The 194,058-nt window shown below is 62.7% G+C and carries 200 protein-coding genes, 3 tRNA genes and 12 pseudogenes; 102 read left to right on the top strand and 113 right to left on the bottom strand.

All coding sequences use genetic code 11. From position 1 onward, the window contains the following. Positions 1 to 143: 143 nt before the first annotated feature. A pseudogene (locus tag EL22_RS18335) lies at positions 144 to 326 on the top strand (DUF955 domain-containing protein); the annotation flags it as partial. Further along, positions 323 to 577 (top strand): HalOD1 output domain-containing protein, encoded by a 255-nt coding sequence (locus tag EL22_RS00710; protein ID WP_050049690.1) that lies wholly within the window; start codon positions 323 to 325, stop codon positions 575 to 577. The pseudogene EL22_RS18335 and the gene EL22_RS00710, both read left to right, overlap by 4 nt. A 36-nt stretch (positions 578 to 613) precedes the next feature. Here EL22_RS00710 and EL22_RS00715 read toward each other — a convergent pair whose 3' ends face one another. Then, entirely contained in the window at positions 614 to 832 is a 219-nt protein-coding gene (locus EL22_RS00715; RefSeq protein ID WP_231587850.1) for a hypothetical protein, read from the bottom strand. Positions 833 to 1,676: 844 nt separating this feature from the next. Between EL22_RS00715 and EL22_RS00720 the strand changes: the two genes are divergently transcribed. The 5 genes and pseudogenes from EL22_RS00720 (at position 1,677) to EL22_RS00740 (ending at position 7,725) form a co-directional block, all read left to right on the top strand. Next, on the top strand, positions 1,677 to 2,525 hold the full coding sequence (locus tag EL22_RS00720) for a DNA-binding protein (RefSeq protein ID WP_050049691.1): 849 nt from the start codon (positions 1,677 to 1,679) through the stop codon (positions 2,523 to 2,525). Between the two features lie 994 nt (positions 2,526 to 3,519). Further along, positions 3,520 to 4,653, top strand: a complete 1,134-nt coding sequence (gene nadA / locus EL22_RS00725; RefSeq protein WP_050049692.1) for a quinolinate synthase NadA — start codon at positions 3,520 to 3,522, stop codon at positions 4,651 to 4,653. 2 nt (positions 4,654 to 4,655) lie between these two features. Beyond that, positions 4,656 to 6,347 carry an L-aspartate oxidase gene (locus EL22_RS00730; RefSeq protein ID WP_082146634.1) on the top strand — a complete coding sequence of 564 codons (1,692 nt, stop codon included), beginning with the start codon at positions 4,656 to 4,658 and terminating at the stop codon, positions 6,345 to 6,347. A gap of 8 nt (positions 6,348 to 6,355) precedes the next feature. Beyond that, positions 6,356 to 7,170, top strand: a pseudogene (gene nadC, locus EL22_RS00735) (carboxylating nicotinate-nucleotide diphosphorylase). A 126-nt stretch (positions 7,171 to 7,296) separates the two neighbouring features. Beyond that, positions 7,297 to 7,725, top strand: coding sequence for a hypothetical protein (locus EL22_RS00740; RefSeq protein WP_231587851.1), 429 nt, complete (start codon positions 7,297 to 7,299; stop codon positions 7,723 to 7,725). Between the two features lie 456 nt (positions 7,726 to 8,181). Here the strand turns inward: EL22_RS00740 and EL22_RS00745 are convergent. The 4 genes and pseudogenes from EL22_RS00745 to EL22_RS00760 form a co-directional block, all read right to left on the bottom strand. Then, a tRNA-Leu gene (locus tag EL22_RS00745) sits at positions 8,182 to 8,265 on the bottom strand. A 76-nt stretch (positions 8,266 to 8,341) separates the two neighbouring features. Next, positions 8,342 to 8,680: a ferredoxin gene (locus EL22_RS00750; RefSeq protein ID WP_050049693.1), complete on the bottom strand. Its 339-nt coding sequence runs from the start codon at positions 8,678 to 8,680 to the stop codon at positions 8,342 to 8,344. A gap of 77 nt (positions 8,681 to 8,757) precedes the next feature. Continuing rightward, positions 8,758 to 8,970: pseudogene (locus EL22_RS00755) on the bottom strand (RNA-guided endonuclease TnpB family protein); the annotation flags it as partial. 411 nt (positions 8,971 to 9,381) lie between these two features. Continuing rightward, on the bottom strand, positions 9,382 to 9,798 hold the full coding sequence (locus tag EL22_RS00760) for a winged helix-turn-helix domain-containing protein (RefSeq protein ID WP_050049695.1): 417 nt from the start codon (positions 9,796 to 9,798) through the stop codon (positions 9,382 to 9,384). Between the two features lie 120 nt (positions 9,799 to 9,918). Here EL22_RS00760 and EL22_RS00765 point away from each other — a divergent pair, with 120 nt between their 5' ends. The 7 genes and pseudogenes from EL22_RS00765 to EL22_RS00795 all read left to right on the top strand — a co-directional run bounded on the left by EL22_RS00765 (position 9,919) and on the right by EL22_RS00795 (position 15,627). Further along, positions 9,919 to 10,611: a hypothetical protein gene (locus EL22_RS00765; protein WP_050049696.1), complete on the top strand. Its 693-nt coding sequence runs from the start codon at positions 9,919 to 9,921 to the stop codon at positions 10,609 to 10,611. A gap of 93 nt (positions 10,612 to 10,704) precedes the next feature. Further along, positions 10,705 to 11,391, top strand: a pseudogene (locus EL22_RS19250) (RNA-guided endonuclease TnpB family protein); the annotation flags it as partial. Positions 11,392 to 11,887: 496 nt separating this feature from the next. Next, complete coding sequence (locus EL22_RS00775; RefSeq protein WP_050049697.1) at positions 11,888 to 12,205, top strand: AbrB/MazE/SpoVT family DNA-binding domain-containing protein; 318 nt, start codon at positions 11,888 to 11,890, stop codon at positions 12,203 to 12,205. A gap of 1 nt (position 12,206) precedes the next feature. Next, entirely contained in the window at positions 12,207 to 12,692 is a 486-nt protein-coding gene (locus tag EL22_RS00780) for a hypothetical protein (protein WP_050049698.1), read from the top strand. 39 nt (positions 12,693 to 12,731) lie between these two features. Then, complete coding sequence (locus tag EL22_RS00785) at positions 12,732 to 13,286, top strand: poly(R)-hydroxyalkanoic acid synthase subunit PhaE (protein WP_050049699.1); 555 nt, start codon at positions 12,732 to 12,734, stop codon at positions 13,284 to 13,286. Positions 13,287 to 13,311: 25 nt separating this feature from the next. Next, on the top strand, positions 13,312 to 14,715 hold the full coding sequence (gene phaC / locus EL22_RS00790) for a class III poly(R)-hydroxyalkanoic acid synthase subunit PhaC (RefSeq protein ID WP_050049700.1): 1,404 nt from the start codon (positions 13,312 to 13,314) through the stop codon (positions 14,713 to 14,715). Between the two features lie 168 nt (positions 14,716 to 14,883). Continuing rightward, a complete protein-coding gene (locus EL22_RS00795; RefSeq protein ID WP_050049701.1) occupies positions 14,884 to 15,627 on the top strand; it encodes a beta-ketoacyl-ACP reductase in 744 nt (247 codons plus the stop codon). A 50-nt stretch (positions 15,628 to 15,677) separates the two neighbouring features. Here EL22_RS00795 and EL22_RS00800 read toward each other — a convergent pair whose 3' ends face one another. The 3 genes and pseudogenes from EL22_RS00800 to EL22_RS00810 all read right to left on the bottom strand — a co-directional run bounded on the left by EL22_RS00800 (position 15,678) and on the right by EL22_RS00810 (position 18,731). After that, on the bottom strand, positions 15,678 to 16,697 hold the full coding sequence (locus EL22_RS00800) for a nitronate monooxygenase family protein (protein WP_050049702.1): 1,020 nt from the start codon (positions 16,695 to 16,697) through the stop codon (positions 15,678 to 15,680). 22 nt (positions 16,698 to 16,719) lie between these two features. After that, entirely contained in the window at positions 16,720 to 17,268 is a 549-nt protein-coding gene (gene moaC / locus EL22_RS00805) for a cyclic pyranopterin monophosphate synthase MoaC (RefSeq protein ID WP_050049703.1), read from the bottom strand. Between the two features lie 3 nt (positions 17,269 to 17,271). Further along, positions 17,272 to 18,731 (bottom strand): annotated as a pseudogene (locus EL22_RS00810) (NAD(P)H-hydrate dehydratase). A gap of 147 nt (positions 18,732 to 18,878) precedes the next feature. Here EL22_RS00810 and EL22_RS00815 point away from each other — a divergent pair. Then, positions 18,879 to 21,725 (top strand): ATP-dependent helicase, encoded by a 2,847-nt coding sequence (locus EL22_RS00815; RefSeq protein WP_050049704.1) that lies wholly within the window; start codon positions 18,879 to 18,881, stop codon positions 21,723 to 21,725. Between the two features lie 244 nt (positions 21,726 to 21,969). On the opposite strand, the gene EL22_RS00820 is transcribed toward EL22_RS00815, so the two are convergent. Then, positions 21,970 to 22,209, bottom strand: a complete 240-nt coding sequence (locus EL22_RS00820; protein WP_231587852.1) for a type II toxin-antitoxin system HicA family toxin — start codon at positions 22,207 to 22,209, stop codon at positions 21,970 to 21,972. Between the two features lie 14 nt (positions 22,210 to 22,223). Here EL22_RS00820 and EL22_RS00825 point away from each other — a divergent pair, with 14 nt between their 5' ends. The 3 genes and pseudogenes from EL22_RS00825 (at position 22,224) to EL22_RS18345 (ending at position 23,649) form a co-directional block, all read left to right on the top strand. Next, positions 22,224 to 22,712: a PTS fructose transporter subunit IIB gene (locus EL22_RS00825; protein ID WP_050049706.1), complete on the top strand. Its 489-nt coding sequence runs from the start codon at positions 22,224 to 22,226 to the stop codon at positions 22,710 to 22,712. Positions 22,713 to 22,813: 101 nt separating this feature from the next. Then, a pseudogene (locus EL22_RS18340) lies at positions 22,814 to 23,182 on the top strand (class 1 fructose-bisphosphatase); the annotation flags it as partial. An 86-nt stretch (positions 23,183 to 23,268) separates the two neighbouring features. Continuing rightward, positions 23,269 to 23,649: a hypothetical protein gene (locus tag EL22_RS18345; RefSeq protein WP_231587853.1), complete on the top strand. Its 381-nt coding sequence runs from the start codon at positions 23,269 to 23,271 to the stop codon at positions 23,647 to 23,649. Positions 23,650 to 23,734: 85 nt separating this feature from the next. Here EL22_RS18345 and EL22_RS00835 read toward each other — a convergent pair whose 3' ends face one another. Further along, positions 23,735 to 24,058, bottom strand: coding sequence for a hypothetical protein (locus tag EL22_RS00835; protein WP_050049707.1), 324 nt, complete (start codon positions 24,056 to 24,058; stop codon positions 23,735 to 23,737). A 106-nt stretch (positions 24,059 to 24,164) separates the two neighbouring features. Between EL22_RS00835 and EL22_RS00840 the strand changes: the two genes are divergently transcribed. Beyond that, positions 24,165 to 25,103: an A/G-specific adenine glycosylase gene (locus EL22_RS00840; protein WP_050049708.1), complete on the top strand. Its 939-nt coding sequence runs from the start codon at positions 24,165 to 24,167 to the stop codon at positions 25,101 to 25,103. A 58-nt stretch (positions 25,104 to 25,161) separates the two neighbouring features. On the opposite strand, the gene EL22_RS00845 is transcribed toward EL22_RS00840, so the two are convergent. Continuing rightward, the gene (locus EL22_RS00845; protein ID WP_050049709.1) at positions 25,162 to 26,022 is read right to left on the bottom strand and encodes a formate/nitrite transporter family protein; all 861 of its coding nucleotides are present in this window, start codon (positions 26,020 to 26,022) and stop codon (positions 25,162 to 25,164) included. A 103-nt stretch (positions 26,023 to 26,125) separates the two neighbouring features. Continuing rightward, a complete protein-coding gene (locus tag EL22_RS00850; RefSeq protein ID WP_050049710.1) occupies positions 26,126 to 26,782 on the bottom strand; it encodes a hypothetical protein in 657 nt (218 codons plus the stop codon). Positions 26,783 to 26,915: 133 nt separating this feature from the next. Here EL22_RS00850 and EL22_RS00855 point away from each other — a divergent pair, with 133 nt between their 5' ends. Together EL22_RS00855 and EL22_RS00860 are read left to right on the top strand one after the other, a co-directional pair. Beyond that, a complete protein-coding gene (locus EL22_RS00855) occupies positions 26,916 to 27,500 on the top strand; it encodes a thymidine kinase (protein WP_050049711.1) in 585 nt (194 codons plus the stop codon). Between the two features lie 193 nt (positions 27,501 to 27,693). Continuing rightward, the gene (locus EL22_RS00860; RefSeq protein WP_050049873.1) at positions 27,694 to 28,260 is read left to right on the top strand and encodes a hypothetical protein; all 567 of its coding nucleotides are present in this window, start codon (positions 27,694 to 27,696) and stop codon (positions 28,258 to 28,260) included. 22 nt (positions 28,261 to 28,282) lie between these two features. On the opposite strand, the gene EL22_RS00865 is transcribed toward EL22_RS00860, so the two are convergent. The 4 genes from EL22_RS00865 to EL22_RS00880 all read right to left on the bottom strand — a co-directional run bounded on the left by EL22_RS00865 (position 28,283) and on the right by EL22_RS00880 (position 32,522). After that, positions 28,283 to 29,965, bottom strand: coding sequence for a methylmalonyl-CoA mutase (locus EL22_RS00865; RefSeq protein WP_050049712.1), 1,683 nt, complete (start codon positions 29,963 to 29,965; stop codon positions 28,283 to 28,285). Between the two features lie 114 nt (positions 29,966 to 30,079). Beyond that, the gene (locus tag EL22_RS00870; protein WP_050049713.1) at positions 30,080 to 30,682 is read right to left on the bottom strand and encodes a GNAT family N-acetyltransferase; all 603 of its coding nucleotides are present in this window, start codon (positions 30,680 to 30,682) and stop codon (positions 30,080 to 30,082) included. A 293-nt stretch (positions 30,683 to 30,975) separates the two neighbouring features. After that, complete coding sequence (locus tag EL22_RS00875) at positions 30,976 to 31,554, bottom strand: DUF2150 family protein (protein WP_050049714.1); 579 nt, start codon at positions 31,552 to 31,554, stop codon at positions 30,976 to 30,978. Positions 31,555 to 31,670: 116 nt separating this feature from the next. Further along, positions 31,671 to 32,522, bottom strand: coding sequence for a TatD family hydrolase (locus tag EL22_RS00880; RefSeq protein ID WP_050049715.1), 852 nt, complete (start codon positions 32,520 to 32,522; stop codon positions 31,671 to 31,673). A gap of 153 nt (positions 32,523 to 32,675) precedes the next feature. Here EL22_RS00880 and EL22_RS00885 point away from each other — a divergent pair, with 153 nt between their 5' ends. The 8 genes from EL22_RS00885 (at position 32,676) to EL22_RS00920 (ending at position 40,260) form a co-directional block, all read left to right on the top strand. Continuing rightward, positions 32,676 to 33,848, top strand: coding sequence for a sugar phosphate nucleotidyltransferase (locus EL22_RS00885; protein ID WP_050049716.1), 1,173 nt, complete (start codon positions 32,676 to 32,678; stop codon positions 33,846 to 33,848). A 2-nt stretch (positions 33,849 to 33,850) separates the two neighbouring features. Continuing rightward, on the top strand, positions 33,851 to 35,767 hold the full coding sequence (glmS, locus tag EL22_RS00890) for a glutamine--fructose-6-phosphate transaminase (isomerizing) (RefSeq protein WP_050049717.1): 1,917 nt from the start codon (positions 33,851 to 33,853) through the stop codon (positions 35,765 to 35,767). Then, positions 35,764 to 36,597: an undecaprenyl-diphosphate phosphatase gene (locus EL22_RS00895; RefSeq protein WP_050049718.1), complete on the top strand. Its 834-nt coding sequence runs from the start codon at positions 35,764 to 35,766 to the stop codon at positions 36,595 to 36,597. Before glmS ends, EL22_RS00895 begins: the two co-directional genes overlap by 4 nt. A gap of 118 nt (positions 36,598 to 36,715) precedes the next feature. After that, positions 36,716 to 37,420: an RNase P subunit p30 family protein gene (locus EL22_RS00900; RefSeq protein ID WP_050049719.1), complete on the top strand. Its 705-nt coding sequence runs from the start codon at positions 36,716 to 36,718 to the stop codon at positions 37,418 to 37,420. After that, positions 37,404 to 38,039 (top strand): class I SAM-dependent methyltransferase, encoded by a 636-nt coding sequence (locus EL22_RS00905; protein WP_050049720.1) that lies wholly within the window; start codon positions 37,404 to 37,406, stop codon positions 38,037 to 38,039. The genes EL22_RS00900 and EL22_RS00905 overlap by 17 nt, the downstream gene beginning before the upstream one ends. Beyond that, positions 38,036 to 38,515, top strand: a complete 480-nt coding sequence (locus EL22_RS00910; RefSeq protein WP_050049721.1) for an Rpp14/Pop5 family protein — start codon at positions 38,036 to 38,038, stop codon at positions 38,513 to 38,515. Before EL22_RS00905 ends, EL22_RS00910 begins: the two co-directional genes overlap by 4 nt. Before the next feature lie 4 nt (positions 38,516 to 38,519). Beyond that, positions 38,520 to 39,281: an archaeal proteasome endopeptidase complex subunit alpha gene (psmA, locus tag EL22_RS00915; protein ID WP_050049722.1), complete on the top strand. Its 762-nt coding sequence runs from the start codon at positions 38,520 to 38,522 to the stop codon at positions 39,279 to 39,281. 253 nt (positions 39,282 to 39,534) lie between these two features. Next, positions 39,535 to 40,260 carry a ribosome assembly factor SBDS gene (locus tag EL22_RS00920; protein ID WP_050049874.1) on the top strand — a complete coding sequence of 242 codons (726 nt, stop codon included), beginning with the start codon at positions 39,535 to 39,537 and terminating at the stop codon, positions 40,258 to 40,260. Between the two features lie 40 nt (positions 40,261 to 40,300). Here the strand turns inward: EL22_RS00920 and EL22_RS00925 are convergent, their stop codons facing one another. Further along, complete coding sequence (locus tag EL22_RS00925) at positions 40,301 to 40,612, bottom strand: FUN14 domain-containing protein (RefSeq protein ID WP_050049723.1); 312 nt, start codon at positions 40,610 to 40,612, stop codon at positions 40,301 to 40,303. A gap of 390 nt (positions 40,613 to 41,002) precedes the next feature. Between EL22_RS00925 and hflX the strand changes: the two genes are divergently transcribed. The 3 genes from hflX (at position 41,003) to EL22_RS00940 (ending at position 43,886) form a co-directional block, all read left to right on the top strand. Further along, entirely contained in the window at positions 41,003 to 42,295 is a 1,293-nt protein-coding gene (gene hflX / locus EL22_RS00930) for a GTPase HflX (RefSeq protein WP_050049724.1), read from the top strand. Positions 42,296 to 42,375: 80 nt separating this feature from the next. Further along, positions 42,376 to 43,530, top strand: coding sequence for a 3-ketoacyl-CoA thiolase (locus EL22_RS00935; protein WP_050049725.1), 1,155 nt, complete (start codon positions 42,376 to 42,378; stop codon positions 43,528 to 43,530). Then, positions 43,527 to 43,886, top strand: coding sequence for a nucleic acid-binding protein (locus tag EL22_RS00940; protein ID WP_050049726.1), 360 nt, complete (start codon positions 43,527 to 43,529; stop codon positions 43,884 to 43,886). The genes EL22_RS00935 and EL22_RS00940 overlap by 4 nt, the downstream gene beginning before the upstream one ends. Before the next feature lie 64 nt (positions 43,887 to 43,950). Here the strand turns inward: EL22_RS00940 and EL22_RS00945 are convergent, their stop codons facing one another. The 23 genes from EL22_RS00945 to EL22_RS01055 form a co-directional block, all read right to left on the bottom strand. Next, complete coding sequence (locus tag EL22_RS00945; RefSeq protein WP_050049727.1) at positions 43,951 to 44,643, bottom strand: hypothetical protein; 693 nt, start codon at positions 44,641 to 44,643, stop codon at positions 43,951 to 43,953. 150 nt (positions 44,644 to 44,793) lie between these two features. Further along, a complete protein-coding gene (tbsP, locus tag EL22_RS00950; protein ID WP_050049728.1) occupies positions 44,794 to 45,612 on the bottom strand; it encodes a transcriptional regulator TbsP in 819 nt (272 codons plus the stop codon). Between the two features lie 384 nt (positions 45,613 to 45,996). After that, complete coding sequence (locus EL22_RS00960) at positions 45,997 to 46,476, bottom strand: hypothetical protein (protein WP_050049730.1); 480 nt, start codon at positions 46,474 to 46,476, stop codon at positions 45,997 to 45,999. 4 nt (positions 46,477 to 46,480) lie between these two features. Next, positions 46,481 to 46,999, bottom strand: coding sequence for a hypothetical protein (locus EL22_RS00965; RefSeq protein WP_050049731.1), 519 nt, complete (start codon positions 46,997 to 46,999; stop codon positions 46,481 to 46,483). After that, a complete protein-coding gene (locus tag EL22_RS00970) occupies positions 46,996 to 48,855 on the bottom strand; it encodes a phage tail tape measure protein (RefSeq protein ID WP_197075819.1) in 1,860 nt (619 codons plus the stop codon). The genes EL22_RS00965 and EL22_RS00970 overlap by 4 nt, the downstream gene beginning before the upstream one ends. Positions 48,856 to 49,194: 339 nt before the next feature. Next, positions 49,195 to 49,677 (bottom strand): hypothetical protein, encoded by a 483-nt coding sequence (locus EL22_RS00975; RefSeq protein ID WP_050049733.1) that lies wholly within the window; start codon positions 49,675 to 49,677, stop codon positions 49,195 to 49,197. A 10-nt stretch (positions 49,678 to 49,687) separates the two neighbouring features. Then, entirely contained in the window at positions 49,688 to 50,209 is a 522-nt protein-coding gene (locus EL22_RS00980; protein ID WP_050049734.1) for a hypothetical protein, read from the bottom strand. Positions 50,210 to 50,213: 4 nt separating this feature from the next. After that, the gene (locus EL22_RS00985; RefSeq protein WP_050049735.1) at positions 50,214 to 50,528 is read right to left on the bottom strand and encodes a hypothetical protein; all 315 of its coding nucleotides are present in this window, start codon (positions 50,526 to 50,528) and stop codon (positions 50,214 to 50,216) included. After that, the gene (locus EL22_RS16960) at positions 50,525 to 50,668 is read right to left on the bottom strand and encodes a hypothetical protein (RefSeq protein ID WP_156184021.1); all 144 of its coding nucleotides are present in this window, start codon (positions 50,666 to 50,668) and stop codon (positions 50,525 to 50,527) included. The genes EL22_RS00985 and EL22_RS16960 overlap by 4 nt, the downstream gene beginning before the upstream one ends. A gap of 4 nt (positions 50,669 to 50,672) precedes the next feature. Next, entirely contained in the window at positions 50,673 to 51,104 is a 432-nt protein-coding gene (locus EL22_RS00990; RefSeq protein WP_050049736.1) for a hypothetical protein, read from the bottom strand. Positions 51,105 to 51,236: 132 nt separating this feature from the next. Then, positions 51,237 to 51,623, bottom strand: coding sequence for an HK97-gp10 family putative phage morphogenesis protein (locus tag EL22_RS00995; RefSeq protein WP_050049737.1), 387 nt, complete (start codon positions 51,621 to 51,623; stop codon positions 51,237 to 51,239). A gap of 2 nt (positions 51,624 to 51,625) precedes the next feature. Beyond that, positions 51,626 to 52,072: a hypothetical protein gene (locus EL22_RS01000; protein WP_050049738.1), complete on the bottom strand. Its 447-nt coding sequence runs from the start codon at positions 52,070 to 52,072 to the stop codon at positions 51,626 to 51,628. Positions 52,073 to 52,074: 2 nt separating this feature from the next. Next, complete coding sequence (locus tag EL22_RS01005; RefSeq protein WP_050049739.1) at positions 52,075 to 52,434, bottom strand: hypothetical protein; 360 nt, start codon at positions 52,432 to 52,434, stop codon at positions 52,075 to 52,077. A gap of 3 nt (positions 52,435 to 52,437) precedes the next feature. Further along, on the bottom strand, positions 52,438 to 52,809 hold the full coding sequence (locus EL22_RS01010) for a hypothetical protein (protein ID WP_050049740.1): 372 nt from the start codon (positions 52,807 to 52,809) through the stop codon (positions 52,438 to 52,440). Positions 52,810 to 52,816: 7 nt separating this feature from the next. Next, complete coding sequence (locus EL22_RS01015) at positions 52,817 to 53,968, bottom strand: bacteriocin (protein WP_050049741.1); 1,152 nt, start codon at positions 53,966 to 53,968, stop codon at positions 52,817 to 52,819. Between the two features lie 17 nt (positions 53,969 to 53,985). Further along, positions 53,986 to 54,477 (bottom strand): hypothetical protein, encoded by a 492-nt coding sequence (locus EL22_RS01020; protein WP_050049742.1) that lies wholly within the window; start codon positions 54,475 to 54,477, stop codon positions 53,986 to 53,988. Between the two features lie 10 nt (positions 54,478 to 54,487). Beyond that, positions 54,488 to 56,161, bottom strand: a complete 1,674-nt coding sequence (locus tag EL22_RS01025; RefSeq protein ID WP_050049743.1) for a hypothetical protein — start codon at positions 56,159 to 56,161, stop codon at positions 54,488 to 54,490. 74 nt (positions 56,162 to 56,235) lie between these two features. Beyond that, a complete protein-coding gene (locus tag EL22_RS01030) occupies positions 56,236 to 57,333 on the bottom strand; it encodes a minor capsid protein (protein ID WP_050049744.1) in 1,098 nt (365 codons plus the stop codon). Next, positions 57,333 to 58,781: an anti-CBASS protein Acb1 family protein gene (locus EL22_RS01035; RefSeq protein WP_050049745.1), complete on the bottom strand. Its 1,449-nt coding sequence runs from the start codon at positions 58,779 to 58,781 to the stop codon at positions 57,333 to 57,335. The genes EL22_RS01030 and EL22_RS01035 overlap by 1 nt, the downstream gene beginning before the upstream one ends. An 8-nt stretch (positions 58,782 to 58,789) precedes the next feature. Then, positions 58,790 to 60,334 carry a hypothetical protein gene (locus EL22_RS01040; protein ID WP_050049746.1) on the bottom strand — a complete coding sequence of 515 codons (1,545 nt, stop codon included), beginning with the start codon at positions 60,332 to 60,334 and terminating at the stop codon, positions 58,790 to 58,792. After that, on the bottom strand, positions 60,331 to 60,660 hold the full coding sequence (locus tag EL22_RS01045) for a hypothetical protein (protein ID WP_050049747.1): 330 nt from the start codon (positions 60,658 to 60,660) through the stop codon (positions 60,331 to 60,333). Before EL22_RS01045 ends, EL22_RS01040 begins: the two co-directional genes overlap by 4 nt. A 163-nt stretch (positions 60,661 to 60,823) precedes the next feature. Next, positions 60,824 to 61,708, bottom strand: coding sequence for a phosphatase PAP2 family protein (locus EL22_RS01050; protein ID WP_050049748.1), 885 nt, complete (start codon positions 61,706 to 61,708; stop codon positions 60,824 to 60,826). Next, on the bottom strand, positions 61,708 to 63,627 hold the full coding sequence (locus EL22_RS01055; protein ID WP_050049749.1) for an ABC transporter substrate-binding protein: 1,920 nt from the start codon (positions 63,625 to 63,627) through the stop codon (positions 61,708 to 61,710). Before EL22_RS01055 ends, EL22_RS01050 begins: the two co-directional genes overlap by 1 nt. Positions 63,628 to 63,942: 315 nt before the next feature. On the opposite strand from EL22_RS01055, the gene EL22_RS01060 reads away from it, so the two are divergent. The 3 genes from EL22_RS01060 (at position 63,943) to EL22_RS01070 (ending at position 65,504) form a co-directional block, all read left to right on the top strand. Beyond that, a complete protein-coding gene (locus tag EL22_RS01060; protein WP_050049750.1) occupies positions 63,943 to 64,275 on the top strand; it encodes a ribonuclease P protein component 4 in 333 nt (110 codons plus the stop codon). 78 nt (positions 64,276 to 64,353) lie between these two features. Then, positions 64,354 to 64,602, top strand: a complete 249-nt coding sequence (locus EL22_RS01065) for a YhbY family RNA-binding protein (protein WP_050049751.1) — start codon at positions 64,354 to 64,356, stop codon at positions 64,600 to 64,602. Further along, entirely contained in the window at positions 64,599 to 65,504 is a 906-nt protein-coding gene (locus tag EL22_RS01070; protein ID WP_050049752.1) for a mechanosensitive ion channel family protein, read from the top strand. The genes EL22_RS01065 and EL22_RS01070 overlap by 4 nt, the downstream gene beginning before the upstream one ends. 72 nt (positions 65,505 to 65,576) lie before the next feature. Here EL22_RS01070 and EL22_RS01075 read toward each other — a convergent pair whose 3' ends face one another. Further along, positions 65,577 to 66,728 (bottom strand): acyl-CoA dehydrogenase family protein, encoded by a 1,152-nt coding sequence (locus tag EL22_RS01075; RefSeq protein WP_050049753.1) that lies wholly within the window; start codon positions 66,726 to 66,728, stop codon positions 65,577 to 65,579. A 114-nt stretch (positions 66,729 to 66,842) separates the two neighbouring features. Here EL22_RS01075 and EL22_RS01080 point away from each other — a divergent pair, with 114 nt between their 5' ends. Both EL22_RS01080 and EL22_RS01085 read left to right on the top strand, forming a co-directional pair. Continuing rightward, complete coding sequence (locus EL22_RS01080; RefSeq protein ID WP_050049754.1) at positions 66,843 to 68,816, top strand: 3-hydroxyacyl-CoA dehydrogenase/enoyl-CoA hydratase family protein; 1,974 nt, start codon at positions 66,843 to 66,845, stop codon at positions 68,814 to 68,816. Between the two features lie 124 nt (positions 68,817 to 68,940). After that, a complete protein-coding gene (locus tag EL22_RS01085) occupies positions 68,941 to 69,378 on the top strand; it encodes a response regulator (protein WP_343123176.1) in 438 nt (145 codons plus the stop codon). Between the two features lie 118 nt (positions 69,379 to 69,496). Here the strand turns inward: EL22_RS01085 and EL22_RS01090 are convergent, their stop codons facing one another. The 3 genes from EL22_RS01090 to EL22_RS01100 all read right to left on the bottom strand — a co-directional run bounded on the left by EL22_RS01090 (position 69,497) and on the right by EL22_RS01100 (position 70,584). Further along, on the bottom strand, positions 69,497 to 69,934 hold the full coding sequence (locus EL22_RS01090; RefSeq protein ID WP_050049756.1) for a hypothetical protein: 438 nt from the start codon (positions 69,932 to 69,934) through the stop codon (positions 69,497 to 69,499). A 9-nt stretch (positions 69,935 to 69,943) separates the two neighbouring features. After that, a complete protein-coding gene (locus EL22_RS01095; RefSeq protein WP_050049757.1) occupies positions 69,944 to 70,339 on the bottom strand; it encodes a hypothetical protein in 396 nt (131 codons plus the stop codon). Between the two features lie 62 nt (positions 70,340 to 70,401). Next, positions 70,402 to 70,584 carry a hypothetical protein gene (locus EL22_RS01100; RefSeq protein WP_050049758.1) on the bottom strand — a complete coding sequence of 61 codons (183 nt, stop codon included), beginning with the start codon at positions 70,582 to 70,584 and terminating at the stop codon, positions 70,402 to 70,404. 151 nt (positions 70,585 to 70,735) lie between these two features. Here EL22_RS01100 and EL22_RS01105 point away from each other — a divergent pair, with 151 nt between their 5' ends. Then, positions 70,736 to 73,456, top strand: a complete 2,721-nt coding sequence (locus EL22_RS01105; RefSeq protein WP_050049759.1) for a DNA-directed DNA polymerase — start codon at positions 70,736 to 70,738, stop codon at positions 73,454 to 73,456. An 864-nt stretch (positions 73,457 to 74,320) separates the two neighbouring features. After that, a complete protein-coding gene (locus tag EL22_RS01110; protein ID WP_050049760.1) occupies positions 74,321 to 74,809 on the top strand; it encodes a hypothetical protein in 489 nt (162 codons plus the stop codon). A gap of 9 nt (positions 74,810 to 74,818) precedes the next feature. On the opposite strand, the gene eif1A is transcribed toward EL22_RS01110, so the two are convergent. After that, a complete protein-coding gene (gene eif1A, locus EL22_RS01115) occupies positions 74,819 to 75,106 on the bottom strand; it encodes a translation initiation factor eIF-1A (RefSeq protein ID WP_050049761.1) in 288 nt (95 codons plus the stop codon). 155 nt (positions 75,107 to 75,261) lie between these two features. On the opposite strand from eif1A, the gene EL22_RS01120 reads away from it, so the two are divergent. Next, positions 75,262 to 75,441 carry a hypothetical protein gene (locus EL22_RS01120; RefSeq protein ID WP_049953789.1) on the top strand — a complete coding sequence of 60 codons (180 nt, stop codon included), beginning with the start codon at positions 75,262 to 75,264 and terminating at the stop codon, positions 75,439 to 75,441. 83 nt (positions 75,442 to 75,524) lie between these two features. Further along, a complete protein-coding gene (locus tag EL22_RS01125; RefSeq protein ID WP_050049762.1) occupies positions 75,525 to 75,779 on the top strand; it encodes a hypothetical protein in 255 nt (84 codons plus the stop codon). A 14-nt stretch (positions 75,780 to 75,793) separates the two neighbouring features. Here EL22_RS01125 and EL22_RS01130 read toward each other — a convergent pair whose 3' ends face one another. Beyond that, entirely contained in the window at positions 75,794 to 77,767 is a 1,974-nt protein-coding gene (locus tag EL22_RS01130) for a DUF460 domain-containing protein (RefSeq protein WP_050049763.1), read from the bottom strand. 113 nt (positions 77,768 to 77,880) lie between these two features. On the opposite strand from EL22_RS01130, the gene EL22_RS01135 reads away from it, so the two are divergent. After that, positions 77,881 to 78,075, top strand: a complete 195-nt coding sequence (locus tag EL22_RS01135; RefSeq protein WP_050049764.1) for a hypothetical protein — start codon at positions 77,881 to 77,883, stop codon at positions 78,073 to 78,075. A gap of 39 nt (positions 78,076 to 78,114) precedes the next feature. Here the strand turns inward: EL22_RS01135 and rnz are convergent, their stop codons facing one another. Beyond that, positions 78,115 to 79,041, bottom strand: coding sequence for a ribonuclease Z (gene rnz / locus EL22_RS01140; protein WP_050049765.1), 927 nt, complete (start codon positions 79,039 to 79,041; stop codon positions 78,115 to 78,117). A gap of 185 nt (positions 79,042 to 79,226) precedes the next feature. Continuing rightward, positions 79,227 to 79,964, bottom strand: a complete 738-nt coding sequence (locus EL22_RS01145; protein ID WP_231587854.1) for a hypothetical protein — start codon at positions 79,962 to 79,964, stop codon at positions 79,227 to 79,229. 7 nt (positions 79,965 to 79,971) lie between these two features. On the opposite strand from EL22_RS01145, the gene EL22_RS18350 reads away from it, so the two are divergent. Next, a complete protein-coding gene (locus EL22_RS18350; RefSeq protein WP_231587855.1) occupies positions 79,972 to 80,313 on the top strand; it encodes a hypothetical protein in 342 nt (113 codons plus the stop codon). A 133-nt stretch (positions 80,314 to 80,446) separates the two neighbouring features. Here EL22_RS18350 and EL22_RS01150 read toward each other — a convergent pair whose 3' ends face one another. Both EL22_RS01150 and EL22_RS01155 read right to left on the bottom strand, forming a co-directional pair. Then, entirely contained in the window at positions 80,447 to 81,724 is a 1,278-nt protein-coding gene (locus EL22_RS01150; RefSeq protein WP_082146635.1) for a Mur ligase family protein, read from the bottom strand. 34 nt (positions 81,725 to 81,758) lie between these two features. Then, positions 81,759 to 82,952 (bottom strand): poly-gamma-glutamate biosynthesis protein PgsC/CapC, encoded by a 1,194-nt coding sequence (locus tag EL22_RS01155; RefSeq protein WP_231587856.1) that lies wholly within the window; start codon positions 82,950 to 82,952, stop codon positions 81,759 to 81,761. A gap of 803 nt (positions 82,953 to 83,755) precedes the next feature. On the opposite strand from EL22_RS01155, the gene EL22_RS01160 reads away from it, so the two are divergent. The 7 genes from EL22_RS01160 (at position 83,756) to EL22_RS01190 (ending at position 89,444) form a co-directional block, all read left to right on the top strand. Then, positions 83,756 to 84,154, top strand: coding sequence for an urease subunit beta (locus tag EL22_RS01160; RefSeq protein ID WP_082146636.1), 399 nt, complete (start codon positions 83,756 to 83,758; stop codon positions 84,152 to 84,154). Then, complete coding sequence (ureC, locus tag EL22_RS01165; RefSeq protein WP_050049766.1) at positions 84,151 to 85,857, top strand: urease subunit alpha; 1,707 nt, start codon at positions 84,151 to 84,153, stop codon at positions 85,855 to 85,857. The genes EL22_RS01160 and ureC overlap by 4 nt, the downstream gene beginning before the upstream one ends. Positions 85,858 to 85,978: 121 nt before the next feature. Continuing rightward, positions 85,979 to 86,383: an urease subunit gamma gene (locus EL22_RS01170; protein WP_050049767.1), complete on the top strand. Its 405-nt coding sequence runs from the start codon at positions 85,979 to 85,981 to the stop codon at positions 86,381 to 86,383. Then, positions 86,383 to 87,003, top strand: coding sequence for an urease accessory protein UreG (gene ureG, locus EL22_RS01175; protein ID WP_050049768.1), 621 nt, complete (start codon positions 86,383 to 86,385; stop codon positions 87,001 to 87,003). The genes EL22_RS01170 and ureG overlap by 1 nt, the downstream gene beginning before the upstream one ends. Next, positions 87,000 to 88,025 (top strand): urease accessory protein UreD, encoded by a 1,026-nt coding sequence (locus EL22_RS01180; RefSeq protein WP_050049769.1) that lies wholly within the window; start codon positions 87,000 to 87,002, stop codon positions 88,023 to 88,025. Before ureG ends, EL22_RS01180 begins: the two co-directional genes overlap by 4 nt. Further along, complete coding sequence (gene ureE, locus EL22_RS01185) at positions 88,025 to 88,660, top strand: urease accessory protein UreE (protein ID WP_050049770.1); 636 nt, start codon at positions 88,025 to 88,027, stop codon at positions 88,658 to 88,660. The genes EL22_RS01180 and ureE overlap by 1 nt, the downstream gene beginning before the upstream one ends. Next, a complete protein-coding gene (locus EL22_RS01190) occupies positions 88,650 to 89,444 on the top strand; it encodes an urease accessory protein UreF (RefSeq protein ID WP_050049771.1) in 795 nt (264 codons plus the stop codon). Before ureE ends, EL22_RS01190 begins: the two co-directional genes overlap by 11 nt. Before the next feature lie 42 nt (positions 89,445 to 89,486). On the opposite strand, the gene EL22_RS01195 is transcribed toward EL22_RS01190, so the two are convergent. Further along, on the bottom strand, positions 89,487 to 89,957 hold the full coding sequence (locus tag EL22_RS01195; protein WP_231587857.1) for a hypothetical protein: 471 nt from the start codon (positions 89,955 to 89,957) through the stop codon (positions 89,487 to 89,489). Between the two features lie 78 nt (positions 89,958 to 90,035). Continuing rightward, on the bottom strand, positions 90,036 to 91,013 hold the full coding sequence (locus EL22_RS01200; RefSeq protein ID WP_050049772.1) for an aldo/keto reductase: 978 nt from the start codon (positions 91,011 to 91,013) through the stop codon (positions 90,036 to 90,038). 143 nt (positions 91,014 to 91,156) lie between these two features. On the opposite strand from EL22_RS01200, the gene EL22_RS01205 reads away from it, so the two are divergent. Beyond that, the gene (locus EL22_RS01205; RefSeq protein WP_050049773.1) at positions 91,157 to 91,648 is read left to right on the top strand and encodes an SRPBCC family protein; all 492 of its coding nucleotides are present in this window, start codon (positions 91,157 to 91,159) and stop codon (positions 91,646 to 91,648) included. Positions 91,649 to 91,770: 122 nt separating this feature from the next. Here the strand turns inward: EL22_RS01205 and EL22_RS01210 are convergent, their stop codons facing one another. Continuing rightward, positions 91,771 to 92,382 (bottom strand): flavin reductase family protein, encoded by a 612-nt coding sequence (locus EL22_RS01210; RefSeq protein WP_050049774.1) that lies wholly within the window; start codon positions 92,380 to 92,382, stop codon positions 91,771 to 91,773. A gap of 26 nt (positions 92,383 to 92,408) precedes the next feature. Beyond that, positions 92,409 to 92,879 carry a VOC family protein gene (locus EL22_RS01215; protein ID WP_050049775.1) on the bottom strand — a complete coding sequence of 157 codons (471 nt, stop codon included), beginning with the start codon at positions 92,877 to 92,879 and terminating at the stop codon, positions 92,409 to 92,411. A gap of 184 nt (positions 92,880 to 93,063) precedes the next feature. Here EL22_RS01215 and EL22_RS01220 point away from each other — a divergent pair, with 184 nt between their 5' ends. Continuing rightward, complete coding sequence (locus tag EL22_RS01220; protein ID WP_050049776.1) at positions 93,064 to 93,426, top strand: helix-turn-helix domain-containing protein; 363 nt, start codon at positions 93,064 to 93,066, stop codon at positions 93,424 to 93,426. Positions 93,427 to 93,573: 147 nt separating this feature from the next. Here EL22_RS01220 and EL22_RS01225 read toward each other — a convergent pair whose 3' ends face one another. The 3 genes from EL22_RS01225 to EL22_RS01235 form a co-directional block, all read right to left on the bottom strand. Then, positions 93,574 to 94,011, bottom strand: coding sequence for an SPW repeat protein (locus EL22_RS01225; RefSeq protein ID WP_050049777.1), 438 nt, complete (start codon positions 94,009 to 94,011; stop codon positions 93,574 to 93,576). 76 nt (positions 94,012 to 94,087) lie between these two features. After that, on the bottom strand, positions 94,088 to 94,534 hold the full coding sequence (locus EL22_RS01230; RefSeq protein ID WP_050049778.1) for a UPF0179 family protein: 447 nt from the start codon (positions 94,532 to 94,534) through the stop codon (positions 94,088 to 94,090). 79 nt (positions 94,535 to 94,613) lie between these two features. Further along, positions 94,614 to 95,018 (bottom strand): DUF5820 family protein, encoded by a 405-nt coding sequence (locus tag EL22_RS01235; protein ID WP_050049779.1) that lies wholly within the window; start codon positions 95,016 to 95,018, stop codon positions 94,614 to 94,616. A 327-nt stretch (positions 95,019 to 95,345) separates the two neighbouring features. Between EL22_RS01235 and EL22_RS01240 the strand changes: the two genes are divergently transcribed. The 7 genes from EL22_RS01240 to EL22_RS01270 all read left to right on the top strand — a co-directional run bounded on the left by EL22_RS01240 (position 95,346) and on the right by EL22_RS01270 (position 105,040). Next, a complete protein-coding gene (locus tag EL22_RS01240) occupies positions 95,346 to 95,603 on the top strand; it encodes a hypothetical protein (protein WP_156184022.1) in 258 nt (85 codons plus the stop codon). Positions 95,604 to 95,662: 59 nt separating this feature from the next. Beyond that, positions 95,663 to 97,735 (top strand): PrkA family serine protein kinase, encoded by a 2,073-nt coding sequence (locus tag EL22_RS01245; RefSeq protein ID WP_050049781.1) that lies wholly within the window; start codon positions 95,663 to 95,665, stop codon positions 97,733 to 97,735. An 18-nt stretch (positions 97,736 to 97,753) separates the two neighbouring features. Next, positions 97,754 to 100,036: a PrkA family serine protein kinase gene (locus EL22_RS01250; RefSeq protein ID WP_050049782.1), complete on the top strand. Its 2,283-nt coding sequence runs from the start codon at positions 97,754 to 97,756 to the stop codon at positions 100,034 to 100,036. 103 nt (positions 100,037 to 100,139) lie between these two features. Further along, positions 100,140 to 101,468: a YeaH/YhbH family protein gene (locus EL22_RS01255; protein ID WP_050049783.1), complete on the top strand. Its 1,329-nt coding sequence runs from the start codon at positions 100,140 to 100,142 to the stop codon at positions 101,466 to 101,468. Between the two features lie 22 nt (positions 101,469 to 101,490). Then, entirely contained in the window at positions 101,491 to 103,521 is a 2,031-nt protein-coding gene (locus EL22_RS01260) for a SpoVR family protein (protein ID WP_050049784.1), read from the top strand. Between the two features lie 75 nt (positions 103,522 to 103,596). Next, a complete protein-coding gene (locus EL22_RS01265; RefSeq protein ID WP_050049785.1) occupies positions 103,597 to 104,604 on the top strand; it encodes a HEAT repeat domain-containing protein in 1,008 nt (335 codons plus the stop codon). Positions 104,605 to 104,641: 37 nt separating this feature from the next. Further along, entirely contained in the window at positions 104,642 to 105,040 is a 399-nt protein-coding gene (locus EL22_RS01270) for a secondary thiamine-phosphate synthase enzyme YjbQ (RefSeq protein WP_050049786.1), read from the top strand. 36 nt (positions 105,041 to 105,076) lie between these two features. Here the strand turns inward: EL22_RS01270 and EL22_RS01275 are convergent. From EL22_RS01275 to EL22_RS01305, 7 genes and pseudogenes are all read right to left on the bottom strand, one after another. Next, a pseudogene (locus EL22_RS01275) lies at positions 105,077 to 106,182 on the bottom strand (Gfo/Idh/MocA family protein). 294 nt (positions 106,183 to 106,476) lie between these two features. Beyond that, a complete protein-coding gene (locus EL22_RS01280) occupies positions 106,477 to 107,760 on the bottom strand; it encodes a TIGR00341 family protein (protein ID WP_050049878.1) in 1,284 nt (427 codons plus the stop codon). Between the two features lie 279 nt (positions 107,761 to 108,039). Then, on the bottom strand, positions 108,040 to 108,381 hold the full coding sequence (locus EL22_RS01285; RefSeq protein WP_050049787.1) for a hypothetical protein: 342 nt from the start codon (positions 108,379 to 108,381) through the stop codon (positions 108,040 to 108,042). Positions 108,382 to 108,844: 463 nt separating this feature from the next. Further along, entirely contained in the window at positions 108,845 to 109,267 is a 423-nt protein-coding gene (locus EL22_RS01290; protein ID WP_050049788.1) for a hypothetical protein, read from the bottom strand. A gap of 171 nt (positions 109,268 to 109,438) precedes the next feature. Then, positions 109,439 to 110,710, bottom strand: coding sequence for an amidohydrolase (locus EL22_RS01295; protein ID WP_050049789.1), 1,272 nt, complete (start codon positions 110,708 to 110,710; stop codon positions 109,439 to 109,441). A 101-nt stretch (positions 110,711 to 110,811) separates the two neighbouring features. Beyond that, positions 110,812 to 111,531: a hypothetical protein gene (locus tag EL22_RS01300; RefSeq protein WP_050049790.1), complete on the bottom strand. Its 720-nt coding sequence runs from the start codon at positions 111,529 to 111,531 to the stop codon at positions 110,812 to 110,814. Between the two features lie 2 nt (positions 111,532 to 111,533). After that, positions 111,534 to 112,282, bottom strand: a pseudogene (locus EL22_RS01305) (DUF5058 family protein). 342 nt (positions 112,283 to 112,624) lie between these two features. Here EL22_RS01305 and EL22_RS01310 point away from each other — a divergent pair. Next, positions 112,625 to 113,275 (top strand): trimeric intracellular cation channel family protein, encoded by a 651-nt coding sequence (locus tag EL22_RS01310; RefSeq protein WP_050049791.1) that lies wholly within the window; start codon positions 112,625 to 112,627, stop codon positions 113,273 to 113,275. A gap of 47 nt (positions 113,276 to 113,322) precedes the next feature. Here the strand turns inward: EL22_RS01310 and EL22_RS19255 are convergent, their stop codons facing one another. From EL22_RS19255 to EL22_RS01355, 11 genes are all read right to left on the bottom strand, one after another. Beyond that, positions 113,323 to 113,571 (bottom strand): hypothetical protein, encoded by a 249-nt coding sequence (locus tag EL22_RS19255; protein ID WP_050049792.1) that lies wholly within the window; start codon positions 113,569 to 113,571, stop codon positions 113,323 to 113,325. Positions 113,572 to 113,659: 88 nt separating this feature from the next. After that, positions 113,660 to 113,788 carry a hypothetical protein gene (locus tag EL22_RS18910; RefSeq protein ID WP_255349652.1) on the bottom strand — a complete coding sequence of 43 codons (129 nt, stop codon included), beginning with the start codon at positions 113,786 to 113,788 and terminating at the stop codon, positions 113,660 to 113,662. 128 nt (positions 113,789 to 113,916) lie between these two features. Continuing rightward, on the bottom strand, positions 113,917 to 115,347 hold the full coding sequence (gene gcvPB / locus EL22_RS01320) for an aminomethyl-transferring glycine dehydrogenase subunit GcvPB (protein WP_050049793.1): 1,431 nt from the start codon (positions 115,345 to 115,347) through the stop codon (positions 113,917 to 113,919). After that, a complete protein-coding gene (gcvPA, locus tag EL22_RS01325; protein ID WP_050049794.1) occupies positions 115,347 to 116,708 on the bottom strand; it encodes an aminomethyl-transferring glycine dehydrogenase subunit GcvPA in 1,362 nt (453 codons plus the stop codon). Before gcvPA ends, gcvPB begins: the two co-directional genes overlap by 1 nt. Next, entirely contained in the window at positions 116,705 to 117,082 is a 378-nt protein-coding gene (gene gcvH / locus EL22_RS01330) for a glycine cleavage system protein GcvH (protein ID WP_050049795.1), read from the bottom strand. The genes gcvPA and gcvH overlap by 4 nt, the downstream gene beginning before the upstream one ends. Before the next feature lie 3 nt (positions 117,083 to 117,085). Further along, entirely contained in the window at positions 117,086 to 118,186 is a 1,101-nt protein-coding gene (gene gcvT, locus EL22_RS01335; protein ID WP_050049796.1) for a glycine cleavage system aminomethyltransferase GcvT, read from the bottom strand. A 60-nt stretch (positions 118,187 to 118,246) separates the two neighbouring features. Continuing rightward, on the bottom strand, positions 118,247 to 118,402 hold the full coding sequence (locus EL22_RS16965) for a hypothetical protein (RefSeq protein ID WP_156184023.1): 156 nt from the start codon (positions 118,400 to 118,402) through the stop codon (positions 118,247 to 118,249). A 635-nt stretch (positions 118,403 to 119,037) separates the two neighbouring features. Continuing rightward, on the bottom strand, positions 119,038 to 119,817 hold the full coding sequence (locus EL22_RS01340; protein ID WP_050049797.1) for an IclR family transcriptional regulator: 780 nt from the start codon (positions 119,815 to 119,817) through the stop codon (positions 119,038 to 119,040). 800 nt (positions 119,818 to 120,617) lie between these two features. Continuing rightward, positions 120,618 to 121,688 carry a glucose 1-dehydrogenase gene (locus EL22_RS01345; protein WP_050049798.1) on the bottom strand — a complete coding sequence of 357 codons (1,071 nt, stop codon included), beginning with the start codon at positions 121,686 to 121,688 and terminating at the stop codon, positions 120,618 to 120,620. 1,281 nt (positions 121,689 to 122,969) lie between these two features. After that, complete coding sequence (locus EL22_RS01350; RefSeq protein WP_050049799.1) at positions 122,970 to 125,342, bottom strand: phage/plasmid primase, P4 family; 2,373 nt, start codon at positions 125,340 to 125,342, stop codon at positions 122,970 to 122,972. Positions 125,343 to 125,555: 213 nt separating this feature from the next. Further along, complete coding sequence (locus EL22_RS01355; protein ID WP_156184024.1) at positions 125,556 to 125,696, bottom strand: hypothetical protein; 141 nt, start codon at positions 125,694 to 125,696, stop codon at positions 125,556 to 125,558. A 219-nt stretch (positions 125,697 to 125,915) separates the two neighbouring features. Between EL22_RS01355 and EL22_RS01360 the strand changes: the two genes are divergently transcribed. Next, the gene (locus EL22_RS01360; protein WP_156184025.1) at positions 125,916 to 126,797 is read left to right on the top strand and encodes a hypothetical protein; all 882 of its coding nucleotides are present in this window, start codon (positions 125,916 to 125,918) and stop codon (positions 126,795 to 126,797) included. A gap of 90 nt (positions 126,798 to 126,887) precedes the next feature. Here the strand turns inward: EL22_RS01360 and EL22_RS01365 are convergent, their stop codons facing one another. From EL22_RS01365 to EL22_RS01375, 4 genes and pseudogenes are all read right to left on the bottom strand, one after another. Then, entirely contained in the window at positions 126,888 to 128,084 is a 1,197-nt protein-coding gene (locus EL22_RS01365) for a site-specific integrase (protein ID WP_082146638.1), read from the bottom strand. A 156-nt stretch (positions 128,085 to 128,240) separates the two neighbouring features. Then, positions 128,241 to 128,549 (bottom strand): sensor histidine kinase KdpD, encoded by a 309-nt coding sequence (locus EL22_RS15815; RefSeq protein WP_082146639.1) that lies wholly within the window; start codon positions 128,547 to 128,549, stop codon positions 128,241 to 128,243. Beyond that, positions 128,443 to 129,357 (bottom strand): annotated as a pseudogene (locus EL22_RS01370) (DUF6293 family protein); the annotation flags it as partial. The gene EL22_RS15815 and the pseudogene EL22_RS01370, both read right to left, overlap by 107 nt. Positions 129,358 to 129,379: 22 nt before the next feature. Beyond that, the gene (locus tag EL22_RS01375; protein ID WP_050049802.1) at positions 129,380 to 129,604 is read right to left on the bottom strand and encodes a hypothetical protein; all 225 of its coding nucleotides are present in this window, start codon (positions 129,602 to 129,604) and stop codon (positions 129,380 to 129,382) included. A 234-nt stretch (positions 129,605 to 129,838) separates the two neighbouring features. Between EL22_RS01375 and EL22_RS01380 the strand changes: the two genes are divergently transcribed. Continuing rightward, positions 129,839 to 131,248: a cytochrome ubiquinol oxidase subunit I gene (locus tag EL22_RS01380; protein ID WP_050049879.1), complete on the top strand. Its 1,410-nt coding sequence runs from the start codon at positions 129,839 to 129,841 to the stop codon at positions 131,246 to 131,248. Continuing rightward, positions 131,241 to 132,215 (top strand): cytochrome d ubiquinol oxidase subunit II, encoded by a 975-nt coding sequence (locus EL22_RS01385; protein ID WP_050049803.1) that lies wholly within the window; start codon positions 131,241 to 131,243, stop codon positions 132,213 to 132,215. Before EL22_RS01380 ends, EL22_RS01385 begins: the two co-directional genes overlap by 8 nt. Before the next feature lie 96 nt (positions 132,216 to 132,311). Here EL22_RS01385 and EL22_RS01390 read toward each other — a convergent pair whose 3' ends face one another. Both EL22_RS01390 and EL22_RS01395 read right to left on the bottom strand, forming a co-directional pair. Beyond that, positions 132,312 to 133,787: a sodium:solute symporter gene (locus EL22_RS01390; protein ID WP_050049804.1), complete on the bottom strand. Its 1,476-nt coding sequence runs from the start codon at positions 133,785 to 133,787 to the stop codon at positions 132,312 to 132,314. Then, complete coding sequence (locus EL22_RS01395) at positions 133,784 to 134,005, bottom strand: DUF3311 domain-containing protein (RefSeq protein WP_050049805.1); 222 nt, start codon at positions 134,003 to 134,005, stop codon at positions 133,784 to 133,786. The genes EL22_RS01390 and EL22_RS01395 overlap by 4 nt, the downstream gene beginning before the upstream one ends. Positions 134,006 to 134,183: 178 nt before the next feature. On the opposite strand from EL22_RS01395, the gene EL22_RS01400 reads away from it, so the two are divergent. Together EL22_RS01400 and dnaG are read left to right on the top strand one after the other, a co-directional pair. Next, positions 134,184 to 135,137: a helix-turn-helix domain-containing protein gene (locus tag EL22_RS01400; RefSeq protein WP_050049806.1), complete on the top strand. Its 954-nt coding sequence runs from the start codon at positions 134,184 to 134,186 to the stop codon at positions 135,135 to 135,137. 182 nt (positions 135,138 to 135,319) lie between these two features. Beyond that, positions 135,320 to 136,750 (top strand): DNA primase DnaG, encoded by a 1,431-nt coding sequence (gene dnaG, locus EL22_RS01405; protein WP_050049807.1) that lies wholly within the window; start codon positions 135,320 to 135,322, stop codon positions 136,748 to 136,750. 202 nt (positions 136,751 to 136,952) lie between these two features. Here dnaG and EL22_RS01410 read toward each other — a convergent pair whose 3' ends face one another. Together EL22_RS01410 and EL22_RS01415 are read right to left on the bottom strand one after the other, a co-directional pair. Further along, on the bottom strand, positions 136,953 to 138,290 hold the full coding sequence (locus EL22_RS01410; RefSeq protein WP_050049808.1) for a DUF92 domain-containing protein: 1,338 nt from the start codon (positions 138,288 to 138,290) through the stop codon (positions 136,953 to 136,955). A 165-nt stretch (positions 138,291 to 138,455) separates the two neighbouring features. Then, positions 138,456 to 138,716, bottom strand: coding sequence for a hypothetical protein (locus tag EL22_RS01415; protein ID WP_050049809.1), 261 nt, complete (start codon positions 138,714 to 138,716; stop codon positions 138,456 to 138,458). Positions 138,717 to 138,881: 165 nt separating this feature from the next. Between EL22_RS01415 and EL22_RS01420 the strand changes: the two genes are divergently transcribed. Then, positions 138,882 to 139,487, top strand: coding sequence for an undecaprenyl diphosphate synthase family protein (locus tag EL22_RS01420; RefSeq protein WP_050049810.1), 606 nt, complete (start codon positions 138,882 to 138,884; stop codon positions 139,485 to 139,487). Positions 139,488 to 139,508: 21 nt separating this feature from the next. Here the strand turns inward: EL22_RS01420 and EL22_RS01425 are convergent, their stop codons facing one another. After that, positions 139,509 to 139,742 (bottom strand): hypothetical protein, encoded by a 234-nt coding sequence (locus EL22_RS01425; RefSeq protein ID WP_050049811.1) that lies wholly within the window; start codon positions 139,740 to 139,742, stop codon positions 139,509 to 139,511. 133 nt (positions 139,743 to 139,875) lie between these two features. Beyond that, positions 139,876 to 140,811, bottom strand: coding sequence for a polyprenyl diphosphate synthase (gene uppS / locus EL22_RS01430; RefSeq protein WP_050049812.1), 936 nt, complete (start codon positions 140,809 to 140,811; stop codon positions 139,876 to 139,878). 149 nt (positions 140,812 to 140,960) lie between these two features. On the opposite strand from uppS, the gene EL22_RS01435 reads away from it, so the two are divergent. The 7 genes from EL22_RS01435 (at position 140,961) to EL22_RS01465 (ending at position 146,135) form a co-directional block, all read left to right on the top strand. Beyond that, positions 140,961 to 141,365 (top strand): DUF5778 family protein, encoded by a 405-nt coding sequence (locus EL22_RS01435; RefSeq protein ID WP_050049813.1) that lies wholly within the window; start codon positions 140,961 to 140,963, stop codon positions 141,363 to 141,365. A gap of 79 nt (positions 141,366 to 141,444) precedes the next feature. Further along, positions 141,445 to 142,623 (top strand): Lrp/AsnC family transcriptional regulator, encoded by a 1,179-nt coding sequence (locus tag EL22_RS01440; protein ID WP_050049814.1) that lies wholly within the window; start codon positions 141,445 to 141,447, stop codon positions 142,621 to 142,623. Next, positions 142,620 to 143,312, top strand: coding sequence for a bifunctional precorrin-2 dehydrogenase/sirohydrochlorin ferrochelatase (locus tag EL22_RS01445; RefSeq protein WP_050049815.1), 693 nt, complete (start codon positions 142,620 to 142,622; stop codon positions 143,310 to 143,312). Before EL22_RS01440 ends, EL22_RS01445 begins: the two co-directional genes overlap by 4 nt. Continuing rightward, a complete protein-coding gene (gene hemA / locus EL22_RS01450; RefSeq protein ID WP_050049816.1) occupies positions 143,309 to 144,643 on the top strand; it encodes a glutamyl-tRNA reductase in 1,335 nt (444 codons plus the stop codon). The genes EL22_RS01445 and hemA overlap by 4 nt, the downstream gene beginning before the upstream one ends. A gap of 55 nt (positions 144,644 to 144,698) precedes the next feature. Continuing rightward, complete coding sequence (locus EL22_RS01455) at positions 144,699 to 144,980, top strand: 4a-hydroxytetrahydrobiopterin dehydratase (protein ID WP_050049817.1); 282 nt, start codon at positions 144,699 to 144,701, stop codon at positions 144,978 to 144,980. Positions 144,981 to 145,012: 32 nt separating this feature from the next. Next, a complete protein-coding gene (gene lwrS / locus EL22_RS01460) occupies positions 145,013 to 145,387 on the top strand; it encodes an LWR-salt protein (RefSeq protein ID WP_050049818.1) in 375 nt (124 codons plus the stop codon). Positions 145,388 to 145,505: 118 nt separating this feature from the next. After that, the gene (locus EL22_RS01465; protein ID WP_050049819.1) at positions 145,506 to 146,135 is read left to right on the top strand and encodes an HAD family hydrolase; all 630 of its coding nucleotides are present in this window, start codon (positions 145,506 to 145,508) and stop codon (positions 146,133 to 146,135) included. Positions 146,136 to 146,196: 61 nt separating this feature from the next. Here the strand turns inward: EL22_RS01465 and EL22_RS01470 are convergent, their stop codons facing one another. The 5 genes from EL22_RS01470 to EL22_RS01490 form a co-directional block, all read right to left on the bottom strand. Beyond that, positions 146,197 to 146,853 carry a helix-turn-helix domain-containing protein gene (locus tag EL22_RS01470; RefSeq protein WP_050049880.1) on the bottom strand — a complete coding sequence of 219 codons (657 nt, stop codon included), beginning with the start codon at positions 146,851 to 146,853 and terminating at the stop codon, positions 146,197 to 146,199. A gap of 149 nt (positions 146,854 to 147,002) precedes the next feature. Beyond that, the gene (locus EL22_RS01475) at positions 147,003 to 148,934 is read right to left on the bottom strand and encodes a molybdopterin biosynthesis protein (RefSeq protein WP_050049820.1); all 1,932 of its coding nucleotides are present in this window, start codon (positions 148,932 to 148,934) and stop codon (positions 147,003 to 147,005) included. Between the two features lie 48 nt (positions 148,935 to 148,982). Further along, complete coding sequence (locus EL22_RS01480) at positions 148,983 to 149,417, bottom strand: hypothetical protein (RefSeq protein ID WP_050049821.1); 435 nt, start codon at positions 149,415 to 149,417, stop codon at positions 148,983 to 148,985. Further along, on the bottom strand, positions 149,414 to 149,950 hold the full coding sequence (locus EL22_RS01485; protein ID WP_050049822.1) for a hypothetical protein: 537 nt from the start codon (positions 149,948 to 149,950) through the stop codon (positions 149,414 to 149,416). Before EL22_RS01485 ends, EL22_RS01480 begins: the two co-directional genes overlap by 4 nt. A gap of 63 nt (positions 149,951 to 150,013) precedes the next feature. After that, positions 150,014 to 150,406, bottom strand: a complete 393-nt coding sequence (locus tag EL22_RS01490; RefSeq protein WP_050049823.1) for an alpha/beta fold hydrolase — start codon at positions 150,404 to 150,406, stop codon at positions 150,014 to 150,016. A 54-nt stretch (positions 150,407 to 150,460) separates the two neighbouring features. On the opposite strand from EL22_RS01490, the gene EL22_RS01495 reads away from it, so the two are divergent. Next, positions 150,461 to 150,670, top strand: coding sequence for a hypothetical protein (locus EL22_RS01495; RefSeq protein WP_156184026.1), 210 nt, complete (start codon positions 150,461 to 150,463; stop codon positions 150,668 to 150,670). A 28-nt stretch (positions 150,671 to 150,698) separates the two neighbouring features. Then, complete coding sequence (locus EL22_RS01500; RefSeq protein ID WP_050049825.1) at positions 150,699 to 151,670, top strand: phosphoadenosine phosphosulfate reductase family protein; 972 nt, start codon at positions 150,699 to 150,701, stop codon at positions 151,668 to 151,670. Positions 151,671 to 151,818: 148 nt separating this feature from the next. Here EL22_RS01500 and EL22_RS01505 read toward each other — a convergent pair whose 3' ends face one another. The 4 genes from EL22_RS01505 to EL22_RS01520 all read right to left on the bottom strand — a co-directional run bounded on the left by EL22_RS01505 (position 151,819) and on the right by EL22_RS01520 (position 154,975). Further along, positions 151,819 to 152,028, bottom strand: a complete 210-nt coding sequence (locus EL22_RS01505; protein ID WP_050049826.1) for a hypothetical protein — start codon at positions 152,026 to 152,028, stop codon at positions 151,819 to 151,821. A 94-nt stretch (positions 152,029 to 152,122) separates the two neighbouring features. Continuing rightward, the gene (locus EL22_RS01510; protein WP_050049827.1) at positions 152,123 to 152,872 is read right to left on the bottom strand and encodes a hypothetical protein; all 750 of its coding nucleotides are present in this window, start codon (positions 152,870 to 152,872) and stop codon (positions 152,123 to 152,125) included. Between the two features lie 56 nt (positions 152,873 to 152,928). Next, positions 152,929 to 153,927, bottom strand: a complete 999-nt coding sequence (locus EL22_RS01515; RefSeq protein WP_050049828.1) for a Gfo/Idh/MocA family protein — start codon at positions 153,925 to 153,927, stop codon at positions 152,929 to 152,931. A gap of 100 nt (positions 153,928 to 154,027) precedes the next feature. Beyond that, positions 154,028 to 154,975 carry a PfkB family carbohydrate kinase gene (locus EL22_RS01520; RefSeq protein WP_050049829.1) on the bottom strand — a complete coding sequence of 316 codons (948 nt, stop codon included), beginning with the start codon at positions 154,973 to 154,975 and terminating at the stop codon, positions 154,028 to 154,030. Positions 154,976 to 155,122: 147 nt separating this feature from the next. On the opposite strand from EL22_RS01520, the gene EL22_RS01525 reads away from it, so the two are divergent. Further along, entirely contained in the window at positions 155,123 to 156,520 is a 1,398-nt protein-coding gene (locus EL22_RS01525; protein ID WP_050049830.1) for an SLC13 family permease, read from the top strand. A 163-nt stretch (positions 156,521 to 156,683) separates the two neighbouring features. On the opposite strand, the gene EL22_RS01530 is transcribed toward EL22_RS01525, so the two are convergent. The 5 genes from EL22_RS01530 to EL22_RS01550 form a co-directional block, all read right to left on the bottom strand. Continuing rightward, the gene (locus EL22_RS01530) at positions 156,684 to 157,265 is read right to left on the bottom strand and encodes a hypothetical protein (protein ID WP_050049831.1); all 582 of its coding nucleotides are present in this window, start codon (positions 157,263 to 157,265) and stop codon (positions 156,684 to 156,686) included. Between the two features lie 136 nt (positions 157,266 to 157,401). After that, the gene (locus EL22_RS01535; protein WP_050049832.1) at positions 157,402 to 157,746 is read right to left on the bottom strand and encodes a glutaredoxin; all 345 of its coding nucleotides are present in this window, start codon (positions 157,744 to 157,746) and stop codon (positions 157,402 to 157,404) included. 107 nt (positions 157,747 to 157,853) lie between these two features. Next, positions 157,854 to 159,170 (bottom strand): sorbosone dehydrogenase family protein, encoded by a 1,317-nt coding sequence (locus tag EL22_RS01540; RefSeq protein WP_050049833.1) that lies wholly within the window; start codon positions 159,168 to 159,170, stop codon positions 157,854 to 157,856. Positions 159,171 to 159,284: 114 nt separating this feature from the next. Continuing rightward, positions 159,285 to 160,082, bottom strand: a complete 798-nt coding sequence (locus EL22_RS01545; RefSeq protein ID WP_050049834.1) for a succinylglutamate desuccinylase/aspartoacylase family protein — start codon at positions 160,080 to 160,082, stop codon at positions 159,285 to 159,287. A 154-nt stretch (positions 160,083 to 160,236) separates the two neighbouring features. Continuing rightward, positions 160,237 to 160,719, bottom strand: coding sequence for a DUF309 domain-containing protein (locus EL22_RS01550; protein ID WP_050049835.1), 483 nt, complete (start codon positions 160,717 to 160,719; stop codon positions 160,237 to 160,239). Positions 160,720 to 161,167: 448 nt separating this feature from the next. Here EL22_RS01550 and EL22_RS01560 point away from each other — a divergent pair. Continuing rightward, positions 161,168 to 161,250 (top strand) — tRNA-Leu (locus EL22_RS01560). 165 nt (positions 161,251 to 161,415) lie between these two features. Here EL22_RS01560 and EL22_RS01565 read toward each other — a convergent pair. After that, entirely contained in the window at positions 161,416 to 162,183 is a 768-nt protein-coding gene (locus EL22_RS01565; RefSeq protein WP_050049837.1) for an SDR family NAD(P)-dependent oxidoreductase, read from the bottom strand. Between the two features lie 133 nt (positions 162,184 to 162,316). Here EL22_RS01565 and EL22_RS01570 point away from each other — a divergent pair, with 133 nt between their 5' ends. The 6 genes and pseudogenes from EL22_RS01570 to EL22_RS01595 all read left to right on the top strand — a co-directional run bounded on the left by EL22_RS01570 (position 162,317) and on the right by EL22_RS01595 (position 168,025). Then, the gene (locus EL22_RS01570) at positions 162,317 to 163,120 is read left to right on the top strand and encodes an inositol monophosphatase (protein WP_050049838.1); all 804 of its coding nucleotides are present in this window, start codon (positions 162,317 to 162,319) and stop codon (positions 163,118 to 163,120) included. 166 nt (positions 163,121 to 163,286) lie between these two features. Continuing rightward, a complete protein-coding gene (locus EL22_RS01575) occupies positions 163,287 to 164,414 on the top strand; it encodes a DUF63 family protein (protein WP_050049839.1) in 1,128 nt (375 codons plus the stop codon). A 171-nt stretch (positions 164,415 to 164,585) separates the two neighbouring features. Beyond that, positions 164,586 to 165,493 (top strand): annotated as a pseudogene (locus tag EL22_RS01580) (NOP5/NOP56 family protein). Next, positions 165,486 to 166,127, top strand: a complete 642-nt coding sequence (locus EL22_RS01585; RefSeq protein WP_050049840.1) for a fibrillarin-like rRNA/tRNA 2'-O-methyltransferase — start codon at positions 165,486 to 165,488, stop codon at positions 166,125 to 166,127. The pseudogene EL22_RS01580 and the gene EL22_RS01585 overlap by 8 nt, the downstream one beginning before the upstream one ends. An 88-nt stretch (positions 166,128 to 166,215) precedes the next feature. Further along, the gene (locus tag EL22_RS01590; RefSeq protein ID WP_050049841.1) at positions 166,216 to 167,298 is read left to right on the top strand and encodes a glutamate--cysteine ligase; all 1,083 of its coding nucleotides are present in this window, start codon (positions 166,216 to 166,218) and stop codon (positions 167,296 to 167,298) included. Positions 167,299 to 167,389: 91 nt separating this feature from the next. Then, positions 167,390 to 168,025 carry a helix-turn-helix domain-containing protein gene (locus tag EL22_RS01595; protein ID WP_050049842.1) on the top strand — a complete coding sequence of 212 codons (636 nt, stop codon included), beginning with the start codon at positions 167,390 to 167,392 and terminating at the stop codon, positions 168,023 to 168,025. Positions 168,026 to 168,145: 120 nt separating this feature from the next. Here the strand turns inward: EL22_RS01595 and EL22_RS01600 are convergent. Together EL22_RS01600 and EL22_RS01605 are read right to left on the bottom strand one after the other, a co-directional pair. Continuing rightward, positions 168,146 to 169,290 (bottom strand): annotated as a pseudogene (locus EL22_RS01600) (M24 family metallopeptidase). Between the two features lie 347 nt (positions 169,291 to 169,637). Then, positions 169,638 to 170,618, bottom strand: coding sequence for a tyrosine--tRNA ligase (locus EL22_RS01605; protein WP_050049843.1), 981 nt, complete (start codon positions 170,616 to 170,618; stop codon positions 169,638 to 169,640). Between the two features lie 122 nt (positions 170,619 to 170,740). Here EL22_RS01605 and EL22_RS18915 point away from each other — a divergent pair, with 122 nt between their 5' ends. From EL22_RS18915 to EL22_RS01620, 3 genes are all read left to right on the top strand, one after another. After that, positions 170,741 to 171,373 (top strand): MEDS domain-containing protein, encoded by a 633-nt coding sequence (locus EL22_RS18915; protein WP_050049844.1) that lies wholly within the window; start codon positions 170,741 to 170,743, stop codon positions 171,371 to 171,373. Then, positions 171,307 to 173,268 carry an ATP-binding protein gene (locus EL22_RS18920; RefSeq protein ID WP_050049845.1) on the top strand — a complete coding sequence of 654 codons (1,962 nt, stop codon included), beginning with the start codon at positions 171,307 to 171,309 and terminating at the stop codon, positions 173,266 to 173,268. Before EL22_RS18915 ends, EL22_RS18920 begins: the two co-directional genes overlap by 67 nt. Before the next feature lie 75 nt (positions 173,269 to 173,343). Beyond that, the gene (locus EL22_RS01620; RefSeq protein WP_050049846.1) at positions 173,344 to 173,790 is read left to right on the top strand and encodes a hypothetical protein; all 447 of its coding nucleotides are present in this window, start codon (positions 173,344 to 173,346) and stop codon (positions 173,788 to 173,790) included. Positions 173,791 to 173,800: 10 nt separating this feature from the next. On the opposite strand, the gene EL22_RS01625 is transcribed toward EL22_RS01620, so the two are convergent. Next, complete coding sequence (locus EL22_RS01625) at positions 173,801 to 174,046, bottom strand: hypothetical protein (RefSeq protein WP_050049847.1); 246 nt, start codon at positions 174,044 to 174,046, stop codon at positions 173,801 to 173,803. Positions 174,047 to 174,170: 124 nt separating this feature from the next. On the opposite strand from EL22_RS01625, the gene EL22_RS01630 reads away from it, so the two are divergent. The 3 genes from EL22_RS01630 (at position 174,171) to EL22_RS01640 (ending at position 175,421) form a co-directional block, all read left to right on the top strand. Continuing rightward, complete coding sequence (locus tag EL22_RS01630; protein ID WP_050049848.1) at positions 174,171 to 174,722, top strand: hypothetical protein; 552 nt, start codon at positions 174,171 to 174,173, stop codon at positions 174,720 to 174,722. Positions 174,723 to 174,837: 115 nt separating this feature from the next. Further along, positions 174,838 to 175,224, top strand: coding sequence for a nuclear transport factor 2 family protein (locus EL22_RS01635; RefSeq protein ID WP_050049849.1), 387 nt, complete (start codon positions 174,838 to 174,840; stop codon positions 175,222 to 175,224). A 32-nt stretch (positions 175,225 to 175,256) separates the two neighbouring features. Beyond that, positions 175,257 to 175,421, top strand: a complete 165-nt coding sequence (locus tag EL22_RS01640; RefSeq protein ID WP_231587859.1) for a hypothetical protein — start codon at positions 175,257 to 175,259, stop codon at positions 175,419 to 175,421. A gap of 68 nt (positions 175,422 to 175,489) precedes the next feature. Here EL22_RS01640 and EL22_RS01645 read toward each other — a convergent pair whose 3' ends face one another. The 3 genes from EL22_RS01645 to EL22_RS01655 all read right to left on the bottom strand — a co-directional run bounded on the left by EL22_RS01645 (position 175,490) and on the right by EL22_RS01655 (position 177,253). Continuing rightward, entirely contained in the window at positions 175,490 to 175,825 is a 336-nt protein-coding gene (locus EL22_RS01645) for a hypothetical protein (RefSeq protein WP_050049851.1), read from the bottom strand. A 101-nt stretch (positions 175,826 to 175,926) separates the two neighbouring features. Next, positions 175,927 to 176,883 carry a zinc-dependent metalloprotease gene (locus tag EL22_RS01650; RefSeq protein ID WP_050049852.1) on the bottom strand — a complete coding sequence of 319 codons (957 nt, stop codon included), beginning with the start codon at positions 176,881 to 176,883 and terminating at the stop codon, positions 175,927 to 175,929. A 73-nt stretch (positions 176,884 to 176,956) separates the two neighbouring features. After that, entirely contained in the window at positions 176,957 to 177,253 is a 297-nt protein-coding gene (locus EL22_RS01655; protein ID WP_050049853.1) for a hypothetical protein, read from the bottom strand. A 290-nt stretch (positions 177,254 to 177,543) separates the two neighbouring features. On the opposite strand from EL22_RS01655, the gene EL22_RS01660 reads away from it, so the two are divergent. The 7 genes from EL22_RS01660 (at position 177,544) to EL22_RS01695 (ending at position 182,229) form a co-directional block, all read left to right on the top strand. Further along, on the top strand, positions 177,544 to 177,771 hold the full coding sequence (locus EL22_RS01660) for an LSM domain-containing protein (RefSeq protein WP_050049854.1): 228 nt from the start codon (positions 177,544 to 177,546) through the stop codon (positions 177,769 to 177,771). Further along, positions 177,768 to 177,944 carry a 50S ribosomal protein L37e gene (locus EL22_RS01665; RefSeq protein WP_050049855.1) on the top strand — a complete coding sequence of 59 codons (177 nt, stop codon included), beginning with the start codon at positions 177,768 to 177,770 and terminating at the stop codon, positions 177,942 to 177,944. Before EL22_RS01660 ends, EL22_RS01665 begins: the two co-directional genes overlap by 4 nt. A 160-nt stretch (positions 177,945 to 178,104) precedes the next feature. After that, positions 178,105 to 179,298 carry a threonine synthase gene (locus EL22_RS01670; RefSeq protein WP_050049856.1) on the top strand — a complete coding sequence of 398 codons (1,194 nt, stop codon included), beginning with the start codon at positions 178,105 to 178,107 and terminating at the stop codon, positions 179,296 to 179,298. Between the two features lie 234 nt (positions 179,299 to 179,532). Next, positions 179,533 to 180,306: an AzlC family ABC transporter permease gene (locus EL22_RS01680; RefSeq protein ID WP_050049858.1), complete on the top strand. Its 774-nt coding sequence runs from the start codon at positions 179,533 to 179,535 to the stop codon at positions 180,304 to 180,306. Then, positions 180,296 to 180,616, top strand: a complete 321-nt coding sequence (locus EL22_RS01685; protein ID WP_050049859.1) for an AzlD family protein — start codon at positions 180,296 to 180,298, stop codon at positions 180,614 to 180,616. Before EL22_RS01680 ends, EL22_RS01685 begins: the two co-directional genes overlap by 11 nt. Before the next feature lie 152 nt (positions 180,617 to 180,768). Further along, complete coding sequence (locus EL22_RS01690; protein WP_050049860.1) at positions 180,769 to 181,470, top strand: phosphoglycerol geranylgeranyltransferase; 702 nt, start codon at positions 180,769 to 180,771, stop codon at positions 181,468 to 181,470. A gap of 108 nt (positions 181,471 to 181,578) precedes the next feature. Next, positions 181,579 to 182,229: a helix-turn-helix domain-containing protein gene (locus EL22_RS01695; protein WP_050049861.1), complete on the top strand. Its 651-nt coding sequence runs from the start codon at positions 181,579 to 181,581 to the stop codon at positions 182,227 to 182,229. A gap of 63 nt (positions 182,230 to 182,292) precedes the next feature. Here the strand turns inward: EL22_RS01695 and EL22_RS01700 are convergent, their stop codons facing one another. Then, on the bottom strand, positions 182,293 to 183,138 hold the full coding sequence (locus tag EL22_RS01700; protein WP_050049862.1) for a Sir2 family NAD-dependent protein deacetylase: 846 nt from the start codon (positions 183,136 to 183,138) through the stop codon (positions 182,293 to 182,295). A gap of 172 nt (positions 183,139 to 183,310) precedes the next feature. Between EL22_RS01700 and aspS the strand changes: the two genes are divergently transcribed. After that, on the top strand, positions 183,311 to 184,615 hold the full coding sequence (gene aspS, locus EL22_RS01705; RefSeq protein WP_050049863.1) for an aspartate--tRNA(Asn) ligase: 1,305 nt from the start codon (positions 183,311 to 183,313) through the stop codon (positions 184,613 to 184,615). A gap of 66 nt (positions 184,616 to 184,681) precedes the next feature. Here the strand turns inward: aspS and EL22_RS01710 are convergent, their stop codons facing one another. Both EL22_RS01710 and EL22_RS01715 read right to left on the bottom strand, forming a co-directional pair. Next, the gene (locus tag EL22_RS01710) at positions 184,682 to 184,888 is read right to left on the bottom strand and encodes a hypothetical protein (RefSeq protein ID WP_050049864.1); all 207 of its coding nucleotides are present in this window, start codon (positions 184,886 to 184,888) and stop codon (positions 184,682 to 184,684) included. Continuing rightward, positions 184,882 to 185,790: a hypothetical protein gene (locus EL22_RS01715; RefSeq protein ID WP_050049881.1), complete on the bottom strand. Its 909-nt coding sequence runs from the start codon at positions 185,788 to 185,790 to the stop codon at positions 184,882 to 184,884. The genes EL22_RS01710 and EL22_RS01715 overlap by 7 nt, the downstream gene beginning before the upstream one ends. 486 nt (positions 185,791 to 186,276) lie before the next feature. Between EL22_RS01715 and EL22_RS18370 the strand changes: the two genes are divergently transcribed. The 3 genes and pseudogenes from EL22_RS18370 (at position 186,277) to EL22_RS01730 (ending at position 188,440) form a co-directional block, all read left to right on the top strand. After that, positions 186,277 to 186,645: a helix-turn-helix domain-containing protein gene (locus EL22_RS18370; RefSeq protein WP_231587860.1), complete on the top strand. Its 369-nt coding sequence runs from the start codon at positions 186,277 to 186,279 to the stop codon at positions 186,643 to 186,645. Between the two features lie 77 nt (positions 186,646 to 186,722). Further along, positions 186,723 to 187,549 (top strand): annotated as a pseudogene (locus tag EL22_RS01725) (pantoate kinase). A 111-nt stretch (positions 187,550 to 187,660) separates the two neighbouring features. Then, positions 187,661 to 188,440, top strand: coding sequence for a 4-phosphopantoate--beta-alanine ligase (locus EL22_RS01730; RefSeq protein ID WP_050049882.1), 780 nt, complete (start codon positions 187,661 to 187,663; stop codon positions 188,438 to 188,440). Positions 188,441 to 188,458: 18 nt separating this feature from the next. Here the strand turns inward: EL22_RS01730 and EL22_RS01735 are convergent, their stop codons facing one another. Then, positions 188,459 to 189,481 carry an amidohydrolase family protein gene (locus EL22_RS01735; protein WP_050049866.1) on the bottom strand — a complete coding sequence of 341 codons (1,023 nt, stop codon included), beginning with the start codon at positions 189,479 to 189,481 and terminating at the stop codon, positions 188,459 to 188,461. 126 nt (positions 189,482 to 189,607) lie between these two features. On the opposite strand from EL22_RS01735, the gene EL22_RS01740 reads away from it, so the two are divergent. Continuing rightward, positions 189,608 to 190,072 (top strand): hypothetical protein, encoded by a 465-nt coding sequence (locus tag EL22_RS01740; protein ID WP_050049867.1) that lies wholly within the window; start codon positions 189,608 to 189,610, stop codon positions 190,070 to 190,072. On the opposite strand, the gene EL22_RS01745 is transcribed toward EL22_RS01740, so the two are convergent. Then, positions 190,069 to 191,307: an HD domain-containing protein gene (locus EL22_RS01745; RefSeq protein WP_050049868.1), complete on the bottom strand. Its 1,239-nt coding sequence runs from the start codon at positions 191,305 to 191,307 to the stop codon at positions 190,069 to 190,071. The two genes, EL22_RS01740 and EL22_RS01745, sit on opposite strands and share 4 nt — an antisense overlap. 534 nt (positions 191,308 to 191,841) lie before the next feature. Here EL22_RS01745 and EL22_RS01750 point away from each other — a divergent pair. Continuing rightward, positions 191,842 to 191,916 (top strand) — tRNA-Val (locus EL22_RS01750). A 499-nt stretch (positions 191,917 to 192,415) separates the two neighbouring features. Here EL22_RS01750 and EL22_RS01755 read toward each other — a convergent pair. Then, positions 192,416 to 192,685 (bottom strand): cytochrome C oxidase subunit IV family protein, encoded by a 270-nt coding sequence (locus tag EL22_RS01755; RefSeq protein WP_050049869.1) that lies wholly within the window; start codon positions 192,683 to 192,685, stop codon positions 192,416 to 192,418. Positions 192,686 to 192,831: 146 nt separating this feature from the next. Continuing rightward, the coding region (locus EL22_RS01760) for a cytochrome c oxidase subunit 3 (RefSeq protein ID WP_197075821.1) at positions 192,832 to 194,058 on the bottom strand (1,227 nt) is incomplete at its 5' end.

The following is a 194,058-nucleotide window of genomic DNA, read 5'->3' on the forward strand; positions in this document are numbered from 1 at the left end:
CCGCTTCGAACGTGCTATCGGACTCGAGCGCTGTGAAGTATCGCACCGCCGGAGATTCTACTATTTCTTTCGAGTACGAACCGGCCTCTCTACGAAGCATCGAGGATGCGTAGTCCATAATCACTAAGCGTCCTGCGGTTACTATCGAGGCCGAAGCTGTTGGCTACATCGTCGGACGGCACTTCGGACTCGATACGAGTGGATCGGCGTTCTACCTTGCGGCGTGGGAAGGCGACGAGCCAGAAGCGATTCTCGACCGTCTCGAGCGGATTAGTTCGACAGCGGCAGAAATTATTGACGCCGTCGACGGGGTGGGGTACAGATGAGTGAGCGACAACTCCTGCTCGAGATCGTGGACGCGCTAGAGAAGCAGGGACTCAGCCAAGGCGAATATCAACTCCATCAGTGGGTCGACGTTGAAGCGCTGGAACAACTCGTTGACTCAGCAAACGCCGATCTCAAAGTTCGGTTCGCGGTAGCTGAGTTCCAGGTCCTCGTTACGCAGTCCGAGGTGCAGGTAGTCTCGAGTTCGGAAGAGGAATCCAATCCTAGGGACCAAGACGAGGAGAGTTACTGAACGAGACAAGAGATCACAGCACAGCTCGTTTCCGCGTTAGTTCTCGGGGATTGTTATCCGGAGCTCGTCATTAACCTCGTAGAGATAGCCGCGATCGATCAGTCGGGAGACTGCATGCGTCGCATCTCCCGTTTCGAGGTCGAGTTCTTCAGAACCCCGAAGCACCTCGAGGGCGTGCTCTCGTGGAATTGACTGTCTGTCTTGGGATTCCGCTGTATTGTGACTGGTTACAGCGAGGAGTTCGTAGGCGTCCATAATCCATCCTGATAGCGGTGGGCGTGGATCAGTGAGGTCAGTCATCGCACCATCGTACCACATCTTCACGCGCAACTCGCTTAAGAATATTCCCCGATAGCACGTAGAATGGCTCTGATTAATCGCCATAGGGCGCTGGGTTGGACCTACATAGTGGCACTGCGAATGGGTCCAATTGTTTCGCCAGTAGAGATTCGGTAGAAATTGAAGCCAGAATTATCCAAGAGTAGTGCATCGCGCCATCTGACATAGAGTTGAAAGTCGCCGACGCCTAGCGATTTACCAGATCCAAACTCCGGTGACCTTGGTTCAGGCGCGCGGAGATTTCCCGCAAACCCGGTGGGTTTGATCGAGAGGGAGCGCGTCCGCCTTGAAGGCGTCGGGACGCGGTTTGCCCTCGGTCGCCGGCGCCGGTCGCCACGCCACACCGCGGCGTGGTGCTGCGGAGCCAGGCTCGGTCGGTGTGCCCGCGTCCTGCTGGGTCCGCTCCCGCTCGCTCCACACCGCGCGAGCGGCCCCCTCCCAGCATCGCGGCGCTCTCCCCACCGCCCGCGCCGCGACGAAGCCAACAAGGCGGACCGTCGAGCGGGCTGCGCTCCAAGAGGGGGGTGTAGTTGCCTCGGAGGGTCGCAGCGGGCAGGTCCCACCGCCGGCGGTGGGAGGGTCAGTTGGGTGTCAACTGGCCGGGTGGGCGATGTGTCGAACGTGGTTGGTCTGAGGCAGGTACCGAGTTGTCCCAGCGACAGCTCGAGCGGTGCGGTTGAGCCACGGCTGGAGAGTCGTGGTGTCGAAAGAAGACGCCGAGTGAGCGTCTTCGGCGGTATCCAGGATTGAGTGAATACCAATGTCTAGTAACAACGTTACCAGTAATGTAGTTTCGGTCGATGAACAGGCGTTCGAGAAAACAGACGACACGGTGGTCGACGAGGACGGCGTCGACGACACGCCGGAGTTCCAGGCGACGGTCGAGATGGAGATCCAGGCGAAGGTGGACGCGAATCACCCGGACGGCATCGCAAACACGGGCGATGGGCGCATGCACGGCGTCACCCTCGAGCACGAAGAGCGGATCCGGGCTCGAGAGGCCGAACTCGAATTGATAAGTGCCCAAGCCGAACTCGGTGGGCAGGACGACCGGGCGAGGCGGACGCGAGAAGTCGTCATTGAGCAGTGTGGTCGCGACGAACCCGACACTGTGGATCCTCGAGCGCGGCTGTCACAGGACGATCTCGCAGCAGTCAACAGACAGGCGATGCGGATCAGCGAGCGCATCGACGGCGGCTGGTCGCGGGCGGTCATCGCGAAGCGGTTGGCCGAAAAAGTACAGGGCGGGATGGAGGTGACGACGGCAGTCCTCGAGACGCTCGAGGAGGTCAAGGCCGAGTCAGGAACGATCGTCCCGATCGCGGACATCGCGGAGGTCCCGGTCGGCGAGGTGACAGTCGAAGGTGAAGTCATCGAGCTCTGGACACCCTCGTCTTCGAACATTCAGCAGGTTGGGCTCCTCGAGGACGAGAGCGGACGGACGAAGTTCACGATCTGGCAGCGGTCGAATCAGACGATGGTTCGCGAGGGACAGACGGTCAGGTTCCGGGCGGCAGCCAAGAGCTGGTACCAGGGACGATGCTCGCTCGCGTTGACCGGCTGGTCACGTATCGAGTTCCCGGCACGCGGCCGGTGGTGGGACAAATAGCCAAAGCAGTTCCCCCTTTTTTGCTGTGGGCCAGACCGACCCAAGCCCCACCTCCCCACCCTCCGCTCCGCGCTCGCTGCGCTGCGCGCGCAGCCACGACCGTGGACTACAATACCTCGGGCGGCAGGCTTCTCGAGAGATACTCGAGTCGCTCGGTGGGTTTGTCGGACGCCCAGAGGGGCGTAGCGAGATAGTTGACATGCCAGTACAAGTTGCACTTTCAGTAACCGAGATTGTATCAGAAACAGACAGTTGTCCCGAGTGTGGGGCGGACGAACTCCGATACGAACCCATGCTCGACCATGGAGGAAGGTACGACATCACTGCAGGGCTCACATGCGACGCGTGCACCTGGTCGAAGCGGTGTTCCGAACGGTGTTCTAACTGTGGTGTGACGACACTCGTCAGCACCGACGATGACGCTCGAGACGAACGGACGTGTGCGGCGTGTGAGTGGACCGGGTCGCTGCGGGACGTGTCCATGCACGGAGAGTCGTAGCGTCGCTCGCGAGGATTCCAGACTGGGTGGACTCTGGCTCGCTGCTACTAATGCCCGGTCACCCGCTTCCCCCCCGCCCCACCCTCCTCCACGTTCCAGGTTGTTTCACTCCGTTCACAACCGGGCTTTCGCCACCGTACAAAAAGCGTCTCGTTATATGAAAAGCCTCTATCTCACCGTTGGGCACAGAAATAAGCCTCAGGCACTCCGAGCTATGGTACACAAGTAAAACCAGAGAGAACGTAAGTCAAGGTACCGAAAAAGGGTTCAAAGAATGTTGGCATCAAATAAAGAACGTATGCAACTGAGGCACCGGCCTGTTTATTCGTGTTCCATGGAGGGAACTGATGGAACTCAGTGAAAATGAACTCACGGTATCACGTGAGCTTTCAGAACTCGACAAAGACGTATTAGCATTTACACAGATCGTCGCGGTTGAAGGAAAAAGTTATTCAACGATAGTCTGTGAACTAGAATTACTCACTGGTGACCCAAATGGTAACGATGGAAACCGCAGAGTTCGAAACCGACCTCAGTCTGTTCAAATACGACAACCTCGAACAGCTTCCTTCGAGGTATCGGGATCTCGAAGAGGGTGAGCGAACGAAACGTATCGAGGCCGCGCTCGCGGAACTCGGCGACGACGTGGTGATTCTTGGACACAACTATCAGCGCCGAGAGATCGTCGAGCACGCCGATTTCGTCGGCGACTCCTATCAGCTATCGACGGAAGCGGCGAACGCCGACGCCGAGTACGTGATTTTCGGCGGCGTCACGTTCATGGCCGAATCGGCGGACATTATCACGGACGACGACCAGACGGTCATCCTACCATCGATGGAAGCCTCCTGCCCGATGGCGGGGATGGCGGAAGCGCTGCAAGTGGACGCCGCCTGGGCCGAGATCACCGAGGCCGCACCCGACGAGGAAATCATCCCGATCACGTACATGAACTCCTACGCGGATCTGAAGGCGTTCTGTGCGAGCCACGGCGGTCTCGTCTGTACCTCCTCGAACGCGCACAACGCGTTCGAGTACGCCTTCGAAAAGGGGGACAAGGTCCTGTTCCTGCCGGACAAGCACCTCGGCGAGAACACCGCCCACAGGCTCGAGATGGCGGACGAAACCGTCGAGTGGGATCCCTGGGATCCCGACGGAAAGGACGCCGAAGCGGTCGTCGACAACGACATCGTCCTCTGGAACGGCTACTGTCAGGTCCACGAGCGGTTCAGGGTCGACCACTTAGAGGAGGTTCGCGAATCGAACCCGGACGCGAAGGTCATCGTCCACCCCGAGTGTCGCCGCGAGGTCGTCGAAGCCGCGGACAAAGCGGGTTCGACCGCGACGATCTGTGAAACAGTCGAAAACGCAGATCCCGGCGACACCTGGGCGATCGGCACCGAGATTCACCTCACGAACCACCTCCAGCGCTGGCACCCCGAGATAAACGTCGTTCCGCTCTGTGGCGACGCCTGTATGGACTGCAACGCGATGCGCCAGATCGATCCCAACTACCTCACCTGGGTCCTCGAGGAACTCTGTGCGGGCCGTGAACGAAACGTCATCGAGGTCGCTCCCGAGGAAAAAGAGATGGCCGGGCTCGCACTCGAGCGCATGCTCGAGATCTAATCATGAGCGAGCACACGTCCCACGCCGCCGACGACGGCCAGACGGATGGAGCATCGGACGAGGGAGCCGACGACACCGTCGAGGTCCTCGTCGTCGGCAGCGGGATCGCGGGCTGTACGGCCGCTCTGGCAGCCGCTCGAGCGGGTGCGTCCGTCCTCCTCGTCACGAAGGCGACGCGGCCCGACGAGACGAGCACCGACCGCGCGCAGGGCGGCATCACGACGACACGCGGCGATCCAGACAGCCTCAAGGCGGACATCCTCGCGGCCAGCGATCACACGGCCGACCCGGACGCCGTCGACGTTCTGGTCGAAAATGCAGATGCGGCTATCGAAGATATTTTGCTTTCGACGCTCGAGATCGAATTCGACTCGTCTTCGGAATCGAGTGGAAAATCCGGCGGCGAAGAGAGCCGGACGGTTTCTGGCGGATCGTTCGACTACACCCGCGAAGCGGCCCACTCCGAACACCGGATCCTCCACGTCGACGCCGAGACGGGAACGCACATCCTCCGGCCGTTTCTCACCTATCTCGGCGACCACGACCGCGTCGAGATCAGGGATGATACGGCCGCCCTCGAGTTGCTGACCCACGAGGGACGAGTCCACGGCGTCGTCACCGACGAACGAGCGACCGGACGACCGGTTTACGCGGGCGTGACGATTCTCGCGACCGGCGGGATCGGCGCGCTCTACAGTCGATCGACCAACCCCGACGCCGCCACGGGAGACGGCATCGCGATGGCGGCGCTGGCGGGCGCCGACGTGGCGGATCTCGAGTACGTCCAGTTCCATCCGACCGCCTACGCCGGGAGCGAGTCCAGTCGCACTTCGAACGGAGACGGCGACGCAAATCACACCTCGAGCCGAGAGGGCGAGGCCGCCGAAGCCGACGATCCGTTCTTGCTTTCGGAGGCGCTACGCGGCGAGGGAGCCGTCCTGCGAAACGGCGACGGCGAGCGGTTCATGCCCGAGTACCACCCGCAGGGGGACCTCGCACCCCGCGACGTCGTCGCCCGCGCGGTGGCCGACGAGCGCGAGGCGACGGGCGAGGTCGTCCTCGACGTGAGTCCCCTCGAGTTCGACGCCGAGTTCCCGGCGCTCGCCGAGACGTGTCGCGACCGAGGCGTCACGGGCGAGAAGATCCCAGTTGCGCCGTGCGAACACTTCCTCTGTGGCGGTATCGACGTCGACGAATACGGGCGAACGACGCTGGATCGCCTGTACGCCGTCGGCGAGTGCGCCCGGACGGGCGTCCACGGTGCGAACCGACTGGCGAGTACGAGCCTGCTCGAGGGTCTCGTCTGGGGGCGTCGTGCCGGAGCCGACGCCGCAGGAGCCGAACCCGAACCGGGGGTGATCGACGCCCCCGAACTGGTCGACCGAGACCCCGATCTTCCCGACCGCTTCGCCGCCGAGAAGTCGCGTCGGCTGAAGCGAACGATGGACGAATACCTCGGCCTACGACGGACTCGAGACGAAATCGGACGTGCGAGCGCGATACTCCGCCGACTCAAGGGCGAGGTCGACGCCTACACCAGAACACGGACCGCTCGAGACCTCTACGAGCTTCGAAACGCCTGCGTGACGGCGCTGTTGATCGCCCGCGCGGCGAGCGAGAATCCCACCTCGAAGGGATGTCACTACCTCGAGGACGGGAGCGAACCGAACGCAAACGCGGCGGCAGACGACTGATCCCATAGATGATCACAGAGACACAGATCGACCGCTGGCTTCGCGAGGACCTCGGTCACCACGACGTGACCAATCAGGTTCCCGGCGAGACGACGGGACGGCTCGTCGCGAAAGAACCCGGCACCGTCGCGGGCATCGAAGCCGCGCGTGCGGTCTTCGAACACCTCGGAGTCGATATCCTCGAGTCCGTCGATCCGGGAACGTCCGTCGACACAGGCGCAGTCGTCCTCCGCGTCGAGGGACCCGCACGCGACGTGCTCCGGGGCGAACGCGTGGCCGTCAACCTCGCCGGCCACGCATCCGGAATCGCGACGAAAACGCAAGCGGCGCTCGACCGGGCTCGAGGCGAATCCGACGCCGTTCGAATCGCGGCGACCAGAAAGACGACGCCCGGATTGCGCGGCCTCGAGAAGCGAGCCGTCGTCGCAGGCGGCGGCGACACCCACCGGCTCGACCTCTCGCACATGGTCATGGTCAAGGAGAACCACATCGCCGAGATGGGGCTCGAGGACGCCGTCGCGCACTTCCGGGAGCGAGTCTCGTTCGCGACGAAACTCGAGGTCGAAGTCGAGACCGTCGCGGACGCGCCTCGAGCGGCCGAAGTCGGCGCGGACGTCGTCCTACTGGACAACATGGACCCCGCGGCGGTCGAGGCGGCCGTCTCGAAACTCGATGGCTACGACGCGTCCTCGCCGAAGCCAGCGGCGGAATCACGCTCGAGACGGTCGCCGAGTACGCCGCGACGGGCGTCGACGTGATTTCGATGGGGGCGCTCACCCACTCCGCGCCATCGCTCGACCTCTCCTTTCGAACCGGCGAGTAGCGATTCGGTGCGTTCGACGCGTCCATCAGCGGATTCGACCGCTTCCGTCGTTCAGTCTCGGTTTCGGCCGCACCAGCTCGAAACCGTTCAACAAAATATAAATTCTCTCCTCGAAGAGTGAACGACATGCCCGGCACGTTCGAACCAGACGACGACGCCTTCGAGGGAACGCCGCTCACGCCGACGCGACTCGCGATCGTCGTCGGCGTCGGAGACGTCTTCATTTTCTCGCTCATCGGATACCTGGTCCTCGAGAACCCCGCATTCGGCCCGATTGCCGGACTCCTCGTCGGTCTCGGCATCTACCACACCCTCCCGATCTTCATGCAACCGGCGGGACTCGAGGCGGAACACGAACACCGAGACGCGAGTCCGGTTCGAGAATACCACCGACTCGCAGCAGGGTTCGGGTTCTCAATCGCAGGAATCCTCTTCTTCGCCATGGGGATGACCGACGTCGATATCGTCCTCGGGATTCCGGGCGCGCTCGTCGTGGCCGCTCTAGTGTATCTCATCGCCGGGTTTGCCTTTCCGAACGCAGGACTCGAGAACTGAGCTCGTCTCGAGTTGGGTAGCGTCAATATCAACGCTGGCGGGCGCTCGAGTTGCTATCTGACGTGGTTGAATCTGGTTGTTCGCTCGAGCGGCAGTAACTCGAGGGTTGGGGTTTGAACAATGCGAAGACGGTCGTCCTCGTTCTTCTCGGGCGCTACAACTCGTCTACTTCAGATTTAAATACAATTGCTGTCGCTCGCAATATACTCGCGACACCATTGCGGGGGTTGGGATTTGAACCACGGGAAGACGGTCGCTCACTCCGTTCGCGCTGCGACTTCCCTGATTCAAATCCCGCTTGTCGCAGTTGCCACTCACGGGTGTTCGTGGCAACATGCGAGGGTTGGGATTTGAACCACCTCCAGACGATCGTCCTCACTTCGTTCGGACGCTGCGACTGGCGTAGTTAAAATCCAAATACGATTGCTGTCGCTCGAGAGATACTCGCGACAGCAATGCGAGGGTTGGGATTTGAACCCAAGGACCCCTACGGGAGCGGGTCTTAAGCCCACCGCCGTTGGCCTGCTTGGCTACCCTCGCCCAAAACGCACTTGTTCGTTGCCACCGCCTTGGGATGTGCGTTTCGGTGTGCACTCGAGAAGAGAGCAACCGCCGGCTACCAGTCGACGCTCAGCGTGCCGTCGCCGTGGGGATCGGGCGCGATCTCCTCGTCGGTCCGCCGATCCACGACGTGGATGCAACCGTCGTCTTTCTTCGCCGGACAGATTTCTGCCGCGCGGACGTTGTGCTCGAGGTCCTCCTCGCCGAAGAAGTACTCATTGGGCTTGGCCATGCCCGAGGCGATGGACATCTCCCAGTTGTCGCTGACCTCGGCGCACTTGCCCGCGCCGAAGCACTTGTTTGCCTCGAAGATGACCTTGTAAGGCTTCTCGTCGATTGGCGGCGCGTCGCTCGAGCCGACGTCGCTGGCGCGCTGAATGCCGTCGTCGCTCATGTGTACTCATTCGAGCGAGCGGTCTTTCGCGTTACGATTACGAATGGTGAAGTCGGGTGACCTCAGAACCGCTGGAGACTGTGCAGCCCCCTGTATTTGGTGTGACCTTTCAACTCGTCTTTGAGATCGCCGTGGTCGGGAATCTCGCCCGTTTCCTCCCAGACTTGCCGGGAGTGGTAGTTAGCGACGTTCCAGAGTTTGCTGGTACTCCACCCGTGTCGGTCAAGCATCTCAGCCACTTGTGAGTGGTTGCGGATTTTCGCTCGGTAGGTGCGGTGGACTTCCAGCATTCTGAACGCCTGTATAAGCACTTATACTCACACCTATTGTAAATATTCGGATTGAGAACAGTGGAATATCCGGCCTTGCTATCAACGGTGAATTGTGGAGGAGATGTCGGATTCATTCTGACCCTTTAGGGTCAGGTATTCTCCTCGATTTTGTATAACTCGATTTGATCATCGAGCAACTTCATCTGTAGTTCAACCACTCCGCGATCAACAGGCTGTTGCAGCATTTTCCGAATGCTGGCTGAGACATAGTCTCTCGAGATTAGCCACTACAGTGTAACTATGGGGCGTTCCGCAGCTCTACAGAAGAGCGAGCTAGAGATGCCCTAATGAGCTGCATCTGGTTCCGGTCCATATCGGAGAGTTCCGCACACCTGACACTCCCACATCGGCTGCCCTGCCCACTCGTCATCAGTAGTGCTCGAGGGCGTGCTTTTCTTGCTGAATGAACGCTATGGCGGCGTCAATCAGATCGGCACCAAGGCCAGTCAACTCATAATACGAGTACAGCCCTTCTTCGTCCGGCTTGGATTGCTTTCGATTCTCGACGAGCCCAGCGTTGACCAACCGATCCAGGTGGTAGTGGAGACCGTTCTCACTTCGGCCGAGTGCTTCGCTGAGTTCTTTCGCGCTCATTTTTCCTTCGTTACTCAACGCATATAGTATGGCGAATCGGTTCCGCTCGGCGAGCTCCTCGAACAGTTCCAAATACTCCTCGAGATCGAGCAGGTTGTGTCCGTCGAAGAGGCCAGTGGTTAACGTTACAATCGCGTCTGCTCCTGCCTCGTCGTCGGGGTTCGGTCGTGGCGCAGAGGGACTGTCTGCCATGAGTGGGTCAGGCTACGGTGCCGTCCCATATCAGGTTAACGGTTATTAACCTCTTCTCAGCACCGACATCTCGTTGCAGATTAGGTGCGTTTATGCGTCGAGCGTGAGCAGTTAAAGTCAATGCGAACGTACGACGGGGTGCCGATGCGGGATATCCTCCGTGAGCGGCTTGAGTCGACCGCGCACGACGACTTTCTCGTTTACGTGATGGGGCCGTACACGACATTCCGCCTCGACTACTATCTTCGTGACGACGTCGATGTCAGTGAACGTGATACTACCTTGGGTGCATTCGGTGATTCCGAAAAGGAACTTCTCGATGAACTCCAAGAGATCGTCGAGTGGCTACGGACGGAGCTCGGCGTAAATGCGTTTCTCGCCGTCGATCCCGATATCCCCACAGAAGACATTCCAGAGGAGACGGATCAAGAGCGAATGAACGTCATCAGCCAGTCAAAGGCGTACGCTGAGGCGAGCAACGCCGTCGTATTCGTCCTCCCGAAGGCGGGCGTTCGCGACGGCGTCGATATCGAAATTGGCGCCGTGCTCTCCGGATTCGACCTCGGTCATGGCGAAGGTACACCACGGAAGGCTCCGCAGCGCTTCCACGTCTTCCGTGAACACGGCGTCGCGAGTGCAACGCTTGATGCTGTTCCCCACGAGTATGAGGTGGCACTCACCGAGTACGGAACCCGGTCAGAACTCCAAGACCAGATTGCACGTTTTCTCGCGGGGCTGCTTCGTTCGGAGCGCCGCGGTGATCTGCCGCCTGTCGACGACGATTCGGAGACGAACGGCATGTTGGGCGAGTGATCTAACGGTTGCGACGAACCGCTAGTTCCAGGGTCCGCATCCGGTATGGCGTTCGTCCAGCAACGTACACATGACGAGTAATGTCAACACGCAATCTTTGCCACCCACTAAGCCGCTGCTGCACTCTCCGGCGTTGGAAAAATCGAAGACCTTGATGAGGACTACAAAATCTCTTGTCCAAAATTCACCGCCGATACGGTGAAGTACGATACCTGGATGATGACGCTGTTCGATGACGACACCATCTCCCTCCTCTCTACTGTTGACGACCGCATCCGGTGTGACCTTGTGTTACCGGACGACGAAGATGGCTACCAACACCAGTACCTCACCAGTGAGGAATAGGAACTCACGAAATCTACACGCTCTCGACGTGACGGCGACTACTATTTGTATCTCGGCTTCTGGAAACTGAAGCCCGAAAAATGGGTCGAGCAATGAGGTGACAACGCGGACAGGACAGTTCTCAGTGTCGACCTCAGTATCGTCAACATCGCTGCCACCTGTACGGCCTACTTCGCGTCCGGTAGAGAACTTCGGCACCAGCACCGAGAGTTTGAACGGATTCGCGGCAACCTCCAACAGACTAGCACACAGTCCGCACATCGCACGATCCAGCAGCTGCGCGGTCGGGAATCACGGTACGTCCGTAATGTCTTGTATCGTGTCGCCAACGACATTATCGACGAAGCGGTGGCACACGCCTGTGAGTACATCGCGTTCGAGAATCTGAACCACATCAGGGAGCGTGCGCCGCCGGTGAAGGAGTTCCACCAGTGGCGCACCGCCTGCAATCATCAACATCGAAATTGTTGATGGCCAATTGGATAATGCCCGAACCCTCGATATTGAAGTGCTCGACCATCCGCCAAAGGCGGGAGGGGATAATCCAACCGAACTCATTACAATGCTCGTCAAGCGGATTTCGACTACTGCAGATTCTGACTACCAACAGATTTCATAGCGCTGCTCGGTTAAGTTACGAACGACACGAAACGTTCACGACTTTGTCTCATCTAATATCACACCTCAAAATATCTGGGGATACTATCAGATTGTGAATCGTTTTAACAACTCGAGAACCGACCTCACGGCGTATTTCAGGACATCTGTAGTGTATTTAAAATTCTGGGTGCGTCATGATCGACGTCGAATTGTGAATTCTCGGACCGTAGGTGAACAACTATGTACTCTAAAAGACAGCAGATGTAGTTTAATGGTATCAAATGGTAACTAGCGGAAACCCTTATTAGGAGCCGGGTCGTTCGTACTGGTGATGACGGACGACTCCGACCGATCACCCTGGTTCCCGCCCGCGATGTTTACAGAGCAGATGCAGGAAGCCGGTGAGCAGGTCGCACAATCCCAGCAGGAGATGCTGAAACAGATGATGCAGGCCGGGACGGCGAACCCGCTCGAGGGAATGTCGTCGCTCGGGCCGATGAACATGGGCACGGCGACGTTCAAGGCTCGTGTCCAGAGCGGCGGCCGGGTCAGCATTCCCGGTCCCGAACGTGACGCCCTCGACATCGAGGAAGGAGACATCGTGCAGACGATCGTCGTCCCCGTCAAACGCGACCGAGAGGACGAGTAACATGACACAGAACCCACTCACCCACCTGTTCGACGCACAGCGCACCGCAGTGAAACAGAGCCAGACGCTCACCCACGACGCCGTCGAAGCCCAGAAACAGTCGATCGAGGCCTTCGCGACCGTCGTAGACGCCTCGAGTTCCGCGCTCGAGCGCAACGCCGACGTGACGAGCGGCGCGATCCACGCGTGGCTCGACGCCGTCGAGGCGTCGCTTCCGGAGGACGCCGCCGATGTCGACGAACTCCGCACGCTCGTCGACGAAGGCCTCGAGAACGCGACCGAGGCACAGACGGAGACTCTCGAGACTTTCCAGGACGCCATCGAGGACTCCGCCGAAGCCTACGACGAGTTCGCAGACAGCTACACCGACGCCGTCGACAGTTCCTTCGACGCGTTCCTCGACGCCCACGAGCAGGCCGAAGCCAACGTCACGGCCGTCGCCGAGAACGTCGAAGACGCCGCCGAGAAGTTTGACACCGCCGCGTAGTCCCGAAACGCTTTCACGCTCCAACGATCAATTTTATTCATGACAGATCCAGCATCCCAGATGCACGACTGGAACGCCGCGGCCGAGCAGTGGAACGAGCAGTTTCTCGAGGCACTCGAGCAGAACATGGAAGCCCAGGCCCAGTTCGTCGAAAGCTGGTCGGAGACGGTCGGCGAGGCAACCGAGGAGAACGACATCTCCGAGGGCGTCGAGGGCTACGCTCGAGCCTACGAGACGTGGATGGACGCCTCCCAGCAGATGGTCGAGCGGATGAACGACCAGTTCGAGGGCGAGGACGTCGACATCGAGGAGTTCCGCGACATCTGGCTCAACACGGCCAACGACGCGTTCAAGGACGTGATGTCCACGACGGCCTTTGCCAAGATGACCGGCGAAACCGTCGGCGACGTACTCGAGGCCCAACAGCAGGCCGACGAGGCCGCCGAAACGACGCTACGAACGCTCGGGTTCGCGACCGAGAGCGACGTGGTCGAAGTCGGCGACCGCCTCGTCGAACTCGAGCGACGCCAACACGCCGTCGAGCGGAAGCTCGATCGCGTCCTCGAGCACCTCGAGGACGAATCCGGGGACTGATCGAGCGATCGGAACTCAGCCACCAATGAAAAACCCATACACACTCGCGATGGACATGCAACGGCAGGCCTGGGAGGGGGCCGCCGAACTCGCCGAAAAGACCCGCGTCGCGCCCGAGCGGACGGAAACGCTCGAGAACGTGGAGGTCGGTCAGACGCCGAGCAAGGTCGTCTACGAGGAGAACAAACTCGAACTGTTACACTACGAGTCGAAGACCGAAGAGCAACACGACGTGCCAATCCTGATCGTCTACGCCCTGATCAACAAGCCCTACATCCTCGACTTACAGCCAGACCGATCCGTCGTCCAGACCTTGCTCGAGGCAGGCTTCGACGTGTACCTCATCGACTGGGGCGAGCCCTCGGCGCTCGATCGCTCGCTCACGCTCGAGGACTACGTCGACCGGTACATCGACAACTGCGTCGACATCGTCCGCGACCGGTCGGGCGAGGACGAGATCAACATCCTGGGCTACTGCATGGGCGGCACGAAGTCGGCCATGTACGCCTCTCTCTACCCGGAGAAGGTCAAGAACCTCGCGCTGATGGCGTCGGGGCTCTGTTTCGCCGGCGACGGCGGCGTCCTCGAGCTATGGGGCGACGAGGACTACTACGATCCGGATCGGGTCACCGACGCCTACGGCAATGTTCCCGCCGAGTTCCTCGACGTCGGCTTCGCGTTGATGGATCCCGTCGCGAACAACGTGACGAAGTACGTTCGCTTTTACGACAACATGGAGGACGAGGACTTCGTCGAGAACTTCGCGCGGATGGAACGCTGGCTCTCGGAGGGCATCGACGTCGCCGGGGCGGCCTACGAGGAGTTCATCACCGACATCTACCAGGAGAACAAGCTGATGGAGAACGAACTCGTTCTCGGCGACCGGCGCGTCGACCTCGAGAACATCGAGATGCCGGTCCTCCAGATCGTCGCCGAGTACGATCACCTCATCCCGCCGAACGCCTCGAAGCCGTTCAACGACGCAATCGCCACCGAAGACACCGAGATCCTCGAGTTCCCCACCGGTCACATTGGCATGTCAGTCTCCTCGCGCAGTCACGACGAACTCTGGCCGCAGGTCTGTGAGTGGTTCGAGGAGCGGGCAGAAAGCGACCTTGAGGCGGAGACGGAACCGGATGCCGCCAAAGCCGACCCCGACGAGTCGGACGCCGCGCTCGCGGCGGACGCCGGGGGAGACGAAACCGGCATCGACGATGACGGGGTCGAAATCGAAATTGACGGCTCTGCGGGCGACGACCCCCTCACAGATCTTTCCGGCGTCGGCGACGCTTACGCCGAAGCCCTTCGAGGGGCCGGAATCGAGACTATCGACGATCTCGCCGCGGCGGACGTCGCCGATCTGGCCACGGAGACTGGAATCTCCCCGGCACGACTCGAGGGTTGGATCGAGCAGGCCGATTCGAGATAATTCCGCTACGGGCAGAACGGAACCTCCTCGAGGTACCATCGGGTAGTTCTATTCCACCACGACTTTTGTTCGACGATTACTGGAGACTTATTAAGGATTGCATCCGTCTGGAAAACTGAAATCCCGTACGTCATTATATAGGGAATGAGGTTCATTGTCTAGGTATCTATGTCAATGGATGGGCGGACCTGCGTCATCACCGGCTCGGCTCGAGGCATCGGTCGCGGCATCGCCGAGTACCTCGGAGAGGAGGGCGCAAACGTCGTCATCAACTACCGCTCGTCGGAGGGGGCGGCACACGAGGCGGTCGAGGCGATCGAATCGGCGGGTGGATCGGCGGTCACCGCCCAGGCTGATGTCTCCGACCGCGACGCCGTCGAGCACATGCGCGAGGTCTGCCTCGAGGCCTTCGGCCCGGCGGACGTGCTGGTGAACAACGCCGGCATCACCGCGGATCACCAGTTCACCGAGATGACTCGAGCGGACTGGGATCGCGTGATGGACGTCAACCTCGGCGGGATGTTCAACTGCACGCAGACGTTCTACGACGACATCTGGAACGCCGAGGAGGGCCGACTCATCAACATCTCGAGCGTCGTCGGCAAGCAGGGCAACTTCGGGCAGGCGAACTACGCCGCCGCGAAAAGTGGCATGTTCGGCTTTACTCGGACCATCGCGCTCGAACTCGCACAAGGCGGCTCGACTGCCAACTGCGTCGCACCGGGCTTTACCGCAACGGACATGGTCGAGACCGTTCCCGAGCACGTCCTCGAGCGGATCATCTCGAGCGTTCCTCTCGAGCGCCTCGCCGAAGTCGAGGACATCGCCGCAGTCGTCCGATTCCTCGCGAGCGAGGACTCCTCGTACGTGACCGGCGAAGTGATCGACGTCAACGGCGGAATGGATCTCTGAGCCCGATGGCCGTCCTGGTTCGAATTATCGATCGGCTTTGAACGAGACAGTTATTCTCTCCGCTTTGGGAACTGTGAAATCGCTCCCCGTGCCTCGACCACGAGTTCCTCAAGGACCGCTTTGGCAGGTTGTACGTCGTCGGTAAGACCCACACTCTGGCCGGCGAAAAGCGCCATCTCCGCAACGTCTCCGTCCACATCCGGTGTTGCAAGCGCTTCGTCGTATCGCTCGATCGGTTCGCCCGCGTCGGTGGTCGCGACGACCTCGGACTCTCCAGGCCGCTCGCCGGTTGGGGGCTCTCCTGCTCGCTTCCATCGTTCGGTCGTTTCGTTTTCCAAAACGCGATGTGGCATTCCGGGCCAGCCCTTATCGAACAGCGTCGTCAGAGCGGTATCGGTTTCGTCGCTCTCACAGAGCAACCGCTGGTAGTCATCGTGAACCGCCGCCTCCTCGGTTGCAACGAATCGAGTTCCGAGCCACGCGCCGTCAGCGCCGAGCCCGAGGACGGCCGCGATAGCCCGCCCGTCGCCGATCCCACCTGCGGCAACGATCGGCACTTTGTCCCCGACCGCATCCGCGACTCGAGGCACGAGCACCGTCGTTGCGACCTCGCTCTGGACGTGTCCCCCGGCTTCGATACCCTGTGTGACGACGATATCGACGCCGGCGGTTACCGCCTCCCGTGCGGCCGTTGCGCTCCCCACAGTCTGGAAAACGATCGCGCCTGCCTCGTGAACGCGATCGACGTACTCTCGAGCACTGCCAAACGAGAAGGAGACGGCATCGACGCCTTCGTCGAGAACGACTTCGAGATGGTCGTCAGTCTCGAGAATCGTCGTCGCGTCGTCGAGCGCGAGGTTGACTGCGAACGGGTTGTCGGTCCGCTCGCGAGTGTGACGGATCACCCGTCTCGTCTCCTCGAGGTCCCGCCAGGTGACCGCAAGGTGGCCGAGTCCACCGGCGTTCGAAACGGCGGCAGCCAGTTCGGGATTCGTCGCACTCCCGATCGGGGCCTGAAGGATTGGCCATTCGATTCCGAGCGCGTCACAGAGCGGCGTTTGAAGCGTCATCTGTTTTCTTCGTTTCGACGTGTTATTCCGACGCTGGTCGCTTTTCTTTTTCGAGCACTCGCACGTTCTCGATGCCCGTCGCCGGATACTGGCCGTCGTCGTCTTTCTCGACGGCTTTGACCATATCCCAGACGACGTTGAGCCCGGTCGTGACGCCCTCGAGGGCCTCCATCTCGCAGCCGGTCTTGCCCGTCGTTTCGACGGCGACCTCGAGCGCCACGCGGTCGTCCGCGAGCGAAAAGTCGGTGTCCACGTTCGTGATCGGGATCTGGTGACACATCGGGATCGTCTCCCAGGTGTGTTTGACCGCCTGAATCGCGCCGATTCGGGCCGTCGCGAGTACGTCGCCTTTCCCGATCCGATCGTCGCGGATCGCCTCGAGTGTCGAGGGCTGGAGACGAATTTCTCCCGCGGCGACGGCGCGGCGACTGGTGTCGGGCTTGTCGCCGACGTCGACCATCTGCACGTCGCCGTCGTCGGTCGTGTGGGTGAGGTGACCGGCGTCGCCGTCGGAGTCGCTGTTCGCCCCGCCGTTCTCGCCCGGCGTGGTCGTCGGGTGATCGTCGCTCATTCGTTACTCGTCCTCGTCGGTCTCGCCCCAAAGCACTGCTGGAACCTCCTCGAGCAGATCGGAAGCGAGAAATCCCTGTCCCATCCGTTCGGCCCCTCGCTCGCCGGCCCGCCCGTTGACGTACGCGCCGGCCGTCGCGGCCTCGAGCGGCCCCGCGTGCTCGAGCAGGCCGGCGACGATCCCCGCGAGGAGGTCCCCCGTTCCACCGACGGCCATGCCGGCCGTCCCCGCACGGCAGATTCGGGTTCGCTCGCCGTCGGTCGCCACGTCGTCGACCCCCTTCGCCAGGACGACGTGTCCGAGATCCGCGGCGAACTCCTCGAGGTCGTCCGCCGCGGCCGCGAGGTCGTCCGTTTCCGGGCCGCCCATTCGCGCCAGTTCCCGACGATTCGGCGTACAGACCAGGGTCGCCTCGGTCTCGAGGTCGGGCACGACTCCGAGCGCATCGGCATCGATCACCGCCGGGCCGGTGTAGGACTCGAGGAACTGGCGCGCGGCCTCGAGCGTCTCGTCGGCGGTTCCGAGTCCGGGCCCGAGGATCACCACGTCGTCGTGGCGCTCTGCGGTCTCGACGAGTCCGTCGACCTGCTCGGGAACCAGCCGGTCGCCGTCGTAGGGCTGGACGATCAGGTCCTCCGCGTAGGACTGGATCTCGCCGCCGACGGACTCCGGCGCGGCGACGAACGAGAGTTCCATCCCGCTCCGGAGGGCGGCCTGGGCGGCCAGCGCCGGAGCCCCGGTGTAGGGGCCGCCGCCGATGACGAACGCCCGACCCGTTCGTCCGTCGGGTCGCGCGGCGCGGAGGTCTCCCGGCCCGACGTAGCGTTCGGCGGCCGCCGGAATGCCGATGTCCGCGACGGTAACGTCGGCCGAGAACTCCTCGAGGCCGGGCTTTTCGTCGTGGAAGGTGACGACGCGGTCGGCTTCGACGCCGTTGTCGGCGTGAGCGTCGCGAGCTCCACCGTCGCCGTCGACCGCCGCGTCGGCGTCGAACCCGGAGGGAACGTCGACCGCGATCACGGTCGCGTCGCTGTCGTTGATCGCCCCTGCGGCGGTCGCCGCCGGTTCCCGAAGCTCGCCGCTGATTCCGGTTCCGAGCATCGCGTCGACGACCACGTCACACTTCGGGAGTTCGAACGCGCTCGAATCCGTCACCGTTCGCACGTCCGCGTCCGCGTTCTCGAGCGCGTCCCAGTTCTCCCGGGCGATCTCGGTACCGATCGCCGACGCCGGCCGAGCAGAATCGTGGTGCAGTCGTAGTCCTCGAGAAACCGGGCGGCGACGAACGCATCGCCGCCGTTGTTGCCGCGCCCGGCGACGATCGTAACGCCCGAGTCCGGTTCCGCGGCGTCCCGGACCGCCCTCGCGACGGCGTTGCCGCTCGACTCCATCAGCTGTTTTTGCGTGACGCCAAGCCCCGCCGCGTTCTCGTCGACGGCGGCCATTCGCTCGCCTGTGATCATGGTCGGTCTTCGACGGGCGATCCGTTGAAGATTGCGGACGGGACAGCCGGCTATCGACGACGCTTCCGATGGCCAGCCCAGAGGCGGGACTTCACTTCCGGTCCGGTGGCCAAACCCTCTTACCCGCACGGACCGCAGACGCGTACAATGGATGGGAGCGCGCTGCCTGTCGACGACGAGCACCTGCCGTTCGATCCCTCGAGCGTCGAGATCGACGATCGGGAGGTGTTCGACCTGCTCGAGCCGGCCGTTCAGGAGTGGTGGCTCGAGGCGTTCGGCGAGTACGTTCCCGAGAACGACGGCTTCTTCACGCCGCCGCAGGCGGGCGCGATCCCGAAGATACACGAAGGCACGAACACGCTGATCTGTGCGCCCACCGGGTCGGGCAAGACGCTCGCCTCGTTTACCGCGATCATCAACGAACTCTTCGAGCGCGACCGGGAGGAAGAAGACGGGTTAGCCAATTCCGTCTACTGCCTGTACGTCTCGCCGCTGAAGTCCCTCGCCAACGACATCCACCGGAACCTCGAGGTCCCGCTCGAGGGGATCGAGGAGATCGTCGCGGACCGCGGCGAGTCGATGGGCGAGATCCGCCACGCGATCCGCCACGGCGACACGGGCTCGAGCGCGCGCCAGAAGATGCTCGAGGAGACGCCCCACATTCTGAACACGACGCCCGAGACGCTCGCAATCTTACTCAACTCCCCGAAATTCCGCGAAAAGCTTCGAACCGTCGAGTACGTCATCGTCGACGAAATCCACTCGCTCGCGGGGAGCAAGCGCGGCACGCACCTCTCGGTGAGCTTAGAGCGACTCGAGGCGATGAGCGAGACGGAGATCACCCGAATCGGCTGCTCGGCGACCATCGAGCCGCTGTCTCGCGTCGCGGAGTTTCTGGTCGGCTACGAGGAGGCGGACGGGTCTGATCCGACGGATGCCGATAGTGAATCGACACCCGATGATGAGTCTGGATCGGCTATCGAGTCAGGATCAGCAGCCGGCGGCGAGCGAGCGCCGCGACCCTACGAAATCGTCGACGCCAGATTCGCCCGCGAGTTCGACCTTCGCCTCGAGTGTCCGACCGACGACCTGATCAACACGTCTCGAGACGTCGTGCAGAGCCGGTTTTACAAGCAGCTTCATGAACACATTCAGGACCACACCAACACGCTGGTGTTTACGAACACGCGATCCGGCGCGGAGCGCGTGCTCCACAACCTGCGGGAGGGCTTCGACGAGTACGGCGAGGAAAACTCCGGCTGTCATCACGGCAGTCTCTCGAAGGGAGTCCGCCAGGAGGTCGAACGAAAGCTCAAGGACGGCGAACTAGATGTCGTCACCTCTTCGACCAGCCTCGAGCTGGGGATCGACATGCCCCACGTCGACCTCGTGGTGCAGGTCGGATCGCCCAAATCCGTCGCCGCGCTCCTCCAGCGGGTCGGCCGGGCGGGTCACCGCGTCGGCCAGACCGTGACCGGCCGCGTGATCGCGTTGGATCGGGACGAACTCCTCGAGTGTGCGGTAATGTTGAAAAAGGCCGAAGACGGCTTCGTCGACTCGGTGTCGATTCCCGAAAATGCACAGGACGTCGCCGCTCAGCACGTCTACGGGATGGCGATCGCCGAGATCCGACCCGAGCGCGAGATTCGGGCGATTCTCGAGCGAGCGTACCCGTACCGAAACTACTCCGAGGACGAGTACGAGGCGCTGATGAGCTACCTGACGGCCGACTACGCCGGCATGGAGGATCGAAACGTCTACGCGAAGATCTGGCGGGACGAGAACGACCCGCCCGACGGCGAGCACCACCACGAGGAGTTCCCCGTCGGCGAGCCGCTGATCGGTAAACGGGGCCGGCTCGCTCGAGTCATCTACATGACCAACATCGGGACGATTCCGGACTCCTTTACCTGCGACGTCCACACCAGAGCGAGCGACGAGTGGGTCGGCCAACTCGACGAGAACTACCTCGATACCTTGGAGAAAGGCGACGTGTTCGTCCTCGGGGGCGATCACTTCGAGTACCAGTACCGCCGCGGCTCGAAGGTCTACGCCGATCGGACGAGCGCCCGCCCGACCGTCCCCTCGTGGTACTCCGAGCGCCTGCCACTATCCTACGATCTCGGATGCGAGATCCTCGCGTTCCAGCGGGAACTGCTCGCCCACCACGCCGAGGGCGGTTCGCCGCGGGTCCGGGCGTGGCTCCGGGAGTTCCCCCTGGGAGACGACTGCGTTCGCGCCATCGCGCGGCTGTTCGACCACCAGCTTCGGTACGCCGGTCCCGAGAGCGTGAGCACCGAGAACCGGCTCACCATCGAGGTCGAACGCGACCGAGAGGAGTACGAACGCCACTACTACGTCCACTCGAACTACGGCCGAAAGGTCAACGACGGGCTTTCCCGGCTGTTCGCCTACCGCTGTGCTCAGGAGGCGACCGCAAACGTCCGCGTCGCCGTCGCCGACAACGGGTTCGTCCTGTCGATGCCGCTCAACCGGAAGATCGACCTCGAGGGAATCGTCTCGGACCTCGAGGCCGAGCAAGTGCGCGAGGACCTCCGGAACGCCATCTCCGGGACCGACCTGCTCCAGCGGTACTTCCGGATCAACGCGACGCGAGCCCTGATGATCCTCAAGCGCTACAAGGGCTACGAGAAGTCGGCCAGCGAACAGCAGGTCTCGAGCGAGATGCTGCTTGGCTTCGCGGAGGATCTCGAGGAGTTCGCCGTGATCGAGGAGACCTACCGCGAGATCCTCGAGGACAAACTGAACGTCGCCGAAATCGAGGGCATCATCGCGCGAATCGACGCCGGCGAACTGGCGATCGAACGCCAGTTGCTGGACTCGCCCACCCCTCGAGCGTTCGGCCTCGCGACGCTCTCTGCGAGCGACGTCGTCCTCGCCGAAGACGAGAGCGCCGCGTTGCAGCACTTTCACGAGCACGTCCTCGAGGAAATCGGCGAGGAGTCGGTTCGGGGGCTTCCGACGGACGACTGAGTCTCGAGGGAAGGCTGCGTTCGAAGGGAGAGAGTTCTCGATCGATTTCCTATAGTATCTACACCTTAGTCAGTAAGTGTGCCCGGGGAGATGCTGGAACGTCGGTCCGGGCCTCGAGCGCGTTCCGCCGGCCATTGTGAGGGGCACCGCAGTCTGCGGAACGTATCCCGGCGACTTGAAGGACACTACGTTTTGGTTGCGGTATAGACGCTCTTTTTCGGATTCGGTTGTCGTGCGAGGGTCGTCACAAGTTCCGATCGAGCCACTCCAAGAACCGTTGGAACTCTTTCATGCCAGCCTGCTCGCCGATCTTCTTGAGCGTCCCTGTCGACACTTCGTCGTGTCGAGGTACTGGGACCGTCCGCGCGTCCGAATCGTGGTCGTCGGGCGGCTCCCAGCGGAGGATGAAGTGGTCGCCCTTGATCCGATCGAGATAAAACGGGCCGTGGTTTACTAGGACGACCACGTTATCGACCGAATCCAACGTAACACCGACCAATGAAACTCGTCGCAATCACGTCCTGTCCGACCGGTATCGCACACAGCCAGATGGCAGCGGAGAACATCGAGACCACCGCCCGCGAGCAGGGCCACGACATCGAAGTCGAGGTTCAGGGCGCGATGGGTGCCGAAAACGAGCTCTCGGCCGACGATATCGACGACGCGAACGCTGTTATCATCGCCGCGGACACGGCCGTCAATCAGGACCGTTTCGATCACAAGCCCGTCGTCGAGGGAACCGTCAAGGACGGCGTCAACGACGCTGAGGGGCTGCTCAAGGACGCGGTTCAACTCGCCGACGGCGGCGAGACGAGCACCGTCGAGGCGAGCGACCGCGACGCCCGTGCAGAGACGGGCGATGGGGCTGGGACGGCAGCGGCGGACGAAGAGACGACGCCGACCCGAGGGACCGATACCGACACCGAACAGCTCGGCGGTGACCCGTCGAAAGGGCTCTTCGCCCGTCTTCGGAGGTTGTTCTCGTGAACGGGGAGACGGCCGCCGAACTCGAGACAACCGTAGCGGGCGCCGCGTATCAGCCGAGCGGACCGCGAGCCGGCAGAAACCGCGATGAGCGGGTGTAATCGATGACGGCGGTAGACCCGATCGTCGATGCGCTCGTCTCGAGCGTCCCCGACGTCCGTGAGAAATTGCGTACGGCCCGCGGAAAGACGGCGACGGAAAACCCGAGCGGCGACGTTCAGTCGGCCGCCGATCGAGGGATCGACCGGCTCTTTCGCGAGCGGATGAGCCCCCTCGAGGCGGTCGGTTCGTACGCGAGCGAAGAACGCGAAGGCGTCGAAGACGTCGGTGACGGGTTCAGCGTCGCCATCGACCCACTCGATGGATCGTCGAATCTCGACTCGAACAACATCGTCGGAACCGTCGTCGGCGTTTACGACGGGATACTCCCGGCCAGCGGTCGCGACCTCGTCGCCGGCATGGTACTCCTTTACGGGCCGTACACGACGATAACGGTCGCAGTCGACGGGACGGTCACGCGGTACGTCGTCGACGACGGACGTATCGTGACTCGAGTCCCGTGGTTATCCCCGACGAGGGCGACATCTGCGGGTTCGCCGGCTCGACGAACGAGTGGCCGGAGACCGTCCGAGACTGCTGGAGCGAGTTACATCGAAAACACAAACTCCGGTACACGGGTGCGATGGTTGCGGACATCACCCATCTACTCGTCGACGGTGGCGTGGTCGGCTACCCCGAGCGAACCTCGAGTCCGAACGGCGACCTTCGACTCCAGTACGAAGCCAACCCGATCGCATACATCGTCGAAACCGCAGGCGGCCGATCGTCGACCGGTCGAGGCTCGATCCTCGACCGCACGCCGGCGGAACTCCACGAGCACGCTCCCGCCTACTTCGGGAATTCCGAGCAGATCAGTGTCCTCGAGTCGACGCTATCGTGACGATCGCTCCGGCGCTATCGTGACGTCGATCGGGTGGGCGTACCCGCACCGGCCGCGTGACTACCGAATCGGTTGCTGACTGGTTTCAGAACTGGTACCGGCGCTCGTCGTCCATCGACGGGTAGTTGTCGGCACCGGTCATCTCGTCGAAGGTCATCCCCGAGAGGTACTCGTCGTAGGTGACGTCGAATCCCGATCGCAGGTGGAAATCGATGTTTCCGGTTTCGACCGTCGTCTGAAAGAGCATGTGGATCGCGCGGCGGACGAGTTCGTCCGTCGATTCGGGCTCCATAGCGGTCTCGAGCAGCGCGAGTTCGTTTCTCGTCTCCCGATCGAGCGCCACCTCGAGTTCGTCGCCCAGGCTCGAGTACGATTCCGTAATCTCGTCGTTGAGGTCGTCGAGAGTCACATGCTGGTGGACTCGAGTCGGTCGTATAGGGCTTTCGTGCTCGTCCGACGTTCCATCGGTCGCGCGGATCACCACGCCTAAACCGTCGCTTCCCTAACTCCCGGCGATGACAGACGCGCCAGCCGAGCAGGGTCGCCAGACGGCATGGACGCTTCCAGAAGACCTCGAGGCCGTCCGGTCGGCGCTGATCGAGTGGTACGCAGACGACCACCGCTCGTTCCCGTGGCGCGAGACCGACGACGCCTACGAGATCCTCGTCAGCGAGGTGATGAGCCAGCAGACCCAACTCGGCCGCGTCGTCGAGGCCTGGGAGGCGTTTCTCGAACGCTGGCCGACGACGGAAGCGCTGGCCGCGGCGGACCGATCCGATGTCGTCGGTTTCTGGACATCTCACAGCCTCGGGTACAACAACCGGGCGAAGTACCTCCACGAGGCCGCCTGTCAGGTCGAAGCCGAGTACGACGGCGAGTTTCCCGAGACGCCCGACGAACTCGAGGAGCTGATGGGCGTCGGTCCCTACACCGCCAACGCGGTCTCGAGTTTCGCGTTCGACGCCGGCGACGCCGTCGTCGATACCAACGTAAAGCGAGTCGTCTACCGCGCGTTCGATATCCCCGACGACGACGATGCGTTCGAAGCGGCTGCGAACCGACTCATGCCCGACGGCCGGTCGCGAGTCTGGAACAACGCCATCATGGAACTCGGTGGCGTCGCGTGCGAAAAGACGCCCCGCTGTGACGAGGCCGGATGTCCGTGGCGCGAGTGGTGTCACGCCTACCAGACCGGCGACTTCACGGCTCCCGACGTTCCGACGCAGCCGAGTTTCGAGGGGAGTCGACGACAGTTCCGCGGACGCGTGATTCGACTCCTCGGCGAACACGACGAGCTGGAACTCGATACCCTCGGCCATCGAATCCGCATCGACTACACGCCCGGCGGCGAGCACGGGCGGGAGTGGCTTCGAGGCCTCCTTTCGGACCTTTCTGACGACGGCCTCGTCCAGATCGAGAAACGGGACGATCGAACGATCGTTCGCCTTCGATAGGCTGGTTCAGATCGACTGAACTATTTTACCCTGATCGTTTTCGCGTGGGCTCGTCCGATCACTCGTTCTGATTTGCCGCCTCGAAATCGACGTCCTGTTTTTCGCCGGCCAGCGCGACGTGCCCGTAATTTAACAGTCCGACGAACACGGCCCCGCCGACGATGTTACCGATCGTCGTCCAGGCGAGAAAGTGTGCGAACTGGCCGACCGAGACACCCTGTCCAAGGAGGATCGCCGTCAGAACCTCCGTCGTGCCGAGAATGCTGTGATGAAAGGGACCAAACCCGATCACTGCCGTGACGATGAGCACGAACAGGATCCGGCCGACGGTGTCCCGACTGGCCGCCGCGAGCCACGTGACCAGTCCCATGAGCCAACCGGCGATCACGGCGCTCGCAAAGATGACCCACCCCGGGTAGGGGACCAGTGCGGTCGCTAACGTGCCGAACGCGCTCGCGTCGAAAATCCCGAGCGCTGGCCCGACGATCGTAATGAGTCCGGCAAACAGCGCGCATCCGACAAGGTTCGAGGCGTACGTGACTCCCCAGACACGACCGAGTTCCTGCAGGGTCGCTCTCCCGTCGAGCACCGGGAGGATCGCCATCGTCGAGTGGGCGGTAAACAGCTCCGTTTGTCCGATGACGACGAACAGGAACGCGATCGAGGACACGCCGCCGAGCGCCGCTTGCTGGACGAGTCGCGATTCGAACCCGCCGGAATAGGTCAGCACCATCGCCATGAGCATCGCCCCGAAACTCAGGTTGAGCCCCGCGGACAGCCCCGAGAGAAAGACCCCGTTCGGCGGCCGATTGATCTCCTTGAGCGCGCTTTCCATCTCGCGCTCGAGGATCTTCCGATAGGAAAGTGAAGCCCCGGACGGCCCGGTATCCGACGGGTCGGTATCGGACGATTCGGACATTATCTATCTTTACAGACTCCGCGAAGGAACATGAACGTCTGGACTTCGGAAGCCAGACGGCCGTCGCGAGGTCGTATCACGACAGGGACCGGTTGTCAAGCGTTCACGCTTCGAGAGCGGTCCGAAATCGCTGTTGATAGGCCAGAAACGTGACGAGTCCGAACAGCGCGAACCCGATCTGGACGGCCTCGACGTGGAGGACGAACCGGCTCGAGACGAGCGAGATCGGCGGGGAGACGATCGACCAATCGACGAACCAGACCGACGAGAGCAACGCGCTCGCGCCGACAGCGACGAGCACCGCGGGGACGAACCGACACCAGACGGCCGATCTCCCGCGGTCCGGTCGTCTTCCGTCGAAGACTCGCCGTTCGAGCGCGAATCGAGCGAGTAGCGCGACGACGAGAACGACACCCGCGGTGAGAACGCCGCGAGCCCCGCCGATCGACTCCGCCACGAGCAACCAGCACACCCAACCGGCGGTGACGAGCACCGCGGTACAGAGTCGACTCGGCTCGAGGACGTCGCCGCGTTCGCTCGCCGTCGCGCGGAAAATCGACGCTCGCAGCACCGACCCGCAGAAGAGAATCCCGACACCGGCGAGTGCCGTCGCGGCGGTTCGCGTCTCGAGGACAACGAGCAGAAACCACGCGCCAACGGCGAGGGCCTCGATCGCGGTCGAACACGCCGCGGCGGTCATCCAGCGCACCCGCTGTCTCGTCGTCCGTCCGAGGGCTTCAGGGTGACTGATGACACTCATTGCTGTCTTCGGCTTCGGATAGTTGGGGTTTCGTTATGGCATCATTATTACTCGCTGAGCAGTACAAACGACAGCACCGTCCGGACGGCGTGAAGAACAACCCATTTAACGACGGCTTACCCCCTTGAAACCGATGCACGCGATCACGAACGGCGGCTGGATCGAGGTAATCACGGGGAGCATGTTCTCGGGCAAAACCGAGGAACTCCTACGCCGGTTGCGCCGCGCCGAGATCGCCGGACAGGAGGTCGTCGCCTTCACCCCCGCCATCGACGACCGATACGGCGAGACCACGATCGGCTCTCACGACGGCCGCAGCTGGGACGCGACGCCGGTCGACCCCGAAACCGATCTCGAGGCCGTGTTCGAGGCGTGCAACGGGGAGGCGGTCGTCGCGTTCGACGAGGCGAACTTCTTTCCGAACTCGCTGGTCGACGTCTGCGAGCGACTCGCGGCCGACGGTCGGCGGGTGATCGTCAGCGGCACCGACCAGACGTTCCGCGGTGAGCCGTTCGATCCGCTTCCGCACATGGTCGCCGTCGCCGAGTACGTCGAGAAGTTCCGAGCGATCTGTGCAGTCTGTGGCGAGCCCGCGACGCGGAATCAGCGACTCGTCGACGGAGAACCGGCACACATCGATGATCCGACGATCCTCGTCGGCGCGGCCGAGTCCTACGAGGCGCGCTGTCGTCACTGCCACACGCTCCGCGAGGACTGAGCGGTCCGGTTCGAGCCACTCAAGCAGACGAACCTCGAGCAGGCAAGCGTCGATGCGCGATATACGCGCTGTGTGAGTAAGCGTCGGTTATCCGCGTCGGGACTCGAGTACGTGATTGCTACCGTTCGTCGCGTTCCGTGACTCGATCGGAACGTTGGACAGAACTATCAACGGCGCTCTCGTCGCCCAGATCATGCCAGAAATGGAACACGGAGACGACACGTTGTCGACGCTGCTGGTCAAGGAAGCGGTGAGCAGAGGAATGCAGTCGCCGATGCGAGAGCCGATCCTCGAGGCCGTCGAGGAGTCCGAGGGGTCCGGAGCGATGGGAGGGCGGGCGCTCCCGCTGGCGGGCGGCCTGGTCGGCCTCGGCGTCGCGATCGGCTACCTCCTGGGCAGCAGCGAGTTAGACACCGACGAGACGCCCCTCGAGGACGTCGAGGCACCCGACGCGCTCGAGGACGTAGTCGAGGATTCGGGCGAGTCGATGGCCGAGATGGAGTCGGAGATGGACGAGACGGGAGGCTCGAGTCGACTGCTGCGGCTCGGACTCTTGATTGTCGGCGTCGTCGGACTCGAGTTGCTGCGTCGTCGCCGGTCGGGTGAAGACGAGGAGTGGGAACCGATCGAGGAGTTCGAACCGGCGACGAGCGCGACGTTTGACGACGAGGAAGAAGACGAAAAAGCGGACGAAGACGAGGACGAAACGGCGGCCGATGAAGACGCTGAGGCGCAAGCGAACGAAGAAACCGAAGAATAACTGGCTCGGCGGTTCGAACCGTTCACACCGCGCCGGCGGCCTGATACTCGCCGAACTCCTCGCGCATGACGTTACAGATTTCGCCGACGGTGGCGTAGGATTTGACGGCGTCGATGATGTACGGCATGATGTTCTCGTCGCCGTTTGCCGCCCCGCGAAGCGCCTCGAGCGTTTCCTCGACCGCGGCCTCGTCTCGGTCGGCGCGGGTCGTCTCGAGACCCTCGACCTTCCGGCGCTCGTCTTCTTCGGTGACCTCCTCGACGTCCATCGCTGGCTCTTCGTCGACTTCGAACTCGTTGACGCCGACGATGATCCGCTCTTTCTCCTCGATTTCGCGCTGTCGGTCGAACGCCGTGTCCTGGATCTGACGCTGGACCCACTGCTGTTCGACCGCCTCGAGCATCCCGCCGCGCTCGTCGACCTCCTCTAGGATGTCGTAGGCTTCGGATTCGACCTCGTCGGTAAGCGATTCGACGTAGTAACTGCCCGCGAGCGGATCGATCGTATCCGCCGCCCCCGACTCGTGGGCGAGGATCTGCTGGGTCCGCAACGCGGTTCGAACGGACTCTTCGGTCGGGAGCGCCAGCGCCTCGTCTTTCCCGTTCGTGTGGAGGCTCTGGGTGCCGCCCAGAACCGCGGCGAGCGCCTGGTAGGCGACTCGAACGACGTTGTTCTCGATCTGCTGGGCGGTGAGCATCGAGCCCGCGGTCTGGGTGTGGAACTTGAGCTGCTTTGATTTCGGATCGTCGGGATCGAACCGCTCGTCCATGATATCGTGCCACATGCGCCGAGCGGCCCGGAACTTCGCCACCTCCTCGAAGATGTTGTTGTGGCCGTTGAAGAAAAAGGAAAGCTGTGGCGCGAAGTCGTCGACATCGAGACCGGCGTCGATGGCCGCCTCGACGTACTCGAGTCCGTCGCCGAGCGTGAACGCGAGTTCCTGGGCGGCGGTCGCACCCGCCTCGCGGATGTGATAGCCTGAGATCGAGATGGTGTTGAACTTCGGCGTCTCGGCGGCGCAGAACTCGAAGATGTCCGTGATGATCCGCATCGACGGCTCCGGCGGGTAAATGTAGGTGTTTCGGGCGATGTACTCCTTGAGCAGGTCGTTCTGGATCGTCCCCCGGAGCTCCGAGCGATCGACGCCCTGCCGGTCGCCGACCGCGATGTACATAGCCAGCAGGACGGACGCGGGCGCGTTGATCGTCATCGACGTGCTCACCTCGTTGAGTGGAATCCCGTCGAAGACGGTGAGCATGTCGTCGATCGAATCGATCGCCACGCCGGCTTTGCCGACCTCCCCCGCGGCCATGGCGGCGTCCGAGTCGTAGCCCATCTGGGTCGGCAGGTCGAAGGCCATCGAGAGCCCGGTCTGGCCCTGCTCGAGCAGGTAGTGGTAGCGCTCGTTGGTGTCCTCCGGCGTCGAGAAGCCCGCGTACTGTCGCATCGTCCAGAGGCGTCCCCGGTGGCCGGTCGAGTAGACGCCGCGCGTATACGGCGGCTCGCCCGGATAGCCGAGGTCCTCCTGATAATTGAGGTCGGCGACGTCCTCCGGCGTGTAGAGCCGGTCGACTTCCTGCCCGCCCGTGTCGGTCGTGAACGTCTCCTTTCGTTCCCCGAATCGCTCGACCACGGGCTCGACCGTCGACTCCTCCCACGCGTCGCGCTCCTCGCGGATCGTCTCGAGATCGTCAGGATCGAACATTATAGATATCGATGCCCGGGTGGGGCTTGAAAGTTGATAATTGCGCGTCTGTTGCCGACCCCGATTCGATCCGGACTCCCCGTCCGGATGCGACGGGGAATCCGCCGTTGCGTGTCATCGTCCTGTATCATACTTGTAGGTGGCCGACTCCGAATCGATACCGAAATCCTCCGGTGACTCGGTACTTGACTCCGTCGATCCGTCGTGTTCGCTCGCTCGCTTGAACGCCTCCCTGAGCCGGTCCGGAAGGTCGAACGATTCGACGGCGAGCGCGAGCGGGACCGCGTCGGGATCAATGCCATCGCGCTTCTGTGCGAGTCTGTCGACCAGCGGTTCCGGAAGCGCGCTCTCGTCGATTCGCTCGAAACCGAACTGCCGGAGGTAGTCCGATTCGCTCGTCAGCGCGTAGACCGTCACGAACCCGTCGTCGCCCGCGTACTCGACTAACCGTTCGATGATGTGTGCGCCGACGCCTTGGCCGCGCCAGTTCTCGAGCACGCCGATGCTCGTGAGTTCACAACACTCGGATCGCTCGTCGTCCGCACTCTCGTCGATCTTGTGCACGCGGATCCGGGCGAACCCCGCTTTCGATCCCGACTCCTCGTCGATCGCGACGACGTAGTCTCGAGAGCGAAACGACGTTTCGTCGAGTCCCATCGACTCGATGTGATCGAGAAGCCAGACCTCTTCCCTGTTTTTCGCGTCTCGGACGTACATGAATCCACGTACGCGATGGGGTCCCTAAAGCATTTGTGGGGTGTCACGAATTCCAGACGTATCGAGAGGTCCCGACGAGCGGCTTTCCGATCGCCGTCGACGGACGACTCCGGCGACGGGGCTCCGAGGGCCCCATCGAGTAAACTGTCACAGCCGCTACCGGGTAGCTCGAGCGCTCGAGCCGACTGTCGGCACTCGACCTCGTTACGTGGCCAGTCACGAGTCGTTCTGCGGAGAATCATCCCCGTGTCCGCCTCCAAGACGGGCGAGTCGGACTCAGACGGCGGCGGCCGTCACTCGTCCTCTTCGACGACCTCGGGGTCGCTCATCGCGCTCTGTAAGCTGTCCAGCCCGTTGATCCACTCGGTGACGAGGCCGTACTCGAGCTCTTCGGCCATCGTCATGTCGAGTTCCTCGCCGTCGATGATCAGCGTCCCGGCCTGTGCCGCGTAGCCCAGCGCCGCGTCGAGGTCCTCTTCGGATTCGGCGTCGGCCGCCGCGCCGACGTAGTCGTCGACGGTGCCGTCTTCGGCCGGCCCGTCCGCGATGTACTCCTCGGCGGCGAAGAAGACGCAGACGAGACTCGTCTGGACGCCGTCGACGAGGATCAGTTTCTCCTCGTCCGCCAAGTCGACCTCCGAGAGCACGATGTCGCGGACGTCCTGAATCTCCTCGAGTGCGGTCTCCTGATCGATCTCCCCGTCGTCGTAGGCCGCGACGATTTTCGCGACGGCGATCGCCGTGTCGTCCTGCAGATTCAACAGCAGGCGCGCCGAATCCTCGTCTTCCGGATCGATCTCTTCGTCTTGAATGCGACCGATCCAGTTTTGCCATCGTTCCGCTGAATAGAACTCCGTCGGGGGATTGCTCATACTCACACCTACACCGGCCGCTTGAAATGCCTTTCTCTACATGGGTCAGTACGCGGAACCGTTTCGATGCCGATTTCGGACGGCTCGAGGCGTTAGGCGTCTCCGAGGGTCGAAACCTACGCGTCCGAGAGCGTCGCAACCGTATCGATTCCGTAGACGCGCTCGGGCGTCTCGATGTGGGCGATCCGAACCGCCTCCTCGTGTCCCGTTTCTCGGAGCCAGCGGACGCGTCGGGGGACGGTCTTGGGACCCAGCACCGCACCTGGTCGATCGGGGTCGTCGACGAAGTCCGTCTCCATCAGGAACGGTTCGCCGCGTTCGGCCGCGGTCTCGAGCCGGTCTTTCTCGCTCATCACGCTCGGCGTCGGCCCCTCGAGACGGCCCGCCGCGTAGTGTTTGACGACGCGGTGGGCAGGCAGTCCGGCGTCTTCCGCCCACGCGGCGACGTCCGGCATCGACTCGCTCGCTTCGGTGTGTAGCTGGACCGCACACTCGAGGGAGCCACCGTGATCGAAGGCGTGTCGCATGACCTCGTTCGAGGCCGCCCAGACGGCGTCGTCGACCTCGTAGTGCGGGCGGCCGGATTTCAGCGCCAGGGCGTCGCCCGACGCGACGTACTCGGCCGCGAGGTCGATGCCGCCCTGCATGATGTCGCGCGCGTCATCGGGCGCGTACCCGCGTTCGTCGACGAGCCGCGAGACGAGTCCGGGGTGGACGCCGAGGATCGGCCACGCCCGCCCGTCGAGCACGTCCGAGGCGGCTTCGACGACCTCGAGCGTCCGCTCGAAGACCGGACGAAAGTCTTCGCCGTCCTCCGCTTCGACGCCGAGATACCACGAGGGTTTGTTGACGACCAGCAAATGCGTCCCGCCGAGTCGGGCGAAATCCTCGACGGCGTCGATACCCCGTCCGTGATCCGGATCCAGATGCATGTGGTTGTCCAGAACCGGCGTGTTCGCGTCGATCATACGCGACACTGGGCCTCCGCGAGGGAAAACGCACCGACTCGGAGCGGACCTCACTCGGCCTGAAGCTCGATTCGACGCGTGCGGCCGACACTCCGTTCGACCGGTGCGTTCAACCAGTAGACATACACCACAGGCGCTCCTCCGATCGAATCAATGACCGTTCGATCCGCGATCGTGCTGGCCGCGGGCGAGGGTATGCGCCTTCGACCACTGACCAGACACCGGCCGAAGCCCATGTTGCCCGCCGCGACGAAACCGATACTCGAGCACGTCTTCGACGAACTCATCGGGGCCGGTATCGAGCGGCTGACGGTGGTCGTCGGCTATGGGCGAACCGCCGTCCAGTCCCATTTCGGTTCGACCTATCGAGACGTTCCGATCGAGTACGCGATACAGGACAAACAACTGGGAAGCGCCCACGCGCTGGCGGCTGCGTTGCCGACCGCAGACGAACCGTCGCTCGTCGTCAACGGCGATCAGCTGATCGACGCGTCGATCGTCCGGGACACGATCGAGCGCCACGACGAGTCCGCGGACGGTACCATCGGCGTCGTCGCCGCGAGCGACGTCACGGAGTACGGCGGCGTCATCGTCGACGCGGACGGTACTGTCACTGAACTCGCCGAAAACCCGACCGACGAGCGGTGTTATCGGCTGAACGCGGGCGTCTACGTTCTCGAGCCGACGACGATCGACATCGTGACGTCGGTCGACTCGAGCGAGGGGGAGTACTCGCTTCCCGACGGCCTCTCCTTGCTTCTCGAGCGCGGGGAGACGGTCAACGCGGTCGAAACCGAAGGGATGTGGATCGACGCGACGTACCCGTGGGATCTCCTCACGGTCGCCGAAACGCTGTTCGACACCGGAACTGTCGAGAGTACTGTCGCCTCGACCGCGCAGGTACACGAGTCGGCGACCGTCCGCGAGCCGGCGATCGTCTCTCCCGACTGCGTGATCGGTCCGGGCGCCGTCGTCGGTCCCTACGCTTCGATCGGTGACAACGTCACCGTCGGTTCGAACGCGACCGTCGAGAACAGCGTCCTCGACTCGGATACCAGAATCGGATCGAACGCGACCGTCCTCGATTGCGTGACCGGCCGCGGCGTCGAAATCGGCCCCGGATCCGCCGTCGTCGGCGGTCGAAGCGACGTCCGTGTCGGGACGGCCGTCCACGAGGGACAGCGACTGGGCGCGCTGCTGGCCGATCGGGCGACCGACGACGGGGGCGTCACGTACGCTCCCGGAACGATCGTCGGCTCTGCGGTGACGATCCACGCGGGGCGGACAGTTCGCGGATCGATCGAGTCCGACACGGAGGTTCGGTAGGAATGTGTGGGATCATCGGCTACGTTGGCTCGGCCGAGCGCGACGCCCCCGACGCGATCGACGTGTTGCTCGAGGGACTCTCGGAACTCGAGTACCGCGGGTACGACTCCGCGGGCGTCGCGCTCGCCAACGGCACGCTCGACGTTCACAAGGCCGAGGGGGAACTCGAGGCGCTAACCTCGTCGCTGTCGACCGAATCGCTTCGCGATCCGGCCGTCGGCATCGGCCACACACGCTGGAGCACGCACGGGCCGCCGACGGACGAAAACGCACACCCACACACCGACGCCGAGGGCCGCGTCGCCGTCGTTCACAACGGTATCATCGAGAACTACCAGACGCTGCGCGACGAGCTCGCCGCCGACGGCGTGACCTTCGAGAGCCAGACCGACACGGAAGTCGTCCCACACCTGATCGCGCGCTCCCTCGAGTCGGGAGACGGCGACGATGGGGACGAGCGGTACGATAGCGCCGATCACAAGCGGGCGTTTCGTCGAGCGATCGACCGCCTCGAGGGAAGCTACGCGATCGCGGCGGTCTTCGAGGGCGAAGAGACGGTGTACGCGACGCGGAAGGATTCGCCGCTCGTGCTCGGTATCGACGACAGTGACGGAGGTGCTGTGGCGACAGACGGCAGCGATGCAGTTGCGGCGACAGACGGCGACGGCTCGACGGGCTACTTCCTCGCGAGCGACGTCCCGGCGTTCATCGAGTACACCGACCGCGTCGTCTACCTCGAGGACGAGGAGTTCGTCCGCCTCGACGCCACGGGATGGACGGTCTCCGATTCGGACGGTGTTCCCCTCGAGAAACCGGTCCAGACCGTCGACTGGGACGCCGAAGACACCGGCAAGAGCGGTTACGACCACTACATGCTAAAGGAGATTCACGAGCAACCCTCGTCACTCAGACAGTGTCTCCGTGGACGGGTGAACGAACTCCAGGGCACCGTCACGCTCGAGGAACTCGACGCGCTCGTCGATCGCGAGTTCGCCTCGCCGGTGCGATTCGTCGCCTGTGGAACGTCCTATCACGCCGCCCGCTACGGGGCCTCGCTGTTACAGCGGCGGGGGACGCCCGCCACGGCGACCATCGCGAGCGAGTTCACCACCGATCGCGTGCCGGTCGCCGACGGATCGCTCGTCGTCGGCATCACCCAGAGCGGGGAGACGGCGGATACGTTGCGCGCGTTACGAGAAGCACAGACCGCCGGCGCGACGACGCTTGCCGTGACCAACACCGTCGGCAGCTCCGCCGCTCGAGCGGCCGACCACGCGCTTTACATCAGGGCCGGGCCGGAGATCGGCGTCGCGGCGACGAAGACGTTCGCGAGCCAACAACTGTCAGTATCGCTGCTGAGCGCCGCACTGACCGACCGCGCTTCCCACGAGGAGGTCCAGTCGCTGCGTCGTGTCCCCGATCAGGTCCAGACGGTACTCGACACCTCGAACGCGCGGGCGATCGCCGCCGAACTCGTCGGCGCTGGAGCGTTTTTCTTCATCGGTCGCGGACTCAACTACCCGGTCGCGCTCGAGGGCGCGTTGAAGTTCAAGGAGATCACCTACGAACACGCTGAAGGGTTCGCCGCCGGCGAACTGAAACACGGGCCGCTCGCGCTGGTCACCGAGGACACCCCGGTCTTCGCCATCGTGACTGGTGACGGGGAAGTCGCCCGAAAGACGATCTCGAACATCAAGGAAGTCGAGGCTCGCGACGCACCGGTGGTCGTCGTCACCGACGGCGTCTCGGACGTCGAGCGGTACGCGGATTACGTCCTCGAGATCCCAGAAACCGACGAACGCGCCGCCGCCGTCCTCGCGAACGTCCAGTTGCAGCTCATCGCCTACTGGGTGGCCCACGAGATGGGCCGATCGATCGACAAACCGCGGAACCTCGCCAAGAGCGTGACCGTCGAATGACCGGCTACTGGGACCTCCTGATCGCGATCCTCGCCGGCATCGTCCAGGGAGTCGTCGAGTGGTTGCCGGTCTCCTCGCAGGGTAACCTCTCGCTGTTTCTCACGCTGTTCGATATTGCGCCGGATCACGCCCTGCAACTCGCGCTGTTCTTGCAGTTCGGAACGACGCTCTCGGCCGCGGTTTACTACCGAGGGGAGATCCGCGAGAGTCTCGAGGCCGTCCCCCGCTGGCGACCGCGGACGGCGTTTACCGGACAGAACGCGGTGACGACGTTCGTCGTCGTCGCGAGCATCGCGACAGGAGCGATCGGCCTGCCGATTTACTTCCTCGCGATCGACGTCGCGAGCGAACTCAGCGGCGGTCTGTTCATCGCCGCCATCGGCGTCCTCCTCGTGGCCACCGGCGCGCTGGAACTGGCTTCGAAATCGGTCGACTTCGCCGAGCGAACTGAACCCACGCTCCGGGACGCCGTGATCGTGGGCGGGGTACAGGGATTCTCGATTCTGCCCGGCGTCTCGCGGTCGGGCGTCACGACGAGTACGCTGCTCTTTCGCTCCTATCGGGCTCCCTCGGCGTTCCGACTCTCCTTCCTGCTCTCGATCCCCGCGGGGATCGCTGCTGGCGTACTGACCTACGTCACCGAGGGCGGGATTCCGGGCATCGGCCTCGAGATGGCGGCCGTCGCCGTCCTCACGAGCGCGGTGGTCGGCTACGCGACGATCGGCCTCTTGATGCGGGTCGTCGAGCGCATCCCGTTCTGGATCGTCTGTTTCGGCCTCGGCGGTCTGGCCATCGTCGGCGGCGGTGGCGTGGCGCTACTCACCGCGTGACCCTTCCTCGCCGTAAACGGCCGAGTCTTCTCCGTGTCTGGCCACCCCTCCGACGCGACATCCACGACTGCCGTTCGTAAACGCAACTTCCAAGTTTTCGCCGCCGCAGAGCCTGCGTATGTACGAGGGCGCCCACGCGCGACCCGACGGCCCGAGCACCGTCGCTCGAGTGGTACAGACCGCGAGAGCGTACGGGTTCGAGGGCGTGGTCGTCCGAAATCACGACGACTCGAGCGCGGAGTACGACGCCGACCGCATCGAGGCCGAGTACGGAATCGACGTGGTCGACGGCATCGAGATCAGGGCCGACTCGCCCGATCAGGCCAGCGGCTCGGTCGGCCACTATCGCTCCTCGAAAACCATCCTCGCGATTCACGGCGGCACGAACGAGATGAATCGGTTTGCCGTCGAAAACGAGAAGGTCGACGTGCTCGCTCACCCGGTCGCCGGAAGCGGCGACGTCAATCACGTGCTCGTCAAAGCAGCCGTCGAAAACGGCGTCAGACTCGAGTTCAATCTCGGTGCCGTCCTCCGGAAGAGCGGCGGCCGGCGCGTCCGAACCATCCAGTCGCTTCGAAAGCTCCGCGAACTCGTCGACTACTACGACGCGCCCTACGTCGTCAGCGCCGACCCCGCGTCCCACCTCGAGTTCCGCGCGCCGCGAGAGTTGCGTGCGCTCGGCGAGCAACTTGGCGTCTCCGGGGCGTGGATCGAGGCGGGCCTCGAGGAGTGGCGGGTGCTCGCCGAGCGAAACCGAACGATCCAGTCCGATTCGTTCATTGAGCCGGGGGTCGAACGTGGACACTATGAAGAAGAGTCTTGACGAACACGCCGCGCGCTTCGACGAGATCGCGAGCGAGTACGACGACGACAAATCGCCCGAGTACAGGGCCTGTGCGGATCTCGTCGTCGAGCACGCCGCCCCGGATTCCGACGATGTCGTCCTCGATCTCGCGACCGGAACGGGCGCGATCGCACTCGCGCTCGCACCCGACGCCGAGCGGGTCGTGGGCCGAGACATCAGCGAGGGAATGCTCGAGCAAGCCCACGCGAACGCCGACGAGCGGGGCGTCGAGAACGTCTCGTTCGCGAGCGGCTCCTTTCGAGAGCCGGAGTACGACGGATCGGTCGATATCGTCACGTCGAACTTCGCGATGCACCACCTCGCGGATGCGGAAAAGCGCGAGGCGGTCGAGGTGATCGCCTCACTCGAGCCTCGTCGGTTCGTCCTCGGCGACGTGATGGTCTTCGACGAGCCCGACCCCGACGAACCGTTCTACTCGCCCGAGGTCGACGATCCGGCAACCGTCGGCACCCTCGCCGACGCGTTGACCGACGCCGGATTCTCCCTGACCGCGGTCGAGCGAGTCCACGGACAGGTCGGCGTCCTCGTCGCCGAGCGACCGGAACCGGCGCGAACGGCGCCCGCGAACGACAGATGAAACATCTGCCGAAACACCTCAGGCCCCGGTGGCGCTATCTCGCGGTCGAACTCGAGACCTGGCCCGACGCGACGATCGATCGGCGAGCGTTCCAGCGCGACCTCTGGTACGCGGGGCAGAATCTCCTCGGCGATCCGGGAAGCGCGGACGCCGAACTCTCTGTCGTCAGGTTCGAGTTCGGCGACGGGATCGGCGAATCGATCGTCAAAGTCCGACGCGGGGAGACGGAGTCGGCGAGGGCGGCGCTCGCCTGTATCGACCGCATCGACGGCTTTCCCGTGGGTATTCGGGTCACTGGGATCAGTGGCACGATCCGTGCCGCTGAAGAAAAGTTTTTAGGTAAACGCGGGCAAGTCCCGGCAGAGAGAAACGTCGTGTTTGAGAACGCTGAGCGAGTCGCAGTCGGACGAAACGCCACCGCGGATATCCGGCTCGACGACGCGTTCGTCGGCGCGACAGACCTCGATTTAGTGTGATACTATGCAGGGACAAGCCCAACAGCAGGCGTACGACCGAGGCATCACGATCTTCTCGCCCGACGGCCGACTCTACCAGGTCGAGTACGCCCGCGAGGCGGTCAAACGCGGAACGGCGAGTATCGGCATTCGAACGGAAAACGGCGTCGTTCTCGCGGTCGACAAGCGGATCCCGTCCCCGCTGCTCGAGGACTCGAGCGTCGAAAAGATCCACAAGGCGGACGATCATATCGGCATCGCGAGCGCGGGGCACGTCGCCGACGCGCGACAGCTGATCGACTTCGCCCGTCGCCAGGCACAGGTCAACCACCTGCGCTACGGCGAGCCGGTCGGCGTCGAAACGCTGACCAAAAACGTCACCGATCACATCCAGCAGTACACTCAGGTCGGCGGCGCACGGCCGTTCGGTGTGGCGCTCATCGTCGGCGGCATCGAGAACGGCGAACCGCGCCTGTTCGAGACCGACCCATCCGGAACGCCCTACGAGTGGAAGGCACTCGCGGTCGGCGCGGACCGGGGCGAACTCCAGAACTACTTAGAAGAGAACTACGACCCCGAAGCGGATCTCGACGGCGGCATCTCCCTGGCGCTCGATGCACTCGCATCGGTCAACGACGGCGGACTCCTGCCGTCCGAAGTCGGCCTCGCGACCGTCGACGCCGAATCTGAGTCCTTCGAGCAGTTCGGTCTCGACCAGATCGAGACCCACCTCGAGGAGAACGACCTCCTCGGCGAGGAAGACGCCGACGAAGCAGACGACGAGTAACGCAGCCGCCGATTTTCGTTTTCCCGTGACACCGAACCGCTCCAGTTAACCGGGAACGAACAGCGTCGGCACCGTCTCGAGCGGCGGTTGTCGGATATCGGAGCGGAGGATATACCCGAGCCTCGAGTCATCGAATCGATCGCGTGGCGTCGTGGTTCATCCGGACCCTGAGTACCACACCGTCGAAATCGACGGACAGGAAACCGTCGACGACGACAAAAGCTCTTTTACTCGGCCGGAGGTAAGCACTGGTATGATATCACTCGACGAGGCGGTGACGGCGCGACTCGAGTCACACGGGGCGCGGTTCGAAGTGCTGGTCGACCCCGATGCGGCCCTCGAGATCAAACGCGGCGAGTTCGACGACGAACTGGAAGACTACATCGCCGCCGAAGACGTGTTTGAAGACGCCTCGAGCGGCGATCGGCCCGCCGAAAACGATCTCGAGACGGTGTTCGACACGACGGATCCGCTCGAGATTATTCCGGAAGTGATCGAGAGAGGGGAGATCCAGATCACGGCCGACCAGCGCCGCGAGATGCAAGAACAGAAACGAAAACAGCTCATCACGACGATCACGCGAAACGCCATCAATCCGCAGATGGACGACGCGCCACACCCGCCCGAGCGGATCGAGAGCGCGCTCGAGGAGGCCGGGTTCACCGTCGATCCGATGGAACCGGTGAGCGAACAGGTCGACGACGCGCTCGACGCGTTGCGACCGGTGATTCCAATTCGGTTCGAGGAGGTTTCGATCGCCGTCCAGATCCCGGCAGAGTACGCTGGCAGCGCGCAAGCGAAGATTCGCCAGTACGGCGACCTCGAGAGCGAAGAGTGGCAACCCGACGGGTCGTGGATCGGCGTCGTGACGTTCCCCGCAGGCCTGCAAAACGACTTCTACGACGTCGTCAACGAGAACACGAGCGGCGAAGCGGAGACGCAGGTCGTCAAGGACAAAGACGATCTCCGGACGCGATAACGGCTCGAGGATACGAGTACTGTGCCCCTAGTACGGCCGACTACGCACGGTAGTAGCCCAGCAGAAAGCCGCTCGCGAACCCGACGCCCACGGTGGTCGTCGAGACGATCGATTCGATCCAGTTGGCTCCTTCCTGTGCCCGTTCCTGCGTCTCGAGTAGACCGGCGCTGAGTCGGTCCCAGTCGACGGTCACGACGCCGTTGGACTCGAGGTAGCGAAAGACGACGAGTTCGACGCCGACGATAACCGCGACGAGTTTCGCGACGGTCTTGACCGCGAAGCCGATCAGCCCGCCGAGAACGGCGCTCGCGGCGAACTCGAACCACATCGACGTCGGATCGATTTCCACCATCGATCGACCGGAGGGGGCCGGTGATCAAAGCAGTTGTGGTACGTGACATTCGAGAGTCGACGATAGTCTGCGTGTTCGCGTCTCGAGTATCAGCACGCTGTGATTGGTTGAAGGTTGATACGTTCCATGTGCTGGGACCGAACAACCGATGGAGAACGGATTGGGGCTCATACATCCGCAAAGAGAGCGGTCGGTGCGTCGGGAGACGCCACGGGATTCAAGGCGATTGGACGCGTAGGGGAGCGTATGACTCCCATAGCGTCAATCGGGGTGACTGGCGGGCATCTCTAGTCGTTCCGAGCGCCAGTCGCGGTTCTGGACCACCGCTCGAGCGCGACGAGCACCCGTGCCGCCGATCCACGACCGCTCGGAGGGGATACACCTACTCGCATGAAGGCACTTATCGCAAAGCGGATCGATTCGGGCACGCCGGACACGACGGAGATACGAGATCTCGCGCGGGCCGCGGGGTACGACGTCGTCGGGGAGATAACGCAGTCTCGAACGGCCGACGCCGCGTTACAGCTTGGGGAGGGGAAAGCACACGAACTCGCCGACGAAGCTCAGGCGACGGGCGCGAAGACGGTAATCTTCGACAATCGGCTCGGGCCGTATCAGATGTACAATTTGGGGAAGTTGCTCCCCGAGGGTGTCGAAATCCTCGATCGATTTACGCTGATCCTCGAGATCTTCGGCCAGCGAGCGCAGACCCGGAAGGCCCAACTGCAGGTCGAACTCGCGGAGCTTCGGTACGAACTCCCGCGGGCGGAAGCCAAGACGAGTCTGGCAAAGCGCGACGAGCATCCCGGTTTCATGGGGCTGGGCGAGTACGACGAGAGCCGCGAACAGGACATCAAAGCCCAGATCAGCCGGATCAGAGACGAACTCGAGCAGATCGAGCAGACCGAACAGCACCGACGCGAGCGGCGTCGCGCCTCCGGCTTCGACCTCGTCGCGCTCGCGGGCTATACGAACGCCGGAAAATCGACACTCCTTCGCCAACTCGCCGACGATCTGGCCGTCGACGAGAACGAGGAACTCCACCCGGATCTTGATTCGACGGCCGAGTCTCAGGATCGGCTCTTTACGACGCTCGGGACGACGACACGCCGGGCCGACCTCGAGCCGCGGGACGTCCTCGTGACGGATACGGTCGGGTTCATCAGCGACCTTCCCCACTGGTTGGTCGAGTCGTTCAAGTCGACGCTCGATTCGGTCTACCGCGCCGACCTCGTCTTGCTCGTCGTCGACGTCAGCGAACCGATCGACGAGATACACGAAAAGCTCGTCACCTGCCACGACACGCTCTACGAACGCAACGAGGCGCCGATCGTCACCGTTCTCAACAAGATCGACGCCGTGAGCGAAGCGGAACTCGAGGAGAAAGCCGCCGCCCTCTCGGCGCTCGCGCCGAACCCGGTCACCGTCAGCGCCCGCGAGGGGACGAACGTCGACGAACTGCTCGAGCGGATCGACCGAGAACTTCCCGACTGGGAGCGCGAACGGCTCGTGTTGCCGATGACCGACGACACGATGAGCCTGGTCTCGTGGATCCACGACAACGCGAACGTCGAGGACGTCACCTACGGCGACGAGGACGTGCTCCTCTCGTTCGAAGCGCGACCGATGGTGATCTCGCAGGCACGCTCGCGGGCGAGCGAACTCGAGGCGGCCTCAGCCTGACCCCGTTCGAGCGCGATCTTCTTCTCGCGGATCGACCCACAACCCAACGATATAAACCGACTTCCCGTGATTGTCAGGGTATGGAACGAGTTGCAATCATCGGGGCCTCGATGAGCCAGTTCGGCCAGCGGGACGAGTGGATCCGCGAGCTGCTCGCCGAGGCCGGCAGTGCGTGTCTCGAGGACGCGGCGGTCGACCCCTCGGACATCGATCACCTGTACGTCTCGAACATGGCAAGCGGCGAGTTCGAAGGGCAGACGGGCGTCGTCAACGCCCTCGTCCACGATCTGGGCGCGGTGCCGGCTTACACCGAACGAGTCGACCAGACGAGCTCGAGCGGCGGCGCGGGAATCTACGCGGCGTGGCGCTCTGTCGCAAGCGGCGCGAGCGACATGACGCTGCTCGTCGGCGGGGAGAAGATGACACATCGTACCACCGCCGAGGCGACGGACGTGATCGCGTCGCTCACGCATCCCTGTGAGTACAAACACGGGGTCACGCTCCCGTCTTTCGCCGGGCTCACCGCGAGACACTACCTCGAGCGCTTCGACGCGCCCCGGGAGAGTCTCGGCAAAGTCGCAGCGAAAAACCACAAGAACGGCGTCGACAACCCGAACGCGCAGTTCCAGAAGGAAGTCGACCTCGAGACGATCCTCGAGTCGCCGATCGTCGCCGACCCGCTTCGGCTCTACGACTTCTGCCCGATCACCGACGGCAGCGCCGCGCTGATGCTCTGTCCGGAGTCGGTGGCGGCGGAGTACACGGACGAGTACGTCGTGATCTCGGGGATTGACGGCGCGACTGACACCCACGTCGTCCACGAACGACCGGACCCGACGATCATGGGCGGCGTCGTCGAGAGCGGCGACGGTGCCTTCGAGATGGCCGACCGCGAGCCGGACGACATCGATGTCGCGGAGTTACATGACATGTTCACCATTCTCGAGTTCCTCCAGATGGAGGGACTCGGCTTCGCGGAGCAGGGCGAGGCCTGGAAGTTAGTCGAGGAGGGGTACACGGATCGGGACGGCGAACTACCGATCAACACCTCCGGCGGGTTGAAGTCGAAAGGACACCCGCTCGGAGCCAGCGGCGTCGCACAGGGCGTCGAAATCTACGAACAGCTCATGGGCGAGGCGGGACCGCGACAGGTCGATGCCGATGTCGGCCTGTGCTGTAACGTCGGCGGGTTCGGAAACTGCGTTATCACGACGATCATGGAGGCTGCAGCATGACCATGGAAGCCTATCGCTACGAAGACGGATCGATCAGTTACCCCGGCCACCCGGTCGGCCCGGATGGCAGCGAACCTGTCGAGACCATCGACCTGAGCGAGTACACCGCCGAGGTGATCACGTGGACGACGAGCACCGCGACGCCGCCCGGCGTCCGCGAACCGAACACGCTTGCCATCGTCGAGTTCGACGTCGACGGCGAGCCGGTCCGAGCGATCGGCCAAGCCACCAGCGACGACCTCGAGACGGGCGACGAAGTCGAGCCGATCTACGTCAACGAACTCCGGGAGCCGGGTGCGGGGATCAGAGAGCCCGAGAGCCAGGCGTGGGACGGCTACCGGTTCGAGCCGGTGTAAGCGTAAGCTTCGCTGTTCCCTCGTCGGTAGGCGTCACTTTCACTACCTGCGTCGCAAACTTTCCTTAGCTGTCCGCGTCGTCAGCGCCCCGGTCGTCGGTCGGCGGTTCGTCGCCGTCGCCCTCGGCCGAGTGGTCGTCATCGTCGTCGCCGAACTGGTCTTTGAGCGTCTCGAGTTCTGCGTCCACGTCGACGTTCGACTCGTCGACGGCGTCCACGTCGACCTCGCCAGCGGCGTCCGATTCACCGTCTTCGCCGTCGATTTCGATCGATCGCGCTTCGCTCGCCTCGGTTCGTTCGGCGACCTCCTGCAGTCGACGGTCCACGTCGTCGCGGAGGGTCCGAGCTTCCTCGAGCAAGTCGGCGACGCGTTCGTCGGCCGGAACCGAGCCCTCGGAGACGCCGCGTTGCAGCTCCGAAAGGACCGTATCGAGTTGCGAGACGGTCGTCTCCCGGAGTTTCTTCGCGCGTCTTTCGGTCGACTTCGCGGCCGTCCTGGTCCGTTTTCGTGCTTCCCGCTCCGTTCGAACGAGCTCGATCCCGCGCTGGAAGGCCTCGAGCGCGCGGACGTTTGCTTTCAACACGGCGAGGGCCGCCGGGATCGCGACCTCGTCTGCGACGCGCAGCAACTCGCGCGGCGTCGGCGGACGCAACGGCGGGCGACGGCGACGCCGCGGCTCGAGTTCGGCGCGGAGTTCGTCGATTGTGTCTGCGAGTTCGCGGACGGCATCCGCGAGGTCCTCGTCACGGTCAGTCATACGGTCCCTTGGACCTCCTGGATCAAAAACGGGCCGATCGATTGGATTGGGTCGCCCGTGGAGACGTGGCTAATGGCCGTGCGAGCCCGAGAAACTGTAGCGCCGATATCGGTCGTCGAACGTGTCCAACAGTCGACGTTCGAAACGGTACTAGTTGAGGATCGACTGGGTGACGGTCGCGATCTGGCCGTTGTCCGCCTCCCGGAGCCGGTCGTCACCGATCTTCAGGCGGAGGCGCGGTCGACCGACGTCGATCGGGACCTTCTCAGTGTCGATGAGGCCCATATCCTCGAGTTTCGTCTTGGTGCGTGAGAACGTTGCCTTCGATGCGATGCCTACGTCTTCGCCCCACTTGCTGATATCGTACAGCAGCGCCTCGTTTTTGGCGGCGACGACGAGCGAAATCGTCACCTCGTCGAGCCCGTCTCCATCGCCGCGAGCCGTCTCGAGGGAGTTCAAAATCGCGGTGAAGTCCGCTTCGGCTTCGGGACTGATCTCCTCGGAGAGCGTCTCGCGAACGTCGGTGATCGGCGGTGTCCGGAGCTTGAACTGATCGGCGTTCTCCCAGCGGGTTTCGTAGGCCGAGAACGTGTCCCCGACGAACTCCTCGTCGTCGGTGACGAGCCCGCCGACGCGGTCGCCGGCGTGGACGACGGCGATGACGCGGTCTCCCGTGAGACAGAGGGAGTTTTCCGGGGCCTCGCCGAGCGTCCGGAGCGCGAGAGCACCGTCGCTGATGAGGTCGGCGGCGTTCGAAGCGATAATGAAGTCGCCCATGACCTCCTTGAGGGTCTGTTCGTTGGCGAGCATCTTGACCGACGGCAACGAACCGTCGAAGCCGGTCGCGACCGAGATGAACTCTTCGATCGCGTCCCGCGATGGGTTCACCATATAAACGTCTCCACTCGCATCCTCGAGAACGCTTCTGAGGATATCGTCAATCTGATGATTGAGTAAATTCGAGGCCATCTGTGTACCGAAGTAAAAGGATGCGTCATACTTAATTTTGTTGGCCGTTCGCACAGGATAAGTTACACTCTCAACCAAATATTGGTAATTTTTATCGGTCAGTGCTTCGTTCTACCCGAAATAGTCTTAAATGAGAGATGAATCGGAAGACCGGTTCCGATCAGGGACAGAAAGTGCGTCGATATTCGCGAGGGCCTGGGAGATCTCGTCGCCAAACTCTTGCTGACGCTCCAGCATTGAGTCGCTCGAACTGATGTCGAACCCGGAGTCATCGACCGTTCTCGAATCCTCGATGATGTCCGCCGCAGCCTGTGTGAGTCGATTGAACTGTGCCTCTAATCGTTCGATATCTCTGGTTCTCATGGTCAAAATTCACCGTCTCCGTTAGTCAAGATCCGTCCGGTACCACTGCCGGCCGGTGTCGTTCGAATCGTCGGTCGGGTCGCTCGTTCGGTTCTCGAGGTTGGATGCAACGCTGTCGTTCGTTCGGACGTCTTCAGCAAGGCTGTTAGACGCTGCCTGCCCGTCGACCTCTCCTGCGTTGGAGATGTTGTTCCCGTTCGCGTCGAGCGTCGCCTGGAGTGTCGTTGCCCCCAGCGTTGCACTGGCGGCGACCAGTTCATCGACCTGGAGATCGATGAGCTGCCAGTTCGATCCGTTGCCTCGATAGACCTTCCCCGTATCGGTTGCGACATACAGCGCTGTACTGTGGGCTGTATAGTTGCCTTTCGAACTATCGGTGTTGAGAATCGTTATCCGGCTATCGATCTCGGCGGCATTTTCGTTCCAGTTGATACCCCATCCTTCTGGCTTTCCGACTTCAGGCTGTACTAACCCGATATTGGCGGTTTGTTCGTCACTCATTGGTCTAAATTGGTGTGTTCTCGAACTCGGCTTTCACATCGTCAGCGGTGTCGAACTCGCGGAGTTCCGCGAGCACAAACAGATTGAAGTCCAGCCGTCGCGCTGTCGATTCAGAGCCAGCGACTCTCGACTGATCAGTCACGTCCGTGACGAGTGCCCAAAAGCCGGTGTGGGCAGGCACGTCGATCGACTCGACCGAGATGACGAGCGTATCGAAGTACGCATCGGACGGGATGCGCTCCGAAAACCACGGCACTCCTGCGTCGGTCGTTCCCGTTGTCTGTGAGTTCGGGGCAAACCAGCCGTATTTTCTGAGCGCCAGGTACGAGTTTTCGACTCCACCGAGGCCCCCCTGATCGTAGGGGAACTGGCCGTATGCTCCCCGCCCGAACGCGAGTGCGGAGTCCGTGAGATTGTTGTCGAATAGCAGTTGCAGCGTGATCTCGGAGCCTCGAGTGAGCGTCGGGACAGGTTGGTCGACGACCGCCTCGACATCGTAGCCCGCGACGCGCCAGTTGCTCACCGTCTCCCACCTCGAGCACCGCGAACATCTGCTCGAGACGCGATCCGTTCGTTCTCGCTCTCAACGATTCCGCGGATTTCGGCTTCGAGGCCGTCCAGGTCAAGCGTCCCGGAGATCTCCTGAGGGCCACCGAGCGCACGGATTGCCTCGAGGAGCTGGTCGAGTCGATCAATGACACGGCTGAGATCCTGTTGACCAGTTTGTCCAGACGATCGGGACGATCGCGACTCGAAGTCCTCGAGCATCGACTCGATATCTGAATTCGTCGATTCACTCGATGCGTCCAACTGCTCTTGCAACGGAGCAGTGTCTGTCTCGGTGGCCCCATCACTGCCCTGGTTTTCCTCCAGTTGTGCGTAGATCGATTCGATTTTCTCGACGTCAGCGCCTTCCGCATTTTGGAGGGGGGCTTGTCCGTTTTGTCCACTCGTGAAGTCTTCGGAGCCGGCGTTCTGGAGTTCGTCAGCCGACATACCATTTGGGAGGTAATCGCTCTTGGTCTGCTCCTCCCCCGAGTCGCCCTCGGTTGTGAAATCGACGTCTTCGGCTTCGAAATCAATCTCCCATCTGTTAGGGAGGATTTTGTTGACCTGGTCAACCATCCAGTTCAGCAGGTCGAGCACGGCGTTGACGCCGTCCTCCGTGTGACCCTGGATATTCATGAAGTTCGTCTTCCAGGCCGCTGCTAACCCGATGACTGCAGCGATCACGAGCCCGATCGGGCCTAACAAGGCAGACCATAACGTCCCGAACGCTCCGGCCGCCATCGATGCCCCGGTCGCCATCGCGGGCAACATGGTTAGGAGCGTCCCAACCAGGATCAGCAGCGGCCCGAGTGCGGCCACCAACGCAGCGACCACAACGATCGCTCTTTGTTGTCCTTTATTTAATCCCTGGAACCTCTCAGCAGCCACCGTAGCATAGCCTGTAAGCGTCGTCAGCATCGGGATCAAGATAGACCCAATAGCGATACCGACATCCAGCAGATTTGACTTCGCGATTTGCAACTGCGCGTTGAGTGTATCTCGCTGAGTTGTGGCCATCTCACGGGTCGCCCCGTCTGCGTCCTCGAGTTTCTGAGTGTTCTCCTCGAGGGCGCTGCTGCCCTCCGAGATGAGCGCTGCCATGGCAGGTCCGGCCTCGGTGCCGAAGATCGAGGCGGCGTCGCTGGCCTCGACGCCGGCGTTTTCCATGTTCTTGAGGATCTGAGTTAGCGAGAGGATGTTCCCTTCGGAGTCACGCGTTGCAACGCCCATCTCCTCCAGTCGCTTCGTCACTGGCGACGTCTCGTCAGACACTTGAGAGAGGACGTTCCGGAGTGCTGTCCCAGCACGTTGGCCCTGGATGCCGACGTCCCCCATCTGCCCGATCGCGGCGGACGTCTCCTCGATCGAGATGCCGAGTGACGACGCGATCGGCGCGACGTTCGACATCGCCGTCGACATGCCCTCCATCGTCTGGTTGTGGTTCGAGACAGTGCCCGTCAGTGTGTCCGTCACCTTCGACATCTCATCGGCTTCGTAGCCGAACGCGCTCATCACATTCGTCGCGACGTCCGTCGCTTCGGCCATCTGCATGTTGCCGGCCTCAGCAAAGGCAGCGACCTCCGGCATCGCCTCCATCGACTGGGCAGCGTCGAGGCCGGCGCTCGCGAGATAGTAGTACGACTGCGCCGCTTGATCCGCGCTGTGGGTCGTCGTATTCGCAACTTCGCGGGCCCGCTGCTCGAGCTTATCGCGCATCGATTCATCGACATCGCCCATGACAGAGATGCTCCGTTGCATCGCCTGGTCGAAATTCGCTGCCGTACGGGCCGAGAGCGCCCCCATTGCGGCCAGCGGGGCAGTTACGCCCATCGTTAGTGACTGGCCGGCAGAGGAGAGTCTATCTCCAGTGCGTTGAGCCCGGCCACCGAATCCGTCGAGATCTCTCTGAGCGGTATCGAGCTTCGACTCGAAATCACTCTTGTCGAGCTCGAGAACCGCTGTTAGTGTTGATATTGTTGGCATAACTATCTGTTTTATCGACTATCAAAAAGGACGGTTGAGGAGGAGATCGTCACATCTGGAGTTGATTGTCGAGCTCCTGGCGCTCTCTCTGATGCTCTTCGTACCGAGTCATCCAGAACATCTTCTGCGACTCGTCCAGTGCGAAGAACTCGTCGGGCCGGTAGTGCTGTTCCCGGTTGAGCCACTCTAGGAATCGCCCGACATGAGATTGTCCAACATCTCGAGCTGCTGCGACTGCGTCTCGCCCTTGCCAAGCGCCAAAAAATCTTGGTAGAGGTCGGCGACTTCCTCTTCGTTGAAGCCGATCGTCTCACGCCAGACCGCCGGGTTCTGGAACGACGGGTCGACGGCGTGATCGGAGAGCGTCTCCTCCATCTGTTCGATACCGACCTGTGCCTCCTGGAGGAGAGACATCAGGTCGGCCCCCTCTTGAGCGCCCTCGAGGACGCGTTGCTGGCGGTCTTCGAACTCCTGCTGAGTCTCGGGATCCGGATAGAGAAACTCGATCTCGACGCCGTGACGGTCGACGGTGAACGAATCCCGAGAGCGAGCGTCGAAGAGTTCCTGGGCCTTGCCATAGAGTTCGGCCGTCTCGCGCTGCTCTTCGCGCTGCTGTTCCTGCATCGAATCGAGCGCCGAGTTCGCGGAGTCAGCGTTGGCTACAGACATAGGTCAGTGGTTAGGCACTCGGCGAGTAGCTGATCCAGGCGTCGCCCTCGACCCAGAACGTCCAAGACGCCGTCGGCGGCGTCGCGGACGGGTCGATCTCCGGCGACGTGACCTCGCAGTCGGCGAAGCGATGCAGGAGCTCGGAGTCGGCCGGGATGTCGACCGAGCCGAAGTCCGGCTCGTCGGCGAAGTACGCGATCTCGAGATACTCGTCATCTCCGGTCTGCCGGTCCGAGCTGTCGAACGTGATCTTCCCATCGGAGTCGGCGACGCCGATCAACTCGAGCGCTTCGAGATCGGGTGCAACTGCGGACGCAACTTCGACGTCGATCGTGTTGTTCGTTCGGAAGCGCTTCGTTCGGCGCTGCGAGCCAGGGTTGAAGTCCTCGTTCGATTCGTCGACGGTGACCGACAGATCGTCTTTAGTGCACAGTCCAAGGACGGTCCGGACTGGTTCGGCTCCACTCTCGTCGACGTGGATGACCGATACGATGCTACCCTCTACCTCTAAAGAATTTGTTATGTCTGCCATGGAATTACTCCTTCAGTGTGATCTGCGATTTGTTGATCTTCGTCTCCGAGTTGAACTCGGCGGTGATCTCGATGACGTAGGTGCCGGACCCGTTCGCGTCGGCATCGGTATCCCAGACGTATTCGAACGCGCCGACATCGGTGTTCGTCATCGACTGCGCGGAGATCACCTCGGTACCGTCGCTGTTGGCGGTGATCGTGATGTCGGCGTCTGGAGTTTCGTCTGTGTCCTGGTCGTCCGGGTCAACCGCCCCGGTCGCGTCGCTGTACGCGATCTCGATCGGGACGTCCTCCCCAACGTATGCTGATTTGATTGTCATCGTTCTCCGGGATTGTAGGTCGTGAGTCGGCCGGTCACCCGGCCAGTATCGTCTCGACCAAACGACCCATCGGGCTGGGCGTTGGTGAGCTGTGCGTCGACGTGCGCGATTGGACCGCGAGTGATTGTTCCTATCGGCATTGTGTTATCGCGTGTAGGTCGTCGTCAGCCAGTCCTGCATCAGTACGAGGCGGTCGCCGGTGACCTCCGACCAGCTGCTCGAGTCGGTTCCTTCGGGTAGGAGTTCCGGCGCGTCGACGGCGATGTCCAGGCGGTCGGCGACCGTCGCCATGATCTCGGCCATGCGGTAGGTCGGCGCGCTCTGTTCAGAGCGCCACGTGTCCGTCGCGACGACCGAGACCTGCAGCCTGAACTGGCGTTGGATCGTCGAGAACTCGCGCTGGGAGTCCGAACTCTCTGTGATCGGCTGGACGCGAACGACGACCGGATGGTCCTGAACGTCCTTCGGCCAGCCCTCGTCGATCGCCGTCGGATCCTCGAGGAGAGCAACGAGATCGTTGTGATCGCGCAGGTCGACGATCGTATCTCTAAGGGCGTCATGAAGTCCATATGTCATAGTTCGTACTCCACAAAGAACGTCGTTTCACCGAAGGCGCTGCTTGACTGGACACCTTCAGCCCCTTTCCGAGCGAGGGCCACGTCCAGTCCTGCAGGATCTCGACCGTTACGGTGATATCCGAGATGTCGGTCATGAGTTGCCCTCCTGCATAGCGACGCGATAGACCAACTGCTCGATATCACGGGTCAGTGCCATTAGTTCTCGATCCATTGCTGGCCGGAGCATCGGTTGTGCGCTCATCTTGCTGGTCCCTCGCTCGACAAACTCGGCGTAGTTCGCGGTGTTGCCGACCTCGGTCATGATCGTGCCGCCTCGTGCTTCGGTCAGCCCCGTCCAGGAGGCGCGGAGGTTCCCCGTGTCGACGGGTGAGCGCTGCTGGGCCTCTTTCTGGATGTTCTGCTCGGCCTCTTCCATGCGTTCGACGAGCTGGTCGTCAGCTTCCTCGATCATGGTCTCGAAGACCTCTTGGGTGTCTTCGGGGGCGAAGCCGCTCTCGAAGTCGAGTTGCATATCCATGATCAGACCTCCACTTTCGTGAGTTCTATCTCGACGTACTCTGGAACGGGCGAATCGAGGCGCTGGATGTTCGGTGGCTGGGTCGTGAACCGACCGTCGACGCTGTCGAGTTCGATACGGTCGTCGGCCCCGATCTCGAGCTCGTAGTTACCCCCCGTGATCGAGCCGACGTCCTCTGGAGCAGCGTACAGCCGGTAGACCTCTTGCGGCCATTCCGAATAGACTTCGCGGACGTACTCGGCGGACCGTTGCTCCGTCCGAACCGACGCCGGGTCAAGGTCAGCTTCATCGTATACGACATCGCCGTCGACGTAGTCCCACTCGCTCTCATCAAGCGACAGCGGGACCCAGTCGCGGACCGGAGTAGGATCACCGTACGGATCCTCCTCCGTGGCGACCTCCCGTTCGACGAAGAACACTGCCTCATCGTTTTCGAGCCCAGAGAGCATGATCAGCCCCTCATGTCAGGAACAGAGATCGACGCGGTCCTGTTGGTCGCGCCGATGCCCAGAAGTTCGTCCGTCGCACCGAGCCGGCGGGCGTCCGCCCGGAGTTCGTCGATAGATGACTCCTCGTAGGACTTCTGTGCGTTTCCGAGTTGCTGGTTGCTGGTTGCCCGGTCGAGCTTCGTCGCGATGTGGATCGCTGCGAGCACAGCTTCGAGATCACGCCGATCGGGCTCATCGAGGCCACCAATGTTGTCGTCGCGATCGATATCGCGCGCTTTGCGCTCGATGACCTTCTCGATCTTCTCGTCGGACAGGTTCGTGTCGATCTCGAGGAGGACGTCCGCCGGCGTAGCGGTCGCCATCCGTTATCCCTCGAGTTCAGCCAGCCGGGCGTCGATGGCGTTCTTCGCTGTCGAGCGGTCCTCGCTCTCGTCTTCGGCCTTTCGAATCGCTTTCAGAAGCTCCACGTCGTCGACATCCTCAAGGCGGTCTTTCAGTTCCGAGACCTTGAGGTCCGCTGGGTGCGGGTCGAGTTCGTCGACGTCCAGCGTTGTCGGCTCGGAGGATTCCTCCACGTGCTCGTCACTGGCATCGTCCCCGTCGACGATCTCGAGTGTTCGCGGATGGCGGACGGCAATCCGCCCTGGGACGTCGAGTGTGTCACCGCGACTGTACTGCTCGCGATCGAATCGGAACTGTGGGCCGGCGACGCGGACCGTGACTGTGTCGTCAGGCATGGTGGGATCAGGCGTTGATGCCGGTCATCCGGGCGATGCCACGCACGCCGTCGGGGCTACGGCGGACGAACGGCGTTCGGCTCGAGAGTGTCTTGTTGCGCAGGCCGAAGCCGCCGTCAACCTCCCAGTTCGTGTTCGTGACGCCCTGTGCGGTGACCATCTGGAAGTACCGCGGGTCGTTCAGCATCAGGATGCAGCTGTCTGCGTCCAGGCGCGGTGCCGGGACGATGTTAAGGTACGGGTACTTGCGCTCGAGGCGCTCCATGATCGGCTCGTCGGTCGCGGAGGTTTCGTAGTCTTCGCGGTCGACCTCGCCCCAGAGCGCGCGGGGAACGAAGACCCAGCCGCCGACCTCGGAGACCAGTGGGACGTCGTCCTGATCCTGGACATCGGTCTGGTCTTCGACGGTGTCGTGCAGTTCCTTGAAGTCGCTGAGGATCTCCTCGGGAGAGTTGACCCAGCCGTTCGAGCCGCTGGTCTGCAGGATCAGGTCATCGTCCGAGTCGAGCCCAGACACCATGAGGGTGCCGCGCTCGGTCGGGATCTCGCGACCCTCGCCGTTCCAGAGCAGGCTGTGCTCCGAGCGGTTGAGCGCGCGGCGGGCTTCCTGGCCGACGCTGGTGTCGAGATCGTCGCCGAACTGCATCGCGTTCTGGACCTCTCGCGAGTCGAACTCGTAGTCGACGTGGTGGATCCAGAGCGGAACGCCGTGCAGCCCGTTGGCGGGCAGTTCCTGCGTGCTGCGTGCACGAGCGTTCATACTTCGGTCGGCCTCGAGGCGGGTCGCGCGGAGACGGTCGAAGTACGCGTAGCGGAACAGCGACGCGGAGACACCGAAGCCGGCGCCGATCAGCTGGTCGATCACCGTCGACTGGACGAATTGATCGTCGAGGATGGTCTCGGCGTACTCCTGCCAGGAGTCGACCTGCATCGTGGAGTCGGCGGTCAGCTCCACCGACGGCTGCTTGATTCCGACGGCCTGGTCGAGGTCGTCCCACATGTCGGGACCGAGCGGCGACTGGGCGCGGATCTGCTTCCACGCCTGTTCGCGCTGTTTCTTGATCGGGTTGAACAGCGCCGTCTCGTGAAGGCGGGATCCCGCCTCGAACTCTTCGGCCATCTGCGGTTCGTGAACGTTGACGTTATCAGAAGTTGCCATAGGCATCTTGAATCACCTCAGTAGAACTCCACGCGAACGTGGATCGGGTCGCCGCCGCTGCTCATCGTCACACTGTCCTCCTGCGAGATCTGGGCGACCGCCTCGCTCGGATCGCCACCAGAGACGACCTCGAGGTAGCCGTTGGCGTTCCAGCCGAGATCGGCTCCCTCGTCGTAGGTGTCGTCGGTGCCGTCACCGTCGACGTCGGCGTAGGCGACGAGTAGTCGTGCTTCGTCGTGACTCTGGAAGCCAGTCGTCTCGACGTTCGAGCCCGTCGGATACGTCTTCTCCAGTGGGCTCTGGTTGTCTTCGATTCCGCGACTGCCGGGGTTGCGCTGTTCGCGAACGACACGTTTGGTCTTCGAGTCGGCGCCGGCGGCTTCGTAGCCACCTGCTCCGCGTACGACGCCCTGGCCAGGCTCGAGTTCTGCAAGTGCCTCGCCTTCGTCGTAGTCTTCGGCGTCGTTGGTCTGTGCAAGGACTGACGTCTGGGTGTTAAGTTTCGTCATCTAGATCACCTCACTCAGAGACACCGGTACCGTAGTCGTCGATACTGCCTTCGTCATCGTCGTCAGCGGCGCCCGCCGGCGACGGAGTCGCGGACGCTGTCAGACCAGCCGTTCCAGGAAGCCCCATGCCGCTCTGACCGGTCACGCGATCGTGCTCGCGATCGACGATCTTGTCGGCGGAGGCCATGAGGTCCTCGCGATCGTCGTCGTCGTACTGGTCAGAGTGAGCGATAATCTCCTTGACCTTCTCAGCCTTCGACTGCTGCTCCTGGGCGTGAGCGACGAGGTCCTCGGCGTTGTCCTCGGTCACGAAGCCCTGTTCCTTGAGTGCGTCACCGAGCTCGGAGGCGGCCTCGTTGACCGTCATCTCGGCGAGCGTCTTGTCACTGTTCGCCCGGTTCGGGTCATCGGTGCTGCCGCCGTCGCCGTCACCGGAGCCGGCGTTTTCAGCGGCGAGTTCGTACGTCTGTTCGAGTACGTTGTCGTCCATCGCCTCGAGGGGCTCCTTGTCGAAGCCCGCGTTGGCGGTCAGGAACGTGATGTACTGCTCTCGAGTTCTGTCTTTCATATCAGTTGTATTAGGATCGTCCACAGAGGATCCCGCCCCTATCGTTTGCATACTGTCCTGTCCATCTCCGCTATCGCTCACATCAGCGACCACGTCCGCTTCTTCGGGGGCTACGCCGACGAACGCGGAGTCGAAGAAGTAGCCACCATCTGCGGTCGTGATTGGGCCAAGCCTTTCGCCGTCTTCGCTGGCATAGTGCAGCACAGCGTAGACGTCGACGTCTTCCTCGAGCGGGTCGTCAAGTTCGATCGGTTCGTCGTTGACGAGTTCGCCGGCAGGGGCCGCCTCCGACTCGCCGATCGTGGGGCCAAGGCCTGGGCCGACGTCTGGAAACTCGTCACCCTCGAGGTGGGCACAAACAGTCCATCTTGCGTCCTCAAAGCCAGCTTCAACGACACGGACCGTTTCACCGTCACTGGTCTGTGGCCGCATTCGGATGAAGCCACGCCGGTCGCCACGATCGCCGATGATGCCGAACTTCTGGGCCAAACGTTCTATCAAGCCCGCAGTATCGTCCGGCATCTCGTCGGGAGCTGCGGTCAGTTGTTCGCTGATGTCCACAGATTGCGTGAACGTCGCAAGTGCCTGATTCGGGCCCCACTCCGCCGTGTTACTGGGTGAGTCGCCCTTGCTGACGACGGACAGGTCGAGGAACTCGATGTTCTCACCGACGTATGCCTGGATGTCATCTCGAAATTCGCCGAGTTTGAACCTCGGATGGACGGAGACCTCATAGGACTCGCCGTGAACTCCGTCTGCGACGTTGCGATCGTGCGTCGTCGCCTCGTAGCCGACACCTTCAGCGTCCTCGATCCAACCGGCCTTCGGGACCTTGCCGACGGTCTCGTCAGTCGGTGGCGGATACTGTGGTCGGCCATCGTCATCTGTGGGGTGATCTGTTGTGAGTGGTTCGCCGGCCTGGGACCCTGCGGCCTTCTTGAGTTCCTCCGCAGTCATCAGGACTCGCGTCCCATCGTCCATGTGGAGGATGTCGCCAGCAGCGACCGCGATACCGGAGAATAGCCACGGAGGGCCGTCCTCATCGCCGTCCGAACTCGCGGTTAGCCGGGCCGTTCGGGCCGACACCCGCAAGTCATGCGTTTTGTTGTCTTTCATAGTTGCATCGGCCCAGGACCTCGCCCCTCACGCCTCTGCGGCGTGTTTTTGTTCGGAGGTCATCGGGCCTGGGATTAGGCCGCTGCTTGAGTTGGTGAAAAGTGAGCGACCAGTTCCTGAGCGCCGGCGGCGTCCGTCGTCGCGAGTGTCTCGTAGCGCTCACGGGCTTCGTCGACGAACGCACCAGTGCGGTACATCGCAACGAACTCGTGGGGATGTTCGGTGATCGCCGCCGCGGCCGCTTCGTTCACGATCGGGATCACCGTACACCGGCACTGCGGGTGGATCGGGGGCTGGTTCTCCGATCCCTCAAACTCGTCGAGCGTCCAGGGCCCGCCCTGAGCCACACTGGCACACTGCGAGCAGACGCGCTGGTCGCCGGCGGTCTGTACCTGGACTTCTGGCTCGAGGCCGACCGAGTCGACGCCCTGCTGCCGGTAGCGCTCGATTGTCGCCTGCGTGTGTGCGTTGATCGTCTCCGTCCGAGCGAGGACCGTCGAGCGTGTCTTCCCGATCTTGTCGATGCGGTCGGAAATCCGACGCGCCATCTCCGTCGGGTTCTCGCCGGCCGCGACCCCATCAGCCAGTTCGCGGGTGATCTGCTGGGCGACCGCGTTGGTGATGCCGTCGAGCTCGGCGTAGTTCCGTGAGAACAGGACCTGCAGTTTGCGCTCGTGAACCGGCATCTGGACCAGTTGCCGAGCCGCCTCGGCGTCGGTCGATTCGATATCGAGACCAGCCTGCCGAAGGTTTGTGTCGGCGTCCTCGAGGCCGCGCTCGTACGCCCGGCGCACCCAGACGTTCTCGTCACGGTCGATGACCTCGAGGACCTCCGACTCCATCGCCGTCTCGAGCCATTCTCGGAAGCGCTCGATGCGCTCGTCGGTATCGACTGTGCTCAGGTCTGGTGGCTCGTCGACGGCTTGGAGTTCGTGCCTTGGGGCCACTCCGGCGAACGTCTCGACCAGTTGCTGGGCTTGGTCCTCAGAAACGTCGCTGTCACGAAGGCCGAGGATGTCGTCCTTGATGACTCGCTCCAGAATCGTGCTGTTGATCCGGCCGAACGCACCACGGAGTCGTTGAGCGTACGTCTGCCGGATCGTCTTCGTTTGTGTCGGGTCCTCCTGCTGAGCGTGCAGGTGGTGGCCGTGGGAAGTAGACCCAGAACTCATCAGTCATCGGCCTCTGCAGTTCCGAACTGTTCCTCGAACTGTGCTGCCACTTCCGGGTCGGCTTCGTCTAGTTCCGGGAGGTCAGCCCCCTCGAGTTCGGACGGGAGATCACCATCCTCGATGAACGCGAGTTGTTGCTCGGGAGTGAGTACACCAGGCGCGACGGCCAGCCACGTCTCGAGGACCTCGGCCCGAGTCTTGTGGATATCTGCCTGGTCCGATTCGGACATCTCGGCCAGCGGCTGCCAGTCGACCTCGTAGCCGTCACCCTTCGTCTCGGCGATCGTCCCGATATCCAGCAGCCGGTCGATGATCGCCCGGACGATCTGTGGCTCAACGAACCCATTTCGTCGTTCGGCGATTTTTCCATACCACTCCTTGAGGTCTTGCGTCGTGGCACGTTCGCCAGTCTCGTTGCCTTTTAGGACGGACTGAGGGAGGCCCGTCTGGGCACTGATCGCCTCGATGTTCGGGTCGATCACCGGCTGCGGGTCGATGTCCTCGCCGCCGAGGCTCTTGACGTCGTCGGCGCCGTGGGTCCGAAGGACATTTTCGAGACCGTGCTGCCAGCGCTGGAGATGTTCCCGGAGCTCGTCACCGCCGTCCTCGAGGTTGAAGTCTTCCGAGATGTTGATGTGGATACCCCACGCGGCGGCTCGGTAGACGAGCTGGCCGGCAGCGCCGAGCGTCTTCTCGATGTCGATCAGGTTGTTGTAGACTGGCTTCTGCCGCGGGACGCCTCGAAGCTCGTCGTCCAGGAGTTCGTCCGACGGGATGTGGATGACGCGCTGCCAGTTGACGTTGACCGTCTCAACGCCCTGTTGTTGGATGACGTTCTCGTACTCGTTCTCGTCCGATAGATCGAGCGTGTACTCAGTTGGGTCGCCCCAGCGCCCAGACCCAGGGCCGCCGACAGTGACATCAACGAGCGAGGCCTGTGAGAACGGTCGGAGTCCCGTCAGTTCGGCACCTTGCTCGACCGGGCTCGAGAACCCGTCTGCGTCGTCGACGTCGTCGAACTCGAGGACGAGTACGCCGAACTTCCCGATTCCAGCCAGCTTGTCCGCCCGCTTCGCGTAGTGCCAGAGCCGCTGGTCGTCGACGAGATCTTCGACGTCGCTTTCGAACTGCGTTTGGCCCTCGTCGCCTTGGGGCTCGGCCATATCATCGATCTTCGGCGGGTCGCGCCACGTCGTGTTGGGCGGTAAAAACGTGACCGCGTAGGCGTATGGGTTCCGAAGAGCAAGGGCAAAGAAATCCTCAGTAGATGGGTTCTTGTCCCAGCTGAATACTTCGTAGTAGTCCTCGTCGCCGGGGATATTCTCACCCAGCGCCTGGGCGAGTGCGAACCGCATCTGAAACTCCTGCCGAGCCGAAAGTCCATCGTCTTCTGCGACTAGTTCGGCGCGGCCGTCCGTTGCCTCGAGGTCGTCGTTTGTATCACTCATATGTAAACTCACCAAGTGCCGGAACCGCTGCCGCCGTCATCGTCGTCCTCAGCGAGCAGCCGCGTCGCGATCTCGATTGCATCGAGTCGGTCGTCGTGGGCTGAATTCGGGAACTGGAGCCATTCTTTGACCTCAAAGTTCGCCCACGGCTGCTCCGACGGATCACCCACAATCCGGAGTGAGTCGCCCTCGAAGTCGGCCGCCATATTGTGGATCCGCTCCTCTTTATCGCCACTCGAGGTGTCGCCCTCAGCTGGGATCGGTGAGTCGTCGCGAAGGCGCTGGGCGACGCCGCGGTTGGCGTTCTGTTCGACCAGCATTTCGTCGACGTCGATCCCCTCGAGTTGTTCTTCGGCCCAGTCAGCGGACTCCTTGACCGACATACCGCGATCGCGGATGAGTTTTGTCAGGTAGCCGCGTTCGACATCCTCGTTCCATGCGATAACCGCGAGAGCAGTCCAGTCGGAGTTCTCTTCGGCGGCTTGCTGCAGGTCCTCAACGAGTCCGATGTCCATGCCGGCATACCACTCGTACTGCGAACGGGGCTTCGGCAACTCCTCGACATAGGTGAGCCACTCGGATTTGAACACCTCGCCCGAGAGTGCGTGCGGGTCCTGTTGGTTCTCGCGCCGCCAGATCGGTGTCGAATCGTCACCGTCGACGATATCGTACAGCAACGATTCGGCTGGCTTGTGCTCCGGCCAGAGGACGCGTATCTCTTGGTCCGGGATCACGCCGTCGTTTGCGAGGTTGACATCCGCCGGCAGGTCACCGATATCATCGTAAATCTCGCTGTCGTCACCGCGGATCTTCCAAGCGCGCTCCTCAACGAGCGGCCAATCATCTTCGGCGATCGCCTTGTAGGTTTTCGCATCCCAGCTCGCCGAGTCCAGAATGTCCGTTTCGTAGATGTCTTGCGGGTGCTTGCGGGTCCCGATCATCGCCTGAACGCCACCGCACTCAAGAACGGAATCGGGGTCGATCAGGTTCTTTTCGTAGTCGCGGAAGTACTCCCGGACGTTCCGGCGCTGTTTCGCCGTCCGTTGGTTGTCCCAGTCCGAGATGTCGTCCCAGACAATGACATCGAAGTGCTTACCGGTCAGCTGACTTTCGAGGCCGTACGGCGAAATCGTGGGCTCCTTCTCAGTGTTCGCTGCCGTGTTAAGTTGCTGGCCGGCGCCGCTCTCGATCTCGATGCCGAACTGCGGCGCCCAGTGCTCGACAACGTCGACAACCTTGCTGGTTCGCTCACCGGCGAGGTCGGCCGTTTTTGAGACCACTGCAACGCGGACATTCGGAATCGACAGGATGAGCCACGCTGGAAATACAACGCCGATCCCCTCGCTCTTCCCGTGCCCTCGAGGGAGCAGCCGAGCGATCTTTGTCGCTGCGTACGGAAAGTCTGGATCGACCGCTTTCCAGAGGGCGTTGTACAGTTCCTTCAAATGGGGGCCAGGTGGCAGAGAGTAGTCGAATAGCCGGATCGATGTGATCGCAGGATGCGCCAACGGGTTGCGCTCCGCGATCGACATCGTCTCTCCGGCTTGATTCATGTGTCAGGTTCTTCATCGAACGCTTCCGCGAGTTGTTCCTTCTCCTCTTTCGAAAGCGACTGGCCGATTGTGCCAGAGTGTTCGAGGTCTGCATCCAGCTTCCGTTTCTCAGTTTTCACGTAGCCGAACGACCGCTCGAGGAGAAACCGTGATCCAGAGTCGTTGCAGGCGGCGCGCCCGGCGGTCCCGGCGGACGCGGCGAGGAAGTCGGCAACGAGGAACTCGTCCAGGAGGTCCGCCAGATGCGCGACGAAATGCGCGATCAGACACGAGCGCTCAAGCGGATCGCCGACGCGCTCGAGGACGAGTAACTCCGGCGGTCGCACAGTAGCCGTCGAATTGATCACAGCATCACGATTTTCGGCCGGTTCACTTTGCTTCGCCGACTCTCGAGTGTGCGAGTCGCCGGTCTACCGAACGGAGAGAGTCAGTTTCGACCGAGTTGAAACGTGATCGCCTCGAGCGCGCTCGACTGCCGACCCGAAGTTGTTACCGGAGGGGTGATCGGAGGCGCACCCACGCGTCGGCGAGCCATCCGCGGAGTTCGGCGAGCGTCGGCAAGTACTCTGAACTCCGTTTCCAGAGTCCCCAGCGCTCGACGACGACCGCCGACACGTACACACAGAAGATTGCGAGGAAGGTCCCCGCCACCACGTCGATCGCCCAGTGAATCGCGAGGTACATCGTCGAGAGAGGAACGCAGATGGCGAGAAAGAGAGCGATGGGGACCCACAGCGGATATTCGTCTCGAGTCCGCAGCGCGAAGATGCCGACAGTGACCGCCATCGAGGTGTGTAACGACGGGAAGACGTTCCTGTAATCGTTGACCTCCCGCGTGAGGTGTTGGTATCGCGGCTGGAAGTCGTACAGAACCGTATCGAACAGTTCTGGCATCACGTTTCGCGGCCCGAACGCGATGACGAGGAAGTAGATGAGGACGCCGATACTGTAATTGAGCGCGTACGCGGTGAGCAACTGCCTGAACGGTCGATTGTCCGAGAGAGCGAAGTACGCCAGCACCGGGAAGACCAGCAGGAAGACGTAGGCGTAGATGTAAATAAACGAGAAAAATTGGATCAGTATCGTGTAGTCGAACGCCTGGAAGACGGTGATGAAATCGCCCTCGAGTTCGTAGAACACCGTCGTCATGTCGACGCCGTACTCTCGTGACATCGCAGTCAGCGTCTGGCGACCGTAGCGGTTGAACAGCATGACGACGACCAACAGCGCGATGACCGGCAGGGACGTTCGGATTCGCGAGCGCCACTCGTACCACGTCGTCCGGATGCGATCGAACCCGATAATAAGCGGGATCGCGATCGCCAGCATCGTGACGACGACGATGAAGACCTCAGTCAGGACCTCTCGTAACATTAGTTGTCAACGATCATACCGTCTTCGTCGAACTGGAATCCGGCCGACTCGAACACCCGACGGGCCTGATCGAAGTCGACTCGCCCCTCCTGCATCGATTCGTTCCCACAGAAGGGAGCGAACGGTTGGCTCTCGTCTATCCTGCCGTCGCGTTCGATTCCGCGTTGGTCCATCCACTCGGTCGCCTCCCGCTCGAGTTCGTCGTCGCTGACGGGGTGGTCGCGAACTGGCGTCCAGATCGGCTCGGCGTGTCCCGAGAAGATCGAGTCGACGATCCACTCCCGGTCGACGATCCGTGCGACCGCGTGGCGGAACTCCTGATCCGAACACGGGAGGACGTTGTCGTTGAATCCGATGTGGTAGAACGACCACGATCGATGGTCGGAGAGGACGTCGTCGTCGCCGCCCGCCGTGATGTCCTCGATGACGTGTGGCTCGATCCGTGAGGTCGTCACGTCCACGACGCCGCCTTCGACCTGCTGGACCGCCGACGCACTGCTCGTGTCGTTTAAGAACTCGAGCGTTTCGGGGGCCACCTGCGGGTAATCGATCCCGTCGTTGTTGGACGTGAAGTGGTTCTCGAACCGCTCGAGGGAGAACTGATCGCGTTGAACGCGATTGGCGAACTCGTAAGGCCCGCTACCGACGATGAGGTCGGTCTCGTCCGACCCGAGCAGACTCCAGCGTCGCTGTCGGGACGGTATCTGATTTTGCTCGAACTCTCCGAGGGCACCCGGCTGGTCCGTCTCCGAACCGTCGCCGAGTCCCCACACGTGTTTGGGAAGGATCGGAACGAGGAGGGCACGCTCGGCGACCGTCTGGTTCGTCTCGAACGCGATCGTGACCTCGTAATCGCCAGTCGTCGACACCTCCTCGACCGTCGCGGCGTGTCGTCGATAGTTCGTCGCCGGAAGGTCGATGGGTTCCCCGCCCGAGACGGCCGTCCCCATCGAGGTATCCGCGATGAACTCGTAGGTGAACTCGACGTCCGCTGCGGTGAGTTCCTCACCGTCGTGAAACTGCACGTCCTCTCGGAGCGACAGCGTCAGTTCGGAGTCGCCCACGTCGATCGACTCCGCGAGCCAGGGGCGGATGGCGGTCTCGAGGTCGCTGTCGAACTCCGCGAGGCCCTCACCGTCGGCGATCAGCGCGCCGTCGACCGCCAGCGAATCGTAGATGAGATCGATGTACGTCCCGTGGCTTCGGTACGCCGTCGCAAACGGGTTGAGATTCTGCGTCGGCTGTGAACTCATGATGATCGACGTGAGCGTCTCGGGCGTCTGGTCGTCGCCGAAGTAGGCCAGACGCGAATGCGGGTGGTACCGTTCCCACGGCGAGGCCATCGCGTCTCCGACCGCTCGGTCGCCACTGGGCAGACAGATCGGGATAAACGGTTTTTTCTTCGCGACCTCGAAGAGAAGTCGTTTGATCTGGGTTTGGCGTTCCGTCCCGCTTTCCTGGCGCTGACCCGTGAGCAGCGAATCGATGTCGAAGTCGATGAACCCGAACGGGTTTTGCCACCCTTCCTCGGTCGCAAACGACGAGTGTAACAGCTCGTAGAGGAAATCCGGGTCCGGCCCGATCGGATACGTACCGACGTACATATCGAAGTCCTGGTCGAGGAAGACGGTTTCCTGAAACTCGGTCGTCGATCGCATATCGAGCGAAACGTCGAACCCGAGCGTCTCGAGGTTTGCCTCGAGTTCACGGACGATCTGGATCGCCTGCCGATCGTCGTCGGAGGGGACGGTGGTGATCTGGAGGGCGGACTCGTCCGCGTTGATGTTAGTGGTACTGTTGACGAGACTCTGTACTCGATTCATACAGCCGGCCGTCGTCGCAGTGAGGCCTGCCGCGCCGGCGGCCAGGAGCGACCGGCGGCTGATCCGTTCGGGGGGACCGTCCGAACTACCTATCATTGGGTTCTATCACTCCGATACGCGTCCGATATATAACAATATTGTGTACTATGTTCGGGCATATGTGTCTCTGGTCTCGCGGGATACCACGCCGTGATACAAGTAGACATGGTAGCAGCCGGTAGAAGGGGGGTGGAGGGTATCGTCATCGGTACATCTCTCCGTGACTACCGGGTAGGTCTAAAACTCGTCGGAATTCACGAGAGAGTGATAAATAGGAACGTGGGCGTAGCTCACACGGGACGCATTCACTCCGATTCCGTCCGGAACACGAGAGCGCAACTGCCATAGGGGCCGCGACGAAACGATAACGCGATGACTATCGCCGCCGAGCGCATCGACCGACTGCACGAACTCGCTCGAGCGGCGGCCTCGAGATCCGACGACGAGCGCGCTCGCGAGTACGTCAGACTCGCGCGCAGAGTCGCAGAGCGCAACCGACTGCAACTGCCGCGGACGTTTCGTCGGTTCACCTGCGACCGGTGTGACCGATACGTCCGCCCGGGGACGAACGCTCGGGTTCGGTTGCGAGACGGTCACGTCGTAATTACGTGTACGTGCGGTTCGCACGCTCGATATCCGTACGGCGATGCCGGCGGAGACGAGGGGGGAGAAAACGCCGACGGAGCCGAGTCCAAATGCGAGTAGTGACCACGCGCCGTGGCTCGAGTTGACCGGCTGACCCAGTTCACGAAGATTGAAACCAATCGACCCGCTAACGGGGCTATGGATCGACAGGAGCGAAAACGGAAGGCCCACGACCTCGACGTTACCGTCTGGGTCGGGAAAAGCGGAATCGACGCGGTCGTCGACGAGCTCAACGACCAGCTCGCAGACCGCGAACTCGTCAAAGTCAAGTTCCTCCGTGCCGCTCGGGCGGGCAGTTCGACCGAAGAACAGGCGGCTGATCTCGCCGACCGCGTGAACGCGACCGTGTTCGATACGCGAGGTCACACCGCGGTGATGTACCGATGACAGGGACCGCACAAGCGGTGCTGGCGACCGGCCCGATCGGTGCACGATTGCAAGACGCTGGTATCTCCTCGGAGATTGCAACGAGCGCTGCTGGCGTGATCCGGTTTATCGTCGCGTTTCTAGCCATCTATTTCATCGGCCGAGCCGTCGTCGTGCCGCTGGTCAACCGGGCGATGACGCGACGGAATCTCGACGCACACGCACAGAAACCGCTCACGCTGATTACGCAGTTCGGTATTATCTTCGTCGCGATTGCGGTCGCGTTCGGCTTTGGCGGGTACGGAAACTTCCTCGTCTCGATGGCTGGTATCGCTGCCGCGGGGGCACTTGCGATCGGACTGGCGGCCCAGAACGTGATCGCGAACTTCGTTGCCGGCGTCTTCATCTACACGGACAAGCCATTCAAGATCGGTGACTGGATCGAGTGGGACGGATACGCCGGAACCGTCGAGGACATCAGCCTGCGGGTGACTCGAGTTCGAACCTTCGACAACGAGTTGCTGACGGTGCCGAACTCGGAACTCACGAACGGCGTTCTCAAGAACCCGGTCGAGAGCGATAAACTCCGCCTGAAGTTCGTCTTCGGCATCGGCTACGACGACGACATCGAACAGGCGTCCGACATCATCGTCGAGGAGGCGATGGACCACCCAGACATCCTCGAGGACCCGGCCCCGTCGGTCCGACTCACCGAACTCGGCAGTTCGGATGTCGGCCTCCAGTCGCGGTTCTGGATCGCCGATCCCGGCCGCGCCGATTTCGTCCGCATTCGCGGCGAGTACGTGACCAGCGTCAAACAGCGCTTCGACGAGGAGGGAATCGACATTCCGTACCCGGTCCGGACGCTTGCGGGCGGCCTCGAACTCGGAAGCGGCAAACAGATCGTCGAGCCGGCGGAGTAATCGAGCGAGTATTTGGCGGAGAAAACGGTACGAGAAACGTTTTTCGCGGGAATTAAAGCAGTAGTACTCGGGTTAGAAGCCTTTTCCGAGCAGTTCGCGGGCGATGACGTTCTTCTGAATTTCGGAGGTTCCCTCGTAGATCTGCGTGATCTTCGCGTCCCGGTAGAACCGCTCGACCGGGAAGTCGTTGACGTAGCCGGCACCGCCGTGGATCTGGACGGCTTCGTCTGCAACCTCCACGGCGACGCGGGAGGCGTACTCCTTCGCCATCGAGGCGAGTTTGGTGACGTCCCCGCCCTGGTCGACGTTCCAGGCGGACTTGTAGGTCAGGTTGCGTGCGGCCTCGGTGTTCGTCGCCATTTCGGCCAGTTTGTGCTGGATCGCCTGGAACTCCGAGATCGATTTGCCGAACTGTTCGCGGTCCTGAGCGTACTCGAGGGCCGCTCGCGTCGCGCCTTTCGCGATTCCGACGCCCTGTGCGGCGACGGCGGTTCGGGTTTCGTCGAAGAACTGCATCTGCTGCATGAACGCGGCGTCTTTCGTGCCGACGAGGTTCTCCTCGGGGACGCGAACGTCGTCGAAGACGAGTTCGGCGGTATCCGACGCGCGAATACCGAGTTTCCCAGTGATCTTGTCGGCCTGGAAGCCGTCGCGGTCGGATTCGACGATTATCTGACTGAAGCCGTTGTACCGGCCTTCGGCGTCAGGGTTCGTCTTACAGAGCACGACGAAGAAATCGCCGACAGTCCCGTTGGTGATCCACATCTTGTTGCCGTTTATCACCCACTCGTCGCCGTCCTTTTCGGCGCGAGTCGAGACCGAAGAGACGTCGGAGCCGGTGTCGGGTTCGGAGATCGCAGCGCCCGAAATCTTCTCGCCCAGCGCGACGGGCTCGAGGAAGCGCTCTTTCTGATCTTCGGTCCCGAAGTTCATGATCGCCTCACAACCGAACGACGTCGAGACGATCGAGAGGGCGATGCCCGGATCGTAGGAGAACAGTTCCTCGGTGATGATCGCGGTGTCGAGAATCGAGTAGCCCGCGCCGCCGTACTCCATCGGGATGTACGATCCTGTCAATCCCATTTTCGCCGCCTCGTCGACGACGTCGTGGGGGTATTTCTCCTCAACATCGTATTCCTCGGCGACCGGCACTATCTCGTTCTCTGCGAACCGGGTTACCTCTTCGCGGATTTGCTGTTGTTCGTCGGATAGCCCAAACTCCATGCGAACCACTTCTTTCGTGAACGATAAAGAACTTCGTAACCGGACATAAACTCAAATATAGTTTCTTTCCTTTTCGAGGGAAACGTTAAAACCGGTACGGATTGACAATCCACCATGGATCTCGAAGATATCAACACCGTCGCAGTTCTTGGCGCTGGTAATATGGGCCACGGAATCGCGGAAGTCGCCGCGATGGCGGGCTACGACGTGCGAATGCGTGACATCAACGACGAGTTCGTAACGAACGGCTACGAACAGATCGAGTGGTCGCTGAACAAACTCGCCGAAAACGATCAACTCACTCAAGACGAAGCGGATGCCACCCTCGAGCGAGTGACGCCGCTCGTCGACATGGAAGAAGCCGTCGGCGACGCCGACATCGTCATCGAGGCGGTTCCCGAAAAGATGGAGATCAAAACCGAGGTTTACGGCGATCTCGAGGCAGCCGCCCCGGAGGAAGCGATCTTCGCGACAAACACCTCGAGCCTCTCGATCACCGACCTCTCGGAGGTCACCGATCGCCCGGAGCGCTTCTGTGGCATGCACTTTTTCAACCCACCGGTCCGGATGCCGCTAGTCGAGGTCATCACCGGCGAACACACCGACGAATCGGTGCTCGAGGTCACCGAAGCGCTGGCCGAGGACTTCGGAAAGTCACCCGTGCGCGTACACAAGGACACTCCAGGATTCATCGTCAACCGGATCCTCGTCCCCCTGATGAACGAGGCGTCGTGGCTCGTCAGTACGGACCAGGCGACCATCGCCGAAGTCGACTCGACGACGAAGTTCGACATGGGACTGCCGATGGGGAGTTTCGAACTCGGCGACCAGGTCGGAAACGACGTCAGTTACCACGTTCTCGAGTACATGCACGAGGTGCTGGGCGACGCCTACGAGCCGGCACCGCTGCTCGAGGAGAAAGTCGAGAACGAGGAGTTGGGCAAGAAGACCGGCAAGGGATTCTACGACTACGAGGACGGTGACGGCGTCGATATTCCGACGGACGAACAGTCGGAAATGGTCAAGCGGCGACTGATCGCGTCGATGGCCAACGAGATCGCGAAGCTGATCGGCGACGACGTGGCCCCGCCGGAATCGATCGACGAGGCCGTCATGCTCGGAGCCGGCTTCCCAGACGGTCCGGTCACCGTGGTCGACGAGTTCGGACTCGAGGCGGCTCTCGAGACGCTCGAGTCGGCCCACGAAGAGACGGGTCACGCCCGATACGAGCCTGCGTCGTACCTGCGAGAGCGAGCGGACGTCGGTACGTTCTACGATTCAGCCGAGGACGACGACGGTGTCGACTTCGAGGCGATTCGGGTTGAGTACCCCGGCGAGATGGTCGGTCACATCGTCTTCGACCGACCGCACCGGATGAACACCGTCAGCGAGCAACTCATCGACGAGGTCGTCGACGCGGTCGAACTGTTCGAGGACGACGAAGACATCCGTGCGATTCTCGTCACCGGCGAGGGCGACAAGGCGTTCTCCGCAGGCGCCGACATCCAGAGCATGGCCGCCGGCGGTGCGGATCCGCTTCATGGAACCGAACTCTCGAGGAAGGGCCAATCCGCGTTCGGAACGCTCGAGTCGAGCGACCTGCCTGTCGTCGCCGGCATCGACGGTTACTGTCTCGGCGGCGGTATGGAACTCGCCGCCTGTGCGGATCTGCGCGTCGCCAGCGAGCGCTCGGAGTTCGGCCAGCCCGAACTCGACCTCGGGTTGATCCCCGGCTGGGGCGGAACCCAGCGGCTGCCGAAAATCGTCGGCGAAGGTCGGGCAAAGGAGATCATTCTCACCGCGGATCGATACGACGCCGAGACGATGGAGTCGTACGGCTTCGTCAATGAAGTCTGTGAGAACGCCGACCTCGAGGACCGTGCGTTCGAGCTCGCCGCGAGCCTCGCCGGCGGACCACCGATCGCGTCAAAGTACACGAAACGCGCGATGCTCGCCGGTCGAAACGACACGAACGCCGGCCTCGAGTACGAAGCCGCCGCCTTTGGACAACTGATGGGAACGGACGATCTGATGGAAGGCATCACGGCGTTCATGGGCGACGGCGACGCCGAGTTCGAAGGCAACTAGAAAGCGGTGGACGCGATGCAGTGACCCGTTTTCGCGGCGAACGGTCTCTCGGCGACATAATAATAGATTATTTGTCATGTGGTCACGAGCTTTATGACAGGGAAGAACCATGGGTGATTCGTGGGTGACTGAGACGATGGGACAGGGGATGGCGGACAATTCGAACGTGGACGTGCTCGTCGTAGACGACGATCCTCGACTCGCGGATCTATTTGCCGCATGGCTCGAGCCGAACTGGACCGTTCGGACCGCCTACGATGGCGAACAGGCCCTCGAGGCAGTGGACAACTCGATCGACGTCGTCGTGCTCGACCGTCGAATGACGGGACTATCCGGTGACGAAGTACTCTCCTTGCTCAGAGCAAGCGGCTACGACTGTTCCGTGATCATCGTCTCCGCGATCGACCCTTCGATCGACCGTCTCGAGGCCGACTGGGACGACTATCTCGTCAAACCGATTTCGAAAGCGACCCTCCTCGAGAAGATCGAACGCGTCACGTCCCGACGGCCCCGCCGGACGATCGACCGGGAGGACGACCCGGTCGATTCACCGGTCAATTAGTTCGTTCGCCCTCGAGTGTCGCGCCGGGATCGACTACCGAGTGAAACCGGCGACCGATATCGATTCCACTCGGCAGTCCGGATTGAAACGACACGCAGTTTTCGTACTTTTTGTCGCTTCACAACGACGGGTCGTTCTCGGCGCTGATCCACTCGAGTGCCTCCCGGCCGCTTTCGGTGACGCGATAGCCCCGCTCGTCGGCGACCGTCGTCTCTTCGAGGAGATCCGACGCGGTGAGAACGGTGAGCGTGCCGTGCAGATCGCTCTCGCAGAAGTCGGTTGCGTCGAGGAGCGTTCGGACGCCGGTCGGGCCGCGTTCGGCCAGTTCGAAGAGGAGACCGAGGGCCTTCTCGTCGTGGACGTTCGTCACGAGCCGTCGAACTGATTCAGGCACGGCGCTCGCAGCCGTCTCGAGCGGCGATCGGTCGACGATTTCGAGTCGGTCGTTTCGGACGTAACACTCGTTACCGGTCGCTGGATCGCGGACGAGACTCGCGTCGTCGGATCGTTTGAGCAGAACGTAGTCCGTTCCGTCGTCGGCGCGTACGGTTTTCATAGTAGTGAGTTATGGGTCTGCAGTCGGCGTCGGATCGGATCCCTCGAGCGACTGGAGCGTCCTGTATCGACGGAGCGCAAGCCCGAGGAGCACGAACCCACCGACGGCCAGCGTCCCGCCCGTCGAGAGCATCCCCTCGAAGAGTACCAACATCGATCCGAGCGATACCGCGAGCAACGCAGCGTTGAGAACGAGTACGAGGATCCAGAAGTGCTGGAGAATCGGCTCCGGGACATCCGTTTCTGCGACCGTCACTTCCGGAATCGAAATCTTCGGTGGCGTAACCGTTTTTTCCTCCGACTCCTCCGGTTTCACGTCGGGGATCGTGATCGTGTCGCTCTCGGGGTCCGCGAACTCCGCCTCCGGATCGTACTCCTCCGGTTCGAGGTCGGATCGATCGGCCACATCAGTTGGGACGGATAGGAAGGTCAAAAGGATTCGCGTTCGTCGGTCACAGCGTCGTTCTCTCAGACGAACTCTTTGAGCGGGAGCGTCCGGGACGTTTCGACCCATGCGAGGGGGTTCTCGGCGTCATAGAAGACGACGCCGTCGTCGATTTCGTACGATTCGATCGTTTCGGTGCCCGTCAGTTCGCTACGCGGTGCGTCGGCCGTCATATCGTCAGTACCTCGAGTGGACACTTCGATCACCGTGGACTGTGCTATGTGTTACCAAGTTATATGTCTTATTGCCCCGGCACTATCACGTCCGGACCGAAAGGCGGGGCCAGCGTTCCGTTTCCAGTCGGTGGAACGGTCGGTATGCGGGGGTTTTTATCCAGCCCCTTCAAACTCACCAGCAATGACCGACGCGGCACAGACCGGCCTCGACTCGTTTTCTCCCGAGTCCGACGAGCGGCCGGCGGAAGAGGCGATGGCCGTCGCTGGGAACGGCGGAGCGGATCGTTCGGAAGTGGTCGACGTCGTCGAGGAGACGATCCCCGAGGCCACGGGCGAACTCGACCTCGCCGTGATGCAGGTCGATTACACGATCGACGGCTATGGCGACGACGAGCGCGTGATCATGAACGTGTTCGGCCGAACCCCCGATGGGACGCTCGAGCACGTCCGCGTCCTCGGGTTTCGGCCGTACTTTTACGCGCCCACGAACTCGCTCGAGCACCCTCCGGAAGAGGAGTACGATCGGTTGACCGGCCACGAAGAGACCGACGAAGACGGCGAACCTTACGAGAGCATCCGCGGCGAGAAACTGACGAAGATCTTCGGCCAGACGCCGCGGGACGTCGGGAAAGTCAGAGACGAGTTCGAGCACTTCGAGGCCGACGTCCTGTTCCCGAACCGGTTTCTCATCGACAAGGACGTTCGAAGCGGCATCACAGTTGCCGAGCGACGAGCAGACGACGGAACGGTCCACGTCCCACACGACGAAGTGGCCGCAGCCGAGGTCGACGCCGACCCGCGCGTCTGTACCTTCGACATCGAGGTCAACGACCGGGCCGGGTTCCCCGAGGACGGCGAGGAACCCATCGTCTGTCTCACGAGCCACGACTCCTACCGCGACGAGTACGTGATGTGGCTCTACGAGGCACCGGTCGGTAACGGGGCGACTCCAACGGCGATCGAGGAGTACGAACCGATCGAAGGCGACATCGACCACGAGGTCCGAAGCTTCGCCGACGAGGAAGCGATGCTCGAGGCGTTTCTCGATTACGTCGACGACACCGATCCGGACATCCTCACGGGCTGGAACTTCGAGGACTTCGACTGCCCGTACTTCCTCGATCGCCTCGAGGTGCTCGAGGGGCCACACCACGACTACGACCTGAACCCGGATCGGCTCTCGCGCGTCGACGAAGTCTGGCGAAGCGGCTGGGGCGGCCCCGACGTGAAAGGTCGGGTCGTCTTCGACCTGCTGTATGCCTATCAGCGGATGGTCTTCTCGGAACTCGACTCCTACCGGCTCGACGCCGTCGGCGAGGCCGAACTCGGCGTCGGCAAGGAACGCTACGCCGGCTCGATCGGCGACCTCTGGGAGGACGACCCGACGCGCCTGCTCGAGTACAACCTCCGGGACGTCGAACTCTGCGTCGAACTCGATCGCCAGCAGGAGATCGTCGCCTTCTGGGATGAGGTGCGCTCGTTCGTCGGCTGTAAACTCGAGGACGCCCCGACGCCCGGCGATACCGTCGACATGTACGTCCTCCATCAGGCTCACGGCCAGTTCGCGCTTCCCTCGAAGGGCCAGCAGGAGGCCGGCGAGGAGTACGAGGGCGGGGCCGTCTTCGAGCCGATCACGGGCGTTCGAGAGAACGTCACCGTCCTCGACCTGAAGTCACTCTACCCGATGTGTATGACGACGATCAATGCCTCGCCGGAGACAAGAGTCGATCCCGACGAGTACGACGGGGAAACCTACGTCGCGCCCTCGGGAACGCACTTCCGAAAGAAGCCCGACGGGGTGATGCGGGAGATGATCAACGAACTGCTCGCAGAGCGGGAGGAAAAGAAGTCACTCCGAAACGAGTACGAACCCGGCACTCGCGAGTACGAGCAGTACGACCGCCAGCAAGGGGCCGTGAAGGTCATCATGAACAGCCTCTACGGCGTGTCGGGGTGGGAGCGGTTCCGTCTCTACGACAAGGATGCAGCATCGGCGATCACCGCCACGGGACGAGAGGTCATCGAGTTCACCGAAACCGCAGCGAGCGAGCTCGATCATACCGTCGCCTACGGTGATACAGACTCTGTCATGTTGGAGCTCGGACCGGACGTCACGAAAGAGGACGCACTCGAGCAGTCGTTCGACATCGAAGACTACGTCAACGACCGCTACGACGACTTCGCGCGCGAAGAGCTCAACGCGGAATCCCACCGTTTCCAGATCGAATTCGAGAAGCTCTACCGGCGCTTCTTCCAGGCGGGAACGAAGAAACGCTACGCGGGTCACATCATCTGGAAGGAGGGAAAGGATGTCGACGACATCGACATCACCGGCTTCGAGTACAAGCGCTCTGACATCGCCCCGATCACGAAGGAGGTCCAGCATCAGGTCATCGAGATGATCGTCCGCGAAGGCGACATCGAAGGCGTCAAAGAGTACGTCAACGGCATCATCGAAGACTTCGAATCCGGGAGCGTCAACCCCGAGGAGATCGCCATTCCGGGCGGCATCGGAAAACGACTCGACAACTACGACACCGACACCGCACAGGTTCGCGGCGCGAAGTACGCGAACCTCATGCTGGGGACCAACTTCGACCGCGGGAGCAAACCCAAGCGGCTGTACCTCGATCGAGTCGATCCCGCCTTCTTCCGTCGACTCGAGGAGGACGAGGAGTTCGACGCCCGGCGCGATCCCCTCTACGGCGCGTTCAAGCGCGACCCGGACGTCATCTGCTTCGAGTACGACGATCAGATCCCATCCGAGTTCGAAATCGATTACGATACGATGCTCGAGAAGACGTTGGAGGGGCCGATCGAACGAATCCTCGAGGCGCTCGACGTCTCGTGGGAGGAGGTCAAATCCGGGCAGGAACAGACCGGCCTCGATAGCTTCATGTGATTTTTCGGACGGCGATGGCAAGCGACCCCCAGGAAGGTCTGGATCACCCAACCGGCGCTTGGGCGTGACTGTTAGAACGTCTGTGCTCGGGGAACCCGCCTGTGCCCGGAGAACCACTTTGTGCTGGCCGAATCCGTCGGTCGCCGTCGCCTCGCGGAGTTTCTCTTTCAAAAAATTATCTTCCGGAATCGGAACCGTATCCAATTAGATACCAAACCCTTATCACTCACACGACCCACCACCATCTATCGTTCACTTCCGAGTAGTGGAATCTCTGAGATGGTGATTGGGGCTATGATCACAGGTGTCGGAATTATATTCTTATTTGAATTTGGTGTGAATCTGACTCTTGCGCTTGACTTCGTGTTCGTATTGATCTCTACGGTGATATCTCGTCAATTCAATTAACGGTACGTCCTGAATTGGTCCTTGTATCCTGTCCCCGCGATCCGTGAGACACCTGTACCTACTGATCCTTTCACAGTTTGTTAGTCGATATTTATTAGCCGATGATGGTTTCAACAGCCCCTAAACGGTCGAAAGCCCCTTTCGCGTTCGACTCCCGGGCCTCGCTGTCGTTCGAAAGGCGGTTCGCGCCTTTCGTGATGACGAGAGAGCAGAGCTCTCTCGAACCACGCGCTTCGGTCGCTCGCGACGCTCGCTCCTTGCAGTGCTTGCGTCGTCCGGGTTCGTCGACCCGTGAAAGCCCCTTTCAGTCCCGCCCGGCGGTGGGTGTACGGACTGCTATAGACACCAACGTCACAGTGGGCGAAACTGGCGATTGAACGGATGCCACACGTAAAGGAGAGTGGTGGTGAAATGGACACGATTGATTACGATCGGGGATAACGACAGTCACAGAACATGATTGACGTGCGAAAACGGTATACGCTCAAGAACGAGCGATTGTTCGACGGAGTGATAGCCCTCCTCCTGCTCGCCGGAATCGCCTTGCTCGCGCTGAACGGCCCATTTTCGTCGGTCAGAAGCATTCGACTCGTGACGTTCGTGCTCTTTACGCTCCCCATCGCCATCGCTGTCGTCTGCTACGTCCGCGTCGTCCCCGCCGTGTCGATTCTCGAGATTGCGGGACTAATCGTCTGGACGTACGCGGTGGTTCAGGGAGTCGGGGTCGCTGCGTACTTCCTGTTCGGTGGCCAAATAGCGTCCTACCCCGGAGAAATGGCGGAGTTCTGGAATTTCGTCACGCTGTACCTCCTGACGGTTGCCGTCAGTGCCGGTCTCTACACGATTGGGGCTACTCAGGATAATCGACCGCTGATAAAATGGGGTCTCGTCGCGTTACTTCCAGTCGGACAACTGGTCGCATACGGGGTGTACGCCCTTGTCTGATCGGAATTACTACGCGATGTGGCCTTCACGACGGAGCTGGTCGGCGTCGGATTTTTCGTAGCGCCAGGTGATGTCGGCCTTCTCGTCCTGCCAGTCCCAGGGCTCGACGAGGACCACGTCGTCCTCGCGGATCCAGATGCGCTTTTGCATCTTACCGGGGATGCGCGCGGTGCGTTCTTCCCCGTCGGCACAGCGGACTGTGACCCGGTTCGCCCCCAGCATGTTCGTGACCGTCGCGAAAACCTCGTCATCGTCTGGCATTCGGAGGTTTTTGCGGCTGCTCTCGTCCTCGCTCATACGTCGTCGTTGGTGTTGGAGGGTTTTAAACTCTATCAAGGAAATCGCACCGAAGGCGATCCGACGGCGGCGACCGGATTTCGGGTGGCGGCGACTCGAGACCGGCGACACCCCAAACCACGCCGTTTATTTTGGGCGGCAATCGACTCACGCGTATGCTCGACAAACTCGGCCCGCTCGGTATCGCGGGGCTCGTCATCGTTCTCGTCGGAATCGCAGTCATCGCCTACGGGAATTACATCGTCGCCGCCGGCATAGCGATCGTGCTCGTCGGACTCGCGCTGACGGTCAAGGCGCTGGTCTCGGGGATGCTCGGGGCCTTCGGCATGATGTGAGAGGGGTACAGACAGGCGTTTTGTACCGTCCTGCGGCCCGATAACTGGATAACGTTAATCTGCTTGCAGCCGTAGTGACTCCCATGGGATACACGTTGCACTATTACGACCTGGTGTTGCTCTGTATCGCCGCGAGCCTCGCCGCCGGGGTCGTCATCGGAATCGCGACATCGATCGCGTTCGAGGTCGCGATCGCGGGCCTCGGCATCGTCGCCATCGGCTTCGTCGCCCACGCGCTGTTCGTCAACGGCCCCGTCGACGAACTCGAGGACCTGGGCGAGGAAATCGAGCCCGCGGAGGTTCCGCAGGTTCTCTCGCCGCTCGAGACCCAGGACTGAAATCGGCTCCGTTCTCAGGCTTCGTTATCTCCCGCGCGGTGTTCGCTGATGAGCTGGTCGACCATTGACGCCTTCTGGTCGCGTCTGCGGTCTCGAGCCCGGTCGTGCCAGTCGTCGATCACGGCCTCGACGTCTTCCTCTCGAGCGACGGCGAGTTCGTCGACCTCCTGCATGGCGACGTCGCCCGCCGGGCCGACGGGGAGTTCGGCCTCGAAGAGGATCCGGTCGGCCGCCTCCGAGAGCCCCCCGTCCTTGAGGACGACCCGCGGTTCGAACGAGGCGAGCAGTTCCGCGGTCGACTTGCCGGCCCCGCTTGCATCCCGGACGTAGACGACGTCTCCGGCCGCGATGCCGTACTGGTCGTCGGCCTCGCGGATCGCGCCCTTGGTGAACTGCTCTACCACCTTCACCGGCACCAGCCCCTCCTTTTTGGCCGACACGTCGCTGAAGTTCGAGTGATCGAGCTTCCAGAGGGCTTTCATCCGCTCGACTTTGTCCTCGAGATCGCCGACGCTGTCGCGGGCCTCGTCGCGTTCGCGCTCGAGGCGCTGTACCTTCTGCTCGAGACGACTCACCTCCGACTCCTTGCGGACCTGGCGACGCTCCTCGCGTCTGGAGACGGTGAGTTCCGCCTCGAGATCCTCGATCCGTTCGTCTTTGGTCTCGAGGCGATCCTCGAGGCGCTCGACGTGTGACTGGAGGCGCTCGACCTGCCGGTCGAGCGATTTGATCCGCTTTTCCTCCTCGGTGAGTTCTCGGGGTTCGTGCTCGGTCGACTCCTCCTCGTCCTCGGGTTCGTCGGAGAGGTCCCGCAAAACGGCCTCGACGCTCTCCTCGCCGGCGACGACGCGCGCCGTCACCTCGCCACGGTCGATTCCCGGCGGGAGTTTGGCGGCGATGCGTTCGAACTGATCCTCGTGGTCGTCGACGGCGTACAGCGCCGCGGCCATCGCGTCCCGCTGGTGATCGTTGTCGTAGGGATGCTCTCGCGTGCGGTGTTGCTTCTCGTCGACCGGCAGGTCGCTGGTCGGCGTCCACGCCGCGGCGTCGAAGCTTCGGCGGAACTTCTCGACGGTTTCGGGTATTGGCGTCACGTCCGCTGCCACGATGATCGGCCGCCCGCGCTCGACGATCCACTCGATCACGTCCGCGGCGTCGCTGGTTCGGGAACTCCAGACGTCGAGGATCTCGCCCTCGAGGCTGGCGATGGCGACCGCGGTGGTCGTTCCCGGGTCGATGCCGACGACGACGTGATCGCGACGCTTGGCGAGCGGCTTGAACTCGATCCCGTCGCGGCGTTCGCGCTCGATTTCGATCCGAACGTCGCCCGAGCGCTCGTTCGAGACGGGAATGTCGCTCGGACGCCCCTGCACCGTGAACACGGCGTTGGCGTAGCCGCCGTAGGACTCCCGGATATCGGTCTCGTACTCGAGGTTCTCGTCTTCGAGTTCGGATTCGACCTCGCGGGCGCGGCGCTTGACCGAGCCGTGGATCCGCCGGGTGTAGCGATCTTCACTCCAGCCGCCCTTGCCGGTCGATCGGCCTCTCGAGACCTTTACCGTCGTGGTATCGGTGAACGCCGAGACCTCGTGGCCGACGTTGTGGGCCGCGAGTTTGGCGGCGGCCTCGGCCTCTTTCATTGGATCCTTGCCGTAGGGAATCCCGTGACGCTTGGCAACTCGAGAGAGGGGTTCGGGCTGTTGCGCTCCTGTCACTTGCACGAGCCGTGTATCGGCGGGTAGCGACCCCAGAAAGTGGATCAACTGGTCTTTGTCCGCCGCCAGTTCGTACATGTTGTCCGTCGCGACGAGAGCCGGCTCGACGTCGTCGATCAGCCGCCTGAGTTTGCGGTGGGTGACGACGTCTCGAGTGAGGTCCTCGCCGTCGTACCGGACCAGCGCGTAGGAAGGCGTGTCACCGCGGACGTCCCCGCTCTGGATGTCGACGCCGAAGACGACTGCGTTCAACGCACTCGTTCGGGTGCTCACGGACGACTATAGGGGCGAGACGGGTATAAATCCGGCGCGGAATCGCCGCAGTGCTTCGATCCGCGGGCTTCACAACGTACTTACATACTGTCTTCCTCTTTCGTGACAGTATAATGTCATCGGAGCGGTCCTTGGGCGACTTCGTGCTTGGATACGGGGTACTTGCGGCGCTAATCCTCGCCGCAGTCGCACGGGAAGTATACGGCGTGGCGCTCAACCAGTTGCTGCAGACGGGACTTCTGGTTCTACTGGTGGTGATATCCTACCAGATACTGCTCGTACTGAAGGACATACAACGAAAGCTGTGATGTGAAATTCGTATCGGATCGAGTGACCGGAACGCACGCTCAGTCGTCCTGATACGGAATTTCGACCCTGTCGCCGTCTTCCGGCAGTGAAACCTCGCCGTCGAACACGTCTCGAGCCTGCGCGAGATGGTCCTCGACGTCGCCGGCGTACCGTGAAGAGATGTGCATGAGCGCCAGCCGATCCGCGCCGGCCCTGCGGGCGATTTCGGCCGCCTGCCGCGCCGTCGAGTGTGCCGTGTCCGTCGCGCGCTCGGTCCGGTCGTCAGCGAACGTTGCATCATGGATCAGCAGGTCGGGTTCGTCGGCGACCTCGAGGGTCGCTTGCGTCGGGCGGGTATCGCCCGTGTAGACGAGCGAGCGACCGGGGCGGGGCTCGCCGACGACCTGGTCCGGTTCGACGACGGTGCCGTCCTCGAGTTCGACGGCCTCGCCCGCGTGGAGTCTCGAGAACTTCGGGCCGACCGGGACGCCGAGTTCTTCGGCGCGCTCGCGGTCGAATCGGCCCTTGCGGTCGTCCTCGACCAGCGCGTAGCCGACCGAGCGCGTGTCGTGGTCGGTCTCGAAGACGCGAACCTCGTACTCGTCGGCGCGGTAGGCGACGTCGTCGCCGCCGACCTCGTTGATCCGGACCGGAAACGACGGCCGGTTGCCGAGCGCGTTGACGAGCGAACTGATTTCGGATCGAGTGCCCCGCGGCGTGTGGATCGCAAGGGGCTCCGTCCGATCGTTGAACGCCATCGTCTGGAGGAGCCCCGGAATTCCGAGTACGTGGTCGCCGTGGAGGTGGGTCACGAAGAGATGAGAGACCGAAAACCCCGTTCGAAAGCGCATCATCTGTCGCTGCGTTCCCTCGCCGGCGTCGAACAACAGTTCGTCGCCCTCGCGCGCGACGAAGAGACTGGTGGGGTTCCGCCGAGCGGTCGGAATCGCCCCGCTGGTTCCGAGAAACGTCACGCACAATGGCATTGGCTACGGTTCGGACCGCGGCGACTAAACCGGCTTCGGATCGAAGCGGACCGACGCGCAACTGAGTTCCCGGTTCGATCGGCGCATCGAGACGAGACTCGACCTCCACGAGTGGATCCGCGATAGAAATTGAGTTCGGTATCGGTTCGGTTCGCGACCAGCAATAGCGCCCGACAGACTAGCGGCTACTGACAGGTCCCGCTCGCCGTGACCTCGACGTCCTCGGAGAGCGCCGCGGCCGCGCCAGTCGCGATTTCCTTCCAGTAGGCGCGTCGAGTCTCCGAACTCTGTGCGAGGAAGACGCTGTCGGCACCGAGCTGGTCGACGAGCAGCCCGTCACCCGTCAGGCCGTCGTCGGCCGGCAACGTCGCCTGCTCGGCACAGGAGGGCAACGCGGCGTTGATCGAATCCCGAACGCCCTCGAGCGTCGAGAGCGGCGCGTTTCCAGCGACGACGATCCCGGTGTCACAGACGCCGCCGAAGTCCACCGCGACGTCGAAGTCGGTGTCCGCGACCGTCTCGAGTTCGGGATACGAGTCGGGCGAGAGCGCCATCGACGGGACGTACCATCGCTGGAACGCGCCCGCATCCGGCCCCCAGCCTTTCGTCCGCCAGCAGGTCGTGCCAGCAAGATCCGCGGCGTGTTCTGCCTGATCGTCCGTCTTGGGCTGGACGGCGCCGCCGTGGGGCGCGATGAAGATCTGGTCGGAGCCGTTCGCGTCGAGGCGCTCGATCAGCTCGCCCTGCTCTCTGGCCTCCGACTCGGAGAGACTCGGGTTCGGAATCGTCGACGTGATCTCGGCGTCGAACTCCTCGTCGCTCACCGAACAGTCGCCGGCGGGGCCGGGACAGTTCGTCTCGTCGGTCGTCGCCTGTAGCTCGGCCGATCCGAGGTCGAGCCGACAGCGAGCGCTGTCGGACATGCGAACGATGTCCTCCGGCGCCTCGGGGCGTTTTTTCCGCGATCGTATAGACCGCGAACTCGCTCGGGTCGTCCGGTCGGGACAGTCGAACCTGCTGGCCCGCCGAGAGCCCGTGTGCCGAGAGCAGTCGCGGATCGGCCGAAATCGACGTTCGATCTTCCACGAACTCGGCCTGTCCGTCGGCGAGCGAACAGACGAGACACGTCTCGAGGTCCGCCTCGCTGATGGCACTCGTGGCCGCCTGGTAGGAGCCGACGGCGAGGCCGAGTGCCGCCGGGGTTCCGACCATGGCGGTCAGGAGCGATCGTCGCGACGGGTTGAACCGGTCGATGCGTCCGTTGGTGTCTGAATCGTTTGTCATGATGTCATCGTTTCGATGGGAGCGTACCGCCTCCCGAGCGGCAGTCGACGAGCGAAGCGCCTCTGGCCGGATATCGACGAGTCGAGTGACACTCGTCGAGTGGGATTTCGTCTTTACATGATCACCTCTGTACGCGAGAGAGTCGGGACGGCGATCCGTCGGCATCGCTCGACGGCTGGGAATCGACCGACTGGACCGGGAGCTGGGAATCGACCGGTTTCCGGGGCAGTTCCAGTTCGAGATCCGATGCGGTCGCCCCGTCCGATTCCGGCGACTCGGCGTGGCGCTCGATCGCGTCGTCGAGATCGCGCATGAACTCGGCGACGGTGTTTCCCATCACGAGCACCGGCCAGCCGTCCGCGATCATCGACTCGAGGACGGACTCTGCCGACTCGGATTCGTGATCGTGGCTGACAACCGGGAACGAAGATTTTTCGGCGAACAGATCCGCGTGACCGCCCGCGACTCGCGCCTGTTCGATCGCGCCGTCCTCGAAGAGTCCCTCGAGGTAGTCGTGAAACGACGCGGTGCGAGCGCGCCGGTCCCGGCGGAGGTAGACGAACGGCTGGATCCGTTCGTCGTCGACGAGTGCCTGACGCACCATTTCGGTGCTCTCGACGTCGTTGACATCCGCCGCGTTGTAGACTCGACCGCCGAGCGCGTGGGTCCACTCGACGCGAAACTCCGCGAGCATCGATTCGCGCTGGCGGTCCGACAGCGGTTCCTCGTCGATGGCTTCGAGAACGTGATCGAGCGCGTAGATGCATTCAGCGGCGGGGATATTCTCGTGACGTTCGGGAACGTCGACGTGGGAGACAGTCGCGTCGACGGCCTCGAGTTCGCGTTCGATGTACGCCCGGAGTTGCTCGTCCTGTTCGCCGTTGACGACGTGGGTTCCGGCGGGCGTCGCGCGAGCGAACGCCCGCGCGATGTCAGCGCGAGTCCCGCCGAGCGTATCGCGGTGGTCCTGGCGAACGTTCGTGAGGACGAGCACGTCGGGGTTGCCGAACCGCTCGTTCATCATCCGGGTCGTGTAGTCCGTGATCCCCTGGTTCTCGAGGACCAGCGCGTCGACTGGGAAGTACTTTCGAAGTTCCTCGACGTTCTCGTAGAGGGTGACGCGTTCACCGCGCTCGATCGGGTTCTCCTCGCCGTCGTACAGCGAGAGCGGGTGGTTGCCGGTTACCTTCGCGTAGGCGTCGTATCCTCGAGAGCGCAGGACGTCGTAGATCCGTTCGGTCGTTCCCGACTTGCCGCGGGTGCCGGAAACGACGATCTTGACGTCGATTTCCTCGAGTCGGCGACGGTGTTCGGTGCCACGAGTGAGCGGTCCAGCGATGCGTCGAGCGAGCCGGGAGAGCGGCTCGGGAACGGCCGTTGAAGTGGTATCGTAAGACATTGATAGTGTATCGATAGTGGGAGTTCGTCAGGTGTCAGCTGTGGGTCCCGGCGGGCTGTCGATCAGTGCTCGAGCGCGCCGGTCGAAGTCGCTCGAGTCGAAGCGCGGACGCAGCGCCAACGACGACACAGGCGACGAGCAGCGCGATCTGGGGGAGCGCCGAGAGATCGGCTGTGAGCGCTCCGCCGGACTCCGGCGTCACGACCAGCCGAAGACCGCCGAGGAAGAGTGCGAACGCACCGGCCGACAGCGATATCGACGTCGAGCGGTGCTCCGGCGGCATCCGGTGGAGGTTGTACGCGGCGATGCCGATGAGGATAGCCGTAAAGAACAGGTGCAACCCGGAGGCAACCGGGAAGAACACCGCGATCGGAATCGATCCAGCGAGCGCGATGACGAGGCCGGTACCGAGTAACACCCGTCCGTACAACAGCGTCGATCGGTGGAACTGTTTGAGGACGCCGTAGACGGTGCCGACACCGAGGAGGTACAGCGGGATGATGGCGACCGACTGGAGTGCGAACAGCGCGAGCAGCGGCAGCGCGATGATCCCGTTGAGCCTGATACCCCACCGGACGTACGACCCCTCCGAGACGAGCATTCCCAGCGCGATGACGAGGAGGACGACCGGAAGTGAGATCTCGAGGAAGCCGCCCATATCGCCGATCACGGCGTTCCGGGCCGCGGCGATGTCCGAGTTAGGCCCGTACAGTACCGGAGGCGTGAGTCGGCCGAGGCGGGGTGCCATCGTGAGATTGATGAGCGAACCGCCGAGGGCGATCAGCCCGATGAGCGTTCCGACGCTCGCGGCTACATCCTCGAGCCGCCGGTCCGAATCGAGCTGGTGGTAGTTGTAGGCCGCGACGCCCGGGAGGATGCTCCCGGCGAACGTCGCCGTCGTGAGCGAAACCTCGAGGACGCCGAGCGTGAGGAGGCCACCGAAGACGACCAGGGGAACGACCATGCTGAGGATCATACCCGCCAGCAACAGCTGTCGCCCGAACAGCAGCGTTCGCCGCTGAAGTACCGCCAGCCCCACGTAAGCTGCGGTCACGCCGATGACGAACGCAGGGAGCGCGAGGACGTCATAGAGCGCGTACACCGCGTACATCGGTACCACGAGGACGCCCGAGAGTCGGAGTCCGTACACCTGCACGACGCCGATTCCCACCAGTAGTCCGACGATCATCACCAGCGAGGCAACGATCATCGTCGAATCGACCTCCACCGAAGTTCTCGGACGCGTCCGCCGGTACCTACCGCTCGCGCCGTCGACAGACGGGCGCGAGCGCTTCGTACGAACTGGTTTTGACGAACTGTCTCCAGATCGCAGATGGCGTTCGTCGCTGGATAACCCATACGAGCCCACACATCGAATTACTAAATAAAGTTTATCTAGTGCTGTATTTTACTTCTAGTTTATCTATACTAACTAGAGTTTTACTTATTGATATGGAAATATAACTAGTATGTTATTAGTATGACGTTGGATGAATGTTCATTATATGAAGACCTATTCTCTAATCACTCGAGTATCCGCTCGAGAGTTGTCGAACTACCGAAGTTGTGTTTCTACAGTTCGAGTTCGAGGAGGGACGAACGGATATCGGATGTTCAACCGTCAAATTTCTTTCCGTGAACGTTGTGGAACGAATCGAATCCGACCGTGTGCCGAATTCGAACGCTTCCGATCGCTGACGAACCGCGCTTTCCCCACAAGCGCTGTCCGGACAGGTCAGTGCACGCGTCCGACTTCTGCGGCTGATGTGGAAAAACACGTCAGGCAAGCACTCGACGCTCGAGGTTTTTTACGAATACGTTATATCCGACTATATCTGGCGGAATGAACGATCTTAATACGGATTAAGTGACTTTGTATTTGAGTTCTCGAGAATACGTACAATTACGCACTCGTGTTTGAAGTGGGTGGGCAAATATTGTTAGACACGGGTATCTTTACACTGATTGTGCGTATAATTCTCTCTGTGATGACCAAGCGTTTTTCATTCATCGGATCGAGAGTGACCGAAAATGAGTGAGATCGTCCCGGGAGAACTCGAGCCGGCCGACGAACCGGTCGTGATAAACGAAGGGCGGGAAACGACGGCCGTAACCGTCGAGAACACCGGCGATCGACCGGTGCAAGTCGGTTCGCACTTTCACTTCTTCGAATCGAATCCCGGCCTCCTGTTCGACCGGAACGAGGCGTACGGTTTTCGACTGAACGTTCCGGCCGGTACCGCGATTCGGTTCGAACCGGGCTGTGAGCGCGAGGTCGACCTCGTGGCCATCGGCGGCGACCGCATCGTCCACGGAATGGGCGGACTGGTAAACGGCCCGCTCGACGAGGATGGGGTTCGAGAACGCGCGCTCGAGCGAGCAGCGTCGTACGGCTATCACGGCGTCGATATCTCGGAGGACGACCGATGACCCGAGAGATGCCGCGTCGGGAGTACACGGATCTGTTCGGCGCGACGGAAGGCGACCGGGTCAGGCTCGGTGATACGAACCTCTTCGCGGAAATCGAGACCGATTACGGCGTTCCCGGCGAGGAGGCGGTCTTCGGCGGCGGCAAGACGATGCGCGACGGGATGGGGATGCAGTCGGGGACGACCCAGGCCGACGGGACCCTCGACTGGGTCTTTACGAACGTCGTCATCATCGATCCGGTGCTTGGGGTCTGCAAGGGCGATATCGGGGTCCGTGACGGCGAAATCGTCGGCGTCGGGAAGGCCGGCAATCCCGACACGATGGACGGCGTCGACATGGTAATCGGCCCGAGCACGGACACGATTCCCGCCGATGGACTGATCGCGACGGCCGGTGGGCTCGACATCCACGTCCACTTCAACAGCCCGCAGCTAATCGAGCACGGACTCGCCTCCGGAATCACGACGATGCTCGGCGGCGGCTTCGGCGGCGGCGCGACGACCTGTACGCCCGGCCCGCGGAACGTCCAGCGATTCCTCCAGGCCGCAGAGGAGTGGCCGATGAACGTCGGCTTCTACGGGAAGGGCAACAGCAGCCGACCCGATGCCCTCCACGAGCAGGTCGAAGCCGGTGTCTGCGGGTTGAAACTCCACGAGGACTGGGGATCGACGCCCGCCGCGATCGACACCTGCCTCGAGGTCGCCGACGAGGAGGATGTGCAGGTCTGTATCCACACGGACACGCTCAACGAGTCGGGCTTCGTCGAGGACACCTTCGACGCCATCGACGGGCGCGCGATCCACACGTTCCACATCGAGGGCGCGGGCGGCGGTCACGCGCCGGATGTCCTCGAGCTGGTCGGACACGAGCACATGCTCCCTTCCTCGACCAATCCGTCGATGCCCTACACCGAGAACACGTTCGACGAGCACCTCGACATGGTGATGGTCTGTCACCACCTCAACCCCGACGTTCCCGAGGACGTCGCGTTCGCCGAATCGCGGATCCGCGCCGAAACCCTCGGCGCGGAGGACGTGCTCCACGACACGGGTGCGATCAGCATGATGACCTCGGACTCCCAGGCGATGGGACGCATGGCGGAGGTTATCAGCCGAACCTGGCAGACCGCCCACAAGATGAAAGACCAGCGCGGGCCGCTCCCGGCCGACGAGGGGACCGAGGCCGACAACGCCCGCATCAAGCGGTACGTCGCCAAGTACACGATCAACCCCGCGATCACGGCCGGTATCGACGACTACATCGGTTCGCTCGAGCCCGGAAAACTGGCCGACATCGTCCTGTGGAAGCCCGCGTTCTTCGGGATCAAACCGAAGGTGGTCATCAAGGGCGGGTTCCCCGTCTGGTCCCAGATGGGAGAAGCGAACGGCTCGCTGATGACCTGCGAGCCGATCATCGGCCGCGAACGGGCTGGCGCACAGGGCCGGGCCAAACAGGCGCTTTCGGTGTCGTTCGTGAGCGAAGCCGCCTCCGAAAACGGCGTCGCCGACGCCTACGACCTGAAAACGCCGGTTCGGCCGGTGACCGGAACCCGCTCGGTACGCAAAGCGGACATGCTCCACAACGACCGCTGTCCGGACGACATCGACATCGACGCCCAGACCTTCGAGGTGTCCATCGACGGCGAACACGTCACCTGCGACCCGGCCGACGAGGTCCCGCTCGCACAGCGATACATGCTCTGAGAGAACTCATGACCGAACACACAACGATACCCACCGAAAGCCGACGAATCCGATTCAGCGATCGAGCCGCAGGAAGCGCCCTGCAGAACCGAACGGCGAGCGTACTCGAGGTGAGCAGCCGATGATGCTCTCGCCAAAGGAGATGGAACGACTCACCGTCTTCACGGCCGCCGAACTCGCGCGTCGTCGCAAGGATCGCGGTGTGAAGCTCAATCACCCCGAAACGGTCGCGTACATCTCCGACTGGGTCTGTGAAGGTGCTCGAGACGGAAAGTCCGTCTCGCAGCTTCGGGCCGAGGCGACCCAGCTACTCACCCGTGAGGACGTGATGGACGGCGTACCCGAGATGGTCGACATGGTCCAGATCGAGCCGGTCTTTCCGGACGGGACGAAGCTGGTCACTATCCACGACCCGATCCGCGCGGACTCTCGAGAACAACTCGAGGAACTGGACGACTCCGATGAGATAGCTCCCCTCGAGAACGTGGACGATCCCGAGGCCACTGACGAAGCGGGGGTCGAGTAATGGGGTACCGCGACGTCGCGAAGATCGGCATCGGCGGCCCCGTCGGCTCCGGAAAGACGGCGCTCGTGAGACACCTCGTGCCGGCGCTCGTAGAGCGCGACTACGAGGTCGGGGTCATCGCCAACGACATCATGACCCAGGAGGACGCGGACGTGTTCAGAGAGTCGTTCGCGGACACGATCCCTGAGGACCTCGTCGACGGGGTCGAGACCGGAGCCTGCCCGCACACGGGCATCCGCGAAGACCCGTCGATGAACCTCGCGGCGATCGACGAGTTCACCGAATCGCATCCCGATCTGGACGTGGTGATCGTCGAGAGCGGCGGCGACAACCTCGCCGCGACGTTCAACCCCGAACTGGCGGACTACTTCCTGTTCGTCATCAGCGTCGCCGAGGGCGAGGACATTCCTCGAAAGCGCGGCCCCGGCGTGACCCAGGCAGACCTCCTGATCGTCAACAAAACCGATCTGGCCCCCTACGTCGACGCCGACCTCGGCGTGATCGAGCGCGACACGGAGACCGTCAGAGGGGGCGACCCGTTCGTCTTCACCGACTGCAAGGCCGGGACGGGAATCGAGGACGTCCTCGAGCATATCGAGCACGAGGTGCTGTTCGCGTGAGCGCTGGCGCAGAGGAAGACCCTCGAGCGAGCGAGCAGGCGCTCCCGCCCGCGTTCGAGACCTACGCCGCGGAATCGTTGGCGCAGGCACCGGCGGGCGGACCGGGTAAGAACGGACTGCTCGAGGCGACGCTTGCCCGCTCGGGTGACGAGCAGACGCGCCTCGTTCGCGACCGCGTTCACGTCCCGTACCACCTGACGGGAACGCTCGAGACCGATCCCGTTCCGGGGCTGGCGACGCTCATCGCCCAGGAGCCGACCGGGGGCGTCGCCCAGGGCGACAGGCATCGACTGGCCATCGAGACTCGACCCGGAGCGCACGCCCACATCACAACCCAGAGCGCGACGAAAGTCCACAGCATGCGGGCGAACTACGCCCACCTGGACGCGACGCTCGCGGCCCGCGCGGGCAGTTACCTCGAGTACCTGCCGGGGCCGACGATCGTCAACGAGGACGCTCGCTGTCTGCAGACGATCAGCGTCGATCTCGCGGACGACGCCGCGGTCGTCGTCGGCGACGTGCTCGTTCCGGACGGGTTGAGCGACCACGAGCCGTTCGCGTTCGACCACTATCTGGCGCGCGTCGAGGCCGAACGCGACGGCACGCTGGTCTGTGCGGATACGGTCGACATCCGGCCCGACGAGCGTGACCCGCGTCACCCGACGAGCGTGGGGGAGTACGCGGTCGTCGGCTCGCTGTACGTCTTCGCACCCGACCGGGACCTGCAGTCGTTGACCGACCGGGTTCACGATCGGCTTGAGGATGGGACCGAAGACGGAGCCAGACCCGCGTCAGCGAGCGCCACCGAACGCGACGGGGGCGACCGAGACGAGTGCGAATTCGGCGGCGACGGAGCTGGTTCCACCCTCGTCGGCGTTTCGGCGCTCCCACACGAGGCCGGCGTCGTCGTCCGCGTACTCGGCGACCGACAGCTCGACGTGACGAACGCGGTTCGCTCGGCGTGGGACGAAACGAGACGCGAGTTCTTCGATGTCGGCGTTCCGGCCGACCGGAGGTACTGATGCGGCGGATCGACGGGGTCCTCGGAAACGTCCACGCGGACGAGGACCTCGCGCGCGCTCGAGAACATCACGCGAGTGAAGGCACTCTCGAGCGGGTCGTGATCGCGGCGGATCGCCGACGGCGCTCGAGGTTTCGAACGACGACCGACGCCGGAACCGACGTGGGCGTCGTCCTCGAGAAGCCGGCGCTTTCGATCGGCGATGTGCTGGTCCACGACGAGGATCGAATGATAGTCGTCGCGTTCGAACCGCTCGAGGCGTTGGCGGTCGACCTGCCCGAGCCGACGCCGGAGGCTCTTGAGGCGGCGCTCGAACTCGGTCACCGCGTCGGAAACCAACACTGGGATCTCGCGATCGACGACGGCGTCGCGTATGTCCCGCTCGAGGCGGACCGCCACATCGTCGAGCGCGTCGTCGAAGACATCGTTCCGGGAGCGACCGTTCGGGCGGAGACCGTCGACGCGGAACTGTTCGTCACCGATCTCGAGGGCGATGGCGAGAGCGATCACACCCACGGCCATTCTCACGCGGGCGACCACGGCCACTCACACGAACCCGAGCACACGCACGAGTCAGCCCACGACCACCCGCAGGACCGCAGGGACCACAATCACGATCACCAGCATGGCGACTGAGCCGGCCCCCTTCCTGACCGCGTTGCGCCTTTCGGATTCGTTTCTCCCGACCGGCGGCTACACGTCCTCGTACGGACTCGAGCAGTACCTCAACGAGGACCGGATCGAGACGGCCGACGAGTTAGGGAAGATTATCCGCGGCTACCTCGAGCGGATCGTCGGTCCCTGCGAAACCGTCGCCGTCGCGAACGCATACGAAACGGCTGCGGCTGGTGACCTCGAGGGGCTCCTGGCCGTCGACGAACGACTCCACGCGGTGACGATGGCCGCAGAGTTCCGCGAGAGTTCGACGAAAGCCGGCCGACAGCTCTCGGAACTGGTGCTCGTCGAAGACGGGCGGCGTCGCGTTGGCGATGACGGGAAGCACCGGCACACCGTCGAGGACGGGCGGCGGCGTCGCGCCAGTGAAGCCGACGCGAGCGAATCGGGTAGTGGCCGCCCGCTCGAGACGGCCTACGCCGAGGCCATCGAGCGCGGGGAAACGCCGGGCCACTATCCCGTCGTCTTCGGCGTCGTCGCCGCCCAGCGAGGGCTTTCGAAACGCGAGGCCTGTCTCGCACAGGCGTACTCGTTCGTCACCGGCGTGCTCGGCGCGACCCAGCGGCTGGGGCGGTTCAGTCACACGGACATCCAGTCGATACTGGCGGCGCTGCTGCCGGTTATCACCGATGTCTGTGACCGACACGTCGACGACGAGATCGCCGCAATGGCTTCGTTCGCCCCGCTGACCGAAATCATGGGGATGCGCCACGAGCGTGCCGGCAGGCGGTTGTTCATGAGCTAGTGGTGTGGTCAACCGGGGCGACTCGGCACCGCTACCGCGTCGTTAGTTCGTCTCGCCGCGCCAACTCCAGAGTCCGATAACCGCGAGCGCCACCGCCAGCACGGCGATGAGCGTCAGCGATTCGATCTCGCCGGTCGTAAAGCCGGTCGACTCGGATATTCGAGTCCCCTCGAGCATGAACACCGCGAGCAGCAGCAGTCCGAACAGGGAGGCGATCGCGACGCCGATCCCCTCGCGAAGCATCCACCTGAACTCCTCGACATCGACCTGTGCGGCTTCAGTATTGTTGTCAGGCGGTTCGCCTGCCGCGTCGTACTCGGTGTAAGCTGTGTCTTCCCAAGAGGTGCCCAGATAGCCGATCACGTACGAGAGCATCGTCCCCGCGACCATGATGACGAGGAACGTCGACGCCGCCATCACGGCGTTTTCCGGGGCGAGGAATACGGTGAGGACGGCAGCGGTGACGATCGATCCGCCGAGCATGACGAGGAAGCGTTTGAGGGGTGTGCTCATACGACGTGCTATGCTCTCGAGCACTATATTTCTACAACCACTCTCAGCCGGGAAATCATCGATCACTCCGGGCGAAGATCAGGTGTGTCCGGAGACGACGACCGGTTCGTAGGGCTCCTCGAGCCACTCGATGTCGGAATCCGAAAGCGAGACATCGAGCGCTTCGACGGCCTGCTCGAGATGTTCGACGCTCGTCGTGCCGACGATCGGCGCGTCGACCCAATCTTTGTGCAGTTCCCAGGCGAGTGCGATCTGTGCCATGCTCGCGTCCTTCTCGGCGGCGAGTTCCTGCACCCGTTCGTTGATCGTTGGCCCGCCGCCGTCACGGTAGGGGTGTTCGTACAGATGTTCCTCCGTCTCGCCGCGCGTCGTCGCGTCGACATCCTCGTGCGGGCGCGTGAGATAGCCGCGGGCGAGCGGCGACCACGGAAGGACGCCCACGTTCTCCCTGCCACACAGCGGGAGCATCTCCCGCTCTTCCTCCCGGTAGACGAGGTTGTAGTGGTTTTGCATCGTCGCGAAGCGCTCGAGGCCCAGTCGATCGCTGGCGTGTAACGCCTCGGCGAACTGGTGGGCCCACATCGAGGACGCGCCGAGGTAGCGAACCTGACCGCGCCGGACCGCGTCGTCGAGCGCCCGCAGCGTCTGCTCGATCGGCGTCTCGTCGTCCCAGCGGTGGATCTGGTAGAGGTCGATCGTGTCCATCCCGAGTCGCTCGAGGGAGTGCTCGAGTTCCTGCTCGATGGTCTTGCGCGAGAGTCCGCCGGAGTTCGGATCGTCCTCGCGCATCGGGTGGTACACCTTCGTCGCGACGACCTGCGCGTCCCGGTCGTACCCCTCGAGCGCGTCCCCGAGTACCCGTTCAGACTCGCCGCTCGAGTACATGTTCGCCGTATCGAAGAAGTTGATCCCCAGGTCGATCGCGCGCTCGATGATCTCGTGGCTCTGTTCGTCCTCCAAAATCCACTCGCGCCAGTCGCTCGAGCCGAAACTCATACAGCCCAGACAGAGTCGGCTCACTTCCACGCCCGTCTCGCCGAGTGTCGTGTACTCCATGGCCTCGCGTACATCGAGCGGGGAAAAAACAGTACGTGCATCGGCGATTCGGGCAGGTAGCCCGGCGGTCGATCTGGCAACGGAATCGATTTTCACGATCGCCATCACCGAAAGCCAACTTCCCGCGCGCCGTACGGGACAGTATGACTCAACTCCGAACCGTCGCCACGCCGGACGGTCGTTGCCTCGAGGCATCTCACGTTCTCGAGGCCGATCCCGACGCCGCCTGGGACCTTCTCGTGGACACGCACCGCTGGCCCGAGTGGTCGCCGATAGTGACCGACGTCGAGGCGAGTCATCGCCGGATCGAGGACGGGACGACGGGGCGAGTTCGCGTGCGGCCGGGAGTCTGGGTGCCGTTTACGATCACCAGTTGCGACCCCGTCGAGCGACGATGGGCGTGGAACGTCGCCCGCCTTCCGGCGGCGGCACACCGCGTCGACGCCCTCGAGTCGAACCGGTGTCGAATCGCCTTCGAACTGCGTCCGCTCGAGACCGCCAACGCGCCGGTGTGTCTGCGCTCGCTCGAGCGAATCGACGACCGCCTCTCGAGAGAGACCGACGCAGACTGGAGCGACGACGCGTCGTCGGAGGAATCGGACGAGTCGAACGAGTCGTCGACTACGGACGAGTAAGGGAGCGGTTGCCGGCAAAAGACGACCGCTGAATTTCGGTGCGCGGGACGTAACGTGCGCGCTCGAGCGAACGCGATCAATGGTTCGATCAGGGCGGCGGTTCGATCAGGGCAGCGGTTCGATCAGGGCGGGCGCTCGAGTCCGAACCGATCCTGGGTCGTCGCGTACATGCTCCCGGCGAGGCGACCGACCGCGTCGACGTTCGCGACGTCGATCTTCTCGTCGTCGCCGAGCAGTTCCCGGTCGAGGTGGACGTGCTGGACCTCGCCGAGCACGAGCACCGAGCCGCCGACATCGATGGTCTCGTGAAGGGTACACTCGAAGGCGGCCTTCGCCGCGGCGACCCGCGGCGGCTCGACGGTCATCGATTCCGCGCGCTCTATGCCGACGTGATCGAACTCGCTCTCGTCGTCGGGAAGCGTCGCTGCCGTCTCGTTCATCCGCTCGACGATGTCCTCGGTGACGAGGTTGAAGACGAACTCGCCGGTCTCGCTCGCGTTCGTCGGCGAGTCTTTCTCGTCATCGACCGGTGCGAACAGGACGATCGGTGGATCGACCGAGGCGACGGTCGAGAAGCTGTAGGGGGCGAGGTTGTCGACGCCGTCGCTGCCGGTCGTCGAGACCCACGCGATGGGTCGGGGAATCACGACGCTCGAGAGGATTCGGTAGATCGATCCCTCGACCTCGCTGACATCGATCTCGACGGACTCGGCTTCGGGCGGTTCGTCGGACATAGGTCGTGTTCTATCCTCGCTCACCGTTAGTGTTCCTGTGGGTCGACGAACTCGGTTCCCGGTTCGTCCTCGTCGACGGCGAATCCCGGCCCGCCCGTCGCGAGTTCGAACACGAGGCCATCGGGATCGGTGAAGTAGATACTCTTGAAATACGTTCGATCCCGGACTTGCGAGACGCGAACGTCGTGGTCTTTGAGGTGCTCGCGCCACTCGAGGAGCGTCTCCTCGTCCTCGACGCCCATCGCGAAGTGGTGGCTCGCGCCGGGGCCTGGTTGGCCCCTCGAGTTCGGGTACTCGAAGTAGGTCACGGTCGTTCCCGGTTCGCCCGCGGGCGTCGACGAGAAGTAGTAGTGAAGCGTCCCCGGATCGTCGTAATTTTCGGTCATCTTGACCGTGTGAAAGCCGAGAACGTCCTCGTAGAACGCCTTCGTTTCGTCCATGTCGGTACAGATGTTCGTCACGTGGTGCAACCCGGTCGTTGGCGGTGATTCGGTCATGATGTCTCTCAGTTGCGTCGGATGGCCGCTGTCTGCTTTTGGACACCCCCCGAACGCCGAACGAGTCGCCCGCCGCTCGAGCGCCGGGGGGTCGGACACCGAACGCTAAACTAACCTCGTGTTAGCTGGTTCGTTTCCGAACCCCTATACCCTTTCGCGACGTACGGGTTATCAGGTAAACACGATGTCACCAGCGCAAACGCAGCAATCGGTCGAGGAGGTAAACGCCGACGCGTGTCCGGTCATTCAGTCGCTTGAGCAGATCGGCTCTCAGTGGCGACTCGCCGTCTTGCACGACTTACTCGAGGGAGAACGCCGGTTCAACGAACTCAAGCGCTCGACGGGCGCGAACGCTCGCACGCTCTCGCGCGTTCTCGACGACCTCGGCGAGAACGGGTTCGTCGACCGACGCATCGAGGAGGACGCCCCGATCGCGACCTACTACAGCCTCACCGAGAAGGGCCAGTCGCTCGAGCCGGTCTTCGAGGAAATCGACTGCTGGGCGAGTTCGTGGCTCGAGCAGGGCGACGACGTCACCGCGAACTGATATCGCCGCTCGGGACCGCGTCGGTGGTGGTTCTCGAGTCCGCAGAATTGATGACTCTTGACCTGGGAGATCCGATCGATCGCCGAGCGAAGCCGTGATCGTCCCGCGGCGAAAAATCGGGGTGATCGTCGAGCGTTCTCTCTATCGTCACGCTCTCGTTCTCGCCCGCTCGGGCATGTCGGCGCTGTTGTTCGCGTACGCGGTGTAGCCCGCGAGGATCGCGACGACGAGCCCGGAGAGAGCCGTCCCGGTCGCGAGTTGACCGCTTCCCATCTCGACGAGCGCCGGCGAGACGAGCGCCCACAGTCCGAGGAGGACCGTCAGCGACGCGACGCCGACGCTGGCCAATCGGTTGCGGGACATGCGGACGAAGTTGTAGCCCGCGAGCAGGAAGATGGCCGTGCCGACGAGGGTGTCGTTCCAGATGGCCGCGTTCGTCGCCTCGAAGAGAAACGGCGACGCGACGAGATAGAGCCCGACGAGTGCGGCGAGCGCGCTCACCCACTGCATCATATCCGTGTTGAGCGTGTTCTGTCCGTGCTCATCGCCTCGAGTCGAGTCGCTGTCCGTTGGTGTAGTGCTCATCGTACCACCCGTTCGAAGCTACCCGCCATCCGGTCAAAACGGCAGTGCCTGCGCGTGTCGGGTGGGCGGGGCCAGCCTAGTCCTCGACCTCGAGTTCGACCAGCTGTAACGATCGGTTCAGGTGACAGATGTCGTGTGGCGGATCGCCGACGATCTCGCGGATGCGGTACTCCTCGTCTAAGTCGACGCCGTCGGGTTCGCAGTACTCGTGGCTCGGACACTCGACGTACGGACACGAGCCTGGCAGGCTGTTCGTGCTTCCCGCGTACGCGCCTTTCTTCCTGACGTTCGCCGTGACGGAGACCGGTTCGACCTCGACGGCTCGGACGCCGCCGTCGTGGACGCCACACTCGAGCGTCTGGGCGTTTTCGCGGATCGACGTGACGCGGTATTTGGTTTCCGGCGAGAGGTTGAGACACTGGCTCCGATACGGACAGCCCTCGCAGGCGTCCGCTTCGCCGTGGTAGACGAATTCGGTTCCCGGTTCGGCGAGCCGGGTTCCGAGGAGGGTGACGGTCGACATATCGGGCGCTAGTCGCCACTCGCGGTTAAGCCTCACGTCCCGTACCGACGCCTCGAGAGGGGGGTACTCGGCCGCTCGATCACTCCTCGAGGTCGCCCGATTCGGTGAGCTCGTCGAGTCGCTCGAAGTACGCCTCCCGCGGGACCTGATAGAGGTCGCGGTAGTCGATCTCCCCGCGATCGAATCGCTCGGCGAGTTCGACGAGACGCTCGAGCGCGGCCGGGCGCGCCGGGAACCGATTGGTCTCGCGAAGGTGGACCTCTGGCTCGAGATACAGCGTGACGTGCCAGTCGTCGTCCGCGGTTCCCGGATTCGACCCCGGTCGGCGGGTGCGCTTGCCGTGGGTGAGATAGAGCGTCGGCAGACACGGCGCCGGAAAGGCGTCGCCGTTGAAGACGTCCGGTCGGTACGCGAGGACGACCCGGCCGTCCTCGCTCTCGTTCCAGACGGTCCAACTGTCGGGAATAGCCGCCAGATCTGCCATTGGGACGGGTAGGAACGGCGAACGTAAAGTATCGTCGTCAATCGGCTGGTGCGGCGCTACGAATTCGCCCTCGAGCCATGCCGAAACGCGCGGTAGCGACTGCGTGTCCTCGCAGGCCGTCCGTTTATACGCTCGATTCCCTAACACACGGTGTGCCGTCAATTGACAATCAGCGATTCTGTCACTATTGGCCTCGAAGCCGTTCCTCATAAATACTCTTTGGGGCCAAGCTTAAGATGCTGTATTACTACATATTAAATACTTCCGGTATCCGATGGCCGGATCGCGCCTGCTCGCAGGGTCAGCCGTCCCGCGTGGACCCCACAGGTGCTGTCGTCACGCGATGAGGTGTCGATCGCTGTGCGCTCGGCGGTGACGATCAACTATGACACCACACCCGACGCCGCCCGCAGACGCCCGCTTCCGGCGGACTGGTCCCTCGAGGAGCCCCGACCGTCTCTCGGTTCGAGCGCCGCCGGCGTCTATCGGCGGCCGCGACCAGCGCCCTACCGCTCGCCGACCGGCGATACCGGGACCGACTGGCGAGCGGTCGACCGTTCTCGCACTCTCATCGAGGTCGAGTAGGCCCGCGTCGAGGACGATCACGCACGACGAACGGAGAGACATCCCGGACAACTGCTACCATGACTGGTGACACCGAGACACTCGAGACGCTCAGTACCGATTACAAGGAGTCGATGCCCGAAGACCTCCGCGAGACCAAGTCGTTCGACTGGTATCTCGAGGAGGCCTACCGGGACCCGAAGATCACCCGCAACGCCCACCAGCGGGTCGCGGACATGTTCGACTACTACGGAACGACCTACGACGAGACCGAGGGGGTGGTCGAGTACCACCTCGCCAGCGAAGACCCGCTCGGCGACGGCGAGAACACCTTCTACGGGAAGGTGATCCACCAATCGATCCACGAGTTCGTCAACAAGGTCAAATCCGGCGCTCGTCGACTCGGCCCCGAACGCAGGATCAAACTCCTGCTCGGTCCCGTCGGCTCCGGGAAGTCTCACTTCGACAAACAGGTCAGGGCGTACTTCGAGGACTACACCCTCCAGGAGGAAGGCCGAATGTACACCTTCCGGTGGACGAACCTCTGTGACGTCATCAAGGATCAGGACCCGACCGACGACGTGGTCCGGTCGCCGATGAACCAGGATCCGCTCGTCTTGCTTCCCCTCGAACAGCGGCTCTCGGTGATCGAGGACCTGAACGAACGACTCGACGCGCCGTACACGATCCAGAACGAACAGAGTCTGGATCCGGAAAGCGAGTTCTACATGGACAAGCTGCTCGCGTACTACGAGGACGACTTGCAGGCCGTCCTCGAGAACCACGTCGAAATCGTCCGGCTGATCGCAGACGAGAACAAGCGCCAGAGCCTCGAGACGTTCGAACCCAAGGACAAGAAAAACCAGGACGAAACCGAACTGACCGGTGATGTCAACTACTCGAAAATCGCCGTCTACGGCGAGAGCGACCCGCGCGCGTTCGATTACTCGGGCGCGTTCTGTAACGCGAACAGGGGTATCTTCAGCGGGGAAGAGCTCCTGAAGCTCCAGCGGGAGTTCCTCTATGACTTCCTGCACGCGACCCAGGAGATGACGATCAAACCGAAGAACAACCCGCGGATCGACATCGACCAGGTCATCGTCGGGCGGACGAACATGCCCGAGTACAAGGACAAGAAAGGCGACGAGAAGATGGAGGCGTTCAACGACCGCACCAAGCGGATCGACTTTCCCTACGTCCTCTCTTACGAGCAGGAGTCACACATCTACGACAAGATGTTGAACAACGCCGACGTGCCAGACATCAACGTCGAGCCCCACACCCTCGAGATGGCGGGGCTGTTCGGCGTTCTCACGCGGATCGAAGAGCCCGACACTGAGACGGTCGATCTGCTCTCGAAGGCCAAAGCCTACAACGGTGAGATCGACGAGGGCGACGACATCGACGTCAAAAAGCTCCGCGAGGAGGCCGCGGCAAAGGCCGAGGTCGGCGAGGGGATGGTCGGCATCTCGCCGCGCTTTATTGGCGACGAGATCGCCGAGGCGATCATGGACTCGAAACACCGCCAGCGCGGATTCCTCTCGCCGCTTACGGTCTTTAACTTCTTCGAGGAGAATCTCGAGCACCACGGCTCGATCCCCGAGGAGAACTTCGAGAAGTACTACCGGTACTTAGAGACGGTTCGCGAGGAGTACCGCGAGCGGGCCATCGAGGACGTGCGCCACGCACTGGCCTACGACATCGACGAGATCCAGCGCCAGGGCGAGAAGTACATGGATCACGTGATGGCCTACATCGACGACGACACGATCGAAGACTCGCTGACCGGCCGCGAGCAGGAACCCGACGAGACGTTCCTGCGCTCGGTCGAGGAGAAACTCGACGTGCCCGAAGACCGCAAGAACGACTTCCGACAGGAGGTGAGCAACTGGGTCTCGAGGCGCGCCCGAGAGGGCGAGGCGTTCAACCCGCAGGACAACGAGCGCTTGCGCCGGGCCTTAGAGCGCAAACTCTGGGAGGACAAGAAACACAACATCAACTTCTCCGCGCTGGTCAGCGCCAGCGATGTCGACGACGACGAGCGCTCCTCGTGGATCGACGCCCTGATCGAACAGGGCTACTCCGAAGGCGGCGCGAAGGAGGTGCTCGAGTTCGCCGGTGCGGAGGTGGCGAAAGCCGAAATCGAGGACTGACATGATCGGAGACCCACCATGAGAGGAAACGACTACGTCCACGAGGCCGATCGCGCCCTCGAGGAGACCTACGAAGAGCCGATGACCCTCGGAGCGTACGTCGATCGGATCTTCGAGAACCCGACGATCGCCTCCCACGCCTCGAAGTACCTGCTCGAGGCCATCGAGGCCGCCGGCACGCGGACCGTCGTCGAGGAGGGCGAGGAGAAACAGCGATACCGCTTCTTCGACGATCCGCACAACGACGGCGAGCACGCAATCTTGGGCAACACCGAGGTTCTCAACGGCTTCGTCGACGACTTGCGCTCGATCGCTGCGGGCAGGGCCAAAGACGAGAAGATCGTCTGGTTCGAGGGGCCGACCGCGACCGGCAAGTCCGAACTCAAGCGCTGTCTGGTCAACGGACTGCGCGAGTACTCGAAGACGCCGGCGGGCCGGCGCTACACCGTGGAGTGGAACGTGACGACCGCCGCCGACTCGAGGGGGCTGAGCTACGGCGGCGATCCGACCGCCGGGGACGACGAGAACTGGTACGAGAGCCCGGTGCAGGCCCACCCGCTATCGGTCTTCCCCGAGGAGGTGCGCAAGGAGTTGCTGGCGGAGCTGAACGACCGACTCGAGGATCATGTTCCGATCCACGTCGACTCGCGGCTCGATCCGTTCTCGCGGGAAGCCTACGAGTTCTTAGAGGAGCGCTACCGTCGACAGGGCGAGGAGTCGCTGTTCTCGGCGATCACCGACGAGAACCACCTGCGGGTGAAAAACTACGTCGTCGACGTGGGCCAGGGCGTCGGCGTCCTTCACTCCGAGGACGCGGGGCCGCCCAAGGAGCGACTGGTCGGGTCGTGGATGCACGGCATGTTGCAAGAACTCGACTCCCGCGGGCGAAAGAACCCGCAGGCTTTCAGCTACGACGGAGTCATCTCGCAGGGCAACGGCGTCCTCACCATCGTCGAGGACGCCGCCCAGCACGCGGATCTGCTCCAGAAGCTGTTGAACGTGCCCGACGAGCAGTCCGTGAAGTTGGACAAGGGGATCGGGATGGACATCGACACGCAGATGGTGATCATCTCGAACCCGGATCTCGAGGCACAACTCAACCAGCACGCCGATCGCAACGGGATGGACCCGCTGAAGGCGCTCAAACGCCGCCTCGATAAACACCAGTTCGGCTACCTGACGAACCTGAGCCTCGAGACCGAGCTGATCCGCCGGGAGCTGACCAACGAAACGTCGATCTGGGAGGCGACGGAGTACGAGGAGCTCGAGTCACGGATCCGCGAACCGGTGTCGGTCACGGTCAGAGACGGCGAGGGGGAGACGACCGCGAGGGAGTTCGCGCCCCACGCCATCGAGGCCGCGGCGCTGTATGCCGTGGTCACGCGACTCGACGAGGAGAACCTGCCCGCCGGGCTGGACCTCGTCGAGAAGGCGCTGCTGTTCGATCGCGGCTACTTACAGGAAGGCGATACACGCCGGACCAAAGCGGACTTCGAGTTCGACGGCGACGGCCACGACGGCGAACACGGCGTGCCGGTGACCTACACGCGCGACCGACTCGCGGAACTGCTCCAGACCGACCGGGATCGCCATCACCCGGAACTCTCCGTCGAGGACGTGATCATGCCGCGGGACGTGCTGAACGCGATGGCCGACGGACTCGCGGACGCCCCGGTCTTCTCGACCGGCGAGCGCTCCGAGTTCGAGAACCGGATCGTCCCCGTGAAGAACTACATCTACGACCAGCAGGAGTCGGACGTCGTCGAGGCGATCATGGCCGACAAGCGGGTCGACGAGGAGACCGTCGCCGAGTACGTCGAGCACGTCTACGCCTGGGAGACCGACCAGCCGCTCTACAACGACCGCGGCGAGGCGGTCGAACCCGACGCGCTGAAGATGAAACTCTTCGAGGTCGAGCACCTCGGGCAGTTCTCCGAGGAGGCCTACCAGGGCAATCAGCCGCGCGAGAGCGTCGTCCAATTCCGCCGCGAGAAGGTCATCACGGCGCTGAACCGACACGCCTGGGACCACCGCGACGAGGACTTCGCCGTCGCGGACGTGGATCTCACGGCGATTCCGGTCATCAACTCGGTCCTCGAGAGCCACGACTGGGACGACGTCGAGCGGACCTTCGAGGACTTCGACCCGCGCCAGTGGGACGACCCGCCGAAAGGAACCGAGACCGAGGCGGTCAAAGACAGCACGATCGAGGCGATGGTCGATCGCTTCGGGTACAGCGAGGCCTCCGCGGAACTGACCAGCAGACACATCATGGGACAGGTGAGCTACCGATGGAACTGAACGCGAACGCGACCGAGAAGGGGGACGAATCGAATCGGTACCCGCGCGGTGACAGGTGTGCGCTCGAGCGCCCAGTGGTACCCGCACGAACGGAGGTGCACCGATGGGACTGAGAGACGACCTCGAGCGATTCCGCGAGGTGGGCGAGAAACGCCGGGAGGATCTGGCCGATTTCATCCAGTACGGCGACCTCGGCCAGAGTCGACCCGGATCGGTGAGCGTGCCGGTCAAGATCGTCTCGCTGCCGGAGTTCGCCTACGACCAGCGCGACCAGGGCGGCGTCGGACAGGGCGACGGCGACACCCCGGATGTCGGCCAGCCGATCGGCCAGCCTCAGCCACAGCCGGGAGACGACGATGGCGAGGAGGGGGACGAACCCGGTGAGGAAGGCGGCGAACACGAGTACTACGAGATGGATCCCGAGGAGTTCGCCCAGGAACTCGACGAGGAGCTCGGACTGGACTTAGAGCCGAAAGGCAAGCAGGTCGTCGAGGAGAAAGAGGGGCCGTTCACGGACATGACGCGCTCGGGGCCGGACAGCACGCTCGACTTCGAGCGGATGTTCAAGGAAGGGCTCAAGCGCAAACTGGCGATGGACTTCGACGAGGACTTCCTCAGGGAACTGTGCAAGGTCGAGGGGATCTCGCCCCGCGAGGTCTTCGAGTGGGCTCGCGGCGAGAACCTGCCCGTGTCGATGGCCTGGGTCGAAGAGGCCCACGCCGACGTGGCGGACGAGCGCGGAAAGTGGGACTCCATCGAAGCCGTCGAGGAAAACGTCTCCCGCGAGACCGTCCAGCAGAAGATCCGCCGCGAGGGGATCAAGCACGTCCCCTTCCGCCGGGAGGACGAGCGCTACCGCTACCCCGAGATCATCGAGGAGAAAGAAAAGAACGTGGTCGTGGTCAACATTCGCGACGTCTCCGGCTCGATGCGCGAGAAAAAACGCGAACTGGTCGAGCGGACGTTCACGCCGCTCGACTGGTATCTCCAGGGCAAGTACGACAACGCCGAGTTCGTCTACATCGCCCACGACGCGGAGGCGTGGGAGGTCGACCGCGAGGAGTTCTTCGGCATCCGAAGCGGCGGTGGCACGAAGATCTCGAGTGCCTACGATCTGGCGGCCGAACTGTTAGAGGAGTACCCCTGGACCGACTGGAACCGCTACGTCTTCGCCGCGGGCGACTCCGAGAACTCCTCGAACGACACGAGCGAGCGAGTGATCCCGAGGATGGAGGAGATCCCCGCCAATCTCCACGCCTACGTCGAAACCCAGCCGAGCGGTAACGCGATCAACGCCACGCACGCCGAGGAGTTGGAGAAGCACTTCGGTCGCGACGCCGAGGACGTCGCGGTGGCGTACGTCAACGGCGAGGGCGACGTGACAGACGCGATCTACGAGATCCTCTCGACGGAGAGCGAGGCGGACGAGTAATGAAAGCGAACCAGAGACACCTATGAGCAAGACAAATTCCAACGCCGACCGGTTCCGAAAACAGGCCATCGCCGGGGAGTTAGAGGAGCCGGTCGAGGAAGCGCGAAACCTGGCCGAAACACTCGGCCTCGAGCCGTACCCGGTCAAGTACTGGATCATCGACTACGACGAGATGAACGAACTCATCGCCTACGGTGGCTTTCAGAGCCGGTATCCCCACTGGCGGTGGGGAATGCAGTACGACAAACAACAGAAGCAGGGCCAGTACGGCGGCGGGAAGGCCTTCGAGATCGTCAACAACGACAATCCGGCACACGCCTTCTTACAGGAGTCGAACACGATCGCCGACCAGAAGGCGGTCATCACCCACGTCGAGGCCCACTCGGACTTCTTCGCGAACAACGAGTGGTTCGGCCTGTTCACCCGCGGGCAGGCCGACGACGGCGCGGTCAACGCCGCGGCGATGTTAGAGCGCCACGCTCAGTCCATCGACGACTACATGTCCGACCCGGAGATCGATCGGGCGGACGTCGAGAAGTGGATCGACCACTGTCTGACCTTGGAGGACAACATCGACCAGCACCAGATCTACACGCGACGCCTCGACATCGACGGCGACGTGACCGACGAGCTAGACGAAGATCTGGCGGCGAAACTCGACGACCTCGAGCTCTCCGAGGAGGTCAAAGGCGAAGTGTTCGACGAGGAGTGGCTCGAGGCCGTAGAGGGCGACGACGCCTCGATAGAGTTCCCCGCACAGCCCCAGAAGGACATCCTCGCGTTCGTTCGCGAGCACGGCAAGCAGTTCGACGAGGAAGCGGGACGCGCCGTCGAGATGGAACCGTGGCAGCGGGACATCCTCGACATGATGCGCGCCGAATCGTACTACTTCGCCGCCCAGAAGATGACGAAGGTGATGAACGAGGGGTGGGCCGCCTACCACGAGTCGCGGATGATGAGCGACGAGGGCTTCGCAGAGGACGATGAGTTCGTCAACTACGCCGATCACATGGCACGGGTACTGGCCTCGCCCGGACTCAACCCCTACAGCCTCGGAATGGAACTGTGGGAGTACGTCGAGAACAAGACGAACCGCCGAGAAGTCCTCGAACGCCTGCTTCGCGTCGAGGGCGTTTCGTGGCGCAACCTCACCGACGTGGTCGACTTCGAGGCGGTGCGCGAGCGACTCGAGCCGCCAGAGGCGCTCGTTCGGATCACCCCCGAGACGCTCGAGGATGTCGTCGACCTGCCGTCCGCGTACGTCGACGACGAGGCCCTCGAGGCGGCGCGAGCGGGCGAAATCGACGTCGGGCGGTATCCGTGGAAGGTGCTCACCTACGAGGGACTGGCCCGGCGACACTACTCGCTAGTCAAGCGCCAGCACCGCGGGTTCCTGACGCGGGTCAGCCAGAACGACCTCGAGCGGATCGGCCGCTACCTGTTCGACGACGCGCGGTACGAGAGCGTCGAGGAGGCACTCGCGGATGTCGAGTACACCGCCGGCTGGGACCGGATGTTCGACATTCGCGAGAGCCACAACGACGTGACCTTCCTCGATCAGTTCCTGACCCAGGAGTTCATCACGGAAAACGACTACTTCACGTACGAGCACTCCCGGGCGACCGGCCAGTTCCACGTCTCGAGCGACGAAGCCGAGGACGTCAAGAAGAAATTGCTCCTGCAGTTTACCAACTTCGGGAAACCGACGATCGCGGTCTACGACGGCAACTACAACAACGCCAACGAACTCCTGCTCGGTCACCAGTACAACGGCGTTATGCTGGACTTAGCGCAGGCTCGAGAGACGCTCAAACGCGTCTTCGAACTCTGGGGTCGGCCGGTGAACCTCCTGACGATCGTCAAGCAGGTGGACGAACACGACGTCGAAGTGGCAAAGCGCCGGAACCGAGAGCCCGAGGCCGACGAGCGCGGCACGTGCCTTCGGTACGACGGCACGGAGGTGACCGTCGAAGACGTACCCTGGGAGGAGGTCGAACATCTCGCCGCCTCGGACGTCGATTACGACACGAAGCCCGACGACTGGCTCGCGTGACTGTCTTTACTACCCGACATTTCCGGCAAAATATTCGGAAGGTTTTTCCCCGTTATCTCGTATCCCACAGGTAGCATGGAGAGCGACGGGAACGAGTCGGACGGACGCACGCCGACGGGGGGCGAGGGGTTCGAACTACCGACCGTTCTGGCGGGACTCGACAGCGACGAACCCGCACGGAGAGAGCGAGCGCTCGAGGCGGTCTGCGAAACTGTCGAAACCAATCCCGAAGCGTGTCTGCCGACAGTGCCGAAACTCCGCGCGCTGCTCGAGACCGAATCGACCGACGCCGCGGAGTCGATCGCCTACTGTCTGGCCGAACTCGCGCGGGAATCGCCCGACGACGTCGCGCCATCGGTGCCGGGGATCAGTTCGTGCGTGACCGCAACCCTCCCACAGCAGGCGACTCGAGACCTCTTTCGGTGCCTCCACGCGGTCGCTGAGGAGCGGCCGGACACCGTCGTCGATCACGTCGACGAACTCGTCGCCGTCCTCGAGGAGCGATCGACCGTCGACCGCTGGAGCGTCGAACTGGTCGCGGAACTGTCGAAGGAGTATCCAACTGAGATCACGCCAGCGCTGTCGCTGCTGTGCGAAGTGTTGCACGCTGCGCCCCGAACCGGCGGGGTGTCTGCACTCACCGCGATCGGCCGGGTAGTCAGGGCGGACGCCGTCTCTATTTTCGACTTCGTCGACGACATCGTCTCGCTCGTCGATCACGACGACCGCGCGTTGCGAAACAACGCGATTGCCTGTCTCGGCGACATTGCACGCACCGCGCCCGAAACGATCGAACCCCACTGTTCGACGATCGCGACCGCCCTCGAGAGCGACGATCCGACCACCCGCGCGAACGCGGCGGTGACGATCGGCCGCCTCGCCGCCGACACGAACGAGGTCCGAGCACAGCGCCGGCTGGTCGAATTACTTTCCGACGAGCACGCGCAGGTCCGCGCGAACGCCTGTACCGCGATCGGCCACGGACGGGTTGGAACCGCTCGAGGCGCGCTCGAGGAACTCGCTGACGGTGATCCGAATCCCGCGGTGCGAGAACGAGCAGCCTGGGCGTCCGCACAGTTGTAAGGCGAACCGTCTTCTCGATCACGCCACCAGTTCCAGTATGGAGTTCACAGTCGAGACCGAAAAGCGGCTGACGACCGTCGATCTCACCGACCGCGTCCGCGACGCGGTGGCGAGCGATATCGACCGCGGACTGTGTACCGTCTTCGTCGCGCACACGACGGCAGCCGTTCTCCTCCAGGAAGACGAGGACCGGCTCCGAACCGACCTCGAGAACTTTTTCTCGGAACTCGTTCCCGACGAGGGCCACGCTCACGACGAACTCGATGGGAACGCCGATTCGCACCTCAGGGCGTCGGTCGTCGGACCGTCGGTGACGATTCCGATCGAGAACGGCTCGCTCGCGATGGGGACCTGGCAGTCGGTGTTACTGGCCGAATTCGATGGCCCGAGGACGCGAACGGTGTCAGTGACGACCGTTCGAGACGGAGCCGAGTAATGTGGGGTAGTGATAGCGAAACGAGTGCCGAACCCGTCAGTCGAGTCGGGCCTGAATCTCCTGATCGGAGGCGTCGGCCAGTTGCTGGGCTCGCCCGGTCTCGCTCGAGCGGTAGATAGCGTCGATCACCCGCTGTACCGTCAGGGCCTCCTCGATCGTGTTCGTCTGTGGCTCGACCCCGGTGGCGACGGCCTCGAGGAATCGCTTGTCTTGCTCGAGATGACCGGTGATCGACGGATCGCCGCTGAGGTCGACATCGGCGTAGTGGTCGCAACCGCCAGTTCCGGTCTCGAGGATCGTGAGGTCGTTATCGCCGATCTCGAACGACGCGCCGGCTTCCGTCCCGCGGACGACGAAGTCCGTAGACGATTCGCGGTTCGTCGCCCAGGCCGCCTCGAGCGAGATGGTCGATCCGTCGGCGCATCGAACGAACGCGCTGGTGGAGTCGTCGACGTCGTACGGTTCGAGGGCTGCGTCCCAGTTGTCGCCGAACCCGTCGGGATCAGCGTACTCCTCTCGCGTGCCGAAGGTCGTCCTCGTGATTCCGGAGACTTCCGTGACTTCGGGGAAGCCGAGCGTGTACAGCGCGAGATCGATCGCGTGCACGCCGATGTCGAGCAACGCGCCGCCGCCGGCCAGTCCGGGGTCGGTAAACCACGAACCGGGCCCGGGACGCCGCGGCGACGAACGTAGTTCGCCTCGACGTGGGTCAACTCGCCGAAGCGGCCGCGATCGTCGTACTCGTCGAACAGCGCCGTCGACGCCGCGTGGCGGTTGTGAAAGCCGACCATACAGATGCCGTCCGACCGGGCTTCGGCGTCGACGATACGCTCTGCGCTCTCAAGGGTGTGTGCCAGCGGTTTCTCGACGAGCACGTCGAGACCCGCCTCGAGCGCGGCGACGGCGATCGGTTCGTGAAACCGGTTCGGCGTCGTGACGACGACGGCGTCGACGGCGTCGTCCTCGAGGAGTCCCTCGTGTGATTCGTACGTCCGCGCGTCGAACTCCTCGCCGAACCGAGCGCGTTTCGATTCGACGATATCCGCCCCAGCACAAACGTCAGCGCCGTGCTCGAGAACGTTTCGTGCGTGTAATTGTCCCATTCCACCGAGACCGACGATACCAATGCCAACCGAACTCATGAAGAAATCACCGATTTCTGTCCGGAACCACCGAGTGGACGGATCTCAACGAGTAGTTTTGATCTCGTTCGAAAGCGATGCCGACTGTCCATAGAGAGAGGGAGTGGGCAAGGGAAATAAGCATTGTGTAGTAATAATCTATACAAGCAACCATATATTCAACATATATTTTACTTTTCGCCCACATATAGTATTTCTTCGGAGAGTAAATCAGTGTTAGCCCATTCGGTAATACCGGCTTGGGTCACACACCGATCGGACCCACACGTCGAGAACGATAATCTGCTGTGAACGTCACGCCCGTCGAGTGTCGACGAGTTCGACGACGACCGTCACCTCCTCGCCGGTCGCCGACTCGAGTCGACCGCGAACCGTCTCGGCGAAATCGGGCGGTTCCACCGCGCCGGGCGGTCGTTCGACGAGGACGGTAATAACAGGCTTCGAACCGGTGTAGACATCGTACAGCTCGTAATCGATCGATACCTCCCGGAACTCGAGGTCGCCGAAGGCGGGGTCGTCGCTCATCGACTCGAGTTCGACGGTCGCGTCGTGTTCGACGGATGCGGTTTGGTACGTTCCGTAGGTAACTCCCACGAGAACGACGGAGAGCAGCACGATCACGAAAAGAAGGACCGCGACGCGCGAGCGCAGTCGACCGTAGGCTCGTTCGATGCCCGCCGAGCGGTGCGGTCGATAGCCCGAGAGCCACAGCAACAGGAGGGCGGTGAGGTTGATCGATAGCATGTTTATCAACACCAGCGTGCCGGCGGTGAGGACCACTTCGGGGTGACCCCAGGCGATGCCGAGACCGACTGTCGCGGCGGGTGGAATCAACGCGACGGCGATAGCGACGCCGACCAGCACCGACCCTACGCCGCGCGTGAGACTGATCACGCCGGCCGCTCCGGAACCGAGCGCGAGAAAGAGCGCGAGAAAGCCGGGGGTAATTCGCTCCTGTATCGCCGGAACCGTCGTGATGTCGAACGCCGGGGGCAACAGAACCGTCCCGCGGAGCAGGTACCCCATCACCGCCGCGGTCATCACGGACGTGAGCAGGCCGACCACCTGGAGCCGGACCCCGCGCGCGGCGAGGCTGTCGTCGTCGACGATGACGCCGACGCTCGCCGCGAGCGCCGGCCCCATGAGCGGCGCGACGACCATCGCGCCGATGATGGTCGCGGTCGAATCGAGCAAGAGCCCCGCCGTCGCGATGATCGTACTCAACACGAGCAAGGAGAAGTACGTCGACGACGCCGGCGCGAGTTCGACGGCCCGCGACCGAAGCTCCTCTCTCGAGATCCGAGTCCCGGAGAACCGATCCGCGAGCGAGTCGGCCCGCTCGGAGACGATCGTCTCCGCGGCCACGACGACGGTGTAAGCCTCTTCGCCCATGCCCGCCTCGTGGAGTCTCTCGAGCGTTGGTTCGACGCCGGCCGGCGTGATCGGAATCGACACGAGCGCTTCGAACCCACCCGGTCCGGTTTCCTCGGTCACCGCGTACTCGATTCCCTCCGCCTCGAGCGTCTCGAGAACGAGCTCGCGATCACCCCGCGGGACGAAAATCTGCAAGAGACGCATGCGGTACGTACGCGAAATACCGGGATAACTGCCAACCACGACGGGCGTGACACTCTCGAACGGAAGACTGAGCCTCGAGGCCGGGCCGTCCACTCGAGCGTAATCGAGTGGCACGCGACCGTTCGGAGCTGGTGTCGCTTCGAATCGTCGGTAAAACGGACGATGCACGAACCGAGTGCTCGTCCATCGTCGACCCCCGCCCTCGAGATTTGTGAGAGTTGGTTCTCTCGCCTGTGATCGCGAAACAGTTAGGCGAAGCCCCGCATCTCACTGATTGTTCTATCGGTCGAAGCTTCGCAGAGCCATGCGTTTGACGTACTCTACGAACCCGTCAGTGTCGGTAACCGGGTCGGGACGACGGGTATCGTAATCGTGGTGGTGTCTCTCGTCGTGGCGTCCATTCCGATCCTTCCTGTCGCGGTGTTTCTTTCGATCCTTGTCGTCGTAGTGGCGTCTGTCGTCGTGTTTTCGCTTCTCGTCACGCCTTCTTCCGTTGTTGAATTCTCCGTGCTCGTCCGCAGCCGCGACTCCCGTGAGGCCGACCGCTCCCGTCCCGATCACTGCAGCGGTTCGGAGGACGTTCCGACGGCTGTCGTACGTCGTGTCGTCTTCGCGTGTCATTGGTGGAAAATACCCACGCAGTGCTATCGCGGATCGAGTTATGAATCGCACACCACGTTACGTCGAGAAAGCACAATACTGAGAAAAATTTTCGAGCGGACACAAGTGAATATATAATATTATGGGGGTCACAATCCGAGCGAATACTCGTATCGCCGCTTCTCTTTCGGGGTGCACCGGTTATTTTGCTGGCGACGAAATCACAATCAATTGGGAAGTTGATGTTGAGAATAGTAGACTTGACTCATACGAAAAAGAGTGATGTCGCAAACAATTCTGTCCGGCTGAAACGTGTCTTAGAACCGTGAACAGTACGTCAACGGATTCCCTCGAGTTCACGGACAGCGATCAATCACCCATCGAGGTGGCGCTCGCCGACCACAAACTCGTCGTCAGAAACCGACGCGTCGGTCATGGTCGCTTCCGTTTCGTCTGTCGGACTTCACGCTGTCCGGCTGGCCGATCAGTCGCCGTCGCTCGAGTATGCTGTCTCTGACGCAGTGGAGACGACGGCCGAATCTTCACCGATTCGTTCCAACACGGCGAGTGTACCCGCCGCATACGCGACAAATCCGGCTCCCGTGACCAGGAATCCGAGTCCGAGACGCAGTTCGTCAGTAACTCCCAACAACGGGCTGACACCGATGAGTGCAGCCAACGTAACGAGTCCGACACTAAGTCCCGTCCAGCGTTTGTCGTTCCACGTCTCCCCGGTCGCGTATGCCGGGTAGTGATGGCCGATGTGGAAGGTGAGTGTGAGTCCACAGGCCCAGCAAAGCCCCGTTACGAGCGCGAGACTGGGAAATCCTCCAATCCAGTACAGACCGATGCACACTGCGCCTCCAACGAGGAAAGAGACGAGAGTATCTCGAACGGTTCGTTGCATACGTCACCTAACGCAATACTGCCATAAAAATATTTGTGAGTGAGTCATCAATTGGGTGGTCCACGGCCTAGTATCGCGTCTCGGTGTCGACCTCGTACGGGAGTGTGACGCAGAAATCGACGGCAGAATCGGCGTTCTCGAGGCACCGATACAACGGCCGACGAGTCTGCTCTAGTCGGTAGCAAGCAAAGAGAGCGCCGTTCGTGAGAGCACAGACACGCCGATCGGGAGACACTCTTCGTCGACATCGAACGTCGGTGTGTGATGACCGCCCGGATTGCTCGCACCGATACTGACGTACGTCGCTTTGCCGCCGTTGTCGGCGACGGTCTTCATCAGATAGGTGGCGTCCTCGCTCGCACCGAGCGTCCCGCTTCGACGGGGGGATTCGACCGCCTCGAGTTCGGTCGCGTTTTCGTATACTGCACTGACCATCTCTTCGTCACAGTCTTGCCGTATCGACTCGCCGATAACGGTCACGTCAATCTCACAGCCGTGCATTTCCGCAGCGTGCTCGAGGCGGTCGTAAACAGATTCTTTCATGTATTCCATCAGCTGCGTCGACCCGCCCCGTACCTCCACTTTCGCAGTCGCCGAATCGGCAATAACGTTCGCCGCGTTCTCCGATCGGATTTCGCCGATATTCACTCTAGTCGCGCCGTCACCGTGGCGGGGGATTGCGTACATGTTGTTTGCTGCGGTGATTAAGGCCTGCACAGCGTTATGACCCCCGTTTGGCGCGTTGCCCGCATGTGCGGACTCACCGTGGAAGGAGATCTCGAAACGGGAAAGCGCCAGCGCTTCATCGAGTCCAGCGACGAGTTCGCCGGTTGGCAGATCGAGTCCAACGTGCGTTCCCATCAAATAGTCAATATCAGATAAGTGATTCGTATTTGCCATCGCCTTTCCACCGCCGAGGAGTTCTTCAGATGGTTGGAAGAAAACTTTGAATATACCACTAAAGTCACTCTCTAAAACCGCTTTGAGGACACCGATTCCAATAGTTATGTGCGCGTCGTGTCCACATGCATGCATGAATCCATCTATCGTTGATCGAAAGCCGTTCGAACTTGGGAAATGGTTCGTGTCAGAGGACTCAGTTATCGGAAGGGCATCGATATCCACCCGGAGGCCAACGCAGGGACCGTCTCCGTTGTCGATGACCGCAACCACGCCGGTATTTCCACCAGCAATCTTATCGAAGACGTCAAGACGATCGATTTCGTTCCTGGCTCTCTCCAGCCACGTGTCTAACTCCCGATTGTCCGGAACGCCGAGGCGCTCATCGGAATCGATCGCATCGGGGCCGACGTGGATTTCGTCTACGCCGACTCGTTCGATTTCGTCGACGATTTTCGCGGTCGTCCAGAACTCACGCCAGCCCGGTTCGGGGTGTTCGTGAAATACGCGTCGCAATTCAACTATGTCACTTGTGCCTGGCATAAACTAGCATGCAAACACCAGCTGTTTATAATTTCCCAAGGCCCTCGCCGAGGTATGTCCGAAAGCGAGTTCGACGGTACAAAGTTACCGGAGCCAACGTCTCACGAACTCGTCTCGATCATATCGCGTTGCCACATGAGTTTCGCAGCGTAGATCGTACCGAACACGGAGACGACGATCACTGCATAGATCGGAATGCCGGGGAGGAACGCGAAGAATCCGAGGTCCATCAACACCGTCATCACCAGCGCGATAGCGAACCCGACGGCGGCTACCTTCGGATAGTCCCGTCCGAACTGCGCGAAAATCGCACCGAATATCGCAGGCACCAGGTAAGACTCGAGGGCGTTCCGGACGAACTCGGGAAGCGCCTCGAATACGGGAACGAGCGCGAGGGCACCGATCGTCAATATCGCGATGTTCACGAAAATCGAGCCGGCGATCGCGATGGTCGAGATGATGCTCCTACGGGGGGTCCCCGCTTCGACATCGGCGCTCTCCTGTGCTGCACCAGCACACGGTAAGCGGAGGTTCGAGATGTTCCCCGACAGAAACGCCATGTACGTCCCGGGAATACCGAGAACCGGATAGTACGAGATGGGTTCGATAAACCAGATGATCCCGAACGTGGTCACGACCGACACGAATCCACCGACTATCGCCCCCGTTGGCGGAATAATCTCGAACACGGCGAGTAAAACGAGTGCCGGCCCGAACGAAAAGGCGACGGCGAGCAGACTCGTTATTCTTCCCCATCTGTTGATGGACGGGATGAAATCCGATTCGTAGACGCTCTCACCCGAACCCGACGGTGACGACATCGTTACCACCCACCTCCGGCGACCATGTGAACACCCATCCCGACGACGAGGCCGACCGCCATCGACGTCCCCAGCGCCCATTCTCTGATCCACTGAACGTCGTTCTCATCAGCTATCTTCAAGAGCGAGAGCATGACTAACCCCCCGACTGCAACGGATCCCGTTTCGGGTGCCCCGGCCGTTACTTCCCCGGAGACAAAATACGCGAACGCGCCGAGCATCGCACCAGCGGTGACGATCGGAAGCAGTGTCTCTCTTCCACCGACGATCTTTCGTCTCGCCTTCTCCATATGTGGCGTCCCGAAAGCCGCAACGACCAACCAGCCGATCCCCCCGAGGGTCATCGTCCAGACTGCAGTCGCGAACGCTGTCTCGGTAATCCCGTCTTCGCCGAATCCGAATCCGAGTTGGGAGACCCCAAGTTCCGCGGCCGGTAGTTCGAATGCGACGGATCCGATAACGGACAGTCGCATCCAGGCAACTGGCCCGCCGACGACCGCAATCAGTGCAAGCATCGCTGCGAGCACTGCTATCGCAGGACCGACCGCCGAAATGACGCCCGTCTTCAGTCCGGTTTTGAGCTGCTCATCGGATAACCCCATCTTTTTTCCATTTTCCACGACCGCCGAAGGAACAGTCCCGCTTGCACTAACACCATCGAGACCACTGGAATCGCTGAGATCCAGAGCCAGTTGCTGTTGGCTACGTCCATGTAGGCCAGTGCTGTGGCTGTGTTGAGATACCATTCCATGGTACTCGGTAGCTATCATTGAGTGCTCATATATCTACTGGTCCGGCAGACGGCGCGAACGGCGATACGCGTAAACGAAAGCCGAATACGCGGAACCCCCGTTCTCGTCACAGGCTAGTACCCTTCTCGACACACAGACAATATCGTCGTCATCGTCACCGCATGACTCCACTCCCATCGCCGTGACTCCACTCCCATCGTAGAGACTCTCGCTCGTCGTGCGAACTCACCCCCGTCGTACGGACCCCACACGTAGTTCATGTCTGACGAGGTCGCCTCCGATGGGCACTCTTTCGAGAATCGGAACGTTGAATAGGTTGAAACCGCTGTTTGCAGTCATCTATGGGAGGAGTGCTCGAACAATTGCTCGGCGACCCGTTTACCGTGATGAACGCCGTCGGGCTAATCGCGTTCGCTCTCGTGGGCGCGACGAAGGCGATCCGCGAGCGATTCGACGTCTTCGGTGTCACCGTGGTGGGTCTCGCGACCGCCTTTGCAGGCGGGGCCACCAGGGACATACTGGTCGATCGGATTCCCCTTGCACTCCGATCGCTCGGTGAGATCGGCCTCGGCATGTTCGGGGTCACCCTCGCGATCGGACTCAGTATGGCCCTCGAGTCGCCCGACGATCACCCCTTTACCGTAGTGGCGGATGCGGTCGGACTCGCCGCGTTTACTACCGCCGGTGCCATCGTCGCGGCCGACAGCGGCCTACCGGGTTTCGGGGTGATCGTCATCGCGACCATCAACGCTGTCGGCGGGGGTGCGATCGCTGATATCCTGCTGGATCGAACGCCGTTTATCATGATCGACGACTTCTACGCGAGCTGTGCGGTACTCGGCGGAACGACCTACTGGCTACTCGATACCGCAGGAGTAGGTGGCGGAGCAGCGGCGCTGTGTGCCACAGTCACCGTCGGAACGAGACTGGCCGCCGTCTACTGTCAATGGGCGCTTCCGACCCCCTACAACGGTAACGAGCGGTTCGAGTAACGTCTCGCGGCGCACTCGAGTCGGCACGAGACGAAATGACAGACAGATTATCTGTTCGGAGTGTGTATCGCTCGTCCCGCAACGTTCGCAGCCGCCTCTCGAATCGACTCGGAGAGCGCCGGATGGGTGTGAACCGTCGCCGCGAGTTCCGCCACGGTCGTCTCGGACTCGATCGCGACTCCGATTTCGCCGATCAGTTCCGACGCTTCGGGTGCGACGATTCGGGCGCCCAAAACCCGACCGTCTTCGGCGGCGACGATCGTGACGAACCCGTCAGTCTCGTCGATCGTAGCCAAATCGGTCGCCTCCTCGGTGAGGTCGACGCGGGCGGTGTGATCGTCGACGAACGTTGCGGTGCCATCGACGAGCGTGACGCCGTTTCCCTTACATAGCTTCTCGACGCCGGACGTGCTTACATAGCTTCTCGACGCCGGACATGAGTCGATCGACGACGCCGTCTTTCCACTCGAGAAGCGCCTCGAGATCGATCGAGGGTGTCGCGTGGATGCCCATGTGGTCTGCCTCGCTCGTTCGGTGTGCGAGGTCCGTCGCCGAGAGCAGTGCCTTCGATCAACGAAGACAGCGGCGAGGTGACCGGGATCGCCTTCGATCAACGGAGATAACGGAGTTGGGTACTGGCGTTACTCCTCGCCAGAGAGCGCGTGCCAGGAGAGTCGCGGGCTTCGGGCCGCGCTCGTCTGATCGATGTACCGCGCGCTGGTTCGCTCGGGCGCTGATTCGAGCGCGTCTGCGTCTTTGTCGACGGCGTCGAACGCGGCGGCGAGCCGATCGAGCGATCGCTTGCTCTCGACCTCGGTCGGCTCGGTCATCAGCGCTTCCGGGACGATCTCCGGCCACTTCGTCGTCGGCGGGTGGACGCCGAAATCGAGCATGCGCTTCGCAAAGTCGGCGGCGTCGATCTCGCCGGCGCTCGCGACGAACTCGTGATGGAAGGGGCCGAACGGCACCTCGAGGTCGATCTGGCTAGCGAGGTAGTTCGCGTTGAGCACCGCCTTCGCGCTCGCGTCCTCGAGACCCTCGTCACCGAGCCGGCGGATGTACGCGTGAGTCTTGAGGAGGACCAGCCAGTTGCCCATCGCACCGTGGACCTTGCCGATCGACTCCGACGGCTCGAACAGTTCGTAGCCGTCCGAACCCTGACGGACCTGCGGAGACGGCAGGAACGGCGCGAGCTCCTCGGTGACGCCGATCGGACCCGCACCCGGTCCGCCGCCGCCGTGGGGCGTCGCGAACGTCTTGTGGACGTTGTAGTGCATGATGTCGAAGCCCATGTCGCCCGGTCGCGCGCGCCCGAGCAGCGCGTTCAGGTTCGCGCCGTCGTAGTACAGCAGACCGCCGGCGTCGTGAACGATGTCGGCGATCTCCGCGATATCGCGCTCGAACAGGCCGAGCGTGTTTGGGTTTGTCAGCATCAACGCGGCGGTTTCGCTCCCGACGGCGCTCTCGAGCGCCTCGAGGTCGACCCGACCGTCGTCGGTGGCCGGCAACTCGACGACGTCGTAGCCCGCCATTGCGGCGGTGGCGAAGTTCGTCCCGTGCGCGCTCGCCGGCACGATGACCTCGGTTCGCTCGTCGCCCTCGCCGTTTCGGTCGTGGTAGGCCGCGGCGACGAGAATGCCCGTGAACTCGCCGGCTGCTCCCGCCGGCGGCTGGAGGGTCACCGCGTCCATCCCGCCGATGCGTCCGAGATAATCTTGGAGTTCGGCGTAGAGCTGGAGGGTCCCCTGAACGCTCCCCTCGAGGCGGTCCGGATGGACGGCCGCCGACGCTCGCGTCGCGATATCCTCGGTGAACTTCGGGTTGTACTTCATCGTACAGGAACCGAGCGGGTAGGGGCCGCTGTCGATTCCGTAGTTCATCTGCGAGAGGCGCGTGTAGTGGCGCGCGGCTTCGGGTTCCGAAAGCGCCGGGAGAGATATCGAGTCCCTGGTGAGATCCTCGGGCAACCCGTCGTACTCGATGTCGACCGTCGTCCGATCCTTCTCGGCGAGTAACGGTTCGTAGCCGTCCGATTCCGAATCGTTCCAGACGGCCTGCTGGTGTCCGGCCATCAGTCGAGCACCTCCGCTATGGCGGCCACGAACGCATCGATCTCGCGCTCGTTCGCGTCGGTTACGCAGATCTGGACCGTCTCCTCGTCGACGGCGTGGACGGCGAAGCCTTCCTCGTAGAGGGCAGAAACGAACTCCGAAGCGGGCGGTTCGACGGTCGCTCTGAACTCGCGCAAGGTGGGGTACTCGTCAGCTGGAGCCTCGATACCGTCGATCGCGTCGATCCGCGCCGCGAGACGCTGCGGGAGTCGGTGACAGGATTTCGCGAGATCGACGAGTCCGTCGGGACCGAGCAGCGTCGCGTGAATCGCGGCTCGCAGCGCGACCCAGGCCTGATTGGTACAGATATTCGACGTCGCTCGCTCGCGTCGAATGTGTTGCTCTCGAGTCTGGAGCGTCAGCGTGTACGCCCGCTGGCCTCGATCGTCCTCACTGGCGCCGACGAGACGGCCAGGAACCTGCCGAAGATACTCCTCGCGGCAGGCGAACAGGCCGAGTCCCATTCCGTAGGCCGAACCCAGCCCGAGGGTGCTCGCGTCGCCGACCACGACGTCGGCGCCGACCGACGCCGGCGTCTGCAACAGCGACAGCGCGACCGGATCCGAGCCGAGACAGAAGAGCACCTCGCTGTCGGCCAGGTGGGTCCCGATCTCCTCGAGAGCGGGCTGGATTCGACCGCTCGTCGTCGGGTTTTCGACGTACACGAACGCGACGTCGTCGTCGACGGCGGCGGCAATCTCGTCGGGGTCGACCACGCCACCGTCGGTCTGATACTCCGCGACGACGAGGTCGGCCCCGGAAACGTAGTTTTCGAGGACCGCCCGCCGTTCGTCGAGGAGCGTATCGGGGACGAGCACGCGATCGCCCGTCACGGCGCGGATGCGCTGGGACAGCGTCGCCGCCTCGCCGAGCGCGGTGGCCGCGTCGTACATCGAACAGTTCGCGACCCCGAGACCGGTCAGTTCCACGAGCAGCGACTGGTACTCGAACAGTGTCTGCAAGAATCCCTGCGTGATCTCGGGCTGGTACTGCGTGTAGGAGGTCAGAAACTCCGAGCGATCGGCCAGGTGGTCGACGAGCGACGGGACGTAGTGATCGTAGTGTCCTCGGCCGAGAAACTCGGTGACGGAATCGTTTCGCTCGAGGGTCTCCGTCAACTGTCGTCTCACGTCCCGCTCGGAGGCGGCGTCGATCCCGAACGAACCGTCGAACCGAACCGATTCCGGAACGTCGAAGAGGTCCTCAACCGAGTCCGCGCCAACCGCCTGCAGCATCGCTTCGACATCCGCTTCGGAGTGGGGTGCGAACGGCGTTCCGGACCGACTCGTCGCCGTCGATAGCGTCGTCTCGTGCTGACTCATTGGATCTGTTCCTCGTACTGGTCCGGGTCGAGAAGGTGATCGAGCGAGTCGTCCGTCTCGAGTTCTATCATCCACCCCTCGCCGTACGGGTCCTCGTTGACGAGTTCGGGGCGATCGAGTATCGCCTCGTTGACCGCGGCGATCGGTCCCGAGACGGGCGCGTAAACGTCCGAGATCGCTTTGATGCTCTCTACGACCCCGAATTCCGTCCCTTCCTCGAGCGTCTCGCCGGCGGCGGGAAGTTCGACGAAGACGATGTCACCCAGTTCGTCCTGTGCGAAGTCGGTGATCCCCACTCGAACGACGTCGTCCCGTCGCAGTATCCATTCGTGCGATTCCGCGTACCGCCGTTGTGCTGGTATTTCGAATGTCATCAGTTACGTGTCTCCCTCCTGGGCCGCCAGGAACCGTTGATCGACGATCGTCGCGTCCGCCACGCTGTCGCGAACCTCGATTCCGATCTCGGTCCCCTCGTCCGCATACGCCGCGTCGACGTAGCCGAGCGCGACGGGAACGCCGAGCGTCGGGCTCATCGTGCCGCTGGTCACGGCGCCGATCTCCGCCCCATCAGCGACGATCGAGTAGCCGGCGCGCGCGATCGCCCGCTCGTCCACCCGGAGTCCGACGAGGCGCTCGTCGACGCCTGCGGCCTCGAGTTCTCGAAGCGCGTCCGCGCCGACGAACGGCGTCGAGAAGTCGACGACGAACTCTAGCCCGGCCTCGAGCGGCGTTCGCGGCTCGTCGTCGGGGTCGAAATCCTGGCCGGAGAGAAGGAGGCCGGCTTCCAGTCGAAGCGTGTCTCGAGCGCCCAGACCGCACCGCTGAATCCCGTCGAACGCGTCCCAGACGGACTCGGCGTCGGTCGCCGAAAACACGATCTCGACGCCGTCCTCGCCGGTGTACCCGGTTCTGGCGACGAGACAATCCGCACCCGCGATCCCAATGCGGCGCGCGCAAAATCGATCGAGGTCCGACACCGAATCACTCGCGACCGAGGAGACCGCGTCGACCGCTTCGGGGCCCTGTATCGCGATCATTCCGGTTTCGTCGGTTACGTTTTCGACGGCAACGTCGAAATCGGTCTCGGCTGCAAAGCGGCGCCATCTGTTCGTCATCTGCTCGTCGTGACCGGCGTTCGGAACGAAGAGATACCCGTCTCGTTCCGGACGGCGGTAGACGACCGTATCGTCCAGGAGGATGCCATTCTCGTCGAGGATACAGGAGTACTGGGCGTCTCCGGGTTCCAGTTCGCCGACGGCGTTCGTCGTGAGCCGATCCATCAGTTCCGTCGCGTCGGGCCCCCGAACGACGACTTCGCCCATGTGACTCACGTCGAAGCGGCCGGCCGTCTCCCTGACTGCCGAGTGCTCCGTGCGTATCGAATCGAACGTAACGGGCATCTCCCATCCACCAAAGTCGGTGAAGTCCGCGTCGGCAGCTCGGTGGGCCGAGTATAGAGGTGGCTTCTGTAACGTCACACTGAAACCATCAGAGACGGCTTACATAAATTTCACTGTTCTGCGATCGAACCGCCGGTGTCAGTTGACTCGCGTGACCGGAAACCCCGCATTCTGAATGGCGGCAACGATCCACTCGGTTTGTTCGGTCCCGCTCGTCTCGACGGGCGTCTCTCGCACGACCGACTCGTCAAACCGTTCGCGGGCGCGCTCTATCGCGGATACTGGCAGATTCATGGGTGGGCGTCTCCGAGACACGTAGCGACCTCGTCCGTTACACGTCGCCGAACGGTAATAATAGTAGCGCAGGGACGCGAGAACGATCCATAGCGGCCGTCGCCACTCGGGATACGGTTTTTCGATCGAAAATACACCTTCGCTCGAGCCGTCCAGAGTCGGAGCGCTGATCGAAGTTCCCAATATAGGGAAATGAAATGAAGAGTGAGAGAGACGATGTACCTGATCAGGCGACGAGATGGAGAGGAACGCTATCTCGTCGGTTCGGATTGTGTACCTGACTACTGTCTCTTGTGCCAAAATCGGCCGTCTGGGCCTTCGCTGTGGCGTCACGGAGCGTGTCCTGCAACCAGAATTGTCGAGCAAGCACACGGAAAACCGTCACAGAACGGTCGACGGCGAACACCGTAGAACTATTGCCATATCGGCGAGTTCCGGTACTAGCGCTCTCCTCACAGCCACAGAGTATGCTTTTCCAATATAGAAACTGATTCACTCCAGTTCCGAGGTGAAAGCGCTCCGGAGGTAGCCTTTTACACCAATACAAATGTAACAATCACCGCGTTCGATGACGGTATCAGCGCCATCGAGAGATCCTGAACCGGTTCGACGGCGAGTTCGTTCCCACCTTGGCGCTACGAGTCCCTGACCGTTGCATCGTCCCCGGCTGCCAGTTCGCGCTCGAGGTCCGAAACGACGGGACCGAGTTGGTCGACGAGCTTCTCGTCCGATGGAAGGCGATACGGCGGTCCGGAGATATCGAGCGATCCGAACGCGGATCCGTCCGGACCCGTGATAGCCAGCGCAACCGATCGCAACCCCTCGAGGGCCTCCTGATCGTTTACGGCGTATCCTCGCGAACGCGTTCGCTCGAGTTCCGCGAAGAGTTCGTCCCGACTGGTTATCGTATTCGGCGTCTGAGCCGGAAGCCCCCACCGATCGAGAATCTCGTGGACGCGGTCGTCCGAGAACTCGGCCAGCATCGCTTTTCCGCTCGCGGAGCTGTGCATGTAGAACTGGTGGCCCACCTGAAATCCCGTCACCGAGGGATTGCTGACTTCGTCGAAGAGAACGATACTCCGCCCGTTCTCCGCCACCGCGAAGCTCACTTCCTCGCCGGTCGCGTTGGCAAGTTCGAACGCGTGTTCCTTCGCGAGGTCGTACCGTTCGTCGCGCCGACGAGCCGCTTCCCCAAGATGGAAAAGCTTCAGACCGAGCTGGTAGGTCTCCCCGACTTTCGTGACGTAGCCGACGTCTCGCAGCGTCTCGAGATGGGTATAGACAGTACTCGTCGAGAGCCCGACCTGGTCGGAGATGTCGGTGAGCCGGCCGCCGCCGAGTTCGTCGATCGCATCGACCACTCGAAGCGATGTCGCCGTCGTTTTTCGCCGGTCGCCGCGTCCATCGGATCCCATGCAATTCGCAGGGTCGACGATCCGCTTAAATCCCCATCTTTTGGGTGGACTGGCCGTGATCACGTCACAACGAAGGCACGGTCAACTGATCGGTTGCACGCGGAGAAACTCACCGCATCTGTTTCGGCCGTATTTCCCTCGGATTTGTATCTCGCAAACGGCTTTCGAGACGAAAATCCATAATTACTCCGTGTCGACCGTTTCCGGTAGATTAGGTTACGGACATACGAGCGTAAATAAGTTCCAATTCTTGTAGGTGGAGTAAGAAAGGTCGCACAATGGATTGTCGATCAATGGGACAGCGTTCAGATCGATATTCGTAACGATCAAACGGCTATCGCAAATCGACGCCGCAAACGAGCGCAACGATGTTCGACAGGAGGCGCAGTAATGTTCGTGGGACGCTGAAGATGGATCGGAAGGTTCGAGCGGTACGCCGAAGTGGCGTTCGATTCTCTCAAACAGACGCCGAGTCGCGAATTTCTCCGACGCGAAACTCGAGATCGTCACGTGAATCGTTCCGATACGAGAAGGTATAAGGCTCGATCGAGAATACGTGGACCCCCGAGCCCCGACGATTTGTTAGTTCGATGCTCGCAAACAGAGTGCGATCACCGGTTCCATCCTGACCGACTCTGCAGCATCGAACTCCAGAAGGAAACTCGCCTGTGCGAACGCCCACACAGTGTTGTGACGGCCGACGAGAAATTACCCGCGTCGAACGGCGATTCCCGTCGAGCAGGCCGAACGGGCCGGCTCAGGGCCACGGCGAGAAGGGGTCACAGCGATCGCGCTTTCACCTACCCATCGAACGAGACGACGGATTTCAGCGTATCGGGTGAGTCGTCGAACGCCGAATCGATCTCGTCGGGTTCGTAGCGACCCGTCACGAGTTCGTCTACTACCGGCTTCGGTGCCGTCTCGAGCCACTCTGTAGCAGCCTCGAAGTGGCGTTTGCGAGAGTTGACCACGCCGAGTAGCGCCTTGTTGGTGACGACGAGTTCCGAGTGGAATGTGCCGCAATCGATGTCGAACGTCGTCGACTCGTCCGGGATCCCCTGAACGGTCCCAACGCCGTTCGGAGCGAGGGCAAAGACCGCGTCGACGGCGTGTTTCGGATACCCGGTGGTCTCGAAGACGTAGTCCGCCGGACCGTATTCGTTGGCGAACGCGGCCACGGGCAGTTCGCGCGAATCGACGTACGTGCCCCCGACGCCTTCGATAACGTCGATCGTTGGATCCGGACGATCGCGTCGCCCGAGACAGTACGTCCGCGCGAACTCCTCACCCGTCTCGAGACGGACGGTCGCGAGCAATCCGAGGTTGCCGTTTCCGAGCACAAACGCACTCTCTGGCCGCCAGTCGAACGCCGACCTGGCGGCGAAAGCCTGCTCGAGGGATTTCTCTACCAGGCTCGCCGGTTCGACGAGAAACCCGTAGGAGGCGATAGAATTGGGAACGCGAACCAGATACGACGGATCACTCGTGAAATACTCCGACATATAGCCGTGCATTCCTGTGATCCCTCGCTCGTGGAACGTCCCGGGCGGAGCCATATCGAGTTCGCCGTTCGTATCGAACCGCGTCTCGTGATCGGGTGACCGACGAACCAACGGCGTTACGACGTCACCTGTTTCGAACGCGGTTCCGTTCGAATCTTCGACGACGCCCACTGCTTCGTGGCCGAGAACGAGGTAGTCGTCCTCCTCGGGAGGAACACCGCCGATATCGCCGGCGACGATTCGCCTGTCCGAACCGTCGATCCCGACCTCGAGAGTCCGTACCAACACTTCTCCGTCCGCTGGGGACGGTTTTTCGGTCTCGATGAGTCGGACGTCCGACTCGTCAGGGAAGAACGCGACAGCGTGCATTTCGATGTAATGTGTCGATGTCACTCAAATACTTTGCCCTCACAAGAGTGACGTGTGCTTTTGAGCCTCGCAAACGATTGGTGCTTCTCCTGAGACGTGGTCTACACGCCGGCCCGAATATCTGCTGAACTAGCGTCGATGACGGCCGAGATCGCTCTCGAGTGTTTGGAAGAGACAAACGTACGACGCTGAATACGCCGGTCGACTCGCTGTGTCAACTCGCTTCTAGTGACATGACGATCAATCCCGATTTACCACGCACCAACAGGAGAACGACTGAACGGCAGTCAGGGCAGTTCGTGAGACAAGCAGGTCGCGGCGGTGGTTTGGGACGATGCTCGAAACCCTGTTCAGTGAGTCTTCTGCGGCCGAGTTCGCGGAAGGGTGCCAGTTCAGGTCGCCCGCGACGTTTTCAGATGGCTGTAGACAACGAACCCCATTTGTGAGGAGATTGTATTTACATTAGTATGACCGTAATTTCTGAGTTGGGTCCTGCTAATAGTAGTCCGTTCTGGCAGTTGAGTTAGGCAGAAATAGCCGTTATGGTATACTAAACAAAACGAAGTGACAGCGATTATTATATAATTTCTAATTAGTTGATATAAGTATATTTTAAGAGAATGTACCACCACTATTGCTTCACTCGGTCGAATATAGCGATTTCGAGGTTTGATACGCGGATTGCAAATATTTATCGCTGGCGAACTGACGCGCAGTAGTTCTAATCCAACTCACTTGTCACACGACGGATTTCGTTCGTCCATCAGCCGATCTACGGTGTCATATTGTCTTTTTATCCGTCGCTATCATTGGTTTTTATTTAGATTCCCAATGGGCCAGGACCAACAGGCGTTCGACTGACCACTTACGTCAGGAGCGTGGAACAGGGGTCGAACGTCGACGGCGGATACAACGCTTCGAGAAACCTGTATCTGGGGAGGTCGTACTGTCTACCTCTGTTCGATTATCGGAGATCGTCGAAGCCGATACAACGGACTGCAACGGATTGATTTGAAAATCGGAGTGTACGAGCGATTCTATACCGACCAGTTTCGGGTGGCTCGGCCAGATGCACAACAGATACCACGGTTCTGACTCACTTCACTGCATACACCCGTAGATGAGGTCTTTTCTCCTCTCTTACGCGCGAGAACACCTACCAAGTGTTGTATCCGTTGTGTAACCAGACGATCGTGTGGAATTCAAGCGGCAGCGGCGCTCTAACGGACAACAGTCGCAAAACAACTCTCGTTGTACACCGTTGTATTTCGTGTGGCAGATCTATGAGAGTCCGCCGAACCACTCGTCTTTTGGGAGTAGTCGCAGATTCACGTAGTGTCGCCCGATCGGGCTGTGATTACCACGCTCGACGCTGTCGTACGCGCCAATGACGCGAGTGGTAAGCGCCTTCTTTGTTGCAGTAGGCGTCTCGCCGACGTCTTCGCACGCTTCCACGTACGCGTCGTAGACGTCGCTCACGGCCGTCCGCGAGCCATGGTCGGGTTCGAGTGCGCCAGAGATGAACCGATCGAGGAGACTCCCTTGGAACCGCCACCGGGACCGAGTCGTTTCGGGATCATCGTCGCCGAAGGCGTCGCGGTAGAGCAGATCGCCAAGCCCATCGAGTGCCCAGTTCAAAATCCCGGCATGCTCATCGGCAAGCTTCGCTCCGAGTCGGGTATCTTGGTCCTCGGGTGGGATCGTCGTCGGGAATTCGACCAGAATCACGCGATTGAAAAATGCATCGTCGGCATCCTGCACCTCCGGTAGCTGATTCGCGGAGAACAGCAGTTTCGCCTGTGGCTCGATGTCGTAGGGATCGCGACCTTTTGCCTCGACGGTGTGCTTGTCGTCGCCGGTGAGCGATTTGAATGTCCCACTGCTCTCGACGATATCGGTTGGGATGTCATTCGCCGCGTTCACCCACGTATCTTCGAGTCGGTAGCTGTGGAATCTCGTGTTAGTCAACTGCTGCAGCGTCGCCTTCGTCGTCATGTCGGGGCCAAGGAGATCGAGTACGGTGTTGATGAAGGTCGATTTCCCCGAGTCGGTTGGACCAGTGAGAAAAACTGCCTTCTGATACGGAAACCCCCAGTGGTAGAGCGCATAGCCCACAAACTCTTGCAGAAGTCGCTGGTCGCGATCGGAACCCGTCACGGAGTCGAGGAAGTCGAGCCACGCTGGACACTCGGCGGCCGGGTCGAAGGGTGCGGCGATCGTCCGTATGAGCCGATCGCTTGGTCGAGCTGGGCGGTACTCAAGGTCGGCCACGTCGGTCGGACCGTCCTCGAGTGGATGGAGGTCAACCACGCCGTTCGCCGCTGGGAGTTGCCATGGATCGGCATCCAGAGTATCTTGGCGGACGTAGGTCCGTGCTTGAAGCGTCGAGCACACTTCTCGGTGGCGGTGGGTCGAGAACTGGCTGCCGAGTCGGTTGGCGAGTCGCTCGTGTACTCGAGCATCGGCGTCGTCGACGAACACCCCATGCTCCGCGTCGAACCGACGCATCGTGTTGTCGTCCTCAACGGTGAGCAGATCGAAGTCGACCGTGATCGCGTCAGCCGCCCGTTGAATCGCTTCGCCAGTCGGTGTCTCGTCGTCGGCAAACAGCTCACTGGCGAGTCGCCACGCGTCGGCAGCGTCCACAGGTTCGGACGGACATTCGATCGCCGCGCTTGGTTCATAGAATTCAGTCCGTCCGTCGAGTACCCTCGAGATCGTCGCCTCGCGGTAGTCTTCGCGCTCCCATTTCTCGCGATAGAGCCCCGACTGTCGAAATAGCCGGTCGATCTGCTGACGATTGCCGCCCGACCAGAACGCCAACAGACTCACCAGCGCACAGTCGGCTTCGCTGTGACTCGAGTAGCCGGAACTATCACCGCGCCACAGCCTGGTGAACTTGTCGCCGTTCTCCGCGTTCATGGCCTTCTGGACAATCTGCTCGTCGGTGAGATCGTGCGACCCTGTTTCGCGACCGTCACTCCCAGGGTTTAGTCCCGAAGAACGGCCTTCTGCACCGCAGTCATCGTCCGTCTTCGCCGAGCTATAGTCTGATTCGTCGTCGGCGATATACTGAGCGTGAACCTGGCTGACCGCGTTGTTCACCTGCTCGACGTCATCGGGAGAGCCGTCGATCTTGTGGCCGGTCACGGTGAGATAGCGACCGGTGTCGTACATCTCGAGATGCCCGTCGGCGTCGTCGACATCTGCCCGGTTCCCACCGTCGGGAACGAATCCTAATCCGAACAGTCGTACGCCGGTCCCGCTCGGAGACACCTCGGCGTAGGTCGGGATAGCCTCGACCATGTCGTTGACCCACGCTTCGAGATCGCCCGTCTCTGGGTCGCGGACATCGTCAAGGTCAATTCCGACGAACAGGTCGTCATCTGAGACGACGAATCCGAGTCCGTCCGTGTCGGTATCGTCACGTCGGTGATACTCGAGCGCGTCGTCGAACGATGTCCATGTCTCGGGATCAGTGGATTTGGCGAACCGACCGGTCGTCACGTCGATTGGCATCTTTGTCCACTTGTTGCGATCGGTATCGAAGTAATACCGCCAGGCGACCCATTGGCCGCGCTCCGCGAGCGTGTCGGGGATGGACTCTCGGACGAACGGGAGGGGCTCTGGGCGGGCCGGCCGCTCGTCAATCATCCTTCCCCACCTTGTTCACTGATCTGCAAGCCACAGTCGGTACAGACAAAGTCAGTAGCCTGATCGGGCGATGTAATGAGAGTTGACCTGTCGCAGGAGGGGCAACCGTAATTTGCCCGATCGCCGAAATCAACCATGGCAACCACCGCATGTATCCTCGCATTGGTCGTGGCGGACGCCTCTAACGTCCGCGGGTTCATTTCTAACCACAATTTAGTCCTCAACGAATTCACGGAGCTCCTCGAGGCGATCTCGGCGTCTCGCCAGTTCGACGATAGCCAGCATACGCTGGATGTCGCCACTGCCGTGTTGAGCGACGAGTCGGAGTTCATCTGTGGTTGGCCCATCAGTCATCGGATTTCCCTCCGTCAATGGGACGAACATCGAGTTCAACGAGGTCGCCATAGTCGAGGTCAAAATTATCCCGGATAGGGCGTGGGATCACCACGCGCCCATCGCGACGGATTGGGAGAGTGACCTTCATATATTGGCGTAGGGCGCCAGGCATTACCAACGCTTTTATACCCCCATACTGTGTAAATACACAACCTAATCCAGATATGCCCTTTAAGTATGAGTAAACGAAGTCCTGGCTTCCTCTGGGAGCCCGAGAGAAAACTGGTCGACGCGTATCGGGTGTCAACGACAGCTTTTGACAAACCTAATAGAACAGATTTGGATGAGGTCAGAGACCCCTCGGAGGCAAAATCGCGTTTGAAGACCGAGATCGCATCGCCGGAGGAACTCCGCGAAATACTCGAGATAATATACCAAGATCTCGAACGAATTGAGGCATACCACTGTCGCGTTCGCGAACAGCCTGGTGGCCGCTGGACCTGGAGCGATCAAGTTCTCCCAAAAGTCCAACGTGAGGTGGAACAACTATCGCTCCTATTCAATCGGTGGGAACAGGAATCTCAACGTAAAGGCCGCAATAATGTTCGAGGAGTACTCGCAGACGCCCTACAGCCACTTCACGAGGGGCTGGATGAACTCAATCAGGCACTCAACGGGAAGTATTCGATCAAGGAGAGAGAGATGGCACGTCAAGGCAAGGATAGTGTGCCAAAGGAACTTGCCGACGACTACCGGTCGCTTGAAGCGAGAAGAGAAGCCCTCCTCGCGTTGTTAGAAGATGCGGAACTCCGCGTTATTTTTCACTACGTTGAAAATCATGAGGGAGAGAAGCTACCCAAGCGGACCAGAGGGGAAAATCTGTGGTCTTGGTGGACATCTCGATTCCTCCGAGGAGAATATGGACTCGTCGAGGATTCGGCGTGGGGCTTCAGGTTGACCAACCGCGGCGAACTGGTCAGCGAAGTACTTTGGAATCTTGAGGAGAAACCCCTGCTGGAATTGCTTGGCGAAGGTGCGATGCCCACTGCTGAAGCCGCTCTAAAGTTGTTGCCTCACCACGTGGGGGCCGACCGCTGGAAGGCATGGGAGAACGTCTGACAGTAACCACACGCGATTTGATGCTCCTATACCAAAGTGCTCGGTAGCTACGTCAAGATCTACAAACAACGGTAATCGATTTGCGCACGATTATTCCAACTGCTCGATGAACTGGGCCACATTTTCTTTGTCCTCACGGATAGCCTTGACCAGCTGAATGGCGAGAGCCGCGTCGGTGTCCGACGAGACCTTCGTTACCTTCGACTCAGCCTGCTCGAGCTCTTCGGCTGCGTCAATGTCGAGCGCCTGCCCACAACGCATACAGAACGCGGCGTCGTGTTCGTTTAGTTCCTCACAGCGGGGGCATTCGATGATCTGTGGTTCCTCCTCGTTTTCGTCGGGTTCGTAGAGGCCGTGTAACGTATCGTACGCATTATCGATGTCACGTCCGCTCAGATGGACGTACCGGGCTGGCACGTCGGAGCCCTGAACCCAACCGAACCACTCGCAGAGCTGCGCTTCGGTCATCTCGTTGGCCAAGTATGACGCCCGCGAGTGGCGATAGTGGTGGGGATTCGAGGGCTTATCGATGTCCGCCCGCTCCATGTTCTTCTGGAGTACCTTTTGTCGTAGGTAATTGTAGCCGAGCTGATCGTCCGGATCGCCCTGCTGGATCTTACACCACAGCGGAGCGTTCTTCTGGGGGTTCGGGTGGGCGTTCAGCCACTTATTGAGATATGGAACGGATTCCACGAGCGGGAGCCGACGGGCACCGGTTTTTCCGTCGATGATGATTTTCTTGCCGTGCTTACGATCCTCGATGTCTCCGATTGTTAGATCGATGAGCTCGCCAATGCGCGCCCCAGTTTCGTACAGTACTGCGATGAATGCCTTATCGCGCGGGTTTTTCGCGGCAGCGATCTGATCTTCAATGTCGTTTTTGGTGAGGAGGTCTTGTGGTAGTGTCCCGCTGGAGGCGTCGGACGAGATGGTGAGCCAGGCGACTTCGTCGGGTGCATCGCCATTGTTCATCCAGGTCCAAAACTGCCGGATAACCTTCTTGTAGGTCTCGACGGTCGCATCGGCCAGATCCCGATCGTGGACCCACTCGATCAGTGTTTTCACGTCTTCTGTGTCCATATCCTGAAACCGGGTCTTGTCGACGTGTTCGGCGACGATTTTCAGGTATGAGAGATTCCGCTGTTGTGTCGCCGCGCTCATCCCGTTGAGTTCCTTGTCTCGGCGGTAAGCGCGGAGCAGGTCGGCGTTCTCGGGGTGGATGGTGTCTGATTCTTCGACCATCTCGAACACGCTGTCGACCTTTGCTTCGTAGTCTGCCGTCGGCATGGTAGTTATACTCTCCCAATGGCCATAAGGGTTCTGAACCCTTGAGTTAGAGAGCCCTCCCCGGGCACTGGCTTTTGACGCGATATCACGAACGAAAGAGCAACGAGTTGCGGTCGCAGTGAGAATCACGACTTCCTGTGAGATGGGGCGCCGCAGTTACTCGAGGTGACTGATATCGGTGATTTCGAACCGTGCGCCACCGTCAGAGTTCTCGGTTGGACGGACACTCCATCCATGCGCTTCAGCTATCTGTTCGACGATCGATAAACCGAGACCAGTACCGGTACGTTCTGAAGAGTACCCGGCCTCGAAAATCCGGTCGAAGTCTGCAGGTGGGATTCCGGGGCCATCGTCCTCGACTGCGAAGCCCGATTCTATCGGTTCGACCCAGACGGTGACGTCCGACCCCCCGTGTTCGATCGCGTTCGATGTATCCTTTTCCGCCCGGGCCGAGTCGGTCGACATTGTAGATGACCTTCGAGCGAAAGCTGTCGGTGTACTCCTCGTTGAGTTCTCGAGCCAGCGCCTCGGCCAGTTCCGAGACGGAGTCGAACTCGCCGTCCTCGCCGAGTTTGTAAAGGATGAACTCCTCGAAGGGCTTGACGTTCGAAAACGACGCCACCGGCAGTTCGACGATGTGCGAGCCGTCGATCTCCTTCGCACCGATCGTCGTTCCCCGCTCGTCGAACTCCGCGAGCAGGTCGCGGGCGCTCTCGAGTCGCTCCCCAATCCGGTCGTCGTCGACCGCCGTCGCGGACCGTCCCGCGTCGGTTCGGCGGGTGCCGTCGGCTCCCTCGAGGAGTTCCTCGAGCAGCGTCGCCTGCCGGCGCAGTTCCTCGGCGAGTTCGGTCTCGAGGTACTTCTCGGGGGCCGTGTAGTAGGTGTGGATCTGCTCGCGTTCCTCCTGGCGCTCGACCATCAGCGAGTGGGCCGCGTTCGCGAACGCGAAGCTCACGGTTCGGGGCATCGCGGCGATGTTGACCCAGACCTCGTTTCCGCAGTCGAGTTCGTTCGTTATCAGGTCGTAGGCCTGCTCGAACGCCGCGTCGTAGTCGTAGACGTTCTCGAGGACGAACCGATCCGTGCTCGCGCCGAGCAAGTTCTCGAAATCCGCCTCGAGCTTGCTCGAGAGGTGTCTCGAGTACTCCACGTTGGCCTCGCTGCCGACCGCCCCCTCGAGGAGGACGACCCGGTCGACATCTATCTGATCGCGGACCAGCGGCGCGATCAGCCGGTCGTAGTCGAACCCGACCGGGACGATGTGCGTTTGCATACGCTACAGTTCGTCGGCGGCGTTATGAATCCCCGGAGGTTCCGTCGGCGACGGTACGAACCACCGGCGGCTCGATCGGTCCCGTCGCGGGGGAAGACGGTGCACGCCGGCCCAACCGGTACGGGAAAAGCCGGTATCGCCCCCATCGTCGCAAGAAAAGCGGGTACCGGCCCCACCGATAGCTCGAGTCGGCCGCTCGAGCGCCGGACGCGAGAACGTCGTCGACGCCGAACTGTCTTGCGTCCACGTATTTTCAATGGGGAGGAAACGATTCCGTCGATTTCCAGGCGACGGGAATCGACTCGTGACTGATTGAAACGGCCGCCGAACATCCGGTGATGGCTCTACCACGCGTCCCGCCGGCACGTCGCTCGAGGGGAGTGTCACTGAAGCCGGGTTCGGCCGTGCGTTGTGCCACGTTCGAACCTGCGCTTGCGAGCGGGCGGGTCCCCGCTGACGAGATCCCGTACGGGTGGTCGCGGTGATCGATCCCGTCCTCGCGAGCCGCCTGCAGTTCGCCGTCGCGATCACGATCCACATCCTCTTTGCCGCGCTGTCGATCGGCCTCGGGCCGTACCTGGTGTATTTCACCGTTCAGGAGGTCCGGACCGGAGAGGAGCGCTACCGAAAGCTCAGGGAGTTCTGGACCAACGTCTTCGCCGTCGGCTTCGTGATGGGGACGGTGACCGGCATCCCGATGGGCTTTCTGTTCGGCACCAACTTCTCCGCGTTCTCGACGGTCGCGGGGGAACTCATCGGCGGCCCGCTCTCGTTCGAGGCGAAGATGGCCTTCTTCCTCGAGGCGATCTTCCTCGGAATCCTGTTGTTCGGCCGCGATCGCGTCTCAGGCCGGTTCTACGCGCTCTCGTCGTTTTTCGTCGCCCTCGGCGCGTGGCTTTCTGCCTTCTGGATCCTCGTCGTCAACTCGTGGATGCAGACGCCGCGAGGGTACGAACTCGCCAGTCAGAACGGCACCGAAATCGTTCAGATGACCGACCCCCTCGCCGCGTTTTTCAATCCGCGATTCCCGTGGATGTTCGTCCACATGCAGAACGCGGCGATCGTCTCGGTCACGCTGCTGGTCGCCGGCGTCGCCGCGTACTTCCTCTGGCAGAACCGCGACTCCGAAGCCTGGCAGACGGCATTTCGAGTCGCAGTCGTCGTCCTGATACTCACCTCGGTCTTTCAGGTCGTTCAGGGCGACATGTACGGCGAACACGTCGCCGAGACCCAGCCCCAGAAGTTCGCCGCGATGGAAGCTCAGTACGAAACCGAACGCGGCGCCGACTTGCACCTCATCGCGGTTCCGACGACGCTTGAGGGGTTCACCGATCCGCGGGCCGACAACCTCTACAAAATAAGCATTCCGCACCTCGCGTCGTTCCTCGCCAGCGGGGGTGATCCGGGGGCGGAGGTGACCGGGCTGAACGACATCGAGTACGAGTCGCCGCCGGTCGCGATCGTCTTCTGGTCGTTCAGACTCATGGTCGGGCTCGGGTTCTGGTTCGTCGGCCTCGGCGCCTGGGGGGCGTACAACCGGCTCCGGGGCAAACTGACCGAGAGCCCGCGATACCTCCTCGCGATGATGCTCTCGGCACCGCTCGGGTTCGTCGCGCTCGTCACCGGCTGGTACGTCACCGAGATCGGTCGCCAGCCGTGGATCATCCAGGGCGTGCTCCGGACGAGCGACGGCGTCACACCCGCGCTGAACGGGCTCGAGGCGACGCTTTCGCTCGTCGGCGTTACCGTCGGCTACCTCGTCTTGCTTGGGCTCTTCCTGTACATCGGTCGAGGGATCGTCGCGTCGGAACGCAAGGACGTCCTCGAGCGATCCGGTCCGACCGACGAGCCGGATCGCCCCGATCCGACGGAGGTGACCGCGGATGACTGAGCCGATCTCGAGTCCCGCCTACGCCGTCGCGTGGCTCCCAGAGGCGTGGTTCTGGCTGTTGTTCGGCGTCCTCACGATCTACGTCGTCCTCGACGGGTTCGACTTCGGCGTCGGACTCATCTATGGTACTCGAGAGAGCGAACGCGAGCGCGAGACCCTCCACGCCGCCTTCGGGCCGATATGGAAGGCCAACGAGGTCTGGCTCGTCCTGTTCGTGACGGTCCTGTTCGCGGCGTTCCCGAGCGTCTACGCGAACCTCCTCTCGCGTCACTACCTGCTGATATTCCTCTTGCTTCTGGGGGTGATCCTCCGGGGCATCGGTGTCAAACTTCGCGAGGAGCGCGAGGGCGACCGCTGGAAACGCTACTGCGATTACGCGTTCGTGGCGGGCAGCGTCGTCTCGCCGGTCGTCCTCGGCGCGTTCGTCGTCCAGTGGGTGTTCGGCGCGGTCCCGCTCGCCGTCGCGGTCGCCGGCGGCGTTACCCTCCTCGGACTCTGTTTGGTCCTCGGCGCGACGTTTCTCGCGGTCAAAACGACCAATCCGCTCCGGGCGGAGATGGTGACCTACGCGACCGGCGCCACGCCGGTCTACGCCCTCTGCTTCGCCGCCACCGGAAGCGTCCTGTACGCCGTCGGGAGCGCCGCCCTCGAGGTCGTCGCCCTCGCCGCGGCGGCCACCGCGGTCTGTTCGCTCGGGGTCGTCGCCGGCGCTCGACTGGACGCCGACCGCGGCGCGTTCGGATCGGCGGCCGGCCTGGCGGTCGTCTTCGTCGGCTTTCTCGCCGTGCAGTTGTACCCGATGATCGACCCCGCGGCGGACCTCTCGATCGCCGACGCGGTCGTCGCCCCGCTGACGCTCCACGTCACGACGATCATGGCGGCCATCTTCCTCCCGATCGTGGGGGTTGGATTCGTCGTACTCTACTCGGTGTTCGAAGGCGTCGCCGATCCGGAAGACGGCTACTGACTCTCGAGCGGGTTCGATTCCGGGATCATCTCTCGAGCGGTTTCGGATCGGCTCGAGCGGGTTCGTCTGGACCGACTCGAGTTCCCACCCGGTCGATCAGTCGTCGCTCGAGACGTCGAAGTACCGCGACCGGCGGTCCGCGACTGTCGAGGTGGTCGCCCACGAAACGGTGACGGTGAGCGCGGCTCCGAGGAGCATGCCGACGACGCCAGCCGTCCACCCCGCGTAGCTTCCGGGGAGCGGTGGGACGAACAGACTCGAGAGGTAAAACGCCTGACTCCCGGCGATACCCGCGATGAGGCCGGATCTGGTCGTCCTGCGCCAGTAGAGGGCCAGTATCACCGGCAACGCGAGTTGCGCGAATCCGCCGAAGGCCGCGTCACCGAGTTCGAACAACGTCGCGGGGTTGTAGAGACTTGCGAGGAAGGTCGCGACTGCAAAACAGACGACGCCCGCGCGGGCGATCAGGTCCTCGCGTCGATCCGAGAGGTCGGCCTCGACGAACGGCCGGTAGAGGTCTCGCGTGAAATAGGACGAGCCAGAGAGCAACATCGAGTCCGAGGAGGACATCATCGCCGCCATCGCGCCGGCGATGACCACCGCGGCGAACCAGACCGGCGTGTATTCGTTCAGGATAACGGGGAGGATGTTTCCACTCTCGCCCATCTCGAGGCCGAGTCCCCGCGCCCAGACGCCGAGCAGGAACGACGGGACGAAAAGCAACACGCAGAGGATCGGCCAGAGTGCAAACGAGCGTTTGACGACCCGCTTGGAACCCGCGACGAAAAACCGCTGGTTCACCTGCGGGAACATCGCGACGCCGAAGCCGATCGTGATCGCCGTCGAGAGCATCCACTGTGGCGTGTAGTTGGCGCTACCGAGCGCGAGGAATTCCGCCGTCGCCGGCGAGTCGCCGAGCGTTCCGGTCGCCGCTTCGAGGCCACCGACGGCGACGAGTACCCACACGAACGCGAGCCAGGTCGTCAGGAGCATGAACGCGCCCTGTAGCGTGTCGGTCCAGGCGACGCCGCGAAAGCCCGCGACAACGACGTAGAGGATCATAAACAGCGTAATGAGTCCGGCACCCATCGCGTAGGGAACTGCCCCATCGGTCAGGGCCTCGAGGGCCGTCCCCGCGCCGACCTGCTGGAGCATGACGTACGGAAAGAGCCAGACGAGGCTGATTCCGGCGACGAGTCCGCGAAGGCCGCTCGAGGCGAACCGGTCGCCGAGCATCTCCCCGAGCGTGACGTAGTCGTAGCGCTGGCCCAGCAGCCACTGTTTGTAGCCGACGACGTACCAGAGGACGGCGAAGATGATCCCGTCCATCAACCCCATCACGAGGATCCACTCCGGACCCCACGCGTAGGCCATGTTCGGCCCGGCGAAGAAGGTGAACGCAGAGAGCAGCGTCGCGAAGGTCGTAAACAGGAGGACGACGGTCCCGACGGTTCGACTCGCCAGGTAGAAGTCCTCGGCGGTCCGGTCGGTCAGTCGGTACGCGAGGAGGCCGATTACCAGCGCGAGCAGCAGGTAGCCCACGATGATCCCCAGTTGGATCGCGAGGCTCACGGGACATCACCCACGTCGGCTTCGATTCCGATCCCCCACGCGCGCTTCGTGAAGACCCAGAAGACGACCGCGGTGAGCATCATCCATCCGACGTGCCACCAGAGCCAGACCGGAAGCCCGGCGACGACGGTCTCGTTTCCCCAGAGGAACCACGGGACCGAGAAGGCGGCAAGGCCCACCCCGACGATTCCCCACCCGACGAGTTCGATGCGACTCATTAGCACGCCCTCGAGCGCCCGTGTTGGTAATAGTTTCTATTCGATACCGCGGGTCGAAGAGATATTTTCATACAATTCGACGGAACGCTCTCGTCGTGCGATTTTCGAAGGTAAAATCCCCATTTCAGGTAGGAAAAGGAGTATAACCGTTGGCGAGAGACCCCTATCTGAGACACCGATGGCCCGACTGTTCCCCCTGCGTTCCGACGCTCAATCCGCAGGGGACGAACCGCGGGTCGTCGACCTTGAGGACGAGGACGCCGACGCCGTCTTCGGCGCGCTCTCCTCTTCGACCGCCCGCGAGATTTACTCGAGGCTGGCCGAGGAACCCGGCACCCCGAGCGATGTCGCGGAGGCGGTCGACTCCTCGATCCAGAACGTTCGCTACCATCTGGAAAAACTCGAGGACGCGGGCCTCGTTGAGGTCGTCGACACCTGGTACTCCTCGCGGGGCAACGAGATGAGCGTCTACGCGACTGCCGACGGGCCGCTGATCGTCACGAGCGACGAGTCGACCGCCTCGAAGGTTCGAACCGCCCTCTCGCGGTTCCTCGGCGGGGTGGGCGCGCTCGCGGCCGGGAGCCTGCTCGTCCAGTACGGACTCCAGCAGTACGCGACGTCGGGGATCGGAGCCGACGCGGGTACCGCGGGGGGAAGCGACGACAGTTCCGGCGGCGACGCCGGGGGCTCGAGTGGAGACGCTGGCGGTGACGCCGAAACGATGGACGAGCACTCAGGCGACGACGGGTCCTCGAGCGATGGCGGAACGACGAACGACGGATCGACGGCCGACGATGGGGGTACCGGCGGCGACATCGGAACCACACAGCACGACGGATCCAACGGAAACGACGATGTCCGTGGCGACGGTACAGATAACAGCAGAGCCGATTCCGCACCTAGCGAGGGGAACGATGCCGCCGGCACTGCCGACAACATGGACGGCGGTGCCGGTACGGGCGAACACGAGGTCGCCGACGACGGGGGCATCCTCGGCGACGTATTCGGCGACAACGTGGCCGAAACCGCCGACGTGGTGTTCTCGAGCGTGCCGCCGGGACTGCTCTTTTTCCTGGGCGGGCTGTCGGTGCTGGTCTGCGTGACGATCTACTGGTACTGGCGGTCCTACTGATCGACGCGTCGACCGCTGGCAACTGGACGCCGCCGGAGTCACGACCGTATGACAGAATCCGACGAACGGCCGGCCGAACGCCGCCGGGCCTCGAGGTCAACAGGTATTTGCCGTCGTCGGACGTACGTTCCGGTAACGAGTCTCCGAGCCTCTGAACGCATCTCTCGCGGGGCGGATCTCCAATGGAAGACACGTCGAAATATCTCATCCACGCCGACGTCACGGCCGAAGGGGTCGTCGAGCGAAGCGACGTCGTCGGGGCCGTCTTCGGCCAGACCGAAGGGCTCCTCGGCGACGAACTCGATTTGCGCGACCTCAAACAGTCGCAGAAAGTCGGTCGCATAGATGTCGAAATCGCAAGTACCAACGGCCAGTCACACGGCACGCTGACGATCGCAACCAGCCTCGACAAGGTCGAAACCGCGACCCTCGCGGCGTCGCTCGAGACGATCACCCGCATCGGTCCGTGTCGGGCCGCACTCGAGATCACCGGGATCGAAGACGTCCGGGCGGCCAAACGAAAGGAGGTCGTCGACCGCGCGAAAGAGCTCCTGCGGACCGGGTTCGACGACTCCGTGATGACCTCCGAGGAAATTCTCACCGAGGTCCGCCAGCACGTTCGCGTCGAAGATATCACCGAATTCGAGGGGTTGCCAGCGGGTCCTCGGGTTCAGGACAGCGACGCGATCATCGTCGTCGAAGGCCGCTCCGACGTGCTCACGCTGTTGAAGTACGGCGTCAAGAACGCGATCGCCGTCGAGGGAACGAACGTCCCCGAGGCGGTCGCGGAACTTACCACACACCGAACTGTAACCGCATTCCTCGACGGCGATCGTGGCGGCGACCTCATCCTCGAGGAACTCGCGCAGGTCGGCGAGGTGGATTACGTCACCTTCGCGCCCGCGGACAAATCGGTCGAGGACTTAGACCACCACCAGCTGTTCGCCGCGTTGCGCAACAAGGTCCCCTACGAGACCATCTCCGAACTGAACGAACCGCAGGAGGCCGTCGCCGCGACCGATGGAAGCGCGAAACCCGCACCGCCGGTTCCGAGCCGAACCGAAACGGATCCGCTCGAGGGCGACGATCAGCAGGCAACGGGAGGGGGGCGAGCCGAAACTAGCGCCCGTCCCGACGGCCTCGAGGCGGCGGACGCAGCCGAATCGAGCGCGCCGTCGGGCGGCCTCGCCGACTCGCCGACGCCCGCGAACCCGACCGGGGACGAGGCCGACGTGAAAACTGCCGCGACGACGGCCGAGTCGGCGACGAGCGAACTGGGTGAGAGTGCACGCAACGGGCAGAAAACCGTCTACGAGCACGCCAACGAGGTCGTTCGCGAACGAAGCGGTACCGTTCGCCTCATCGACGCGGACGGAACCGCCCTCGAGACGGCCCCTGCCGACGACGCCTACGAGACGCTCGAGGGAAGTGAGGCCGAACCGACGACGGTCGTTCTCGACGCGGTGCTCGAGCAGCGACTGCTCGATCTGGCGACCGACCGCGGCGTCGAGCGAATTATCGCTCGAGCGCTCGGCGAGTTCACGAAGCGACCGACCGCGGTTCGAATTCACGCCATCGACGAGGTGGCAGAAGAACCGCCGGATCGGGCGTGATCGCAGGGAAATAGCCCCTGCTCGAGCGTGGCCGACGTCGGGTAGCGGGAGCGGAACTACTTACTGCACGGCAGCGTCGTCTATTTTCACGATTTCGAGTCGGTGGTCCCGTTCGCTCGAGGGGGGACGACCGATGAATAACGATCCCAAATCCGTTTGCTGCGTAATCCTGCTCGACGGCAACTCCGTCGACCGCTCGAGATCAGGCGAGCGCCGCCATCGACAACACGATCAACGCGCAGAAAATCGCCCCGCTGAGCGTGGCGAGGAAGTTTACGCCCTGATTGCCGAGCGTCGTCCCCTCGAGGGTCGCCCCCAGTACGCTGTCGACGAGCATCCCGACGAAGCCGGCGGCGGCGATGATCGCCGCGCCGATCGCACCGACTTCGGCGAAGAAGACGAACGAAAGGACCGCGACGATCGCCGAGCCGACGAAGCCGGCGAGGGTCCCCTGCCAGGTCACGCCGCCGTCGGTTCCGGGGTCGACCCGCTCGAGCGTCGTGATCAAAAGCGGCTCGTCGAAGACGCTCCCGACCTCACTCGAGAGCGTGTCGCTCATCGCGGCGGCGACCGATCCCGCGAAAGCGAACAGGAACAGTTCGGACTCGGCGGGGATCATCCCAGCGGAACTCGCAGCGTAGCCAAGCACCGCGGCGAGACCGACCGCGGAGTTCCCGAGCACGTTCCCGCTGCCGCGAGCGCCGTCGTTGTCCTCGGCGACGCCGCGACTCTCCTTCTCGTCGTATCGAAACTTCGTCGAGAGCCCGCCGATGCCGAAAAAGGAGATGAGGACGACGAACCAGCCGTACCCGCCGAGGACGATGGTCAACAGGCCGAGCAAGACGCCGGTCAGCATCCCGGCGATCGAAGCCGTATCGAGCGCGTAGGAGATGTAACCGAGCGCGATCGTCACCGCGAGGGCGGCGAGGATTTCGACCGGTCCGATCGTCGTCTCGGGATCTGTGAGCAACTCTGCGAGCAACCAGAGCAGCAGGCCGACCGACAGCATGATAACCGGATCGTCGTACAGCAGGAGGACGTCCCGCAACAGCGCCGCGAGGAGGACGCCGCTGGCCGCCAGAAAGAGGACCGCCGGGAGTGCCGACTCGAGCGGGTCGCCTGCGATCGAGATGGTCGCGATCTGACCGGCGACGCCGGCGACGGCGCCCCCGACACAGAACGCGGCGACTGAGCGGACCCCCTGGTCGAAGCGACGGCGAGCGAGTCGCTCCGCGAGGTTGCCGTAACCGACCAGCACCACCGTCCCGACGAGCACGGAGACGGGCATCGAGAACGCCGTGGTGAAAAACCCGAGGATGCCGGCGCCGAAGACGAAGGCGATGACGCCGTAGAGGCGTCCGTCTTCGTAGTCGTCCGGATACGCCAGGAGGTCGAAGAGTCGCCCCTCGGTGACGACGAGCGCGCCCAGAATCACCACCGAACCGAGTATGAGCGCGATCTCCGGCCCGAAGAGCGGAAGGACGAGCGACAACGTCGAGAGCACTGCGAATGCGCCAGCTCGCCAGACGGGTGCTGTCACGATAGCAGACCCTTTCTGTGGGGTTTACTTTAAGGTTCCCGAACCGACGTAGGCGGTGAAATAAACCGATAGAGGGTGGCTCCAGTCCGATTTCTTCGCGGACGTTTCGAGCAGAGCAAGGGGATCACGGCGGAATCCGGTGTCCTCGAGCGACGCTCGAGCTACTCACCGCCAAAGGCGACCCGATACGTACTGACGGAGGGGCGACGGAACGGCTCCCTCGGCCACGATATAGAGGCCGAGACCGACCATCGCCACCGCGGCGGACGAGCCGAGCAGGGCGAGAACGCCGGAAACGTGGTTCTGCGTGAACGCAGAGACCGTTCCAGCACCCAGATACCATCCGAGTGGAACGGCCAGAAACAAGATCGCGAGCGTGATGCCCGTTCGGATCACCGACTCGACGACGACCTCGGAGCTACCCATACCGAAACCTGAATGTCAATCGAGATAATTGTTACGACCGGTTCGGCACTCGCGGCCGCTGGGGTGACCAGTCACGGCTCAGGCCGCCACAGTATCCGCACGAGGACGAATCGATTCGTGCGGAAACCCGAAACCGGTATGCATCTCGCACCGAAACCATCAGCCGTGGGACTGTACGAGCGATACCTGACACACCGGATCGGTCGCTACGACGCCGACGGTCCCGACCACGTCGCGCTCGTCATTACGGAACGCGACCTCCTCGAGAAGGGGGCCTACCAGACGCTCTCTGCGTTCTTCGAGTGGGCGTTCGAGTACGCGAACCGCGTGACCGTCTACGTCAGCGTCCTCGATGCCGCGGCGGTACCGACGCTTCGCAACGATCTCGAGACGATCGAGACGCCTCGAGAGAGTGCGGTTCGCGGGCCTGACGATCGAACCCCAGCGAACGCGCCGATCCAGATCGGTATCGGTCTGGGCGGCAAACACGAGTTTACGAGCGCCGTCCAAACGCTCGCAACTGGCGTCGACGAGGGCGAACTCGAGCCCGAAGATATCGACGATGAATCTGTCGAAGAGCACTTGATCTTTCCTTCCGAACCCGACCTCGTCATCAAGACCGGCGCCGAGCGGCTCTCGGATTTCATGATCTGGCAGTCGGTCTACTCGGAACTGTACTTCACCGACGTCAACTGGCGCGATTTTAGACGGCGAGACTTCCTCCGTGCGGTTCGCGAGTTCCGAAATCGCTCCCGTCGGTTCGGCGAGTAGGATTCGGGTCCGCAAGCGCCGTTATTTATCCGGGGAGCGATCGCTGCGATCGAGGTCGACGTACGACCGAAACGTCAGGACGACGCCGACGGCCAGCGAAACGAAGAATCCGCCGATTAGGGCGAAATCGGTTGGTCTGTACTGATCGGCGGCGTCGCTCGGGTGCTGTAAGACGCCAGTGACCAGAAGGTATCCGAGTCCGGCGACGCCGAGCAGGGTCGCCGCGAGTCCGATCGCGAAGAGTCGCCGATCCATTCTATCCGAGCGTTTCGGGTGTTGGCGATTCAACGTTTCGATCGGTTACCGACGCCTGTTTCCGGCGATTGGGATCTCCTCGAGTTGGAGGGGTCGGAACGTTTCAGTCCGCAGTTGGCCTGCGGGTCTCGACTCAATCCGCGGTCGGTCCGCCCGCCTCGAGTCCATCTGTCTCTTCGTCTTCGTCCGGTCGTTCGCCGGTGGGAAGTGAGTCGCGGAATCGGTCGACGATCGACTTCGCCTCCGAGAGTTCGGGCTCGCTGACGGCTCCGAGCAGCGCGAGTGCGCGGCGAGCGCGGGTGCGACGCCAGGAGGCCTCGCGGTGCTCGTAGGTGCGGATCCCGCGGAGGAAGTCGGGCTTGGAGAACTCCGGCCAGTAGGGCGTACAGAAAAAGACCGCGGCTTCGTTGCCGTTGGCGTGCCAGGGCAGGAAGTTCGAGGTCCGCTCGTCACCTCCCGTTCTGATGATCAGGTCGACGTCCCTGACCGTCCGATCGTAGAGACGCGATTCGATCGTTTCGACGTCGATCTCCTCGGGTTCGATGTCGCCCTCGTCGACGTCTCGAGCGACGCTTCGGACCGCACTGAGCAGTTCCGTGCGCCCGCCGTAGGCGAGCGCGATGTTGAGGACGAACCGATCGTAGCCGCGGGTTCGCTCCTCTGCGAACTCGACTGCGTCCTGGACGCGTTCGGGGAGCCGCTCGACGTCACCGAGGACGCGGATGCACACCTCGTTGTCGTGGACGCGGTCGGCATCGGCGAACTCGTAGAGTTTCTCACGGAGGAGATCGAACAGTTCTTCGTTTTCCTCGTCCGGCCGCTCGAAGTTCTCCGTCGAGAAGGTATAGAGGGTCAGTTCCTCGACGCCGACATCCTGACACCACTCGAGGACGCGTTCGGTCGTTTCCGCACCGGCCCGGTGGCCGTCGGGTGCGTCGCCGCCGCGCTGTCGTGCGTACCGTCGGTTTCCGTCCTGAATCACGGCGACGTGGGTGGGAGCACCGGAGATTTCCCTCGAGAGGAGTTGCTCGTAGGCCCGATCGACGCGTCGGCGAAGCCACCGCTTCATCACCTTTTGTGAGGGGACCGGACACTATGTGTCTTGTGTGGTAGTCGGAACCAATGATACGTGTGGCAACTGTTTTATACCAAAACGAGTCAACCGGGCCCATCCCCGAACCGTGACGGCTATGAGTCCGCGGGGGTTCGTCTCCGCCAATGACAGACGCGATCGACGACGATCTCTACCAGCGGACGAAAGCGCTGCTCGAGCCGGGCGATATCGATCTCAACGCGACCGTCGTCCACACCGACTACGACGGGCAGGAAGACGTGAAGATGATGCAGGCGACGATCGACGTCGGCGATATCATCGCCGAGCACGCGGGCCACGACCCGAAAGACTGCTTCGTCTACTCCGGCAACGACGACACCGACTATTCGTCGAACCAGCACCAGGGGCTGACTCTCGAGGACGAGGAGTTCGTCTGGGAGTGCCAGCAACTCCTCCGAAACGGCAGCTTCGACATCGTCATCTACTACGAAGCAAGCGCTGACCACGAGGCGATTCTGTCAGACGTGCGTGACCTCGGATTCGACGTGACCGGCGTCGAGGGCGAGTAACGTCCGGTCGCAATTCGGTTGGCAACCGTTCACGTACAGTGCCGATTGGCTTATGTGACACGACTCCTGACGAACCGATATGAACGCGGTTTCGAGCGTCGATCTATCGGAGCACGAACGGGCGGTCGTCAACGCCTTTCAGGGCGGCTTTCCGGTCACCGAGCGGCCGTTCGAACCCGCCGCGTCCGCCATGCGTGATCGCGGCCTCGAGACGACCGGCGAGTCGGTGCTCGAGACGATTCGCGACCTCGACGAGCGCGGCGTCCTCTCGCGGTTCGGGCCGCTGGTCAACGCACAGGAGATCGGCGGAGCGGCGACGCTGGTCGCCATGCACGCCCCCGAGGAGCGATTCGACGAGGTCGTCGAGGCCGTCAACGACCGCCGCGAGGTCGCTCACAACTACGAGCGCGAACACCCCCATCTGAACGTGTGGTTCGTCGTCAGCGTCGCAGAGCGCGAGGCGCGACGCGCCTCGGAACGGGCGAACGGCGAAGCCGTGAGCAGTCGCGTCGAGGAGGTTCTCGAAGCGATCGAAGCCGAAACCGGACAGGAGACCTACAACCTCCCGAAACGGCAGGAGTTCCGCGTCGAAGCGAAGTTCTACGTCGACGGGCCGTTCGGAACGACTGCTGGGGACGAGCGCGACCGAACTGGTTCGGATGCGGGCGGAGAAACTCGAGGGATCGACTGCTCCGACCTCGGGCCCGACGTATCCCCGAACGGGAGGGAGACGCTCACGCCGGCAGAACGCGACCTCATTCTCGAGGTTCAGGGCGGTCTTCCGCTGACGGAAACGCCCTATGGCGATGTCGCAGAAACGATCGGACAGGAGACCGCATGGGTGCTCGAGACGATACGACGGTTCGTCCTCGAAGGGAAGATCCGCCGGGTCGGCGTGGTTCCGAACCACTACGCACTTGGCTATACGGAAAACGGGATGACCGTCTGGGACGTTCCCGACGATCTCGTCTCGACCGTCGGCCCCGAAGTGGCCAGCCTCCCGTTTGTCACCCACTGTTACGAACGCCCGCGCCACGAGGGCGTCTGGCCGTACAACTTCTTCGCGATGACACACGGGCGAAGCGAGGCGGAGAGCGAGCGTCGGATCGAGCAGGTCAGGGAGACGATGGCCGAGCACTGGTCGGTCGAAGGCGACGACTGGGACACGCTGTTCTCGACTGAGATTCTCAAGAAGACCGGCATTCGGCTGGCCGAACGAGCCGATGCGAACACGACGCAGGACGCCACCGATAGATGATTCCACTGCTACACGACTTCGCGGACGTTCCGGTCCTCGTCTTCGGCGGCGGCCGAGTCGGGGCGCGGAAGGCTCGTCGGTTCGCCCGGGAAGCGGACGTGACCGTCGTGAGTCCCGAATTCGCGGACGAACCGTTCACCCCGGACGGGACCGACGACGCCGAGTCGGCGGCCGGCAGCGTCGACCTCGTCCGCGCCGAACCGGATTCGGACGCGGTCGCGGAGTGGATCGACCGCTTTGAGCCGGCGCTGGTCGTCGCCGCGACCGACGACGAGACGGTCAACGAGGCGGCCGTCGAAACAGCCCGCGAGCGAGGGATTCTCGTCAACCGCGCGGATCGAGCTGGCGAGCGCGACCCCGGGAGCGTCGTCGTACCCGCGACGGTTCGGGACGAACAAGTCGTCGTCTCGATCTCGACCGGCGCCACCGCGCCGGCGCTGAGCAAGCACCTCCGACGGGAACTCGAGGACACGCTCGAGGGTGCAAGCGAGATGGCGACGGCGCTCGCGGCGGTACGAACGGAACTCAAACGGCGGGGAATTCCCGCGGATCGGCGGCGAGCAATCGTCTCCGACGTCGTCTCCGATTCCGCGACTTGGACAGCTTTACGTACTGGCACTTCGAACACTAGCCAAGTGATCGAGGACGTGCTGGACGATGAACGTGCGAGAGGGGGTGATCCGCGATGAATTCGGCTGGCGTCGTCACCGGCGCGCGGATTACCCACGAGAGCGGGACCGTCGACGACCTGGCGGCCGCGAGTCCCGAGAGCCAGCGGCGTAGCGTCGCCGACTTCCTCTCGGTTCCCGAGGTCGAAGAGGCGCTGGTCCTGTCGACGTGCAACCGCGTCGAGGTCTACGTCGTCACGACCGACAGCGCGGTCGGACGGGCGGCGATCGGCGAGTTCTTCGACGGGACCGACGGCGACGCGCTCGTCTGGTCGGACCACGACGAGAGTCTGAAACACCTGCTTCGCGTCGCCTGCGGGCTCGAGTCGGTCGTCCTCGGCGAGGACCAGATCATCGGGCAGGTGCGACGCGCCTACGAAGACGCGCGAACCGCCGGCGGGATCGGACCGCTGCTCGAGATGGCCGTAACGAAGGCGATCCACGTCGGCGAGCGCGCGCGAACGGAGACGAAGATCAACGAGGGGGTCGTCTCACTGGGCTCGGCGGCGGCCAGGCTCGCGACGGGTGAGCGCTCGCTCGAGGGGGCGACGGGGCTCGTCGTCGGCGCCGGCGAGATGGGGCGACTCGCCGCCCGAAACCTCGCGGAGACGGGCGTCTCAGAACTCGTCGTCGCGAACAGGACGGTGTCACACGCGACGCACCTGATCGAGGAGCTCGACGTGGACGGACGCGCCGTCTCGCTCCGGTCGCTCGAGACGGTCGCCGAGCGCGCGACCGTCATCGTGACCGCGACCGGGAGCGACGAACCGCTGCTCGATCGACGCCACATCGGCGATCGCGAGCAGGTCGTCGTCGACCTCGGACAGCCACGCGACGTCGACCCCGCCGTGGCCGAGTTAGAGCCGGTGACGGTCTTCGATCTGGACGACCTCGAGACGGTCACCCAGCGAACCCACGGCAAGCGTTCCGAGGCGGCCGCGACGGTCGAAACGATGATCGAACGCGAGTTCGACCACCTCCAGAGTCAGTACAAGCGGGCCCGGGCCGACGATGTCATCGGGACGATGTACGAGTCCGCAGAACGGATCAAAGCGCGGGAACTCGAGACCGCCGTCTCCCGGCTCGAGGACGCAAACGGCGCCGAACTCACGGACGAACAGCGCGACATCGTCGAATCGATGGCCGACTCGCTCGTGAGCCAGCTCCTGGCGCCGCCGACCAAGAGCCTCCGAGCGGCCGCCCAAGAGGACGACTGGCGGACGATCAACACCGCACTCCAGCTGTTCGACCCGGACTTCGGCTCCCGCGGTGACGGCGGCGAGCGCAGAGAGCGACCCCAGTCGCTGTTCGGTGCCGCATCGGGGCCGATCGGCGCGACCGACGACGACTGAGCACCCCGTCTCGAGCGGCACAATCGTTATTTTTCTGGGTCTCGTTCGACCGCCCATGGCCGACCTCCTGTCCGACGACGAAATCAGCAATCAGCTGCCTGCAGAGTGGGACCGCGACGGCGACGAGATCGTCCGCGTCTATGAGTTCGACGACTACCTCGACGGCGTCAACGCCGCCCAGATGGTCGGCGAGATCGCTGAGTCGCAGTTTCACCACCCCGAGATCATCATCCGGTACAAAGAACTCGAGGTTCGGCTCACGAGCCACGAGGAAGGCGGCATTACGGACGAAGACATCGAGATGGCCGAACTGATCGAATCCGAGCAGTCCGCCTGAACCAACTTTTCGAGTCCGAACGAGGTCCACGGATGGAGGCTCAGTACGTCTTCGGCGTTCGCGTTCGCCTCGACCCGGACCGCACAGACGTATCCGTCGAGCCCGAGACGGTGGAGGCGACGATATCGCTCGAGGCCGCAGAACCGGGGACCGACGGCTGGCGCTTCTTTCGCGACGCGCTCTGGCACGGCGAACTCGCAGACCGCGAGTACGGCCGCCGGCTGGCCGCCGACTGGCTCGAGCACGCGGCCGAAATCGACGCCGTCGACTTTCGCGAGCTTCGGACCGACGAGGCGTACCTCGAGGCGCTCCGGACCGAAATTGAGACCGATCTCGGGGCGTTCAACGCCGACAGCGCCCGCGAGGCTCTCTCGAAGTACCTCGGCTCGAGCGTTCGAGTCGAGTGAGGGGAAGCCGCCTCGAGATTGCGATGGTCCGAAGCGTGGTCGTCGACCTGTCGGCTCTTCGGACCGGTCCGTCCGGGCGACACACTCTTAGTCGAGAGTCTCGTATTACATCGTCCGAATGGTCTCCGAGTACGATTTCTGGCTGCTCGATCTCGACGGCACGCTGGTCGACGTCGAGTGGTCCTACACTCGCGACGTGTTCGACCGCGTGGGCGAGCGAATCGACTACGAGTTTACGGACGCGCAAGCGGACATCGTCTGGAGCGGGCTGACCGGCTCTCGAGACCGGCAACTGCGCGAGTGGGGGATCGATCCGACGACGTTCTGGGAGGCGTTCCACGATGAGGAGGATCCGCTCGTCCGGGCCGAACAGACGTACCTCCACGAGGACGCCGAGTTCGTCGGTGATCTCGAGGAGCCGGTGGGGCTGGTCACCCACTGCCAGGAGTTTCTGGCCGAGCCGGTGTTAGCGAACGTCGACATCGCCGACTGGTTCGATACGATCCTCTGTTGTACCGAACAGACGGGCTGGAAACCCGATCCGACACCGGTCGAGCGGGTGATGACCGACCTCGGCGTCGCGGAAAACGGTCACGAGGGCGTCCTCGCCGGCGACGGCGCGAACGACGTCGGTGCGGCCTGGAACGCCGGCCTCGACGCGATCCACGTCGAACGCGTCGGCCACGACCGGCGCGGGCGGTGCGTGCTTGGCGATTACCGCGTCGAATCGTTCGACGAACTGTTTTAGCGCGAGGACTGTCACTGCCAGGAGTTTGAGACGGTTGATCGCCTTTTGGCGAGAAAACGAGCTACTGGTTCGAGGTCGGCGGTTCGCCCGGGGGCCGAAGTTCCTCGTTGACCAGCGTCTCGTAGGCGCGGCGCAACCGTTCGGACAGCGCCTGGTGTGAGATGTCGAGCGTTTCGGCGAGTTCCTCCATCGAGATCTGGCGCGGAATCTCGAAGTATCCCTGCTCGAGGGCCGCCTCGAGGGCCTCCTGCTGTTCGGGGGTAAGCCTCGTGTCGCGGGTCGTCTCCGCGGTCACGTCGGTCACTCGCCGCAGGTCGGCGGTGATGTCCTCCTCGAGAAGCCGGTCTCTGATCGTCCAGAGGTCGTCTCTGTCCCTGACGCGGACGCGGGCCTGCCACCAGCCGTCGACCCCCCAGACGGCCAGCAGCGAGCAGGTCCCCTCGAGAAACTCGTCGGACAGCAACGGCGCCGTTCCCGCGAACCGGACATCGTAGAGGAGTCGATCACCCGCCGTGACGAGGTGCTCGTACCCCTCGACAGCCGGATCGGTTTCGAAGGCCTCGTGAACGGTTCCGGGATTGGCTCCGATGACCCACAGACAGGGCCGATTCTGCGAGACCGACGACTCGAGCTCGAAGCGAATATCCGGCACCTGTTCGAACGTAGTTGCGAGCATCGTCTCCGTCGCGGGGAAACGGAACTCGGCAATCGTCGACATCACTACTGGTACAGCAGAGAGGGGTAAAACTCCTATTCCGATGAAATAGAGGGTCTCTCGAGCGTGTTATCGATCATATCGTGAAAGACGACCTGCAGCGATTGTTCGTGATTCGAGTACGTCAGAACCGGCTCGATCTGCGCATCCGCTCACTCCGTGAGTCGGTCCGCGAGTTCGCGCACGCCCAGTTTCTCGAGTCGGTCGGAATTTCCCAGCACGCGGACGGGTTGCTCGCCGAGGGAGACGAACCCCAGATCGAGTCGGTCGGCGGTCTCGCGGAGACCGACGGCGGCGTCGGCCGACCCGTCGATGAGCCGTCGGGCAGGACTCTCGTGGGCGCGAAGCCCGAGGTCGAAGCCCTCGATCGCCTCGATCAGGTCCGCCCGCGAGGCGTCGCGTTCGTCGGCCAACTCGTCGACCTCGCGCTCGAGGCTCGTTCGAAGCCCCGAGTCGGGCGTGCGGTTGACGAAGCGATGATCCCCCGCGACGAGGTCCGAAACCCCCTCTATCTCTCGCGGATTGCCCGGCTGGACGATCAGCCCCCACTCGCGGGTGTAGCGACCGAGTTCGGTCGCGTCGACGTCCCGCTCGAGCGGCCCGGAGGCGACGGCGAAATCCGGGACGCCGTCTCGAAGGCGTCTGAGTCCTGGTTGGGTGCCGACCGAGAGGTATCGGGGGTGCTCGAGGCCGTCGAGCAGGCGATTGAGCGCCGGGTCGTCCTCGCCGACGCCCAGAAGCGTCGGCGGGCGCACGTCCGGCGAAAAGAGTTGTACCTCGACGCGTTCGCCCGCATTCAGGTAGTCCGTCTCCGCCGAGATCTCGACCACGCCGTCGGCTTCGGAGAGGCTTGTCGTCGCGCCACTTCCCTTGTCGACGGGGTAGACGAGGCGCTCGCCGTCGCCGTCGGTCGTGACGCCGACGGGCACGAGCCGGAGTCGGCCCTGCTCGGAGCGCACTTCGGTCGCCATCGATCCGGAGAGGGTCGCGCCCGCAGGTTCCGGGAGTCCCGCGGCCTCGCGAATCGCCGGGGCGACGAACGTCCGAAAGACCATCATCGCCGAGACGGGGTAGCCGGGGAGGCCGACGTAGGCCGATTCGCCGGCCGACGGTCGCGAATCGTCTGTGGCGTCGTCCGGTCGAGACCCGGCGTCCTCGAGTCGGCCCACGAGCATCGGTTTGCCGGGCTTGACGCCGACGCCGTGAACGAGGAGTTCGCCCTGTTCTTCGATCACGCGGTAGATGACGTCGACGGTGCTCGCGCTCGTCGACCCGGAGGAGAGCACGAGATCGCACTCGGCGGCGGCCTCGCGAAGCACCCGCTCCATCTCCGCCGGGTCGTCGCCCGCGTGGGGGTAGAGGACGGGTTCGCCGCCCGCGTCTTCGACGCCCGCGGCGACGGTGTAACTGTTGACGTCGTAGATCTCGCCACGGGCGCTCTCTATGGGTTCGCCAGGTCGGACGAGTTCGTCGCCGGTCGAGACGATGCCAACTCGGGGCTTCGATCGAACCGGGACCTCCTCGCGGCCGAGTGCGGAGAGGAGCCCAACGTCTCGCGGCGTCAGTCGCGTTCCGGGACCGATCGCCCGTTCGCCCGCGGCGACGTCAGCGCCCGCGAACATCACGTTGTCACCGGGAGCGACGCTCGTGCGCACCAGAACGTTGCGGTCGGAACTCTCGTCGGCCACGCTCCCGGCGTCTCCGACCTCCTCGTTCGTCCGTTCGACCGGGACCATCGCGTCGGCCCCGTCGGGCATCACGGCGCCGGTCGAGATCTCGACGGCCTCACCCTCGCCGACGGAGACGTTCGGCTCCTCGCCGGCGTGGACTGTCCCGACGACCGAAAGCCGCGCGGGGTCGCCCTCGTCGGCGCCGAAGGTGTCTCGAGCCCGAAGCGCGTAGCCGTCCAGGCTCGAGCGGTCGAATCCGGGCACGTCGAGCTCGGCGTCGATCCGTGCGAGCAGCACGCGGCCGCGGGCCTCCTCGAGCGATACCCGTTCGATGCCGCCCTCGAGCGAGAGCGAGTCGATCGCCTCGCGGGCCTCGGCGGGCGAGGCGAGGTCGCGAAATTCCGTGCGGTCCATAGCGGGTGTTCGGCCGCGGGGGGTAAAAACGTCGGTCGAGTGCGATCGTCAGGGAGACCCATCCCAGAGCCCATCGATTCGTTCGGAAACGTAGGTGAGAACGAGCGAGAGGACGTCTCGGTAATCACTCGGGAACTCGGCAGAAACAGCCTGCCCCGCGTCCGGCGGTGGATGAAAGTGCGTCCTGCCGACGGGTTTCGGATGGCGATCCCAGCGACACTCCCACCGCGTTTCGTCCGTCGATTCCTCGAGGTAGTGGACCGAGTGATCGCCGCCGACGTACCACCGGATCTCGAGTCGCGCACGCTGAACGCGGTCGGGAAACAGCGACTCGTCGTACCGGGCTACCAGATTCCGTATTCGGCTGGGAGACGGATCGAACTCGACGCGTCGGAAGCGATCGTCGTTCGCCAACCGGCGGCAAACGCTTCGGAGCACCTCGACGTCGATCGGACCCGTGGCTCGTTCGTCCTCGCCGCTCATCCGTGCGTTCTGGTGCCGTCGACGGCCTCCCGATCCTTGCGAGCGCGCTCGATGACGCGGATGTCTCGACGGACCGTCTTCCAGTCAGCGATGTCTTCCCAGACCGTCTCGATGTCGTCGTACGCTCCCGCTTCGAGCGCGTCTACCTGATCCGGACCGCCCACATCGTACCGGTCGCGATAGCTTCGTTCCGCCGCGACGAGGGCGCGGAGGTCTCGCTCGAGTTCTGCGTCGGTGTGCGCTCGTCGAAGTTCGTTGGCGCGAGCCCATTCGAAGTAGGCGTCGTTTCGCCGGTAGCGCTTCGGTCGACCGTCGATTGATTCGACGATACCGCGCGCCTCGAACCACTCGAGATGATCGCGGGCGGCCCCCTCCGAACAGCGGGCCCGTTCGGCGATTTCGTCCGCGCTCGCAGGGTTGGAGAGTTGAATCACCGTCTCGTAAACGCGGTCGCGCGTGGAACTGTCGCGGTCCCACCGCTCTCGTTCCGCCTCGACGGCCTCCGCGTCGTCCGGATATCCGGCTCCCGGCATACAGACTATATTCGTATTCGGCCCCGAAGACTATATATTTGCCTTTCGAGTGAATAGTTTGCGTTACTTTGGTAGATGCTCGAGCACCAGCGCCGTCACCGCCTCGGGCTCCTCGTGGGGAACCCAGTGGCCGGTTTCGGGAAACCGCTCGAGGCGGCCGTCCTCGCAGTAAGCCAGGCTCTCGGGACCCATCTCGGGCTCGAGCGCGAAGTCCTGTTCACCCCACATAACAAGCGTGGGAGCGTCGACGATGTCTCGAGGCGGCGAGGCGGTGTGGCGGGCGGCGGCGCGATACCAGTTGATCGTCGCCGTCGGCGTGCCCGGTCGACGCCACGCCGCGCGATAGCGCGCGATATCCTCGTCGGTGAACGTCCCCGGCGACGCGTTGGCTCGCAGGGCTCGCTCGAAGAACTCGAAATTCTCTCGTTTGCAGGCCCACTCGGGCAGTCGGGGCAATTGGAAGAAAAAGACGTACCAGCTCTTTTTGAGCTGTTTCGGATTCGAGAGGCCGTGACTATCGCCTGGAGGAACGACGACGGTTCCGGCGGACTCACCGGCGAATCGATCGACGACTCGACGTTCTTGCGAAACTCAAGCGAGCACGTGGCGACTCGATACGCTCGATCGTCGGAGCCAGTTCCGTGCGAAGACGCCGCATACGAGAGCGTTTCCGGCGATCCGAAATTCCGACAGACGTTTCCGCTCCCCCAAACGGTTTAAGCGAAGTAATTATATCTAATTACAGACGATGACCGAGAACTTCCCCGACTACGTCGACGTCGACTACGACGACGGCGAGGGTCAGACGCCCGAGGAGTATCCACACATACACGACAAAATCGAGAAGGCGATCGAGGTAACTCGAGAGGGCCTCGAGCAGTACGAGAACCCCGCGGTCATGTGGACCGGCGGCAAGGACTCGACGCTCGTGCTCTACTTCGTCAAAGAGGTCGCGGATCGATTCGACCTCGAGGTGCCGCCGGCGATCTTCATCGATCACTACCAGCACTTCGACGAGATCCACGACTTCGTCGACCACTGGGCCGACGAGTGGGATCTGGAGGTCGTCTACGCGCGAAACGAGGACATCGGCAGCTACGTCGAGGAAAACGACCTCGAACCGGGCGACGAGATCGACATCTCCGAGCTTTCGGAGCACAACCAGCACCACGTCGACAACATCCTCGAGTACGAGGAGGACACCTTCCCGTTCCTGCTCGACACCTATGCGGGCAATCACCTCCTCAAGACGGTCGCGCTCAACGACGCGCTCGAGGAGTACGACATCGACGGCATCCTCTCGGGCGTCCGCTGGGACGAACAGGAGGCACGCGCCGACGAGACGTTCTTCTCGCCGCGACACGATCCGGACATCTACCCGCCCCACGACCGCATCCAGCCCATCCTCCAGTTCGACGAGGCGGCCGTCTGGGAGGCGTTCTGGAACTTCGCGGTGCCGGACACTGTTTCCGAATTCCCCGACGACGGCTACGTCCCCCAGAGCGACGACGACCTGCCGAACGACCTCACGCAGGACGACATTCCGGTCTCGCCGAAGTACTTCGCCGGATTCCGCTCGCTCGGCAGCGAAGTATCGACCGAGAAGGCAGACACCGAACCCGCGTGGCTGCAGAACCTAGAGGAGACGACCGAACGTGCGGGCCGCGCCCAGGACAAAGAGGACCTGATGGAGCGCCTGCGCGATCTGGGCTACATGTAGGCAGATCGAAACGAGAGGGGAGAAGCGAGATACGACCGTCGCCCGTCTTTTCGATCGCGTTCACAGCCGGACTCGAGAGCGCGTCGAACCTCTGTAGCCGTTATCGAGGGCCAGTGTGCTAATGGCACGTGCGGAAAATAGGAGTCGGTCAGTTCGTCGCTCGATACTCGCCGTGTTTGACGCCGATCGCGAGCATGATCGCGCCGAACAGCGCCATCGATGGCAGCACCATCATCATGATCGTATCCATCCCCATCGGCGTCATCGGAGTCAGTTCGGGGAGGACGACCAGTCCGCCGATTCCGACGAGCAATACGAGGACGAACGCGCCGACCGTCTTCGGTACATCGAGTCCCATACCCGTACTGAGGAGTCTGTTGTTGTAAGCTGAACGGAACCAGAAACGCCGTCGCGAACGCGGGTCGAACCGACGAATCACGAGCGCGACCGGCCTATCCGGACGGGCGCACGAGGTTCGCGAGCGCGATCAGAACGCCGAAGAACCAGCCCAGCGGGAAGGAGATCCCGAGCCACATCCCCGCGTAGGCGGGCCCCTCGAGCTGGAAGGTCTCGCGAAGGTAGTCGTTGATCCCGCCGACGAACAGGACGTTGTCGAGGATCCAGACCGCGAAGTCGTAGCTTGGCTCGAGGACTGCCCCCTCGAGCGACGGCATGACGAGTGCGGCGACGACGGGCGGCAGAAAGATCGCCGTCATCGCGAACGGGTATGCAAGCACTACCGAGACGAGCCGTCCGCCGACTTTCGAGAACGTGGCGGCCAGCGCGGTCGAGACCACGGCGACGGCGCTTGCGGCCGCGATCGGAATCACCGTCTCGGTCGGTAACTGTAGGTGGGCGACGACGGTCACCGCGCCCCAGAAGACCAGCGCGATCGCGGTCACGCCGACGACGCCGATCCGCGTCCGGGTCGAATCCAGCTTCGAGGCGTAAAACCGCATCGCGAACCCGACGACGGTCATCGGATACAGCGCGAGCAAACCGACCAGTCCGAGAACGCTCCAGACGCGGTAGCCGATCTGCTGTGGGAGCGTTTCGGGTTCCCACTTTCCCATGACCGAGTGGCCGCGACCGCGCTGGCGAGGAAAAATCAGTTCCATCCAGGCGCCGTGCAACCGCTGTAGATCGACTCTCACCGCACCGACGATACCACCGCCGCCACCAGAGCGAGATCGAGTAGACATACGGGATTCAATCTACCGACACACCGTAAGTTTTCCTGCTACGTTTCGAGGGGCGGTCAGTATTCGACGTCGACCGCCGCTCCGATGTCGACCGCACCGCCGCTCGCAGCGCTCTGAGAGATCGCGTCCAGCACGGCCATGTTCGCGATCGCTTCCGACCCGTCCGTTCGCGGCGTCGTGCCGGTCTCGATACAGTTTGCGAAGTGTTCGACCTCGAGGCGGTACTGGTCGACCGGCTCGAACGTCTCGAGAGCGTGACGGCCGTCGACCTCGTACTCGAGTTCCAGCGGTTCCCCGCCCGGAACGTCGAAGGCGTCTCTGACCTCGAGCCAGCCGTTCTCGGCCTCGACGCGGTAGTACTGTACCTTCTGGGTGTCGAATCCCGAGGCGATGCGAGCCGACGCGCCGCTGGCGTACTCGAGAATGGCGGCCAGTTCGGTGTCGACGCCGGCATCGCGCGAGTCGTCGGCGTGGGCGTAGACGCGGGCGGGTTCGCCGAGGAACTGGCGAGCGACCGAAACCGGGTAACAGCCAACGTCCATGAGGCTGCCGCCGTCTAAGTCGGGAGAGAGGCGGATGTCGTCCGGCCGGCCGGTCAACGAGAACTTGAACGACGCCGTGACCGAGCGGATCGTCCCGAAATGGTCGTCCGCGATCTCGAGCGCCCGTCGGGTCCGGGGATGGTAGAGGTACATGAACCCCTCCATCAGCGTCACGTCGCGTTGCTCGCAGTAGTCGACGACGTCCCGCGCTTCGACCGTGTCGACCGCCAGGGGCTTCTCGCAAATGACGTCGATACCCGCGTCCGCCGCCGCCTTCGTCCACTCGGCGTGCAAGCCGTTCGGAAGCGGAATGTACACGGCGTCGATCGGCGCGTCCTCGAGCAGACGATCGTACCCCTCGTAGACGTGTTCGATGCCGTACTCCGCCGCGACGGCGTCTGCTCGACCTTCACTTCGAGACGCGATCGCGACCGTCTCGTGGTCGCTCGCATCGACGGCCGGCAGGAACGCTTTCTGGGCAATTCCCGCCGTACTGAGTACACCGAAATCCATGCACGAACAGAAGACCGATTGCTATTAAAACCTGTATGTATTCGGAATGGATTCGGTTCGGCGGGCCCACGCGTAGTCGTCGCGACGCGACGGGCCGCTGTTACTGGCGCGGCGCCGTCGGTTCCAGAGCCGTGACTTGCTCGAGCGTCGGGATCGACTCCTGTGCACCTTCCGTTTCGGTCGAAAGCGAGGCCGCCGCTGTCGCGAGGTCGGCCGCCGCGTCGATCGATCGACCGACCGCCAACTGCGCGCCGAGGTAGCCACAGAAGACGTCGCCGGCACCGGTCGTGTCCACCGGATCGACCGACGGCGGCGTGACGCGATACTCGCTCTCGCCCGAAACGATCACGTCGTCGGCCCCACGCGTTCTGACGACGGTCCCGTCGAACCGCTCTATGTGTCCTTCGAGCGCGTCGTACTCGGCCTCGTTGACGACGACGATGTCGACGGCGGGTTCCGCGAGGAGGGGTTCGACGCCGTCGGTCGGCACGGGATTGAGGACGACGGTCGGACCCTCCGTCTCCCCGGTCAGCCGCTCGAGCAACGATCGCATCGTGGGAACGGGAATCTCGTTCTGCAGGAGACACACGTCCGCGTTCCGAATACGGTCGTAGTGGCGGTCGACGTAGCGGGCGTCGACCGCTTCGTTCGCGCCGCCGAGGATCGCGATCCAGGACTCGCCATCGCCGTCGACGAAGATGTAGGCCTTGCCGGTCTCGCGCTCGGCCGCCGCGACCGAGTCGACCGTTACGCCGCGATCCGCGAGCGTCGATAGAACGTCGTAAGTTCGCTCGTCCTCGCCGACGGTGCCGAGAAACGTGGACTCGGCCCCGCCGCAGGCTGCCGCGACCGCCTGGTTCGACCCTTTGCCGCCGATTCCGTCTCGAAACTCCTCGTCGGCGATGGCCGCCGGAACGCGTTCCGTTCGGACGGTCTCGCCCGGCGCCGGAAACCACTCGTAGGTCGACTCGAGCGTCCGAATTTCGGCTCGAGAGCGGTACGTTGTCCTGTCGACGTTGACGCTGCCCACCGTGACGACGTTCGACATTCGTACTTGAGGTACTGTTTCACGGTATATCGTCGTTCTGATCCGCTCGAGTTCGTTCGGCCGAATCATATATAACTCGCGGACTGTGTGGCGGCGACGAATGCCGCGATCAGGCGTCATTTATAGCCGGACTGCGGAGTGCCGCCAATGGAACGTCGGACGGTCCTCGCGGGCGTCAAGTCGCCGCCGGTCGCGTTTTTCCTCGCCGTGGTGGTCGCGCTCACGACGTGGTTCGCCATCGCCGACACGGGATCGATGGCGACGATGCTCGCGATCACGCTCTTCTGTATCGTTCTCTGGGTTCTCACGCCGGTCCCGCCGTCTTTTACGGGCGTCCTCGGAATCGGCCTCATCGCGGTCGCGTTCTCGACGGATCTGGCGCTCAGTGGCTTTCAGAAACCGGCGACCTGGCTCATCGGATTCGGGCTGCTCATGGGCGAGGCGACGCGACGCAGCGGCCTCGCGAACTGGGCCGGCGACTGGATGACGAGCCGGAGCGTTTCGCCCGCGGTGAGCTCGAGTCCCATCCGGGCCTATCGGCGACTGCTCCTCGCGCTTTCGCTCGGGGCCCACGCGCTCGCGCTGCTCGTTCCGTCATCGCTCGTGCGCATTCTCGTACTCGCGCCGATCCTCACGGAGACCGGCTCGCTGTTCGAATCGCGGGAGGCCCGCATCGGCATCTACCTCGGACCGCTGTTTGCCACGTTTTACGGCTCCGCTGGTATCCTGACCGCCGACCTGCCGAACATCATCCTCAGCGGGTTCGCACAGTCGATCGCCGGCCAGCAGATCACCTGGACCGAGTGGGCGATCAACATGTATCCCGTGATGGGGCTCTTGCGGGTGTTGCTTGTCGTCGGGATCGTCTACTACCTGTTCCAGCCGGCGCCGGAGTCGGCGTTCGAGCTTCCAAACGCCGACGGCGGGGCCGTCGGAGACGCCGAAAAGCGGATGCTACTCATCTTGCTCGTCGGCGCGGCCGTCTGGGCGACCGACTTCGTCCACGGCTTTCACCCCGTCGTCGGCGCGCTCGTCGTCGTCGTCCTCGCGTTCCTCCCGAACGTCGGCGTCGTGGACTTCCGGACGGTCGTCGAAGAGGCGGACTTTTCGATCCTGTTTTTCATCGCGGCCGTCTTCGCCATCGGCGACGGCCTCTCCCAAACCGGGTTCTCCGACGGCGCGTCCACGTATCTCCTCGAGCTGATCCCGACCGACGCACCGCTCGCGATAATCTTCGCGTGTATCTTTTTCATCACGTTCGCGCTGACCTTCGTGATGGAGGGACTGGCAGTCGCGAGCGTCCTCACCCCGATTCTGATCCCCTACGCCGAAGCAGCGGGACTGCCGCTGACGCCTGTCTTGATGTCCGAAGTGGTGGCGCTGAGTTCGTACTTCTTTCCGTACCAGTCCGCGGTGTTGATCGTGATGCTTGCAGAAGGCGACGTCGAGACGAGGGAGTTGATCACCACGACGATCGCGTGTTCGGTCGCGACCATCGTGGTCTTGCTCCCGATTCAGTTCGGGGTGTTCACGCTGCTTTACTGATCGCACGTTCACGCTCGTCGCCGAATTCACCTCGCTCGAGGCGGAGGTTGGCGGCTGCTCGAGGAGTAGCAGCTGTAATAATTCGGGAGTCAGAGAGCAACCGATCGCCAACCGTCAAATCGTCCACGGAGCAGTGCCGTCTGCAACGAGTCGGCCCGGAAATTCAGTCGCTGATGAACTTGTTGTCGCGCCAGTTGACGCCCGTCTGGGCTGCCTTGCGGTCTCCCGGTCCCTCGACGACTTCGACGTCCGCCGGTCGCGGTTCCCCGTCGACGATCCGGGTCGCCTCGAGGTCGCCGTCGTGTTCGGAGATCGCCGTCAGCGTCCCCTTCTCGGCGGCCTGTGCGATGTCACAGAGCACGAGGAACATCTCGTACTGCAACAGGGAGTTCTGGAGGACCGTTTCTCGGTCGCCTTTGAACGCGGCGAACTCGACGAGTTCGGATTCGATCTCTTCTTCGTCCTCTTCGTCCCAGCGGAAGGAGTTTCGCCGCTCCTCGGGGTCTTCCTCGTAGACTCTGTTCTCCGTCACGCTCGCTTTGAGCTGTGCCGCGGGCGTGTACTTGCTGACCGATTCGTCTTCGGAGACGGCCTTGAGTATGAGCGTGTTGTTCCGACGTGTGAGTTCGACGTTGGTCACGCCATCCGGATAGGTGGCCTCGTCCAGATGGTCGCGAAGGTCTTCGAGTGGCAATTCGAGCGTCGAGTGGAGCCGATATACGTGTCTTGAATCCTCTGTTGACATGGTGGGAAGGTGTGCCGGCGACAGTCGTTGGTTGTAATACGGGAGCGTACCATATATGACCTGCTGTTATATACGGACACGTCGAGCCCGTACCAATCTCGGTTTCGATCGTCGATTCGTTCGGATCGAGACGCGCTCAGGCCGCGTTGAGCGTCTCGGCGAGTTCGCCTCGCTCCTCGAGTTCCGAGAGGATGTCCGAGCCACCGACGAACTCACCGTCGACGTACGTCTGTGGGATCGTCTCCCAGCCGCTGTGTGCTTCGAGTGCCGCGCGATACTCCGCGAGCGAGTCGAGTACGTCCACGGTTTCGAACTCCTCGCGGTGCTCGCTGATCAGACCCAGCGCGTTCCGGGAGTACCCACACTGGGGCATCAGTTCGGTTCCCTTCATGAACAAGACGACCTCGTTCGCTTCGAGGGTTTCTTCGACGTGTTCGTCGACTTCGTCCTGATCGAGGCCCTGGTTCGGTGGGAAGTCCATGTCTACCCATACGGGAGTGTGTCAGATAGGCCTTGCGTCATTCGCCCCGCGACCAATCCGCAAATAAGTTGGCGAGACAACTGTTTCCCAGCAACTCGGTCTCGAGCTTACGATCGCTCGAGGCGGACGATCCGGTCGTCGACCGGTCGCGGGAATTCGCCGCCGGCTCGACCGTCCCGGTTCGACGTGAGGAGGTACAATGCGCCGTCGGGACCCTGTTCGACGTGTCGGAGACGGCCGTACTTACCCTCGAAGAGGGGATGTGCGATCGCGGTCAGTCGATCGTCGAGCCAGTTGTGGTCGTACACGATCCCCTCGTCGCCGTCGACGGAACTCGAGGAGTCGTCGGGAACGATTAGCGTGACTGCGTACAGCGTTTGTGAGGCGAGGCCGCAGGCGAACAGCCGATTCTTCCAATTCGGGATCGCGTCCCCGTCGACGAACACGATCCCCGAGGGCGCCCACGTCGTCTCGGGACCGGTGTTGAGGAGGGGCGGCGTAGCCCGATCGTGCTCGTCGCCGTAGGTCCCGTACTCCGGATCGCCGGGGCCGCCGCGAACGACGTCCCACCCGTAGTTTCCACCGGGATCGACGATAGAAACCTCGTCCCGGCTGGTCGGTCCGTGTTCGGCCGCGAACGCCGTTCCGTCCGGCCCGAAGTCGATCCCCTGTGGGTTTCGATGGCCGAGCGAGTACGTCCGGGGATCGCTTCCGTCACCGAAGTCAGGGTTGCCCGTCACAGCGTCGCCGTCGGGCGTCACACGAAGGATCGCCCCCGCGAGCGATCCCGGATCCTGTGTCTGTGACGGCGTTTCCGCGTCGCCTGTCGTCACCCAGAGATTGCCGTCGGGACCGAACTCGATGCGTCCGCCGTTGTGAATCGCCGCACCCGGAATCCCCTCGACGATCGGCGAGAGGGCCTCGCGCTCGAGGTCGTACCGGACGACGCGGTTTTCGATTTCGCCAGTATCAACGGTGTAGTAGACGAACAACGCCGGCTCGTCGGGATAGGACGGATGGGCCGCGACGCCGAGCGTTCCGCCTTCGCCCGGTGCCGATCGGTCCGGCAGGTCCTCGGCCGCGAGAACCGTCTCGCCAGCCGCCGGCTCGAGTCCCCTCTCCTCGCTCATTGCGTCGGCATCGAAACGCCGGACGCCGCCGTCTCGTTCGGTGAGGAACGCATCGGTATCGGCGAATGTAAGATCCCATGGGATCTCGAGGCCGGACACGACGGTCGTCGGTTCGACATCGGCTTCGGAGGGGACGCCCTCGGCGGGCTCCCAATCCGGCTCGGACCACTCGTAGCCGGGCGCGTCCCCCGGTTCGGCGAGCTCCGTCTGGGTCGACCCTCGGAGACACCCGGCGGCCAGAATCGAGACCGCACCGGCCGTCTGGAGGAGGCGTCGTCGGGACGGACGATCCATACGAACTGGGACGGCGCGGAGCCACGACTGTGCTTTGGTCGGCGTCGTTTTTTCCGGTGGTTCGGCTCAAGGTGGTGATCGGGACTTCTGACGATCGACAGTCCAAAAGCGGCGTCAGTCCGCGGCCGTGGGCGAGGAGAGTACGTCGAGTTTTTCCGCGGTATAGCCGAACACGTCGCGGTAGCCGTTGGCCGACATCAAGACGGGATAGAACGGCTCGTCTGCGACCTGCTCGTCGCCGTCCGCGGCGGCGAAGGAATCGCCTTTCTCGACTCGAGTGAAGTTGTCGACAAACACCTCGTAGGTGTCGGCCTGGTCCTTCCAGATGCAGTCGACGAGCCGGTAGACCGGCAGCTCGCGGGTCACCGTGTCACCCGGCAGCGCGCCGGTCGCGGTCAGAAACGCCCGCGTGAGACTGTAGGCGTTTTCGGCGGCGGTTTCGCTTCCCTGCAGTCCGCACTCGACTTCGATCGTATCGATTTCAGTGAACAGCCGCCCCTCCGAGAAGTTCCCCGTCTCTACCATCGCCGCGACGGGGAGTTGGGGGCAGAGCTTCCGTGCGGTATCGGTCACGGCCTTCACGATGGCGAACGGCTCGCTGTGGCTCTGGGTCGAGTGCATCGAGAATGTGAGACACCCCTCGAGTTCGTCCGTGAGTTTCGCCGCTAACTGCCCTTCGTGCGTCTCGGCGTTCGGGTCGCCGGGAAACGCGCGGTTGAGGTCCTCGTCGACGTACCGAACCTGTTGCTCTAAGGCTCGCTCGTTCGCGACGACGAGTTTAACGGGTCGTTCGACGGACGGCCGTTGCTCGAGCAACCGCTCGACGGCTCGAACGCCACAGGGCTCGTCACCGTGAACGCCGGCGAGAATAGCCAACTCCGGCGTTCCGGACCCAATCTGTGCAACTCTCATTACCAGCAATAGGTTCGTCACCCTCAAAGGCAGTTCGGTTACGACCGATTTTGGGGCGGTGTGCCGTCGCAAAGAGCACACGAACGTCTACTGTCGGGCGTCTACGTGGAGGGGTGACGAACTGTCCGCCAGTGGTCATTCGGTGGTTCGACAATCACTCGAGGCCGTCCGCGTACGCGCGGTCAATTCCTCGAGCCGTCGGGTCCTCGCCGTCGAGGCGAATCCGCCAGCCGTCGATCCGGTCGGGTGACTCGAGCGCGTTCGTCAGGACGGTCCGAACGTCGAGGACGTCGACCCCGTAGTAATCGTCGGGGACGCCGCGAAGGTACTCGAGAGCCGTTCGAAACAGCGATCGCATGCCGTTGTCGTCCCGGAAATCGACGTGTTTGTAGGCTCCGGCGGCGACCTGAACCATCCCGTGGAGGAACGCGCTTTCGGTGCGGCCCCGGCCGTAGTTGTACCACTCGTCCTCGAAGCAATCGTGACTGCGGTGGTACTCGCCCGCGTTGAACAACCGAACGCCGTGGACCGTCGCTCGACGGAGCGTGGCGTGTTCCCAGCGCTCGCGGTCGGCGACCCAACCCGAGGGGTTTCCGTCGGGCGGATCGACGGTCGGGTCGTTCGTGTGTTCGTCCATGGCGATACCAGCCCGGCAAGCGGAATATCTGTTCGGGTCGACGCCGAGCGAACTCCGGAGCGACGTGTGGGTCATCCGCCGGAACGCGGCCCGACTCCTCTCGAGCGCTCGAGTTCGAATCCAAAAACGGCCAGAGTCTTTATCCGGGATCCTTCGAAAGTTTCAGCTAATGAAACAGCCGTACGGTCGGTGCGAGGACTGTGGTGAGCGTCTCTACGAACATATCGACGGCGGATACAGGTGCGGGAACTGCGGCACACGCTACGACGAGTCGGTTTTCGATGGCGATTCCGCGTCCGTAGAAGCCGCCGTTTCAGCGAACTGACTGTCCTGACATCTCGTTCGTTTCTCGGCAGTTTTCGGCGGATACGAGCGTGTTCGCTCGAGAACAGCCTTGAGGACGAAATCGGGACGTTTTAACCGTCCCGGAGCGAACACCTGCGTGTGTGCGAGGGTAGCCAAGCGGCCAACGGCGACGGACTCAAGATCCGTTCGTGTAGACGTTCGTGGGTTCAATTCCCTCCCCTCGCATCACAGCACGGCGCTCTCGCTCGCATGCGATAGCGACCGGCCACGATGCGGAAGATCAACACGAAGCGATCTTCCCTCGCAACTTACTACAGAGACCGACCTCGAGCGGTAGCTACACCCCGGTTCGATCAATGCTGTCGCTACGGGACGATTCACAATCCGCTCTTAGCGCGCGGTCCAGCCGCCGTCGGCCGCCAGACACTCGCCGGTCACGTAGCCCGCGGCGTCGCTCGCCAGAAAGACGACCGGGCCCGCGATCTCCTCGGGAGCAGCGAAGCGCTCGAGCGGTGTTCGATCCAGAATCGACTGTCGGAGCCGTTCGTTGGCCTCGAGTTCCTCGGTCAGCGCCGTCGAGACGTAGCCCGGCGCGACGGCGTTGACCCTGACCTCGGGTGCCCAGTCGAGCGCGATGCTCTTGGTGAGCCCGACGAGACCGTGTTTCGAGGCGACGTAGGGATGCTGGCGGGGAAGCCCGACGAGGCCGCCGACGCTCGCGACGTTGATCACCGCGCCGCCGTCGCTCTCGAGCAGCGATTCCGCCGCGGCGGTCGTCACCTCGAAGGCCCCCTCGAGGTTGACCGCGAGCACGTCCTCGAGGCTTTCGGTGGAGATGTCCTCCGGTCGACCGAGCGCGTCGTCCGGGTTGACGCCGGCGTTGTTGACGACGACGTCAATCCCGCCGAACTCGGCTTCCGCGCGCTCTATCACCGCCGCGACCGCATCGCCGTCGGTCACGTCGGCCACGCTGGCTTCCGCCGTCCCGCCGCGGGCTTCGATTTCCGCGGCGACCGCCTCGACCTCCTCGCTCGTTCGGGCCGTCGGGACGACCGCCGCGCCGGCAGCGGCCAACTCGAGTGCGATCGCTCGCCCGATACCGCGTCCACCGCCCGTTACGACTGCGACTCGGCCCTCGAGATCGAACGCGTCTGTCATGGATAGGTTTCGACCGCTCCTACGTACTCGACCGGGCATCTTGATTGCTTTGAGCCGATTTCCGTCGCGGAATTGGGCTCCTCGAGTCGTCGAACCACCACACCTTTTCGCTTCGGCGTCCGAGATTCGTCCGATGGACGAACTCGAGCGAGCCGACGAGCGGGCGGCGTGTGCGCTTCGCGCGGCGAGAGCAGGTGCTTCGGTCGCCGAGGAGTCGTTTCGCACGACGCTCGACGTCGAGACCAAAGGCGAGAAGACCGACGTCGTCACGCAGGCGGACCGCGACGCGCAGGACGCCGTCATCGAGGCGATTCGAGAGGAGTTCCCGGACGACCCGATCGTCGGCGAAGAGGAAGACGCGCTCAAGGAGGTCCCCGAATCGGGGCCGGTCTGGATCGTCGATCCGATCGACGGGACGAGCAACTACGTTCGCGGCCTGCGGATCTTCGGCACCGCAGTCGCGGCGGTGATCGACGGCGAACCGGTCGCCGGGGTAACCGACCTCCCTGCACTGGGGGATACCTACCGCGCCGGACCGGCGGGCGTCTACCGAAACGACCGCGAGATTTCGGTCAGCAAGACCGCGGATCCCGAAGCCGCGACCGTCTCCCCGACGTTCTGGTGGGACTTCGACCAGCGCGACCAGTACGCCGCGGCCGCCCGCGAGGTCGTCGAACGATTCGGCGACATGCGACGATTCGGCAGCGCCCAGGCCACCCTCGCGACGGTCGCCTGCGGCGGTCTCGACGGCACGATGACGAACCTGCCGACCAATTCCTGGGACACCGTCGCCGGCGTCGCGATGATCCGGGAGGCCGGCGGCACCGTCACGGACCTCGAGGGCGAGCGCTGGCGCCACGACAGCGTCGGGTTGGTGGCCTCCAACGGCGCGATCCACGAGGAACTGCTCGAGGCGACGCGAGCGATCGACGACTGAGAGTCGACCGGGTGGGCGCCGGCTAAGGCCGACTCGAGCGATACCCGGTCGATTTCGACTCGAGCAATCGATACGTACGGTCGTGCCGAGCGGCACCGGTGTCGTCCGGCTTCTATCCGCCTGCGAAACCGGAAACTGTAAGCGGTCCCCGCCACGGATATCGGTCATGGACGACCTCATCGATCGGTACGGTCCGGTACGAGTCTGGGCCGCGACCGTCGCACTCCTCGCGTCAGCGATCACGCTGGGAGCGATCCTCTTTCCGCAGCGAGTGTACGTCGATATCATCTGGCAGTACTTCTGGGGACCGGTGGTCGCCGACGCCCACGGCTGGGACTGCGTTACGTGGGCCGGTGGGAATCCGGTCGAGTGTGCGACCGCGCCGAACGCCGCCGGGCCGACCGCTTCGCCGGGGTACACCTTCCAGTCGTACGCGGGCTACATCCCGACGCTCGTCATCCTGTTGGTCGGGATCATCTTCATCGTCGACTGGCTTGACATCGACCGATACCGCGCGGGCTTTTACGGCCTGTTCCCGTTCTTCCTGTTCGGCGGCGTGCTTCGAGTCGTCGAGGACGCAAACGTCGCGGCCTACACCGCGACCGGCGAGCTCCCCATTCAGATGCCCTGGAACGGCATCCTGATCAGCCCGCTCATCTACTTCACTGTCTTCTTCTTCACGCTCTTCGCAGTCGTCCTCTCGGTCTGGCTTGAGCGCAACGACTACGTCTCGGGCTATGAGTACCCGCTCGCGGGAATCGGTGCGCTCGCACTCGCGTCGTCGCTTGGCTATCTGGGATACCTCGCGGTGACGAAATCGTACGTGGAGTTCTACCCCGGTCTGTTGGTCGTTACCCTCGGCGGCGCGACCATCGCGACGGCGATAACGTGGCTGTTGATACAGCGGTTCGCACCCGGTATCAACCGCGGAACGGAGTACATGGGAATCATCGTCATCTGGGCTCACGCCGTCGACGGCGTCGCGAACGTCATCGGCCTCGACTGGGCGACCGTCTTCGGTCACGATTACAATCTCATCCCGAAACATCCGATCAACCGCTGGATCGTCAACACGACCGGCTCCGTCCTCCCCGAAAATATCCTCGCGGTGACGGGCGATGCGTGGCCGTTCTTGCTCGTGAAACTCGCCGCCGCCGTCTTCGTCATCTGGATCTTCGACGAGACGGTGTTCGAAGACAGCCCGCGCTACGCGATACTGCTCATGATCACCGTCGTCGCGGTCGGACTCGGCCCCGGAACGCGGGACATGATCAGAGCGACGTTCGGCGTCTGAACTCGAGCACTGTTCTTCCGACTCCTCCTCGTTCGCAGATTGGCGTTCGCAACCGACTCGAGCGCCGCTCTCATACCGTTTACCGAACGACCAGCGGCCGTGCGAGCCGACGACGAGCGACCCGACCGGCCGAGCGGGGCCTTTAATCGCGCGCGGCGGAAACGGACGAGCATGACCGAATCATCGGGATGGTTCGCCCCCCTCGCGGCCGACTCCGACGCGGACGACGATGTGCTCGTCGCCGCGATTCGCGACGGCAGCGCCGACGAACCGGACTCATGGCCCGATCGCGCCGTCGGTGAAGGCGCGGTCGAGGACGAGGACGCCTACTACGACCGCCTCCACCGGGCGACGATGGCCGCGACTCGAGCGGCCGTCACCGAGCGCGAACGAGCCGACGACAGCCAGTTGATCCACGCGATACGCGCGATGGACGACTGCCAGCGGACCGCGAACGAACTCGCAGAGCGGGTCGCGGAGTGGGCCGGCACGCTCGACCCCGAAGCCGGATCGGGGATCGAGTACGCGCGAGACCTCGCGGCAACCGAGCCCGAACCGGGCGAGACCGCCGTCGTCTCGCTGGCCGAACAGGTGGTCGACCTCGAGGCGGAAGCCGATGGGTTGCGAGCGTACGTCGAGCAGACGATGCCGACTGTCGCGCCAAATCTGGCCGCGCTGGCCGGACCGGTACTCGGGGCGAGGCTCATCTCGTTGGCCGGCGGCCTCGAGTCGCTGGCGAAGAAACCGAGCGGGACCGTGCAGGTGCTGGGTGCCGAAGACGCGCTGTTCGCCCACCTCCGCGGGCACGCTCCCTCGCCGAAACACGGAATCATCTACATGCACGACGGCGTTCGCGGAACGCCCCCGGAAAATCGCGGCTCCGCGGCGCGCGCCTGGCGGGGAAGCTCTCCATCGCCGCGCGCGTCGATCACTACTCCGGCGAGTACCGACCCGACCTCGAGGCCGAACTGACCGAGCGACTCGAGACGATCCGCGCTCGCACCGGCGACGAGTACGACGGCGGGAACGGCAATAGCGGTGCAGTCGAGGGAACAAACGGAGGGGAGATGGATGAGTAAACTCCCCGACGGCATCCAGCGACGGCAGATCGACGGGCAGCAGCGACTCGCCACTCGAGGGGAGTCGGTCTACGGAGAACCGACAGACGGCGAGTGGCGCGCGTGGGACCCCCATCGATCGAAACTCGGTGCGATGATCGAACTCGGGATGGACCACGGCCTCGAGGGCGGCGAGACCGTACTGTATCTCGGCGCGGCGAGCGGAACGACGGTGAGCCACGTCGCCGATGTCGCGGGGCCGACCTACGCGGTGGAGTTCGCGCCCCGACCCGCCCGCGAACTCCTCTCGGCCGCCGAGTCGCGACCGAACCTGTTTCCGCTGTTGAAAGACGCCCGCAAGCCAAACACGTACGCCCACGTCGTCGAGTCCGGCGTCGACGCGATTGTACAGGACGTCGCGACGCGGGGGCAAGCACGCGTCGCGCTCGAGAATCGTCGGTTTCTGGCGGACGACGGCCGCCTATTGCTCGCGATCAAGGCGCGAAGCGAAGACGTGACGCGCGATCCGGCAGCCGTCTTCGCGGACGCTCGAGACGAACTGACGGAAGATGAGATGGGGTACGAACTCGTCGAGAGCCAGCGGCTAGACGACTACCACACGGATCACCTCGCAGTCGTCGCGCGGCCGAAGTGACCGCGCTCGGTAGCTTTCTCCCCGTTCTGGCCGACCGATGCGGTCGAGTCCAAACCGTATTTACCGCCGCGGAGTAAACCCACGGACGATGGAACGCGGGTCCTCGGAATCGTTCACACGGATGGGCACACTGGGCATCGAAGAGGAATGTTTCGTCGTCGACGCCGACGGACGGCCCACGAGCGGGACGGACGAACTCGTCTACGAACACGACCCGCCCGAAGTGCTCGAGGGGCGACTCGATCACGAACTGTTCAAGTTCGTCATCGAAACCCAGACGCCGCTGATCGAGCGCCCCGAAGACGCTCGAGAGGCGCTCCTCGAGATTCGGCGGGCGCTGGTCGAACACGCCGAGGACAACGGCTACCGGATCGCCGCCGCGGGGCTGCACCCGCTCGCGAAGTGGCGCGAACTCGAACACGCCGAGAAGCCCCGTTACAAGTCCCAGCTCGACCGGATCCAGTACCCACAGCACCGAAACACCACTGCGGGCGTCCACGTCCACGTCGGCGTCGACGACGCCGACAAGGCGGTCTGGATCGCGAACGAACTCCGGTGGTACGTCCCGATCATGCTCGCTCTCTCTGCGAACTCGCCGTACTGGTGTGGGTTCGACACCGGCCTCGAATCGGCCCGAGCGAAGATTTTCGAAGCCCTACCGAACACGGGGATGCCAACCCACTTCGAGGACTACGAGGCCTTCGACACCTTCGAGCGTCGGATGCTCGAGACCGACTCGATCCGCGACCGGGGCGAACTCTGGTACGACGTCCGCCCGCACACCGAACACGGGACCGTCGAGATTCGAACGCCAGACGGACAGGCCGATCCGAACGTCGTCCTCGCGTTCGTCGAGTACGCCCACGCGCTCGTCGAAGCGCTCGCCGAGGAGTACGAGGACGGAACGCCGGGTCAGCGACACAGACGCGAACTCTTAGACGAGAACAAGTGGCGCGCGATCCGCTACGGCCACGACGCGACGTTCATCGACCGCGACCTCGAGGGAACGATCGGATTGGGAGAAGTGGTCGACCGCGAGTGCGAACGGCTCGGAATCGACGGGATCAAAGCCGTCTACGAGGCCCCGAGCGGGGCCGAATCTCAGCGACAACTGCGACAGACTCGCGGCGAGGACGCGCTCTGTGACTCGTTGTTCCTCGAGACCGAGTAACTGACTCGTAGCGGAAATCGCGTGCGTTCACCGTGCAAGCGGCCGTCAGCAAACCTTTAACAGTACGGATGACTTTACCTCAACGAGAAACATGGCTTCGGACGAGATCGACGGCCACCAGCCAGACGATTCGGACGATCGCAGCGACGGGCCGACAGGCCCCGACGGGTCTGGCGACCGGCCGCGCGAAACGGCTGCTGAAGAGGTCGACCAGCGGATCGTCGATCTCCTCTCGTGGATCCTCGATACGGAGACACGAGCGAAAATCTACGTATACTTGCTAGCCAACGCCGGGAGCACGTCCGAGGAGGTCGCGAAGGGGACCGGCCTCTATCCGAGCACCGTCCGCGAGGCGCTCGCGGAACTGCACGAGGAAGACCGCGTCATCCGTGAAAAACGTGCCAGCGAGGGCGCGGGAAACAACCCTTACGAGTACACGGCAATTCAGCCGAGTGAACTCGTCGGCGGCGTCGTCGATCAGGTCCAACAGGAACTGAACACCATCTTCACGCTCGATCGACTGCTCGATCGGGACGGAACGACGGACCTCGAGAGCGACGAGGACACCGACCCGGTCACGATCACGGTCGACGATGAAACGCCAGAAGACGAATCGGATGCCGGCGATGCGGGAGAATCCACCGGTGGGGCTGAATTCGACGACGGGGCTGAACCCGACGAGCCGTCCGAGGACGGCGATTCGTCCACGGGCTCGAGTACGAGCTAACGGCGCGGTTTTGAAGTGCTGACCGCACTCGAGCGAAACCACCGCTAGAGCGTCTTTTCATTGGGTTGGGCGCCATTGCGGCATCAGCGTATCAGCGTGCGAAATCGGACGCCGGCACCCTCACTCGTGAATGCCGAGAATCCCCGGGCGCTCGAGTTCGAGGTCTCGGTCGACCGCTCGAGCGGTCACCGTCGGCCACTGGCCGGTGGTCGTCAGCGGTTCGAACCGTCGTCGGTGACGAGAACGGTCCCCTCGCTTTTGGCCCCCTGGACCGTCGGATTCCAGGCGTAGGCCATCGGCGTCCGGACGGCCGCCTCGAGGTCCGGCGTGGCGATCCACTCTCGGCCAGCGAATCCGGCAGCACCGCCCTGATGGTGGTTCTGCCACTCGCCGTCCCAGCCGACCGCGTCGTAGGCGTGCTCGATTTCGGCGAAGACGTCGCCCGCCGTGCCTGCTGCGGCTGAGGTTTTCCTCTCGCTCGAGTCTGTTTCCACCGAATTTACACCCAAGGTGGCGTACTCCTGCGTAGCCGCGAGGGCCGTGGTCTCGACGCGGGTCGCGGCCTCGTGGCGCTGCTCGAGCCACTCGGGCGGGTCGAACGCGACGGTTCTGGTACAACTCGCATGCAATCCGTCTCGTTCGGCGGTCACCGAGACGAGCGCGTAGTCGCCCAGTTGCTCGCGTTTGGGCGTGTAGTGGCGATACGTCGGGGCGCGCTCTGCGCCGCCGACGAGTACCACCGGCGCTTCGATCTCTCGAGCCGAGAGCGCGACTCGCAGCGCCGAGGCAACCTCGTGTTCGGTGTCCTCGCTTTGCAGTTCGTGACAGACCGCTTCGACGGCGGCGGCCGTTTCGGCACCGAGGTCGCGGTACCGCTGGCGGTCCTGTTCAGTCAGGGGTTGGCGGAGCGCGCTCGCGTCGACGCGTTCGAACCACGGAATGTCGATATCGGCCGCGGCGTTCTCGCCGGCGTACTCCATGAGTGCGTCCTCGAGGTCCGTTTCGTACCACGGAAATCGCTCGAGTTCGGGTGTGTGCTCGAGGTCCGGACACTCCTCTGTGAGGATGCGATCGGCTTCGATGTTGTCGGCGAGTAGCGTCAGTTCGTCGCCGTCGTAGCCGATCGCCGCGACGCCGGCGTCGGCCGATCGATCGACGACGTTCGACCCACCAGTGAGCCAGGCGAAGGAGTTCGGCCGCGCGAACCAGATCGAGTCGAGGTCGCGATCCTCGAGGTACTCCTCGAGTCGCTCGAGTTTTTCCATGCCGGGTGCTTGCGTGGCTGGCTCTTGAATGCGACGAAGCCGCTTCTTTTTCCGGTCTCGAGAACGTCTCCGATCGAGAGTACTCGTTTTGCAGAGCATGTAGTGGCGCCCGGATGCCCGACGGACGTTTTCAATACTCAACTTACGTGGCAACATTAATTTCCACGCCCTCCCCAACCGATTCGGTCACTCGCACGCTCGCTCCCTCATCCCTCGCACATCATTGAATCGCGCTTCGTCTCACTCAGCGCGATTCAGCGCGCGCCACCGCACGTGGTTCTACCCTTCTCGAGTTCACGGAAACTCGGTACCGTTTGTAGAAAATTCCGCTCCTCTCGAGCAAATCTTCAGGAGCGGATCTCTCGAAGCTTCTGGCGGCCCGGCGCGATCAGTTCGTCGAGGTAGCTCGCGAGGGTTCCCTTCGCGTCCGCAGGGTGGAGTTCGCCCGACTCGAGGTCGGCTTCGAGCGCCTCGTACTGTTCGTAGCTGATGTTCCCACCGTACTCGTCGGGTCGCTCGACGACGATTTCGCTAAAGCGCGGGAAGACGTGGTACTCGAACAGTTCGAGGACCGGATTCTCGAGGTCGCCTTCTGGATCTGCAGTCGGCGGACAGAACGCGGAGTTGACCTTCTCCTCGAGTTCCTCGGTCGAGTCCTCCATCGAAATCGTAACGCCCTCGCTCGAGGACATCTTCCCCTCGCCGGTCGTGAGGTCGGCGACGATTGGCGTGTGTAGCGCTGGGCGAACGTCGTAGCCCAGTTCGGGCAGCTCCTCGCGGGCGAGCATGTGGACTTTCCGCTGGTCGATCCCGCCCACGGCGAGGTCCAAGTCGAGGTACTCGATGTCCAACGTTTGCATCAGCGGGTAGACGACGTGACTCACCTTCGCCGTGTCGCCGCCCTGAATTTCGGCCATCGCGCGCTGGGCGCGGTTCAGCGTCGTCTCGAGTTCGAGTGTGTGGAGATCGAGCGTGTACTCCTCGTCGAGTTGGAACTCGGAGCCGTAGACGAACTCCGCCGAGTCCTCGTCGAGGCCGTAGGCGATGAACTGGGCTTTCATCTGCTCTGCGGTCTCGCGAATCTCCTCGAAGGTCCCCTTCCCGTTCAGGTAGGCGTGGACGTCCGCGAGCAAGACGACGACCTCGAGGCCGGCGTCCTGCAGATCGATCAGCTTGTTCGCGGTCAGAAGATGCCCGAGATGCAAGACTCCCGAAGGTTCGTAGCCGACGTAGGCGCGCTTGCCCGCCGGATCGGCGGCGAGTTCCCGTACCTCCTCGTCGGTGACGACCTCCTCGGCGTTTCGCATAATCCGCTCGTACGCGTCCATACGTGGTCCCAACCGGGGTAGGGATTTAGGCGTTCTTGAAGCGTGCCACCACACGATAGCCCCCATACCACCCACGGATTTTTACGCGTCCGCCCGGTGACTTTCCTACACGAACTCCCGCGTTGGGAGCGCACATCGGATTTGCAACCGACCGAACTGCCGTCTCATCGATCTTCGCCGATATCGTCGGTACCCGCCCGATCAGGACCGGCTGTCTTCCCGAGGCCGGACAGGAACTGACCATGAGCAAAATCGAATCCACCACGGAGACGCGCGAGCCGAGATCCGCTGACGGAATCGAAGCCCTCCAGGCGATCGACGACTTTCGCGGCCCGGTCGAGTCCTCGAGCCATCACGGGTCGAACGATCACCTCGCGCTCGTCTACGACTCGAGGGACGAACAGCTTCAAACCGCGATTCCGTTCGTTCGGCAGGGCCTCGAACGGTGCGAGCGGTGCCTGTATATCGTCCACGAACACGACAGGGCGGAGATCGAATCGGCGATAGAACGCGCGGGAATCGACGCGGAAGCGGCCCTCGAGTCCGGCGCGTTGACGATCGAAACGGCCGAGAACACCTACCTCAGAAACGGGGGGTTCGACCCCGACGAGATGCTCTCGTTACTCTCGGCGGAGATAGCCGAGGCCGCCGACGCGTACGAGGGGTTTCGGGTGACTGGCGAGATGACGTGGATGCTCGACGCGAGATCCCGCTCGAGGACCTCATCGAGTACGAAACCCGGCTCGATCAGTTGAGCCCTTCCGCAGACGCCATCACGCTCTGTCAGTACGACCGCGAGCGTCTCTCGGCGGAACTGATTCAGGATATCATCGAGACGCATCCGTACGTCGTTCAGAACCAGACCATCTGCCAGAATTTCTACTACACGCCGCCCGAGGAGTTCTTCGGCGCGGAGGACTCAGAGAACACCGTCGATCGGATGCTGGAGACGCTCCACGACCGATCGACGACGAAAAACGAACTGAAAGAGCGCCGCCGGTCTCTACAGCGACAAAACGAGATTATGGCCGATGGGAGCCAGAGTTTCGAGGAAAAGCTCCAGTCGCTGTTCGAACTCGGCTGCGAGCGGTTCGATCTCGATTTCGGCGGGTTGGCTCGCGTCGATCCCGACGAGGACTCGTTCGAACTGGAGCACACGAACGCTCCCTGCGAGACGTTCGAACCGGGTCTCGAACTCCCGCTTTCGGAGACGTTCTGTCCCGCGGTGATCGACGGCCCCGATGTCTCGACCGTCACCGAGCCGTCGATCGCCGACACCGGCGAGACGGCGCCCCATCAGAAGTGTGGGCTCTCGACGTACATCGGAACTCACCTGCCGTTCGAAGCCGCGAGCGATCGGACGTTCTTTTTCGCCGCCAGCGACTCGAGACCGGAAGGATTTACCGACGACGAGCGAGCGTTTCACCGACTGCTGAGCCAGTGGGTCAAATACGAACTTCAGCAGGAAGAACGCGAGCGCCACCAGCGAACGCTCTACGAGATCGCCGCCGACACCGACCGCACGTTCGAGGAGAAACTGGACGCGATTTTCGCCCTCGGCTGTGAGCGCTTCGACCTCGAGGTCGGTTGCATCGCACGGATTGACGAATCCAGCGACGAACTCGAGGTCGAACTGACGAGCGATTCCGACGAGACCGTTCTCACCGATCGAACGGTCCCGCTTTCGGAAGCCTACTGTCAGACGATCGCCAGCGGTCGGGAAACGGTCAGTATCACCGATCCGGTCGGTGACGGATTCGAAGGGATGGCGGCCTACGAGGAGTTCGGCATCGAGACCTACCTCGGAACGCGAATCGAACTCGAGGAGTGTCAGAACCGCACGTTCTTTTTCGTCTCGAGCGAGGGACGCTCGCGCGAGTTTTCGCCGGCGGAACGAACCTTCCACCACCTGATGGGCCAGTGGGTCAAGTACGAACTACAACAGAAACACCGCGAAGAAGCGCTGAGAGAATCGAACGAACGACTCGAGCAGTTCGCGTACGCGGCCTCACACGACCTGCAGGAACCGCTCCGCATGATTTCGAGTTATCTCGAACTCATCGATAACCAGTACGACGACGAACTCGACGACACCGGACGGGAGTTCCTCGAGTTCGCCGTCGGCGGCGCAGAGCGAATGCGGAAGATGATCGAGGCGTTGCTCACCTACTCCCGCGTCGAGACCCACGGGAACAACTTCGAACCGGTCGAGTTAGACGACGTCGTCGCGGACGTTCGCGAGAGCCTCAGCATCCAGATAGACGAGCAGGACGCGGAGATCACCGTCGATTCGCTTCCCCGCGTCACCGGGGACCCGAGCCAGTTGCGACAGGTCCTGCAGAATCTGTTCAGCAACGCGATCAAGTACAACGGCGAGGGGTCGCCCCGTATTCGCGTCTCGAGCGAGCGACGCGGCGGGGAGGTGATCGTATCGGTCAGCGACGATGGGATCGGCATCGACTCCGAGGATACCGCCCGAGTGTTCGACGTCTTCGATCGACTCCACAGCCGGATCGAGTACGACGGCACCGGTATCGGTCTCGCGATCTGCGAGCGGATCGTCGAACGTCACGGCGGGGACATCTGGGTCGACTCCGAACCCGGCGAGGGGTCGACGTTCTCGTTTTCGGTACGGGCGGCGGACACCTGATGGAGACGGGCGGGAGAATTCGCCCTCGAGTAACCGCGAGAGAGCAAATCAACACAACTCGAGTCGATCGCCACCGTGAACGGTAGAAAACCAATCGACCGGACTCCCTCGAGCGAAACTTCGCGAGCCGACGGCCCTCCGGACGCGAGCGACGAGCGCCGTCCCACGGGGTTCGCAAGCGTCGTCGCGGTGATCGGACTCTGGGTTGCACTCTCCGTGTTCGTTTACGACGTCGGAACGGCCGCAGTGTGGAACAACGTCGCGGTCGGTCTCACCGTGTTCCTCGCCGGGAGCTACAACTACTACCGGCTCTCGAACGGCATTCCGCGCAATACCGGTGTCGCGGCGTTGGTCGCAGCGCTCGGACTCTGGTTGCTCGTCGGAGCGACGTTCCTCGAGCTAACCGGCGGTTCGTTCTGGAGTACTGCCGGCTCCGGGCTGGTCATCACCTGTCTGTCGGGATACGACGCCTACGAATCGCGCGACGCGAGAGCTATTGTGTCCGACTCCGATCGAGGGTGAGTGCGCTCGCCTACTGTGGGCGGCCTGACTCGAGGGTTCGGAGTCGGTGAGCGGCGGCGTGATGGCCGGTCGCGACGACGGCGAAGACGACCATCGCGAGCGCGAAGCCGATGGCGATCGCCGGTGAAACGTCATTGACGTAGCTGTTTCCCAACTGGCCGAGCGCGAGGAGTAGTGGCGCGACCGAGACGAGCGAACTTTCGATCGGCGATTCGCGAAACAGTTCGGTGAACCATTGAATGTCGGGCAGTGCCATAATGCGAGCGAAGCTATCCGTTCTGCGGGATGGGGTCTCGTATTCTTTTTGGTCCGCTCGTCGGTCGCTGCCTGCCGACACGCCGGATCGATACGTTCTTTCTCCCCGCTTTCTAAGGACGACTATGCGGATCCGAGAGTTCAAGGACGTGCTCGAGGACGTCACCGACCACGACGCCGACCCGGAGGGCTGGCGTGCGGTCGCCGGCGACCGGGCCGGCGGCGTCGGAGAAGACATGTACCTCGCCCACCCCGGCGCGGGCGTTTTCTTTCTGAAGACCTACGCCAAGAATCCCTTCGAGGTCCACGGCGTCGGGACGCGGGTCGCTCGCAGTCTCGACGACGAAATCGGGTCCTTCCTGCCCGAGCGAGAGAGCGGCGGCCGGTTCGCGGTCCAGTCTCCGCCCGAGGACGAAGCCCACGCCGAATCGGTCGCAAAGCGACTCGAGACAGTCGTCGAGACTCACGCGGACGCGCCGACGACGCCGGAGGACTTCTTCGACGACGTGATGGACGCCCTCGAGAGTCCGGCATTCGGGCCGATGGCGTACGATCAGTACGACCGGCCGGACGAACTCGACAGCCTCGCGGACCGCTTCGACGAAGCGGAGAAACTCCTGAGCGAGGAGCTCGACGACCTCATCGAGGCGGACGAGGTCGACCGCGGCTTCATGTGAGCACATCGCTGGCGGCCTGCTAACCGTCTCTGTGATGGCCCGCTAATTCTCTCGCCGACGACCCGCAACCCCTCTCGCCGGTGGGACTTTGTACGCCGGTCCCCAGTCGCTACGTATGACCGTCGAGGACACGGTTCGCGAGTACTACGAGACGCTGCGTCGAGGCGGGCAGTTGGAGTCGTACTTTCTCGAGGCGCCGTCGACGACGAAGTTCGGCGTGAGCGAGTCGCTGTTTGGCTACGACGCGGTCGCCGACGCGCTGGCCGAACAGACCGAGACGACCGACGACTGGACCGTCGACAGCCACGACCTCGTCGCGACGGATCACGGCGCGTACGCGACCGTCGCCGACGAGGTGACGTTGGCGTGGACGGACACGCAGAGCGTGGAGCGGTGGCGATTCGAGACGCGCTGGAGCGGGACGCTCGAGCGACGAGACGGGGACGCTGGTGCGGACTGGCGGTTCCGAACGATGCACGTCAGCGCGCCACATCAGCTGTGAGCCGACGGAACGTCCCCCGGAGCAGTCGGTCGGTGAGCAGTCGGCTGCAAGCCGGGTTCGTCGCGCTCGTCGGCCTCTCGAGCGGGTTGATGGCGCTTTTTGGGGGTGGGACGGTGCTCGTCGTCGGCCTCTCGGTGTTGGCCGGACTGGTGGTGGGGGCCAGCCTACTCTGGTACGTCCGCTGGATTACCAGCTGAGAACCGTGGGAAACTGAACTTGCCACCGTCCCGACACGGAAGAGAACCGATGAACGGACGAACGTCGATCACTCTTCGGTCGGCCGTTCGATCAGACGGGCGACCGTTACGACCGTTTTAAATTCTGACGGCGCACCCCGGATCTTCACGGTCCGCTCGGCCGGATCGTACTCGATGAACTCGACGGTGCTCGCCTTCGGAAGGTGGACGTGCTGTAACTCGAGTTCGAGTTCGGCGAGGAAGTCCTCGGGTATTTCGGGGGGTGGCGTGTTCGTCTCCCAGGCGGCGACGACGTCTAACAGTTCCTCGACCGAAACCTCGCCACCGCTATCTTTCAGGTGGTAGAGGACGTGACGGCGGCGTTCGTCTCGGAGCAAGTCGAAGACAGTATCGAGCGAAACCATTGCTACCTAGTGGTATCCGATCGATATAGCTGGCGTGCTAACCATCAGCCCGCCGGAGTATCAGACGAAAAAGAACGGTCCGACGGTGCGGACGACGAGCGCTAGCGTTCGATGCGTCGAACCCACGTTTCCGGCGCATCGAGTTCGTTGTGACTCGGCAGGGCTTCGGGCTGTTCCCACACCCGACTCGCGGTCTCGAGGTCGCGAATCCGAACGACGTGTTCAAAGAAGTTCTTCCCGCGTTCGTACTGGCGCTGTTTGAGTCCCAGTCCGAGCAGCCGGCGGAACAGCCGCTGGAGCGGGCCTCGACCCTGACGCCGCGCGTCTAGCTTTCGCCGAAGGTCCGCGTATTCGTCGTCGAACGCGTGGTCCATCAGCAACTCGGCGTAGCCCTCGACGACGGTCATCGCGGCGTCTAGCTCGCGGAACGTCGCCTTGTCGAAGCTCCCGTCGGCGAGCGAGTCGATCCCCCGTTCCATCCGGCGCTCAAGGTGATCGGAGAGCCACGGCGCGGCCCCGAACTCGGCGGCGTGAGTCACCTCGTGGAACGCGATCCAGCGCCGGAACCGGTTCGGATCGACCTCGAGTGCCGCGGCCGCGTTGAGAATGTTCGGCCTAACGAAGTAGAGCGCGTGATCGTCCGTGGGCCGGTCGGCGAGCAACAGCGGATCGTACTGTCCGAGGACGTTTCGGCCGAGAAAGGATAGCAAAACCGTCATCGTTCCCGTGTTGATCGTGCGAGCGACGCCCGGGAACGCCTCGGTGTGGCTCTCGATCGGTGCCATCACCCGCTCAAAGGTCGCGACGTTGGCGTCGATCCAGTGGTGGCGGTTCTGGATCTCGATGGTATCGGGAACATCGAACGTTGCCCCGGAGACCTCCCGAATCCCCGCCCGCGCTTCGCGAACGTCTCGAGCGTAGGCTTCGCGCTCGCCCGGGGCCAGCTCGAGCGACCCGGCGTCGGTCGCGGCCTTGGCGGCCTCGGCGGCGGAGCGCCAATCGACCGCGTCGTCCCCCGACGCGCCCGCGACTGCTCGAGCGCTGCGATAAAGGTTCATAGACGGAGTAGGACAAGCGGACGCAAAAGCGTTCGGCTCGGTTGCTGGCCGCGCATCTCGGCAGCGAGTACGGCTAGTTGACGATGACGTCCGGTTCCTCGCGCTGCTCGAACTCGTCTTCGTCCTCGTCACCGCGGAACTTCTTCAGTGCGACGCCAATGCTGACTAGGAGAGCGAGTCCGACGAGGACGCCGAGCGCCCCTTTCCCGCTCGAGTCGTCGTCGGCCGCCGCCTCGTCGTCGCGGTCGTCGGATTCGACGTCGTCAGACTCGACGGTCTCGCCGAAGGGCAACGCATCGTTGATCGTTTTCGGACCCAGTTGCGTGTCGCCGTCCAGATGCAACTCGATGAGGGTGAATTTCTTTCCCATACGGAATCAGTCCACGGGCGTTCACTTAGCCGTTGTGCTGGAACGAACGAGTGTTTCGGTGGGAAGATCGCCGACAGGGCTCTCAGACCGGCGGTCCCGTCGTGTCGGTTGTGTCGTCTCCTCTCGTTTGGCGACCAGCACCAGTTGTCTCGAGAGAGATATTTCGAAGAGTGTATTACTCACTCGCCCAATCGTGGGATTTCAGGGGCCGAAGAGAGGAGTTTCGTGATAGCTTACCCGTATCGGAGACGACCGGTACGATTAAGTGTCCATCACTTGCGCTCTTTCGTATGAGTGGACGACCGCTAGACGTCCTCGAGGCGTCACTCGACGAACGGGTCACCGTCCGACTGAAAAGCGGCGACGAGTACGTCGGCGACCTCACGGGCTACGACCAACACATGAACCTCGTCCTAGAGGACGTCTCGATTCCCGTCGAAGACGAACTCACGGACGACGCGCCGGGCGAAGACACAACCATTATACGCGGCGATAACGTCGTTTCGATCACTCCATGACTGGCGCAGGAACCCCGAGCCAAGGAAAGAAGAACAAGACGACACACGTCAAGTGTCGACGCTGTGGCGAGAAATCGTACCACGTCAAGAAGGGCAAGTGCTCCTCGTGTGGCTTTGGCAAGTCCGCCAAACGACGCGACTACGAGTGGCAGTCGAAAGCCGGCGACAACTGATTCTGCGGGTATTCGCGTCTGCTGTCTTCCGTTCTCGAGACGTACCGTTGACCGTTTCTCGTCGCACTGGCACTTCAGGTTGTTTCAGCAGGTATGGCGCTCGAGCGGGGCGACCGACGCCAATGGACAGTCCTTAGTTCTGGGCGACGAACCGGACGGTATGGAGACGACAGACGCCTTCCGCGGCCTCGAGTGTATCGACTGCGGGGCGGCCTTCGACGCCGAGGACGCGACCCACGAGTGTCCGGACTGCGGGGGGATTCTCGACCCGGCCTACGAGTACGGGGCGATCGACCTCGATCGCGACTCGATCGAGTCCCGGTCGTTCGACTCGCTGTGGCGCTACGAGGAACTCCTCCCGTTTACCCGGCAATCGGCGGTGACGATGGACGAGGGAGCGACGCCGCTGGTCGAGTGCGAAAAGTTAGCCGAGGAGCTGGGGGTCGGCCGGGTGCTGGTCAAAGACGAGGGACGGAATCCGACGGGGACGTTCAAGGATCGAGGACAGACCGTCGCGGTGACGGCCGCAACGCAGCACGGAGCCGACACCGTCGCGCTGGCGTCCGCGGGCAACGCGGGGCAGGCCGGGGCGGCCTACGCCGGACGGGCCGACCTCGACTCGGAGGTTTTCGTCCCCTCCCGCTCGAGTTTCACGAACAAGGCGATGATAAACGTCCACGGCGGCGAGATGAACGTCGTCGGCGGACGGATCGACGACGCCGGCGCTGCCTTTGAGGAGGCGCTGGTGGAGAACGACGAGTGGTACTCCCTGCAGACGTTCTCGACGCCGTACCGTCACGAGGGAAAGAAGACGATGTTCTACGAGATCGTCGAACAGCTCGAGTGGGCGGTCCCCGACGCGATCGTCTACCCGACCGGCGGCGGCGTCGGGCTCGTGGGGATGTACAAAGCAGCACAGGAGTTCGAACGTCTCGGAATAACCGACGAATTGCCGAAACTCTACGCCGCGCAGGCCGACGGCTGTGCGCCAATCGTCGAAGCGTTCGAGGCGGGACGCAACGAGCACGACCCCGTCGAGCACCCGGACACGATCTGCGGCGGGATCGAGATTCCGGATCCCGGCGCGAGCCCGTGGATTCTCGAGGCGCTCAGAGAGACCGACGGCGGCGCGGTCGCCACCGACGACGACGACATCCTCGAGGCCGCGATCGCGGTGGCGAAAGGCGAGGGGCTCGAGATGGCCCCCACCTGCGCCGCCGCCGCGAGCGGGGCGTGGGAATTGGCGGAAAACGGAGAGTTCGACGGCGACGAAACGATCGTGATCTTGAACACCGGCACCGGGAACAAGGAAGCCGACGTGTTGCGCAGTCACCTGATGGGCCACGGGATCTGATCTAGTGTCGATTCGAACGCCGGAGTCGAGTTGAAGCTGTCATTCAAGTGATTGAACGGATTATATTGCCTTTCGATACCGTGGGGCACACCACGACAATTCTTTTTATGACTCAATTCGTGGCGTTCGGAGACAGAATGACATGGCGATTGTTTTCGGCGAAGCCGGCTATCGGCATGCGGTTTCGGGAGCGATTTACGTACCGAATGTCTTCGATCCGAGGAGACCGAGTCAATGTCGTCTGATCCGAATACTGACGAATCTGTCCCGGCAGAGTCGTCCGAGGTCGCGAGCGAACGCTCTCCGATCGAGACCCAGATCGAGTCCGTCACGTTCTCTCGAGACGGGGTCCGGACCGGAATCCTCACGTGCATCCCGATCGCGATCGGCGTCGGCGGCTACGGCGTCGCTTTCGGCGTGCTCGCGCGCCAGTCTGGACTCAGCGTCGCCGAAGCCGCGTTCATGAGCGCAGTGGTGCTCGCCGGCGCGTCTCAAATCGTGGCGGTCGAACTCTGGGCCGATCCGATTCCGGTGGCGGCCATCGTTTTCGCGACGTTCGCGATCAACCTGCGATACTCGCTGATGGGCGCGGCGCTCCGACCGTGGTTTCGCAAACTCACCTCGAGACAGGCCTACGGGAGCCTGTTTTTCATGGCCGACGAGAACTGGGCGCTGACGATGCGCGATCTCAAGTCGGGCAGCGGGCGGGGAGCGTTCCTGCTGGGAAGCGGACTCGTCCTGTGGTTGTTCTGGGTCGTCTCGACCATCCTCGGGGCGACCGTCGGCGGCGCGATCGGCGACCCCCAACAGTACGGCTTCGATTTCATCCTGGCTGCAGTGTTCGTCGCCCTCGCTGTCGAGCTCTGGGAAGGAACCTCGACGCTGGTCCCGTGGCTCGTCGCGCTGGGAACGGCCATCGCCGCGGCGAACGTCCTCCCCGGACAGTGGTACGTCATCGTGGGCGGCCTCGCGGCCGCGCTCGTCGAGGTGATTCGCCATGACGGGTGAGGGAGCGCTCTCGCTCGAGCCGACCGTCGTCGCCGTGATCCTGGCGATGGCGGCCGCCACGGTCCTCACGAAAGTCGGCGGCCTGTGGCTGTTGAGCCGATTCGACGTGAGCGACCGCCTCGAGGCGGGACTCTCGGTGTTACCGGGCGCGATCGTGATCGCGCTGCTCGGTCCCGAACTCGCGGCGGGCGGCCCCGCCGAGTGGGGCGCCGGCGGCGTCGTACTGCTCGTCATGTGGCGTACGGAGAACATTTTGCTGGCGCTGGTTTCCGGCGTCGTCTCCGTCGTCGCGTTCAGAGCGGTCGTCTGAGCGACGGCGGTCGGCCCGCTCGTGTTTCCTACCCGCGTTCGATATCGTTGGATCTGAGACAACAGAATCCCGGCCCGAAGCGTTATACGCGACGATTCTCGGGAAACGACCGATTCGCAGGGCTTTTGCTCGTTGTCGGGAAACGGAGCGGTATGACTACGCCATGGGAGGACTGGAACCACATCCTCAAGATCGATCCCGACAAGGATCTTCCGGAGGGTGTCACCTACGGCGACCTCTGTGCGACCGGAACCGACGCCATCGAAGTCGGGGGAACGATGGGGATCACCGAAGAGAACATGAGCGCCGTCATCGAGGCCTGTGCTGAACACGACGTCGCGCTCTATCAAGAGCCCTCGAGCCCCGACGTCGTCGTCGAGGACGACGCGCTCGACGGCTATCTCATTCCAACGGTGTTCAACGCCGGTTCGCCGTTCTGGATCACCGGCGCGCACAAGGAGTGGGTTCGCCTCGACACCGAACTCGACTGGGAGCGAACGTCCACGGAGGCGTACATCGTCATGAACCCCGACGCGGATGTTGCGACCTACACGGAAGCGGAGTGCGACCTCTCGGCTGAAGACGTCGCCGCCTACGCGCAGATCGCCGAGCGCATGTTCGGACAGGAGATCGTCTACCTCGAGTACTCGGGCACCTTCGGCGACCCGTCGATCGTCGAGGCGGCGGCCGAGGCGACCGACGAGTCGACCCTGTTCTACGGCGGCGGCATCGACGGCTACGATTCGGCTTTCCGAATGGCGACCCACGCCGACGTGATTGTCGTCGGCAACCTCGCTCACGAAGCGGGCGTCGAGGCGGTCCGCGACACGGTCGAGGCGGCCAACGACGCGTAATATATTCTTGGTGATGTGACCGGCGGTCGAGATTGTACTTATGCCGATCGCGCTGGAAAAAGAATCACTGGCCTAAACGGTTTTGCGTGTTGCCCGGCGACGTGGGGTATGAGCCTCCTCGCCGAATTCGAAGTGGCGTCTCCAGATTTCGTGCTGGGGCCGACACTCGAGGCCGTGCCGGCGATCGAGATCGAACTCGAACGCCAGTACGCGCTCGTCCCGGACCAACCGATTCTCTTCTGCTGGATTCGCTCCCCCGGCGAAACGAACGTCGACCGCACGCTCGAGCAAGATCGGACGGTCGCGCGATTCGATCGCCTCGAGCGAAGCGGTGGTCGGGACCTCTATCGCCTCGAGCGAAGTGATCGGAGTCGAACGGCGGTCGTCGAGAGCTACCGACGATGGGTCTCACTCGGGGGCGAACTGCTCACTGGGCGTGCCGTCGACGGCCGTTGGACGTTCGAGATGCGGTTTCCCGATCGCGACTCCTTTACCGAGTACCACCGGTTCCTCGAACGGGAGGGCGTCGAGTTCGACTTGCTGCGAATAGCCGACGGCGAGCAGACGGAAGAGAGCAAGAGCGTTCTGACCCAGTCCCAGCGTGAGGCGTTGACGCTCGCGAACGAGTACGGGTTCTTTTCGGTCCCCCGGGAATCGACCCTGAGCGACGTCGCTGGCGCGCTCGGTATCTCGGATCAGGCAGTCAGCGAACGCATCCGCCGGGGACAGGCCCGGCTGATCGACGCCTATCTCGTCTAGACGGACGTTCGATTCGTAACCGTTCGTCGATGTGCTCACTCGTTTCGATTTGCAGCAGTGACTTCACTCGAGAAGCAGCGCTTCGAGTTCCGGCAGCGCCGCGGTTACGTCTTCGCGGTGGACAATCTCCGTGGCGTCGTCACAGGGCGTCGACTCGAGGTTGACGATCCCGAGCGTCGCGCCGGTCGAACTCGCCGCTCGAGGGAGCGACGCGGCGGGTTCGACGACGAGCGAGGAGCCGATAGCGAGGAAGACGTCGCTTTCGCGGGCGAGCGAGCGGGCACGCTGGAGCGTCGCACCCGGAAGCTGCTCGCCGAACAGGACGACGTCGGGCTTGTACGTTCCGCCGCAGTCACAGGTCGGCGGGAGTTCGCCGGCAACGACTCGCTCGCGGGCTTCCTTGGCGTCGATACGACGGCTACACATCGCACAAACCGCCCGGTGTGCGTTTCCGTGTAACTCGAGCAGCGTCGTCTCCGCATCTCGATCGGTATCGGAGCCGTTCCGGTTGCCCTCGTCGAAATTGATACCGGTGTCGTTCTGGCGTTCCTCGTTGGTTTGCGCTTCGTCAGCCGGCAGCGTCCGTTCGTGCAATCCGTCCGTATTCTGCGTGATGATCGCGTCGAGATGGTCCGCCGCACCCAGCGACGCGAGCGCTTCGTGTGCGACGTTCGGTTCGTACCCGTCGCCGAACATCGCCTCGTGGAGTTCGAGTCGGTCCGCCCAGAATCCCTCGGGATCTCGTCGAAATCGCCCGTAGGTGAACTGCCCCTCGTCGAAGCGCTCCCAGACGCCGTCTTCCCCTCGGAACGTCGGAACGCCCGAGGGCGCTGAGATTCCCGCACCGGTGAACGCCACGACCGTCTCCGCCCGTTCGATTTCGTCGGCGAGTCGCTCGAGGTCGTCCATACTCGAGACTCGAGGCGCCACACCAAAGGCTGTGTGGTGGGTGGAAAGACGGCGGCCTGCCCCGCAACCGCCGAGCGGTCGCTGCCAACTCGAGTCGTCTCGACCCCCGCGGTCGAATCGGCCGCGAGTGCGAACGATGGCGCTTAAGTTGCGGCTCCGAGAATCGGTGGGTATGCAGGACAGAACCTACACTGCCGACGCCGAGCCGGGCGACGACGTCACCGTCTCCGGGTGGGTCCACGAGATCCGAGACCTCGGCGGTATCGCCTTCCTGATCCTCCGCGACGCGACCGGGAAGATCCAGATCAAGTTCGAGAAAGACGAGATGGACGAGGACCTCGTCGAGACGGGACTCGGCGTCGCTCGAGAGAGCGTCGTAAAAGTCTCCGGCACCGTCGAGGAAGAACCGCGCGCGCCGACGGGCGTCGAAGTGACGCCCGAATCGCTCGAGGTCGTCTCGGCCGCGGATCCGGAACTGCCACTCGATCCCTCGGGGAAAGTCGACGCCGAGATGTCGACCCGACTCGACAACCGAACCCTCGACCTCCGCAAGGAGGAGGTACAGGCCGTCTTCGAGATCCGCGCGGAGATTCTCCGGGCCGTTCGCGAGCAGTTCCGCGAGTTCGACTCGACGGAGATCACCACGCCGAAGATCGTCGCGACGGGGACCGAGGGCGGGACGGAGCTATTCCCGATCACCTACTTCGGCGAGGAGGCCTTCATGAACCAGTCGCCGCAGCTGTTCAAACAGCTCATCGCCGGTTCGAACATCGAGCGGGTCTTCGAGATCGGCCCGATCTTCCGCGCCGAAGAGCACAACACGCCGCGGCACCTGAACGAAGCGACCTCGATCGACTTCGAGGGCGCGTTCTGCGACCAGAACGACGCGATGGACGTCGTCGAAGGCGTCGTCACCGCAGCCTACGAGGCGATTTCGGCGAACTGTCAGGACGAACTCGAGGCGCTCGGCCTCGAGGAGGAGTTCGAGGTGCCGGACGAAGCGTTCCCGCGCATCAGCTACGAGGACGCCATCGAACGCATCAACGCTACGGGCGAGCTGGACGAACAGCTCGTCTGGGGCGACGACCTCTCGACGGCGGCCGAGGAGGCCCTCGGCGCAGACGTCGGCGGCCACTACTTCATCACCGACTGGCCGAGCGAGATCAAGCCGTTCTACATCAAGGATCACGACGACGACGAACAGCTCTCGACCGGCTTCGATCTGATGCACCCGCGGATGGAACTCGTCTCGGGCGGCCAGCGCGAACACCGACACGAGAAGCTCATCGAAGGCTTCGAACAGCAGGGACTCGACCCCGACCAGTTCGAGTACTACACGAAGATGTTCAAGTACGGCATGCCGCCCCACGCTGGCTTCGGTCTGGGCGGCGAGCGACTCGTGATGACGATTCTCGGCCTCGAGAACATTCGAGAGGCCGTTCTGTTCCCGCGAGACAGACAGCGCCTGTCGCCGTAGGCGACGGCGCAACTGTCGAGGGGGAGTTCGCAGGATCGGAGATCCTGCGTTATTCCCGCGTGATCGTCAGCGACTGAGCCCGTAAGGCGAAAGTCTCTGAGAGCGCGTGGAAACTACGAGCGCGTAGCGCGAGTGCGTTTCCTCGAGATCGTCAGCGTCTGAGTCCCCGACGAAGACGCCGGACAGGCAGCGCCTGTCGACGTACGCGAGGTCGGTTTCGTCGATCGCGGTTCGTTTTTCGAGGTAACTGTCCGGAAGACCGGCGGTTACCACCACCCGTCGTCGTCATCGTCATCGTCGTTGTCCGTACAACTCCCGCTGTTGATCGCATCTGCGAGATCGGAGCCGACAGCTTCGTCGCCGAGGAACTCGAGGTGACCGCCGACGCTGGCCGTTACGTCGATGTCAGTATAGTTGTCGGCCGGGGAACAGCCCGCGCCTTCGTTTCCGAGCGCCGTGTCACCGAGTCCGCCGTACGCACCGCCGACAGTCGAGTCGTTCTCGGAGTGGTAGTTGCGGACCTCACAGGTGTTGGCGAGACCGTCGTTCCACGGGGAGCCACAGACCGCCGATCCGTCGGCGGCTGCGCCGAGCGAAGCGACGGTTTCAAGCTCGTAGCCGGAACCGAGTTTGTCCGCAGTCCACAGGACACACCGCCCGCCCAGAGAGTGACCGACGAGGCGGATGCTTCCGCCGCCGTTATCGTAGAACTCCGCTGCGAGGCCAGCGGCAACTTCGCCGACGTCCTCCGTGTCCCGTTCCGCGCCGAAGTAGTTGACCGTGCTCGCGGGCCATTCGAGAACGACGCTTTCGTCCGGAGAGAACCCACCCGATTCGATAGATCCAAGCACGTCGTCAGCCTGACTCCGTGCGGTCGAATCGCCGAACCAACCGTGGATGAAGACGAACAATTCGTCCGTGACAGGGAGGCTGCCATCGGCACTCCACCCCAACAACCCGTCGTCAATTTCGATACGTTCGATATCCCAGGGTGCTGCCGTCGCCGTCAGCGTCGTTGCGGACAATCCCGTAACGCCTGCGAGTGTCACGCTGGTCGCTGCGAGAATCCCTCGTCGTGTCGTCGCCGTTAATTCTGTCTCGGCTGACAGCTGCTGCTCTGACGTTTCAAGTGCCGACCCATTGCTGTCCGTACTGTGGCTGTTATTATCTGCCATATTGCGGGCAAACTGTCGGTAGACGCGAACAAAGAGTCGGTTCTTCAGGAACGAACTCATTTATATCCGGGCCGGAACGTACCGGCCTCCAGTACGGTCACAGTCGTTTGTCTGTCAATTCGGGACGGAATGTTTTTACCATTGGTAATTGTGTGCCGCCCTATGAAGCGAGTGACGTATGTTGTCACCCCACAGAGGGCGTATTTCGACCCGACGCAACGTCGGTTTCGGGAGAACGGGGTGACACTCGAGTCGATCCACGAAGTAGATATTTTAACGGACGGGACGATAACAGCGTTTCTCGAGGTGACGGGCGAGGTGTCGGCAATTCGGCGATCCTTCGATGAGGACCTACCGCGGTTGGTACACTGTGAAATCAATCACACCAATCGGGCGGCGATGGTACAACTTCGCTATCGGCCAACCGAGTTCAATCGCGCGATTCTCGAACCGCATCGGAATCACGCGGTATTTATACGATATCCGATGGAATTCGTCGATCCGATGCGATCGTCCCTGCAGGTGACGGTCGCGGGGCCGTCCGAGGATGTCCAGCAACTCGTCGCCGAGACCCGTGACCTCGCCGACCTCACCGTCGAGACGGTCTCAGAATACGATCACACCGCCAGCCAGCAGTTGTACGAACTCACCGCCCGACAGCGCGAGGTCTTGTCCACGGCCTACGAATGCGGGTACTACGAAGTCCCTCGAGAGGCGACCTACGAGGATATTGCACTGAAATTGGATTGTTCTGCGAGTGCAGTCGGGCAAACGCTTCGACGGATCGAGGCCAGACTCGTCACCGTGACCGTCGCGAACCGTCCGGGGAAGCAATCGAAAACACAGAACGCGTGATAATAGAAAACCGGCCGACAGCTGCGGTGTAATTCGAATCCGCAACGTTATACTCCCCCCAGTCGCAAGGATCGCCAATGCGCGAGGAAGCGACGGCGTTCGTCCCGGGCCACATTACGGGATTTTTTAGCGCACATCCGAACGAGGACCCGACCAGGGCCGGCTCTCGAGGCGCGGGGCTCACCCTGTCCGACGGCGTCGAGGTGACGGTGAGTCCGGCCGCGGAATCCGTCGTGGTCCTCGACGGCCGCGAGATCGACGTCGAACCCGTGACGGGCGTCCTCGAGTCCCTCGGGGTGTCCGCTCGCGTCGAGGCTCGAGCGGAGATACCCCTCGGTTCTGGGTTCGGTGTCTCGGGCGCGATGGCGCTCGGAACCGCGCTCGCGGCCAATCAGGTCTTCGACTGTCGACGCTCGCGAAACGAACTGGTGACGATCGCCCACGTCGCGGAAGTGCGAGCCGGAACCGGCCTCGGCGACGTCGTCGCACAGGCTCGCGGCGGCGTCCCGATCCGCCTCGAGCCGGGCGGGCCGGCGTTGAACGAACTGGACGGGATTCCGGCGCGATCCCGCGTCGAGTACGTCTCGTTCGGACAGCTTTCGACCGCGAGGTGCTGTCGGGCGATACGGAGGTGCTGTCGGCCGCGGGCGAGCGGGCGCTCGAACGCGTCGTCGACGAACCGACCCTCGAGACGTTCCTCGAGGCCTCGAGCGGGTTCGCTCGCGAGGCGGAATTACTCACCCCGGCCGTTCGCGACGCGCTCGAGGATGTCGCCGAGGTAGACGGGCGGGCGTCGATGGCGATGCTTGGCGACACGGTGTTCGCGCTCGGAACCGGGCTCTCGGACGCCGGCTACGAACCCGACGCGTGCGAGACGTACCCGGCGGGTGCGGTCCTCCGATAACGCCGTCACTTCTTGCGTGATTTCGTCAACGACGAGTCGAAGCTGTTAGTCAGGGAGGCGAACGCCTCGAGAATCGGTCGGCTTTTTATCGGAGAACGCGAGCGACGAGTCGTGAGCGATCACGAGACCGTCCCCGCCGAGGTCGACCACGAAGAGGAGATTCCCGAGGACCACCCGCGGTATCAGGACCTCCTTACGCGCCACCGGATCGAGGCCGGCGTGGAGAAAGGGATTACACACCTGCAGGGAATGCACGCCGAAGGCCGCGGGAGCGCCTTCGATTACCTCTTGGGCGAGGAGACGATTCCGAGCGCCGCGGCCGCCGAGCGCGCGGCCGCCGCACGATTGCTGCTCGCGGACAAGCCGGTGCTCTCGATCAACGGGAACGTCGCCGCTCTCGTTCCCGGAGAGATGGTCGAGCTCGCCGACGCCGTCGACGCCGATCTCGAGGTCAACCTCTTCAACCGGACGCCCGAGCGGATCGACGCCATCGTCGAGCACCTCGCCGAGCACGGGGCAGCGGACGTCAAGGGAATCGAGGCGGACGCTCGAATCCCGAATTTGGACCACAAGCGCGCGAAGGTCGACGCGGACGGAATTTACGCGGCGGACGTCGTCGTGGTGCCCTTAGAGGACGGCGACCGGGCGGAAGCGCTCGAGGCAATGGGCAAGACCGAGATCGTCATCGACCTCAACCCGCTGTCGCGGTCACCGCAGGTCGCCGAAATTCCGATCGTCGACAACATCATTCGCGCCGTGCCGAACATGACCGAACACGCCCGAGACCTCGAGGGTGAGGGGGAATCGACCCTCCGGGCGATCGTCGAGGAGTTCGATCGAGATGAAGCGCTCGAGGCGGCCGAAGAACGGATTCGATCCGGGCGGCTCTGAGACGGCGCGTCCACCTCCTCAGTTCGAAAATACCACTTCTCGAATATCGTCGACGCTCGCGCGCCGAACGATTGCCCGGACGGGGTCTCTGGCACCACTGAGGTTTCTCGAGTCGCCGTCGAAGACGATGAATTTGCCCTTCTTTCCTGGCTCGAGCACGCCGTACTCGAGATCGGCTATTTCAGCGCCGTTGACCGTGGCCATTCGGAGGATATCCTCGGCCGGGACGTCGGTGAGCTTCGAGAGCATTGCCATCTCGCGGAACATCGACGGCGAGTTGAGCATCACGTTGTCGGTCCCGAGCGCGACGGTCGTGCGCTCGAGGAGGTCCGAGACGGGCGGCAGCCCGACGCCCGTGACGAGGTTCGAGCGGGGACAGATGGCGATCGGCACCTCGCTGTCTTCGATCCGCTCTAGGTGAAGCGGTTGCGGATGGACGACGTGGACGAGAAAGTCCGGATCGAGGTCGAGCGCCGGGTTGATGTCGCTCTCGTCGACCTCGCCGGCGTGGATGCCGAAGGGCTTGCCCGCGTTTCGGGTCGCCCTGCGCTCGCGGTCGAAGACGTCGTCGTTCGCGCCGCTGGCCCCGAACCCGTCGCCAGCCTCCATCGCCTCGATCGAGCCGCGGGCCATCGCCAGCGCCTCGATGTCCTTTCCGGCGGCCGCCTCGCGCAACATTTCGACGCCCTCGACGCCTCCTTCGCGGAAGTCGAGACAGGCCGCCGTGCCCGCACGCTCCATGTACTGGAGCGACTGGCTCATCGCGGAGACGAGTTCGTTTCGCGATGCCTCGCGCAATAGGCGGTGTTTCAGCCCGTCCGGAGGCGCGACGAGTTCCTCGAGCGAGAGGCCGCCGCCGGCCTCCTTGGCGATCGAGTCGCCGATGTGGGTGTGTGCGTTGACGAACGCGGGGACGATGACGTCGTCGCTCTCGACGCGTTCTTCTTCGATTCGGTCGATACGGCCGTCGCTGCCGACGACGAGTCGTCCTTCGACGGGTTCGAACTCCCGCCCCCGAAGAATCGTGCCCGTACGTTCCATACTCCCCCTTTCGTTGTCACCCCCTTGAACCGTTCGCTGGTGGTCGGGCGTGACCTGTTGTCTGGAATCCGGTACTGGGAGGGCTGGAACGGACATCTTTTGGCCGCCGAACCGCTACGAATCGATATGAACAGACGGGCCGTGCTCGCTGGATCCGTGGCGATTTCGCTCGCCGGTTGCCTGAACAGGGGGGGAGGCCGCGGCAATCGGGGTTCGGACCGAATCAGGGAGACCGGCGATATCGAACTGCTGATCGACGGCTCCGAGTTCGACCTCTCGCAGGACAAGTTCCAGTCCGAGAACGTCGACGACGAGTCGCTCTCCTTTCACCTCCACGAGGGCGACGACAAGTGGTACATGGAGGGCGAGAGTCGCGTGACGATCGCGGAGGGCCTCGACTTGCTTCCGGCGTTCGAGTACACGCAGGAGGACGGGACTCGTCGACTCACGATCGACGGCACGACGTACGACGAGAGCGAGGCCGGAACCGAAATCTCGAGTTTCGTCGACGGCGAGGAGGTCGACCCGGCCGAATACACACTGGCCGACGGCGACGACCTGCGGATCGAGATCACCACCGACGGTTCCTAGGCGCTCGAGTCGCCGCCGAACTGATCTAAGGTCGTGTACAGCCCATCCCGAACGTCACTGACTAGCGGCCCGTCGATGTCCAGTCCGAGAACGTCGAGGGCCGCACGACCGACCCGTACGCTCGAGTCCGCAGGCGAGTAGACGCCGAGTCGCCACTGTGAGTACTGGGCCCCGCGCAGGGCGTCGACGAGCGGCGACTGCTGGCCCAACGATCGTACCTCGCCGTTTACCATCACTCGAGAGGTCGACTCCGTCATCGATGGCCGACCCGGTACGTCCAGAATCACCGCGTCAGCGTCGACGCCGGCCTCGGCGGCGATGTCGCGTTCGAACTCGCGAATCGTCTCGTGATCGGCCTCGATGATCCCGCCGGGCACGTCGTCGATTTCCGCCCAGACGGCGCGCTTGTAGAGGGCGCGATTGTCGAGTCTGCGGGCGTACGCCGCCGTCTCGGGACTCGAGCGCAGCGCGGCGACCAGATCGTGGTCGTCCATGCGCTGGAGCGTCGCCGCATCGGTCTCGGTCCGCTCGATGAGCCGTTCGCCCGCTCGTCTGAGCATCGCCTTGCTGATCCGGGCGACGCTGTGGCTGTAGACGGTCGGGTTCATGAGCGCCCGCGCGACGAGGAGGCTCTCTGCCGTCTGGACGTTTCCCTCGGCGAGGACGAGTTCGCCGTCGACGAAGGCGAGTTCGCGAACGAGGCGTCCGTGATCGATTGTCCCGTACGGGACGCCCGTGTGGTGGGCGTCTCGGACGAGGTAGTCCATCCGATCCACGTCGAGTTCGCCCGAGATCAGCTGGCCGAATCGTCCGTCGCCGGCGACGAGATCCGCGACCGCCGCCGGGTCGAGGTCGTGCGCTCGGAGGACGTCCCCGACCGCGCCCTCTGACAGCAGGTCGTGGACATCGTCGTGGTATCGGCCCGTCCGGCGGTGAGTCACCGACTCGAGGTTGTGACTGAACGGACCGTGGCCGACGTCGTGCAAGAGCGCCGCGGCCTGAACGCGCTTGGCCAGTGGCCCGTCCACGCCGAGTTGCTCGAGGGCCTGACACGCGAGGTGATAGACGCCGAGGCTGTGCTCGAATCGGGTGTGATTCGCCGACGGATAGACCAGCGACACGGTTCCGAGCTGTCTGATCCGTCGGAGCCGTTGCATCTGGGGCGTGTCGATCAGCTCTCGAGCGACGCCCTCGATCTGGATGTGGTCGTGGACGCTATCCTTGATCACCTTCATCACCGGCGTTTCGGCCGGATACTACAAAAACTGTCGTGTCATAGAAGAGATTTTCCGCGGTTACATCCTCTGAGACGGCCGTTCACGCGCTTCAGCATTATTATTAAAAACCAAAACTAATTAATAGTCTTTGTTATATTATATAGAGTAGTCCTCGACTCGCCCATACGAATACACATCCTACTAGTACCTGGATGGTTCCCAGGCCACCGAATAGTAGTCTGTTTTTCATGTCTGTGAGGACAAGTAGTAATAAGTTAATTCTTTGGAGACGAAGATCTAAATTGTGTTGACCATGTCCGGAACATAACCGCTTCTTCCAACACGATTCGGAGTGACCCTGCTTCTAACTGTGAGCGTGTTCTCTCCGAGGAGATCACCAACAGCTACGTTCGAAGAAGGGCATCCTCCGAGGTTGGCCGTCCCTCGAGACTGAGATCGCGGCGCAGTGCGGTCGATGGCGGATTCTCGAGCGCCTCGCTGTCGATGACTGAAAGGAAGTCTTAAGTCGAACGCACGGATACACACGGCTGCGGGTTGGTGATCTAGTCCGGTTATGATACCTCCTTCACACGGAGGAAGTCGGCAGTTCAAATCTGCCCCAACCCATTTCTCAGCGACACAACGCGACGAGCGGTGCGTGGCGCGTCGCGCCACGATCGCGAACGGCGAAGCCGTGAGCGAAGCGAGGCGCTCGTCGCCGAGAAATTGTTACGGGAGATTTGAATCAGGGAGTGGAGCGTAGTGGAACGATCGTGGTTCAAATCTGCCCCAACCCACTAATTTTGCTGCGAGCAACTACGCGAGCAGCAAATTCGTTACGTTGTGCAGATTTGAACGAGGCAAGTCACGCGCACCGAAGCGAGCATGTCTTGACGTTGTTCAAATCTGCCCCAACCCACTACTTCTATCGCGAGCAAATTCGTGACCGGTGGCGTATGTGAGATGCCGTCGCTGGGCTAGCACGAGATATTCGCGGTAACGAGCCACAGTACCGGGTGAAATGAGAGAAACACCTACCGGCTACCGTAACGGAAGAGAGGATACAAATCGAACATCGAGAAGAGCCTCGGGCGCTTCGGACGAAACGACGAACCGGTCGATCGGATTACTGGATCGAGAATCCCGCAGCGATGGTGAGCAAAAGCACCATGAACAGTGCGGACACCATCATGTACGTGATCGATCGCGGTTCTTCGATGAGGTGCTGGAAGTATCCAGCAACCAGGAGTATTTTGGCGACCGAGAACAGCAACACGCCGGTCAGTGCCGTCCAGTAGCCGAATTCGATCAGGTCGACTTCGAACAGCGCGAACTGCGCAGTGCCTAGGAGGAGCAATGCGACGTAGATGATCGAGTAGGTCCGTATAGACGCCATTGATAGATGAGTGGGGGAGAGAGGCACTTATACCTTCCTCATATCGTTTTCGCGGCCGAGACGTACCTCGAGAGACGAACGTCTCACGGGACACTCCCAAAGAACTTGAATTCGAAAAGAAACCGCAAAACAGGAACTGATACTGCCTACAGCAGGTAGAACAGTGGGAACAGGAGGACCCACACGATATCGACGAAGTGCCAGTAGAGGCCGAAGTACTCCACCGGTCTGGAGTCCTCGAGATAGGCGTCGACGGAGAGCACTCGGTAGATCATAAAGCCTGCGACGAGCAGGCCGAGGATCACGTGAAGTGCGTGCATACCCGTCGTCACGTAGTACAGCGAGTACTCGAGCCCGGAGAACCAGTAGTCTCCCTGGCTGAACTTCACGCTGTACTCGTAGCCTTTCACGCCCATGAACACGAATCCAAGCAGTATCGTCGCCCCGAGGGTCGCGAGAAGGCCTTTCTTGTTCTGGCGTTCGGCCATCACGAGCGCGAGAATCACGGTGAAACTCGAGGTGATCAACACGTAGGTGTTCAACAGTCCCGGCCAGGTGGCGAACGGAATCGTCTCCCAGTTCGTCCAGCCCATGTGGATTCGCATGAACACGTACGCACCAATGATGGCACCGAAGACGACGACGTCGGATGCGAGGAACACCCAGACGCCCATCTTGGTGTTGTCGACGCCGCCGAATGGCCATCGTTCGGCGATGGCCATCTCGGGTGCGTTGAAGTTCTCGACGCCGAACTTGAACAGGGATACCCCGAGAATTAACACTCCGAGGACGGTCAACGCCGGGAATAGCATATTCGGCTCGGCAGCAGGTCCGGTCGGTAGTCCACCTGTGATATGGGCGTTACCGGAGTTGACCGCCGTCTCCATGAAGTTGAACACGAACGGCGTCAGACCGCTCACGCCGAGGAACGAAACGAACAGACCGAGACCGATGCCGAACGGCCAGATGCTCGCGTGATCTGCGTGTTCTTCTTCCTGCTGGGCGACGGCGGTTTCCGCCGTGACGCCGCCGTCGGTCGCCTTCGCGGCGTCGTCGACGAACTCGAGTTTCCCGCTCGCGTACGATGGGCGTCCGCTCCAGTTGTCGAGCGGTGGTGGCGACGGAATCGCCCACTCGGCCGTTCGAGAGAACTTCCACGGGTTGTTGGGTGCTTTCGGTCCGAACACGTAGCTGTGTGCGAACGTGATGAACATGATCGCGATCGACAGCGCGAGGATGAACGCGCCGACGGTCGCCATCTGGTGGTAGACCTGCATTCCTTCGCCGTAGTTGAAGACCCGTCGCGGGGTTTCCCAGGCGAGGAACATTGGGAAGTAAAGCAGGTTGAACCCGAAGAAGTAGACGGCAAAGTT

Source organism: Halostagnicola sp. A56 (assembly GCF_000691505.1).
In the GTDB taxonomy this organism is placed as follows: Archaea; Halobacteriota; Halobacteria; order Halobacteriales; family Natrialbaceae; genus Halostagnicola.

Bases quoted from the DNA above. Each gene is read 5' to 3' on its own strand.
- EL22_RS01415 (WP_050049809.1), bottom strand. From the start codon at position 138,716: ATGGGTAGCTCCGAGGTCGTCGTCGAGTCGGTGATCCGAACGGGCATC.
- EL22_RS01150 (WP_082146635.1), bottom strand. From the start codon at position 81,724: ATGTCTTACGATACCACTTCAACGGCCGTTCCCGAGCCGCTCTCCCGG.
- EL22_RS01565 (WP_050049837.1), bottom strand. From the start codon at position 162,183: ATGACAGACGCGTTCGATCTCGAGGGCCGAGTCGCAGTCGTAACGGGC.
- EL22_RS01005 (WP_050049739.1), bottom strand. From the start codon at position 52,434: ATGGCGACCGCTACGCCGGCGGACGTCCTCCTCGAGATCGACACGAAC.
- lwrS (WP_050049818.1), top strand. From the start codon at position 145,013: ATGGAGGCTCAGTACGTCTTCGGCGTTCGCGTTCGCCTCGACCCGGAC.
- EL22_RS01595 (WP_050049842.1), top strand. From the start codon at position 167,390: ATGGCTTCGGACGAGATCGACGGCCACCAGCCAGACGATTCGGACGAT.
- EL22_RS01470 (WP_050049880.1), bottom strand. From the start codon at position 146,853: ATGTCGACGATTGCCGAGTTCCGTTTCCCCGCGACGGAGACGATGCTC.
- EL22_RS01135 (WP_050049764.1), top strand. From the start codon at position 77,881: ATGTCATCGGAGCGGTCCTTGGGCGACTTCGTGCTTGGATACGGGGTA.
- EL22_RS01075 (WP_050049753.1), bottom strand. From the start codon at position 66,728: ATGGAGTTTGGGCTATCCGACGAACAACAGCAAATCCGCGAAGAGGTA.
- EL22_RS01065 (WP_050049751.1), top strand. From the start codon at position 64,354: ATGGATCGACAGGAGCGAAAACGGAAGGCCCACGACCTCGACGTTACC.
- EL22_RS01000 (WP_050049738.1), bottom strand. From the start codon at position 52,072: ATGCTCTCTGGGCTCGAAAACGATGAGGCAGTGTTCTTCGTCGAACGG.
- ureG (WP_050049768.1), top strand. From the start codon at position 86,383: ATGGGGTACCGCGACGTCGCGAAGATCGGCATCGGCGGCCCCGTCGGC.
- EL22_RS01195 (WP_231587857.1), bottom strand. From the start codon at position 89,957: ATGAGCACACCCCTCAAACGCTTCCTCGTCATGCTCGGCGGATCGATC.
- gcvPB (WP_050049793.1), bottom strand. From the start codon at position 115,347: ATGGCCGGACACCAGCAGGCCGTCTGGAACGATTCGGAATCGGACGGC.
- uppS (WP_050049812.1), bottom strand. From the start codon at position 140,811: ATGAAGCGGTGGCTTCGCCGACGCGTCGATCGGGCCTACGAGCAACTC.
- EL22_RS01500 (WP_050049825.1), top strand. From the start codon at position 150,699: ATGACCGAGAACTTCCCCGACTACGTCGACGTCGACTACGACGACGGC.
- EL22_RS01665 (WP_050049855.1), top strand. From the start codon at position 177,768: ATGACTGGCGCAGGAACCCCGAGCCAAGGAAAGAAGAACAAGACGACA.
- EL22_RS01660 (WP_050049854.1), top strand. From the start codon at position 177,544: ATGAGTGGACGACCGCTAGACGTCCTCGAGGCGTCACTCGACGAACGG.
- EL22_RS00900 (WP_050049719.1), top strand. From the start codon at position 36,716: ATGTACGAGGGCGCCCACGCGCGACCCGACGGCCCGAGCACCGTCGCT.
- dnaG (WP_050049807.1), top strand. From the start codon at position 135,320: ATGGAAGACACGTCGAAATATCTCATCCACGCCGACGTCACGGCCGAA.
- hemA (WP_050049816.1), top strand. From the start codon at position 143,309: ATGAATTCGGCTGGCGTCGTCACCGGCGCGCGGATTACCCACGAGAGC.
- EL22_RS01400 (WP_050049806.1), top strand. From the start codon at position 134,184: ATGGCCCGACTGTTCCCCCTGCGTTCCGACGCTCAATCCGCAGGGGAC.
- EL22_RS00800 (WP_050049702.1), bottom strand. From the start codon at position 16,697: ATGACGCTTCAAACGCCGCTCTGTGACGCGCTCGGAATCGAATGGCCA.
- EL22_RS00860 (WP_050049873.1), top strand. From the start codon at position 27,694: ATGCCAGAAATGGAACACGGAGACGACACGTTGTCGACGCTGCTGGTC.
- EL22_RS01630 (WP_050049848.1), top strand. From the start codon at position 174,171: ATGCGGATCCGAGAGTTCAAGGACGTGCTCGAGGACGTCACCGACCAC.
- EL22_RS01110 (WP_050049760.1), top strand. From the start codon at position 74,321: ATGATTGACGTGCGAAAACGGTATACGCTCAAGAACGAGCGATTGTTC.
- EL22_RS01650 (WP_050049852.1), bottom strand. From the start codon at position 176,883: ATGAACCTTTATCGCAGCGCTCGAGCAGTCGCGGGCGCGTCGGGGGAC.
- gcvPA (WP_050049794.1), bottom strand. From the start codon at position 116,708: ATGAGTCAGCACGAGACGACGCTATCGACGGCGACGAGTCGGTCCGGA.
- EL22_RS01285 (WP_050049787.1), bottom strand. From the start codon at position 108,381: ATGACACGCGAAGACGACACGACGTACGACAGCCGTCGGAACGTCCTC.
- EL22_RS00760 (WP_050049695.1), bottom strand. From the start codon at position 9,798: ATGGCAGACAGTCCCTCTGCGCCACGACCGAACCCCGACGACGAGGCA.
- EL22_RS01590 (WP_050049841.1), top strand. From the start codon at position 166,216: ATGGAACGCGGGTCCTCGGAATCGTTCACACGGATGGGCACACTGGGC.
- EL22_RS01740 (WP_050049867.1), top strand. From the start codon at position 189,608: ATGAACAGACGGGCCGTGCTCGCTGGATCCGTGGCGATTTCGCTCGCC.
- EL22_RS01290 (WP_050049788.1), bottom strand. From the start codon at position 109,267: ATGCAACGAACCGTTCGAGATACTCTCGTCTCTTTCCTCGTTGGAGGC.
- EL22_RS01455 (WP_050049817.1), top strand. From the start codon at position 144,699: ATGGCCGACCTCCTGTCCGACGACGAAATCAGCAATCAGCTGCCTGCA.
- EL22_RS00825 (WP_050049706.1), top strand. From the start codon at position 22,224: ATGAAACTCGTCGCAATCACGTCCTGTCCGACCGGTATCGCACACAGC.
- EL22_RS01040 (WP_050049746.1), bottom strand. From the start codon at position 60,334: ATGAATCAAGCCGGAGAGACGATGTCGATCGCGGAGCGCAACCCGTTG.
- eif1A (WP_050049761.1), bottom strand. From the start codon at position 75,106: ATGAGCGAGGACGAGAGCAGCCGCAAAAACCTCCGAATGCCAGACGAT.
- EL22_RS01010 (WP_050049740.1), bottom strand. From the start codon at position 52,809: ATGCCTGACGACACAGTCACGGTCCGCGTCGCCGGCCCACAGTTCCGA.
- EL22_RS00715 (WP_231587850.1), bottom strand. From the start codon at position 832: ATGGACGCCTACGAACTCCTCGCTGTAACCAGTCACAATACAGCGGAA.
- EL22_RS00785 (WP_050049699.1), top strand. From the start codon at position 12,732: ATGACAGATCCAGCATCCCAGATGCACGACTGGAACGCCGCGGCCGAG.
- EL22_RS00985 (WP_050049735.1), bottom strand. From the start codon at position 50,528: ATGACAATCAAATCAGCATACGTTGGGGAGGACGTCCCGATCGAGATC.
- EL22_RS01255 (WP_050049783.1), top strand. From the start codon at position 100,140: ATGGGACTGAGAGACGACCTCGAGCGATTCCGCGAGGTGGGCGAGAAA.
- EL22_RS01360 (WP_156184025.1), top strand. From the start codon at position 125,916: ATGAGTAAACGAAGTCCTGGCTTCCTCTGGGAGCCCGAGAGAAAACTG.
- gcvH (WP_050049795.1), bottom strand. From the start codon at position 117,082: ATGACATTCGAAATACCAGCACAACGGCGGTACGCGGAATCGCACGAA.
- EL22_RS01680 (WP_050049858.1), top strand. From the start codon at position 179,533: ATGTCGTCTGATCCGAATACTGACGAATCTGTCCCGGCAGAGTCGTCC.
- EL22_RS01015 (WP_050049741.1), bottom strand. From the start codon at position 53,968: ATGGCAACTTCTGATAACGTCAACGTTCACGAACCGCAGATGGCCGAA.
- EL22_RS01080 (WP_050049754.1), top strand. From the start codon at position 66,843: ATGGATCTCGAAGATATCAACACCGTCGCAGTTCTTGGCGCTGGTAAT.
- EL22_RS01245 (WP_050049781.1), top strand. From the start codon at position 95,663: ATGACTGGTGACACCGAGACACTCGAGACGCTCAGTACCGATTACAAG.
- EL22_RS01300 (WP_050049790.1), bottom strand. From the start codon at position 111,531: ATGTCGTCACCGTCGGGTTCGGGTGAGAGCGTCTACGAATCGGATTTC.
- EL22_RS01520 (WP_050049829.1), bottom strand. From the start codon at position 154,975: ATGTCGAACGTCGTCACGGTGGGCAGCGTCAACGTCGACAGGACAACG.
- EL22_RS01445 (WP_050049815.1), top strand. From the start codon at position 142,620: ATGATTCCACTGCTACACGACTTCGCGGACGTTCCGGTCCTCGTCTTC.
- EL22_RS01385 (WP_050049803.1), top strand. From the start codon at position 131,241: ATGACTGAGCCGATCTCGAGTCCCGCCTACGCCGTCGCGTGGCTCCCA.
- EL22_RS16960 (WP_156184021.1), bottom strand. From the start codon at position 50,668: ATGCCGATAGGAACAATCACTCGCGGTCCAATCGCGCACGTCGACGCA.
- EL22_RS01635 (WP_050049849.1), top strand. From the start codon at position 174,838: ATGACCGTCGAGGACACGGTTCGCGAGTACTACGAGACGCTGCGTCGA.
- EL22_RS01340 (WP_050049797.1), bottom strand. From the start codon at position 119,817: ATGGGATCCGATGGACGCGGCGACCGGCGAAAAACGACGGCGACATCG.
- moaC (WP_050049703.1), bottom strand. From the start codon at position 17,268: ATGAGCGACGATCACCCGACGACCACGCCGGGCGAGAACGGCGGGGCG.
- EL22_RS01655 (WP_050049853.1), bottom strand. From the start codon at position 177,253: ATGGGAAAGAAATTCACCCTCATCGAGTTGCATCTGGACGGCGACACG.
- EL22_RS01200 (WP_050049772.1), bottom strand. From the start codon at position 91,013: ATGGAGTACACGACACTCGGCGAGACGGGCGTGGAAGTGAGCCGACTC.
- EL22_RS00775 (WP_050049697.1), top strand. From the start codon at position 11,888: ATGACGGACGACTCCGACCGATCACCCTGGTTCCCGCCCGCGATGTTT.
- EL22_RS00850 (WP_050049710.1), bottom strand. From the start codon at position 26,782: ATGAGTGTCATCAGTCACCCTGAAGCCCTCGGACGGACGACGAGACAG.
- EL22_RS01280 (WP_050049878.1), bottom strand. From the start codon at position 107,760: ATGCGTCTCTTGCAGATTTTCGTCCCGCGGGGTGATCGCGAGCTCGTT.
- EL22_RS01050 (WP_050049748.1), bottom strand. From the start codon at position 61,708: ATGTTACGAGAGGTCCTGACTGAGGTCTTCATCGTCGTCGTCACGATG.
- EL22_RS00730 (WP_082146634.1), top strand. From the start codon at position 4,656: ATGAGCGAGCACACGTCCCACGCCGCCGACGACGGCCAGACGGATGGA.
- EL22_RS00710 (WP_050049690.1), top strand. From the start codon at position 323: ATGAGTGAGCGACAACTCCTGCTCGAGATCGTGGACGCGCTAGAGAAG.
- EL22_RS00945 (WP_050049727.1), bottom strand. From the start codon at position 44,643: ATGACTGACCGTGACGAGGACCTCGCGGATGCCGTCCGCGAACTCGCA.
- EL22_RS01345 (WP_050049798.1), bottom strand. From the start codon at position 121,688: ATGCACGCTGTCGCGTTCTTCCCTGACGAGTCGGACGTCCGACTCATC.
- EL22_RS01395 (WP_050049805.1), bottom strand. From the start codon at position 134,005: ATGAGTCGCATCGAACTCGTCGGGTGGGGAATCGTCGGGGTGGGCCTT.
- EL22_RS01205 (WP_050049773.1), top strand. From the start codon at position 91,157: ATGACTCAACTCCGAACCGTCGCCACGCCGGACGGTCGTTGCCTCGAG.
- EL22_RS01465 (WP_050049819.1), top strand. From the start codon at position 145,506: ATGGTCTCCGAGTACGATTTCTGGCTGCTCGATCTCGACGGCACGCTG.
- EL22_RS00925 (WP_050049723.1), bottom strand. From the start codon at position 40,612: ATGGTGGAAATCGATCCGACGTCGATGTGGTTCGAGTTCGCCGCGAGC.
- EL22_RS00895 (WP_050049718.1), top strand. From the start codon at position 35,764: ATGACCGGCTACTGGGACCTCCTGATCGCGATCCTCGCCGGCATCGTC.
- EL22_RS01160 (WP_082146636.1), top strand. From the start codon at position 83,756: ATGAGTGAGATCGTCCCGGGAGAACTCGAGCCGGCCGACGAACCGGTC.
- EL22_RS01030 (WP_050049744.1), bottom strand. From the start codon at position 57,333: ATGAGTTCTGGGTCTACTTCCCACGGCCACCACCTGCACGCTCAGCAG.
- EL22_RS00980 (WP_050049734.1), bottom strand. From the start codon at position 50,209: ATGGCAGACATAACAAATTCTTTAGAGGTAGAGGGTAGCATCGTATCG.
- EL22_RS01310 (WP_050049791.1), top strand. From the start codon at position 112,625: ATGGGAGGAGTGCTCGAACAATTGCTCGGCGACCCGTTTACCGTGATG.
- EL22_RS01055 (WP_050049749.1), bottom strand. From the start codon at position 63,627: ATGATAGGTAGTTCGGACGGTCCCCCCGAACGGATCAGCCGCCGGTCG.
- EL22_RS00905 (WP_050049720.1), top strand. From the start codon at position 37,404: ATGAAGAAGAGTCTTGACGAACACGCCGCGCGCTTCGACGAGATCGCG.
- EL22_RS01685 (WP_050049859.1), top strand. From the start codon at position 180,296: ATGACGGGTGAGGGAGCGCTCTCGCTCGAGCCGACCGTCGTCGCCGTG.
- EL22_RS01545 (WP_050049834.1), bottom strand. From the start codon at position 160,082: ATGAGAGTTGCACAGATTGGGTCCGGAACGCCGGAGTTGGCTATTCTC.
- tbsP (WP_050049728.1), bottom strand. From the start codon at position 45,612: ATGGCCTCGAATTTACTCAATCATCAGATTGACGATATCCTCAGAAGC.
- EL22_RS01715 (WP_050049881.1), bottom strand. From the start codon at position 185,790: ATGGCAGATAATAACAGCCACAGTACGGACAGCAATGGGTCGGCACTT.
- EL22_RS00840 (WP_050049708.1), top strand. From the start codon at position 24,165: ATGACAGACGCGCCAGCCGAGCAGGGTCGCCAGACGGCATGGACGCTT.
- EL22_RS01125 (WP_050049762.1), top strand. From the start codon at position 75,525: ATGGGATACACGTTGCACTATTACGACCTGGTGTTGCTCTGTATCGCC.
- EL22_RS00720 (WP_050049691.1), top strand. From the start codon at position 1,677: ATGTCTAGTAACAACGTTACCAGTAATGTAGTTTCGGTCGATGAACAG.
- EL22_RS01070 (WP_050049752.1), top strand. From the start codon at position 64,599: ATGACAGGGACCGCACAAGCGGTGCTGGCGACCGGCCCGATCGGTGCA.
- EL22_RS01350 (WP_050049799.1), bottom strand. From the start codon at position 125,342: ATGATTGACGAGCGGCCGGCCCGCCCAGAGCCCCTCCCGTTCGTCCGA.
- EL22_RS00990 (WP_050049736.1), bottom strand. From the start codon at position 51,104: ATGACATATGGACTTCATGACGCCCTTAGAGATACGATCGTCGACCTG.
- EL22_RS01425 (WP_050049811.1), bottom strand. From the start codon at position 139,742: ATGGATCGGCGACTCTTCGCGATCGGACTCGCGGCGACCCTGCTCGGC.
- nadA (WP_050049692.1), top strand. From the start codon at position 3,520: ATGGTAACGATGGAAACCGCAGAGTTCGAAACCGACCTCAGTCTGTTC.
- EL22_RS16965 (WP_156184023.1), bottom strand. From the start codon at position 118,402: ATGAATCTGCCAGTATCCGCGATAGAGCGCGCCCGCGAACGGTTTGAC.
- glmS (WP_050049717.1), top strand. From the start codon at position 33,851: ATGTGTGGGATCATCGGCTACGTTGGCTCGGCCGAGCGCGACGCCCCC.
- EL22_RS01250 (WP_050049782.1), top strand. From the start codon at position 97,754: ATGAGAGGAAACGACTACGTCCACGAGGCCGATCGCGCCCTCGAGGAG.
- EL22_RS01510 (WP_050049827.1), bottom strand. From the start codon at position 152,872: ATGTCTACTCGATCTCGCTCTGGTGGCGGCGGTGGTATCGTCGGTGCG.
- EL22_RS01475 (WP_050049820.1), bottom strand. From the start codon at position 148,934: ATGGACCGCACGGAATTTCGCGACCTCGCCTCGCCCGCCGAGGCCCGC.
- EL22_RS01525 (WP_050049830.1), top strand. From the start codon at position 155,123: ATGGAACGTCGGACGGTCCTCGCGGGCGTCAAGTCGCCGCCGGTCGCG.
- EL22_RS00740 (WP_231587851.1), top strand. From the start codon at position 7,297: ATGCCCGGCACGTTCGAACCAGACGACGACGCCTTCGAGGGAACGCCG.
- EL22_RS01670 (WP_050049856.1), top strand. From the start codon at position 178,105: ATGGAGACGACAGACGCCTTCCGCGGCCTCGAGTGTATCGACTGCGGG.
- EL22_RS01535 (WP_050049832.1), bottom strand. From the start codon at position 157,746: ATGGACTTCCCACCGAACCAGGGCCTCGATCAGGACGAAGTCGACGAA.
- EL22_RS15815 (WP_082146639.1), bottom strand. From the start codon at position 128,549: ATGTCGACCGACTCGGCCCGGGCGGAAAAGGATACATCGAACGCGATC.
- EL22_RS01060 (WP_050049750.1), top strand. From the start codon at position 63,943: ATGACTATCGCCGCCGAGCGCATCGACCGACTGCACGAACTCGCTCGA.
- EL22_RS01090 (WP_050049756.1), bottom strand. From the start codon at position 69,934: ATGAAAACCGTACGCGCCGACGACGGAACGGACTACGTTCTGCTCAAA.
- EL22_RS00960 (WP_050049730.1), bottom strand. From the start codon at position 46,476: ATGAGTGACGAACAAACCGCCAATATCGGGTTAGTACAGCCTGAAGTC.
- EL22_RS00815 (WP_050049704.1), top strand. From the start codon at position 18,879: ATGGATGGGAGCGCGCTGCCTGTCGACGACGAGCACCTGCCGTTCGAT.
- EL22_RS01550 (WP_050049835.1), bottom strand. From the start codon at position 160,719: ATGGACGAACACACGAACGACCCGACCGTCGATCCGCCCGACGGAAAC.
- EL22_RS01145 (WP_231587854.1), bottom strand. From the start codon at position 79,964: ATGTCCGACAGCGCTCGCTGTCGGCTCGACCTCGGATCGGCCGAGCTA.
- EL22_RS01440 (WP_050049814.1), top strand. From the start codon at position 141,445: ATGAACGCGGTTTCGAGCGTCGATCTATCGGAGCACGAACGGGCGGTC.
- EL22_RS01755 (WP_050049869.1), bottom strand. From the start codon at position 192,685: ATGGCGTCTATACGGACCTACTCGATCATCTACGTCGCATTGCTCCTC.
- ureE (WP_050049770.1), top strand. From the start codon at position 88,025: ATGCGGCGGATCGACGGGGTCCTCGGAAACGTCCACGCGGACGAGGAC.
- EL22_RS00885 (WP_050049716.1), top strand. From the start codon at position 32,676: ATGACCGTTCGATCCGCGATCGTGCTGGCCGCGGGCGAGGGTATGCGC.
- EL22_RS00845 (WP_050049709.1), bottom strand. From the start codon at position 26,022: ATGTCCGAATCGTCCGATACCGACCCGTCGGATACCGGGCCGTCCGGG.
- EL22_RS01025 (WP_050049743.1), bottom strand. From the start codon at position 56,161: ATGAAAGACAACAAAACGCATGACTTGCGGGTGTCGGCCCGAACGGCC.
- EL22_RS01570 (WP_050049838.1), top strand. From the start codon at position 162,317: ATGGACGAACTCGAGCGAGCCGACGAGCGGGCGGCGTGTGCGCTTCGC.
- EL22_RS01605 (WP_050049843.1), bottom strand. From the start codon at position 170,618: ATGGACGCGTACGAGCGGATTATGCGAAACGCCGAGGAGGTCGTCACC.
- EL22_RS01020 (WP_050049742.1), bottom strand. From the start codon at position 54,477: ATGACGAAACTTAACACCCAGACGTCAGTCCTTGCACAGACCAACGAC.
- EL22_RS00865 (WP_050049712.1), bottom strand. From the start codon at position 29,965: ATGTTCGATCCTGACGATCTCGAGACGATCCGCGAGGAGCGCGACGCG.
- EL22_RS01105 (WP_050049759.1), top strand. From the start codon at position 70,736: ATGACCGACGCGGCACAGACCGGCCTCGACTCGTTTTCTCCCGAGTCC.
- EL22_RS01530 (WP_050049831.1), bottom strand. From the start codon at position 157,265: ATGTCAACAGAGGATTCAAGACACGTATATCGGCTCCACTCGACGCTC.
- EL22_RS01220 (WP_050049776.1), top strand. From the start codon at position 93,064: ATGTCACCAGCGCAAACGCAGCAATCGGTCGAGGAGGTAAACGCCGAC.
- EL22_RS00875 (WP_050049714.1), bottom strand. From the start codon at position 31,554: ATGAGCAATCCCCCGACGGAGTTCTATTCAGCGGAACGATGGCAAAAC.
- EL22_RS01230 (WP_050049778.1), bottom strand. From the start codon at position 94,534: ATGTCGACCGTCACCCTCCTCGGAACCCGGCTCGCCGAACCGGGAACC.
- hflX (WP_050049724.1), top strand. From the start codon at position 41,003: ATGAAGGCACTTATCGCAAAGCGGATCGATTCGGGCACGCCGGACACG.
- EL22_RS00910 (WP_050049721.1), top strand. From the start codon at position 38,036: ATGAAACATCTGCCGAAACACCTCAGGCCCCGGTGGCGCTATCTCGCG.
- EL22_RS01485 (WP_050049822.1), bottom strand. From the start codon at position 149,950: ATGCCGGGAGCCGGATATCCGGACGACGCGGAGGCCGTCGAGGCGGAA.
- EL22_RS01260 (WP_050049784.1), top strand. From the start codon at position 101,491: ATGAGCAAGACAAATTCCAACGCCGACCGGTTCCGAAAACAGGCCATC.
- EL22_RS00970 (WP_197075819.1), bottom strand. From the start codon at position 48,855: ATGGGCGTAACTGCCCCGCTGGCCGCAATGGGGGCGCTCTCGGCCCGT.
- EL22_RS01235 (WP_050049779.1), bottom strand. From the start codon at position 95,018: ATGGCAGATCTGGCGGCTATTCCCGACAGTTGGACCGTCTGGAACGAG.
- EL22_RS00880 (WP_050049715.1), bottom strand. From the start codon at position 32,522: ATGATCGACGCGAACACGCCGGTTCTGGACAACCACATGCATCTGGAT.
- EL22_RS01690 (WP_050049860.1), top strand. From the start codon at position 180,769: ATGACTACGCCATGGGAGGACTGGAACCACATCCTCAAGATCGATCCC.
- EL22_RS00765 (WP_050049696.1), top strand. From the start codon at position 9,919: ATGCGAACGTACGACGGGGTGCCGATGCGGGATATCCTCCGTGAGCGG.
- EL22_RS01625 (WP_050049847.1), bottom strand. From the start codon at position 174,046: ATGGCACTGCCCGACATTCAATGGTTCACCGAACTGTTTCGCGAATCG.
- EL22_RS01190 (WP_050049771.1), top strand. From the start codon at position 88,650: ATGGCGACTGAGCCGGCCCCCTTCCTGACCGCGTTGCGCCTTTCGGAT.
- EL22_RS01515 (WP_050049828.1), bottom strand. From the start codon at position 153,927: ATGGATTTCGGTGTACTCAGTACGGCGGGAATTGCCCAGAAAGCGTTC.
- EL22_RS01225 (WP_050049777.1), bottom strand. From the start codon at position 94,011: ATGAGCACTACACCAACGGACAGCGACTCGACTCGAGGCGATGAGCAC.
- EL22_RS01695 (WP_050049861.1), top strand. From the start codon at position 181,579: ATGAGCCTCCTCGCCGAATTCGAAGTGGCGTCTCCAGATTTCGTGCTG.
- EL22_RS00935 (WP_050049725.1), top strand. From the start codon at position 42,376: ATGGAACGAGTTGCAATCATCGGGGCCTCGATGAGCCAGTTCGGCCAG.
- EL22_RS01215 (WP_050049775.1), bottom strand. From the start codon at position 92,879: ATGACCGAATCACCGCCAACGACCGGGTTGCACCACGTGACGAACATC.
- psmA (WP_050049722.1), top strand. From the start codon at position 38,520: ATGCAGGGACAAGCCCAACAGCAGGCGTACGACCGAGGCATCACGATC.
- EL22_RS00920 (WP_050049874.1), top strand. From the start codon at position 39,535: ATGATATCACTCGACGAGGCGGTGACGGCGCGACTCGAGTCACACGGG.
- EL22_RS00870 (WP_050049713.1), bottom strand. From the start codon at position 30,682: ATGTACGTCCGAGACGCGAAAAACAGGGAAGAGGTCTGGCTTCTCGAT.
- rnz (WP_050049765.1), bottom strand. From the start codon at position 79,041: ATGCCATTGTGCGTGACGTTTCTCGGAACCAGCGGGGCGATTCCGACC.
- EL22_RS01265 (WP_050049785.1), top strand. From the start codon at position 103,597: ATGGAGAGCGACGGGAACGAGTCGGACGGACGCACGCCGACGGGGGGC.
- EL22_RS01035 (WP_050049745.1), bottom strand. From the start codon at position 58,781: ATGAGTGATACAAACGACGACCTCGAGGCAACGGACGGCCGCGCCGAA.
- EL22_RS01735 (WP_050049866.1), bottom strand. From the start codon at position 189,481: ATGGAACGTACGGGCACGATTCTTCGGGGGCGGGAGTTCGAACCCGTC.
- EL22_RS01120 (WP_049953789.1), top strand. From the start codon at position 75,262: ATGCTCGACAAACTCGGCCCGCTCGGTATCGCGGGGCTCGTCATCGTT.
- EL22_RS01505 (WP_050049826.1), bottom strand. From the start codon at position 152,028: ATGGGACTCGATGTACCGAAGACGGTCGGCGCGTTCGTCCTCGTATTG.
- EL22_RS01435 (WP_050049813.1), top strand. From the start codon at position 140,961: ATGACAGACGCGATCGACGACGATCTCTACCAGCGGACGAAAGCGCTG.
- EL22_RS00795 (WP_050049701.1), top strand. From the start codon at position 14,884: ATGTCAATGGATGGGCGGACCTGCGTCATCACCGGCTCGGCTCGAGGC.
- EL22_RS01575 (WP_050049839.1), top strand. From the start codon at position 163,287: ATGGACGACCTCATCGATCGGTACGGTCCGGTACGAGTCTGGGCCGCG.
- EL22_RS01355 (WP_156184024.1), bottom strand. From the start codon at position 125,696: ATGACTGATGGGCCAACCACAGATGAACTCCGACTCGTCGCTCAACAC.
- EL22_RS01585 (WP_050049840.1), top strand. From the start codon at position 165,486: ATGAGTAAACTCCCCGACGGCATCCAGCGACGGCAGATCGACGGGCAG.
- EL22_RS00995 (WP_050049737.1), bottom strand. From the start codon at position 51,623: ATGGATATGCAACTCGACTTCGAGAGCGGCTTCGCCCCCGAAGACACC.
- EL22_RS01745 (WP_050049868.1), bottom strand. From the start codon at position 191,307: ATGAAGGTGATCAAGGATAGCGTCCACGACCACATCCAGATCGAGGGC.
- EL22_RS01700 (WP_050049862.1), bottom strand. From the start codon at position 183,138: ATGGACGACCTCGAGCGACTCGCCGACGAAATCGAACGGGCGGAGACG.
- EL22_RS01295 (WP_050049789.1), bottom strand. From the start codon at position 110,710: ATGCCAGGCACAAGTGACATAGTTGAATTGCGACGCGTATTTCACGAA.
- EL22_RS18370 (WP_231587860.1), top strand. From the start codon at position 186,277: ATGGAATTCGTCGATCCGATGCGATCGTCCCTGCAGGTGACGGTCGCG.
- EL22_RS00940 (WP_050049726.1), top strand. From the start codon at position 43,527: ATGACCATGGAAGCCTATCGCTACGAAGACGGATCGATCAGTTACCCC.
- EL22_RS01645 (WP_050049851.1), bottom strand. From the start codon at position 175,825: ATGGTTTCGCTCGATACTGTCTTCGACTTGCTCCGAGACGAACGCCGC.
- EL22_RS18910 (WP_255349652.1), bottom strand. From the start codon at position 113,788: ATGGGCATCCACGCGACACCCTCGATCGATCTCGAGGCGCTTCTCGAG.
- ureC (WP_050049766.1), top strand. From the start codon at position 84,151: ATGACCCGAGAGATGCCGCGTCGGGAGTACACGGATCTGTTCGGCGCG.
- EL22_RS01540 (WP_050049833.1), bottom strand. From the start codon at position 159,170: ATGGATCGTCCGTCCCGACGACGCCTCCTCCAGACGGCCGGTGCGGTC.
- EL22_RS00975 (WP_050049733.1), bottom strand. From the start codon at position 49,677: ATGTCTGTAGCCAACGCTGACTCCGCGAACTCGGCGCTCGATTCGATG.
- aspS (WP_050049863.1), top strand. From the start codon at position 183,311: ATGCAGGACAGAACCTACACTGCCGACGCCGAGCCGGGCGACGACGTC.
- EL22_RS18350 (WP_231587855.1), top strand. From the start codon at position 79,972: ATGTCCTCCGGCGCCTCGGGGCGTTTTTTCCGCGATCGTATAGACCGC.
- EL22_RS00780 (WP_050049698.1), top strand. From the start codon at position 12,207: ATGACACAGAACCCACTCACCCACCTGTTCGACGCACAGCGCACCGCA.
- phaC (WP_050049700.1), top strand. From the start codon at position 13,312: ATGAAAAACCCATACACACTCGCGATGGACATGCAACGGCAGGCCTGG.
- EL22_RS01170 (WP_050049767.1), top strand. From the start codon at position 85,979: ATGATGCTCTCGCCAAAGGAGATGGAACGACTCACCGTCTTCACGGCC.
- EL22_RS00750 (WP_050049693.1), bottom strand. From the start codon at position 8,680: ATGAGCGACGACGGCATTCAGCGCGCCAGCGACGTCGGCTCGAGCGAC.
- EL22_RS01480 (WP_050049821.1), bottom strand. From the start codon at position 149,417: ATGAGCGGCGAGGACGAACGAGCCACGGGTCCGATCGACGTCGAGGTG.
- EL22_RS01210 (WP_050049774.1), bottom strand. From the start codon at position 92,382: ATGTCCGACGAACCGCCCGAAGCCGAGTCCGTCGAGATCGATGTCAGC.
- EL22_RS01270 (WP_050049786.1), top strand. From the start codon at position 104,642: ATGGAGTTCACAGTCGAGACCGAAAAGCGGCTGACGACCGTCGATCTC.
- EL22_RS00855 (WP_050049711.1), top strand. From the start codon at position 26,916: ATGCACGCGATCACGAACGGCGGCTGGATCGAGGTAATCACGGGGAGC.
- EL22_RS01365 (WP_082146638.1), bottom strand. From the start codon at position 128,084: ATGCCGACGGCAGACTACGAAGCAAAGGTCGACAGCGTGTTCGAGATG.